We start from the raw sequence: 169508 nt of genomic DNA on the forward strand, positions 1-169508 counted from the left end.
CGATGACCTCACCGTTGAGTCGGCGGCGCAGGTAGCCGACCACGGTGTTGGACACCGACACCGGAACCAGGCCGACGGTCACCGCACCGTGGGGCTCCCGCTCGCCGGCGCCGGTCACCGCGATGTCGGTCACCTCCCTGGCGAAGGTGGTGTAGCCGGGGTCCTCGGCGTGCACGAACGCCACACCGTCCTCGAACGACAGGGAGTCCACGACGTAGCTCTCGCCCTGGTGCAGGTACACCGCCCCCGGATGCACCGACGCCGCCGCCTGGCCGGCGTTCGCACTGCCGAGCATGCGCCCGGTGTCGGCCTCGAGGATGGCGATCTGCCCGCCGGTGGATCCGCGGATGTCCACGGCGGGATGGGGATCGAGGCCGGGTACGGGGAAGTACCCGTGCGCCCGGCGGCGCAGCAGACCGTCGTCGACCAGCGATTCCGCCACCGTTTCGGCGTCCCACATCCGCACCTCGGAATCGGTGAGCGGCAGTTCGGTGGCGGCACAGAGCAGTTGCGGGGCAAGCACATAGGGGTTGGCCGGATCGATCACCACCCGTTCGATGGGCCGGTCCAGCAGGGCCTCCGGATGATGCACCAGGTAGGTGTCGAGGGGGTCGTCGCGGGCCACCAGCACGATCAGCGCGCCCTGGCCGCGCCGGCCCGAACGCCCCGCCTGCTGCCAGAACGACGTGACCGTGCCCGGGAATCCGGCCAGCACCACCGCATCCAGTCCCGCGATGTCGACGCCGAGTTCGAGGGCGTTGGTGGTGGCCAAGCCCCGCAGTCGGCCGTCGGCCAGGGCGCGTTCCAGTTCACGGCGGTCCTCGGCCAGATAGCCGGCGCGGTAGGAGGCCACCTGCTCGATCAGTTCGGGTGCGACCTCCTCGAGGCGGGCCCGCGCGCCGAGCGCGGTGAGTTCGGCCCCGCGGCGGGACCGCACGAATGTCAGCGTCCGCGCCCCTTCGGCCATCAGATCGGCCATCACCCGGGCGGCCTCCGCACCCGCGGATCGTCGTACCGGAGCGCCGTTCTCGCCGACCAGATCGGTGAGCAGCGCCGGCTCCCACAGCGCCACCGTCCGCGCGCCCTGCGGTGACCCGTCGTCGGTGACCTCCTCGACCGTCTGACCGATCAACTCGGCGGCGGTCGCGGCGGGTGCGGCGGTCGTCGCGCTGGCGAAGATCACCGTCGGCCCTCCCGAATCGGCCGAGTACCGCGCGCACAGCCGCAGCAGGCGGCGCAGCACCAGCGCCACGTTCGATCCGAATATGCCACGGTAGTAATGGCATTCGTCGACCACGATGAACTTGAGGTGGCGCAGGAAGACCGCCCAGCGGGCGTGGTTGCGCAGCAGCGACAGATGGATCATGTCCGGATTGGAGAAGATCCAGCGCGACCGCTCCCTGGCGAATCGCCGGACGTCGACGGGGCTGTCGCCGTCATAGGACGACGGAGCCACGTCGTGCAGTGCGGGGACGGCGTCGGTGAGGGCCTGAGCGGTGCGCAGCTGATCGTGACCGAGCGCCTTCGTCGGCGACAGATACAGTGCGCGCGTACGAGGCTCGGACGCCATCGCGGACAGGATCGGCAGCTGGTAGGCCAGCGACTTGCCCGACGCCGTGCCGGTGGACAGCACCACGTGCCTGCCGTCATGGGCGAGGTCGGCCGCCGCGCGCTGATGCGACCACGGCGTGCGCACGCCCCGATCAACAAACGCCCGCACGACATCTGGATGCGCCCACTGCGGCCACGATTGCGGCTGCCCCGAACGCGGCGGGAGGTCGGCGACGTGACGCAGCGGATGCTCGTCGGCCACCACTCCCGCCACCGCACAAGACAGCAGCTCCCGGCCGAAATCTGACACTGCCCGCCTTCCCGAAACACGCCCGTAACAGTGCGCCGCGCCGTCGGCGTCGGTGCACAGGTGAATTGTTCCCCAAGGAAGTGCGCTGAGACTGTCGCACCAGCGCTGAACGTGATTGACTTAGCGCGGTCGCAGCTTCTGTGTTCGTGTACTCGCACTCGCAGGATCGACGTTGCGATCGCGGTTCCTGCGAGGGTTGTAGGTCGGGTCGAGTTCCGACGACTCCACGAAGGATGGCGGTCGGAACGGGCCCGGTGTACCGAAACGGTGGACCGCACCCGGAGAAGAAGAAAAGGAAACAACAGGAAATGCCACAGGGAACTGTGAAGTGGTTCAACGCGGAGAAGGGGTTCGGTTTCATCGCCCCCGAGGACGGCTCCGCAGACGTGTTTGTCCACTACACGGAGATTCAGGGCAGCGGCTTCCGCACCCTGGAGGAGAACCAGAAGGTCGAGTTCGAGGTCGGCCAGAGCCCCAAGGGGCCGCAAGCTACGGGTGTGCGCACCATCTAGTACAGCGAGCCTGACGAAACACCCCCACTGATCCGCTTCCACGGAACTGTGGGGGTGTTCTCGTTCGCGGTGCCGTTGTTCCGCATGCCGCGGGGCACCTCACGGCGGACGCTCGGCTGGCTTACTGTCGATTCGTGAGCCAGCTGTCCTTCTTCTCGGCGGAGGCGGTACCCCCCGCCGTCGCCGACCTCACCGGGTTGCTCGCCGCGCCCGGTCAGGTGGTGCTGGTCGGCACGGGCCGGGACCAGGGCGCCCGGCTCTCGGTGGTCGTGGACGATCTGTGGCGGGCCGAGGCGCTCGCCGAGATGATCGCCGACGCCGGATTGACCCCGGAGATCTCGCGCACCGACGAGAACACCCCGCTGGTGCGCACCGCCGTGGAGCCGCGGCTCGTCGCGATCGCCGCCGAGTGGACCCGTGGCGCGGTCAAGACGGTCCCCCCGCAGTGGCTGCCCGGACCCCGCGAATTGCGGGCGTGGACGTTGGCGTCAGGCACCAGGGAACCCAACGGCTACCTGCTCGGGCTGGACCCGCACGCGCCGGACACCCATTCGCCGCTGGCGTCGGCGATGATGCGCATCGGGATCGCACCGACGCTGATCGGCACCAGAGGGTCCCGTCCGGCACTGCGGATCAGTGGTCGACGACGCCTGACACGCCTGGTAGAGACGGTGGGGGAACCTCCGGAACACGCCGCGGCGTTGCCCCACTGGCCCAGCGTTCAGTGACCCGTGACGAAGGGGTCAGTTTGCGTCGGTCAGCGTAGGGTGCGAAATTGTCAGGTGCCGACAGGCGCTGACGGAGGCATCCGGCGCCGGATGGCGATCGAGGAATTGGAGCAGGATCCAGTTGGCTGACGGTAGCCGCAGAGGCGGAAACGGTAGCGTGCGGCGACTCGTCATTGTCGAGTCGCCGACGAAGGCACGCAAAATCGCCGGTTACCTCGGCTCGAACTACATCGTCGAATCGTCGCGCGGACACATCCGCGACCTGCCCAGGGCCGCTGCGGACGTACCCGCGAAGTACAAGTCGGAGCCATGGGCCCGTCTCGGCGTAAACGTCGAACACGACTTCGAACCGCTCTACATCATCAGCCCGGACAAGAAGAGCACCGTGGCGGAGCTCAAGGACATCCTCAAAGGGGTGGACGAGCTCTATCTCGCGACGGACGGCGACCGCGAGGGCGAGGCCATCGCCTGGCATCTGCTGGAGACGCTCAAACCGCGCATCCCGGTCAAGCGGATGGTGTTCCACGAGATCACCGAATCGGCGATCCGCGCCGCCGCCGAAGACCCCCGTGACCTCGACAACGACCTGGTCGACGCGCAGGAGACCCGCCGCATCCTCGACCGTCTCTACGGCTACGAGGTCAGCCCGGTGCTGTGGAAGAAGGTGGCGCCGAAGCTGTCGGCCGGCCGCGTGCAGTCCGTGGCGACCCGCATCATCGTGCAGCGTGAACGCGAGCGGATGGCGTTCCGCACCGCCGGCTACTGGGATGTGAGCGCCGAACTGGACGCCAGCGTCTCCGATGCGCAGGCCACCCCGCCGACGTTCACGGCGAAACTCAACAGCGTCGACGGCCGCCGGGTGGCCTCGGGCCGTGATTTCGACTCACTCGGTCAGGTGCGCAAACCCGACGAGGTCCTGGTCCTCGACGAGGCCGCGGCCGGGGCGTTGGCGGCGGGTCTGCAGGGCGCGCAGCTGTCGGTCGCCTCGGTCGAACAGAAGCCCTACACGCGTAGGCCCTACGCGCCGTTCATGACCTCGACGCTGCAGCAGGAGGCCGGGCGCAAACTGCGGTTCTCCTCGGAGCGCACGATGAGCATCGCCCAACGCCTGTACGAGAACGGCTACATCACCTATATGCGTACCGACTCGACCACGCTGTCGCAGTCGGCCATCGACGCCGCGCGCAATCAGGCTCGCCAGCTCTACGGCGAGGAGTACGTCCACCCGACGCCGCGCCAGTACACCCGCAAGGTCAAGAACGCCCAGGAGGCGCACGAGGCGATCCGCCCCGCCGGCGACGTGTTCCAGACCCCCGGGCAGCTGCACGCCCAGCTCGACACCGACGAGTTCCGGCTCTACGAGCTGATCTGGCAGCGCACCGTCGCCTCGCAGATGGCCGACGCGCGGGGCACCACGCTGAGCCTGCGGATCGCCGGCGACTCCCGAGACGGCCAGTCGGTGGTGTTCTCCGCGAGCGGGCGCACCATCACCTTCGCCGGCTTCCTCAAGGCCTACGTCGAGAGCATCGACGAGCTCGCAGGCGGCGAGTCCGACGACGCCGAGAGCCGACTGCCGAACCTGACCCAGGGCCAGCGGGTGGACGCCAAGGAGCTCACCCCCGCCGGCCACCAGACCAGCCCGCCCGCCCGCTACACCGAGGCCTCGCTGATCAAGGCGCTCGAGGATCTGGGCATCGGCCGACCGTCGACCTACTCGTCGATCATCAAGACCATCCAGGACCGCGGTTACGTCCACAAGAAGGGCAGCGCGCTGGTCCCGTCGTGGGTGGCGTTCGCGGTGATCGGTCTGCTCGAACAGCATTTCGGCCGTCTCGTGGACTACGGGTTCACCGCCGCGATGGAAGACGAACTCGACGAGATCGCCTCTGGTCAGGAGCGAAGGACCAACTGGCTCAAGAACTTCTACTTCGGCGGCGAGCACGGTGTCGGGGATTCGATCGCCCGCTCGGGTGGCCTCAAGAAGCTGGTCGGCGTCAATCTCGAAGAGATCGACGCCCGGGAAGTCAACTCCATCAAGCTCTTCGACGACGCCGAGGGCCGTCCCATCTACGTGCGGGTCGGCAAGAACGGTCCGTACCTCGAGCGGATGGTGGCCGACGAGGATGGTGAGCCGGGCGACCTCAAGCCCCAGCGCGCCAACCTCAAGGACGAACTGACGCCGGACGAGTTGACCCTCGAACTGGCCGAGAAGCTGTTCTCCACACCGCAAGAGGGCCGATCGCTGGGTGTCGACCCGGAGACCGGCCATGAGATCGTCGCCAAGGACGGCCGGTACGGACCGTATGTGACCGAGGTGCTGCCCGCACCGCCGGACGAGCCCGAAGACGGCGCCCCGGCGAAGAAGGGCAAGAAGCCCACGGGTCCCAAACCGCGGACCGGTTCGCTGCTGCGCACGATGGACCTCGAGACCGTCACGCTCGACGACGCACTCAAGCTGCTGTCGCTGCCGCGGGTGGTGGGCGTCGATCCCGGCACCGGTGAGGAGATCACCGCGCAGAACGGCCGGTACGGACCGTATCTCAAGCGCGGCAACGACTCTCGGTCGCTGGCCACCGAGGAGCAGATGTTCACCATCACGCTCGACGAGGCGCTCAAGATCTACTCCGAGCCCAAGCGCCGGGGCAGGCAGGGCGCGGCGACGCCGCCGCTGCGGGAGCTGGGCGCCGACCCGGTCAGCGGTAAGCCGATGGTGATCAAGGACGGCCGCTTCGGCCCGTACGTCACCGACGGTGAGACCAACGCCAGCCTGCGCAAGGGTGACGACGTCATGTCGATCACCGACGAGCGCGCCTCCGAACTGCTCGCCGACCGGCGGGCCCGGGGTCCGGTCAAGAAGAAGGCCGCCGCCAAGAAGGCGCCGGCGAAGAAGACGGCAGCCAAGAAGACCGCCGCGAAGAAGGCCGCCGCGAAGAAGGCGTAGCCCTCAGCGCGACAGATCGCTGATCTCGCGCGGGGACATCAGGTTCACCGGGCGAGCCAACTGGGTCGGGGCGATGCGCCCGCGCAGCTCGACGGTCTCGCCGACGTTCCAGCACAACGCCTCGGCGTCGAGCGCGCCGCTCACGGCGATCGCCGACGCCAGCACGTGCCCCGACTCCAATTTCGCGAGTTCGGTGAGCCGCGCGGCTTCGTTGACCGGGTCGCCGATCACCGTGTACTCGAAACGGGCCTGGGCGCCGATGTGGCCGGCGATCGCGCGTCCCGCCGACACACCGATGCCGAACTCGGTCTGGCCGAGGACCTTGATGAGCTCGTCGTGCAGTTCGCGTGACGCCGCCAGCGCGGCGCCGCACGCGTCGGGATGCTCGATCGGGGCCCCGAAGATGCACAGCGCCGCGTCACCCTGGAACTTGTTGACGAAGCCGCCGTGGCGGTTGACGGTGTCCACGACCACCCGGAAGAAGTCGTTGAGCAGGTTGACCACGTCGGCGGCCGGGATCGTCGAGGCGAGTTGGGTGGAACCGACCAGGTCGACGAACAGCACGGCCACATCGCGCTCCTGGCCGCCGAGTTCGGTACCGCGTTCCAGCGCCCGGCGCGCGACGTCCTCGCCGACGTAGCGCCCGAACAGGTCGCGCAGCCTCTGCCGTTCGGACAGGTCGCGCACCATGTCGTTGAATCCGGCCTGCAGCAGGCCCAGTTCGCTGGCGTCGTAGATCTGCATGTGGGCGTTGTAGTTGCCGCGCTGGACCTCGCCGAGCGCCCAGCGCAGCTGACGCAGCGGGTCGGCGATCGACATGGCCACCAGGACGGTGCCGGCCAACCCGATCACCAGCGCGGCGATGGCCAGCAGCAGGATCGGCATGGTCAGCCGGTCGGCGGGCGCCTCGAGGATGTCGAACTGGCTGGCCACCAGTGCGAGCACGATCGCCAGCACCGGAACGCCCGTGGAGAGCACCCAGGTGAGCACCTGGCGCAGGACGACGCCGGGCGCACGGAAGTTCTCCGGGACGCCGCCGCGCAGCGCCGCCACGGCGACCGGACGCAGCACCCGCTCGGACTGCAGATAGCCGATGATCGCGGTGGCGGTCGCGCCCAGTGCGGTGGCGACGGCCACCACGGGCGCCGACTTACTGGCGACGGGCCAGCTCGCGACGATGAAGACGATGGACCCCAGGCACCAGTTCGCGACGCTGATCACGGTCCGGTAGAAGGGCATTCGCAGGGCGCGCGTCCGGGCCAGGTCGGTGGTGCCGGGGTCGCTCTCGGCCAACAGCGTGTCGCGGCGCTGCCACCGGATGACGGGGATCAGCAGCCGCAGGCTCAGGTAGGCGCCGACGCTGAACGAGACGAACAGGTAGCCCAGGAAGATCGCGAGGTTCGCCGCGGGCAGGTCCTGGAGTTGGACGCGGTCCTCGGGCGGCAGGCCGAACCGCAGGAAGCCGAGCACGAACAACGCCCCGATGATGTCGGCCTGGAGCATGCCCAGGGTGAAGACCGGCCACGGTGTGCGCGCCACCCAGCGGACGAATGCGCTGATTCGCCCGATCGGTACCGCCTCCGATGCCACCCGTTTACCGTATCGGGCGGAGGCGACGTTGAGCGCCGCTGTCAGCGAGTTGTGTCGGTCTGACCACTACTGTTGGCGGTGATGGCCGGAGTTTTTTCCCGTTTGGTGGGTCAACACGCTGTTGAGGCGGAGTTGGTGGGTGCCGCGCAGGCGGCCCGTGGTGATGACGCTCACAGTGCCTCGGCGACGGGGACCATGACACATGCCTGGCTGATCACGGGTCCGCCGGGGTCGGGGAGGTCGATCGCGGCGCTGTGCTTTGCCGCCGCGCTGCAGTGCACCTCCGACGGTGTCCCCGGTTGTGGCGAGTGCCGGGCGTGCACCACGACCATGGCCGGGACGCACGCCGACGTCCGGCGGATCATCCCTGAGGGCCTGTCGATCGGCGTGGACGAGATGCGCTCGATCGTGCAGATCGCCTCACGACGGCCGGGTACGGGCCGCTGGCAGATCGTGGTGGTCGAGGACGCCGACCGGCTCACCGAGGGGGCGGCGAACGCGTTGCTGAAAGTCGTCGAGGAGCCACCGCCGTCGACGGTGTTCCTGCTGTGCGCGCCGTCGGTGGACCCCGAGGACATCGCGATCACGCTGCGGTCGCGCTGCCGGCACGTCGCACTGGTGACTCCGTCGGTGGATGCGATCACTCAGGTGCTCATCGACGGTGACGGCCTGTCGGAGCAGGACGCCCGCTGGGCGGCCTCGGTCAGTGGCGGCCACGTCGGGCGGGCGCGCCGGCTGGTCGTCGACGAGCAGGCGCGCGACCGCCGCAAACGGGCGTTGAGCCTGGCGCGGGACGCGGCCACACCGTCGCGGGCCTACGCCGCGGTCGAGGAACTCGTCGCGTCGGCGGACGCCGAGGCCAAGGCGCTGACCGTGGACCGCAACGAGACCGAGGTCGAGGAACTGCGCACGGCTCTGGGAGCGGGCGGTACCGGCAAGGGCACCGCGGGCGCCATGCGCGGTGCGACCGGGGCCATCAGGGATCTGGAGAAGCGGCAGAAGTCGCGGCAGACCAGGGCGTCGCGCGACGCGCTGGACCGTGCGCTGATCGACCTGGCCACCTACTTCCGCGATGCGCTGCTGGTGGCGTCGGGGGCCGGGCATGTGCAGGCCAACCATCCGGACATGGCCGACAAGGTCGCGGCGCTGGCGGCGCACGCGCCCCCGGACAAGCTGCTGCGCTGCATCGAGGCGGTGCTGGCGTGCCGCGAGGCGCTGGCGGTCAACGTCAAGCCGAAGTTCGCGGTCGACGCGATGGTGGCGACCGTCGGACAGGCGCTGCGGGACTGACTTTGGTGGCCGGCGGGCGCTGCCGTAGACTCGTGCCGCCCGGTCTCGGGGGCTTGCGACTCGCGCAAGCGCTCGTCGGCGGGCACGCCGCCTTAGCTCAGTCGGTAGAGCGATTCACTCGTAATGAATAGGTCAGGAGTTCGATTCTCCTAGGCGGCTCTCTTGTTGTTCCGCGCGAGACCACGGTTGTTGACGCCGTTACTCGCGTTTCGTGTCATCAACCGTAGGGTCGGCGTAGGCGAGGAGTTCACGGAGGACCTGGCGGCCTTGTTCGCGCGCGTCTCTCATGCGACCCAGGGTGGCATGGGCTAGTTGCCAGCAGCCTCCGGCCAACCGGGACTAGCCGGCGAAGTGGGGAAGAAGTCGCGAGGGTGGGTGCCGTCGATGATTTCGGCGCGAACCGACGCCGGGTCTGGAGCTCTGTCGACGCACGTTTTCAGGTCGGCCTCGTATGTGGGCCATGTTTCGTCGAAACCTTGCTTGCTTCTCGAGAAGGAATCGAGCAGTCCGCGGATATGCCATTCACCGAAGACGTCGTCGACGGGGTCCGGGCGCGGCCCGGTTTGGGGCGGCATCGACGGCGACGGTCCAGTCAAGCCAACTTTCGTGGCGTGGATACCACGGGTGCCCTGCGATCCGGTACGCGCGACGCTCCGATACGAACCGTCGTCTGTTCTGACCGCCAGACGGTAGTTGTAAATACAGATAACTGCTGAGACATCGTCCTCGGCGTGGCTCACGGACAGGATGTGGTGGGTGATGTTGCCGACCGATGGCTCATCGCTGGGGACGTCGAGCGCTGGTCGGGTCACCCATAGGTCTGAACCGCCGTCCGGTACCGCCCGTTCGAATCCCGGATAGGCATAGGACATATCGCCCGCATACTGGCTGAGCATGAGCGACTCGATGAAGGCGCGAATCGGCACGGCAGGGCCGGTGAGAACATCGATTCCGGCTTCTGCAGTCCAGAGGTACCTCATTTCCGCGATGGGACCCTGCCAGCGCTGAACGCCAGGGTCTGTTGTGCATGCTGGTAATGCGAGGATCATGAGAACTGTCGCGGCGATTCGCTGATACACCAGCATCAGTTCCCGCCGCCCGGGATCTTGATAATCATGTTGTACCAATTCAAGAAGTCGTTGGACGGATTCGAGTCGGAGCCGCCCAATGCTCGGTTGATGTAGTCATTCATGTCGTCGCTGTAATCCGTGTCTGTGGGAACCCGTCGCTTCAAATCATCGAGTTCTTCGCGTGAGGCGAGACTGTCGCCGATCAGATAATCCGGGTTGACGTCTTCAGGCCGGATCGCGCCCGTCGCCAACAACGCGTTAGCAGTGAAGCGGGACGCTTCGTCGGGCTCCATGTCGGGAAGCGTGGGCGCCGTCGTATCGATCTGCGGCCCGACGAACGAACCCTCCATCGCTTCACCGAAGGTCGCCACTATGGGTCCACCCACCGGTCCGCTCATTCCGCTCAAGGCGGCGATTCCGGTCTTGTAAGCGGTTTCTCGCCATTGCTGAGCTTCCGCGCTGTTCTGCTGCATCACGTGCGCTGCGTCGGCCGCGCCGGCGGAGACCATTCCCTTCAGCACTGCGGCGTCCGCCATCCTGGAATCGTCTTCCGAGACCGGTACGCCGTTCTTGACGTCGGTCGCCCAGTCGAGGGAGCGATCGACTGCGAGTGCATCGGCCGCGCTGTTGAATTCGACGTAGGCGTCTTCCTGAGTGCTCAGAAGAGAGAAGACCCCCTTGCCGATCGGACGCTCGGAGTCACTGCTGTCGAGGTCGGCGAATCCGTCGCCGTCGTCGCCACCCACGCTGGCAATGTCGTCCACGTACGGAGACAGGCCGTGGGCGTACGCCTTGACGAGTTCCGGATTGTATTCACCGAGCGTCTGTCCGCCGATGTTCATCAGATCGTTCTTGTGTTCGCCCAGATACCGTCCGTATGCCTCGGCTGTCGCGTCGGCGATACCCGGTTCGAGATGGTTGTCGTGCGTCCAGCTGAACAGGGCGCCGGCGGCCTTGCCGTTGTCATTCCAGGGCATGTGGTTCACGTCGCGGAGGAAGTCCTGCCCGTCGCTTCCATGGGTGCCGAGAACGTGGTCGTGAATGATCTGATGATCCGGCGCGACCGCCTCGAAGAGGCCCTGGGTCGCCGCGGACGCGTGGGCCGCAGGAACGTCGCTGTCCATCACCGCGTCGGCGGCCCGCATCAATCCGCGATCGACTTCGGTACCGGTCTGCAACCTGTCGTTCCCGTCGGTGACGATCTCGGAGATCTTCTGCAAGTCTCCGTAGTTCTTCAGCACATTCGCATCGTCGACCTGTTTCAGGTCGCCTGCCCCGTTGAGCGCTTCCTGGACACTCCGGGGAAGCTGGTCATAGCCACCCGTCACCACCCGAGTGGGGTTGTCGAGGGCCTCCGGTGTGGTCTCGGTCTTGGGGAATCTGACGTCGTCGTTGCTCATGAGCTGCCATGAGTCGCCGATGATGTCCTTGTGGTCCCCGAGCCGTTGCTCGGCTTCGTGCAGATCGTCGACGCTCATGCCGTGCTGTTGGGCCTGCATCTGACTCAGGTAGGAGCCCTGCTCGGACGAGAGTTCCCGCCCTGGTTCGATCCCGCCGAGGACAGCTTCGACGCGTGCGGCGGCATTCTGGTCTCCGGCAAGCGCGGCCTGAACATCCTGCTCGGCGCGCTCGTTCTCAGGCGTCGCGCGGGCCTCCTCGTTCCCCAGCGCATCGGCGTCGTCCTTCGTCTCGTCCTTCTCGCCGTTGCCGAACTTCTGCTCGTTCTTCACCGCGTCGAACTCGGGCCCGAGCTTCGCGAGGTTCTGCGCGATCGTGTTCGACTCGGCGTTGGTCCTCTGCACGACCTCGGTGAGCTGTCCGAGCCCCTTGTTCGCGATCTGCATCAGCATCGCGTCGCGCTGCCTACCCGGCGGCACGCTGTTGGCGGCGTCGGTCACCCACTGGCGCAGTCGATCCAGGTTCTGCCGCCCCGTCGCGACCGTCTGCGCCGACTGGTCGACCTGCTGGGCGATCCTGCGGTCCAACTCCGCCAGCCGCGTGAACACGGCCTGATGGTCGGTGTTGGCCTTGTCGTAATTGGTCGCGGCGGCCCCTGACCACGTCGATCCGGGCGCCGCCGCCGTGACGCCGGATCCGAGCTCGGTCAACTGCGGACTCTCGTCGAAGTCCGTGCCTGGCTGCGGGGTGCCCTGGCCGAACGTTTGCCGGGCGTTGTCCCAGGTTGTGTAGAAGCCGTCGAGGGCGCTCACCGGCACCCCGCCCGCCCCCGTGGCAACATCATTTGCCCAGTATCCCGTACCCCGGACTACCTCGGTGCCACAAATCCGACCGGACCGGGCGATATGCACACCGACAGCGCCGCGGTGCTCGCGCTGACCTTGATTGCGTCACCAGCTCCCGGCAGCCGCACGAACACCCTGTTCAGGCCCGGCCGCACCGGCACCTTCACCTCCGGGCCCTCCGACAGCGCCATCAGCAGTGACCCGTCGCTGTTCGCCAGGTAGTTGATCTCCGCGGTCCAGTCCGCCGGCAGCAGCGGCCCGTCCAGCGGCATCCGCACCGGGAAGTCCGGCTGCACCAGGTAGCCGCAGTTGGGCTCCGGCCCAGCGACGATGGCCCGCACCCACGTCACCAACGCGTCGACCACATGTCCGGACCGGTCCACCATCCGCAGCTCCGACGTGCTCGACCCGATCTCCGGCCGGTCGTCGACCAACGCGAACATGTGGCTCAGCAGGCTCTCCGGCCCCGCGACCCGCTGCAGGATCAGCGGATCGACCTCCTGATCGAGCATCGGCTCGTCCACCTCCGCCAACCCCGCCCGCGCGTTCGCCACGTACGCCGGCACCGGGCTGTCCTGCCAGATCCGGTGGAACGTCACCGTCGAGTACAGGCTGCTCGCGACGAACGCCGCAGTCAGACCGGCGACCGCCACCGACCGGCGACGCGATGCGTCCAGCCGTCGCGCCCCCTCGCGGTTCGGGGCGCAGAATCCGACCGCCATCAGCAGGGCCAGCACCACCACCAGATCCGGCAGGTACCGCAGCGTGTGCGCCAGCTCCAGCGCCGTGAACCGCGACGACCGCATCAAATAGATCGGCACCTGGCACGCGACGGCGTAGCCGACCGCGACCGCCCACACCGGTCCGATCCGCTGTTTGCGCGCGAACGACACCGCGACGACGGCCGCCAGCACCACCCAGCCCAGCACCATCACCGCGACGGGTGGCGTCGCCCACGGCGACGCAGGCGCCCACCGCTGCCAATCCCACGGTCCGCCGACCAAACCGGGCACGATCCCGTGAGTGATGGACCGCGCCAGCAGGTCCCACGTCATGCCCAGGTCGAAGCTCCACCGCTTCTGGTCGACGACGAGCAGATACACCCCGATCCACGCGGCCGTCACGGCCAGCGCCGCCGCCCAGAACCGAATCCCGCGACGCCACACCGTCACGACCGCGGCACGGTCGCCGGTGACATAGGCCAGCAGCGCGACCACCGCGAACGCGACGAACGGGATCACCGCCGCCTTCTCGAAGAACAACAACCCGCCGACGTACACGGCCACCGCGGTGACCGCGTAGCGCTGCCGTCCGGTGCGCACCAGCAGGACCGCGTCCGCGCACACCCACGCCAGCGCCGCGAGCATCGGCAGCGAGTTCAACCCCGCCGCCCACCAGGCGAACCCGGGCACAGCCAGCGGGGTGAACAGCGCAAACGTCAACGGCAGCAACAACACCGGACGCCACCCGAGGATGACGTGCAGCGCGCGCAACAGCGCCAGCGACGCCAGCAGCTGCAGCACCACCAGGCTCACCGCAGGCAGCACCCACGACCACGGCGCCGCCCTGGTGATCATCCCCGACAGCAGGAACGCCGCGGGCATCACATGCCCGTCGTGATCGTCGAACAGGAACGACGGTGACAGCAGCCCCTGCGTGCCCGCCCGGCCGACGAGGATCAGGTCGTCCCAATAGAAGTAGCCGCCGAACGCCAGCACCGCCCGAACGGCCAGCTGCACCGCGATGAGCGAAACCGCGGCGGCGGTGACCCGGTTCAGCCGGCCCACTCCGCACCCGGAGCCGCCGCCCGCGCCACCAGGCTGGCCCGCCACGCCGACGCGACCATGTCGCGCACCGAATGCCGCATCTGCCAGTCCAGGTCACGCCGGGCCAGGTCACCGGCCGCGACGATGCGGGCCGGGTCGCCGGGACGCCGCGGCATGATCTCCGGCTCGAACTCGATGCCGGTGACCTCCCGGATCGCGGTCATGATCTCGCGCACGGACGTGCCGTCGCCGCTGCCCAGGTTGTACACCGGCTCCACCGGCTGACCGTCGGCCAGGCGCCGCGCGGCGGCGACGTGGGCCAGCGCCAGGTCGGTGACATGGATGTAGTCACGCACACAGGTGCCGTCGGGGGTGGGGTAGTCGGCGCCGTTGATGCGGGGGACCCGTCCGTCGTGCAGCATCTGGAACACCAACGGGAACAGATTGTGCGGGCTGGCGTCGTAGAGCGTCTCGGACCCCGACCCCACCACGTTGAAGTACCGCAGGCTGGTGTGCTGTAGCCCGGTGGCGCGTGCAACGTCGCGCAACAGCCATTCGCCGATCAGCTTCGTCTCGCCGTACGGCGATTCCGGCCGGGTGGCGGTCTGCTCATCGACGATGTCGACGTCGGGGGTGCCGAACGTCGCCGCACTCGACGAGAACACGACCTTGTCGACGCCGGCGTCGTCCATGGTCCGCAGCAGCGTCACCATCGCGGACACGTTCTGCTCGTAGGTGTGCAGCGGACGCGACACCGAGACGCCGGCGTACTTGTAGCCGGCGATGTGGATCACGCCGCGGACGTCGTGACGGCGCAGGGTGTCGAGCACCAGCGGTTCGTCGAGCAGGGTGCCCCGCACGAACGGGACCTCGGTCGGCACGAACTCCTCGAACCCCGACGAGAGGTCGTCGATGACCACCACCGGTGTCCCGGCGTCGAGCAGCGCGTGCACGACGTGCGAGCCGATGTAACCGGCCCCGCCCGTCACCAGCCAGGTCATGTCGCCTCCTCGATCAAACCCGGCCAGGATATAGCGCGAAGTGAAGCGGGCAAGCGCTCACTACGCCGACGCCCTGGCCAGCCCACCGAGGTGCACGGCGATGCCCACCAGCGGTCCGCACAGCAACGCCACCACGGTCCTGGTCTCCAGATCCAGCGGCAGCAGCAGCAACAGCACCGCCGCCACCGTGGCGCTGACCCATCCGAGCGCATACGTGCGGTGCATGGCCGCGGCCACCGTCGCCGCGCCGGTCAGCGTCAGCAGCGCGATCGCCACGGCGGCCGCGGTCAGCCACGCCAGCAGCACGCCGTCGGCCCGGTACTGCTCACCGAACCCGGCGCGCAGCAGCCAGGGACCCAGCAGTCCGGCGGCCACCACACCGACCGCGCCCAGGCCCGACACCACCGCCGCCGGCGCGATCAGTGCGCGCAGCCGCGCCGTGCGCTGGTCGACGAAGTGGGCGATCAGGTTGCCCTGCATCGCCGTCAGCGGGACCAGCAGCGGCGCCCGGGTCAGCGTCACGGCCAGGATCACCACGCCGCCGGCCGCGCCGAGGTCGTCCGACGTCGCCTTGAGCAGTACGGGGAACCCCATCACCAGGACGGCGCTGGCACCCGCTGCGGCGATCGAATGTGCGGCCCCGCGCAGGAACTCCGCCGTGCTGCCCGGCGTCCGCAGGCGCGCGGCGGCCCGCGTGGCGGGGGAGCAGACGAGCAGCAGCAGCCAGGCGAGCGCGCCGCCGACGGTCGCCCACAGGAAACCCCCGAGACCCCATCCGATCGCGAACGTCGCGGCGGCCACCAGGACGCGGATCACCGCGTCCGCCACCATCAGCGCCCCGTACTGGCTCCAGCGGTTGACGCCCGCCAGCATGCCGAGCAGCGTCGCGTGCACGCAGAAGCCGGCCAGCCCCGCGCTCAGCAGCGCCACCGACAGCCACCGCGCCTCAACGAACACGTGGCCCGCCCACAGCGGCGCGGTGACCACGATGAGGACGGCCGCGACGACGCCCACCGCCGCGCCGACCCGGACGGGGTGGGTGTGCGGGCCGCCGGCCGGACGTTCGACCCGCGCGTCGCGGACCTCCCGCGTCGCCTCCTGCAGCAGCCCGAACGCCGCGCCGCTGGCCAGGCCGAACGCCCCCCAGAACACCCCGAACACCGAGAAGCCCTCGGGTTCGAGGTCGCGCGCCGCGAGATAGAGGACCGCGTAGCCGCACAGCGCGGTCACGGCCGTCGCGACGCCGACCCGGGCCACGCTGCTCCGCGTGACCGGGCCGGTCGACGGTGCCGCGTCGGTCACAGCTTCGGCAGATCCTCGGCGTAGAGCCATCCGTCCCACAGCGGGCGTAGTGACTCGTCGGCGTAATTGGCCGCCAGACCGGTGAAGTCATCGGTGAACGCGGTGCTGTGCCGGTGCCGCGCCGTCCAGTCCCGCAGCAACGCGAAGAACTTGTCGTCGCCGATGCGTGTGCGCAGGACGTGCAGGGTCAGCGCACCGCGCTTGTACACCCGGTCGTCGAACATGTCCTTCGGGCCGGGGTCGGACAGCAGCAGATCCTGCGGCAGCTCGGCCAACCGCGCGTGGTAGTGGCGCGCCCAGTCGTCGGCGCTGCGGCCACCGGAGTTCTCCGACCACAGCCACTCCGCGTAGCACGCGAACCCCTCGTGCAGCCAGATGTCGCGCCAGCGCCGCACGGTGACCGAGTTGCCGAACCACTGGTGGGCCAGTTCGTGGGCGATCAACCGCTCGGCTCTGCGCGTGCCGTTGCAGTGATTGGCCCCGAAGATCGAGATGCCCTGCGCCTCGAGCGGGATCTCGAGGTCGTCGTCGGTCACCACCACGGTGTAGCCGCTCGCCAGCGGATACGGTCCGAAGAGTTTCTCGAACAGCTTCATCATCTGCGGTTGACGGCCGAAGTCGTGGTCGAAGTTACGGCGCAGACGGGCCGGCAGGGCCGCCTGCATGGCCACCGGTGATTTCGCCAGCTTGTGCAGGTCGTACATGCCGATCTGCAGGGTGATCAGATACGTCGACGTCGGTTCGGCCTGCTCGTAGGTCCACACCGTGTGGCCCGCCCTGGCGCGGCGGGACACCAACTCGCCGTTGGCGATCGCGCGGTACGGGCTGTCGGTGCTGATCTGGATGCGGTAGCTGGCCTTCGAGCTCGGATGGTCGTCGCACGGGAACCACGAGGATGCGCCGTTGGGTTGACCCGCGACCAGCGCCCCGTTCGTCAGCTCCTCGAATCCGACGTCCCCCCAGAGGGTTTCGATCGGTTCGGGGGTGCCGCCGTAGCGGACCTCCACGACCAGCGCCGCGCCGGCGGGCAGCGCCGAGGACAACTCGACCCGTAACTTGTTGTGCGCGCAGGAGAACCGGGCCGGCCGGCGGCCGTTGACCGCCACCTTCGTCACCCGAAGCGTGTCGGCGAGGTCGAGGGTGAAGGTGCGCAGCGCGGCCAGGGTGACGGCGGTGATCGTCGCCGTGCCCGAAAGCCGGTTGATCGCGACCTTGTACTCCAGGTCGAGTTCGTACCGCGACACCCGGTACCCGAAGTTGCCCGTTTCAGGCAGGTAGGGGTCGATGACGGCCGGGGTGTTCTTCGCCTTCTTCGAACGCGTCACGCGGCGGAGCCCTCGGGGTCGCGGGCGGGTTTCCTCTTCTTGGCGGCGGCCTCGCCGCGCTTCTTGCGCAACGGATTCCACGGTTTGATCGGATTGCCCTGCCAGCGCGTCGAGGCGGGCACCTCGTCACCGCGCATCACCAGCGAGCCCGGCCCCACCGTCGCCCCGGCGCCCACGCGCGCCGCGGGCAGGGCCACACAGTGCGGTCCGAGCGTGGCCCCGTCCTCGAGGACGACGGTGTCCATCCGCATGATGCGGTCGTGGAACAGGTGCGTCTGCACGACGCACCCGCGGTTGACGGTGGCGCCCGCGCCCAGCGTGACCAGATCGGCCTCCGGCAGCCAGTAGGTCTCGCACCAGACGCCGGGACCGATCGTCGCGCCGAGGCCGCGCAGCCAGACGTTCATCACCGGTGTGCCGCTGGCGGCCCGGGCGAACCACGGCGCGGCCACCGTCTCGACGAACGTGTCCGACACCTCGTTACGCCACACGAACGACGACCACAGCGGGTGTTCGATCGCCTCGATCCGTCCGATCACCACCCGCTTGGCCAGTACCGCGACAGAGCCGGCCACCGCGCCCGCGACCAGCAGGACCACCCCGCCGAGCAACGCCGCCCACAGGTAGCCCAGGTGTCCGGCCAACGCCTGCAACGACAACAGAACCCCGATCCCGATCGCGAACGTCACGATGACCGGGATGAGCCGGCACATCTCGACCGCGCCGCGCATCGCCTTGAGCCGCGCGGTGGGATGGAAGGTGCGCAGCGCGTCGGCGGCGGTGGGTTTACGACGCAACCGGACCGGCGGGCTGCCCAGCCACGACGACCCGGCCTTCGCCTTGCGCGGGGTGGCCGACAGCACCGCCACCAGACCGTCGTCGGGGACCTTGCGGCCGGGCTGGGTGATGCCCGAGTTGCCGAGGAAGGCGCGCCTGCCGACGGTGGCCTTCGCGACGTGGATCCAGCCGCCGCCCAGTTCGTAGGACGCGACCATGGTGTCGTCGGCGAGGAAGGCGCCGTCCTCCACGACGGTGAACTTCGGCGTGAACAGTGCCGTCGAGATCTCGGTGCCGTCACCGACCTGAGCGCCCAGCACTCGCAGCCACCACGGTGTCAACAGGCTGGCGTACAGCGGGAACAGATACGTGCGGGCGGCGTCGAGCAGGCGTTCGGTGGCCCACAACTGCCAGCCGATCCGGCTACGCACAGGGTGGTAGCCCTCCCGCAGTCCGAGCGACAGCAGCCGCACCCCGGCCACGGTGAACACGGCGTACAGGAGCACCGCGACCACCGTGGCGACCGGCGTCCACAGCAGCGCCGGGAGGATCGCGTCGGCCACCGACGCGGTGTCCCGGACGCCCCAGCCGATCACCGCCAGCCCGGCCGCGAGGGCGAGCAGCGGCAGGCCGGCCAGCAGCAGCGACGTCACCCCGTACACCGCGACCCACAGCGGGGCGCGCGGTGGGCGGTGGCCCGGCCACGGGTGCCGCGCCTTCCCGGACTTCGCGGCCGGCGAACCCGTCCAGTACTGGCCATTCTTGACCCTGCCCACGACCGCCGACCCGGCGGCCACGTCGGCGTTCTTGCCGACCACCGCACCGGGCAGCAGTGTGCTGCGCGCGCCGATGGTCGCGTCGTTGCCGATGGTGATGTGCCCGACGTGGAACTGGTCGCCGTCGATCCAGTGCCCGGACAGGTCGACCTCGGGTTCGACCGACGAGCGGTGCCCGATCTTGAGCATGCCCGTCACCGGCGGTGCGGAATGCAGGTCGACTTCCTTGCCGACCGAGTTGCCCAGTGCGCGAGCGTAATACACCATCCACGGCGCACCCGCGAGGTTCTCGGCGCCGCTGGCCGCGGCGAGCCGTTCGGCCAGCCACACCCGCAGATGAACCGCACCGCCGCGGCGGTAGGTTCCCGGCTGCAGGGTGCCGAGCAACATGCGTGCGAACAGCACCGCGATACCCATCCGCCCGACGGGGGAGACGAACAACACGAAACCGGCCAGCACCACCCACCAGTTCAGCGGCGCCGCCCACGACACCAGCGAGAGTTCGGCGGCGACGTTGTTGAGCAGCGCCAGCCACACCACCCACTGCAGAGCGGTCAGCGTGGCCAGCGGCAGCGTCAGCGCCACCTGCGCGGCCTGGGTCAGCCGCGGCGTCGGGGCCACCTCACGCGTCACCACCTGCGGGGGCGGGTCCAGTTCGTCGAGGTATCCGGCCAGCGATCCGAGCCGGGGATGGTCGTAGAGGTCGGCCACCGTCACCATCGGGTAGCGCCGCCGCAGCGCCACCACCAACTGCGCCGCGGACAGGCTGCCGCCGCCGCAGGCGAAGAAGTCCGCCTCGGGACCGTCGACCGGGGCGGCCAGCACGTCGCGCCACAGGTCCGCGAGCCAGCCCATCGTGCCGCTCATCGCGGGGGCCTCGTCGTCGGCGCCGGCGACCGGCCAGGGCAGCGCGTCGCGGTCGACCTTCCCCGACGTGCGGGTGGGCAGTTCGTCGACCAGCACGAGCCGCGGGACCAGCGCCGCGGGCAGCGCCTCGGCCAGTGCGGCGCGGGCCGCGGCGAGGTCGAACGACGGATCCGCACTCGCCACGTACCCGACGAGCAAGGGTGTCCCACTGGCGGTCTTGCGCACCGCCGCGGCGCCGCCGCTCACCCCGGGCAGGTGCACCAGCGCCGAGTCCACCTCGCCGAGTTCGATGCGCCGGCCCCCCACCTTGACCTGGTCGTCGGCGCGGCCGAGGAAGTACAGGCCCTCGGGCTGCAGGCGCACCAGATCGCCGCTGCGGTAGGCGCGGTCCCAACCCAGCGTCGGCATCGGCGCGTACTTCTCGGCGTCCTTATCCGGGTCGAGGTAGCGGGCCAGCCCCACGCCGCCGATGACGAGCTCGCCGACTTCGCCGTCGGCGACCGGCACACCGTCCTTGTCGACGACCGCCAGATCCCAGCCGGCAAGCGGCAGCCCGATGCTCACCGGGCTGCGTCCGTCCAGGCGGGCGGCGCACGCCACCACCGTCGCCTCGGTCGGACCGTAGGTGTTCCACACCTCCCGGCCGTCGACCGCCAGACGCTCGGCGAGTTCGGGCGGGCAGGCCTCACCGCCGAAGATCAGCAGCCGCACCGCTTCGAGGGCTTCGGCCGGCCACAGCGCGGCGAGCGTCGGCACCGTCGAGACCACGGTGATGTCGCGGGACACCAGCCACGGGCCCAGGTCCATGCCGCTGCGCACCAGCGATCGCGGTGCGGGCACCAGACAGGCGCCGTGCCGCCACGCCAGCCACATCTCCTCACACGACGCGTCGAACGCCACCGAGAGCCCGGCCAGCACCCGGTCACCCGGGCCCAGCGGGTTGTCGGTGACGAACATCTTGGCTTCGGCGTCGACGAAGGCGGCGGCGCTGCGGTGGGTGACGGCCACGCCCTTCGGGACGCCGGTGGATCCGGAGGTGAAGATGATCCACGCGTCGTCGCGGCTCAGCGGGGCGACCGCACGCCACCCGCGCGACGACCCGGGGCCGCGGACCAGCCCGCGTTCGGTGATGACGGCGACGACGTTGGCCTCGCTGAAGACCAGGTGTGCGCGCTCGTCGGGATCGTCGGCGTCGACGGGGACGTAGGCGGCGCCCGCGGCCAGGGTGGACAGGATCGCGACGTACAGCGCGTAGGAGCCCGACGGCATCCGGATGCCGATGCGGTCACCCCGCCCGATACCGCGGGCGGCCAGCCACTCGACGCTGTCCTCGATGTCGGCGATCAGCTCCGCGTAGGTCAGCTGGACCGTGCCGTCGTCGATGGCGGGAGCGTCGGGATGACGGGCGGCCGTCTCGTGGAGGATGTCGACGAGGGTGCGTGGCGCGGCGGCGAACGTGGACTGAAGGTACTGATGGGGGAGGCCGGCGCCGGGAACCGCTGCTGTCACCACCTCAAAGTACTCAGCGGCCCGCCCGACGGGCCGCACGGCGCGAGCGGTGTGTGGTGACAATTGCATCAAGGCGGGTACCCCCCGCGCAGAACAGCTTTATCGGACCCCGATTGGCCTGTCCGGCGCCGGCCGGGCACAATCGCCTCCGGAGGGGAGTATTCCTTCGCCGCGGTGTCGTCACTACGTCGTCCATCATCGGTCGACCGGTGCTGCGGGCCGACGCGTCGAGCGTCGGCGGAAGAGACCTCCGGCGTGTTCGACGACCGGAGGTATATCGAGTGAACGTTTCCGCCCTGGAGTGGGGCATCACCATCGCCGTCACAGTGGCTGTGCTGCTGTTCGACGTGGTGGCCATCGCCCGGCGCCCGCACGAGCCGTCGATGAAGGAATGCTCGATCGCACTGTCGGTCTACGTGTCGCTGGCCGTCGCGTTCGGGGTCTGGGTGTGGGTGTTCCACGGCGGGGACTACGGGCTGGAGTTCTTCGCCGGCTGGCTGACCGAGTACAGCCTGTCGGTCGACAACCTGTTCATCTTCATCATCATCATGGCCAGCTTCAACGTGCCCAAGAAGTATCAGCAGGAAGCGCTGATGGTGGGCATCATCCTGGCCCTGATCTTCCGCGGCATCTTCATCGCGCTCGGCGCGGTGGCGATCAACCAGTTCTCCTGGGTGTTCTACATCTTCGGCCTGTTCCTGGTGTACACCGCGTGGAACCTGGCCCGCGACACCGACCACGAGGACGACGGCGACAACGCCGTGGTCAAGTTCGCCCGCAACCACCTCACGCTCACCGACAAGTGGGACGGCCTGAAGCTGTGGATCAAACAGGACGGCAAGCGGCTGATGACGCCGATGTTCCTGGTGATCGTGGCGCTGGGGACCACTGACCTGATCTTCGCGCTGGACTCGATCCCGGCGATCTTCGGTCTGACGCAGGAACCGTATCTGGTGTTCACCGCCAACGTGTTCGCCCTGATGGGTCTGCGGCAGCTGTTCTTCCTGCTCGGCGGTCTGCTCAAACGGCTGGTGTACCTGTCGCAGGGCCTGGCGTTCATCCTGCTGTTCATCGGCGTGAAGCTGTTCCTGCACGCGCTGCACGAGAACGAGCTGCCGTTCATCAACGGCGGCGAGCACGTGCCGGTGCCGGAGATCCCGACCCTGCTCAGCCTGGGCGTCATCGTCGTCACCCTCGTCATCACGACGGTCCTGAGCCTGATGAAGACGCGGGGTAAGAGCACCGACGAGATCAGCGAGGTGCGGGACGAGATCGAGGACGACGGCAAGAAGTCCTTCGACTCCCACTGATCCCAACCGTCGACGCCCCGTCGGTGGCCGCCTAGCGTCTCGTCCGTGCGGCTATTCGTGGCGGATCGTGGTGAATGGGACGAGTTGACCGACGGCGACCGGGATGCGGTCCGGGTGAGCGCACCCGACCTGCAGCAGGCCCGTCGGGCCCGCGCCCGGATCCGGGCCGGGGCGAACGACGTCGCGGTGATCCTCGACGTGACGGTCGCGGTGGGCGCCGACTTCCGCTCGGCGCGCTCGGCGTTCCGCCCGGACAGCGACGACGACGGCACCGTGCGCTACGCCGGCACGCTCGACGGCCTCGCCGGCCTGATCGCCGACATCGAGATGGCCGACGTCGCCGACGGCGTCACCCTGCTCGCCGCCGGTTCGCCCCAGGACGTGCGCGCCCTGGGCCGCGACGTCCTGGCCCGACTGGCGTTGCGGGGTCAACCGCAGGCCTCGTAACGCGCTTTGGACAGCCGCCGAACCGTCGGCTTAGCGTGCAGGCATGACAGCGGCGCCGAAGACCGAACCGACCGGACGGATGCTCATCGCCGGAGCGGTGGTGCGCGGCGCGGGCGCCGAGATCCGCGGGTTCGACCCGGCCACCGGCACCGAACTGGAACCCGGGTACCGCTACGGGGACATCTCGAATGTCGACGCCGCCTGCGCGGCGGCCGCCGAGGCGTTCGGGCCGTACCGCAGCACGCCCGCCGGCGCGCGGGCGGACTTCCTCGAGGCGATCGCCGACGGGCTCGTCGCGATCACCGACGACGTCGTCGCCCGCGCACACGCCGAATCGGGGCTCCCGCACGCGCGACTGACCAGTGAACTCGGCCGGACCTGCGGACAGCTGCGGCTCTTCGCCGCCGTGTTGCGCGAAGGCAGCTGGAACGGTGTGCGAATCGACACCGCCCAACCGGATCGGACGCCGCTGCCCCGCCCCGACCTGCGCCAGCGCGCGGTACCGCTGGGGCCGGTCGCGGTCTTCGGGGCGAGTAACTTCCCGCTGGCCTTCTCGGTCGCCGGCGGCGATACCGCGTCCGCGTTGGCCGCGGGTTGCCCGGTTGTGGTCAAGGCACACGACGCGCACCCCGGCACTTCGGAGTTGGCCGGCCGGGTGATCACCGACGCGGTCGCCGCGGCCGGACTGCCTGCCGGCACGTTCTCGCTGCTCAACCTCACCAAGGAAGCCGCGATCGCGCTGGTCACCGATCCCCGGGTCAAGGCGGTGGGGTTCACCGGTTCGCGGGCCGGCGGGCTGGCCCTGATCGACGCCGCGGCACGCCGGAGGGAGCCGATACCGGTCTACGCCGAGATGAGCGCGGTCAATCCCGTGTTCCTGCTCGACGGCGCGCTGGCCGGCCATGGCGCCGACCTCGGGCGGGCGTTCGTCGGATCGCTCACCCTGGGCTCGGGACAGTTCTGCACCAACCCTGGCCTGATCGTCGCGGTGGACGGACCCGGCCTCGACACGTTCGTCGACGCCGCGCGCGAGGCGCTCGGTGAATCGGCCGCGACGGCGATGTTGACGCCGGGGATCGCGGAGAACTACCGCGCCGGAGTCGAGGCGCTGGCCGGTGAGGCGACGCTGATCGCCCGCGGATCGGCCGACGGCGCCGCGGCCGTGTCGTGCCGGGCGGCGTTGTTCGGCACCGACGCGGTCAGCCTGCTCGGGTCGACGTCGCTGCAGGCGGAGGTCTTCGGCGCCGCAGGCCTGATCGTGCGCTGTGCCGACTTCGAGGAGATGAAGACGGTCGCCGCGGGCGTCGAGGGTCAGCTCACCGCCACCCTGCACGCGGACCCCTCCGACCACGGCCGGGCCGCCGAACTGCTGCCCGTGCTCGAACTCAAGGCCGGCCGGATCCTGTTCAACGGCTGGCCGACCGGCGTCGAGGTCACCCACGCGATGGTGCACGGCGGACCGTTCCCCGCCACCTCCGATTCGCGCACCACCTCGGTCGGATCGCGGGCGATCGAACGGTTCCTGCGTGCGGTCTGCTACCAGAACGCGCCGAAGGCGTTGCTGCCGAGCGCCATCGCCGACGGCAACCCGGACCGGCTGTGGCGCCGGGTCGACGGGGAGCTCACCCGGGGCTCAACGACAGCACAGTGATGTCCGGCGGTGCGCCGATCCGCACCGGCGGACCCCAGAACCCCGCGCCGCGGGTCACATACAACTGGGTGTCGCCGACCGTGGACAGTCCGGCGAGCGACGGTTGCACGGCGTTCACCGCGTAGTGGAACGGCCACATCTGGCCGCCGTGGGTGTGCCCGGACAGCTGCAGGTCCACCCCGCGCGCCGCCGCCTCCGACACCAGAACGGGCTGATGCGCCAGCAGCACCGTCGGCCGGTCCGCGCCGAGACCGGCCAGCGCGCGATCGAGATCCGGCGGCTCGTTCGCCGATTCGCCGGCGAGGTCGTTGACCCCGGCCAGGTCGAACGCCGCGCCGCCACGCCGGATCACGGTGTTCTCGTTGCGCAGCGCCTGCACCCCGAACCGCTCGAGTTCCCGCAGCCAGGACGCCGTGTCGTCGACGAAGTACTCGTGGTTGCCCGTCACGAAGAACGTGCCTTCCCGAGATGCCAGATCGCGCAACGGTTCCGCCGCCGCCCCGAGTTCGGCGACGGTGCCGTCGACCAGGTCGCCCACGATCGCGACCAGGTCGGGTTGGGCCTCGTTGACCATCCGCACGATGCGCTCGGTGTGCGCCCGGCCGGCCAGCGGCCCGAGGTGGACGTCCGACACCACCGCGACGCGGAAGCCGGCGAACGCGGGATCGAGCCGGCGCAGCCGGACCGGGACGTTCAGCACATTCGGCGGCCCGACCGCGGTGGCGGCGCCGAAGCCCACGAGGCCGACCGACGCGGCGCCGGCCGCCGCCGCACCGGCGCGGGCGAGGAACAGGCGCCGGTTCACCGGCGACGACGGCGAATCCGGTTGCGCGACGTCAGGTTCGGGTTCGGGGGTCGGCCGTCGCACCCACCCGCGAAAGGCGAGCCGGACCGGTTCCAGCACCAGCAGGGTCAACAGCAGGTAGGCGGCCAGCCCGAACCAGAGGTAGCCCGGCCAGGCGAACCACGCCGACTCCCGCACCCCGATCACCCTGGGCAGGATCAGCGCCGCGAACAGCAGGCCGAAGAGACCGAGCAGTACGGCGGTGAGGATCCGCCGGGCACGCCCGGGCCGGGTGGTGTCCTTGACGAGCCGCTTCCACACGTACAGATGAATGAGCGCGAGGATCGCGGCGAGGATGAGGAGGAACATGTCAGCCGGACCGGCTCCACCGCTCCGCCACGGCGCCGCCGGCCGCTCGGGAGGCCAGATCGGGTGGCGAGAGGAACTGTGACTGCGCGGTGCTCACCCGCGCAGCGTAGGCGAGGGACTCACCAGTTGTGGTAACCGCCTTCGGGTCCGAGCATGCGCTCCAACCGGGTGCGGTTGATGCGGGCCAGTTCGTTGCGCACCACTTTGCGCTCGGTGTCGACGTCGTTGTGCAGCCGGTCGGTCACGGCGGCCAGCACGTCTTGTGCGCAGTGGCCGCTGACCAGCATCACGAACCCGAAGCCGAAGTGGTCGAGGTAGCGGCGCGAGGCCGCACACAACTCCTCCATCACCTCGGGTCGTTCGTCGAACACCGCGCACGGTTCGGCCGCCGACTTCACGCTGCCGGGGCGGCGGCCGATATCCGGATGTGCCTCGAGGATGTTGTCGATCGATTCCTCGGACAGGGCGAACAGCAGCGCGTCGGCCTCACGGAAGAGCGCGTCGTGGCTGTCGTACGGCCGGCCGCGGGCCAGATCGGCCGCCAGGGGCACGCTGTAGCAGCACTCGTACACCGCGTGGACGGCCCGACGGATCGGCATGGCGTTGTAGGCCGCGAGGCCAATGCCCTGGTGCATCAGCATGGCCCCATGATCGAAGCGTCAAGCCACGACCGCGTTACGCTGTGTTACGGGCGCGATAATTTCTGTCCCGGGGCTAGTGGCCCTCGGTCTTGTACCGCTCGAAGGACCGCTGCACCTCGGCTTCGGCCGCCTCGCGGCCGGTCCAGTCGGCCGCCTTGACGTACTTGTTCGGCTCCAGGTCCTTGTAGTGGACGAAGAAGTGCTTGACCTCTTCGAGCACCTGTTCCGGGACGTCAGCCAGGTCCTTGATGTGGTCCCAGCGCTTGTCGCCCGCGGGCACGCACAGCACCTTGTCGTCGCCGCCGGCTTCGTCGGTCATCTGGAACATCGCGACCGGGCGGGCGTCGACGATGCAGCCGGGGAACACCGACTCGGGCAGCAGGACCAGCGCGTCGAGCGGGTCGCCGTCCTCGCCGAGCGAGTTCTCGATGAAGCCGTAGTCGGTCGGGTAGGCCATCGACGTGTAGAGGTAGCGGTCCAGCTTGAGCCGGCCGGTCTCGTGGTCGACCTCGTACTTGTTGCGTGACCCCTTGGGGATCTCGATGACGACCTCGAACTCCACCGCTGTCGGCTCCTTCGTCTGTGTACGCACCAGGGTCGTCGGGTGACGACGACGCGGGTCCACAGTAAACGAGCGATACGCTGCTGTTGGCGGGGTGGTTCGGTCACCTCATTCGACAGCAGGAGTGTTATGCGGCCCACCCGGTGGCGGCGATCGACCCACGTGCTGGTCGGGCTGGCCGTGGTGGTGCTCGTCGCGGTCGTCGTCGCGGTCGCCGCGGTGCTCACCACCGGCCGCGATTCCGATGCCCAGGCCGCCAGACCCCTGCCCGCGCCCGCCACCGCGAACCCGGCGGTGGTGCCGGTCGCCGAGTCCGCGCCCACCCCGACGAACGCCGGTCTGGCCGCCGCGCTCGCACCCGCCCTGGCCGATCCGAACCTCGGTGAGTTGGCCGGCCGCGTCACGGACGCGATGACCGGCGACCGGTTGTGGGAGGAACGCGCCGACGTGCCGATGCAGCCGGCCTCGACGAACAAGACGCTCACCGCCGCCGCTGCGCTGTTGACCCTGGACCGGGAGGCCCGGCTGACCACCACCGTGGTGGCCGGTGACCAGAAGCGGGATCCCGGGTTGGTGGTGCTCAAGGGCGGCGGCGATCCGACGCTGTCGGCGGCCCCGCGCGGCACCGACAGCTGGTACATGGACGCCGCGCGCATCAGCGACCTCGCCGACCAGGTGCGGCGCAGCGGGATCGAGCCGACCGCGGTGGCCGTCGACACGAGCGCCTACACGGGTCCGGAGATGGCGTTCGGCTGGGATCCGCTGGACATCCCCGGCGGTGACATCGCGCCGATGGTGCCGGTCATGCTCGACGGCGGCCGCACCCAACCCGTCAGCGAGGAGTCGCGGCGCTCACCGACCCCGGCCGTCGACGCCGGGCGCGCGCTGGCCGGCGCACTGCGGATCGATCCCGCCGCGGTCACGGTGCTGCGGGGGCCGTACCGCGGCGGCAAGCAGATCGGGGCCGTGCAGTCGCCGCCGCTGATGGAACGGCTGCGCGTGATGATGAACCTGTCCGACAACGTGATGGCCGAGGCGATCGGCCGCGAGGTGGCCGCCCAACTGGGCCGGCCGCAGAGTTTCGACGAGGCCGCCAAGGCGGTGCTTTCGCAGCTCCGCAAGGTCGGCATCGACATCACCGACGCCCGGCTGTTCGACTCCAGCGGTCTGTCGGTCGACGACCGGCTGACCGCCCGCACCCTCGACGAGGTGGTCACGGCGGCCGCCGGTGACGACCACCCCGAGCTGCGGCCGCTTGTCGACCTGCTGCCCATCGCCGGCGGCAGCGGCACGCTGTCCAACCGCTACCTCGACACCGCCGCCGGTCGCGATGCCGCCGGCTGGCTGCGCGCCAAGACCGGATCGCTGACCGGGACCAACTCGCTGGCCGGCATCGTCACCGACGCCCGCGGCCGGGTGCTGACGTTCGCTCTGATGTCGAACAACGCAGGCCCGACCGGGCGCACGGCCCTCGACGCCCTGGCGGCCACCCTGCGCGCCTGCGGGTGCGGCTCGTGAACGCGTCGTCCGGCGACCTCACGGTGGGGCGCACGGTGGACTGGCAGTTCGCCGCCACCGTCGGCGCCCGGCTCGCGCGACCCGGCCCGCCCGCCACCGACTACACCCGCCGTCAGGCCATCGAGCAGCTCGCCGCGGCGTCACGCGAGGCCGAACTCCCCGTGCGCGAGGTGACCGGGCTCAACGAGGGCAACGCCGTCACCGAGGCGCGCATCGTGGACCGCCCCGGGTGGATCCAGGCCGCGTCGCAGTCGATGCGGACGATGACGGGCGGCACGGACCGACCGAGCAGTTACCTGACCGGCCGCGTCACCGGCGCCCAGACGGGGGCGGTGCTGGCGTTCGTGGCGTCGGGGATCCTCGGCCAGTACGACCCGTTCGCCGACGGCGGCGGTGAACTGCTGCTGGTGTGGCCGAACGTGATCGCGGTGGAACGCCAACTGCGGGTGTCGCCCACCGACTTCCGGCTCTGGGTGTGCCTGCACGAGGTCACCCATCGCGTTCAATTCCGCGCCCACCCGTGGCTGGCCGACCACATGTCGTCGGCGCTCGCGGTGCTGACCAAGGATGCCGGCGAGGACGTCACCGAGGTGGCCGCGCGGCTGGCCGACTACGTGCGCAACCGGCGCGCCCACACCGATCCGAACTCGACCGGGGTGCTCGGCCTGATGCGCGCCGTGCAGGCCGAACCGCAACGGCGCGCGCTCGACCAGCTGCTGGTGCTGGGCACCCTGCTCGAAGGACACGCCGACCACGTGATGGACGCCGTGGGTCCGGCCGTCGTGCCCTCGGTCGCCACCATCCGCGCCCGCTTCAACCAGCGGCGTGAGCGCAAACAGCCGCCCGTGCAACGCATCCTGCGTGCCCTGCTCGGCGTCGACGCCAAGATCAGCCAGTACACCCGCGGCAAGGCGTTCGTCGACCACGTCGTCGGCTCGGTCGGGATGGAGCGGTTCAACACCATCTGGTCCGGACCCGAAACGCTGCCGCTGCCAACAGAAGTCGACGAGCCGCAGCGATGGATCGACCGCGTGCTGTAGCCGCGCTGCGCGCCGAGCTGGCCCGGTTCGCCCGTCATGATCTGGCCGGCACGCAGCGCTGGTGTGTCGCGCTGTCCGGCGGAGCTGATTCGCTGGCGCTGACCGCGGTGGCCGCCGACATCCTGCCCACGGTCGCGCTGATCGTCGACCACGGGCTGCAACCCGGCTCGGCCGCCGTCGCCGAGACCGCCCGCGACGCGGCGCTGCGGCTCGGCTGCACCGACGCGCGGGTGCTGCGGGTTCAGGTCGGCACCTCGGGTGGGCCGGAAGCCGCCGCGCGCACCGCCCGATACGACGCGCTGCGCGCCGCGCACGGGGGCGCACCGGTGCTGCTCGCCCACACCCTCGACGACCAGGCGGAGACGGTGCTGCTCGGGCTGGGCCGCGGCTCGGGTCCGCGTTCGATCGCGGGGATGCGGCGGTGCGACCCGCCCTGGTACCGCCCGCTGCTGGGTGTGCGACGCGCTGAGACCGCAGCCGCGTGCGCCGAACTCGGATTGCGGCCGTGGGTGGATCCGCACAACGGCGATCCCCGGTTCACCCGCAGCCGGTTGCGCGCCGAGGTTCTGCCGCTTCTGGAGGACGTCCTCGACGGGGGAGTGGCCGCGGCGCTGCCGCCCACCGCCGCCGCGCTGCAGGAGGACAACGACCTCCTCGACGCACAGGCCGAGGTCGCGTCGGCCGACGCGACGGTGGGTGCGGGACTCGACACCGCGCGGCTGGTGCGGCTGCCCGCCGCCATCAGGCGCCGGGTGATCCGGAACTGGCTGCTCGCCGGGGGCGCCCGCGGGCTGACCGACACCCAGATCCGGGGCGTCGACGCCCTGGTGAGCGACTGGCACGGGCAGGGCGGGGTGGCGGTCCCGTCCGGCGCGGTGCGGGAGCGCCTGATCGCGGGACGCCACGACGGGATGCTGACCCTGCATCGGGAGCCGGTGTAGAACAGCCGCGTTGGTTCCGGCCGCGACGGCATGGCACGCTGTGGGCGTGCCTGCGCAATCACCTGACCTGTACGAGGGCGACATCAAGTCAGTGCTGCTTTCGGAGGAACAGATCCAATCCCGCACGGCCGAATTGGCCGCGCAGATCGCCGAGACCTACCGCGCGGCCGTCGTGGACAGCGGTCAGGACCTGCTGCTGGTCACGGTGCTCAAGGGCGCCGTCATGTTCGTCACCGACCTGGCCCGTTCGATCCCGCTGCCGACCCAGCTCGAGTTCATGGCCGTCAGCTCCTACGGATCATCGACATCGTCGTCGGGGGTGGTGCGCATCCTCAAGGACCTCGACCGCGACATCAACGACCGTGACGTGCTGATCGTCGAGGACATCGTCGACTCGGGGCTGACACTGTCCTGGCTGCTGCGCAACCTGGCCACCCGCCAGCCGCGGTCGCTGCGGGTGTGCACGCTGCTGCGCAAACCCGACGCCGTCCGCGCCGACGTGGACATCCAATACGTCGGCTTCGACATCCCCAACGAGTTCGTCGTGGGATACGGCCTCGATTACGCCGAGCGCTACCGCGACCTGCCCTACATCGGCACCCTCGAGCCGAAGGTCTACACCCACGACTGACCGGTGGCGTCCGGTCAGGCCAGCTCCCAGATCACCGTCACGCTGAACCCGACGGTCTGGGTGCCCGGCTCGAGCGGCACCGCCATGGCCGCCTCGCCGCGCGGCATCGGGGTCGGCGGCGTCGAACCGGGGGACTCCGCGATCGAGATGACGTCGCCGAGGTCGAGGCCTGAGAGCTGGGCGTACTGTTCGGCGCGGTTCTTGGCGTCGTCGAACGCGCGGGCGCGGGCATCCCGGATCAGCTGGGAGTCGTCCTCGATCGAATAGTTGACCGAGTTGATGCGGGTGGCGTCGCCACCGGTGCTGACGATCAGCGCCAGCGCCTGCGACGCCGCGCTGAGGTCGCGAATCTTCACGTCGATCGAGTTGCTCGCCCGGTATCCGATGATGTCGGTGCCGTCGGCGCCGAACTGCGGTTGCAGGCTGACCTGTGTGGTGCTGATGTCCTCGCGGGGGATGCCCGCGGCGACGAGCGCGTCGATCACCGCCTGCTGGCGTTCGCCGGACTGGTTCATCGCCCCGGTCACGTCGACGGCGATCGCCTCCATCGCGACGCCGGCGGTCAGCGTGTCCGGGGTGCCCTGCACCTCACCGGAGCCGACGACGGTGACCTGCCGGGTGTCGGCGGACCCGGTTGCCGTCGGACCGGAGGTGGCGTCGCACCCCGCCACACCGGCCATCGTCACGCCCGCGGCGACGAAGGTGAGCAACCGGGTCTTCGCGCGCGCAGAGATCGGCATGCCAGGCACCCTACCGTCAGGGGGTCACCAAGATCTTGCATTGCTCGTCGGGTCGCGACAGTGAGGTGAAGGCGTCGCCGACCCCGTCGAGGCCGACCTCCCCGGTGATCAGCGGGGCGACGTCGATCGCGCCTTCGGCGATGGCCCGCAACGTCTCCGCGAACTCCGCGGGGTCGTAGGCGAACACGAATTGGATGGTGAGTTCCTTGGGGGCGCCGTAGAACGGCATGATCGTGTCGGGCTCCATGCAGACCCCCGCCACCACCACGCGGGTGCGGGCGGGTGCGCGGCGCATGACGTCGTTGAGGATCCCGGGGGCGCCGACGGCCTCGAACACCACGGCCGGCGCGGCGCCCTCGAACGGCGACCGCTGCGCCGGGTCGACGGTCTCGTGTGCGCCCATGGTCTGCGCGAGCCGGCGTCGGGTCTCCGAGAAGTCCGACGCGACAACGTGTTCCACCCCGCGCAGCCGCAACGCGGCGATGATCGCCATACCGATCGGCCCACATCCCACGACGAGTGCGGACTCACCGGGTGTGATCGCGGAGGTGTTCACCGCGTGCAGACCCACCGCCATCGGTTCGGTCAGCGCGGCATGCCGGGGGTCGAGGCCGTTCGGCACGGGCAGCAACAGCGGCGCCGAGAGCAGCATGCGCTCGGCGTAGCCGCCGATCACGCTGTTGGAGTACACGATCGGCGCCACATCCGTCGCCGAGAGCAGCACGGGGATCGACGTCACGACCGTGCCGGGTGGCGGGGCGTCGGTGTCCGGGCCGGATTCGAGCACCTCGGCGGAGATCTCGTGCCCCATGAACACGTCGGCGGACAGGTCGACCGGGCCGCCGAGATCGGGCATGCCCTCCAGCTGTGCGCCGGCTTCCAACGCGTCGGCACCGTGCGCGGCGAAGTGCAGATCGGATCCGCAGATGCCGCAGGCCTTCACGGCGACCAGAACCTGCCCCGGGCCGGGGACCGGTTCGGGCACATCGTCGCGCAGCACCATCCGGCCGCCACGCAGCACCGACGCGCGCACTACCGGTGTTCCGTCTTCAACTCGTCGGTGTGTTCGGTGATCGCCTTGACGATCGCGTCTCCGGCCCGGCCGAGCAACTGGTCCCGCATGCCCTTGGCCCAGTCGTGCGAGGCGCGGGGTGCGGTGAGCTGACCCTTGAAGTGCGGCATCACCTTTCGCGCGAACAGATCGTAGGAGTGGTAGGTGGCCTCGGGTGAGGCCCAGTCGTGGCCGAGGAGCAGCAGCGTGCCGAACCCGCCGGACTTCTCGAGCAGATCCTCGATGTAGGCGATGGCGTCGTCGGGGGTGCCGATGCAGCAGTTTCCCTGTGCGGCGTATTCGGCGACGAACTCGTGCGGCGAGCGTTCGCCCTCGACGCTGTTGGACAGCGGGACGAAGCCCGCCGCGCCGAAGTAGTTGGCGAAGTCGGCCAGTCCGTACGTGCAGTCGTCGATGGCCTGTTCGCGGGTGTCGGCCAGGTGCATGATCGACAGGACCCGCCAGTCGTGCCGGTCGGGTTCCGGCCGGCCCGATTTCGCCGCCTGGTCGACGACGATCTGCCACGTCGACTCGAGCGCGGCGAAGCCGCCGGGCACCGACATCGACAGCGACAGCAGGGACGTGCCGAGCGCCCCGGCCAGCCTCGGACCGGACGGCGAGATCATCGCGGCGGTGGAGATCTCCGGATACGGCCAGGTGTACGGCCGGATGTGCAGCTGGGCGTCGCGCAGCGTGAACCAGTCGGTCTCACGGGTGATGCGTTCTTCGGGTTCCGCGCGGAACAGCGCGAGGATCGCCTCGAGCGATTCCTGCATCATCCGGCGCTGTTCGACCGGGTCGAGGCCCATCATGTAGGCGTCCGACGGCAGCGCGCCCGGGCCGGTGCCGAACATGACCCTGCCCCGGGTGAGGTGGTCGAGCAACACCCACCGGTCGGCCACCATGAGCGGATGGTGGTAGGGCAGCGACACCACCCCGGTGCCGAGGCGGATGTGCTTGGTTCGCTCGGCGGCTGTCGCGATGAAGACCTCCGGACAGGCGATGAGTTCGTAACCGCCCGAATGATGCTCACCGAACCACGCCTCGTCGTAGCCGAGACGGTCGAGCCGCACCACCCGTTCGAGGTCGTATTCCAGTGCGACGGTGGGAGATTGGCCCACCGGGTGGAAGGGGGTGATGAAGACCCCGAAGTTCAGCGGTGCGCGGCTCATGACAGCTCCAATCCGGACAGGTGTTCTGTCAGCAGGGCGTTGACCTCGTCGGGACGTTCCTGCTGCAGCCAGTGGCCGGCGCCGTCGAGAATCACCTCGCGGTACTCGCCGGTGACCAGGTCGGTCACCCGGTGGCGCGGGGTGAAGCTCAGCACCGGGTCGGCGCTGCCGGCGATGAACAGCGTCGGCACCGTGACGGTCGGGGCGGGTGTGGTGGCGGTCAGTTCCCAGTTCCGGTCGAAGTTGCGGTACCAGTTCAGGCCGCCGGTGAAGCCGGTGCGGGTGAACACGTCGGCGTAGTGGTCGAACTCCTCCTGGCTCATCCACTCCGGCAGCGGGGGCAGCGGGTGGTCGGCCAGATCGGGGGCCGGGGCGCTGAACCCCTCGAGCGCCAGCATCCGTTGCAGCGATTGACGCGGGTCGCGGCCGAGGTCGGCGTCGGCGACCCCGGGCTCCTGGAAGTAGAGGATGTAGAAGAAGTGGTCGCCGAAGGTCTTGCGCCAGATCTGCGTCGGCGGATCCGAGGCGCGTGGGACCGGCGGCACGCTGAGGTTGACCATGCCCGCCACCCGGTCGGGGTGCAGCAGCGCGAAGTTGGTGACGACCGGTGAGCCCCAGTCGTGGCCGACCACGACCGCCCGTTGCGCGCCGACGTCGTCGAGGAGTCCCGCGAGGTCGCCGGTCAGCGCGACGATGTCGTAGTCGTCGACGGCCTCGGGACGGGTCGAGCCGCCGTACCCCCGCTGATCCGGGGCGATGACGTGGTAGCCGGCCTCGGCCAGCACCGGGATCTGATGGCGCCACGAGTACGCCAGTTCCGGGAAGCCGTGGGCGAGGAGGACGACGGGCGCTCCGCGCTCACCGGCCTCGACGACGCGCAGGCGGACGCCGTTGGTGTCCACTAACCGTTCGGTCGACGTGATCACGATCTCACCCAAGCACAGCGCCGGCGCGATCGGAAGGGAGTGGTCACGACCGTGTCCAACTTTCCGCGCCGACTTCCACGTGAGGGTCGTCGAGCCCGGCAAGCCGTCGGACTTCATCCTCGGTTCCCTCCGGCAAGCCGTCGGACTTCATCCTCGGTTCCCTCCGGCAAGCCGTCGGGAACAACCGGACGTTGGTCTAGCGGTAGCCTGAACTAATCCCAGCTGCACGTATCGGAAGGACGTGGCCCGGCAGGCGCTTTTGCGGGCCTAGGAGAAGATGAACCGGAAAAATGTGATCCGCACGCTGATCGTGATCGCGGTCGTGTTGTTGCTGGGCTGGTCGTTCTTTTATTTCAGTGACGACACCCGCGGATACAAGCCCGTCGACACCTCGGTGGCGATCGCCCAGATCAACGGCGACAACGTCAAGAGCGCCCAGATCGACGACCGCGAACAGCAGCTCCGCCTGGAGTTGAAGAGCGGCAACGGCGACACCGAGGACAGCGACAAGATCCTCACGAAGTATCCGACCGGGTACGGGGTCACGCTGTTCGAATCGCTGCAGGACAAGAACGCCAAGATCAACACGGTGGTCAACCAGGGCAGCGTGCTGGGGTCGCTCCTCATCTACATGCTTCCGCTGCTCCTGCTGGTCGCGCTGTTCGTCTTCTTCTCGCGTATGCAGACCGGCGGCCGGATGGGCTTCGGCTTCGGCAAGTCCAAGGCCAAGCAACTGTCCAAGGACATGCCCAAGACCACGTTCGGCGACGTCGCAGGCGTCGACGAGGCGGTCGAGGAGCTCTACGAGATCAAGGACTTCCTGCAGAACCCGTCGCGGTATCAGGCGCTGGGCGCCAAGATACCCAAGGGCGTGCTGCTCTACGGGCCGCCCGGAACCGGTAAGACGCTGCTGGCCCGCGCCGTCGCCGGCGAGGCCGGGGTGCCGTTCTTCACGATCTCGGGTTCGGACTTCGTCGAGATGTTCGTCGGTGTCGGCGCTTCCCGCGTGCGCGACCTGTTCGAGCAGGCCAAGCAGAACAGTCCGTGCATCATCTTCGTCGACGAGATCGACGCGGTCGGCCGCCAGCGCGGCGCCGGCCTCGGCGGCGGCCACGACGAACGCGAGCAGACGCTCAACCAGCTGCTCGTCGAGATGGACGGTTTCGGCGACCGCCAGGGTGTCATCCTGATCGCCGCGACGAACCGCCCCGACATCCTCGACCCCGCGCTGCTGCGCCCGGGCCGCTTCGACCGGCAGATCCCGGTCACCAGCCCCGATCTGGCCGGCCGCCGCGCGGTGCTGAAGGTGCATTCGGCGGGCAAGCCGATGGCCGGTGACGCCGACCTCGACGGGCTGGCCAAGCGCACCGTCGGGATGTCCGGTGCGGACCTCGCCAACGTCATCAACGAGGCCGCGCTGCTCACCGCACGCGAGAACGGCACGGTCATCACGGGTCTCGCGCTCGAGGAAGCCGTCGACCGCGTCGTGGGCGGACCTCGCCGCAAGAGCCGCATCATCAGCGAGCACGAGAAGAAGATCACCGCCTACCACGAGGGTGGCCACACCCTGGCCGCCTGGGCGATGCCCGACATCGAGCCCATCTACAAGGTGACGATCCTGGCCCGCGGCCGCACCGGCGGTCACGCCGTCGCCGTCCCCGAGGACGACAAGGGCCTGATGACCCGCTCGGAGATGATCTCCCGGCTGGTGTTCGCCATGGGTGGTCGCGCCGCCGAGGAGCTCGTGTTCCGCGAGCCCACCACCGGCGCGGTGTCCGACATCCAGCAGGCCACCAAGATCGCCAGGGCGATGGTCACCGAGTACGGCATGAGCAGCAAGCTCGGCGCCGTGCGCTACGGCACCGAACACGGCGACCCGTTCCTCGGCCGCACCATGGGCACCTCGTCGGACTACAGCCACGAGGTCGCACAGATCATCGACGACGAGGTCCGCAAGCTCATCGAGGCCGCCCACACCGAGGCGTGGGAGATCCTCACCGAGTACCGCGACGTCCTCGACACGCTGGCCGGTGAGCTGCTCGAGAAGGAGACCCTGCACCGCGTCGAGCTCGAGGCGATCTTCGGTGACGTCAAGAAGCGTCCGCGACTGACGATGTTCGACGATTTCGGTGGCCGCGTCCCGTCGGACAAGCCGCCGATCAAGACGCCCGGCGAGCTGGCCATCGAGCGCGGCGAGGAGTGGCCGCAGCCGAAGCCCGAACCCGCGTTCAAAGCGGCGATCGCCGCGGCCAGCAAGGCCGCCGAGGAAGCGGCCCGCACGAACGGGTCGAACGGATCCAACGGGTCCAACGGATCGCCGAACGGGGCGCCCAACGGTGTGACGCAGCCCGACTACGGCGCTCCCGCCGGCTGGCATGCGCCGGGCTGGCCGCCGCAGCAGCAGTCGGGCCAGCAGGGTGGCTACTGGTATCCGCCGCCGCCTCCGCCGAACCCGGGTTGGGGTGAACCGCCCCGGCAGCAGGCCTACCCGCCGTACCAGCAGCATTACCCGCAGCCCGGTCACGGACCGCAGGGTGGCAACCCGCCACGCGACCCGCAGCAGGAGCGGGGACGCGACGGTGACCGTCCGAACCCGCCTGCGCAGCACTGACAACTTCACAAGGGAGGCCTCGATGACGCGGTCGTACGATTCGGCCACGATCAAGATCGCCGATTTCGACCAAGCGCGTGCGGAGGCCGCGGTGCGCGAACTGCTGATCGCGGTCGGGGAGGATCCGGACCGGCACGGTCTGGTGGACACCCCCGCGCGGGTGGCGCGCGCCTACCGGGAGATGTTCGCGGGCCTCTACACCGATCCCGACGACGTCCTCAACACGACGTTCGACGAGCAGCACGACGAGATGGTGCTGGTCAAGGACATCCCGATGTACTCGACGTGCGAACACCACCTCGTGGCGTTCCACGGGGTGGCGCATGTCGGCTACATCCCGGGCGTCGACGGCCGGGTCACGGGCTTGTCGAAACTCGCGCGGGTGGTCGACCTGTACGCGAAGCGGCCGCAGGTCCAGGAACGGCTGACGGCGCAGGTCGCCGACGCGCTGATGCGCAAACTCGACCCCCGCGGGGTGATCGTGGTGATGGAGGCCGAGCACCTGTGCATGGCCATGCGCGGCATCCGTAAACCCGGCGCCACGACCACCACGTCCGCGGTCCGCGGTCAGTTCAAGACCGACAAAGCTTCGCGGGCCGAGGCGCTGGATCTGATCTTGCGCAGGTGAGCGCTTCCGCGGTGCAGGTGATGGGGGTCGTCAACGTCACCGACGACTCCTTCTCAGACGGAGGCCAGTTCCTCGACCCGGGCCACGCCGTCGCACACGGGATGGAGCTGGCCGCCGAGGGGGCGGCGATCATCGACGTCGGCGGCGAATCGACCCGGCCCGGCGCCACCCGGGTCGACCCCGACGTCGAAACGGCCCGCATCATCCCGGTGGTGGAAGCGCTCGCCGCGGCCGGCATCACGGTGAGCATCGACACGATGCGCGCCCGGGTGGCCGCCGACGCGCTGGAACACGGCGCCGCGATCGTCAACGACGTGTCCGGCGGCCGGGCCGACCCCGACATGGCGCGGGTGGTCGCCGAAGCGCGGGTGCCGTGGATCCTCATGCACTGGCGGTCGGTGTCGGCCGACCGCCCGCACCAGGTGCCGGTGTACGGCGACGTGGTCGGCGAGGTTCGCTCGGAACTGCTGGCCAGTGTGGACGCCGCGGTCGCCGCGGGTGTGGACCCGATGAACTTGATCATCGACCCGGGCCTCGGCTTCGCCAAGACCGGACAACACAACTGGGCGCTGCTGCACGCGCTGCCCGAGCTGGTGGCGACGGAGATCCCGGTCCTGGTCGGCGCGTCGCGCAAACGGTTCCTCGGCGCGCTGCTCGCCGATGCGTACGGGGCGGTGCGTCCGCCCGACGGGCGGGAGACGGCCACCGCGGTGATCTCCGCGCTGGCCGCGCTGCACGGCGCGTGGGGTGTGCGGGTACATGACGTGCGCGCCTCGGTGGACGCCGTGAAAGTGGTGGGCGCCTGGCAAAGGGGTGGACAGTGACCGACCGGATCGAACTGCGCGGGCTGAGCGTGCGGGGCAACCACGGCGTCTTCGACCACGAGCGCCGCGACGGGCAGGACTTCGTGATCGACCTGACGGTGTGGCTGGACCTGACGGCCGCGGCGGCCAGCGACGACCTCGCCGACACCGTGGACTACGGCGGCCTGGCGCAGCGCGCACACGACATCGTCGCCGGCCCGCCGCGCAATCTCATCGAGACCGTCGCGGCGGAGATCGCCGAGGACGTGATGACCGACGAACGCATCGAGGCCGTCGAGGTGGTCGTGCACAAACCGGAAGCGCCGATCCCGCTGAGTTTCGCCGACGTCGCGGTGGTGGCGCGCCGGACACGCGGACGTGAGGAGCACCCGTGACACGCGGACGTGAGGAGCACCGGTGACACGCGGACGTGAGGAGCACCCGTGACCAGAGTCGTGCTGTCCATCGGGTCCAACGTGGGTGACCGCCTGGCCCGCCTGCAGTCCGTCGTCGACGGACTCGGCGAGGCGGTGCGCGCGGTGTCACCGGTCTACGAGACCGAGGCGTGGGGTGGCGTCGAACAGGGGGCGTTCCTCAACGCGGTGCTGCTCGCCGACGATCCCGACCTCGACTGTCACGACTGGCTGCGCCGTGGCCAGCAGTTGGAGCAGGACGCCGCCCGGGTCCGCGGACAGCGGTGGGGGCCGCGCACGCTCGACGTCGACATCGTCACCTGCCACGACGGGGACGACGAAGTGCGTTCCGCGACTGCGGAGCTCACGCTGCCGCATCCGTACGCGCACCTGCGGGCGTTCGTGCTGATGCCGTGGCTGGCGGCCGAACCCGATGCGACGTTGACGGTGGCGGGAACGACGCGGCCCGTCGCGCTGTGGCTGGAAGAACTCGACCCCGCCGAGCGCACCGGTGTGCGGGTCACCGACCTGGCACTGCGCACCGAGATCCCGGCCGACTGATGGGCCCGACCCGTACACGCGACCTCGCGGCCGCGGTGGCCCTCGCGGGCATCGTCGGCTACCTCGCCGCGATGCTGGCCTATCCGCGGCTGTTCCCGCCGGTCACCCTGTGGACGGGGCTCTCGCTGCTCGGGGTCGCCGTCGCGATCGGGGCGTGGGGTGTCAACGTGCGCAACAAGATCCGCGACGGGGAGATCGGCGACGGACCCGGCCGCCTGCACCCGCTCGCCGTCGCCCGCTCGGTCGTGATCGCAAAGGCGTCGGCATGGGTCGGCGCACTGGTTCTCGGCTGGTGGGCAGGGGTCCTCGTGCAGATCCTGCCCCAGCGTGGCGCACTGCGGGCCGCCGGTGAGGACACCCCGGGTGTGGTGATCGCGGCCGCCAGCGCACTGGCGCTGACGATTGCCGGTCTGTGGCTACAGAATTGCTGCAAGTCGCCGCCGGAACCACCCGAGGACCCCGACGCGACGTCGGGCTGAACAGTCTCTTTTGGCGGGCAGTCGAATCGCCGTGCGGGTCGACACGCTCGATGACCTGTGGCGGGTACAGTCGGCCCATGACTGTCCTGCCCCGCGGACCGCGCGCCCGGCGCGGCAATCGCAGGCCGGGCTGGATGCTGCTGACAGTGTTGCTGGTGCTGGCGATCGTGGCAAGTTCTGCGCTGGTGTTCACCAACCGGGTGGAGTTGCTCAAACTCGCTGTCATCCTGGCGTTGTGGGCGGCGGTGGCCGCGGCGTTCGTCTCGGTGATCTATCGCCGGCAAAGTGATCACGACCAAGCCAAGGCGCGCGATCTCAAACTCGTCTACGACCTTCAACTGGACCGCGAGATCTCGGCGCGCCGCGAGTACGAGCTGACGGTCGAGACGCAGCTGCGCCGTGAGCTGGCCAACGAACTGCAGGCGCAGGCGGCCGACGAGGTGGCCGCGCTGCGCGCCGAGCTCGCGGCCCTGCGCACCAATCTGGAGATCCTCTTCGACGCCGATCTGGCGCATCGGCCGGCGCTCGAACACGACCGCACGACCGTGCGGGCCTACAGCGACTGGGCGCCGGACGCCGAGACCACCGGCCGCGTCAGCAGCAGCCGGCTCGACGACATGCTGCGCCACGCCGACGTCGACGAGAGCGAGTCGCGCACCGAGGAAAGCCCGATCATCGACGTGCCCGCCGAACCGCAACCGCCCGAACCGGAGACGGCGCCGCCGTCCCCCGCATTCGGCGGCGCGCACCGCCGTCCCTCGGAAGCCGAGCCGCAGACCGAGGAGCCGCCGCGCCGTCGACGTCGCCGCGCCGAAGAGGTGGCCCCGGCGGCGGAGGCCGCGGGCTGGGTGGCCCCCGCCGCCGCACCGACCCCGCCGGCCCCGGAGCCCACCCCCGAGCCGACGCCCGAACCCGACCTCGAACCGGAGACCGATCCGGGTATCTCGCGGTTGTCCGACACGCCGACCTCGTGGGAGCGGCCCACCCCGCCGCCGGCACCCGAGCCGGCACCGGAACCCGAGCCGGCGCCCGAACCGGCACCGGCCGCCGGCTGGCAGCCGGCGCCCGCCGAGGGGCAGTGGATCCCGGCCGGTGCACCCGGCAGTCACTGGGCCGCACCCGTGGCCGAGGAGCCGCCGTCGGAGTACGTCGGACGGCGCCGCGCCCAGGAACCCCCGGCGGCCCCACCGCCGCCGGAACCGCGCCGCGGTAAGCACTCCGCGCCGGGTGACGGCGGGGAGACCGAGGAAGCCGCGCCGGCGGCCGGCCCCGTCCAGGGTCCTCAGGAGACGGCCGAAGAGGCCCACGCCCGGCGGCGCCGCAGCCTCGAGGACACCGGCGGGCAGTCCGTCGCCGAACTGCTCGCGCGGCTGCAGGCCAACCCCACCGGCGGCGGTCGTCGGCGCCGTGAACCGTGAGCTAACCTTCTAGCGACCGTCCGGTACCCGAGACTGAAGGACCGGAACGTAACGAGAACTCGAGACTTGCGAGGTCGCCTGCAATGGAGCAGCCCCCAGCACCGTCGTGGGGTCCGCCCGACGGCCTGCGTCCGGCCCGGTTGTCGGTCGGCGTCATCTCCGCCGGCCGGGTGGGCACCGCGTTGGGCGTCGCACTCGAGCGCGCCGGCCACATCGTCGTCGCCTGCAGCGCCATCTCCGAGGCTTCCCGCGAGCACGCCCGGCGCCGGCTGCCCGACAGTGCGGTGATGCCGATCCACGACGTCGCAAGCCGTGCCGAGTTGCTGCTGCTGGCCGTACCCGACGCCGAACTGGCCGCGGTCGTCTCGGGTCTGGCGGCCACCGGCGCGGTCCGGCCGGGCGTGATCGTCGCCCACACCTCCGGCGCGAACGGGGTCGGTATCCTCGCGCCGCTGACCGAACACGGGTGCATACCACTGGCCATCCACCCGGCCATGACGTTCACCGGCGCCGACGAGGACATCGCCCGGCTGTCCGACGCGTGCTTCGGCGTGACCGCCGCCGACGACGTCGGCTACGCGATCGCCCAGTCGCTGGTACTGGAGATCGGCGGCGAACCGTTCCGGGTGCGAGAAGACGCCCGCCCGCTGTACCACGCGGCGCTCGCGCACGCGGGCAACCACGTCACCACCGTGATCCTCGACGCGGTCGAGGCGCTGCGGTCCGCGCTGTGGGGGCAGGAACTGTTGGGCCAGGAACTCGTCGGGGACGCACCGGGCGGGATCGCCGAGCGGGTGATCGCCCCGCTGGCCAGGGCGTCGTTCGAGAACGCGCTGCAGCGCGGTCAGGCCGCGCTGACAGGTCCGGTGGCGCGCGGCGACGCCGCCGCGGTCAGCGCGCATCTGCACGCGCTCGCCGAGGTGAATCCTGAACTGGCAGAGGCGTACCGGACCAACTCCCTGCGTACCGCGCAGCGGGCGCACGCCTCCGACGACGTCTTCGCGGCCCTGGCGGCGCAGTCATGATCGCCCGCAGACCGACACCGTTCGCCAAAGGCGAACTCAACGTCTACCGGACCCCGCGCGACGTCGGCGATGTCGCGCGCGCGTTGCGCACCACCGGACGCCGTGTCGTGCTCGTCCCGACCATGGGGGCGCTGCACGAAGGTCACCTGACGCTGATCCGGGCCGCCAGGCGGGTGCAGGGCGCGGTCGTCGTCGTGTCGATCTTCGTCAACCCGCTGCAGTTCGGTGCGGGGGAGGACCTCGACGCCTATCCCCGCACGCTCGACGACGACCTCGCCGCGCTGCGCGGCGAAGGTGTCGAGATCGCGTTCACGCCCACCGTCGGCGACATGTATCCCGACGGCACCCGAACGTCAGTGCACCCCGGCCCACTCGGCGACGACCTCGAAGGCGCCTCGCGCCCAGGCCATTTCGCAGGTGTCCTCACCGTGGTGTGCAAGCTGCTGCAGATCATCCGGCCCGACCGGGCGTTCTTCGGGGAGAAGGACTACCAGCAGCTGGTGCTGATCCGGCAGATGGTCACCGACCTCAACATCGACACCCAGATCGTCGGGGTGCCGACGGTGCGCGAGGCGGACGGGCTCGCGCTGTCGTCGCGCAACCGCTACCTCGACGAGGTCGAGCGCGAACACGCAGGGGCCCTGTCGGCCGCGCTGCTGGCCGGGATGTACGCCGCGTCCAACGGCGCGGATGCCACGCTGGACGCCGCGCGGGCCGTACTCGACGAGGTCCCCACCATCGAGGTCGACTACCTTCAGATCAGGGGCCCCATGCTGGGGCCCGCGCCGCACGAGGGGGCGGCCCGCCTCCTGGTGGCGGCGCGTCTCGGCCGCACCAGACTGCTCGACAACATCGCCGTCGACATCGGCGCCTCGGGCGGTATCGACGGCCACCCCGGTGTCGGCTCACCCGACCATCAACTGCCCTGGAGGAACTGATGCTTCGCACGATGCTGAAGTCGAAGATCCACCGTGCCACCGTCACGCAGTCCGATCTGCACTACGTCGGCTCGGTCACCATCGACGCCGATCTGATGGACGCCGCCGACCTCATCGAGGGTGAACAGGTCACGATCGTCGACATCGACAACGGAAACCGGCTGGTGACATACGCGATCACCGGTGACCGCGGTAGCGGGGTGATCGGGATCAACGGCGCGGCAGCACATCTGGTGCATCCCGGCCACCTGGTGATCCTGATCGCCTACGGCACCATGGAAGACGCCGAGGCGCGCGCCTACCAGCCGCGGGTGGTCTTCGTCGACGCCGACAACAGGCAGGTCCATCTCGGCACCGACCCGGCCCTGGTGCCGGACAACGCCGCCGGCCTGATGTCGCCACGGTAGCGCAGTGCTGCTCGCCATCGACGTCCGCAACACCCACACCACCGTCGGGCTGATCTCGGGGTCCGGCGATCACGCCAAAGTGGTTCAGCAGTGGCGGATCCGGACCGAGTCCGAGGCGACCGCCGACGAGCTCGCGCTGACCATCGACGGTCTGATCGGTGACGACTCCGAGCGCCTCACCGGTGCCGCCGGGCTGTCCACGGTGCCCTCGGTGCTGCACGAGGTCCGCCTGATGCTCGAACAGTACTGGCCGTCGGTTCCGCACGTGATGATCGAACCCGGTGTGCGCACGGGTATCCCGCTGCTCGTCGACAACCCCAAGGAGGTCGGCGCCGACCGGATCGTCAACTGTCTGGCGGCCTACCACCGGTTCGGCAGCGCGGCGATCGTCGTCGACTTCGGTTCCTCGATCTGCGTCGACGTCGTCTCGGCCAAGGGGGAGTTCCTCGGCGGTGCGATCGCGCCGGGGGTCCAGGTGTCATCGGATGCGGCCGCAGCCCGTTCGGCGGCGCTGCGCCGCGTCGAACTGACCCGGCCCCGGTCGGTGATCGGGAAGAACACCGTCGAGTGCATGCAGTCGGGTGCGCTGTTCGGATTCGCCGGCCTGGTCGACGGTCTGGTCAACCGGATCCGCGAGGACGTCGACGGATTCTCCGGAAGCGACGTCGCCGTGGTCGCGACCGGGCACACCGCCCCGCTGGTGCTCCCAGACGTGCACACCGTCGCGCATTACGACCGCCACCTCACCCTCGACGGGCTGCGGTTGGTGTTCGAACGCAACCGCGACAACCATCGCCGGCGCTAGAAGAACGTCCGGATCAGGTCGACCACCCGGTTGTCGTCGTCGAGCACCGGGATCAGCGCCCACTTGTCGAATGTCGTGCACGGGTGCGACAACCCGAACTCCAGCCAGTCGCCGACCCCGACGTCGTCGGCGCCGACCCGCAGATACGCGTGCTGGTCGTTGAGATGGTCGATCTGGCTGTCGCGCAGAGCTTTCGCCACCGGCAGCCCCTGGTCGAACGACACGTCCCGGCGGCCCATCCCGAGCAGTGCCAGACCGTCCTCGGGGCGGGAGAGCACCTGCGCCCAGACGCTCATCGCCGGGATGAGACCGCCCGTGCCCGCCCGCCGAAGCGGCGACGTCCGCGCGTAGAGCCCGTCGTCATGGGTCAGGTAACAGCCGCTGCGCAGCACCGTGCGCACCGTCAGACCCGCGGGCCAGTCGCCGGTGAGCACGTCGGCGACCAGGTCGAAGTAGGTGCTGCCGCCCGCGGTGACCAGCACCTCCTCCGTCTCGAACCGCCCGGCCAACCGCTCCACCGCGGCCCGCACGCTCGTCAGGTGTGCGGTCACGGCGGCCAGCGCCTCCGCGCCGACGTCGTGCCCGCGGGCCGCCTCGTACCCCGCGACGCCGACCAGACGCAGCCGCGGTGACGCGGTGACCGCCCGGGCGACCGCGTCGACCTCGGCGGCGGTCCGGCATCCGGTGCGCCCGCCTGCCATCCCGACCTCCACACAGACGTCGAGCGGGCGCACCGCGTCCGTCAACGCCGCCGACATCAGTTCGACCCCGCGCGCCGAATCCACCCAGCAGACCACCCGGAACTCCGGATCGGCCGCCATCTCGCGCGCCAGCCACGCGAGCCCGGCCGCGTCGACGACCTCGTTGGCGAGCAGCACGTCGCGGACGCCGAAGGCGCGCAGCACCCGCACCTGGCTCACCGTCGCCGCGGTGACGGCGACGGCGCCCGCGTCGAACTGGCGGACCAGCAGTTGTGGCGCCATGTGCGTCTTACCGTGCGGAGCCAACTCGACGCCCCGCCGCCTGCACCAGCGCGCCATGGTCACCAGGTTGTGCGTCAGTGCGGACGCCCGCAGCACGCATACCGGGCCGACCGCGCCGGCGGAGAACAGCTCCGGTGAGCGCCCGCAGATCTGCGCGGGGGTGGCATCCCACCATTCGGCGGGCAATCCCTTGTACCGCCAGTCGAGCGGCTGCTCGGCCAGCGCCGCGACGGCGTCGTGGTCGATGGGGCGGCGCATCTGTTCATTAAAGGCGCCCGCCGGACCGGGGGCGGTCGCGGCGTGCAGGGAGTACGTTCAACCAGCGTTAAGCTGGCACCCCGTGACACCGACCGCCGGCGGCGACAACGCCGCAGACAACGCGCCCGACCACGACCCTGACATCCCCGAGCAGTTCCGCATTCGTCAGGAGAAGCGGGAACGTCTGCTGGCCGAGGGGCGCGACCCGTACCCGGTGGTCGTGGACCGCACCCACACCCTCGCCGAGGTGCGCACCGCGTTCCCGGACCTGCCCGTCGACACCCAGACCGGCGAGGTGGTCGGCGTCGCGGGCCGGGTCGTGTTCGCCCGCAACTCGGGGAAGCTCTGTTTCGCCACCCTGCAGGAAGGTGACGGGACGCAGCTCCAGGCCATGATCAGCCTGGCCGAGGTGGGGCAGGAGTCCCTGGACAGCTGGAAGGCCGACGTCGACCTCGGCGACATCGTGTTCGTGCGCGGACAGGTGATCAGTTCGCGCCGCGGTGAGCTTTCTGTGCTCGCCGATTCCTGGCAAATCATCTCGAAGGCGCTGCGGCCGCTGCCGGTCGCGCACAAGGAGATGAGTGAGGAGGCGCGGGTCAGGCAGCGCTACGTCGACCTCATCGTCCGTCCCGAGGCCCGCACGATTGCGCGTCAACGCGTGGCCGTCGTACGCGCCGTGCGCAACGCGCTCGAGCGGCGGGGCTTCCTCGAACTCGAGACCCCGATGCTGCAGACCCTGGCCGGCGGCGCGGCGGCGCGGCCCTTCGTCACGCACTCCAATGCGCTCGATGTGGACCTGTACCTGCGCATCGCGCCGGAACTGTTCCTCAAGCGCGCGCTGGTCGGCGGTTTCGAGAAGGTCTTCGAGCTGAATCGCAACTTCCGAAACGAAGGTGTCGATTCCACGCATTCGCCTGAATTCGCGATGCTGGAGACTTATCAGGCATACGGCGACTACAACGATTCCGCGACGGTCACCCGGGAACTAATTCAGGAAGTCGCCGACGAGGCGATCGGCACCCGCCAAGTGCCATTGGCGGATGGCACGGTGTACGACCTGGACGGCGAGTGGGACTCGCTGGAAATGTACCCGTCGCTGTCGACGGCACTGGGCGAGGAGATCACCCCGCAGACCCCGGCCGACGAACTCTGGCGGATAGCCGACCGACTCGGTCTCGAGATTCCCCGCGACCGCGGATACGGTCACGGGAAATTGGTCGAGGAACTGTGGGAACACACCGTCGGAGACGATCTCTGGGCGCCGACGTTCGTACGGGACTTCCCCGTGGAGACGACCCCCCTGACGCGCTCGCACCGCAGCATTGCGGGCGTCACCGAGAAGTGGGATCTCTATGTCCGCAAGTTCGAGTTGGCCACCGGCTATTCCGAACTGACCGATCCGATAATCCAACGCGAGCGATTCGAGGCGCAGGCGCGTGCGGCGGCAGCCGGTGACGACGAGGCAATGGTTCTCGACGACGATTTCCTGGCGGCATTGGAGTACGGCATGCCGCCGACCACTGGTACCGGAATGGGCATTGACCGGTTGTTGATGGCGCTGACTGGGCTGTCAATTAGGGAGACAATTCTCTTCCCGATTGTTCGTCGCCACGGCAACTGACAGCCTATGATTGAGGCGTTGTTGAATAGTGTAGGTTCATATGGCACATTGGATGCCGAGATTCGGTAACCAAAACTATCCACCAAGCGCAGGTAGAAGGGTCAGTGTGAACTGATGGCGAAGAAAGTCACCGTCACGTTGGTCGATGATTTCGACGGTGAAGGTACCGCCGACGAAACGGTCGAATTCGGACTCGACGGCGTCAGCTACGAGATCGACCTCTCCAGCAAGAACGCGAAGAAGCTGCGCGAAGACCTGAAGCAGTGGGTCGACGCCGGTCGCCGTGTCGGCGGTCGCCGTCGTGGCCGCGCCACCGGACCCACCAGGGGCCGCGGCGCCATCGATCGCGAGCAGAGCGCCGCGATCCGCGAGTGGGCCCGCCGCAACGGTCACAACGTCTCGACCCGCGGCCGGATCCCCGCCGACGTCATCGACGCCTTCCACGCCGCCACCTAGGCCCCGGCGGTTCACGGGCAACGCGTTCGCGCGTTGCCCGTTTCGCGTCTTCGGTGCAGTTGGGCTCGTTTCGCTGGTGGCGAACCGTCCGCCGCCGCGCACCGGAAACGAATCGCCGAACCGCAGCGTTGAGTAGGTCAGCAGCGGGAACAGGGCCGACGGTGCGACGCACACAGCGCCGGAGGCCCTGGCGGCCCTGGTAGTCCGTGGTTGTCCATGGCGGTACGGACCGCCAACCACGGCGCTCGCTGCAGCCGCCCGATAGAGTGGACGGCAGGTGTACTGGAGTTCGGTGGCGAGAGTCATGGCGGCGCCTCCGGGGTCCATACGCCACCTATGCGATGGAGAGCAGGTAACCAGCGATGTTCGAACGTTTTACCGACCGTGCCCGCAGGGTCGTCGTCCTGGCTCAGGAAGAAGCCCGGATGCTCAACCACAACTACATCGGCACCGAGCACATCCTGCTGGGACTCATTCACGAGGGTGAGGGCGTAGCGGCCAAGTCACTGGAGTCGCTGGGCATCTCGCTGGAAGGCGTGCGCAGCCAGGTCGAGGAGATCATCGGCCAGGGCCAGCAGGCGCCGTCGGGCCACATCCCCTTCACCCCCCGCGCCAAGAAGGTGCTCGAGCTGTCCCTGCGCGAGGCGCTGCAACTCGGCCACAACTACATCGGCACCGAGCACATCCTGCTCGGCCTCATCCGCGAAGGTGAGGGGGTCGCCGCCCAGGTTCTCGTGAAGCTCGGCGCCGAGCTGACGCGCGTGCGCCAGCAGGTCATCCAGCTGCTGAGCGGCTACCAGGGCAAAGAGTCCGCGGAGGCCGGCACCGGCGGCCGCGGCGGCGAGTCCGGCAACCCCTCGACCTCGCTGGTGCTCGACCAGTTCGGCCGCAACCTCACCGCCGCCGCGATGGAGGGCAAGCTCGATCCCGTCATTGGCCGCGAGAAGGAAATCGAGCGGGTCATGCAGGTGCTGAGCCGCCGCACCAAGAACAACCCAGTGCTGATCGGCGAGCCCGGCGTCGGCAAGACCGCCGTCGTCGAGGGCCTCGCGCAGGCGATCGTCCACGGCGAGGTGCCCGAGACGCTGAAGGACAAGCAGCTCTACACCCTCGACCTGGGCTCGCTGGTCGCGGGCAGCCGCTACCGCGGTGACTTCGAGGAACGCCTGAAGAAGGTGCTCAAGGAGATCAACACCCGCGGCGACATCATCCTGTTCATCGACGAGCTGCACACGCTCGTCGGTGCGGGTGCCGCCGAGGGCGCGATCGACGCCGCCAGCATCCTCAAGCCGAAGCTGGCCCGCGGCGAGCTCCAGACCATCGGCGCCACCACCCTCGACGAGTACCGCAAGTACATCGAGAAGGACGCTGCCCTGGAACGCCGCTTCCAGCCGGTCCAGGTGGGCGAGCCGACCGTCGAGCACACCATCGAGATCCTCAAGGGTCTGCGCGACCGGTACGAGGCGCACCACCGCGTCTCGATCACCGACAGCGCGATGGTGGCCGCCGCGACGCTGGCCGACCGCTACATCAACGACCGGTTCCTGCCGGACAAGGCGATCGACCTGATCGACGAGGCCGGCGCCCGCATGCGGATCCGACGCATGACCGCACCGCCGGACCTGCGCGAGTTCGACGAGAAGATCGCCGACGCCCGCCGGGAGAAGGAGTCCGCGATCGACGCGCAGGACTTCGAGAAGGCCGCCAGCCTGCGCGACAAGGAGAAGCAACTCGTCGCCCAGCGTGCCGAGCGGGAGAAGCAGTGGCGCTCGGGCGATCTCGACGTCGTGGCCGAGGTCGACGACGAGCAGATCGCCGAGGTACTCGGCAACTGGACCGGTATCCCCGTGTTCAAGCTGACCGAGGAGGAGACCACCCGTCTCCTGCGCATGGAGGACGAGCTGCACAAGCGGATCATCGGCCAGGAGGACGCCGTCAAGGCCGTCTCGAAGGCGATCCGCCGCACCCGCGCCGGCCTGAAGGACCCCAAGCGCCCGTCCGGTTCGTTCATCTTCGCCGGTCCGTCCGGTGTCGGTAAGACCGAGCTGTCCAAGGCGCTGGCGAACTTCCTGTTCGGCGACGACGACGCGCTCATCCAGATCGACATGGGCGAGTTCCACGACCGCTTCACCGCGTCGCGGCTGTTCGGTGCCCCTCCGGGGTACGTCGGCTACGAAGAGGGCGGCCAGCTCACCGAGAAGGTGCGCCGCAAGCCGTTCTCGGTGGTGCTGTTCGACGAGATCGAGAAGGCCCACCAGGAGATCTACAACAGCCTCCTGCAGGTCCTCGAGGACGGCCGCCTCACCGACGGTCAGGGTCGCACGGTCGACTTCAAGAACACCGTGCTGATCTTCACCTCGAACCTCGGTACCTCCGACATCAGCAAGGCCGTCGGGCTGGGCTTCACCAAGGGCGGTGGCGAGAACAACTACGAGCGGATGAAGCAGAAGGTCAACGACGAGCTGAAGAAACACTTCCGCCCGGAGTTCCTCAACCGCATCGACGACATCATCGTGTTCCACCAGCTGACGCAGGACGAGATCATCAAGATGGTCGACCTGATGATCGGCCGGGTGTCCAACCAGCTGCGGGCCAAGGACATGACGATGGAGCTCACCGACAAGGCCAAGGCGCTGCTGGCCAAGCGCGGGTTCGATCCCGTGCTCGGTGCGCGGCCGCTGCGTCGCACGATCCAGCGCGAGATCGAGGACCAGCTGTCGGAGAAGATCCTGTTCGAGGAGATCGGCCCCGGTCAGCTGATCACGGTCGACGTCGAGAACTGGGACGGCGAAGGAGCGGGCGAGGACGCGAAGTTCACCTTCAGCGGTGGCCCGAAGCGGTCCGAAGCCGTCGAGCCGGATCTGGCGCAGGCCGGCGCCGCAGGCGCGCCGAGCGCAGCCGAGTAACGACGAGTCGCGAACGGGCGGTCACCTCACGGTGACCGCCCGTTTCGCATTCCCGTGACCTTGATCGAGGGTGGCGGCGCGAATCCTCCGCGCAGTGCTTAGGATGTGCGATGTAATCGGCAGGCGAAGGAATCTGGTGGGAATCCAGAACGGTCGCGCCACTGTGAGAGTCAGACCCGACGCCTGCTTCACTCCACTCGGGACGCGGAATCCCGGAAAGGACCCCTGATGACGTCACCACAAGCCCGCAAGACCCGGGTACCGGCCATCGACCTGTCGGCCACCCGCGCCGCGGTCTGGCTGTCGGCCACCGCGTTCCTTGCGCTGCTGGTGCTCTACTTCCTCGGCTTCGACCAGGGGGCGACGTCGGTCTTCGGCGCCGACAACACCGCGATCCACGAGTTCATCCACGACGCTCGCCATCTCCTCGGCTTCCCCTGCCACTGACCCACGGGCAGAGGACAGACAAGTCAACATGGAGAAACAGATCATCGGGCGCGGCGTGCTGGCCGGTGCCCTCGCGGCCGTCGTCGCCTTCGTTTTCGCACGGATTTTCGTCGAACCCGTCATCGACCGGGCCATCGAGTACGAAGACGGCATCGGCGCAGCCCACCAGGCCCTCGAACATGCGGGACACGGCCACAGCCACGGCGACGACGGCGGCGGGTTCTCCCGTGCCATCCAGATGAACGTCGGCCTGGGCTTCGGCATGCTCGCGTTCTGCGTGGCGATGGGCGCGCTGTTCGCGATCGTGTTCGCGGTCGCCTACGGGCGGGTCGGCGACGTCTCGGCGCGCCTGCTGTCGCTGTACGTTGCCGGCGGCATGCTGCTGAGCCTCTACGTCGTGCCGTCGCTGAAGTACCCGGCCAGCCCGCCCGCGCTCAGCCTCGACGAGACCCTGCGCCAGCGGACGCTGCTCTACCTGCTGATGGTCGTCGTGTCGGCCGCACTCCTGGTGGGCGCCGTGTACCTCGGCCGTCGACTACAGGAGCGGCTCGGCACCTGGAACGCCACGCTGGCGGGCGCCGGTGCCTACGTGCTGGCCGCCGCGGTGCTGATGCTCATCCTGCCCACCATCGACGAGACCCCCGGTCCGCTGCGTGACGACGCCGGGGCGATCGTCTACGAGGGATTCCCGGCCGACGTGCTCTACGACTTCCGGCTGTACTCGCTGGGCACGCAGATCGTGATGTGGGCGACGATCGCGCTGGTGTTCGCACCGCTGGCGTCGCGTCTGCTCGACGGCCGGCGCGAGGTCCTCCGGACGTGAGCGAGATCGTCCGGCTGACACTGGTGTCGCATGCGATGACCGACGCCGTGTCGGCCGGACGATTCCCCACCGACGAACCGCTGAACGCGCAGGGACACCGCCAGGCCGACGCCTGCGTCGAACTCGGGTCGACCGACACCGCGTACTGCGGGCCGGAGAAGCGGACCAGGCAGACCGCCGAACTGCTCGGCGTCCACGCGGTCGTCGAACCGCTGCTCGCCGATCTGGACTGCGGCCGGTGGCGCGGTGACGTGCTGGGCGGTGTCGATCCCGCCGAACTCGCGATCTGGCTCACCGACCCCGCCCAGGCGCCGCACGGCGGGGAGACGGTGATCCAGGTGATCGAGCGGGTGCGCCGGTGGATGGACTCGCTGGCCGGCCGGCGGGGCAGGGTCGTCGCCGTCACCCATCCCGCGGTCGTGCGTGCGGCGATCCTGGTGGCGCTCGACGCCCCGGCCAGATCGTTCTGGCGGATCGACGTGGCGCCGGTGAGCCGGACGGTGCTGCACTTCCGCGCGCACGCGTGGACGTTGCGCACCCCCCTTTGACCGGCGCGCGTGGGCTGCGCGGCTAATCCGCGACCGGCACCATCGCGAACGTCTGGTGCACGATCGACAGCAGCCATCGCGCCGCGGTCCGGCTGCGGTACCGGGGCCAGTTGAGCTGGAAGCTCACCACCCACGCCTGGCCGGTGTGGTCGACGGCGTACCAGCTGAACGTCAGATCGCCGGGCAGGTTGCCGCCCTTGGCGCCGATGTACGGCCACTTCGCGCGGTCGAGGTCCACCCCGGGGATGGCCGACAAGATGTCCCTGACGGGTGCGGCCTCGCCGACGGCGGCGGCCTGCAGGGCGGCGTGGACGCGGCAGATGTCCGACGCGCTGCCGTACCATTCGGCGCCGTAATCGGACGCCGGGGTGTGCGTGCGGGTCGGGTCGGGTTCGTACGGACGCGAATCGGTCTGCTCGAGCAGCGCGGCGCGACCGGCGCGGTCGGCCTTCTTCCACTGTTCGCGCAGATCCGGCTCACCCCAGCCGACCGAGAACATCTCGTGCATGGTCGGGAACGGCGTCATGCTGGCCGGATCGTGGTGACCGGCGGCCACCAGCGCCCGCTCCACCGCACCCGGGCCGAGACGCTCGATCAACAGGTCGGTGGCCATGTTGTCGCTGGCGGAGATCATCTGTTGGGCCGCCTCGCGGACCGAGACGGTCGCACCGGGCGGCAGTTCCTCGAGGCCGGCCGATCCGACGGCCTTCGCGCGCTCGGTGATCGTGAGCCGGTCGTCCCAGTCCACGCCGCCGTCCGTGACGGCCTGGGCCACGGCGAGCAGCACGTAGAGCTTGAAGATCGACGCCAGCGGCAGCGACATCTCGGTGTTGGTGCCCGCCACCTTCTGGCACTTGCCGATCGGTCCGCCCTGGCCGACCCGCGACACCTGGTAGGAGTAGCGCGCGCCGGAGGCGCCCAGCACCGCGTCGATGTCGGCCCACTTCTCGATCATCGGCGGGCGCAGCGTCACGTCGAACCGGTCGACCAGACCGTTGTCGTCGGTGCGCAACTCGATGTCCTGCTCGGCGCCGTAGGGGGTCTTGACGTGCAGGGTCGCGGTGCCGGCACGGATGTCCACGCCGGTGACGGTGATCGGGCGATCCCACCACAGGTTGCCCATGGCGTCGATGATCTCGTCGACCTGGTCCTCGACGGCCATCGTGCGCACGTTGACGTCACCGATGGGCCAGTCGGAGTTGACCATGTCCATGGTCTGCTTGGCGCGCAGGCCCTGTGGCGTACTGGTACCGATGTGCGCGCCGTAGGCGGCGTCGGCCGGAGCGGTGCTGTCCTCACCGCATCCGGACACTGAGGAGACGACGAGCGCGGCAGCAGTCACCAGGCCGGCCACCCGGCGCACTGTCCGCGTCGCGTCAGGCCTTCTCGCCGGACCCCGCAACGTCGAGCACGACCTCGAACTCCAGCAGCGAGGCGCCGGTGGCGACCGGGTTGGCGGCCTGACCCTTGTGCGCCTCGATCGCCGGGCCGGTCGCCCACGCCTGGAACGCCTCCTCGGTCTCCCACTGCGTGACGACGAAGTAGCGGTTCTCGCCCTTGACGGGCCGCAACAGCTGGAAGCCGAGGAAGCCGGGCTGATTGTCCACGGCATGCGCGCGGTGCGCGAAGCGCTTCTCCAGTTCCGGGCCGGCGTCCGGCGGAACCTCGATTGCGTTGATCTTCACCACAGGGTTCTGGCTGGGCATGCGGTCAGGTTACCGCTTGGGCTGGGCAAGATGAGCACATGGACTCCCCACTGTTGACCCCCGGGGGCGGCCCCCGTCTGATCGTCAGGGGTGACCCCCGTCTGATCGCCAGGGGTGGCCCCCGTCCGATCGCCAGGGGTGGCGACGGCGCACCCCTGGTGCTGGTGCACGGCCTGATGGGACGCGGCACCACCTGGGGGCGTCAGCTTCCGTGGCTCTCGCGCCTCGGCACGGTCTACACCTACGACGCGCCGTGGCACCGCGGCCGCGACGTGGTGGAGCCCCATCCGATCAGCACAGAGCACTTCGTGGCCGAACTCGCCGGTGCGGTCGAACGCCTCGGCTGCCCCGCCACGCTGATCGGACATTCGATGGGCGGGCTGCACGCGTGGTGTCTGGCGGCGGCCCGGCCCGATCTGGTGACCGCGGTGGTGGTCGAGGACATGGCGCCGGACTTCCGCGGCCGGACCACCGGGCCGTGGGAGCCGTGGCTGCACGCGCTGCCGGAGGAGTTCGAGACCGAACAGCAGGTGTTCGCCGAGTTCGGCCCGATCGCGGGGCGCTACTTCCTCGAGGCGTTCGACCGCACCGCGACCGGGTGGCGGCTGCACGGGCGGCGGCGCCACTGGATCGACATCGCCGCCGAATGGGGGCTGCGGGACTACTGGCGGCAGTGGCAGCAGGTGCGGGTCCCGGCCCTGCTGCTGGAGGCGGGCAACTCCGTCACGCCGCCGGGGCAGATGGGTCGCATGGCCGAGACCGGCTGGCGGACAACATATCTGCGAGTTCCCGACGCGGGACACCTGATCCACGACGAGCAGCCGGAGGTCTATCGCGGCGCCGTCGAGGCCTTCCTAGCGACGCTCGCCCAGGGCGCCTGAGGCCGGCCACACCGGGTGTTCCTCGAACCGGGTGCGGATCGCGTCGAGTTCGTGCTGGACGCGGTAGGTGTCGCGGTCCTCGTCGCGGCGGCTGTCGAATCGCCCTGCCATCGGCGCCCACACGCGGAACTGGTCGAGATCCCAGCGCAGGACACCGGCCCGGCGCGCCGTCCAGATCAGCACGGCGGTCAGGGCGAACGGACTCGACACGGCAAGTGAGATCAGTGCTGTACTCATGGCAGTTATCTTTCGACTGGACACATCCCGCCAACAGTGGCAGCACTGCCGTCTTGCGCTAATATGCTGCCATGGCGTTGAAAAGCGTATCGACACTGGTGCTCGACGGTCTAGCGGTTTTCGAGTTCGGCGTCATCTGCGAGGTTTTCGGTATCGACCGCTCCGCGGACGGCGTCCCCAATTTCGACTTCAAGGTCTGCGGACCGGTGGCGGGCGAACCCGTGCGCACGACGATCGGCGCGCACCTCACCCCGCAACACGACTTCGACGATCTGCTCGGCGCGGACCTGGTCGCCGTACCCGCGATCGCGTCGGGCAAGAACGGTTATCCGCCCGAGGCGCTGGAGGTGCTGCGCGAGGCGGCCGCGCGGGGTTCGATCATCCTGACGGTCTGCTCAGGGGCCTTCGTCGTCGGCGCCGCGGGATTGCTCGACGGCAGGCCGTGTACGACGCACTGGATGTACGCCGATCTGCTCGCGCGGATGTACCCCACCGCCCGCGTCGACCGCAACGTGCTGTTCGTCGACGACGGCAACTTGATCACCAGTGCGGGCACCGCGGCCGGGATCGACGCCTGCCTGCACCTGGTCCGGCGCGAACTGGGCAGCGAGGTCACCAACCGGATCGCCCGCCGGATGGTGGTGCCACCGCAGCGTGACGGCGGCCAGCGCCAGTACATCGAACAGCCGATCCCGGTCAGGTGTTCGGAACGCTTTGCGCCGCACCTGGATTGGATCGTGGCCAATCTCGACAAACCGCACACCGTCAGCACGCTCGCCCGCCGGGCGAACATGTCGGCGCGCACCTTCGCCCGCCGCTTCGTCGAGGAGACCGGCACCACCCCCATGCAGTGGGTCACCGATCAGCGGGTGCTCTACGCGCGCCGGATGCTCGAGGAGAGCGATCTCGACATCGACCGCATCGCCGAGCGGTCCGGGTTCGGTACGGCCACGCTGCTGCGCCACCATTTCCGACGGATCATCGGGGTGACGCCCACCGATTACCGCAGGCGGTTCTGCTGCAACGACACCGAGGCCGAGCAGACGGCCTGACGGCGAATCACTCGGGTGCGCGCCGCCCGGCGATCATGACGAGCGGGGAGTCGGGGATGCGGCCCACTTCTGCGTCGACGAGGTCGACACCGTCGGCCAGGGCGCGCGCGTCGTCGAGATCGATCGACCGGCCGGCGATCCACGTGCGGAACACCGCCAGGTTCGGACCGTCGAGGAAGCGGGGGAACTTGTAGTGCTTGATGAAGTTCGCCGAATCGTCGAAGGTCGCGCTGCGGTCGGCGTCGGTGACCAGAAGCGGGCCGCCCGGCTTGAGCACCCGCACGCACTCGGCCATCCCGGTCTCGCGTGATGTCCAGTGCTTGACGGAGCCGTAGCTGATCACGCCGTCGAAACTGCGGTCGGCGAACGCCAGCTTCGTCGCGTCGCCGTGCTGGAAGGTGACCCGGTCGCCGTAGTCGCGCAGTCGCTTTCGCGAGCGCTTGAGCTGCGGTTCGGACAGGTCGATCCCGATGATCGTCAGATCCGGGCGCTGATCGGCCAGGTACTGGGTGAACAGGCCACCGCCCGAGCCGACGTCGAGGATGTGCGCGTTCTGCGGCAGCAGGTTCAGGAACTTCTCGTCGATGATGGCGCGCGACCGGTACACCGACGGTGCGACCACCGCCTCGTACATCAGCGCGTGCGCCGACGAGTACGTCGCGGTGATGTGATTGAACGGCGCCACTGCCACGGGACGGCTCCTTCGTTTTGCTGGCGAACGAGGTTCTTCTTACTCCACGCGCCTGGCGGTGTCGAGCGCTGGCTAACTCAGGTCAACCGAACTCCGGCCGGCCGGCGGTGTCGTCGCGCAGCGCGTCGACGACGATGTGCCCCTCGCGGAACAGCGCCTCCATCGCCGCGCCGTCGACCGGACGGGACAGCATGAAGCCCTGCGCGCGGGGGCAGCCCAGTTCCAGCAGGGTCTTGGCGGCCGCGACGGTCTCGACGCCCTCGGCGACCACTTCGAGTTCGAACGCGTCGGCCAAGGCCAGGATGGCCCGCACGATCGCCAGGTCGCCCGGACTGCTGCCCAGGTCGCGCACGAAACTGCGGTCGATCTTCACGGTGTCGACGGGAAGCGACTTCAGGTGTGTGAGAACGCTGTAGCCCGTGCCGAAGTCGTCGATCGCGATGCGCACGCCGACCTCTTTGAGCGCCGCCAGCGTGTGCCGGGTGGCCTCGATGTCCTGCACCACGACGCTCTCGGTGATCTCGAGGCACACCGCGGATCCGTCCACCCCGAACTCGTCGAGGGTGCCGGCGACGGTCGCCGCGAAACCGTCCGAGACCAGTTGCACCGGTGAGACATTGATGCGCAGGATCGCGTCCCCGGCGGTGCGGCGCGAGCGCCAGCGGGCGAAGTCGGCGCATGCCGAGCGCATCACCAGACGGCCGAGTTTGCCTGCGAGGTTGATGGATTCGGCGACTCCGATGAACGACTCGGGCAGCAGCAGCCCCCGCGTCGGATGCCGCCAGCGGACCAACGCCTCGGTGCCGAGCACCTTCCCGGTGCGCATGTCGACCTCGGGCAGGTAGTGCAGGACCAGCGCACTGCTGGCCTCGTCTATCACGCCTTCGAGGTGCAGCTCGATGTCGTTGCGGATGGCGTGCTGCGACGCCATCTCCGTGGTGAACACCGCGGTCTTGCTGCCGCCGGTGCTCTTCGCCGACAGCGCGGCCTGATCGGCGCGGCGCAGCAGGTCCGAGGTGGTGTCGTCCCCGGGGGTTCCGACGGCGACACCGATACTGACCGTGCGAGCGAGCATCTCGCCGTCGATCACCACCCTGCGCTGCAGCCAGGTCTGCAGCCGGCGGGCGAAGCTCTCGACCGTCCGCACGTCCATCGGCTCGTCGGGCACCACCACGAACTCGTCACCGCCGACACGGGCAATCACGGCGGGTTTCTCGGTTCCGGCCCGCAACCGCTCGGCGAACATCTTGATGAACTGGTCGCCGGCGCTGTGTCCCAGATAGTCGTTGACGGTCTTGAGGCGGTCGAGGTCGAGGAAGAGCACCGACACCGGACCGGGCTGCCCCTCGGCGAGCCGGGCGTCGAGGTGGGCCATCAGCGCCCGGCGGTTGAGCAGTCCGGACAGGTCGTCGTGTTCGGCGAGGTACTGGAGCTGTTCCTCGGCGGCGATGCGGGCCTGCAGCTGGGCGAACAGGGTCGCGATCGCCTGCAGCGCGTTGAGCTCCTCCGGGGTCCACTCGCGGTCGCCGGTCTTGATGAAGCCGAGGATGCCCGAGGTGATGTCGCCCGACAGCAGCGGGACACAGGCCATCGACACCGACGGCACACCGGTGCCCTCCTCGATGCGGCGCTGATAGTCATCGTTGGTCGGCTCGGGACGCACGATCAACGGTGTCTTGAGGTATTCGGCCTGCCGGAAGACCGGGTCGGCCTCGGAGAAATAGATCACCCCGATCGGATCCGGATCCGGGAAGGGATCGCGGATCGGCCACTCGGCCACCAGCCTGGTGGCCTTGATGGTGTGGTCGTTGTGACGCAGGAAGCTGAAGTCCACGCCCAGATGGGCGACGACGTCGGCGAGGACCCGGGTGCAGCTGTCGACCACGTTGGTGGCGGTGGCCGCCATCAACTCCGCGGCCGCCGCGGTGACGACCTGATCCAGGCTCCGGGTCATGTGCTCACGGTATCCCGCAAGACGTTCACCGGGTGGGTGACCATGCTGGTACGGCCGTGTTCACGAACCCTCGCCCGCGAGTGCGAAGCGGCCGTCGGCGGTCTGCTCGACCAGCCCGTCGATCAGCAGCGAATCCAGCGCGCGGTCGCGCTGCGCCGGATCGGTGAGCCACACGACGTCGAGTTCGGCGCGGGTGACCGGCGACGGACTGCCGCGCAGCACGTCGAGCAGGCGGCCCCGCACCTGGCGGTCGGTGCCGGCGTAGCGCTGCACCTTCCGTGCCGGTGTGGTCGCCGCCGGGAACCCGAGCGCGCGCCACGTGCAGGTTCCGAGCGGGCACAGTCCGCACCGCGGCGCGCGGGCCGTGCACACCGTCGCGCCGAGTTCCATGACCGCGACCGAGAACCGCGGCGCCGCAGCGCCTTCCGGGAGCAGGGCCGCGACGTCGTCCAGGTCACGGCGGCTCGCCGGGCTGTCGGCGCGGCCGTGCACCGCGCGGGCGACCACCCGGCGGACGTTGGTGTCGACCACCGGCACCCGCTGCCCGTAGGCGAAGCAGGCGACCGCTCTGGCGGTGTACGCGCCGATGCCGGGAAGGGTCAACAACACCTCGACGTCCGAAGGCACCTCGTCACCGTGTTCGGCCGCGATCACCGTCGCGCACTCGTGCAGACGCTTCGCGCGGCGCGGATACCCGAGCTTGCCCCAGGCGCGCAGCACGTCGGCGACGCCGGCCGCCGCGGTGGCCGACGGGGTGGGCCAGCGCGCGATCCAACTCAGCCAGACCGGCTCCACGCGGGCCACCGGCGTCTGCTGCAACATGAACTCGCTGACCAGGATCTGCCATGGCGTCACGCCGGGCCGACGCCAGGGCAGATCCCGCTGTTCGCGGTCGTACCACGCCAGAAGGACGGCCGGATCGATCATCGCTCAACCACTCAGGCACAATATGCGGCATGCCGAATACCAGCCCGGTGACCGCGTGGAAGGCACTCAAGGAGGGTAACGAGCGCTTCGTCGCGGGTCGGCCCGAACATCCGAGCCAGAGCATCGACCACCGCGCCAGCCTTGCCGAGGGGCAGCGGCCCACCGCGGTGGTGTTCGGTTGCGGCGACAGCCGGGTGGCCGCCGAGATCATCTTCGACCAGGGTCTCGGCGACATGTTCGTCGTGCGCACGGCGGGCCACGTCATCGACTCCGCGGTGCTCGGCTCGATCGAGTTCGCGGTGGCGGTGCTCGAGGTCCCGCTGGTCGTGGTGCTCGGCCACGACAGCTGCGGTGCGGTCAAGGCCACGCTGGCCGCGCTCGACGAGGGTGTGGTGCCCGGCGGGTACGTGCGTGACATCGTCGAGCGGGTCACCCCGTCGATCCTGCTGGGCCGCCGAGACGGTCTGACCAGGGTCGACGAATTCGAGGAGCGCCACGTCAACGAGACCGCGGTGCAGTTGCGCGACAGGTCCACCGCGATCGCCTCGCGCATCGAAGCGGGCAAGGTCGCCATCGCCGGTGTGACCTACCACCTGGCCGACGGCCGCGCCCAGCTGCGCCATCACCTGGGCGACATCGGCGAGGCGTAGGAGCCGGTCCGCTCGTCGAGTGGGCGCTCATCGCGCGACACGCCGGGTCACCTCGGACGTTCCCGCCTGACCGGGCCTTACCGTTGGTGTGTGCTGGATCTGGAACCGCAAGGCCCGCTGCCGACGCAGATCTATTGGCGGCGCAGAGCGCTCGCGCTGGGCATCGCGGTGGTGGTCATCGGGATCGTCGCCGCAGTGGTCGTGATGGTGGTGTCGGGCGGTTCCGGCGCGGAGACGAAGAACGCCGACAAGCAGTCCGCCGCCCCCGCCGAGGCCGGGCCCACGCCGCTGCCGGGGGAGAACCCCGAGGTCAAGACGCCCATCGTGCCGCCGCCTCAGCAGGCGCCGCCGCCCCCCCCGCCGCCCACCGCGGCCGTCGCACCGCCGCCGGTGCTGCAGGAGGGCGACGACTGCCCGGATTCCACGCTCGCCGTCAAGGGCATCACCAGCCAGCCCGAGTACGTCGTCGGCGATCAGCCGAAGTTCACGATGGTCGTCACCAACATCGGCCTGGTCGCCTGCAAGCGGGACGTGGGCGCGGCCGTGCTGGCGGCGTACGTGTACTCGCTCGACAACACCCGCCTGTGGTCGAACCTCGACTGCGCCCCGTCGAACGAGACGCTGGTCAAGACGTTCGCCCCGGGTGAGCAGGTCACCACCGAGGTCACGTGGACGGGGATGGGTTCGGCACCGCAGTGCCCGCTGCCCCGTCAGCCGATCGGCGCGGGCACCTACAACCTGATCGTGCAGCTGGGCAATCTCCGGTCGTCGCCGGTGCCGTTCATCCTGGCGCCCTCGACCCCGCCGGGTCAGGCGCCGGCGCCCGGTGCGCCCGGCGGCCAGCCTCCCGCTCCCGGCGCGGGCTGAGCCGTCAGGCCAGCCGGTCGGCGATCGTCGATTCGGCCAGCAGCGACAGACCCTCCCTGATGTGGCGCGCCCACATCGAACCGATGCCGTCCACCGACTGCAGATCGTCGGCGCTAGCGGCGAGCAGACCCTGCAGTGAGCCGAACGAACGCACCAGCAGATCGACGTGGGCGAACTGCAGGCGGGGGATGCCGGCCATCGCGCGGTAGCCGCGGGAGCTCATCGCCGAATCCTGCGCCTCCAGCGTGGACGGGTACCCGAAAACCCTTGCCAGCGTGGTGAAATCGAGCAGTTCGTTGTCCGACAGCGAATCCAGTTCGTCGAGTGTCGCGCTGACCTGTGCGGGGGTCGGCGGGTCGGGGTTGGCGTGGTAGTCGCGCACGATCAGCTCGCGGGCGGTGTCGTTGTCGCCCACGAGTTCCTCGAGCTGCAGTTTGAGCTGACGGCCGTCGGTGCCGAGTTCCACCACGTCGGCGTCGATCTCCAGGCTGATGCGCCGCACCATCTCCAGCCGCTGCACGACGGTCATCACGTCGCGCAGCGTCACGAAGTCCTCGATCTCCGCGGTCGACAGCTGGCGGCTCACCTCGTCGAGGCGCGACTTGTAGCGCTCGAGGGTGGCGATGGTCTGGTTGGCCCGCGACAGGATCGTCGGGGTGTCGGGCACCACGTGCCGCTCACCGGCCACGTACACGGTCACGATGCTCATCGAGTGGCTGACCGAGATCACCGGATACCCGGTCTGGATCGCGGTGCGCTCGGCGGAGCGGTGGCGTGTGCCGGACTCGTCCGTCGGGATGGACGGGTCGGGCACCAGCTGGACGTTGGCCCGCAGGATCCTCGTGCCGTCGCTGGAGAGCACCACGGCGCCGTCCATCTTCGACAGCTCGCGCAACCGGGTGGGGGCGTAGCGCACGTCGAGTTCGAAACCGCCGTCGCAGATCGCCTCGACGCTGTCGTCGTAGCCCAGCACGATCAGCGCTCCGGTGCGGCCGCGCAGAATGCGCTCCAGACCGTCGCGCAGCGGCGTGCCCGGTGCCAGCCGGCCGAGCGTCTCCCGCAGCGTCGGACGAGCCAGCTGGACGACGTTGCCGCTCGTCCTGGCGGTCTTCACGGCCATCATGCCTCCTGGGCGCGCTGCCGCCTGCTCTTCGCGCAAGCGCTCATCGGCCGCCATTGTCCGCGATGCGGTCCAGCACCCGCAACGCCGCCGCGATGTTCTCGGCGGGCAGCAGCCGCAGCTTGGGCGGCACCCCCGTCGTGCCGGGCGGGACGACGGCGGTGGTGAAGCCCAGCCGGGCGGCTTCGGCGAGGCGGCGGTCCATGCCCGTCACCCTGCGCAGATCGCCTGCCAGACCGAGTTCGCCGATCACCACCGAATTGGCCGGCATCGGCCGTTCCTTGCGGGCCGAGGCCATCGCGAGGGCGACCGCGAGATCCGACGACGGGTCGGTCAACCGCATGCCGCCGACCGTCGACAGGTAGATGTCGCACGGACCGACCTGAAGCCGGGCGTGCTTGTCGAGGACGGCGGCGATCATCGCGGCGCGGGCCGAGTCGATACCGCTGACGGCGCGGCGGGGGTGCGGGCCGGTGGGCGGACCGACCAGTGCCTGCACCTCGCCGATCAGCGGCCGCTTACCGTCGAGCGTCACGGTCACCGCGGTACCCGCCACCGGGGTGTCCCGCTGGTCGCGGAACAGCCCGGACGGATCGGCCACGCACTCGATGCCGTTGTCGTGCAGCTGGAAACAGCCGACCTCGTCCGCGGCGCCGAACCGGTTCTTCACCCCGCGCACCATCCGCAGCGTCGAATTGCGGTCGCCTTCGAAGTGCAGCACCACGTCGACGAGGTGTTCCAGCGACCGCGGCCCGGCGATCGCGCCGTCCTTGGTGACGTGGCCGACGAGCACCATGGCGATGCCACCGGGGCCGCCGGGGCCCGCGGCGCCCTTGGCGTACTGGGTGAGCGCGGTGGTGACGGCCCGTACCTGGGTGACGCCGCCGGTGACGCCGTCGTTGTCGCTGGTGGACATGGTCTGCACCGAGTCGACGACGACGAGGCTCGGCTGCACGGCGTCGATGTGGCCGAGTGCGGTGGGCAGATCCGATTCGGCGGCCAGGTACAGCTCGTCGTGGGCGCAGCCGGTGCGCTCGGCCCGCAACCGCACCTGCCCGGCGGACTCCTCACCGGTCAGGTACAGCGCCCGCCGCCCGGAGACGGCCCAGCGGTGTGCGACCTCGAGGAGCAGGGTCGACTTGCCGACGCCCGGATCGCCGGCGAGCAGGGTCACCGAACCGGGTACCAGCCCGCCGCCGAGGACGCGGTCGAGTTCGCTGATCCCCGTCTCGTCGTGTCGGGTCCGGCCCGGGTCGATGCTGCTGATCGGCACGGCGGGGGAGGTGGGAGCCACGGCGCGGCGGGCGGGTGCGCCCGCGACGGCGGCCAGGACCGCGACCTCCTCGACGGTTCCCCACGTGCCGCAGTCCGGGCAGCGGCCGACCCATTTGGCGGTGAGATGCCGGCACTCAGAACAGCGGTATTGCGAACGTGCCTTGGCCACACCGACGACGGTATCGGTCGGGCCCGACAGATCGAGCCCGGTGCCGGCCTGCGGCTGACGCGTGTCGCGCTGCGGGTCAGTGTCCGCCGGAGTGGTCGGAGCCGCCGCCGCTGTCGTCGCGTCGCGGTGCCTCGCCGGCGGAGATCGGGACCTGGACGGTGACCTCGCCGCTGCGCTGGAACGTGAACGTGAACGGGTAGGTCAACCCGTTGGTGATCGGCTTGGTCAGCTTGACGTCGGCGGTCAGCGGTTCGGCCGGCTCGACGCTCTCCAGCGCGGCGGTCTGCCCGTCGGGCTCGCCGGCGACCAGCACGCCGCTCGGCGCGATCGACGCGTTACCGCGCACCGGCACCGAGCCGATGTCGGAGCGGATCGACACCAGCTTGTCGGGCTGGTCGGGTGAGTCGTTGGTGGCGACGAAGAGCAGTTCGACCTCGCTGCCCGGACGGACGTAGTCCGAGGTCTGCGGCGCGCGCAGGTGGACGTTGCGCAGCGAGATGTCCCCGGTCCCCGCGTTGACGCCGTTGACGGCGGGCGCCTGGGTCGCGGTCTGGGAGATCTGGCCGGCACCGCAGGCCGTGAGGCCGAGTGCCAGCCCGCAGGCGGCCAGCCCGGCGGTGACGGCAGAAGCGCGCGGATGGATGCGGTTCACTCAAGCCTCCTGAAGAGGGTCGCCCAGCTGTCGTTCACAGTTCGACTATGCAGAGTAGTAGGTGAGGGTCGGCGGTGACCACGGCGGGCTGTGCGGCGGGAGCCGGCGCACACTCCAACGGTGTTGCGCGGCACGTACACCGGCGCCCGACCCGGGGTGGTAACGACGTTCTCGATTGCTGGCGCGTTGCACGAAAACCACACCCTGTCAAGTCCTGATCTTCACCGGTTGTGCCCCTGACCTGCACAGTTGTTCCGCACGTGTCGGCGGCCCGTGTTAACATGGACACGTGAAAGGGGCTCGAAACTGATGATTTTCAAGGTCGGAGACACCGTTGTTTATCCACACCACGGTGCTGCGTTGATCGAAGCGATCGAAACCCGAACCATCAAGGGCGAGCAGAAGGAGTACCTCGTCCTCAAGGTCGCCCAGGGCGATCTCACTGTTCGAGTACCCGCTGACAACGCCGAATATGTCGGGGTGCGCGACGTTGTCGGCCAGGAGGGTCTGGACAAGGTCTTCCAGGTGCTGCGTGCGCCGCACACCGAGGAGCCGACGAACTGGTCACGCCGTTACAAGGCGAATCTGGAGAAGCTGGCATCCGGCGACGTGAACAAGGTCGCCGAGGTCGTGCGCGACCTGTGGCGCCGGGATCAGGAGCGCGGCCTGTCCGCAGGTGAGAAGCGCATGCTGGCCAAGGCCCGGCAGATCCTCGTCGGTGAGCTGGCGCTCGCCGAGAACACCGACGACGAGAAGGCCACCATCATCCTCGATGAGGCACTTGCCGCCGCGTCCTGACGCGCGATGACCACAGTGGCCGTCGTTCCGGCCGCGGGATCCGGACAACGGCTCGCGGCCGGGGCGCCCAAAGCGTTCGTGAATCTCGCCGGGCGGCCGATGCTCGAACGCGCCATCACCGGGCTGCGGGATTCCGGTGTCGTCGACAGCATCGTGGTCGCCGTCCCGCCGAGCCGCACCGACGAAGCGAAACTCGTCTTCGGCGGTGAGGCCGTCATCGTGGCGGGCGGTGCCGACCGCACCGAATCGGTGAGCATCGCGCTCGCCGCCGTCGGCGATGCAGACTACGTGCTCGTCCACGACGCCGCGCGCGCTCTCACACCACCGTCTCTGGTGGTCCGTGTCGTCCGTGCGCTCGAATCGGGGCACAGTGCGGTGGTACCGGCACTCCCGGTGGCCGACACCATCAAGGCCGTGGACGCCAACGGCGCGGTGCTCGGCACACCCGAGCGGGCGGGGTTGCGTGCGGTTCAGACCCCGCAGGGTTTCCGCATCGATGTGTTGCGCCGCGCGTATGCGCGGGCGGGTGACGGCGGTTTCACCGACGACGCGTCGATGGTCGAGCAGGCCGGTGTGCAGGTCCAGGTCGTCGACGGTGACCCCCTGGCGTTCAAGATCACCACACCGCTCGATCTCGTCCTGGCCGAGGCGATCCTGGCGGGCCGGCAGTGAGCCTGCCGCGCGTTGGCGTGGGCACCGATGTGCACCCGATCGAGGTCGGACGGCCCTGCTGGCTGTTGGGCCTGCGGTTCGACGGCGCCGACGGGTGCGCGGGGCATTCCGACGGTGACGTCGCCGCCCACGCGCTCTGCGATGCGCTGCTGTCCGCGGCCGGGCTCGGCGATCTCGGCGAGGTCTTCGGCACCGGGCGGCCCGAGTGGGAGGGCGTCAGCGGCGCCGACATGCTGCGCCACGTCCGGGAACTGTTGCGGGAAGCCGGTGTGCGGGTGGGCAATGCGGCCGTCCAGGTGATCGGGAACCGGCCGAAGGTCGGACCCCGGCGGGCCGAAGCGCAGGACGTGTTGTCCGGGCTGATCGGCGCCTCGGTGTCGGTTTCGGCGACGACGACCGACGGGCTGGGGTTGACGGGCCGGGGTGAGGGTTTGGCCGCGATCGCCACCGCTCTCGTGGTCGATGAGGGATAACGGCATATCGGCCGGTAAGCTGGCACGTCGTGACCGATCGCGCTGAAGCCGGCCGGTCGGCGACATCGCCGACGGGCCTGCGTCTCTACGACACCATGGCGGGTGCCGTGCGCGATTTCGTGCCGCTGCGCCCCGGGCATGTGTCCATCTACCTGTGCGGGGCCACCGTGCAGGGCCTCCCGCACATCGGGCACGTCCGCAGCGGTGTCGCGTTCGACGTCCTGCGGCGCTGGCTGACCGCCAAGGGTTTCGACGTCGCTTTCATCCGCAACGTCACCGACATCGACGACAAGATCCTCAACAAGGCCGCCGACGCCGGACGCCCGTGGTGGGAGTGGGCCGCCACCTACGAGCGCGCGTTCACCGCCGCCTACGACGCACTCGGCGTCCTGCCGCCGTCGGCCGAGCCGCGCGCGACCGGGCACATCACCGAGATGGTCGAGTTGATCGAGCGGCTGATCGAGCGCGGACACGCCTACACCGGCGACGGGGACGTCTACTTCGACGTGTCGACGCTGCCCGACTACGGCAAGCTCTCCGGGCACCGCATCGACGACGTGCACCAGGGTGAGGGCGTCGCGACCGGGAAGCGCGACCAGCGCGACTTCACGCTGTGGAAGGGCGCCAAACCGGGTGAGCCCTCGTGGCCCACCCCGTGGGGCCGGGGCCGGCCGGGCTGGCACACCGAATGCGTCGCGATGTGCGAGGCGTATCTCGGCGCGGAGTTCGACATCCACGCCGGCGGAATGGATCTGGTGTTCCCGCACCACGAGAACGAGATCGCCCAGGCCGAAGCCGCGGGTGACGGCTTCGCCGCTTTCTGGCTGCACAACGGCTGGGTCACCATGGGCGGCGAGAAGATGAGCAAGTCGCTCGGCAACGTGCTCTCGATTCCGGCTGTGCTGCAACGTGTTCGGGCCGCGGAACTGCGCTACTACCTTGGCAGCGCGCACTACCGGTCGATGCTCGAGTTCTCCGAGACCGCACTGCAGGATGCGGTGAAGGCCTACGCCGGGGTCGAGGACTTCCTGCACCGCGTACGCACCCGGGTGGGCACCGTGGTGCCCGGTGAGTGGACGCCGAAGTTCGCCGCCGCATTGGACGACGACCTGTCGGTGCCGATCGCGCTCGCCGAGGTGCACGCCGCGCGCGCCGTGGGCAACCGGGCGCTGGACTCCGGCGACCACGAGACGGCGATGACGCAGGCCCGCTCGATCCGCGCCATGATGGGCATCCTCGGTTGCGACCCGCTTGACGAACGGTGGGAGTCGCGCGACGAGACGTCGGCGGCGCTGGCGGCGATCGACGTGTTGGTCCGGTGGGCGCTCGACAGCCGGGCCGAGGCCCGCAACCGCAAGGACTGGGCGACGGCCGATCAGATCCGCGACCGGCTCAAGGAGGCCGGCATCGAGGTCACCGACACCGCCGACGGTCCGCAATGGTCGCTGCTCGACGGCGACAGCAAGGATGCCTGACGATGGCGGGTAACTCGAGACGCCGTGGCGCCGTGCGCAAAGCGGGCACCAAGAAGGGCCCGACCGTCGGTTCCGGCGGGGTGCGGCGACGCGGGCTCGAAGGCCGCGGCGCGACACCGCCCGCCCACGAGCGGCCGCACCATCCGGCGGCCAAACGGGCCGCCAGGGCGCAGAAGCAACAGCAGCGACGTCCGGCGCGCAAGACCGACGAGACCGAACTGGTGCTGGGCCGCAACCCGGTGGTGGAGTGCCTGCGCGCGGAGGTGCCGGCCAGCGCCCTGTACGTGGCGTTGGGCACCGAGGCCGACGAGCGGGTCACCGAGGCCGTGCAGATCGCCGCCGACACAGGGATCCCCATCCTCGAGGTGCCGCGTCCGGACCTCGACCGCATGAGCAACAACGCCCTGCACCAGGGGCTGGCGCTGCAGGTGCCGCCGTACGACTATGCCCATCCCGACGATCTGCTCGCGACGGCGAAGGCCGACGGCGCACCCGCGCTGCTGGTCGCGCTGGATAACATCTCCGATCCCCGCAATCTCGGCGCGATCGTGCGGTCGGCGGCCGCGTTCGGCGGGCACGGGGTGCTGATCCCGCAGCGCCGCTCCGCATCGGTGACGGCGGTCGCGTGGCGCACGAGTGCCGGTGCGGCGGCGCGGCTTCCGGTCGCCCGGGCCACCAACCTCAACCGCACGCTGAAGAGTTTCGCCGACGGGGGCCTGCAGGTGATCGGCCTGGACGCCGACGGTGACACCACGCTCGACGAGCTCGACGCCACCGGTCCGGTGGTGGTGGTCGTCGGGTCGGAGGGCAAGGGGCTCTCGCGGCTGGTCCGCGAACACTGCGACGCGGTGGTGTCGATCCCGATGGCCGGGCCGACCGAATCGCTGAACGCCTCGGTGGCCGCCGGGGTGGTGCTCGCGGAGATCGCCCGCCAGCGCCGCGGCTGACGCAGAGCTCGAAACGTTCGCGGGGGGCGCTTACACCCCGAAGAGCCGCAGCCCGACCCAGAGTCCCGACACCGCGAGCACCAGCGTCAGCGGTACCGTGCACAGCCCGACCACACTGAAGCGGATCACGCCGGTGGGCACGTCGGACCGATGGGTGACGTTGCGCCACAACAGGTTCGCCAAAGAGCCCACATAGGTGAGGTTGGGTCCCAAGTTGACGCCGATCAGCACCGCCAGCACCGCCGCAGGCCCGGCCACCGCGACCAGCGGCAGCAGCACGAGCACCGCGGGCAGGTTGTTGACCAGGTTCGACAGCACCGCCGCCACGGCCGCGACACCCAGCAAAGCGGCGAAGCTGTCGCCGTCGGGGATCATCGATCCCAGCGCCTCGTCCAGACCGTTGCGCGTCACCGCCTCGACCACCACGCCCAGGCACAGCACGAACGTCAGGAACGGCACGTTGGCCGACCGCAGAATGCCCGTCACCGTGCTGCGGCGCTGTACCAGCCCGCGGACACCGAGCACCACGGCGCCGGCGAGAGCGGCCCAGGCCGGCGATACGTCGAACAGACTCGTCACCGCGAAACCGGCCAGCGTCAGGGCGAGCACGACGAGGACGAACACCGGCATCTCCGGAGCGGGCAGCGGTTCGTCGCGCCGCGGCGCCACGGCGAGTTCGCGCGCGAAAACCGCCCGCAGAGCGACGTATTCGACGAGCACCGCGGCCAGCCACGGAAGCGTCATCAGAGCGGCAAAATGCATGAACGACAGCCCGGCGGCGGTGAACGCCAGCAGATTGGTCAGGTTCGACACGGGCAGCAGCAGCGACGCGCTGTTGGCCAGGTGTGCGGTGGCGTAGGCGTGCGGGGCCGCCGGGACGGACAGTGTGCGGCAGGTCGCCAGCACGACGGGGGTGAGCAGGACGACGGTCGCGTCGAGGCTGAGGATCGCGGTGGTGCCGGTGGCGATGACGAACACCACGCCGAGCAGTCGGCGGGGATCGCCCGCACCAGAGCGGGCCATCCACACCCCGGCCGCGTGGAACAGCCCGGCGTCGTCGCACAGCTGCGCCAGCACCAGCACCGCCGCGAGGAACCCGACGACCGGTGCCAGCCGGGCGATCTCGGCCACGGCGTCGTCGACGGAGACCGTGCCCGTGGCGATCAGCAGGCCGGCGGCCGGAACGGCTGCGACGGCCTCGGGCCAGCCACGTGGGCGTACGAGCGCAAATGTGAGCACGACGGCAAGCAGCACCAACGCGAGGACCAACGCGGAACTCCCGTCAGGCCCACGGGTCGGCGCGCTGCCACAGCGACGGCAGGTGCAGCGGGATGCCGTCCGAGTCGGCCAGCGGGGTCAGGACGCGCATCGTGGCGTCGAGGTCGTCGGCCACGTACGGCAGGGCGCGCAGCGGTTGGTGCAGCGGCCGGAAGAAGTCGTCCCAGTGGATCAGCACCACCCGGCGGGCGCCGACCGCGCGCACGGTCTCGTCCCAGTAGTCGCGCAGATAGGTCTCCGGCTGCCGCCCGAGTTGCCCGACACCGAGGTAGACCACGTCGGCGTGGCTGCCGCGCAGCGCTTCCGGGACGAAGCCGGCGCTGCCGACGATGAGCAGGGTGCGCGCGGACGGCCGGTGCCGGACGAGCACCGACCAGGCCTCACCGCACCGGTAGGCGGACGCCCTGGCCGGCGGTGTCACGGGTGCGGTGATGGCACCGGGGAAACGGTCCGGTGGACAGTGCCCGGATTCGACGAGTGTCAGATCGTAGGCGCCGACGGTGAGGGTGTCACCGGATCGGACTGTGCGGACGCGGCTTTCGGGCAGTCCGTGGCCGAGTCCGAGCTGTGCGGCCGATGCCCCGCCGATCAGTGTCGCGCCGGTGCGCTCGGCGACCAGGGCCGAGTCGAGCGCGTGGTCGAAGTGGGTGTGTACCGGCAGCACGGCGTCGAGCCGGTCGACCCGCAGCCTGGCGAGGCAGCCGTCCACCCGTGGTGCGGACGGGGTGATGCGGCGCAGCCCGACCGTCGCCAGGCCGGGACGGGAGAAGAAGCCGTCGGTCATGACCGCCGACGAGCCGTCGTCGATCAACAGCGTGGTGACGCCGGCCCACGTGACGGTGAGCGGGGCCTCCGGCGCGGCGGCGGGGACGTCGAATCGCTGCACGTGGCCCCGCAGATCGGGCCGTCCCGCACGCAGGCGCATGCGCCCAACTGTAGGCGCACCGGTCAGGGGCGCTCGCCGTACCGACGGTTGAACTTCTCCACCTGGCCCGCGCTGTCGAGGGTGCGGCGCGAGCCGGTCCAGAACGGGTGCGAGGCCGCGGTCACGTCGACCACGACAAGGGGGAAGGTGCGGATTCCGTCCGGAGTCTCCCACTCGATGGTGCGCGAGCTGGTGATCGTAGACCGGGTGAGGAAGGCGTCACCGGTCAGCGCGTCCTGAAAGACCACCGGGTGGTAGTCGGGGTGGATTCCGCGTTTCATCGTCGATCTCCCTCTCCTCGTTCCGAAGCCGTGGCCGCCGACTCGTCGAGCTCGTCGCACGGATCCTCGTGCCAGTCACCGAACGGGTCCTCGAAATCCGTCCACGACTCGGGCCGGGCCAGCTCGTCGTCGGTCAGCAGCGCACGCGACAGTGCGCGGCGCACGGTCTGCGGTTCGGCGCCGCACACCAAGACGGTCATGGCGATGTGACGGTCGCCGAAGCGCTCGTCCCAGTGCAGCGCGGCGAGTGCGGCGCGCTCCGGTGCGGCGTACGCCCGTTGGTTCGGGCTCATCGCCGCCAGCCATTCACCGGCATGTCCGACATGCAGACCGCCACCGGCCGATTCGATCCATACGACCGCATCGGGCCGGCTCGCCAGCCACGCTCGGCCGCGTATGCGCACCACCCCGTCGAGTAGATGGTCGATCGCCTGGTGGAGCCGGTGTGGGTGAAACGGCCTGCGTGCGTTGAACTCGACGATGGCCACGTCCCCTTCGGGGCGCAGCGGCGGTTCGCCGGCCAGCAGAGCATCGTGCGGACTGTGGCTGCGACCGCGGCGCGCATCGGGTTCGAGATTGCGCACGGCGGTGGTGAGCTGGTCGGTGCCGACGGTGATCCGTGCGCGCGGCGCCAGCCGGCGCAGCACGGCCAGAGTCCTGCGATCCGGTTCGGTGAGCACCAGCACGTCCGCGAACTCGGCCTGACTCACGACGACCTGCGCGACCGTGCGGTTGTCGTCGAGGTCGTCGTCGCCGAGCGCCTGGGCCAGCCAGACGGCGGCGTCCACGGTTGTCACCACGGCCTCGATCGCCACGTCACGGCTCGCCGGACCGTCGACGTGGCCGGGCCCCACGTGGACGGCGATGTTCTCGATCGCCCAGCAGACGGGTTCGGGTTCGAGCCAGGGGGCGAGCTGCACGACGATACGGGTGACGTCCTCCCGGCGATGCAGATTCCGCAGCAAGACAAGCAGATCGTTGCGGGTGGTGCAGCCCACGCAGCCCTTCATGAGCTCCAGCGGCCACTCCGAGATGAGCAACCGTTCGTGGCGGTGAGTGGTGACCGTGCGGACCACCACCTGCCCGTCGAACCGGTGGCTGACCACCACGGTGCCGGGTGCGCTCATCAAGACGTCACCCACTGCGTTCGACTGACCCTGTCCGGCAACGATGATCACCGGAGTACGCATCGCGCCTCCCCGTATTGAGAATGATTTTCAATAACTGCTCGCCTACGTTACAGTCCGGGCCAAGCATTGTCGAAAATCATTTTCATTAACCGGAGGAAATCATGTCCGCGCACTGCCAAGTCACCGGCCGCTCGCCCGGTTTGGGCAATCGGGTGTCGCATTCTCACCGTCGGTCGCGACGGCGCTGGGATCCCAACATCCAGACCAAGACCTATTACGTGCCGTCCGAGGGGCGCCGGGTCACGCTGCGCGTGAGCGCCAAGGGCATCAAGGTGATCGACCGCGACGGCATTGACGCGGTGATCGCGCGCGTACGCCGACAGGGGGTCAAGATCTGATGGCACGCAACGAGATCCGGCCATCGTCAAGCTCAGGTCGACAGCCGGCACCGGGTACACCTACGTCACCCGCAAGAACCGGCGCAACGACCCCGACCGTCTGGTGCTCAAGAAGTACGACCCGGTGGTGCGCCGCCACGTCGACTTCCGGGAGGAGCGCTGATGGCGACCAAAGCGAAGATCGCCCGCAACGAGCACCGCCGAATCCTGGTGGCGCGCCACGCCGAACGCCGTGCCGAGCTCAAGGAGATCATCCGCAGACCGTCGGCGTCCACGGGCGAGAAGGCGGCCGCGATGTCTGCACTGCAACGGCTTCCGCGTGACTCGAGCCCGGTGCGCCTGCGCAACCGGGACTCGGTCGACGGCCGTCCGCGCGGGCATCTGCGCAAGTTCGGCCTGTCCCGTGTGCGGATGCGCGAAATGGCGCACCGCGGTGAGCTGCCCGGGATCCGGAAGTCGAGTTGGTGAGAGAGATGGCGAAGAAGAAGGCGCCCAAGCGTAGGGCGCCGCTCAAGGAGCCGGTGAAGCAGAAGCGCAACCCGCTGACGGCGCGAGGCGTGACGACGATCGATTACAAGGACACGGCGCTGCTGCGGACCTTCATCTCGGAGCGGGGCAAGATCCGGTCCCGACGGGTGACCGGCTTGACGCCCCAGCAGCAGCGACAGGCTGCCGTCGCGATCCGCAATGCCAGGGAGATGGCGCTTCTGCCTTTCGTCGAGCGGCGTCAGTAGGTCTCGGCTGCAGCGGGTTTGGCACTGCGCATGCCCGCGACGGCCGCGGCCAGACAGGCGGTGGCCACCACGACCGCGAACCACGGGAACACCACGGCGAGTTCCCAGGTCGTCGCCGCCCAGCCGGCCACCAGCGTGGGCACCGCCATCGCGGTGTACGCCGCAAGGTAGAAGGCCGACATGGTCTCACCCCGTCTGGCCGCGGGGACGACGTTCGAAAGGTGGCGCAGCGAGCCGCCGAATCCGAGTCCGAACGTCGCGCCGAGCAGTGTCGCCGCCACGAACACCAGCGGCCATTGATGACTCAGCAGCACCGGGATGGTGAGCAGCAGTGAGGCGGCCATGCCGATGTCGCCGACCATCGCGGCCCGGCGGGCGGGCACCCGCGTGGCCGCGAGCTGTGCGAGCGCGGCCGCGAACGCCGTGGTCCCGACGACCGCGCCGCCGAAGACCAGGTTGTCGATGTGGGTCTGCCTGGCCGCCAGCGAGGGATACAGCGACAGCAGCACACCCAGCACCGACCACGACGCCATGGCGCCCAGCGCCGAGAACCAGAAGTCGCCCTTGATCTCCTGCGGCACAGCCGGTTTGGCGATACGGATGCGCCCCCGCGTGCGTGCGCTGTGCGGTTCGCGCAGCGCCAGCAGTCCGGCGCCGACGAGTAGGCAGACCACCGCGACGACGGCATACGGCGTACGCAGCGGATGCGGTGCGTACTGGGCCAGCAGCGCCGATCCGAGTATTGCGACGGTCATCCCGATGTTGAAGCTCACGCCGCTGAGCTGACCGGAGCGCACGCCGTGGTGGGGTCGCAGGTCCAGCAGTGCGGCGGCCCCGGCGACGACGATCGAGCCGACCGCTGCCCCGTGGATGGCCCGCGCCAGCAGCAGTGAGGCCATGTTGTCGGCGATCAGGAACACCCCGAGGCCGACCACCAGGGCCGCCAGCGCGACGATGAGCACCGGCTTGCGGCCCACGACGTCGGAGATCTTGCCGGACACCAACACGGCGCCGAGGGCCGCGACGGCGTACACCGCGAAGATGATCGTGGTGGCCAGCGGGGAGAGGTGCCAATTCGTCTCGTAGATGCCGTAGAGCGGTGCCGGCAGGCCGGATACGCCGAGCGCGACTCCGCTCAGGACGAGCAGCAACGGGTAGGCCCAGCGCTGCGTATCGTCGCCGATCGAACGGTCGAACGCCACCATCGGTCACCTTCGGGTTTGACGGACATCGAACCTGATCGAGGGTACGCTCGGTTGGACGATGATCAAACCGGCGTGGTGAAGGACACTCTGATGACGGACGGCACGGCGACCGCCGTTCCCGTCGGACCGGTGCAGCAGGTGCTCGGCGCGCTGCACGACCCGGTGCGTCTCGAGGTCGTCAGGCGGTTGTACAACGCGGGCGCACCCGTGCAGTGCGGTGCACTCTACGACGGCATCAACAAGTCGACGGCCACCCATCATTTCCGGATCCTGCGGGAGGCCGGAGTGACCGAGCGGTTGGTGATCGACGGTCTGATCCATCAGCGGCTGCGGCGCGACGAGGTGGACGCCGCCATCCCTGGACTCATCGACAGCGTCGTGCGCGGCGCCAACAGACAGGCCGGCGTCAGCTGAACGGGGCGAGGGTGACGCCCTCGGCGGTCAGCCGGTCGCGCACCGCGGCGGCGATGTGCACCGCACCGGGCGAATCCCCGTGCACGCAAATCGATTTCACCGCTATTTCGACCGTCGAGCCGTCGATCGCGGTGACGCGGCCGGCCGTCACCATCGAGATCACGCGCTCGGCGACCTCGTCGAGATCGTGGACCACCGCGCCGGGCTCTCGCCGCGACACCAGTTGCCCGTCGGGGTGGTAGGCGCGGTCGGCGAACGCCTCGGCCACCGTCTGCAGCCCCAATTCGCGCGCCTCGTCCAAGAACGCCGAACCCGGCAGCCCCAGAACCAGCAGGCCGGGGTCCACCGCATGCACTGCGGTGGCGACCGCGCGCGCCTGATCGCGGTGGGTGACGATCGCGTTGTACAGAGCGCCATGGGGTTTGACGTAGGAGACGGTGGTGCCCGCGGCGGTGGCCAGCGCCGAGAGCGCGCCGATCTGGTACATCACGTCGGCGGCCAACTCCTCGGCGGCCGCGTCGATGAAACGCCTGCCGAAGCCCTCGAGGTCGCGGTAGCTGACCTGTGCGCCGATGCGCACGCCGCGGGCGGCGGCCGCCCGGCACACGCGGACCAGCCTCGCCGGGTCGCCGGCGTGGAAGCCGCAGGCCACGTTGGCCGAGGTGACGATGTCCAGCATCGCGTCGTCGTCGCCGAGCGTCCACACCCCGTATCCCTCGCCGAGGTCGGCGTTGAGGTCGACGGACAGGTCTGCCACGAGGTCAGCTTAATGGGGTGACTGGTCCGCAAGCGTGATGCGGTGGTGAGCGGCCCCGATCAGCCCGATGTCGTGCGTCGCGGCCACCACCGTGGTTCCGCTGTCGGCGAACCGCCGAAGGTGCTCGATCACGAGGGCGCTCGCAGCGGGATCGAGACCGGTGGTCGGCTCGTCGAGCAGCAGCAGCGGCGCCTGCTGCGCGAAAGCCTGTGCCAGCAGGACCCGTTGCCGTTGTCCGCCCGAGAGTTCGCCGAGGCTGTGGTTTCTCACGTCGTCGAGTCCGAGTTCCGCCAACCACTGCTCGACCACGGCGCGATCGGCGCGGGAGGGACGACGCATCAGGCCGAGCCGACGCCACCGACCCATCATCACCGCTTCTGCGGCGGTGATCGGGAAGGCGTCGGTGACCAAGCTGCGCTGGACCGCGAACGCGACGTTCGCCGCGGCGATCTCGACGGTGCCGCCGGCCGGGCGCAGGATGCCGGCGAGCAGGCCCAGCAGCGTCGACTTCCCGGACCCGTTGGGCCCGGTTACCGCGGTCAGGGCGGCGGGACACACGGACAGGTTCAGACCCCGGAAGACCGCGGCCCCCGGATACCCGAAGTCGACGTCGATGAGGGTGATGGGCGACGGTCGGCCAGTCGCCTTGTTGATAATGGTTTTCATTACTGATAGAACTCTACGCCATGACCGACTGGTTGACCGAACCGTTCGAGGTCGAGGTCGTCCTGCGCGCGATGGCCGCGGGCGTGCTCGCGGCATGCGTGTGCGCCCTCGTCGGATGCTGGGTCTTGTTGCGGGGCAATGTGTTCCTCGGTGACGCCATGGCGCACGGGATGTTGCCGGGCATCGCGCTGGCGGCCCTGGTCGGAGGGAACCTGATGCTCGGCGGGCTCGTGGCGGCGGTGGCGATGGCCGTCGGGGTCGCCGCGGTGGGCCGGTCATCGCGGCTCGGGTCGGACACGGCGGTCGGTCTGCTGCTGGTCGGCATGTTGGCGCTCGGCGTGGTGATCGTCTCGCGTTCGCAGAGTTTCGCCGTCGATCTGACCGGTTTCCTGTTCGGGGACGTGCTGGCGGTGCGCACCGGCGACCTGGCGGTGCTGTCCATCGCCCTCCTGCTGACCTTCGCCGCCGTGGTCGTCGGCCACCGGGCATTCATGGCCGTCACGTTCGATCCCCGCAAGGCCGCGACGCTCGGCCTTCGCCCTGGCCTGGCCGTACCCGCGCTGACGGTGCTGGTGGCGATCGCCATGGTGGCCTCGTTCCACGTGGTCGGCACCCTGCTCGTGCTCGGCCTGCTCGTCGCGCCGCCCGCGACTGCGATGTTGTGGGCGCGCTCGGTAACCCGCGTCATGCTGCTCGCCGCCGCCGTCGGATCGGCCGCCGTCGTGGCGGGGTTGGTGATCTCGTGGCACGCCGGCACCGCGGGCGGAGCGACCGTCGCCGGTGTCGCCGTACTGGCCTTCTTCGCCTCGGTGGCCGCGAGGCGCCTCGTCACGAGGTGGCGGCGCGCATCCGCGGTGGCGGTCGGTGCGTGCCTGGTGGCAGGGTGCGCAGGCGGTGGCGCACCACGCCACGAGGAGCCGACGGCCGGTGGCGCCGACACGGTCGTCGTCGACGGGGCGCGCGAACTCGACGGACCCCTCACCCGGTTGGTGCTCGCCGATCCCGCATCCGGTGCCACCGCGGTCTACGACGCCGTGGACGAGACCGAGACCGCGATCGGGTCGTTCGGACCGGTGACGGCGATCAGCGGTGACGGCCGCTTCGCGTACCTGCGCACCGGAGATCGAACCACCATCGTCGACGCCGGGACGTGGACGTTCGATCACGGCGACCACAGCCACTATTTCGCCACCGTCCCGGCACCGGTCGGCGAACTGGACGCGGGGGTCGAATCCGTCACCGCGAGCAACTCCGTCGTGGCGGTGCGGACGACCGGGGGTGGCGTGGAACTGCTCGACCGCGATCGACTCGGTGACGCCGCCACCGAACCCCCGGGCGGTCTCTCCGTCGGTGACGGATGGGCGGCGGCCGTGCCCTACGGCAGCGGGCTGGTCGCCGTCACCGGCGCGGGGCGCCTGCAGGTCGTCGATGCCGACGGCGCCACCGACCTCGGGACTGATTGCTCCTCGCCCACATGGAGTTCGGTGACCCGACGGGCGGTCGTGCTGGGCTGCCGGACCGGTGCGGTGCGGGTGACCGGAGGTGAGGGGCAACTCGCCGTCACCACGATCCCGTTCCCGCCCGGTGCGCCCGCGCAACGGCCGGCCCGGATGGAGCAGCGGGACCGGGCCGACGTCTTCGCCGGTGTCACCGCAGACACCGTGTGGGTGCTCGACAGCAGGCAGCGGTCATGGACGGTGATTCCCGCCCCCGGCGCGGTCGCCGCCAACACCGCCGGTGACGGAACCGCGCTCACCCTCTACCGCGACGGCACGATCGGAGAGTTCGACGTCGACACCGGCGAAGAGATCGCCCGCGTCGCAGTCTTCCCCGGCCCCCTGCCCGAGGGTGGACCCGCTCCGGTCATCGAGATCGACACCGACCGCGCATATGTGAACAACGCCGCGGCCCGGGAGGTCTACGAGATCGACTACGCCGGACGGCCTGCGCATCGCGCGCGTGCTGCGCACCGAGGTGGCGCCCGGACTGATGGTGGAGACGGGGCGATGACCCGACGACAACTGGCCTGGCTGCTCGTCCTGATCTGTTCGGCGCTGACCGCGTGCGGTGACGGCGGTTCGGCGGGCGGCCGCGAGGTCTTCGTGACCACCACCATCCTCGGCGATGTGGTGCGGAATGTGGTCGGCGCCGCCGCACCCGTCCGGATCTTGATGCCGCCCAACGCCGATCCGCACTCGTTCGCGCTCTCCGCGCGGGATGCGGCCGCGATGTCCGGCGCCGGCCTGATCATCTCCAACGGACTCGGCCTCGAGGAGGGGGTGGCCCGGCATGTGCAGACAGCCGCCGGCGACGGTGTGCCGACACTGGCGGTGGGGGACCGGGTGAACCCGATCCGCTACACGGAGGGCGACACCGTCGGCGCGCCGGATCCCCACTTCTGGATGGACCCGCAACGGATGATGGCCGCGGTGGACGCGGTCGAGGCTGCCGTCATCCGGGATGTCGGCGGGGTCGACGCGTCGGTCGTCTCGCGCAACGCCGACCGGTACCGGGAACGCCTGCGGGAACTGGACCGGTTCATGACCGAGGAATTCCACGACGTCCCCGTCGGGCGCCGCAACCTGGTCACCAACCACCACGTCCTCGGTTATCTGGCTCACCGGTTCGGTTTCCGGGTGATCGGCGCGGTCGTACCGAGTGGCACCACGCTGGCCGCGCCGAGCGCAGCGGATCTCCAGTCGCTGGTCGAAGCCGTCGAATCGGCGGGTGTGAGCGCCGTTTTCGTCGACTCGTCGCAGCCGGAGCGGCTGGCTCGCGTCCTCGCGGAACAGGCCGGAGCCGAGGTGCGGATCATCCCGCTCTATACCGAATCGCTCAGTGCGGCAGGGACACCGGGTTCGACGTACCTCGACATGATGCGCGCGAACACCGACGCCATCGTCACCGGCCTGCGGTAGGCGCAGGCCGACTTGTCACAGCTCGGAAGGGAGCGAAATGACGGATTCGCCGTGGATCTACCGCGTCGGAGCACTGTCCTGCACCGTGGCCACCCTGGCGGCGTGTACGGGCACCGGCAACGGTGAACGGGGCCCGGTGATCGACCAGCCGCTCGTCGCCACCTACGACGGCGGTCTCTACGTACTCGACGGCAACACCCTCGACGTGAGACAGGACATCCCGCTCGACGGGTTCCTGCGCGTGAACCCGGCGGGAGACGACACACACGTCCTGGTGACCACATCGGACGGATTCCGGGTTCTCGACGCGGCGGGCGGGCGGCTGACCGATGACGCCTTCGCCGCCGCCGAGCCGGGTCACGTTGTGCCGCATGGAGAACGCACGGTGTTGTTCGCCGACGGTTCGGGTGAGATCACCGCATTCGATCCACACGCGCTCGGCGACGGCCTCCCGCCGGTCGAGAACTTCTCGACGCCGCAACCGCACCACGGCGTGGCCGTGATCCTCGCCGACGGCACCCTGCTGCACAGCCTCGGCGACCCGGACAACCGCAGCGGCGCGGCCGCACTCGACGCCGGTCGCGAGATCGCTCGCAGCGAGGACTGTCCCGGGGTCCACGGTGAGACGGTGGTCGCCGACGAGACGGTGGTGTTCGGCTGCGAGGACGGCGCGCTGGAATATGCCAACGGCGCGTTCACCAAGCTGACCAGCCCGACCCCGTACGGCCGCATCGGTAACCTCCGGGGCCACGAGGACTCTCCCGTGGCGCTCGGTGACATGAAGGTCGACCCGGACGCTGAATTGGAACGACCACAACAGTTCTCGCTGATCGACACCACGACCGACCAGCTCAGAATCGTCACGCTGCCCCCCTCGGTCAGCTACTCGTTCCGATCGCTGGCCCGAGGTCCGCAGGCCGAGGCGCTGGTTCTCGGCACCGACGGCCGGCTGTACGTGATCGACCCGGTGACCGGTGACACGGTGAAGACCATCGGCGTCACCGAGGGCTGGACCGAGCCCGGTGACTGGCAGCAGCCGCGGCCCACCGTGTTCACCCGTGAGGACGCCGTCTATGTCACCGATCCGGCGACCAGGCAGATCCACCTGGTCGACCTCCGGGCAGGCGCCGTCACGGCGTCGACGACGCTCGAGCAGGCCCCCAACGAGCTCACCGGGGTGGTCGGACACGACCACTGATCGCGTTCACTCCCAGCGGTTCTCGGTGACGAACTCGGCCAGCGGGCGGCCCAGTGCCCACTGGTCGAGCTCGAGCACCGGACGGTCGGGGAACTCGGGAACGGGTCCGAGGCAGAGCACCGCGACCGGGTCGGCGCCGTCGGGCATGCCCAACAGGTCGGCGAGGCGGCGCGGGTCGAAGATCGACACCCAGCCCATGCCGAGCCCTTCGGTGCGGGCCGCCAGCCACATGTTCTGGATCGCGCACGACACCGATGCCAGATCCATGTGCGGCAGGGTGCGCCGGCCGAACACGTGCTGCTCGCGGCCGTCGCGCAGCGCGACCACGAGGAGTTCGGCGCAGTCGAGGATGCCTTCGACCTTGAGCGCCAGGAATTCCTCGCCGCGGGGTCCCAGCGCCGCCGCGGTGCGGTGACGCTCCTCGTCGACCAGGGCATGGATGTCGCGCCGGATGTCGGGATCGGTGATGCGGATGAACCGCCACGGCTGCATCAGCCCCACGTTGGGGGCGGCGTGAGCGGCGGCCAGCAGCCGGCCCAGGACATCGTCGGGCACCTTCTCCCCGGCGACGAAGCGCCGCATGTCGCGGCGTTCGGTGATGGCGCGGTACACGGCGTGGCGTTCGGCGTCGGTGAACGCGTGGTCGGTCACACCGGCCAGCCTAGGATGCGACGATCGAGTCGTGACACATGCCGACATCCTGATCAGCGCAGCAGAACTGGCGGGTCGCCTCGCCGACGGCGGCCCGGTCACCGTCCTCGACGTCCGCTGGCAGCTCGGGCAGCCCGACGGACGCGCCGCCTACGCGAGCGGTCACATCCCCGGCGCCGTGTACGTCTCCCTCGAAGACGAGCTGTCCGACCACGCCGTCACCGGCCGCGGCCGCCACCCGCTTCCGTCGGGCGCCGCGGTGCAGGCCGCCGCCCGCAGGTGGGGCGTGCGCGAGGGCGCGCTCACCGTCGTCTACGACGACTGGAACCGCGCCGGTTCGGCGCGCGCCTGGTGGGTGCTGACCGCGGCGGGCATCGCCGGGGTCCGGATCCTCGACGGCGGACTTCCCGCCTGGACGGGTCCGCTCGAGACCGGCACGGTGACACCACACCCGGGCGACGTCGTGGTGGCCCACGACGATCTGTACCGGGGCGCGCTGCCCACCCTGACCGCCGACGAGGTTGCCGCGTTCGACGGCGTGCTGCTCGACGCCAGGGCGCCCGAACGGTTTCGTGGCGAATCGGAACCGGTCGATCCGGTGGCCGGCCACATCCCCGGCGCGGTGAACGCGCCCAGTACCGGCATGCTCGACACCGACGGCACCTTCCGCCCCGCCGCCGACCTGGCCGGGGTTCTCGAACGGGTGCGCGGGGAGGTCGGTGTGTACTGCGGTTCCGGAGTCACCGCTGCGGTCGTGGTCGCCGCGCTGCGGGCCGCCGGTGTGGAGAGCCGGCTGTTCCCGGGTTCGTGGTCGCAGTGGTGTGCCGACCCGGCGCGACCGGTGGCCACCGGCGGCTGAGCCGGCTCGAATCGCATCTGGAAATGCAAACCGTTATCATTAGCGTGTGGTACGGAACCCCCGACGTGTGCTGACGACCGGTCTTGCGGCGATGCTGCTTGCTCTCGCGATGACCGCCTGCTCCAGCGGCGACGACGCGGCGGCGCCGAGCGTGCAGCCCGGCGGTGACTGCCCGGCGGAGCCGGTGTCGGTGGTGGTGAGCGTCGACCAGTGGGGCGACATCGTCTCCCAACTGGGCGGCCAGTGCGCCAAAGTCTCCACCGTCGTGGCGAGCTCGTCGGTCGACCCCCACGACTTCGAACCCGCACCCAAGGACGCGGCGCTCTTCGAAGGCGCGCAGCTGATCGTCGTCAACGGCGGCCACTACGACGAGTGGGCCTCGAAGCTGGCGGCGAGTTCAGCGGCCGACGCTGCGGTGGTCAACGCGCTGGAGGTCAGCGGTTCGGCAGACGCCGGCGAAGCCAACCCGCACGCCTGGTACAACCCCGCCGCGGTGACGGCCGTCGCAGATGCGGTCTCGGCCGAACTCGTAGATCTCGCACCCGACGCCGCCGACTACTTCGCCGAACGTCAGGCCGAAGTCAGTGATGCGCTCGCCCCTTACCACCAGGTCATCGGATCCATCAAAGCCACCGCCTCCGGGAAGACCTACGCCGCGACGGAGAGCGTGTTCGACGACATGGCCGCAGCCGTCGGGCTGACGAACCGCACCCCGCAGGGCTACCAGGTCGCCGCCGCGAACGAGAGCGATCCGTCGCCCGCCGACCTCGACGCGTTCCTGCGCCTGCTGAGCGACCGCGGCGTCGACGTGCTCATCTACAACGTCCAGACCGAAGGTTCTGTGCCGCAACAGATCCGGTCCGCCGCCGAACAGGCGGGGGTGCCGGTCGTCGAGGTGACGGAGTCGATGCCGCCCGATGCCGCGTCGTTCCAGACCTGGCAGGTCGACCAACTGTCCGCGCTGGCCGAGGCGCTGGGTGTCGGCGGCGGCTGAGTCGGCGCTGACGTTCCGTGACGTCAGCGTGGTCCGGGGACGTCACACGGTCTGGTCGCAGGCCGACTTCGACGTCCCGGCCGGCGGTGTCGTCGCGGTCATCGGCAGCAACGGCGCGGGTAAGACCACACTGCTGCAGGTGGTGCTCGGCCTGCTGCCGCCCTCGACCGGGCGGGTCGAGGTGTTCGGCCGCCCACCGGGTGCGCTCAACGGCCAGATCGGCTATGTCCCACAGAACTACGGATCGAACGCCGGCGAGGCCGTCCGTGCCAGGGACGCGGTCATGCTGGGCCTCAACGGGCACCGCTGGGGTCTCGGCCGGCCCTCACGGGTGGACCGCGAATGTGTCGAGCGGGCGCTGTCCGCAGTCGACGCGACGGCGATCGCCGACCGGCGGTTGTCCCAGCTGTCGGGCGGGCAGCGGCAGCGCGTCGCCCTGGCCGAGGCGCTCGTCGGCCGCCCGAGGATGCTCATCCTCGACGAACCGCTGGCCGCACTCGACATGCGCAGCCAGCATGAACTCGTCGCGCTGGTGAAGACGGTCAACGAGCAGTTCGGGGTGACCGTGCTGGTCGTCGCGCACGATCTGAACCCGCTGCTGCCCATCCTCACCGGTGCGATCTATCTGCTCGACGGGCATCCGCACTACGACACCCTCGACGGGGTGGTCGACGAGAAACTGCTCACCCACCTGTACGGCGCCGCGGTCGAAGTGGTGCATACCCCGCAGGGCGATCTCTTCGTGCGGAGGATGCGGTGACGACCTCGGTGCTGGCCCTCTCGTACCAGGACAACTGGTGGCAGATCCTGACGTCGGCCTTCATGCGCAACGCGCTCGTGGGCGGCACCGTCGTCGCGTTGGCCGCCGGGCTGATCGGCTACTTCGTCGTCGTGCGCAATACCGCGTTCGCCGCGCACGCGCTCGCCCACATCGGCCTGCCGGGCGCGACGGGTGCCGTACTGCTCGGGCTCCCGGTGGCGCTGGGGCTCGGGGTGTTCTGCATCGGCGGCGCACTGGTGATCGGCGCGCTGGGCCGCCGGGCGGCCGACCGCGAGGTGGCGACGGGGACCGTGCTGGCCATGGCGACCGGCCTGGGACTGCTGTTCAACTCTCTGGCCACGCGCAATTCGAGCACGATGACCAACGTGCTGTTCGGCAACCTGCTCGCGATCACCGGCGAGCAGATCGTGTCGTTCGCGGTGTTGCTCGGCGTGCTCGCGGCCGGTATCGGCGTCATCTACCGGCCGCTGCTGTTCACCTCGGTCAACGCGCAGGTGGCCGACGCGAAGGGCGTGCCGGTGCGTGGGCTCTCGGTGGTGTTCATGGTGCTGCTCGGCCTCACGGTCACCATGGCCGTCCAGGCGGTCGGGACGCTGCTGCTGTTCGCGTTGGTGGTGACGCCCGCGGCGGCGGCGATCATGCTGACCGCAAGGCCCGCGGTGGCCATCGCGCTGTCGACGGCGATCAACCTCGCGGCGGTCTGGGTGGGTCTGGCGCTGTCGGCGATGTTCAACGCCCCGCCCAGCTTCGTCATCGTCACCATCGCCTGCGGTGTGTGGGCGGCGGTGTGGGCGGTCGAACGCGGACTGCGATCGTCGGCCGATCGTGTGCTGGTGACCTGACGGCGGCCGGATCGGCTAACGTGACAGAACATGTCCAGGAGTGCGGAGCCGCGGCGACACGCGACCCTGGCCTCGCTCGCGGCCGAGCTGAAGGTCAGCCGCACCACGATCTCCAACGCGTACAACCGGCCCGACCAATTGTCGGCCGAACTGCGCGAGCGAATCTTCACCGCTGCCAAGCGACTCGGCTACCCCGGGCCCGATCCGGTCGCCAGGTCGCTGCGCACCCGCAGGGCCGGTGCCGTCGGGCTGATGATCACCGAACCGCTGAACTACTCCTTCAGCGATCCGGCCGCGCTGGACTTCGTTGCCGGCCTTGCCGAATCGTGTGAGGAGGCGGGTCAGGGCCTGCTTCTGGTCGCCATCGGGCCGAACCGCAGCGTGCAGGACGGTTCGGCAGCCGTCCTGGCCGCAGGCGTCGACGGTTTCGTCATCTACTCGGCGAGCGACGACGATCCGTACCTCCCGGTCGTGCAGCAGCGGCACCTGCCGGTGGTCGTCGTCGACCAGCCCAGAGACGTCCCCGGCACCTCCCGGGTCGGCATCGACGATCGGGCGGCGATGCGCGAGCTCACCGAATACGTACTGGGCCTTGGTCACCGGCAGATCGGGCTGCTCACCATGCGGCTCGGCCTCGAGCGGCCCGACGGCAGCCCGCGACCCGCGATCGCCGATCCCGACCGGTTGCGGACACCGCACTTCCACGTCCAGCGCGAACGCATCGGCGGCGTGTACGACGCGATCGCGGCGGCCGGACTCGACCAGCGCGCGGTGACGGTCGTCGAGAGCTACGAGCACCTGCCCACCTCGGGCGGCGCGGCCGCCGAGGTGGCGATGGCCGCCAACCCGCGGCTGACCGCGCTGATGTGCACGGCCGACGTGCTCGCGCTGTCGGCGATGGACCATCTGCGCTCGCGCGGCATCTACGTCCCAGGACAGATGACCGTCACGGGGTTCGACGGGATTCCCGACGCGGTGCGCCGCGGACTCACCACCGTCGTCCAACCCAGCATGGAGAAGGGGCGTCGCGCCGGCCGGTTGCTGCATCAGCCGCCCCGCAACGGCCTGCCGGTCGTCGACATCCTCGACACCCGCATGGTGCGCGGCCGCACCGCGGGCCCGCCCGCCTGACTAATCGGTCCTGGCGCGCCACAGGTCGACCGTCGGCGCCAGCGCTTCGACGAGCATTGGCAACTGCGGCGCCATCGCCAGAGCGGCGACCGCGGCGAGCAGCCCCGCCGACTCGGTGATCGCGACCACCCGCTCGTCGAGGGTGCGCAGACCCAGTTCGGTGGCGGCCGCGTCGTAGGCGGCCCGGCCCTCGGGCCCCACCAGCGCGAGGTCCGACTCCACCGCACCCAGCGTCACCAGTTCGAAATCCGACCAGTACTCGCCGGTGGCGGTGACGATCATGTTGTGGAACGGGGCATCGCCGTGGACGGGCTGGAGGTCGACGCCGGGGAATTTCGACTCGAACGCCGCCCGTGACGTCATCACCGGTTCGATGCGCTCCCAATCCCGTTGCGCACGAATCACATCAGCCCGGTCGAGCAGGCCGGGGTGGTGCTCCAGCTCGGCCAGTGCCTCGGGGATGTACGTGTCGAACTGTGTCCAGAACCCCAGCCCTTCACCGTCGTACTCGCGCAGTGCGGCGTGCAGGCGCGCTGTCGACGCGCACCTTCGCCGCCAGTCCGGCTCGGCGTCGGTGACCGCGTCGAGGTACTGCCAGAAGGTCATCGAGAAGCCGTCTCGGGCAACGGGTTCACGCGGTACCAGCGGAGCGGGCGGCACCACCGGGAACCCACGGTCGGCCAGCCAGCCCGCGACCGCGAGTTCGGCTCGCTGCTGCGCCGCCTGCCGGTCCGGGCGTGTGCGCAGCGATGGAGGCAGGACCGTCGGCACGCGCACCGCCACCGGTGCGGGCGCCAGGTGGACGATGACGGAGAAGACGTCGTAGAGCACCCGCGGTTCGTCGACGTGCAGGCCGAGGTCGCGCCCGGCGGCGGTAGCGGCCGCGACGGCGCGGGCGGTGCGCGACGCCAGATCGCCGGGGGACAGCATCGACCGCGGTCCGGTCATGCCTGCCGGCGCACGGCCAGCAGGTATTCCAGCGCCTCGGCCACGTCGGAGGGGTCGTCCACCCGGTAGGCCGCCGCGGTGTCGCCGGGGCCGACCTTGACGCCGATATCGCCGTCGCGCATCCGGCGGAACCCCTTCTCGTCGGTCACGTCGTCGCCGAGGAACACCACCGCCGAGGCGTCGTGCTGATCGCGCAGGATGTCGACCGCCTGACCCTTGTCGGTGTGGATGACGGCGAACTCCTTGACCGCCTTGCCGTCGGTCACCTGTGCATCCCAGGCCGCGGCCGCCCGGTCGGCGCGACGCATCGCCGCGTCACCGTCGTCTGCCGACGCGTTGCGCACGTGCAGCGCGACGCTGGCCGGCTTGAGTTCGGTTGTCACGCCGGGGTAGTCGGCGGCGATCGCGTCGAGGGTTCGCTTGATTTCGACCAGCAGCGCCTCGGCTCGCGCGTCGACCGGCGATACGAACCCGGTGTCGAATTCCGACCCGTGGCTGCCGACGAGGTGTACCCGCTCGGAGGCCCCCGAAAGCTCTCGGAGGACGGCGAGCGCGCGGCCGGAGATCAGGGAGACCGCGGTGGCCGGCAGCGTGGCGAGCTCCTCCAGGGCCGCCGCCGACGCGGGCAGCGGGCGGGCGTCGGCGGGGTTGGACACGATCGGCGCGAGGGTGCCGTCGTAGTCGCAGGCGATCAGCAGTCGGGGAAGTCGCGCGGCGCGGTCGATCGCCTGGCGGAGGTCTGTCGGTACGCCGTCGGCCACGCGTTCAGATCTTAGGGCGGTCGCCGTCGCCGATGAGCAGCCGCACCGCCAGATCGAGCCGTTTGCTCACGTCGGTCGCCGAGGCGCGGCGGGTCAGCCATGCCAGCAGATTCGACAGCCAGACGTCGGAGATGACGCGGGCGATGTGGTACTGGTCCTCGGTCGGCTCACCGTCGCTCATCGCGCGGGCGAACATCGAGTCCATCAGCTTTCCGACGTGATCGACCTCACCGGCGGCCGAGGCGTCGGCGAACACGAATGCGCGCGTCATGGCCTCGGTCAGCAGCGGGTTGCGCTGCATCGCGCGGTTGAGCTTGCCGACCATGAAGTTCAGCCGCTGGTACGGCGTGCCACCGGCGAGCGCGGCCCGGTCGGTCTTGGCGTCGATCCGCTCGAACTCGCGACCCAGCGCCGACACCAGCAGATGCACCTTCGACGGGAAGTAGCGGTACAGGGTGCCGACGGCGACGTCCGCGCGTTCGGCGACGGCACGCATCTGCACGGCCTCGTAACCGCCTTTCGACGCGATCGCGAGGGTGGCGTCGAGGATCCGCTTGCGCCGCTCCCGCTGCGCCTCGGAGCCGAGTTCGGATTCCGCGAGCACCGCCACGTTCGTCACCTCGCGCGGCCGTGAACCCGAGTTGCTTGCTGGCGACGACATGCCGTTTGACGCTCCTTCGTTCTGCGTATCCCCCCAGAAACGATACGCATGCCGGTCTCCGATTTCTCACCTCAGCACTGGTGCGACACCGACGTGTCCTGCTGCGATGCCGGTCGACTTGACGGTCGAACACTGTCACCATTAGAACACGTTCTAGTGAGGAGTATGGCCTTCTCACCCAACGCGAGGAGTCCGGAAATGACCCAGTCAGTGCTGTCGGGGTCCGGCCCCGGTACCGACGAGCAGTTTGCTGCCCGCGAGATGGTGCGTGACTGGGCCGCGGCGTCGCGCGCGTCGGAAGCCGCCCGCGAAGTCGAGCAGGGCGACGCGGACGCCTGGCGGCGGGCGTACGCGGGCCTGGCCGAACTCGGCATCTTCGGGGTGGCAATCCCCGAGGATCAAGGCGGCGCCGGCGGGACCGTCGAAGACCTGTGCGCGATGGTCGACGAGGCTGCCGCGGCCATGGTGCCCGGGCCGGTCGCCACGACGGCGCTGGCCACGCTGGTGGTGACCGACGCCGACCTGCTCGAGGCGCTGGCGTCCGGGGAACGCACCGCGGGTCTCAGCCTGACCGCCGAGGTGACGGTCGACGGTGCCACCGCGTCCGGCGTCGCGCCGCACGTGCTCGGCGCCGACCCCTCCGGGCTGCTCCTGCTGCCCGCCGGCGACGCGGTGCTGCTGGTCGACGCCACCGCCGACGGGGTGACGGTCGAACCGCTGACCGCGACGGACTTCTCCCGTCCGCTGGCGCGGGTGGTCCTCGACAACGCACCCGTGGTGACCCTGGACGTCACCGCCGGACGCTTGGCGGATCTCACCGCGACGCTGCTCGCCGCCGAGGCGGCCGGTCTGGCCAGGTGGCAGCTGGTCACCGCGACCGAATACGCCAAGGTGCGCGAACAGTTCGGCAAGCCGATCGGCAGCTTCCAGGCCATCAAACACATGTGCGCCGAGATGCTGCTGCGCGCCGAACAGGTGTCGGTCACCGCGGCGGATGCGGCCCGCGCCGTCACCGAGGGTGACGAGCGGCAGCTGAGCATCGCGGCCGCGGTCGCGGCGGCCGCGGGGATCGACGCGGCGAAGGCCAACGCCAAGGACTGCATCCAGGTGCTCGGCGGCATCGGCATCACCTGGGAACACGATGCGCATCTCTATCTGCGCCGGGCGTACGGCATTTCGCAGGTGCTCGGCGGCCGCTCGCGCTGGCTGCGCCGCATCGCCGACCTGACCCAGCAGGGGGTGCGCCGCGAGCTGCGGATCGACCTCGACTCGGTCGAAGGGCTGCGGCCCGAGATCCGCGCCGCTGTGGCGGACATCGCGAAGCTGCCTGCCGAACAACGTCAGCCCGCGCTCGCCGAGGCCGGTCTGCTCGCGCCGCACTGGCCGAAACCGTTCGGCAGGGCCGCGTCGCCGGCCGAGCAGCTGTTGATCGACCAGGAGATGGCCGACGCCCAGGTGGTCCGGCCCGATCTGGTCATCGGCTGGTGGGCCGCGCCGACGATCCTCGAACACGGCAGCCCCGAGCAGATCGAGCAGTTCGTCCCCGCCACCCTGAGCGGTGAGCTGTCGTGGTGCCAGCTGTTCAGCGAGCCGGGCGCCGGCTCGGACCTGGCCGCACTGCGGACGAAAGCCGTTCGCGCCGAGGGTGGTTGGCGACTGACCGGACAGAAGGTGTGGACGTCGGCCGCCCACAAGGCGCACTGGGGTGTCTGTCTGGCGCGCACCGATCCGGATGCGCCCAAACACAAGGGCATCACGTACTTCCTCATCGACATGAAGTCGCCGGGCATCGTGATCCGCCCACTGCGCGAGATCACCGGTGACGAGCTGTTCAACGAGGTGTTCTTCGACGACGTCTTCGTCCCCGACGAGATGGTGGTCGGAAAGGTCAACGACGGGTGGCGGCTGGCCCGCACCACGCTGGCCAACGAACGGGTGGCGATGGCCGGCGGCACCGCACTGGGCAATCCGATGGAGGAACTGCTGCGCACGGTGGCCGAACGCGGCCTCGACGCCGCCGATCAGGACCGGCTGGGGCACCTGATCCTGACCGCGCAGGTGGGGTCCCTGCTGGATCAGCGGATCGCGCAGAAGGCGGTCGGCGGACAGGATCCCGGTGCGGAGTCCAGCGCACGCAAGCTGATCGGCGTGCGGTACCGGCAGGGGCTGGCGGAGTTCCGGATGGATCTGTCCGACGGCGCCGGCGCCGTGGCCACCCAGCAGGTGCACGACTTCCTCAACACCCGCTGCCTGACCATCGCGGGCGGCACCGAGCAGATCCTGCTCACCCTCGCCGGGGAACGGCTACTCGGCCTGCCCCGGTAGCTCAGCCGACCTAGCTTAAGATCCGCGAGTTGCCAGATCGAACGCTGAACCGCATCGGTCTATTAAAACGTAGGTCCAGAAGGGAGAGGTTCCCGTTGCGTGCATAGGCGACCCCGGATGATCCGCCTTCGCCCTTCGTGCATGAAGTCTTCGGGAAGATCTAGATCCGAAAAGACTTGAATTCAGAAGCCGATTATAGCCTCGACTCAACACTGCTAGCGGGATAGCTTCTTCGATGGGCGAACCGATACACAACTAGTTCGCGCCCATTCCTGAACCAGAGGGACATCGAAGGCGGTTTCACGAATCTAGCAAGCGACATCGACACGTCAGACCTAAGAGACGTTTCCCGCCAGTACTCACTATGCCCTAGGGTCGGCTCCGAATTGTCCTCCGTACAGTCCCGGTTGGTGGCTCCGTGCAATCTCGTAGCTATCGGGTCGGTCAACCGCCAGTAGTTCATCCAGCCGTGCGACATCTCTTCAGTGGTTCTGAAGAATTCAGATCCGAAATATCCTGGGAAGAAGGTGGCGTACAGGGATGCAAGAGGCGATCCGCAGGTGAAAAGCGTGATACGGCTAGATGGCAAGCGTTTCACGTCGTGAAGGCCGCAACGTATCGCCTGTCGGTCGGTACGACCTTCGGTTCGCTTCTCGAACCAATGTCCGCCTCGCATAAACCATGCGCACACGACAGAGCCTTGACTGTGTCCCACCAAGGCAATGGGATCACTTGGGTATACCTGGATAAAGTCGTTAATTGCCTCGCGAATCCCTCTCAGCACGGCGCGACGGTAGGATGCACCCGCAAGTGGATGCAGATCCGGCGACCAAAATCCTGCTATGTCGGCAAGCGACCCGAATATCCGTCTGAGCTGCCGTGCCGCCTGTTCAGGTCTACGTCCAAGAATCATCACGACAGCAACTACAGCAGAAATCTGGAGTAGTGTTACGACCCAGCCAATCCACCGACCGCCAAGGAAGTGAAATAGCAGTATCATGCTGCTCCACGCTGGAACAACTACACAAATCGCTAAAAAACTTGCGCGGGGCAAAATGATTGGAAGGTTTGATACGAGTCGGTGGGACGTCGCCATCGGCTTGTATTGCTTCCCATTGGTGCCAATGACCGACATGGGCGGCTGTGATGCTGTCTGTGTGGGTGGCTTCTGTTGTTGGGTTTTCAATCGCGAATATGAGATGTAGAGACACACTGCGAAGATTGCCAAGAACACGACTAAGAAGAGCGGAACGAGATCGATCCTCAGTGCGGCACCGTCGTAATCGTCAGGCTTAGGTAGCAAGGTGTAGGCGATCGATCGTGATGCCTCTTGTTCTTGTCGGAGGGGAGCGGCCTGGAAGATGGTTTGCGTCGCCAGTCGAAGGATCGAGCCACCGGCGTGGAGAATTACAATCGCGAAGATCAGCAGAATCGCTGCCCCAGCATATGGCGCCTTGTGCTTATTCGACAAGCAAGCCGCTGTAGAGAGGATAAGAGCGATGAGCGTTACAACACCTGTGGTGACTATAACTATCGGTGTCATCGGGTCGAACGTGTTGAGCACATCGAAAGGCCACCAGTCGGCCGTGACGCGCGTTGTCGACGCCGGCTTGAACGTGAGCAACACGATCCCAACCGATAAGCACGCGATAGTTGCTATCGATACGGCGGTACTACCGCGATCGACGGCGGCCTGGCCGAAGAACGCGCGGTGCAATATAAAAGCAATCAAAATCATCGGGCCCAGCATGCAGAGAATGAACCAAGTGAGACGATCCTGTGTCGTGTCGATTGCGTGCCAAGCGGTTTCAATTATGGCGGTCAACCAAGCAGCCATAGCCAAAGTCATACAGATGCTGGCGCACGCTACTCCGAAGCGCATTGCCGGGAACCTTCGCTGCGTTGGTGTCGGTTCCATGTAACCCGCGAGATTTAGAAGTGTGAAAGGGAAGGCAAGGTACCAAAAAAGCGTCCGCGTTATCTTTCGATTTGCGCGACTCCAGTTGATAAGGCGCAACTTGTGGCTGGGTAGGCTAGGCACCTTACCGATCCGGACCCGACTCTCGAGCAAGTCCTTGTATTCAGGTTGTCCGAGGGCGCTAAAGGTGGTGTGATCGCCGATGCCATGCACCCGAATCTCGACCCCTTGACATGAAGGTTCTTGAAAGTTCTCAAGCGCCATGATCCCCCCTCGTCGTTGATGAAAGATCGTAGCGACGTCCGTTCCACTACGAATGGTTTCGGGTAGGTGACCTTTGCATTTGTTGACCAGTGAACTACAAGAAAGGCGCCGCTGGTTCCGGTAACCCAACTTGGCTTTGCTTGATGTCCCGGACGTGGTGGCCTACGGGTGGTACGAATCTCAGGTCACGTTCGTCGATCGAAGTAGGAGCCTCGGCAGCGGGAGGTGGCTAGCAAGCAGCCCAGTATTGGTCAACGTCAAGATGGTGGAAGGCTGGCCGGACTGCTCGAAGCTGGATCGTCCGTTCCTCAACACCCGCTGCCTGACCATCGCGGGCGGCACCGAGCAGATCCTGCTCACCCTCGCCGGGGAACGGCTACTCGGCCTGCCCCGGTAGCTCAGCCGAAGGTGGTCTGCGCGCAGGCGTCCGGGGTGGTCAGATTGACCCCGCCGTAGACCACCTGGATGTGGCTGCAGACGATGAACGCGGCCCTGGACGCCAGTCGACCGGTCGTCCACTCGGTCGGCATCGAGGCGCCGTCGACGCGGTAGCGCTCGATCGGCCCGCCGCCGAACGAGGTCACCGAGATCTCGACGTCGCGCAGCGATTTGTACATCTTCGACAGCACGTTGTTGTGGTTGGCGCCCTTGAGCGCGCGGGGTGTGCCCGACGGCGCGCTGTATTCGACTTCCTGCCAGACGTTGCGGTCGTTGCTGCGCACGGTGATGGTCTGCCGCGACCAGGCGTCGCCGGGGAAGCCGGTCGGCCCGCCGGGGGTCAGCAGGTTCGCCGTGGTGTCGAATGTGCAGTTGTTGCCCACACAGTTGGCGTTGACGTGCATCTCGATCTTGGTGGCCGGATCGACGGCGATCGAGGTCAGCGCCGAGTTCGACGCGGCCGCCGCCGTCGCGGGCTGGGTGAGCAGTGCGGTCAGCAGTGCCGCCGCACCTGCCGCTGCGAGCCTGTTCATCGTGTTGAAGTTAGCCCTTCGCTATTCGTCGTAGGTGACTTCGACCGAATCCGAGCGCGGCAGCGCCTGGCACCCCAGGATCAGGCCCTCGTCGAGGTCCGACTGCTCGAGCACGTCGTTGACCTCCATCTCGACCTCGCCGCTCTTCTTGAGCACCGCGCACGCGCCGCAGTGGCCCTCCCGGCAGGAGAACGGCGCGTCGAGGCCCTTGTCGAGCAGCACGTCGAGGAGTTTCGCGTTGCGCGGCCAGCGGACCTCGTGGGTCTCGCCGTCGAGGGTCACCACGGCGGTCGCCGGGCCCTCGTCGCTGTCGTCCTCCTCGATCACCACCGCGGCGAACGGATCGGATTCCAGCGATTTGAAGACCTCGATGTGGATCTTCTCCGCCGGGGTGCCGGCGCTGGTCAGGGCCTCCTCAGCGGCGGCCATGAACGGGCCCGGGCCGCAGATGTAGGCGTCGTGGCCGGTGTAGGGCGCGGTCAGACCGGCGAGCGCGGTCGCGGTGGGCAGGCCCTGCACGGATTCCAGCCAGTGCACGACGGTGAGCCGGTCGGAGTACTTCTCGCCGAGTTCCCGCAGCGTCGAGGCGAAGATGACGTTCGCCTCGTCCCGATTGGCGTAGACCAGCACCACCTTGCCGCCGCCCTCGACCAGCGCCGACTTCAGGATGGCGAGCATCGGGGTGATGCCGCTGCCCGCGGCCAGCAGCAGGAAGTCGGTGTCGAGCGATGTCGGCACGAAGGTGCCCGACGGCGCCAGCACGTGCATCTTCATGCCGGGATGGGCGTTGTCGCACAACCAGTTCGAGGCATAGCCGTCGGCGGTGCGTTTGACGGTCACGGTCATCGGGTCGTCGGTGAACGGTGAACTGCACAGCGAATAGCACCGCGCGACTGATCCGGTCCGCTCGCTGGGCACGCGCAGCGTGAGGAACTGGCCGGGGGAGTAGCGCAGCCGTTCGGCGGGGATGTCGGCGCCGGCCTTGAAGACCAGCGATCGTGCGTCGGCGGTCTCCTCGACGACGTCGGCCACCTCCAGTTCGAGCACGTGGCTACCGAGTGGCTCGTCCGTCACGACGCGCACCTTTCTGTTCGGTCCGGGATGGCAGAACTAGAACAGGTTACAAAAATGCACCTTCGCAGGTCCAGCCGCTGCAGCGTCACGCTGCTCGACACAAATCGTAACGTGTTCTAATCTTCTTACAGCCCCGTTTCAGTCCCGCATCTTGGAGGCAGGCAGTGACGTCCATTGAACAGCGCGACGCGCAGGCGGTCCTCAGCGGTATCGACGACCTGCTTCCCACAGTGCGTGAGCGTGCACAGGAGGCCGAAGATCTGCGCCGCCTGCCCGACGAGACGGTGAAGGATCTCGACGAGATCGGTTTCTTCAAGCTTCTCCAGCCCCAGCAGTGGGGCGGTATGCAGTGCGATCCGACGCTGTTCTACGAAGCGGTGCGCCGCCTCGGCAGCGCGTGCGGGTCGACCGGGTGGGTCGCCTCGATCATCGGCGTGCACAACTGGCATCTGGCCCTGTTCGACCAGAAGGCCCAGGACGAGGTCTGGGGTGACGATCCGTCGGTCCGGGTGTCGTCGTCGTACGCGCCGATGGGCGCGGGCACGGTGGTCGAAGGCGGTTACCGGGTGAGCGGCGCCTGGCAGTGGTCGTCCGGATGTGACCACGCCACCTGGGCGTTCCTCGGTGGTCCCGTCATCAAGGACGGTAAGCCCGTCGACTTCGGCAGCTTCCTGATCCCGCGCAGTGAATACCGCATCGACGACGTCTGGAACGTGGTCGGGCTCAAGGGCACCGGCAGCAACACCGTCGTCGTCGAGGACGTCTTCGTCCCGCGGCATCGCTTTCTGTCCTACAAGGCGATGAACGACGGCACCGCGGGCGGTTTCGAGAACAACACCGCCCCGGTGTACAAGATGCCCTGGGGCACAATGCATCCCACAACCATCAGCGCGCCGATCATGGGAATGGCCTACGGCGCCTACGACGCCCACGTCGAGCACCAGGGCAAGCGGGTGCGCGCGGCGTTCGCCGGTGAGAAGTCCAAGGACGACCCGTTCGCCAAGATCCGCATCGCCGAGGCCGCCAGCGACATCGACGCCGGCTGGCGTCAGCTGATCGGCAACGTCGGCGAGGAGTACGCACTTCTGGCCGCGGGCAAGGAGATCCCGTTCGAGCTGCGCGCGAGGGCGCGCCGCGACCAGGTGAGGGCCACAGCCCGGGCCATCGCCTCCATCGACCTGCTGTTCGAGGCGTCGGGTGCCACGGCACTCGGCATCGACCAGCCCGTGCAACGGTTCTGGCGCGATGCGCACGCCGGCCGGGTCCACGCCGCCAACGAGCCCGAGCGGGCCTACCTGATCTTCGGTAACGACGCCTTCGGGTTGCCGCCGCAGGACACGATGGTCTGATCGGCGCGATGACCTCCTACATCAAACAAACCGAGTCGCAGGTCGAGATCACCTTCGAGTCCACGTCGCGCTATGCGCAGGTCCGTGACGACATGCGGTTGCACTACCACGAGGCGGGGGCCAGCCACTCCGAGACCGTCGTGCTGCTGCACGGCGGTGGGCCCGGTGCGTCGAGTTGGTCGAACTTCTCGAAGAACATCGAGGTGCTGGCGCGGCATTTCCACGTGCTGGCGGTCGACCAGCCCGGATACGGCCTCTCCGACAAGCACACCGAACACGAGCAGTACAACCGCTACAGCGCCACCGCGCTGCTGAACCTGTTCGACCATCTCGGCATCGAACGCGCTGCGCTGGTGGGCAATTCGCTCGGCGGTGGCACCGCGGTGCGGTTCGCGCTGGACAATCCCGACCGTGCGGGCCGGCTGGTGCTGATGGGCCCGGGCGGGTTGAGCGTCAACCTGTTCGCGCCGGACCCGACCGAAGGCGTCAAGCTGCTGGGCCGGTTCGCCGCGGACCCGACGCGCGAGAACATCGAGAAGTTCCTGCGCATCATGGTCTGGGATCAAAGCCTCATCACCCCCGAACTGGTCGAGGAGCGGTTCCGCATCGCCAGTACGCCGGAGTCGCTGGCCGCCACCAGGGCGATGGGTAAGTCGTTCGCGGGGCCGGACTTCGAACTGGGCATGATGTGGCGCGAGGTGTACAAGCTGCGCCAGCGGGTACTGCTCATCTGGGGTCGCGAGGACCGGGTGAACCCGCTCGACGGGGCGCTGGTCGCGCTCAAGCAGATTCCCCGCGTACAACTGCACGTCTTCGGCCAGTGCGGACACTGGGCGCAGCTCGAGAAGTTCGACGAATTCAACAAGCTCACCATTGATTTCCTCGGAGGCACACGATGAGCATCCGGTCACTGGGCTATCTCCGGATCGAGAGCACCGACGTCGCCGCGTGGCGGGAATACGGCCTGAAGGTGCTCGGCATGGTGGAGGGTAAGGGTCAGACCGACGGGGCCCTCTACCTGCGGATGGACGAATTCCCCGCCCGCCTGGTGATCGTGCCGGGCGAGCGCGACCGGCTGCTGCAGTCGGGGTGGGAGACCGCCAATGCCGCGGGCCTGCAGGAGATCCGAAACCGGCTCGACATCGAGGGCACCCCGTACAAGGAGGCGACGGCCGCCGAACTCGCCGACCGCCGCGTCGACGGGATGATCACCTTCGAGGATCCGTCGGGCAACACCCTGGAGATCTTCCATGGTGTCGCGCTCGAACACCGCCGGGTCGTCAGCCCGTACGGGCACCGGTTCGTCACCGAGGAGCAGGGTCTCGGGCACGTCGTGCTGACCACCCGCGACGACGCCGAATCGACCCACTTCTACCGCGACGTCCTGGGATTCAAGCTGCGCGACTCGATGCGGCTGCCCCCGCAGCTGGTCGGCCGCCCCGCCGACGGTGCACCGGCCTGGCTGCGGTTCTTCGGTGTCAACCCCCGCCACCACAGTCTGGCGTTCATGCCGGGGGAGACTCCGAGCGGCATCGTCCACCTGATGATCGAGGTGGAGAACAGCGACGACGTCGGGTTGTGCCTGGACCGGGCGCTGCGCCGCAAGGTGCCGATGTCGGCGACCCTCGGCCGTCACGTGAACGACAAGATGCTGTCGTTCTACATGAAGACACCCGGCGGCTTCGACGTCGAATTCGGTTGTGAGGGGCTCGAAGTCACCGACGAGAACTGGATCGCCCGGGAGAGCACCGCGGTCAGCCTGTGGGGCCACGACTTCAGCGTCGGCTTCAAGTAACCGCGGACCCGCCGTGACCGAGACGACGATCGACCCGCGCACCTTCCGCAATGTGCTCGGCCAGTTCTGCACCGGCATCACCGTGATCACCACCGTGCACGACGGCGCACCCGTCGGATTCGCCTGCCAGTCGTTCGCCGCGCTGTCCCTCGAACCGCCACTGGTGCTGTTCTGCCCGACGAAGGTGTCGCGCTCGTGGAAGGCGATCGAGGCCAGCGGCCGGTTCTGCGTGAACGTGTTGCACGAGAAGCAGAAAGACGTCTCCGCTCGGTTCGGGTCACGTGAACCGGACAAGTTCGCCGGCATCGACTGGACGTTGTCGAAGCTGGGCTCGCCGATCATCGACGGCACGCTCGCCCACATCGACTGCACGGTTCATTCGGTGCACGACGGCGGTGACCACCTGGTGGTGTTCGGCGCCGTGCACTCGCTGTCGGACGTGCCGAAGAAGAAACCGCGGCCGCTGCTGTTCTATCGCGGCGAGTACACCGGCATCGAACCCGACAAGAACTCGCCGGCGCACTGGCGTGACGACCTCGAGGCGTTCCTCACCGCCACAACTCCCGACACCTGGCTGTAATCCGTGACATATTGACGGTTGTGCCGAACACCGTCATGCGGCTGTCAGTCGCGATGTGCGCACTCCTGGTGGCCGTGGGGTGCTCCGGAAACCGCCAGGGGCCAACAGGATCGGACCCCTCACCCACGGATTCGGCGGCGGAGCCCGGCGCGGCCGCGGTCGAGACACCCGGTCGGATGACCGTCGTCTACGAGGACGCCACCACGCCGGAGGCGGTCAACGGCCGCCGGATCCTCACCGACAGCGGGCTGCTCGACACGCTGGCGGCCGACGTCAACGATTCCTTCGTCCTCCCGGAGGACGTCCGCCTGGTCGGTGCCCAGTGCGACGAGGCGAACGCGTTCTGGAATTCCGACGACCGGACCGTCACGATCTGTTACGAGGACGCGGATCTGAGCTTGACCACCTTCGAGCAAGCCGGAGACCCGGACCCCCTCGCCGCGGCGATCGGCGCGGAGCGGGCGACGTTCTATCACGAACTCGGGCACGCCACCCTGGACCTGTATGACCTGCCGTTCACCGGACGCGAGGAGGACGTGGCCGACCAACTGGCCGCGGTGCTGCTGCTGGAAACCGACGACAGCGGAGTCAGCGACCCGGACGATGTGCGGGCCGCCGTGGCCTATGCGCGGATGTTCGAGGCGAACAGTCAGCAGGACGGCGGGGCGGCCGAGGACTTCCCGTTCTGGGATGTGCACGAATACGACCTGGCGCGGATGTACAACTTCCAGTGCTGGATCTACGGCGCCGATCCACGGGGCAACGCCTTCATCGTCGACGAGGGGCTGGTCCCCGAGGACCGCGCAGACTCCTGCGAGGGGGAGTACGACCGGATGTCGCGCGCGTGGTGGGACATGCTCGACCCGCATCTGCGGACCGAGTGACGGTCACGGCGTTCGTGATCGTCGACGGCGATCCGAACCCGCTGTGGCGCCGGCGATCTGGCGTCTGATGGCCTCGACCCGGACGGTGTCGACACCCCACGGCTCCTCGATGCCGAGGCGGGTGTCGAGATCCCACAGCACACACTCTTCGCCGGGCTGTGCGACCAGCGACCAGGCGATGACCGTCCGACGCAACTGTTCTGCCATGGGGTCGACCGCGGCCGCGACTCCGGTGGGTGCGCCACCATCGGGGTGATGATGCAGGAAGCAGCCGTAAGCCTCCGCGCAGAATGCGGCGTAGCGAGCGGTGCAGAGGATGAAGCCGTGCCAGGCTTCGTCGACCGCGCGCGACGGCATTCCGATGACCTGGCTGTCCCAGATCGCCGGGGCGCAGCACCGTAACCACTGCCGCAGACCGGTGGCGACGAGCTCCCGCGGCTGCCACGGGCAGGTCTTGAACACGGCCGGAGGCAGTTCCAGATCCGCCACGGCCGCGCTCACCCGATCAAGCCGATGCCTGTTGCGGCGCAGCACATTTTCACTGTATGCGGCGACACCGGATCGGCGTACGCTTTGGCCATGAGCGCCACGGGCATGGTGGTGTCCATTCTCGCGGTGATGGCATGTCTGGTCATCACATCGATCTTCGTCGGCCGTTACCGGCGGGCCCATGACGACGGATCTCACGGCGACCGCTGGACGAGCGGTTCCGGCGGGGGCGGCGGCTTCGGCGGCGGCGGGAGCTGCGGAGGCGGCGGTGGCTGCGGCGGTGGCGGTGGCTGCGGCGGTGGAGGGGGCGGCTGAAACCATGGACGCGGCAGTGCTGATCGGATCGGCCGTGTTGGTGGTCGCGGTGCTCTCCGCAGGCGGCTTCGCATGGCACCGCCGGCGCGCCGGCCGGTTGACCGCTCATGAGCGCTACCAGCGGGACATCTCGTATCTCTGGAGTGACAGAGAGGTGCTCCGGGCGAGACGGCGGGCGCGCGCCCGGAACAACGGGGGTTTCTGGGCGGCCGGTGCAGCCGGTGCGGCCGGTGCCTACTACCTTGATGGCGACGACGGCGGCGGTGACGGCGGCGGATGCGGAGGTGGCGGCTGCGGCGGCGGGGGAAGCTGACCCTCAGGGTGCGCCGAGCAGCACGTCGCGCTGATCCTCCACCCGGTCCCTGATGGCCTCGACCACCGCGGCCACCTCCGGTCGGCGCAGCGTCTCGGCGCGGGTCACCAGCCAGTAGGTCAACCGCACCGACACCGTCCGCGGCAGTACCCGGACCAGGTCGTCGTGCCGGTCGGCCATGAAGCACGGCAGCAATCCCAGTCCGGCGGCCGCACGGGTGGCCTCCACGTGCACGAAGACGTTGGTGGAGGTCACCGACTCCCGCATCGCCGGCGCGAAACCGGTGGCCGAATCGAGGTCGTCGACCTGCAGCATCGAGTCAATGAAGTACACCAGCGGATATCGGGCGAGGTCGTCGACATCGCCCGGCGTCCCGTGCTCGGCGAGGTAGCCGCGCGCGCCGTACAGGCCGAGGCAGTAGTCGCCCAGCCGGATCGCCTCGGCGCGGTGCACCTGGGGTTCGCCCACCACCACCTCGATGTCCAGGCCCGAACGCTGCTGTGAAGCGCGGCGGGTGGTCGCGACGATCTCGACGGCGACGCCGGGATGGTCGCGCTGCACGCGCGCGGCGGCCGGCGCGACGATGTAGGCGCTGAACCCGTCGGTCGCCGAGATCCGCACCACCCCTTCCAGAGCGCGCCGCCCGGCCGGGTCGACGGTCAGCGACCGGACCGCGGATTCGACGGCCTCCGCGGCGGCCAGCGCTTCGCGGCCGAGGTCGGTCAGTTCCCAACCGCCTGCCACCCGCGCCACCAGTCGGCCGCCGACGGACTGCTCCAGCGCCGCGATGCGCCGCGAGATCGTCGTGTGGTTGAGGCCCAGTTCGTCCGCGGCGGTGGTGTACCGGCCCGTGCGGCCGACCGCGAGCAGGACGAGGAGGTCGTCCGCGCTGGGGCGACGGCCCGACATAGCGGTCATGTGTGCAGTTTCGCAGATCGCGGCTGCGAAGTTGACCATTGCCGGGGGGCTGAACCTGCATGAATACTCACCTGTATGTGTGGCCAGTCACACCCAGGGGACCGATATGTCCCCGGTCATGAATGGAGCCAGCGATGAGTGCCCCGATCCCGTCCCAGCCGGACACCAGCCCACCCGGATCGATCCCGACCGGACTCAAACGCGTGGTGGTCGCCTCGATGGCGGGCACCGTCGTCGAGTGGTACGAGTTCTTCCTCTACGGCACCGCCGCCACGCTCGTGTTCTCGAAGGTCTTCTTCGCCCAGGGCGGGAACGACCTCGACACCATCCTGGCGGCCTTCGTCACCTACGCGGTCGGCTTCATCGCGCGGCCGCTGGGCGGTGTGGTGTTCGGCCACTTCGGCGACAAGTACGGCCGCAAGAAGCTGCTGCAGTTCAGCCTCATCCTGGTCGGCGCCGCCACCTTCCTGATGGGCTGCCTGCCCACGTTCGGCCAGATCGGGTACTGGGCGCCGGCGCTGCTCGTGGCGCTGCGGTTCATCCAGGGCTTCGCCGTCGGCGGTGAATGGGGCGGCGCGGTGCTGCTGGTCGCCGAGCACAGCCCCAACCGCGAGCGCGGCTTCTGGGCGAGTTGGCCGCAGGCCGGCGTGCCGGTCGGCAACCTGCTCGCGACCATCGTGCTGCTCGTGCTGACCGCGACGCTGCCCGAGTCGGCGTTCCTGTCCTGGGGCTGGCGCGTGGCGTTTTGGCTGTCCGCGGTGGTGGTGCTCGTCGGCTACTACATCCGCACGAAGGTCACCGACGCGCCGATCTTCGTCGCCGCCCAGCAGGAGGTCGAGCGCGCCAAGGCCACCTCCTACGGTGTGGTCGAGGTGCTCAAGCGCTACCCGCGCGGCGTGTTCACCGCGATGGGTCTGCGGTTCGGCGAGAACATCATGTACTACCTGGTCGTGACCTTCTCGATCACCTATCTGAAGGTCCAGGTGGGCGCCGACACCAGCGACATCCTGTGGTACCTGCTGGTGGCGCACGCGGTGCACTTCGTCGCGATCCCCGTCGTCGGCCGGTTGTCCGACATGTTCGGTCGCCGTCCGGTGTACATGGTCGGCGCCGTCCTGGGCGCCACGTGGGGCTTCTTCGCCTTCCCGATGATGAACAGCGCGAACTACGTCGTGGTCACGGCGGCGGTGACCATCGGCCTGGTGATCCACGCGATCATGTACGCCCCGCAGCCCGCGCTGATGGCCGAGATGTTCCCGACCCGGATGCGGTATTCCGGTGTGTCGCTGGGCTATCAGGTCACCTCGATCGTGGCCGGCTCACTGGCGCCGATCATCGCGGTCAAGCTGCTCGACGTCTACGACTCGTCGGTGCCCATCTCGGTGTACCTGGCCGTGGCGTGCGCCATCACCCTGGTGGCGGTGCTGTTCAGCCGCGAGACGAAGGGTATCGACCTGGCCGACCTCGACGTCGCCGACCGGGAGGACCTCGCGCGGGTGGCGGCGTCGAGAACCGGTGCCGCATGAGCGATCTGGCCGGACGCACCGCGGTGGTGACCGGCGGTGCCGGCGGCATCGGTGAGGCGTGTGCGCGCGAACTCGCCGCCCGTGGCGCCACCGTCACCGTGGCCGACCGCGACGAGGCCGCCGCCAGCGCGCTGGCCGACGAGATCGGCGGCAACGCATGGGTGGTGGACCTGCTCGACGTGTCCGCGCTCGAAGGGCTGACCCTGGACACCGACATCCTGGTCAACAACGCCGGTGTGCAACGCATCGACCCGATCGTCGATTTCGCACCGGAGAACTTCCGGATGCTGATGACGCTGATGGTCGAGGCGCCGTTCCTGCTCATCCGCGCGGCGCTGCCGTACATGTATGCGCAGAAGTTCGGCCGGGTCATCAACATCTCGTCGGTGCACGGACTGCGCGCGTCGGAGTACAAGGTCGGCTACGTCACCGCCAAACACGCGCTCGAGGGGCTGTCGAAGGTGACCGCGCTGGAGGGCGGACCGCACCAGGTCACCAGTAACTGTGTCAACCCCGGCTATGTGCGGACCCCGCTGGTCACGAAACAGATAGCCGATCAGGCCAAGGTGCACGGCATCGGTGAAGATGACGTGGTGACCCAGATACTGCTCAAGGAGAGCGCCATCAAGCGCCTCGTCGAACCATCCGAGGTCGGATCGCTGGTGGGCTGGCTGGCCTCACCGCAGTCCGGCATGGTGACGGGCGCGGCCTACACCATGGACGGCGGATGGAGCGCCCGGTGAGCGAACCGCAGTGGACGCCCACCGAGGACGACGTCGCACGGGCCAGGGTCACCGACTTCGCCCGCTTCGTGCAGCAGCGCACCGGTGCCGACGTGTCCGACTACCACGCGCTGTGGCGGTGGTCGGTCGACGACCTCGGCGGGTTCTGGGGTGCGCTGTGGGAGTACTTCGAGCTGGGTGACCCGCCCGCCGAGGTGCTCGCCGACGCCGCGATGCCCGGCGCGCGCTGGTTCCCCGGGACCCGGTTGAACTACGCCGACCAGGTGCTCAGGCACGCCCGCACCGACCGGCCCGCCATCCTCTACCTCGCCGAGGGCGGTGAGGTCACCGAGGTGTCGTGGGATGAGATGCTCACCGCTGCCGCGGGGTTCGCCCGCACCCTGCAATCGCTGGGCGTGGGCCCGGGTGACCGCGTCGTCGGCTATCTACCCAACGTCCCCGAGGCCGTCATCGCCTTCCTCGCCACCGCCGGCATCGGGGCGATCTGGAGCGCCTGCGGGCAGGACTACACCGCCAAGGCCGCGCTGGACCGGCTCGGACAGCTCGAACCGGTGGTGCTGGTCGCCGCCGACGGATACCGCTTCGGCGGTAAGACCCACGACAAGACCGCCGACGTCGCCGCACTGCGCGCCGGGCTCCCGACGGTGCGGGCCGCGGTGTCGGTCGAGCGGATCGGGGTGGGCGCACCCGATGCCGACTGGTTGGACTGGGCGGCGGCGACCGCAGGCGGCGGCACGCTGCAACCGGTCGCCGTGGACTTCGACCATCCGCTGTGGGTGCTGTACTCGTCGGGCACCACCGGGTTGCCGAAGGGCATCGTGCACGGCCACGGCGGAGTGTTGGTCGAACATCTCAAAGCCGTTGCGCTGCAATCCGACATCGGCGCCGAGGACACCTTCTTCTGGTTCACCAGCCCGAGCTGGATGATGTGGAACTTCCAGGTGGCCGGCCTGTTGGTCGGGGCGACCATCGTCTGCTACGACGGCAGCCCGACGTATCCGGCCGCCGACACGCTGTGGGACATCGCCGCCCGGGTGGGTGCCACGGTGCTGGGCACGAGCCCCGGTTATGTGCTGGCGTGCGACAAGGCGGGTTCCGTCCCGCGGCGGGACCACGACCTGTCGGCGCTGCGGACCGTCGGGATCACCGGCTCGTCACTGCCACCGGCATCGGCACTGTGGTTGCGCGACAACGTCGGTGAGCATGTGCAGGTCGCCTCGATCAGCGGCGGCACCGATGTGGTGTCGGCGTTCATCGGCGGTGTGCGGACCGTCCCCGTGTGGCCAGGTGAGCTCTCGGCGCCCTACCTCGGCGCCGCGGTCGAGGCGTGGGACGAATCCGGCCACCCGGTCAAGGGTGAGGTCGGTGAACTCGTCGTCACCAGACCGCTGCCGTCGATGCCGGTCAAATTCTGGAACGACCCCGACGGAAGCCGTTACCGCGACGCCTATTTCGAGATGTATCCCGGCGTGTGGCGCCACGGCGACTGGATCACGATCACCGATCACGGCAGCGTCATCGTGCACGGCCGGTCGGACTCGACACTCAACCGTCACGGCATCCGGATGGGCAGCGCCGACATCTACCAGGCCGTCGAGCGGATGCCCGAGGTCGCCGAGGCGCTGGTCATCGGCGCCGAGCAACCCGACGGCGGTTACTGGATGCCGCTGTTCGTCACGCTGACCGACGACGCCGAACTCACCGACGACCTCAAAGACCGGATCTGTAAGACCATCCGCACCGAGGTGTCACCGCGGCACGTGCCCGACGACGTCCTGCTCGCGCCCGGCATCCCGCACACCCGCACCGGCAAGAAGCTCGAGGTGCCGATCAAGAAACTGCTTCAGGGTGGTGACCCGGCGCGCGTCGTGGAGCCCACCGCGGTCGACGATCCAGCGCTGCTGGACTGGTACGTCACGCAGCGGCGAACGTGACGATGTCGATGCTGAGCCCGCCCTCGACGATGCTCCTGCGGTATACCGGCGGACCGGGCAGCGGCGGTGCGGTCGACCGGTAGGTCGCACCGGTCGGTGTCCGGAATTCGGCGCGGTGCTCTCCGCCGTCGTCCTCGGCGGTGACGGTCCAGCCCGGCGCCTCCTTGGCGTAATTGCACGCCTCGCATTCGCCAAGACCGTTCCGCGCGCTGGTCGGCCCACCGCGGTGATGTGGTTCGGCGTGGTCGTGATGACGAATCGGTGCGTTGCAGAAGGGCGTTCGACAGGTTCGGTCACGGATGTCGATGAAGGCCGCCAACCCCTTCGGGAAGGTACGGGCCTTCGACTCCATCGCCACCAACTGTCCGCTGTTCGGGTGCCGGTAGAGGCGGCGCAGCGTCGCCTTGGCCTTCTCGTCGGCGACGGCGTCGCTGACCAACGCCCGCACCACCGCGGCAGGGACCGGACCGTAACCCTCACACCAGCCCGGCTCGTCGTCGTCGCCGATCAGCGTGGTGTCGGCCAGCACGAGGTTCAGCGACACCGGCACCGGCTGTTCGGCCGGCCGCCCGGTCACACGTTCGACCAGCGTGTCGGCCATGACCTGGTTGCGAGATCTCTCGTCGAAAGTGGTGTCCGCCTTGCGTTTCAGGGCGGCGTACACGCCCACCCCTTGGGCGACCGGCAGCAGCGCGGTCACGTAGGCCATGCAGTCCGGGGCCGGGCGGATGGTCACGGTCCGATCCGCGGCGGCCTTCGCCGACCGGTCCACCACCGCCGCGGCATCCAGCCGTGCGGCGATCTTCTTGGCCTCGGCCTCGATGCGGGCGTTTCCCCAGCCGTCGAGTGCCGAGACATCTCCACAGAGTTCGGCGTCGAGCCGGCGGCGGTCCTCGACGCTCAGGCACGCCGATTCCCGCACGATCAGCGTGGCCCGCCACTCGGATAGCGCCCCACACTCCAGTGCGGCAAGCGTGTGCGGCATCTCGTGAACCAGTGCCCGGGCCAACCCGAGATGGGTGCCGCCGCACACCGGGGCGTCGCGGCGCGCCAGGGCGATCTCCGTGGTCAGTCCCCGGCCCCGCTTCTTCTCCGGTACCCCCGCGGCCGCTTCGGCGGCCCGCCGTCGGGCGGCCCAGGCGGCCGTCGCCCGCGCCTGTGCCGCGGCGGCCGCCGACTTCACGCGCTCCAACTGTTCAACATGCGCGCGCAGTTCCGCCTCACCCGCCCCGGGGTCGACATCGAACACGCTTTCGAACATGTGGCCGACGCTACCCCGCGCCACCGACAAGTCAGTTCAGCCAGGCCCCGATGCGGTTCAGCGCCTCGGTGATGTCGTCGGTCGGACCCGCGAACGACAGTCGGACGAACGAGTTGCCGTGCACGGTGTCGAAGTCGATGCCCGGCGCGATCGCGACACCGGTGTCGGCCAACAGCTTCGCGCAGAACGAAAGCGAGGCGTCGGTGAGATGCGAGACGTCGGCGTAGACGTAGAACGCTCCATCCGCCGGAGCCAGCCGGTCGATGCCGATGGCGCGCAGCCCGTCGAGCAGCAGGCGCCGGTTGTCGGCGTAATGGGCCAGCAGACCGTCGGCCTCGGCGGTCGACTCGGGGGTGAACGCGGCCACCGCGGCGTGCTGTGCCAGCGCGGGCGGGCAGATCGTGAAGTTGCCGGTCAGCCGGTCGACGGCGCGGCGCAGTTCGCTCGGCACCAGCAGCCAGCCCAGCCGCCACCCGGTCATCGCGTAGTACTTGGAGAAGCTGTTGACCACCACCGCTTTTCGCGACGTCTGCCATGCGCAGCTGATCTGTGGGGCGCCGTCGTAGACCAGTCCGTGGTAGACCTCGTCGCTGATCAGCCGGGTGCCCGTCGCCTCACACCACGCCGCGATCGCGGCGAGCTCCTCGGGCGGGATGACGGTGCCGGTGGGGTTCGCCGGGCTGGCGACGATCACGCCCTGCACCGGCGGGTCGAGCTCGGCGAGCATGTCGACGGTCGGCTGGAAGCGGGTGTCGGCGCCGCACGGCAGCTCGACCACCTCACAGCCCAGTGCCGAGAGGATGTTGCGGTAGCAGGGGTAGCCCGGCCTGGCGATCGCCACCCGGTCGCCGACGTCGAAGCAGGCCAGGAACGCCAGCAGGAACCCGCCGGAGGATCCGGTGGTGAGGATGACGTCGTCGAACCCGACCGTCAGGCCGAATTGGTCGGCGTACCGGCCGGCGATGGCCTCGCGCAGTTCCGGGATGCCGAGTGCGACGGTGTACCCGAGTCGATTGCCGTGCAGCGCGGCGATGGCGGCTTCGCGCACCGCCTCCGGCGCGCCCGCGCTGGGTTGACCGGCTGACAGGTTGACCAGGTCGCCGTGGCTGCGTTGGCGTTCCGCGGCGGCGAGCCAGACGTCCATCACATAGAACGGCGGGATGCCGGCGCGCAGCGCCACGTCCCGGGGCTCTGTGTGCTTCGCGTGCGCTCCACTCATCGATTCGAGGCTAGAACATCGGTGTGGCTGTGCGGGGATCAGCCGCCTAGAGCACCACGGCGGCCGAGCCGCCTAGAGCACTTGAGCCTCGAGCCGGCGCAGTTGCTCGCGTGGCGGGCCGAGCAGCTGCGCGCTGCCGTGCGCGCGCTTGAAGTACAGCTGGATGTCGCTCTCCCAGGTGATCGCGATGCCGCCGTGCATCTGTACCGCCTCGCCCGCCACCGCGGTGAACGCCTCGCTGGCCGAGAACCGGGCCAGCGCCGCGGAGACCGGAGAGGGCTCCGCCAGCGCCTCGTCGACGACCGCCTTGGCGGACTGCACCTTCACGTACAGGTCGGCCATCCGGTGTTTGAGCGCCTGGAAGCTGCCGATCGGCCTGCCAAACTGCACCCGGTCCTTGGTGTAGGCGACGGTCAGCTCGAGGCACCGGGTGGCCGCACCGATCTGCTCGGCGGCCACGAGAAGTGCCGCGGTGTCCGCCAACCCGGGGTCGGCGCCGATCGCGACCGTCTCACCCGCTTCGACGCGGGCCAGCCTGCGGGTCAGGTCCATCGCCTCGAGCCTGTGCGCCTCGAAGGAGGTCCACCGGCTGAGCTGTCCGCCCGCGACGCCGACCACGACGTCGGCGACGTCCCCGTTGACCACGTAGCCGGGGTCGAAGACGACCGCGCCGATCGTGGCGCCCTCGGCCAGCCCCTCGAGCGCCCCGGCGTCCGGCTCGTCGGCCGCCAGCAGCGCCAGCTCGGCCAGGGTCGTGCCGAGCAGCGGTGTCGGCACCAGGTTCCTGGCCAGTTCCTGCAGCACCACCGCCGCGTCGGCGAGTTCCCCGCCTGCGCCGCCGAGTTCCTCGGGTACGACCAGCGCGGCCGCGCCGACCTGTTCGCACAGCAGCGTCCACAGCGACTCGTCGTAGCCGCGCTCCGAGGCCATGGCCTCGCGGACGGCCTCCGGCGAGGCATGCTTTTCCACCAGTGCCGCCACGGTCTGGCGCAGCAGTTCGCGTTCTTCGCTCATGAGAAGGCCTCCAGAACCCGTCCGCGGTGCCACGTGGGGGATCCCCACGCAGAATGCAGGGCCTGCACACGAAGCAGCCACAGGGACAGGTCGTGTTCGTGGGTGAAGCCGATCGCGCCGTGCGTCTGCAGGGCTGACCGGGCGGCCAGCAGCGCCGCGTCGGACGCGGCCACCTTCGCCGCGCTGACGTCGCGAACCGTGTCGGGGGAGCCGTCGCCGAGTGACAGTGCGGCGCCGTACACCAGCGGCCGCGCCAATTCGACGGCGATGTGCACGTCGGCCAGCTTGTGTTTGATCGCCTGGTACGAACCGATCGCCCGGCCGAACTGATGGCGCTGCCTGGCGTACTCCACCGACTGGTCGAGCATCGCCTGCGCCGCGCCGACGAGTTGCGCGGCCGTCGCGAGCACCCCGAACTCGAATGCGCGGTCGACGTCCGCCGCGCGTGCGGAACCGGATGGGTTGACCTCGAACAACTTCCGCGCGGGGTCGACGGACTCGTGCTGCGTGGCGGCGGTGGCCTCGCTGACCGACCCGTCCTGCGCCAACAGCACCAGACCGGCGGCGTCGGCGTCCACGGCGCGCGGCACATGCGGGGGCAAGGCCACGGTGGCGACCAGTTCACCGGCGGCCAACGCGGCACTGCGCTCGTCACCGCGCAGCAGAACCGGTGCCACCGCGACGGATTCGACCACCGGACCCGGAACGCACCAGCGGCCGAGCCGTTCGGCGGCGACCACCAGATCGACCGGTGTGGCGTCGATACCGTCGTGTTCCTCGGCCACCATCAGCGCGGTCACCCCGAGGTCGGCCAGCGTGGCCCACACCTTGCGGCCGGGCGCGGTGTCACCGGCGGACCACGCCCGCACCGCGGCGGGCACATCGGCAGCCGTCAGTGCGGCGTCGATGCTGGCGGCGAAATCCCGCTGCTGATCGTCGAGTTCGAAGTTCACTTCGCTTGCCCTTTCGGCTCGCGGGGCAGACCCAACAGCCGCTCAGCGATGATGTTGCGCTGAATCTCGTTGGTCCCGGCGTAGATCGGGCCACCGAGTGCGAACAGCAGACCGTCGGTCCAGCTGTCGGCGAGCTCGCTGTCCGCGCCGCGCAGGTCGAGCGCCGTCTGGTGCAGCGCCACATCGAGATCGGACCAGAAGACCTTGGTCACCGAGGATTCCGCGCCGAGCTCACCGCCGCCCGCGACGCGCGTGACGGTGCCGAAGGTGTGCAACCGGTACGCCTGCGCCTTGATCCACGCGTCGGCGACCCGCTCGGCGAGCGCCGGGTCGCGGTCCTTCCGCCATTCGGCGACCAGGCGTTCGGCGGGGGCCAGGAACCGCGCCGGGCTGCGCAGCGACATGCCGCGCTCGTTGCTCGACGTGCTCATCGCGGCCCGCCAGCCGTCGTTGACCTCGCCGATGACGTCGGCGTCGGGGACGAACACGTCGTCGAGGAAGATCTCGCCGAAGCCCGTGTCGCCGCCGAGCTGGGCGATCGGGCGGACAGTCACCCCGTCGGCCTTCAGATCGAACATGACGTACGTCAGACCCTTGTGTCGCTGCGCCTCCGGGTCGGACCGGAAGAGCCCGAAGGCCCGGTCTCCGAAGACCGCCCGCGAACTCCAGATCTTCTGTCCGTTGAGCAGCCACCCGCCGTCGGTCCGCGTCGCGGTCGATCGCAGCGACGCCAGATCGCTGCCCGACTCGGGCTCCGACCAGGCCTGCGCCCAGATCTCCTCGCCGCTGGCCATCTTGGGCAGGACCCGGTCGAGTTGCTCCTCGGTGCCGTGCGCGAACAGCGTCGGCGCCAGCATCGACGTCCCGTTGGCGCTCGCACGTCCGGGTGCGCCGGCGCGGAAGTACTCTTCCTCGAACGCGATCCACTGCAACAGCGTCGCGTCGCGGCCACCGAAGCGCTCCGGCCATGCGATCACCGACAGGCCGGCGTCGAAGAGCACCTTGTCCCAGCGCCGGTGCTGTTCGAACCCTTCGGCGCAGTCGTAGGACTTCGTCGGGAACTCGTCGCGGTGCGCCGCCAGGAATTCGCGGACCTCGGCGCGGAAGTCCTCGGTGGCGTCGTCGAACGTCAGATCCATTCAGGCTCTCTTCCTCAGGAGCGGTTTGACGACCTTGCCGCCCGGGTTGCGGGGCAGCACGTCGAGGAATTCCACCGACCGCGGTGTCTTGAAGTTCGCGAGATGTTCTCGCGCATGGGCGATCACGGCCCGCTCGTCGAGGTGCACGCCCGGTTTGGCGACGACGAAGGCCTTGCCGACCTCGCCGAGCCGCTCGTCGGGCACGCCGATCACGGCCGATTCGGCGACCCCGTCGAGGCGGGCCAGCACCTGTTCGATCTCCGCGGGATAGACGTTGAAGCCGCCGCAGATGTACATGTCCTTGAGCCGGTCGGTGATCCGCAGGTTGCCCCGCTCGTCGACGGTGCCCACGTCCCCGGTGTGCAGCCAGCCGTCGGCGTCGATCGCCGCGGCCGTGGCCTCGGGGTCGTCGAGGTATCCGCGCATCACGTTCGGCCCGCGCAGCAGCACCTCACCCGCCCCGTGTTCGTCGGGCGAGTCGATGCGCAGTTCGAAGTCGGCGATGGGCCGCCCACACGTGGTGGCGACGGTGACGGCGTCGTCGTCGGCCCGGCACATCGTGCCGAAACCGCTCGCCTCGGTGAGCCCGTACGCGGTCAGCACGATGTCGATGTCCAACTCGGTCTGCATGCGCTCGATCAGCACGACGGGGACCACCGCGGCGCCGGTGACCGCGAACCGCAGCGAGCTGAGGTCGTACTCCGAACGCTTCGGATGGTCGAGCAGGGTCTGGTAGATCGTCGGCGGGCCGGGCAGCACGGTGATGCGGTGCTCGGCGACCGCGGCCATCGCCTTCTCCGGGTCGAACGTCAGCTGGGGGATCAGCGTGGCGCCGGTCTGCAGGCAGGTGAGGATGCCCGCCTTGTAGCCGAAGTTGTGGAAGAACGGGTTGATGCACAGATAGCGGTCGGCACTGGTGAGCTGTCCGCACTCGGCCCAGGCCGCGGGTGCGTCCAGTGACTGCCGGTGCGCGCACAGCACACCCTTGCTGCGGCCGGTGGTGCCGGAGGTGAACAGGATGTCGGACACGTCGTCGGGCGCCACGGCGGCCGCCCGCGCATCGGCCGCCTCGAGATCGGTTCCCCGCCCGACGAACTCGTCCCAGGTGCCGTCGTCTGCATCGATCGGTACCCGCACGATGTGGCGCAGCGCCGGCAACGCGCTGCGGTCGAGGTCGGCGGTCCGGTCCATGCCGAGGAACTCACCGGCCGCGACGAGCAGCGGCGCCGCGGTGCGGGCCAGGATGTCGCTCGCCTCGCTGGCGGTGTAGCGGGTGTTGAGAGGGACGACGACGCCGCCGGCATAGGTCGTGGCCAGGGCGGCGACGATCCAGTGCCAGGTGTTGGGGGACCAGATCGCTACCCGGTCGCCGGCGGCGATGCCGAGGTCGATCATCGCCGCGGCGGTCCGGCGCACCTCGTCACGCAGTTGCGTATAGGTGAGGCGACGGTCGTCTGTCACCACGGCCTCGTGGTCGGAGAACTGCTCTGCAATCCGGTCGAGAACGGCAGGGATCGTTCTCGCGGGGGTCGTCATCGATGCTCCTCTAACAAAGCAAGTGCTTGGTAGGTTAGCCTACAGGGGTGATAGAGGTCCAGGAGTTCCGGGCCGAGGTCCGGCAGTGGCTCGCCGACAACCTGGTCGGTGAATTCGCCGCGCTCAAGGGGCTGGGCGGACCCGGCCGTGAACACGAGGCGTTCGAAGAGCGGTTGGCGTGGAACCGCCATCTCGCCGCGGCCGGTCTGACATGTCTGGGGTGGCCGGTCGAACACGGCGGCCGCGGACTGTCGGTCGCGCACCGCGTCGCGTTCTACGAGGAGTACGCGATCGCCAACGCCCCCGCGAAGGTCAACCACTTCGGCGAAGAACTGCTCGGGCCGACGCTCATCGCCTACGGCACCCCGGAGCAGCAGCAGCGGTTCCTGCCGAAGATCGTCGACGTCACCGAGCTGTGGTCCCAGGGCTATTCGGAGCCCGGCGCGGGCAGCGACCTGGCGAACGTATCGACCACCGCCGTGCTCGACGGCGACTCCTGGGTGATCAACGGCCAGAAGGTGTGGACCTCACTGGCGCACTGGGCGCAGTGGTGTTTCGTCGTCGCCCGCACCGAGAAGGGGTCCAAGCGCCACGCCGGACTGTCCTACCTTCTGGTGCCGCTGGACCAGCCCGGTGTCGAGGTGCGCCCGATCATCCAGCTCACCGGCGACTCCGAGTTCAACGAGGTCTTCTTCGACGACGCCCGCACCGACGCGTCACTGGTCGTCGGCGAACCCGGGGACGGCTGGCGCGTCGCGATGGGCACGCTGACCTTCGAGCGCGGGGTGTCCACGCTCGGTCAGCAGATCGAGTACGCCCGCGAGCTGTCCGGGGTCGCGGAACTGGCTAAGAAGACCGGCGCCGCGGACGATCCACTGATCCGCGAGCGGCTCACCCGGTCGTGGGCCGGGCTGCGCACCATGCGGTCGTATGCGCTGGCCACGATGGACGTCGAACAACCCGGCCAAGACAACGTGTCGAAACTGTTGTGGGCCAACTGGCATCGCGAACTCGGCGAGATCGCGATGGACGTCGCCGGGATGGCGGGTCTGACGCTGGCCGACGGCGACTTCGACGAATGGCAGCGGTTGTTCCTGTTCTCGCGGGCCGACACGATCTACGGCGGGTCGAACGAGGTGCAGCGCAACATCATCGCCGAGCGGGTGCTCGGCCTACCCAGGGAGGCTCGCGGATGAGCGCTCGCGCGAAGACCGGAGGAGCAGCATGACGCTCGCAGAAGCGCCGAAGGAGATCGAGGGTCACGGACTGCTGACCGGCAAGGTCGTCGTCGTGACCGCCGCCGCGGGCACCGGTATCGGTTCGGCCGTCGCCCGTCGCGCACTCAACGAGGGCGCCGACGTGGTGATCTCCGATCACCACGAACGCCGGCTGGGCGAAACACGTGACCAGCTGTTCGAACTCGGCCTCGGCCGGGTCGAGAGCGTGGTCTGTGACGTGACGTCCACCGCGCAGGTCGACGCCCTGATCTCGTCGACGACCGCGCGCCTGGGCCGCCTCGACGTGTTGGTGAACAACGCCGGCCTCGGTGGCGAGACACCCGTGGTCGACATGACCGACGAGGAATGGGACCGCGTCCTGAACGTGACCCTGACGTCGGTCATGCGGGCCACCCGAGCCGCACTGCGCTACTTCCGCGAGGCCGGCCATGGCGGTGTGATCGTCAACAACGCGAGCGTGTTGGGTTGGCGGGCACAGCACTCCCAGGCGCACTACGCCGCGGCCAAGGCCGGGGTCATGGCCCTGACGCGGTGCAGCGCGATCGAGGCCGTCGAGCACGGCGTGCGGATCAACGCCGTGTCGCCGAGCATCGCGCGGCACAAGTTCCTGGAGAAGGTCAGTTCCTCCGATCTGCTCGACCGGTTGTCTCAGGGCGAGGCGTTCGGCCGCGCGGCCGAACCGTGGGAGGTGGCGGCCACCATCGCCTTCCTCGCCAGCGACTACTCGAGTTACCTGACGGGCGAAGTGATCTCAGTCTCGAGCCAGCACCCGTGAGCACCCCCGCAGCCGGCCAGCCGCCGACCCGCCGCGACGAGCTCCTCGAGCTCGCCGCGACGATGTTCGCCGAGCGCGGGCTGCGGGCCACCACCGTGCGGGACATCGCCGATTCGGCGGGCATCTTGTCGGGCAGCCTGTATCACCACTTCTCCTCCAAGGAGGAGATGATCGACGAGCTGCTGCGCGGCTTCCTGGACTGGCTGTTCGAGCGGTACCACCAGATCGTCGAGACCCAACCGAACCCGCTCGAACGGCTCAAGGGCCTGTTCCTGGCGTCGTTCGAGGCGATCGCCACCCGGCACGCCCAGGTCGTCATCTACCAGGACGAGGCCAAGCGGCTGTCGTCGCAGCCGCGCTTCTCCTACGTCGAGGAGCGTAATCGTGAGCAGCGCAAGATGTGGATCGAGGTGCTCAACCAGGGCATCACGGAGGGCTACTTCCGGCCCGACATCGACGTCGACCTGATCTACCGCTTCATCCGGGACACCACCTGGGTGTCGGTCCGCTGGTATCAGCCGGGCGGCCCGCTTTCGGCCGAGGAGGTCGGCCGGCAGTACCTATCCATAGTCCTCGGCGGAATCACCGCCGGCGCATCCGAAGGAGAATGACCCATGGCAGTGCCTTCCTCAACGGCGTATGTCATCGACGCTGTGCGGACGCCCGTCGGCAAGCGCGGCGGCTCGCTGGCCCACGTCCATCCGATCGACCTCGGCGTGCACGCGTTCCGCGGCATCTTCGACCGCAACGACGTCGATCCGGGTGTCGTGGACGACGTGATCGTCGGCTGCGTGGACGCCCTGGGCGGTCAGGCCGGCAACATCGGCCGCAACGCCTGGCTCGCCGCCGGCTACCCGGAGGAGGTGCCGGGTGTGACCGTCGACCGCCAGTGCGGGTCGAGCCAGCAGGCCATCTCCTTCGGCGCGCAGGCCATCATGTCCGGCACCGCGGACATCATCCTGGCCGGCGGCATGCAGAACATGAGCCAGATCCCGATCGCGTCGGCGATGGTGGTCGGCAAGGAGTTCGGTTTCACCTCGCCGACCGGTGAGTCGGAGAACTGGCGCCACCGCTACGGCGACCAGGAGATCTCGCAGTTCCGCGGCGCCGAGCTGATCGCCGAGAAGTGGGACATCTCCCGCGAGGAGATGGAGAAGTTCGCCTACACCAGCCACCAGCGGGCGTTCGCGGCGATCCGCGGCGGCCACTTCGACAACGAGACTCTTCCGGTCGGTGACTTCGGGGTCGACGAGGGCCCGCGCGAGTCGACGCTGGAGAAGCTCGCGTCGCTCAAGCCACTGTCCGAGGGTGGCCGGCTGACCGCCGCGGTGGCCAGTCAGATCTCCGACGGATCGAGTGCGGTGCTGCTGGCTTCCGAGCAAGCCGTCAAGGAGCACGGCCTCAAGCCGCGGGCCCGCATCCACCACATCAGCGCTCGTGGCGCCGACCCGGTGTTCATGCTGACCGGACCCATTCCGGCGACGCAGTACGCGCTGGACAAGACCGGGCTGTCGATCGACGACATCGACGTCGTGGAGATCAACGAGGCATTCGCCCCCGTGGTCATCGCCTGGCTCAAGGAGACCAAGGCCGATCCGGAGAAGGTCAACCCGAACGGCGGCGCGATCGCGCTCGGCCACCCGCTCGGCGCCACCGGGGCCAAGCTGTTCGCCACCATGCTCAACGAGCTGGAGCGCACGGGCGGCCGCTACGGTCTGCAGACGATGTGTGAGGGCGGCGGCACCGCGAACGTCACGATCATCGAGCGCCTCTAGTTGCCCCGCGCAGAGAACTCAGTGGTCGTGCAGGATCACGCCGCGGATGTTCCGTCCGGCGCGCATGTCCTCGTAACCCTCGTTGACCTCGGCGAGTTTGTACTCGTGCGTGACCGTCTCGTCGAGGAGTAGCTTGCCCTCGCGGTACAGCGACAGCAGTCGCGGGATGTCGGCGCGCGGGTTGGCCTCACCGTAGAGGCTGCCCAGCAGCCGCTTCTGGAAGAGCGTGAACATCATCATGCCCAAGGTCGGCTGGTTGTCGGCCATCGTCGACAGGGCCGTCATCACGACGGCGCCGCCCTTGCGGATGATGTTCGCGGCTTCCTCGAGCATCGTGCCCTCGAGCAGGCCGACGGTCAGAATCGCCGAATCGGCCATCACGCCACGGGTGAGGTCGGCGACCAGCGCGGTGGCCTCCTCCATCGAGGTCACGAAGTGCGTGGCGCCGAACCGGAAAGCCAACTCCCGCTTGGACTCCACCGGCTCGATGACGACGATCTTCTCGGCGCCGGCCAGCCGCGCGCCCTGGATCGCACCGCTGCCGATGCCGCCGAGCCCGATGATGACGACGGTGTCACCAGGCGACACGTCGGCGGTGTTGACCGCCGAACCCCATCCGGTGGTGACGCCGCATCCCAGAAGACAGGCCCGCGACAGCGGGATGTCGTCATCGATCTTGACGATGGACGCCTCCGGAACCGTGCCGTACTGCGAGAACGTGCCGACCAGTGCCATCACGCCGACGTCCTGCCCGCGGACGTGGCGCCGGTAGGTGCCGTCGAGCTGGGTGCCTGCCATGATCATCGCGCCGAGATCGCACAGGTTCTGGTGGCCGGTCGAGCAGAAGCGGCACCGGCCGCAGGCGGGCAGGAACGAGGCGACGACGTGGTCGCCGGGAGCGAGCCCGACGACGCCGGCACCCACCTCACGCACGATCCCCGCCCCTTCGTGGCCACCGATCAGCGGTAGCGGCGCGGGCAGATCGCCGGTGCGGATGTGCTCGTCGGAGTGGCACAGCCCGGTGGCCTCCCAGGACACCAGCACCTCGCCGTCGCCCGGCGGATCGAGATCGATCTCCTCGACCGTCCAGTCGCCCCCGTACTCCCACAGAATCGCCGCGTTGGTCTTCATGCCGGGAGTTTATGAACGGACGGAGGCAGATCACCGGCGAATGCCGTTATTGCGCCAGCGCCAACCCTCCGAGCGCGATGATCCAGCTGGCGAAACTGCCGACCAGGAAGTACTCCGTCACCTCGTCGATGCCGATCCCCAAGTCGCCGTTGCCGTTTGCCTTCGCCTTCTGCGCGTTGATCTCAGGGAACCGGATGATGCTCTTGGCGGCGACGACGGCGGTGGCGGCCGCCAGCTGCCCGGCCAGCCCGAGGCCCAGGATCAGCAGCCGCTCCATCGGCCCGAGCAGTCGCCCGCCCTTGAGCCGATCCGACGCCTGCGGTTGTCCGGCGGGTTTGACCGCGCCGACCGACGCCAACACCAGTCGCACCAGCTGGTTGCCGGTGACCAACTGCAGCAGGACGACGGCCACGACCATCAGGAGCCGGTCCGCGCTGATCGCGCCGACCGCCGGGAGCTGTGTCCAGTCCGACCAGCGGCCCACCAGCCCGGCGACCTCGGAGGCCCATCCGGACAGCATGATCAGTGCGGCGGCGGCCGCCGCCAGTACGAACAGCGGTGCCCACGGCCGTCGGCCGGTGCGTTCCGCCCGCGCGCCGAGCACTTCCCACGCGATGCCTGCGGCAGCGGCGAGCACGAGCAGTGGGATGTCGCCGCGGTGCCACAGGCCGGCCAGCAGGGCGCAGGCCACCACCGTCACGGGGACGATCGCGACGGGCAGCCAGGCGCGGGAGGTGACCCGCCGGACCACGTCGGCGACGCCGATCGCGATCAGCAGGACGGCCAGGGCGCTCATCGGACACCGCGCAGATAGGTCGCGGTCAACACGAGCAGGTCGAGCCCGTCGCGGCCGGCGCGCTGGGACACCGCCGAGGCGCTGACGTGCTCGGCGGCGGCGATGTCCTTCTTGGTGTGGTTGCTCAACAGGCCCTTCAGGATCCGCAGTGATCGGTCATCGAGTGATCCAAGCAGGTGGTCCCGACACAACAGGGCGGCGTTGACGGCGTCGACGTCCGGCCCCGCGGTGTCCGCGGCCCGGCGATACGACGTCCGCACCGCCGCGAGGCCCGGTTGCCGCTGGGCCGTTGCGGTCCATTCGATCGCCTCGCGCGCCGCCCACCAACCCGGCCCGTCCTGGATGCCGGTCTCGGCGTCGAGCATCGTGACCAGGCCCCAGCCGATGCCGAAGCGGATGTCGATGTCCGGTGCGACGGCGAGGCGTACGGTCAGCGCGGCGTCGATCGCGGCACCGACGCTCTGGTGGGTGCCCTGGAACTCGTCGCCGACGGTGAAGGCGAACCCGGCCGCGCGAAGTGCGGCGCCGAGGTGGCGGTGGAGTGCGCGCCGGTCGGGGGCACGGCGGGAGGCGACGACGTCGCCGATCACCGCAGCCGTCACTGAAGGTTCTGGCTTAACATCCGCCATATGAAGACCATAGCTTAATTCCGGTGGAATTCACCCATGTGCTTCATCGGCGTTTATTCCACGAGTGCCGCGGCTGCCCTCAGATGTGTGACGGCGTCGTCGACGATCGACGGCACCAGTTCCGCGCACGACGGCAGATCGTCGAGGATTCCGGCCACCTGGCCGGACGCCAGCACACCCGCATCGGTGTTCCCCTCGACCAGTCCGGCCTTGAGCAACATCGGAGTGTTGGCCGCCATCACGACCTGCGCCCAGGTCAGTTCCTTGCCGTGACGCATGGCCAGGCCGTCCTTGACCATCGAGCGCCATGTCATCCCGGACATCTTCTTGAATTTCTGGGCGTTGCCCACCGCCGCGGCGAAACCCCGCACCGGTGAACCGCTCTCGAGCTTCTCGACCAGCCCCGTCCGCAGCACGCGGTGCGGCATCCCGTCGACCCGGGTCGACACCACAGTGCCGTCCAGCGCGGCCTGCAGGTACCGCTGCTTGACGGCGTCGGGCACGGTCGAATCGGAGGTGAGCAGGAAGCGGGTGCCCATCGCGACTCCGGCGGCGCCGTACGACAGCGCCGCGGCGAGGCCGCGCCCGTCGAAGAAGCCGCCCGCGGCGATCACCGGCATGCCGGTACCTGCGACGGCGTCGAGCACCGACGGCAGCAGCAGCGTCGTCGCGATCGGACCGGTGTGCCCGCCGCCTTCGCCACCCTGCACAATGACCGCGTCGGCGCCCCATCCGGCGACTTTCTTGGCGTGTTTGGCCAGGCCGACCGACGGGATGACGACGACGCCCGCCTCTTTGAGCTTCGCGATCAGGTCCGGCTTCGGCGCCAGCGCGAAGGACGCCACCTTCACGCCCTCCCGGATCAGCAGGTCGACGCGCTCGTCGGCATCACCGGCGTCGGCGCGGATGTTGATGCCGAACGGCTTGTCCGTGGCGGCCTTGACCTTGGTCACCGCCGTCTGCAGTTCCTCGAGCGTCATGGTCGCCGAGGCCAGGATGCCCAGTCCGCCGGCGTTCGACGTCGCCGACACCAGACGCGCCCCGGCCACCCAGCCCATCCCGGTCTGCACGACGGGATGTTCGATGCCGACCAGATCGGTGAGCGGGGTCTTCAGGCGAGTCACGACCGGATTTCCCTGTCGCGCAGCGCTTTCGGGTCGATGACCTCGCGGATCAGGCGCAGCTCCTCGCTGGACGGCTCGCGGGTCACCTCGGCGGTGTCCAGGCCGTGGACCTCGAAGGAGGTGTTCTCGGCGACCTGTTCGGCGGCGACGCCCGGATGTAGTGACAGCGCGCGCATCTGGTGGTCGGGGCCGTTGAAGTCGAAGACGCCGAGGTTGCTCACGACGCGGTAGACGTCGAGGAACCGGTACGCCGGATTGCCGGAGTCCACCTTGTCCCACCCGACCCCGGACACGATGTCGACCTGTTCGCCGAACACCCTCTTGCTGTGTCCGCCGACCCAATAGCTGGTGGCATGGTTGATGGTGTTGCCCGGTGCGCCGCGCACCCCGAACATCTGCCGCTTCGGATGCTGGATCGGGCCGAAGGCCGACAGGTTCTGGTTGCCGTACCGGTCGATCTGGTTGGCGCCCATGACAACATGGCGCCGCCCCCACGTGAGCGTCTCGAAGACGCGGCCGAACGGCATCCAGCCCTCGATGGCGCCCGTCGCGCCGAGCGCGGGAGTGTCGGCCAGCAGGCGGGCCTCACCGTCGGTCAACAGGATGTCGGGCGAGAAGGTCAGGCGCGCGAGCCGGGCGCCGATCGACACCATGTTCGCCATCGGGCTGACCATGATCTCGCCGGCATCGCGGAACAACTCGGCGCACGCGACGGCGCACACCTCGGCACGGGTCACATCGGTCATTTCGCGGCTCCCTGCTGTTCGGCGAACTTCCGGACCGCGGCCTGGTAGTCGTCCTCAGTGCCGGCCAGGTACGTCTTGACGAACTCGGCCCACGACTCGTCGGACCCCGCTGCCTCGGCGTAGTGCCGCTGAAATTTCTCGTCCCGGCGGTAATCCGGTTCGGCAGTGGTGAAATGGGCGCCGTTGGGCGCTTCCACGACGGAGTCGACCATCATCCGGTTCACCAGCAGCGCCTGTGGCGGAACGGCCTTGACGAGTTCCTCGGTGGGCACCACCCGCTCGACGCTCACCAGCCGCTTCTGCGCCGACATGAGGAACAGGTCGTCGAAGTAGGGGTCGATCCCGGTGTAGGCCGCGTTGCCCTGTGTGTCACCGAGATTCAGGTGCACCAGGGCCACGTCCAGGTTCAGCGCCGGCATGGCGATGAGTTCCTCGTGACCGCCGTCGGTCGGATACGGCGAGGTGACCGTCTTGAGTTCGTCCCCCCAGAACGCCCGGACGTCGCTGCCGAGGCCGGCGCGGATCGGCAGGAACGGGAGGCGTTGCGCGGCGGCCTGCAGGCCGCACCGCAGCATGCCCTCGTCCATCTCGCGTGCCTCGATCGATCCGCTGGTGCGCGCCTTGGAGAACCACGGGTCGTAGAACGGCGGCGAATCCAGCGATACGAACCCGTAGTAGACCCGCTTGACCTTGTTCGCGGAGCACAGCAGTCCGAGGTCGGGCCCGCCGTAGGTGACCACGGTGAGGTCGGTGACGTCGGTGCGCAGCAGGGCGCGGATCAACGCCATGGGCTTGCGTCGGGAGCCCCAACCGCCGATGCCGATGGTCATCCCGCTCTCGATGGAGGCGACGGCCTCGTCGAGAGTCGTTCTCTTGTCGGTCACTTACCCGCTCGCTTCGCTCGTGCCCGCCGAATCATTTACCCTCGCCCTTCGATGTCCCCGCGAACGCGTCCCGGTGCTCGTCGGAGACGCCGGCCAGATTGAGCTCGAACGTGAAACCCTGCTCCATGCGGTACCTGGCGTTGACCGGTTGGACGTCGATGAAGTTGAGGGCTTCCTTGGCCGCGCGGATCACCCGGGTGTCCTTGCTCGCGATGTCGCGGGCCACCCGCAGCGCGGACTCGTCGAGGTCCTCCCGCGGGACCACCTCATGTACCGACCCGAAGTGGTGCAGGGTCTCGGCGCTCACGGTCGACGCGGTGAAGAACATCCGGCGCATCATGTGTTGCGGCACCAGCCGAGACAGGTGCGTCGCGGCGCCCAGCGCGCCACGCTCGACCTCGGGCAGACCGAACTTCGCGTCGTCGGACGCGACGATCACGTCGGCGTTGCCGACCAGACCGATACCGCCACCGACGCAGAAGCCGTTGACCGCGGCGACGACGGGAACCTCGCACTCGTACACCGCGCGGAAGGCGTGGTAGCACCCGCGATTGGCGTCGATGAGCGCGGTGAACCCCTCGGTGTTCTGCATCTCCTTGATGTCGACGCCGGCGTTGAATCCGCGGCCCTCGGCCCGCAGGATCACCACGTGCGTGCTGCGGTCGCGGCCAGCGGCGGTGATCGTGTCGCCGAGTTCGAACCAGCCCCGCGACGGAATCGCGTTGACGGGCGGGTAGTCGACCGTGACCGAGACGATGCCCGGTTCCACGGTCTTGCGGGAGATGCTCATCTGAAAACTCCGTCTCCTGAGCGGACTGCTGGGGTGGCTACCTAAGCAAGCACTTGCTTGGTACGCTAGCACAGTGAGTGACGCCGCTGGAATCAAACTGGGACTCAAGGGCCGGGTGGTGTTGGTGACCGGTGGCGTCCGCGGTGTCGGCGCCGGGATCAGTGCCGTCTTCGCAGCTCAGGGCGCCACGGTCGTGACCTGCGCGCGTCGGCCGGTCGAGGGCAGCCCGTACGAATTCCACCCGTGCGACATCCGCGACGACGATTCGGTGAAGGCGCTCATCGACGCGATCGTCGACGCGCACGGCCACCTCGACGTCGTGATCAACAACGCCGGCGGTTCGCCCTACGTGCCCGCCGCCGAGGCCTCGGCGAAGTTCAGCAGGAAGATCGTCGAGTTGAACCTGCTTGGCGCCCTGTCGGTCTCGACCCACGCCAACGCCGTCATGCAGACACAGGAGTCGGGCGGCGCCATCGTCAACATCACCAGTGTGAGCGCCAGGCGGCCCACGCCGGGCACCGTCGCCTACGGTGCGGCGAAGGCCGGGGTGGAGAACATGACCACCACACTCGCCGTCGAGTGGGCGCCCAAGGTCCGGGTCAACTCGGTGGTGGTCGGGATGGTCGAGACCGAACAGGCCGAATTGTTCTACGGGGACGCCGACTCGATCGCCGCGATATCCCGCAACGTGCCGTTGGGCCGGCTGGCCAAACCGGACGACATCGGCTGGGCGACGGCGTTCCTCGCCTCCGATGCGGCCTCCTACATCAGCGGCGCATCGCTCGAAGTGCACGGTGGTGGCGAACCCCCGCACTATCTGTCGACCACCACCGCCGACATCAAAAAGTAAGAGGAGACAACACATATGGGACTGCTCGACGGCCGCGTGGTCATCGTGACGGGGGCGGGCGGCGGTATCGGCCGTGCGCACGCTCTGGCATTCGCCGCCGAAGGCGCGCGGGTGGTGGTCAACGACATCGGTGTCGGCCTGGACGGATCCCCGGCCGGTGGCGGCAGCGCCGCGCAGACCGTCGTCGACGAGATCACCGCCGCCGGAGGCGAAGCCGTCACCAGCGGTGCCAACGTCGCGGACTGGGCACAGGCCGAGGGCCTGATCCAGACCGCCGTCGACGCCTTCGGCGGGTTGGACGTCCTGGTCAACAACGCGGGCATCGTGCGTGACCGGATGTTCGCCAACACCAGCGAAGAGGAATTCGACGCGGTCATCGCCGTTCACCTCAAGGGGCACTTCGCCACGATGAAGCACGCCGCCGCGTACTGGCGGACGCAGGCCAAGGCGGGCAACGCCGTTGACGCCCGCATCGTCAACACCAGTTCCGGAGCCGGGCTGCAGGGGAGCGTGGGCCAGGCGAACTACAGCGCCGCCAAGGCCGGCATCGCCGCGATGACGTTGGTGGCCGCCGCCGAGATGGGCCGCTACGGCGTCACCGTCAACGCGATCGCGCCGTCGGCCCGCACCCGGATGACCGAGACGGTCTTCGCCGAGATGATGTCGACCCAGGACGACGACTTCGACGCCATGGCACCGGAGAACGTCTCGCCACTGGTGGTGTGGCTGGGCAGCGTCGAGGCCCGCGACGTCACCGGCAAGGTGTTCGAGGTCGAAGGCGGCAAGATCCGCGTCGCCGAGGGCTGGGCGCACGGCCCGCAGGTGGACAAGGGCGCCCGCTGGGACCCGGCCGAACTGGGCCCCGTGGTCTCGGATCTGCTCGCCAAGGCGCGCCCGCCGGTGCCCGTCTACGGCGCCTGAGTTCTACGGCTCGCAGACCACGATCGGGATCTCCCGGTCGGTCCACGACCGGTAGTCGTCGAAGCTCGGGTACATCGCGGTGAGCTTCGGCCAGTACTGTGCGTGCTCGTCCACCGTGGCGAGGCGCGCGGTCAGCGTCAGCACCTCGTCCTTGATCTGCACCTGCACTGTGGGATTCGCCCGCAGGTTGAGGTACCACATCGGATGCTTGTTGCTGCCGCCACGGGACGCGACCAGGATCACGCGTGCTTCGTCGCGCAGGAAGATCAGCGGACTGACCCGCGGTTCACCGGTCTTGCGGCCGATGGTGGTCAACAGTGCCACCGGCGCATTGCCGAACGATCCGCCCACCCGGCCGCCACTGACCTTGTACAACAACGTGTTTCCGCGCGACATCCACTTGATGAAGAAGTCTGCTGCCGGTGAGTTGAGTCTGCTGGGCGGTGACTTCGGCATGGTGGTCTCCTATGCTCGGTGGATGGACACTGTTTCCGACACCGACCGCATCGCTGCGGCGGATGCCTACGTCGACGCACTCGCCACCCACCGGGCCGACGCTGTGCCGTTCGCGCCGGGCTGCGTGCGGGTCGAGGTCGGACTCAAGACCGGGTTCTCCGGAAAACACCTGCGCCGCAGCCTGACCGGTGGACCGCAGTACCGGATCATCGCCGCCACCACCGACCGGACGTTCCGGGTCGTCGGCGACGAGGTGCATGCGACGTTCACCGTCGTCACCAAGGCCACGGTCGCCGGTCGTCGCGTGGTCGCCCACGTCGACGAGACGTTCCTGATCCCCGCGTCCGACGGTCTGATCCACCACATCCGGGCGAAGATCCGGCCCGCCGTCGTACCCGCCTAGCGCCTCAGATCCGCTCGATGATGGTGCCCGTCGACAGGGCCCCGCCCGCGCACATGGTGATCAGCGCCGTCGACTTGTCGGTGCGCTCGAGTTCGTGCAGGGCCGTCGTGATCAGCCGGCTGCCGGTGCTGCCGACCGGGTGACCCAGCGCGATCGCGCCGCCGTTGACGTTGACGCGGTCCATATCCGGTTCGTGGACGCGGGCCCACGACAGGACGACGGAGGCGAACGCCTCGTTGATCTCGACGAGGTCGATGTCGCCGATCTTCATACCGGCCTTCTCGAGCACCTTGGCCGTCGACTGCACCGGGCCGTCGAGGTGGTAGTACGGCTCCGCGCCGACCAGCGCCTGGCTGACGATCCGGGCGCGTGGGGTCAGGCCGAGCGCGCGGGCTTTGTCCTCGTCCATCCACAGCACCGCCGCAGCGCCGTCGGAGATCTGTGACGAGGTGCCCGCGGTGTGGATGCCGCCCTCCATGACCGGCTTGAGCTGGGACAGTCCCTCGAGGGTGGTGTCGCGCAGCCCCTGGTCCTTGGACACCGGCGCCCGGTCGGACGTCGGCTGCTTGTTCTCGTCGAGCACCGGGGCCACGATCGGGGAGATCTCACGGTCGAAGCGGTTCTCTGCCCACGCCTGCTTCGCCTTGGCCTGCGAGGCGAACCCGAGCTGGTCGATGTCCTCGCGGGTGATGCCGCGGCGCTTGGCGATGCGTTCGGCGGCCTCGAACTGGTTGGGCATGTCGATGTCCCACGACTCAGCGCGGATCTTCGACCGGTCGGGGCCGGCGTTCGCCCCGAGTCCGACCCGGCTCATCGCCTCGACACCGCATGCGATGCCCATGTCGATGGCGCCGGCGGCGATCAACCCGGCGATCAGGTGGTTGGCCTGCTGGCCGCTGCCGCACTGGCAGTCGACGGTGGTGGCGCCGACGTGGTCGGGCAGCCCGGCCGTCAGCCAGGCGACGCGGGTGATGTTGTTCGACTGCTCGCCGTACTGTGTGACGCAGCCGCCGATGATCTGCTCGACGTCCCCCGCGTCGACCCCGGCCTTGTCGACCAGCGCCTTCTGCACCGCGCCGAGCAGCTCGGTCGCGTGCAGGCCCGACAACCATCCGTTCCGCTTGCCGATCGGGCTGCGGGTGGCTTCAACGATGACAGGGTTACCCATTGCGTCAGGCTAGAACACGTTTCATTCGTCTGACAAGCAGCGATGCCGCCGTGCCTTTCATCTGCGGTGGAGCCGTGTTTTACTGGCACTAGAACACGTTGCAATTGAGGAGAGCTTTTGATGCCCGGCCCTAACTCGTGCCCCGTCGCCCCTGACTTCGACTTCCTCGACGCGACCCTGAACCTCGAGCGGCTTCCCGTCGAGGAACTCGCCGAACTGCGCAAGTCCGAGCCTATCCACTGGGTCGACGTGCCCGGCGGTACGGGCGGCTTCGGCGACAAGGGCTACTGGCTGGTGACCAAGCATGCCGACGTCAAGGAGGTGTCCAAGCGCAGCGACATCTTCGGCAGCTCGCCCGACGGCGCCATCCCGGTGTGGCCCCAGGACATGACGCGCGACGCGATCGACCTGCAGAAGGCCGTGCTGCTGAACATGGACGCGCCGCAGCACACTCGTCTGCGCAAGATCATCTCGCGTGGCTTCACCCCCCGCGCCGTCGGACGGCTCGAAGACGAACTGCGGGCGCGCGCACAGAAGATCGCCGAGACCGCCAAGGCGGAGGGCTCCGGCGACTTCGTCGAACAGGTCTCGGCCGAACTGCCCCTGCAGGCCATCGCCGAACTGCTCGGCGTGCCGCAGGACGACCGCGACAAGATCTTCCGGTGGTCCAACGAGATGACCGCCGGTGAGGATCCCGAGTACGCCGACATCGATCCGGCCATGTCGTCGTTCGAGTTGATCACCTACGCGATGAAGATGGCCGAGGAACGGGCCAAGAACCCGACCGACGACATCGTCACCAAGCTCATCGAGGCCGACATCGAGGGGGAGAAGCTCTCCGACGACGAGTTCGGCTTCTTCGTGGTGATGCTCGCGGTGGCCGGCAACGAGACCACCCGCAACTCGATCACCCACGGCATGATCGCGTTCTCGCAGAACCCCGATCAGTGGGAGCTCTACAAGAAGGAACGGCCGGAGACCGCTGCCGACGAGATCGTCCGCTGGGCCACCCCGGTGTCGGCGTTCCAGCGCACCGCCCTGGAAGACACCGAACTCGGTGGCGTGAAGATCAAGAAGGGCGAGCGGGTGGTGATGTCCTACCGTTCGGCCAACTTCGACGACGAGGTGTTCGAGAACCCGCACACGTTCGACATCCTGCGAAACCCCAACCCGCACGTCGGGTTCGGCGGTACCGGCGCCCACTACTGCATCGGCGCCAACCTGGCCAAGATGACCATCAACCTCATCTTCAACGCCGTCGCCGACCAGATGCCGGACCTCAAGCCGATCGGTGATCCGGAACGGCTGAAGTCGGGTTGGCTCAACGGCATCAAGCACTGGCAGGTGGATTACACCGGCAAGTGCCCGGTCAGCCACTGACGCCGGCTCCCACCGATCAAGGAGGATTCGGGTGGATTTCAGTCCAGACGAAGGGCAGCAGGCTGTCGCGGATGTGGTGACGTCGGTGCTCGAGCGCGACAACAGTTGGGACGCTCTGGTTTCCGGCGGCGTCACGGCGCTCGGCGTGCCGGAACGCCTCGGCGGTGACGGAGTCGGGTTGGCCGAACTGGCCACCGCGCTGACCGAGATCGGCAGGCACGGCACCATCAGTCCGGCGCTCGCCACGCTCGGTCTCGGGCTCGTCCCGCTGCTCGACCTCGCGTCCGAGGCCCAGCAGGACCGCTACCTGGCCGGTGTGACCAAGGGTGCGATCCTGACCGCGGCGCTCAACGAGCCGGGTGCGGCACTGCCCGACCGGCCGGCGACCGCGCTGTCCGGCGGACGCCTCAACGGTACGAAGGTCGGCGTCCCGTATGCCGATGCCGCGGAATGGATCCTGGTGAGCACCGACGGTGGTGTCGCGGTGGTCGCGGCGTCTGCCGACGGTGTGCAGATCACCGGGACACCGACGTCGAACGGCGGCGACGAAGCGGCAGTCACCTTCTCCGACGTGGCGGTCGACGATGCCGATGTGCTCGCCACCGGTCCGGAGGCGGTCCGCCGCGTGAACGGACTGGCACTGGCGGCGACCGGGGCGTTCGCCGCCGGCCTGGTGGCCGGCGCGCTGCGGTTGACCGCGGATTACGTCGCGAATCGGCATCAGTTCGGACGTCCGCTGTCGACGTTCCAGACCGTGGCCGCCCAACTCGCCGAGGTCTACATCGCCTCCCGCACACTGGATCTGGCTGCCACGTCGGTGGTCTGGCGTCTCGCCGAGGGGCGTGACGCCGACGACGACCTCGAGGTGCTCGGCTACTGGCTGACCTCGCAGGCACCGCCGGTCATGCAGACCTGCCACCACCTGCACGGCGGTATGGGCATGGACATCACCTACCCGATGAACCGCTACTACTCGACGATCAAGGACCTGGCCCGGTTACTGGGCGGGCCGTCACACCGTCTGGACCTGGTGGGAGTCTGACATGTTGATTGACCTGACACCCGAGCAGCGGCAACTGCAAGCCGAACTGCGGCAGTACTTCTCGACGCTCATCTCGCCCGAAGAGCGCGACGCGATGGAGACCGACCGGCACAACGAGGCATACCGCGCGGTGATCAAGCGGATGGGCTCCGACGGCAAGCTCGGTGTCGGCTGGCCGAAAGAGTTCGGCGGCTTGGGTTTCGGCCCCGTCGAGCAGTCGATCTTCGTCAACGAGGCAGCCCGCGCCGACGTGCCGCTGCCCGCGGTCACGCTGCAGACCGTCGGTCCGACGCTGCAGGTGTACGGCACCGAAGCACAGAAGAAGAAGTTCCTGCCCGCCATCCTCGCCGGCGAGGTGCACTTCGCGATCGGTTACTCCGAACCCGAGGCGGGCACCGACCTCGCCTCGCTGCGGACCTCGGCGGTGCGGCACGGCGACGAGTACATCGTCAACGGTCAGAAGATCTGGACCACCGGTGCCCACGACGCCGATTACATCTGGCTGGCAGTCCGCACCGATCCGGAAGCCGCCAAGCACAAGGGCATCTCGATCCTGATCGTCGACACCAAGGACCCCGGCTACTCGTGGACGCCGATCATCCTGTCCGACGGCGCCCACCACACCAACGCCAGTTACTACAACGACGTCCACGTTCCCGCCGACATGCTCGTCGGTGAGGAGAACGCGGGCTGGAAGCTGATCACCACCCAGCTCAACCACGAGCGCGTCATGCTCGGCCCGGCGGGCAAGGTCGCCGGAATCTACGACCGCGTGCACGCGTGGGCGTCGAAGCCGGGGTCGAACGGCGTGACTCCTCTCGAGAACGACAACGTCCGGCGGGCGCTCGGCGAGATCCGCGCGGTCTGGCGGATCAACGAACTGCTCAACTGGCAGGTCGCCGCGGCGGGGGAGACCATCGCGGTCGCCGACGCCGCCGCTACGAAAGTCTTCTCGACAGAACGCATTCAGCGTATCGGCCGGCTCGCCGAGGAGATCGTCGGCGCCTACGGCAACCCCGCTGAACCCGATACCGCCGAACTGCTGCGGTGGTTGGACAGCCAGACCAAGCGCAACCTTGTCATCACCTTCGGCGGCGGGGTCAACGAGGTCATGCGCGAGATGATTGCCGCGTCGGGCCTCAAGGTCCCCCGGGTGCCCCGGTGATGAGCGCTTGCGCGAAGAACAGAGGACACAGGTGAGCGCGGATCTGCAGCCGGGCATCGAGGAGATCAAGGCGGCGGGCAGGAGCGAGCCGCGGGCCGGCCGAGATCCGGTGAACCAGCCGATGATCCACCACTGGGTCGACGCCATCGGTGACAAGAACCCGATCTACGTCGACGAAGAGGTGGCCAAGGCCGCCGGGCACCCCGGCATCGTGGCGCCGCCGGCGATGATCCAGGTGTGGACGATGGGCGGCCTGGGTCAGGGTCGCTCCGACGACGACCCGCTGACCAAGATGATGAAGCTCTTCGACGATGCGGGCTACGTCGGGGTGGTGGCGACCAACTGCGAGCAGACCTACCACAGGTATCTGCAGCCGGGCGACGAGGTCACCATCCACGCCGAGATCACCGACGTGGTGGGGCCCAAGCAGACGGCGCTGGGTGAGGGCTACTTCATCAACCAACTCATCACGTGGACTGTGCCCAACGGCAACTCCGGTGACGAGACGGTCGCCGAGATGAACTGGCGCATCATGAAGTTCATGCCGCGCGCCGAGGACAAGCCGGCGGTGCCCGACGACCTGGATCCGGACAAGCTCATGCGGCCGGCCTCGTCGAAGGACACCCGGTTCTTCTGGGACGGCGTCAACGCCCACGAGTTGCGGATCCAGCGTCGCCCCGACGGCACGCTGCAGCACCCGCCGGTCCCCGCGGTGTGGCAGGAGAAAGAGGCGCCGATCGACTACGTCGTGGCTTCCGGGAACGGCACCGTCTACAGCTACGTCGTGCACCACGCACCGAAGGTGCCCGGTCGCAGCCTGCCCTTCGTCATCGCCCTCGTCGAGTTGGAGGAGGGTGTGCGGATGCTCGGCGAGCTACGTGGCGTCGACCCCAGCGAAGTACAGATCGGAATGCCGGTGCGCGCCATGTATATCGACTTCCCGGACAGTGATGTCAGCCCCGCGTGGACGCTGTACGCATGGGAGCCCGCGGCATGAGCGCGCCCAGCGCGGAGGTCGGGACCAAGCTGCCCGAGCTCCAGATCTACGGCGACCCCACGTTCATCGTGTCCACGGCCATCGCGACCCGCGACTACCAGGACGTCCACCACGACCGGGACAAGGCGCAGGCCAAGGGGTCCAAGGACATCTTCGTCAACATCCTGACCGATACCGGTCTGGTGCAGCGGTATCTGACCGACTGGGCGGGCCCTTCGGCGCGGATCAAGTCGATCGGCCTGCGCCTGGGTGTTCCGTGGTATGCGTACGACACCATCATGTTCACGGGCGAGGTGACCGCCGTCGACGACGGCGTCGCAACCGTGAAGGTGGTCGGCGCCAACAGTCTCGGCAATCACGTCATCGCCACGGCGACACTCGAACTGGGGGACCACTGATGCTCTCCGGCAAGGCCGCGATCGCGGGTATCGGCGCGACCGACTTCTCCAAGAACTCGGGCCGCAGCGAGCTTCGCCTCGCCGCCGAGGCCGTGCTCGACGCACTGGACGACGCCGGCCTCAAGCCGTCGGATGTCGACGGCCTCGTCACGTTCACCATGGACTCGAATCTGGAGACCGCCGTCGCGCGCTCCACCGGGATCGGCGACCTGACCTTCTTCAGCCAGATCGGTTACGGCGGAGGGGCCGCGGCGGCCACCGTGCAACAGGCGGCGCTGGCCGTCGCGACCGGTGTCGCAGAGGTCGTCGTGGCCTACCGGGCCTTCAACGAGCGCTCCGAGCACCGGTTCGGTCAGGTGATGACCGGTCTGACGGTCAACGCTGACTCCCGCGGCGTCGAGTACAGCTGGTCCTACCCGCACGGCCTGAGCACGCCGGCCGCGTCGGTGGCCATGATCGCCCAGCGCTACATGCACGAATATGGCGCGACCAGTGCCGATTTCGGCGCGGTCTCGGTGGCTGATCGCAAGCACGCCGCGAACAATCCGAAGGCGCACTTCTACGGCAAGCCCATCACCATCGAGGACCATCAGAACTCGCGGTGGATCGCCGAGCCGCTGCGGCTGCTCGACTGCTGCCAGGAGACCGACGGCGGCGTGGCGATCGTGGTGACCACTCCGGAGCGGGCCAAGGATCTGAAGCACCGGCCGGCGGTCATCGAGGCGGCCGCGCAGGCCGCGGGCGCCGATCAGTTCACCATGTACTCGTACTACCGCGAGGAACTGGGGCTGCCGGAGATGGGCCTCGTCGGACGCCAACTCTGGGGACAGAGCGGGTTGTCGCCCGCCGACATCCAGACCGCGGTCCTCTACGACCACTTCACGCCGTACACCCTGATCCAGCTCGAGGAGCTGGGCTTCTGCGGTAAGGGTGAGGCGAAGGACTTCATCGCCGGCGGTGCGATCGAGATCGGTGGGCGGCTGCCCATCAACACCCATGGTGGCCAGCTCGGCGAGGCGTACATCCACGGGATGAACGGCATCGCCGAAGGGGTGCGCCAGCTGCGCGGCACGTCGGTGAACCAGGTGCCCGACGTCGAGCACGTGCTCGTCACCGCGGGCACGGGTGTGCCGACCTCGGGGCTGATTCTCGGCTGAGTTCCCGCCGGTGCTCCTGTCAGCTACGCGGTAGAGTTTGCTGACGAAGAATTCGTGACCGCGGAATCAGGGGGCCGTGCGCGTGGGAATCATGCCGGACAGCAGCCCATACGGCTCGCAGACCGTGACGGGTCCGGGGTGGCCGAATGTCGACGAGGAGACTCTCGCGGCCGCCGCCGCCTCCTATGAGGCGCTCGCGGCGAAGCTTACTGGGTCCGTTGTACCGCAGCAGCAGGGCCAGTTGATGAAGCTTTCCGACGCCTGGGAGGGTGGCGGCGCCGTGGCCGCGGCCGGGGAGGCCAGCACGATCATCGGTGGGCATGAGGCGAACGCGGCCCACGCCACGGCGGTCGCGGCCAGGCTGAGGGAGATGGAGGTCGCCGTCGTCCGCACCAAGACGATGGTGAACGTGATCGCCCAGGAGACGCAGCACGAATGCGAGGCGATCCAGGCGCTGCCTTTCAGCAACACCCAGCAGCTGGTCCAAAGCCGCATCAAGATGGGCCTGTCGCAGAACATCGCGCAGGTCACGGCCAGTTCGACAGAGCTGGCCAACACCTTCGGCGTCCCGCCGAGCATCCCCACCCCCGGTGTTCCACCGACGGTGCCCGGCCAGCAGGCCGCCCAGGACGCCGCCAAGGGAGCCGGTCAGGCGGGTGGGCAGGGATCGCAGCAAGGTATGCAGATGATGACGCAGACGGCCTCGATGGCCGGCCAGTTGCCCCAGCAGTTAGGTCAGGTGATCACCCAGGCGCCGCAACAGCTGATGCAGCCGCTGCAGCAGCTGTCGCAACCGCTGCAGCAACTGACGTCGATGTTCGGCCAGGGCGGTAAGGCCGACTCTCTGGGCGCATCCGGCCTACCGTTCTCGTCGTTTTCGAACCATCCGCTGGCCGGCGGTTCGGGCGCCGGCGGCGGTAGCGGGATGATGCGCGCGGCGTCGTTGCCCGGTTCAGGCGGGGTGTCGGCGCAGACGCCGCTGATGGCCGGGCTGGTCGGGACCAACGCCGTCTCGGTCGCGCCGGCCGAGCCCGTCGTCGCGGGGTCAGCGGCTGTCGGGGGCGTGGCCCCGGTCGCCGCGGGGGCCATGGGCGGGATGGGTGGCATGGGTGCGCCGATGGGGATGATTGGCGGCCGCGGTTCGAGCGGCGGCAGCACGACGGCCGGGCTGGCCGCGCCTGCGCCGCTCGAGTACGACCTCGACGAGGACGTCGACGATGAGTGGTGACACGTTCGCGAGAGGAAACGGCAGCTGATGGATCCGCTGAAGAAACCCGAGGGCATCTCCTGGGACGCGGCGACGGTGGAACTGCCGGAAATGCCGATGCTGCCGCCGGGCCAGGATGCGATGAGTGCCACCATCTCCGCGGTGCTTCCGACGCTGGCCGCTCCGCTGATTTCGAATGTCGCTGCGCTGCAGGCGAAAGAGGGCATGTTCTCCGGCAAGCTGGTCACCGCGCAGTCGGCTTACCAGAACGCCGACGATTCGGGGGGACAGGCCGTCGGCCAGATCACCGGCATGCTGGGGCAACTCGGGCAGATGGGCGGACAGGCTGCGAGTTCGGCGGGTCAGGCCGGTGGGGGAGGCCAGGGCGGCGGAATGTTCGGATCGCTCATGCAACAGGCGATGCAGGCCGCCCAGCAGTTCGGCGGTCAGGGCGGTGGTGCGCAGACCGCCGGCGGGGCGCCCCCGCCTGCGCCGGCCGGCCAACCCGCGGTTGCGCAACCGCCGCAGGCCCCGCAGCCCGACGACGGTGAACCGGGGGCCGACGACGAGCAGAAGCGCGACGACGAACAGCGGACACCGCTTCTGCATGCCGAGGGCGCAGGACCCGGCGACGATCAACCGAACGCCGGCCCGGCGCCCGTCGCGCCGCAGACCCCGGCGACGGACGCCGAGATCGAGGACCTCGCCCGCCGGATGCTGTAGCCGTCGTCGCCGAATGTGGGCGTCCGGTGACCCGGGTTGCCGATTCCGGGTCGTGAGGGGACGTCCGCCGGGCCGGCAATATGTCTGACGAACCCTCGGGATCGTTCCTGGCGCCCAGCCGGCGTCGTAGGCGAACATCTCTGAACAGACGATCTTGGCGAATTAACCGCCGAAGTGCAGCAATCCTTGCTATAAGACCCTGCGCTTGAGTGTCGATGTTTGCAGGCGAAGTCGCACTCTAGGCCCTATCCGGGCGCCCAGGCTGCTGCAATACTTGATCGGAAAACCTGGCATGGCACATGGTTGAAGTGACAAAGAAGCAGCTGAACAGGTTTTTCCATGCCAGATCGCCAGGACCGGAGGTGTCACAGCTCGACATATCGGCCCTGAGCAGCGGCAATACTAGATCAAGTTCTGACCTCCAATCAGTTGCTGCCACGTAAATAATTGCTAGCACAATTCTTAGCCTGTTTTACAAAGTTGATTCGTTGTTGCGTCGATAGCAAACCGATAGCATCCGATGCAGTCTCTCAGCACCGGCACAGCGAACTCTCAGCGAGGCCGAAGCTGACATCGGCACCACACGGGAGGGATCGGGACAATGAGCAAGCACCGGCAGCAGGACGACAACACCAACGGCATCAACAAGCGGCTCGCCGCCGCCTTGGCCGCGAGCGGGCTCTATGTCGCCGGCCATTACATGGGGCCCATCGGCGATCTGGAAACTGCCCGCGCGGCCACCAACGGTGACAACGACAGCGGTGTGGTCCTCGCGGGTCGTTCGAGCAGCGCCGTGCCGGAGGCATTCCACTCGAATGACGCTGTGGCGCAGCAAGATCAGTGGCCACTCGTGTGGTTACTGCAGTCGCGCGATGATGGCCCCCGAGAGGTTACCGATATCCGGGGCGGCGGCCTCGATGGTGCGTCGCTGCGTGGCCAGCACGACGCAGATTTGCGCGGCGCCTTGGTTCGACTGAGCCTCGCCCCGTCGTCGGGCGGTTTCCACCTGGGAAGCCGTGCCGGTGTGGACTCCGCTGAGGCGGAGCACTCCGTGCATGGCTTCTTCGACTCTGTCTTCGATCACTTCCATTCCGTCATACGCGATTTCATCGAATTCATCCATAGGCTCTTCGCGATCCACCACGGTGACGACGATGATGACGACGATGATGACGACGATGATGACGACGTCGGCGGGAGCAACCCCGGTGGCGGTAACCCCGGCGGGAGCAACCCCGGTGGCGGTAACCCCGGCGGGAGCAACCCCGGTGGCGGTAACCCCGGCGGGAACGGCAACGGTCCCGGCGGCAACGGCAACGCTCCCCGTTGAGATCGAGGCCTGGCACAGGGCGGCGGTTGACCGAAAGTCCGCTATCGTCCGGCAACATCGCGGACAGTGTTGGCATCTGGCGGGCGGCGCGAGTTTTCGCGCGGCATGATGTCCTGAGATATCACTCGTACTGAGGACGCTGTAGGTGAGCCGTTTCGACGCCAGATGGGGTTTGCGTTCGATCGCGGGTAGCGCGTCCGTACACCATCGGATGGACGACGACTCCGCGGAATACGAACCCCTCTTGACAACCGTGGATGGGTCGGAGCATCGGTGGCGACCTCGTCGCAACGAAATTCGTTGCCAGCGGAGTACTCAATTCCGAAAACACCGCTCACTATGAGCACGGCCAGGCTGCTCAAAAGTCAACGGAGCCAACCCAAAACTTTCACTTACAGAGATGCCACCAACCCAGCAGGCTGGCGCCATTGTGTTGAATGTAGTCGATCTGCACCTTGTCCGAGACGCGTCCTTTTCTGAACTGGCCGTGCTCGTAGTACTCGAGTTGAAGTGCGAGGTTCTCCGCCGCCGTGGTCCTAGCGGCGTCAACAGCTGCCTCGGGCAGGTGCTCGCGTAGGCACGTTTGGCGATGCGTCTGCAGGATTTCTACCAGCGCCTCTGTCCGGCATGCAATCGGCGTTGACTCGTGCCGATCCCTATAGCTTGGGTCGGACACGATGCTCTCGATGAGCCGCAGGATATAGTCCACGGTTCTCCCCTCGTCGCAGTAGCCGGCCTTGAGAGAAGCGCACGCGGCGTAGGCCATCCAGTGGCTCTGCTCTGCCAAGCCATAGCCGTTGTCGAGCAGTTGTCCCATTGCCGTCCGAATCTGGAGGATTTGTCGGGACGATTGCATTAACGCAAACAGTGCCTGCCCGGTGTAATAGTCGCTCCTGAACGGGTAGATATCGCCACTCGAGAAGGCCCGCTTGTGAATGAAGTCTCCGCCACTGAGCTGTGACACTATGTAGTTTTCGAGGCGGATGCAGTGCATCTCTGGGCCTTCGGGGTACAGCGAAGTCAGCAATCCTGTATCGATCTGCGCGTCCATCCGCGCGTATTCGCGAATCATCACCGCGGTCAGTCCGACACCGCCGAGCTTAACGACATCCTTCGAGGTCATGCACAGCGTGGGGGCCAATCCCCCCATCCAAGGTGGCTCTTTCGTCTTGCCCCCAATGTAACCGAGAGCCTTTCCTAGGAGCCGTTGCTCAGAAGGCGTCAGTTCGATCTCGAGGCTGCGAATCGCCTTACACATGAACCAAACCGTGCCGCAGTGGCGCAGCATGTTGTAGCCACCAACAATTCGGTGGGGCTCCATGTGCTTATGCGCATACACGAACTTTCCGCGTTCGCCCAGCAGCGAGAACAGGTGAGAGACGCATGCTCTCACGACTTCTTCTGCGGTCGACTTCTCGATCGTCTTCGGTGACACTGAAGCGTGCCCCTCTCCTTCGACGTGCCAAATGGAGGGAGGGTAGGTGCCTCAGAGAGCCAGCAGGCTGGCCAGCATCGACACCACCCGCTGCGGGTCAATCGAATTACTCATTCATCCGCAGTTCGAAAAAATGGCCCCAAATATCTGAAGACTTGAGAAGTGTACATCCCTGCTCTTCAAGTGTGTTGCTCAAGGATTCGAACTCAACTTCATCGCATCGGCGAATCTGATAGTGAGTAAGATTATTATCGGTAACTATGGGGTAGAGCCGCAACGACTTTCTGATACCCACGTCCGTTTCGACAAAACTGAGGCTCGCTATGAGACTGAACGGTGGAGCGTTAAACTTTTTGTACCGTCCAGGCGAGTTAAACATAAAGTTACCAACACTGTAAACAACCCATTTTGCGCCGATGCGTTCGAACTCCTGGACCATATGCGACCCATGACCGATAATAAGGTCGGCGCCTGCGGCGAGGACCTCCTCAGCAACTTCACGTTGATATGACGAGCGCCACTGGTAATTCCGCCCCCAGTGGGGGCTCACGATGATGAAACATTCGGGCTCCTCTTTACGGAGGTTCTCGATCTGCTTCCGGACTTGGGGAAGCAACATCGCGTTCAAACCGCGACTGCCGTTTTTAGCGAACATTCCAAACTTCTCGTCGGCTTGCCGCGACCACTGGTAGACAGAAATTACGGCAACAGTGACGCGTTCTTTAGAAAATCCGAAGCGCAGCCGAAGTGCCCTGTGCGCGTCGCTTTCAGTGCGTCCGGCGCCAGCATAGCCGATATCTGCTTCTTCAAGCGTATTAAGCGTTTCGAAAAAGCCTTCTTCGCCATAGTCGAAGCTGTGGTTGTTCGCCAGCATCGCAAAGCCTATGTTGTGTCTCAGCAGAGCTTTCGAGGAAGAGTCGGGATGACCGTGGTGAATCCAGCTTTTTTGCCCTTCAAACGGCGAATGCTTAATAGAGGTAAGGGGAGTCTCGAGGTTAGCAATAACTGCGTCGGCTTCCAGTAGCATCGGCTTGATTTTTTCGAGCGGATAGTCGTAGCCCCGACTTTTCAGAATATTCTGCCCACCTCTGGCTTCGATCCGTTCTTGGTAGTTCTCTCCGAAGCCAGTGTCGCCCAAGAAAAGCAGCCGCGCGTCCGATGCACGTTTCAATGGGATAACACGTGGCGCGTTGTAGAGCGGCTGTGATTTTTTCGGTAGAGCAACGGTCGGCGGCTCCTGGCCTCTCTTCAAATACTGCAAAATCTCATTCATAGCAACTAGACTTCGTGCGGACCCTTTCACTAGCAAGATATCGCCGTCACGGATCTCGTGCTGCAAGTCCGCAACGACAGCTTCCGAACTTTCCGCATAGAGTCCTCGTATTTCATCTGGAAGTGTCTCCCAGAGTGGCTTAATGCCCTTGCCGAGCATATAAACTTTGTCAAGCTTTGTCTTGAGGATCGGTTCGCGCAGTTCCAGATGAAGCTGACGAGTCGCATCGCCAAGCTCTTTCATCTCGCCCAGGACAGCGACGCGCCGGCCCCCCCTGTTCGGCTGGAGCATCCCGAGTAGCTCGAGTGCGGATACGACTGAACCCGGGTTTGCGCTATATGCGTCGTCGATTAGGGTGTAAGTGCCGTCCTTGCAAGGACGTGTCTGAATATCCGCACGGCCGGCCATCTTGGGGACATCACGAAGATCGCGTGCCGCCTTTTCCCAGTCCGCACCAAGCGCATAGACTGCGGCCAGGGCGGCTGTGGCATTCTGGAGCATATGGCGGCCGGGATGGGGGACGATGACATCCAACATCCTTCCGTCGATAACGACATCTGCTTTGCATGCACTGTCGTCGACAAGGACGTTCATCAGCCGAATATCCGATTCGGGATGTTCGCCAAATGTCAACACCCGGCCTGTGAATTTGCTCTCGAGCGTGGTGCGTTGAAGCTCAAAATAGGGCGAATCGCGATTCAATATAGCCGTGCCACCTGATTTGACTTCCTTGAGAATATCAGTTTTGGCGTTGATGATTCCGTCAATAGACTTATAGAACTCGATATGGTCAGGTTGGATCGTGGTGATCATGGCGACATCGGGGTTAATCATCTTAGCGCGAAGGTAATTTGCGCGGTGACTGCGACCAATTCCAATCTCGTACACCGCATATTCACAATCGCGTGGCGTTCTGGCTGCGGTCAAGGGAACACCAGGGGTGGAGTTGAAATTTTTGACTGTAGCATGAGTCTTACCCTGCTGCTGAAGGAGATAATCAATCATCGTCGTCGTTGTTGATTTTCCAACGCTGCCGGTGACCGCGACAGTTTTAGCCTTCGAACGCAGGATCGCTGCAGATCCAAGATGGTCGAGTGCTGCACGCGTGTTCTTTACGACGAGAACAGGGTATTTCTCTCCGACATTTAGATTCGGCGGAATGTTGCTGACAATTGCCGCTGAAGCGCCACGCTCGAACAACTGAGGAATGCGCGATTGAAGGTCATCATACTTTTTTGGCCACTGTTCCTTGTTGCTAGCGATTACAATATCGCCAGGCTTGATCGCCCAGTCGAAATATGTCACTCCCGATCCATACCAATGTGATCCAGGATGGTTTACCCACTCCCCATTGACGGCGAGGGCCAACTCATCGGCATACCAGAGCCTTTCATCCTTCTTCGATGAGTAGGGACTGACGAGGGGCTCCCGAGATGTTGCAGGCGATTCGCTTCGGGCGGCCTCGAATAGTGCACCTTTTATACGGGAATCATCAAGTAGTTTGCCGATGTGGACGAAGCGAGAGGTAAACACAGCAATCCGGTCAGTGGGCGCTGAGCGCAGTAGCGCCTTTTGGAGGGCAAACGCGTCGCTTGCGGCAGTAGTAAGAGGGATGCTCCCGAGTACCCGGCAGTCACAGTTGCCAACAACGAACGCTTCATCAAAGAGTGCCTCGCTGCGCCGAGCGTGAAGCTTGCCATTAATTCGGGACATGAAATCCGCATCGCAGACGAGCAGGGTGCGCCCGTCCGTCTGAAGGGTTTCCAGAGTCGCGAGAATCCGGTCGATTGCGTCCGTTCGTATCGAGTCGACTGCCACTATTTCGCAACCAAAATCTCGCCGCCACTTGATAGGTAGTGGGTTCTTTGTCGTCAGGATCATCAGCGAATTCGCAACCTGTTCAAACGGTATCCCTATCCCGATCGCCGAAGCGGCTGCGAAAAGGGCGGCGAAAAGAGTTGTGCCTTGCAACTCCGCGGGTAACGTGTTTTCACGTAGTACTTGGTGTTCCGCCTTTCCATCATGGTAGATCAGTGCCTCAGGTGAGACGAAAAGAGCCGGTTTATTCTGTTCAATCTGTGAGCGGATCATCGGGCTATCGGCGGCGCAGCTGACGAGAAAGGTTTCACGGTGACCATTTAGCCGTAGCAACTCCATGGAAGGCTCGTCGTCAGCATTGACGATGACTGGCCCCTTGGACGCATTGAAAAGCGCCGTATAAGACGTTACTGTCCGCTCTTTAGAGGCTTCGTCGCTGCCCCATTCAATGTTGGTAACCGCACAGATGCTGCAGGCGTCGTATCCCAGACCGAACGCGTGGAAATGGTTTATGTTCGTCTCGATCACTGCAGCTTCGATAGAGTCATCATTGAGCAGAATCTCAGCGGCTCGGTGTGGTTTGGTGTCGGCTAATCCAATGCTCACTCCTGCGACGAAGATTTCGGGTTTTGTGGCTAGCCCGACATCCCGCCCCGCATAAGTAATGATTTGGGCCGCCATTCGCGCTGCAAGCTGTTTTTGCCGATTACCGCTGACAGCAATAATCGGAATGCGACCATCTGAACCGGGCTCGTAGAGTAGATCGACTATCGGGTTGGCGACATCGCGCGGTTCTCCGACGTCGGGTTCAACATGTAGTAGAAGGCCGGGTCTGGAGCCCACTTCGCATATGGCGCCGCAGCCCTCTTTGTATGACTTGGAGATATCGGGGGTGATGAAATCAACGCCGCATATGTCCATATCGAATGCAGCCGCAGCGCGGATTGCAAGGTCGCGATTATCGGGATGAACATCATCGGTGATGTCAATGCAGGTGCCACCTTGGGAATAGTTCGAGGCAGAACGGAAGTAGACGGTCACTCCTTCGGGAGCAACTGAGTCGAAGGTGTACCCCTGGCGCTGGAGGTGGATTTCTGAGACTGCATCTACTTTTATGTCATACTTGGGTCGGCGCCCGTAGGCATGACGATTACGGTTCATTCGCTCCACGAGCTCTCGAATGGTCTGCTTCCCATCAGAGACGATCTGTGCGGGAAGCCGCTTGACGGCTGCGACAAGTTCGTCGCCAATCACCAGCAAGCGATGGTCCTCGCCCGGAATGTGGGTTTCGATGATGGCGCGCGAAGAATACTTGACCGCTTCGTGGTATGCGGCCTCGACTTCTTCTAGTGTGGTGAGCGCCGTGCTCACCCCCAGCCCGGTGTAGGAATCCCTAGGCTTGACAACGACAGGGAAGCCGATCTGTCTGGCTCCACGCAACGCGGCCTGGACGTTGGATGCCGATACCTGCCGGGGTACAGGCATCCCAAGGCGCCGCAGGGTATTAGCGGTCATTTCCTTATCTTCGGTCATCTTGAAACCGATCAGAGAAAGCAGCTCGGTCGTCGCAGATCGAACCATCTTGCGATGAACTCCATATCCGAGTTGCGCTATCTTGCTGTCAATGCGCAGATATGGGATATTGCGGTTGACTGCCGCTTCAATGATGTAGCGTGTATTGATGTCCATGCGCCGGTTGGCGCTCCATTGTGACAGCGGATTGCGAATTGCATCGAAATCGAAGTGAATAGCAGGACTGTCTGTATCGCTCAGCGTTGCAGGTAGACACTTCTGGATCAGGGCAATGGCGAGCTGCCCGGCTTTTTCTCCGTAAACGGGATCTGAATATTCGTAGACGACATTAAAGACGGAAGGTGTTTGAGTTGGTTCGGCATTACCGTAGCGGACGGGCATTTCCATCTTTTTCTGCAGCTCGATCGATAGCCGCCAGATTAGTTCGGCGAGGTGCATACCGCCGTGTTGCTTCATCTTCAGGGCGCACTCCCCTACCCTCTCGCCGAGGTAAGCCCGTTTTTCAAGTCCGGGCAGGTAGCTGAGGATTCTGTCGACGAATTCGGGACCTGCATCCAACGTACGGATATCATGGCGAGCACCGAGACGAACGGTCATCATCACAACACTCTGGTTGGAGTAGATGTTTGCACCTTTGTAGAGGGTTTGAGAAAGAACCTTCATTGCGTCGACCTTTTCAATGGATTTATCGGCCACGATAGCGCCCAGAGGAGTGGTGTGAGTCAGAAGCGCGAAACGACGTGTCGACTGCGCCGGCTTTGAACGGACGCCTCAGATTCGACACCCTCAACGGCGTCCAGGATCGCGTCGACTGGCGGTTCGTAGACGACGTCGACGACGTCGACGACCCCGATGGTTCCCTGGCGAAAGATCGTTACGCTCCAGGGGTCCTCGGCTGCTGACTCCCACCCGCCTCGTCTTGACCCTCCCCTCGGGGGAGACTCCACGCTGGGGTCATGACAGTGAACAGAAGCAGTGAGGGCAGCCGGACGTCGTGGGACGAACTGTCCGCCGTCATCAGGACATACCTCGTCGCACACCGAACGCTGGATGTCGACACCGCGGTCGCGACGTTCACGCCTGACGCCGAGGTGGCCGACGAGGGCCACACCTTTCGCGGTCGGGACGAGATCGAGGCCTGGCTCGGCAAGGCGGGCAGCCAGTACACCTACACCACCGAGTTCGACCACGCCACCGTGGCCGGGGCGGGCTACGCCGACGTGGTGCAGCATCTGGAAGGCGACTTCCCCGGCGGCGTGGCCGACCTGCACTACCGGTTCACCCTCGACGGTGAACTGATCCGCTGTCTGGTGATCGAGCCCTGAGCCGTGACGAGGAACTGGTTCATCACCGGCGGGACGCCGGGTGGGTTCGGGATGGCCTTCGCCGAGGCCGCTCTGGAGGCCGGCGACCGCGTGGTGCTCACCGCGCGGCGGCCCGCTGAATTGGACACGTGGGCACAGACGCACGGTGATCGCGTGCTCGTCGTGCCGTTGGACGTCACCGATGCCGCGCAAGTGCATGATGCAGTCGCGGCCGCCGAGGGTTTCGGCGGCATCGACGTACTGGTCAACAACGCCGGGCGCGGGTGGTACGGGTCGGTCGAGGGCATGAGCGACCCGGACGTGCGCGGGATGTTCGAGCTGAACTTCTTCTCCGTCGTCTCGGTCATCCGCGCGGCGCTACCCGGTATGCGCGCCAGGGGCAGCGGGTGGATCGTCAACATGTCGTCGGTGGCGGGGCTTCACGGGGTCACCGGCTTCGGCTATTACAGCGCAACGAAATTCGCGGTCGAAGGCCTCACCGAGGTGCTGCGTGACGAGGTTTCGCCGTTCGGGATCCGCGTGATGGCGGTGGAGCCCGGTGCGTTCCGCACCCGCGCCTACGCCGGCTTCGCCGACGAGCCCGTCGAGGAAGCGATCCCGGCTTACCGCCCGATGCTCGAGGAGGTCCGAGCGGCCATGGTCGCCCAGAACGGTTCCCAGCCCGGCGACCCGCACCGGGGCGCGCGCGCGGTGATCGCGGCCATGGCGCAGGATCCGCCGCCGCACCGACTCGTGCTCGGCGGCGACGGTTTCGAAGTCGCCGTCGCGACGTTCGAACAGACGCTGACCGACCTCCGCCGAAGCGAGGAACTCTCCCGAGGCGCCGACTTCCCGGACGACTGATCAGCCCACCCGCCGAATGTGCGCTCACTGCGAGGGATCGGTCGAAAAGTCGCAAGCAGCGCACGCTCGGCGCCCGACGATCTCCGCGGCCGCGAGCAGAGCCCTGACCGCGGCGGCCGTCACCCCTCGGTGACCGGCGCCAGCCGGAAGACCGGCCAGCCGATCTCCGTGCGCCACGCCTGCGGGTCGTCGGTGTCGCGCGGGCCCACCCGGTAGATCTCCTGGATCGGGCCGTCGACGGCCAGGGTGTGTTCGACCACCCAGGCGCCGAGCCGGCCGTAGGTGACGTCGATGTCGTCGTGCGGCCCGGGATGCACGGCGACGGCGAGGTCGGCAGGCGGGAGGTCGAGCACTCTGATCCGTCCCGACGGACGGGGTGCGCGCACCGGACGAAACACGGTGAACGTACCGGCGCCATGGGTGAACAGTTCGTTGGCGTAGTGCCCGCCGGGCGGACCCGTGCGCTCCACCGGCGCGTACGCCTCGTCCAACTCCGCCATCGCGGCGTCGTACCAGGCGAGCGAATCCTCGAGGGCGATATGGCCGCTGACCGCCGCAACGGTGCGGGCGGACACCGAACGCATCTCGACCGCGATGTCAGCGGGATCGGGATGCAGGAGCCGGCGAAGCGACACGACGGCGGCCCGGGTCCGGTCCAGCTCGGCCTCGAGGCGCTTGAGATGGCTGGCGATCACCTCCGCCCGGTGATCTGGATCTCCGCTCGCCAGAATCGATTTGACCTCGGCCAGGGGCACGTCGAGCTGACGCAGCTTCTGGATCACCTGGGCGGTGGGGATCTGGTCGGAGGTGTAGTAGCGGTATCCGGTGAAGCGGTCCACCGTGGCGGGCTCGAGGAGCCCGGCCTCGTGATAGCGGCGAAGGGTGCGCACGCTCAGGCGCGTCAGGGTCGCGAACTCCCCGATCGACAGTCCGGGACGCATGGGCGACGCCTCCTGCTCTGCCCGTATCGAAACGGCTGCGGCCGGCTAGGCCGGTTTCAGCTCCACACCCGACAGCGCCACGGCGTTGTCGCGGCTCGGCGCGGTGATCGTCGCGATGAGTGTGTCGTTCTCTTTCCACACATTGGCCCGCAGCGTCTCGCCCGGGAACACCACACCCGCGAACCGGGCGCCGTAGGAGCTCACCCGTGCGACGTCACCGTCGAGGAACTCATCCACGATCGCCTTGCACGCGATGCCGTAGGTGCACAGGCCGTGCAGGATCGGCCGCGGGAAACCTGCTGCCGCAGCGAAATCCGGGTCGGAGTGCAGGGGGTTGCGGTCACCGCACAACCGGTACAGGAGCGCCTGCTGCGGGAGGATGGGCAGGTCGATCTCGGCGTCGGGCGCGCGCTCGGGCGGTTCGGCCGACGTCGACGGTCCGCGTTCACCGCCGAAACCGCCCTCACCGCGGGCGAAGATCGAGCGCTTCTGCGTCCACAGCAGCGTTCCGCCCGGATCCTTGACCTCGGTCTCGGACCAGATGACCGCGGCCTTGCCCTTGTCCCAGATGTCGGTGAACCGGGTGACCGCAATGCCGGTGCCCGACGGCGGGATCCGTCCCGGAACGGTGACGGCCTCGCTGGCGTGCAGCACCTTGGACAGTTCGATGTCGATGCCGGGGAACTGCACCGACGGCGGCTCGGTCATGTGGAAGCTCTGCGCCACATTGCCGAACGTGGGCAGCACCTGTGGAGTGTTGTCCACCAGGTACCGCAGCTCACGCTTGTCCATCGGGTCGACGCCCGCGCCCAGCCCGAGGTGGTAGAGCTGGACATCGCTACTCGTCCACGAGAACTCGGCGGGTGGCAGTTCGGCGCCCAGCGCCTCGTCCAGATTGATCGGCATGGGTTCAGTCCTTCCCGGCGAGGTGGAGCGCCGCCAGGTATCCGAACGTCATCGCGGGACCGATGGTCCCGCCCGGCCCCGGATACGTGTGGCCCATGACCGGTGAGCTGACATTGCCTGCCGCATAAAGGCCTTCGATCACCGACCCGTCGTCGCGCAGCGCCCGGCCGTGCACGTCGGTGCGCACACCGCCCTTGGTCCCAAGATCGCCCGGCACCATCTTCGCCGCGTAGAACGGTCCGTGACTGATCTCGCCGAGATTCGGGTTCGGCTTGTTCGTCGGGTCGCCGTAGTAGCGGTCGTAGGCACTCTCACCGCGGTGGAAGTCCTCGTCGGTGCCCGACCGTGCGAACCCGTTGAAGCGGTCGACCGTCGCGGCGAGCGCATCGGCGGGCAAGCCCGCCTTATCGGCCAGCTCGGCCAGGGTGTCGGCCTTGACGATCACGCCCGACTCCAGCCACTTGCTCGGAATGCGTTGTCCCGGCTGCAAACCCGCGAAGATATAGCGGTCGCGGTACTGCTGGTCGAAGATCAGCCACGCCGGGATGTTCTCACCCGGGCCGGGACCCTGCCCGTACTGGCCGCCGTACATGTGGTGGCACGCCTCCACATACGGCATCGACTCGTTCATGAACCGCTTCCCGGACATGTTCACGATGATCGATCCAGGGGAGTTGCGCTCGGACAGGGCGAACCAGGGTGCGCCGACCAGCGGCACCGTCGGGCCCCACCACGCGTCCTCCATGAGTTCCAGCGCGGCGCCCAGTTTCTCGGCGGCCAGAATGCCGTCACCGGTGTTGGCCTTGGCCCCGACCGTCCACTCCGTCGTGATCGGTGCGCGCTGGTACTTGACCCGCATCTGCTCGTTCTGCTCGAATCCGCCCGAACCCAGGATCACCCCTCGGCGCGCGCGGATCAGACGCGGCTCGGCGCTCTCGGGAGCCGTCGTATCCCGGACGTAGATGCCGCGGACCACGCCGTCCTCGACGTAGAGGTCGGTCAGCGCGGTGTTCAGGAGCACCGGCACACCGGCTTCGCGCAGGCCGATCCGCAGCGGGGCGATCAGCGCGCGGCCCATCCCGACGAGGTTCTTGCCGGTGGCCTTCGCCCACGTCGCACGCATGCCGACCTTGAGGCTGCGCAGCACGCCACGGGGGTGACGCTTGAGCTGGTTCAGCCGGACATAGTCCTGCTGCATGACGACCATGTTCATCGGGACCTTGCCGTACGGCGGTTCGAGACCGGGCAGATCGTCCCCGAGTTTCTTCGCGTCGAACGGCTTGGGCTCCACCGAGCGGCCGGTCGGCTTGCCCCCCGGCGTCTCCGGGTAGTAGTCGGAGTACCCCGGAACCCAGCACAGCTTCAGCGGCGAATGCTTGAGCACGAACGAGAGCATCTCCGGTCCGCGGTCGAGGTAGGTGTCGATGCGCTCCGGGGCGACGACGTCGCCGATGATCGCGCGCAGGTACTGCCGGGCCGCCTCCGGGGTGTCCTTGACCCCGTCGCGCTCGAGGACTTCGTTGTTCGGGATCCATACGCCACCACCTGACCGCGCAGTGGAACCCCCATAGTGCGGAGCCTTCTCAACGACTATCGTCGAGAGACCCTGATGAGCTGCGGTGAGGGCGGCGACCATGCCGGCGGCACCGCTGCCCACCACGACGACGTCGTACTCCTGTCCGGTCATGTAGAACACGTTATAGAATTGCCCGGCCGACCCACAACTGTGCCGGTCGACGAAACGAGGGGACTTCACCTACATGCTCAGTTCCGCGGTCCGTGCGCAGCTTGCCGCTGATCTCGCCCAAGCCGAGCGCAGCCGGGTCCCGATCACTCCCCTGACAGACGGTCAGCCCGACATCGACGTCGTCGACGCCTACGAGATCCAGTTGATCAACATCCGCCAGAAGGTCGCCGAAGGCGCCCGGGTGATCGGCCACAAGGTCGGCCTCTCCTCGGAGGCGATGCAGAAGATGATGGGCGTCGACGAACCCGATTACGGCCATCTGCTCGACGACATGCAGGTGTACGAGGACAAGCCGGTCAAGAGCGCCAACTATCTCTATCCCCGCGTCGAGGTCGAGGTCGGCTTCATCCTCGCCGACGACCTGCCGGGTGCGGGCTGCACCGAGGAGGACGTCCTCGCGGCCACCGCGGCCTTCGCTCCCGCGATCGAGTTGATCGACACCCGGATCACCGACTGGAAGATCAAACTCTGCGACACGATCGCCGACAACGCCTCGTCCGCGGGCTGGGTGCTCGGCGAGGCGCGGGTGTCGCCCAAGGACATCGACATCAAGTCGATCGACGCCGTGCTGACCAACAACGGTGAGACGGTGGCCGAGGGTCGCAGCGATGCGGTGCTGGGTAATCCGGTCACCGCGGTGGCGTGGTTGGCCCGCAAGGTCGAGAGTTTCGGCGTCCGCCTGAAGGCCGGCGACATCGTGTTGCCCGGCTCGTGCACGCGTGCGATAGATGCACCTGCCGGCAGCCATTTCGTGGCCGACTTCGCCGGGTTAGGTTCAGTACAGCTCAGTTTCGAATAGGGAGAGTCATATGCCGGGGAAGCTTCAGGTCGCGATCGTCGGGTCCGGCAACATCAGCACCGATCTGCTCTACAAGCTGCAGCGCTCGGAATACCTCGAACCGCGCTGGATGATCGGCATCGATCCCGAGTCCGAGGGGCTCGCGCGCGCACGCAAATTCGGCTTGGAGACCTCGCACGAGGGCGTGGACTGGCTACTGGCTCAGGACGAGAAGCCCGATCTGGTGTTCGAGGCCACCAGCGCCTATGTGCACAGGGCGGCGGCACCGCGCTACGAGGAGGCGGGGATCCGCGCCATCGACCTCACCCCGGCGGCGGTTGGCCCGGCGGTGATCCCGCCGGCCAACCTTCGTGAGCACCTCGACGCCCCGAACGTCAACATGATCACCTGCGGTGGTCAGGCCACCATCCCGATCGTCTACGCCGTCTCCCGCGCGGTCACCGAACAGGGCGGCACCGTGCCCTACGCCGAGATCGTCGCCTCGGTGTCGTCGAGTTCGGCGGGGCCGGGCACCCGGGCCAACATCGACGAGTTCACCAAGACGACGAGCAAGGGCGTCGAGACGATCGGGGGTGCACGGCGCGGTAAGGCGATCATCATCCTCAACCCCGCTGATCCGCCGATGATCATGCGCGACACCATCTTCTGCGCCATCCCCGAGGACGCCGACCGCGACGCGATCGCCCGGTCGATCCGCGACGTCGTCGCCGAGGTCCAGACGTACGTGCCCGGCTACCGCCTGCTCAACGATCCGCAGTTCGACGACCCGTCGATCAACTCCGGCGGGCAGGCCGTGGTGACCACCTTCGTGGAGGTCGAAGGCGCAGGCGACTACCTGCCGCCGTACGCGGGCAACCTCGACATCATGACCGCGGCAGCGGCCAAGGTCGGCGAGGAAATCGCAAAGGAATCCCTCTCTTTGGCAGGAGGTGCACAGGCATGAGCACCCAGGACATCTACTTCAACCCGATCTGGGACGTCCGGATGACGGACACGTCGCTGCGCGACGGTTCGCACCACAAACGGCACCAGTTCACCAAGGACGAGGTGGGGGCCATCGTCGCCGCGCTCGACACCGCGGGCGTGCCGGTCATCGAGGTGACGCACGGTGACGGCCTCGGCGGCTCGAGCTTCAACTACGGCTTCTCGAAAACCCCTGAGCAGGAACTGATCAAGCTGGCGGCCGAGACCGCCAAGGAAGCCAAGATCGCCTTCCTCATGCTGCCCGGAGTGGGCACCAAGGAGGACATCAAGGAGGCGCAGAACAACGGCGGTTCCATCTGCCGCATCGCGACCCACTGTACCGAGGCCGACGTGTCGATCCAGCACTTCGGTCTGGCCCGCGAACTGGGCCTGGAGACCGTCGGCTTCCTGATGATGAGCCACACCATCCCGCCCGAGAAGCTCGCAGAACAGGCCCGCATCATGGCCGACGCCGGATGCCAGTGCGTCTATGTCGTCGACTCCGCGGGTGCGCTGGTGCTCGAGGGCGTGCGCGACCGGGTCGCCGCACTCGTGGCCGAACTCGGCGACGATGCTCAAGTCGGGTTCCACGGCCACGAGAATCTCGGTCTGGGCGTGGCCAATTCGATCGAGGCGGTGCGTGCCGGGGCCAAGCAGATCGACGGATCGTGCCGCCGCTTCGGCGCCGGGGCGGGCAACGCGCCGGTCGAGGCGCTGATCGGGGTGTTCGACAAGATCGGCGTCAAGACGGGCATCGACTTCTTCGACATCGCCGACGCCGCCGAGGAAGTCGTCGCACCGGCAATGCCCGCCGAGTGCCTGTTGGACCGCAACGCACTGATCATGGGCTACTCGGGTGTCTACTCGAGCTTCCTCAAACACGCCATCCGCCAGTCCGAACGCTACGGGGTGCCCGCGCATCAGCTGCTGCACCGGGCCGGTCAGCGCAAGCTCATCGGGGGCCAGGAGGACCAGCTCATCGACATCGCGCTGGAGATCAAGCGCGAGATGGACGGCGCCGCCGCCAAGGCGTGATCGCGCACGGCGCTGCACCGCCCTGTCGCGCGGTGGCAGCGGTACGCTGCGGCCCAGTGGACGTCATCGACAAGCCCAGGGCACGAGGCCTGATACATCTCGTCTCGGCCGCTGTGGCGGTCGTGGCGTGTGCGGCGCTGGTGCCGGTGGCGTTCGCCGGGACAGGGGCGTCACGGGCGGGCTGGGCGGCGCTGATCTACGCCATCGCGATCGTCGCGATGTTCACCGTCAGCGCGGTGTACCACCGGGTGCGCTGGACATCCGCGGTCGCCGAGAAGTGGATGATGCGGATCGACCATTCGGTGATCTTCGTGTTCATCGCCGCGACCTACACGCCGTTCGCGGTGCTGGCACTGCCGCCGGACATCGGGCTGCAGGCACTGGTCATCGTGTGGACGGGAGCCGCGGCAGGTGTCGCACTGAAGATGCTGTGGCCGTCCGCGCCGCGCTGGGTGGGCGTACCCCTCTATCTGATGCTCGGCTATGTCGCGCTGCTGTTCGCCGAGGCGTTGTTGATCGGCGCCGGGTTCACCGTCGTCGCGCTGCTGGTCGCCGGCGCGGCGCTCTACAACATCGGCGCGGTCTTCTACGGCGCCCGCTGGCCCAATCCGTGGCCGGCTACGTTCGCCCACCACGAGTTCTTCCACGCGTTCACCGCGGCCGCGGCGCTCTGCCACTTCGCCGCCATCTGGCTCGTCATCCGGTAGTCGGACCCGGAAGGCACGATGGTGCCATGGCGACACGCGACGAAGCCCAGGTGCTGCTCGAACAACTCGCCGGACCGCAGGCCACCCTGCGCGACGACCAGTGGACCGCGATCGAGGCGCTGGTGGTCCACCGCCGCCAGGCGCTCGTCGTGCAGCGCACCGGCTGGGGTAAGTCGGCGGTGTACTTCATCTCCGCCAGATTGCTGCGCGCCGCGGGCCGGGGGCCGACGGTGATCGTCTCCCCGCTGCTGGCGTTGATGCGCAACCAGGTCGCCGCCGCCGAGCGGGCCGGCGTGCGGGCGGCCACCATCAACTCCGGGAACGTCGCCGAGTGGGAGGACATCCACGCCCGGGTGCAGGGCGGCGACCTCGACGTCCTGCTGGTCAGTCCGGAACGGCTCAACAATCCGGACTTCCGGGACAGCGTGCTGCCCGCGCTGGCGGCCGACGCCGGTCTGGTCGTGGTGGACGAGGCCCACTGCGTGTCGGACTGGGGGCACGATTTCCGGCCCGACTACCGCAGAATCCGCACCCTCATCGCGGAGTTGGGCCAGGACATCCCGGTGTTGGCCACCACCGCCACCGCGAACGATCGCGTGGTCGACGACGTGGCCGCCCAGCTCGGGGTGGGCGGACGCGACACGCTGGTGCTCCGTGGCGGGCTCGACCGCGAATCCCTCCGGCTGTCGGTGGTTCAGGCGGGGAACCCCGCGCAGCGGGCCGCGTGGATCGCCGAGCACCTCGGCGAGCTGCCGGGTTCGGGAATCGTCTACACCCTCACCGTCGCCCAGGCCCACGACATCGCCGCGCTGCTGCGCGAACACGGTCACCCCGTCGCCGCCTACACGGGTTCCACCGACCCGACCGAGCGCGAACAACTCGAGGCCGACCTGCTGGCCAACCGGGTCAAGGCGCTGGTCGCCACCTCGTCGCTCGGCATGGGGTTCGACAAACCCGACCTCGGCTTCGTGGTGCATCTCGGGGCGCCGTCCTCACCGATTGCCTACTACCAGCAGGTCGGGCGTGCCGGCCGTGCCACGTCGAGCGCCGAGGTCGTCCTGCTGCCCGGCCGCGAGGATCAGGAGGTCTGGCGGTATTTCGCCTCCGTCGCGTTCCCGTCGGAAGTGATGGTGCGCAACGTGATCGACGCACTCGAGACGGACCGGCCGCAGTCCACGCCGGCGCTCGAACCGCTCGTCGACCTCAACCGCAGCCGGCTGGAGATGGTGCTCAAGGTGCTCGACGTCGACGGGGCGGTGCGGCGGGTCAAGGGCGGCTGGGTCAGCACCGGTCGGCCGTGGAGCTATGACGAACCGCGCTACCGCAAACTCGACGAGGCGCGACGCCGCGAACAGCAGGCGATGCTCGACTACCAGAGCACCGAAGGGTGCCGGATGGCGTTCCTGCGCCGTCAACTCGACGATCCGCAACTGCGCGAAGGCGACCGGTGCGGCCGGTGCGACAACTGCACCGGCACCCGCCTGTCCGGCGCGGTGGACACGGCCGCGGCCGAGGACACCCGTAAGCGGCTGATGCGTCCCGGCGTCGAGCTCAGCCCACGCAAGCAGTGGCCGTCCGGGCTGGCCAAGCTGGGACTCGACCTCAGCGGCCGCATCCACGACGGCCCTGCGACCGGCCGGGTGATCGGCAGGCTCACCGATCTGGGCTGGGGCGCCCGGTTGCGCAGGGTGCTCGACGAACCCGACGGTGAGGTCTCCGATGACGTGGTACGCGCCGCCATCGACGTGCTGGCCGCATGGGGCTGGCAGCAGCGTCCGGTCGCGGTGCTGGCGATGGATTCCGACACCCGTCCGATGCTGATCCGGTCGCTGGCGCGCCGGCTTGCCGAACTCGGTCGGCTCACCGACCTCGGCACCCTGCAATACCGACCGGGGCGACGGCCGGTGACAGCGGCGAATTCCGCGTACCGCGTTGCGGCGCTTGTGGATTCGTGGGAGACGCCGGCGCTCGACGTGGCCGGTCCAGTGCTGCTCGTCGACGATGTCGCCGACACTGGTTGGACCCTCACGATGGCCGCGCGGGTGGTCCGCGCGGCCGGGGCCCCCGAGGTGCTGCCGTTCGCGCTCGCCGCGGTCAGCTGAGGGCGCGCTGCCCACGCAGGCAGCCGCCCTGCGCGAACGCAGGGCGGCTGACTGAGGGGCCGTAGGTTACCGCGGAAGCGGGATGAACCGGCCGTCGTTGACCCACACACCCCACGCCGTCGCGTCCGGGTTGAACACGACCGGCAGCGGTGCGGGCAGATTCGGGATGCCCGGCGGCAACCACGTCGTCGGGATACCGAAGTAGGCCGGATCGTCCCAGTGGCCCGGCGGCACGCCGTTGAGCCAGTTCGGAACGCCGTCAACGGCTTCCGGTGCGTTCATCACCCGCCCGGGCGGCCCGAACGGGTTGTGCCCCGGCGGGTCACCGGGGAGCCACACGTCATCGCCGGGCACCGGCGGATTCGGCTTGGGACCGTTCGGTTCGGCCTGCGCGAGCCCGGTGCCGATGCCCATGGCGGCGAAACCGAGCGCACCGGCCATCGCGGACGTCGCCGCGAGTGTCTTGATCTTCATTGATGAACTCCTCCTTGACGGCACCACACTGCGGCGGCGCGCGTCGACTCGTTGTTCACGTCCGACCGTCGACGTTCGACGGTCCGGCTTGAAGACCCCCCGAAGCCGATTCGGATACCCGACACCTTGCGATGAAAAACACCGCGCCTCGAAATCGGCTCCTACCAGGAGGGTTTGGCGCCGCCGAGCTGGCGGGTGACGGCGTCCGCGGTGGACACCACCCGCCGTGCGCGCCGGGCGATCTCCGTGGCGCTCAGCGACCGCCCGACGTGCAGGGACACCACCATCGCCTGACGACGGTGCTGGTCGAACACGGGTGCCGAGATCACGCTGATGTCGTGCCGCTGACGGGCCTCGGCGGCGGTGTTCTCACTGCGCAGGTACACCCGCTCGCCGATATCGGAGACCATCTCCCCGAGCAGGGCGCGCAATTCGTGCGGCAGCGTGCTCGACATCCCGGCCATCAACGCATACAACCGTTGTCCGGCCGGCGTCTGCCGTTCCACCAGGTAGCCGTCGGCCCGGCACTCGGCGATCACCCGGTCGAGCCGGTCGCCGTCGGTGCGCAGCGGGATCGTCGGTTGCTTGGCCAGCCACCCGGCCACCGCGGCGTCATCCCACAGCACGAACATCAATCCGACAGGCGGGGCGAACGGGTAACTCTGGCCCACGTGCACGGGCGGGGGTTCCGAGTGCGGCGCCACCAGGTCGAGCACGGTGATACGGTCGTCGACCACCGCCGAGAGCGCCGCTGTGGTCCCGGCGGCCGCGCACAGGCGGCGCAGTTCGTCGCGAGCGGCCGGGCTGACGCGCATCGACTCCTGAGCGGTGTGACCGAGTGCGATCAACGCCGGCCCCAACCGGTAGGACTTGTCCTGAGCGTCGCGCACGAGGTAGCCGGCATCGGCGAGGGTGCTGACAATGCCGAGGCACGTCGGCTTGCTCAGCTCCAGCCGCCGCGCCAGGTCGGACAGGCCGAAACGTTCGTGGGGATGGCGCGCGAGAAAGTCGAGAACCGCGACGACCCGCTGGGTGGGCGGAGACCGGCGGCCGGCGGCGGGATCCGTGGACACGTCAGAAATGTACCTTCTCGGTACAAATATGGAACAGCAGTTTGCGTCGGACCGTTGACGGCGACGAGAACACGTTCTAGTTTCGAGTCGTGTTCACCGCACCGCTGGCCGAGGCGATCGCCGAAGCCGAGAAGCTCGTCGCCGCCGCCCCGTTCATCGACTCCGAGGACGATCTGCTCGAGGGACTGCAGTACCTCGCGGGCTGTATCGCCGCGTGCACGCACGTGGCGTTCGACTACGACCGCGACCATCCGTTCCTGCACAGCGGCACCGGCCCGTTCACGAAGATGGGCCTCGACAACCCCGACACCCTCTACTTCGGCACCCGGGTGCAGCCGGGCCACGAATACGTGGTCACCGGAAAGCGGGGCACCACCACCGACGTCAGCTTCCAGCTGCTCGGCGGGGAGTACACCGACGAGGTGGTCCCGGACAGCGAGACGGCGTTCGACGACCGCAAGCTCGACATCGCCGCCGACGGCACGTTCGAGTGGCGCTTCACTCCCGAGGTGCCGTCGCAGTTGGTCATCCGCGAGGTCTACAACGACTGGTCCGCCCAGCGCGGCACCTTCGCGATAGCGCGCACCGACACCGCGGGCACCGCGCCGCCGCCGCTGACCCGCGAGCTCATCGAGAAGCGGTACGCCGTCGCGGGAAAGCAACTCGTCCAGCGCGTCAAGACCTGGCTGCAGTTCCCGCAGTGGTTCTACAACGACACCCCGCCCAACACCATGGTGTCGCCCAGGCTCACCCCCGGCGGCCTCGCGACCCAGTACTCGTCCGCCGGACAGTTCGACCTCGCCGAGCACCAGGCGCTGGTCATCACCCTGCCGGTCACCGATGCGCCCTACCTCGGCTTCCAGCTCGGCAGCCTGTGGTACATCTCCCTGGACTACATCAACCACCAGACGTCGCTGAACGGGACTCAGGCGCAGGCGGATCCGGACGACAAGATCCGCATCGTCGTCTCCGAACAGAACCCCGGGGTGACGAACTGGGTGGAGACACTCGGCCATCGCAGGGGATTCCTGCAGTTCCGCTGGCAGCGGGTGTCTCGCGAACTGACGCCCGCCGACGGGCCCACGGTGGAACTGGTCGACGTCGACGAGGTCGCCGCGGCGCTGCCCCACTACGAATCCAACAAGATCTCGGACGAAGACTGGCGCGCACGAATCGCTCTGCGCCAGAGGCAGATCGGCGAAAGAATGGTGGGTTGAGATGGCGTTGGGACTCCTGCGGGACAAGGTCGTCGTCATCAGCGGCGTCGGACCCGCGCTCGGTACCACACTGGCGCGGCGTTGCGCCGAAGAAGGCGCTGACCTGGTGCTCGCCGCACGGACGGTCGAGCGGCTGGAGGACGTCGCCGCGCAGATCGCCGGCCTCGGACGGCGGGCGGTGTCGGTGGGCACCGACATCACCGACGAAGCGCAGGTGCACGAGCTCGTCGAGAAGTCGCTCGAGGCATACGGCAAGGTCGACGTCCTGATCAACAACGCGTTCCGCGTGCCGTCGATGAAACCGTTCGCCAACACCACGTTCGAGCACATGCGCGACGCCATCGAGCTGACGGTATTCGGCGCGCTGCGCATGGTGCAGGCGTTCACCCCGGCGCTGGCCGCGGCCAACGGGTCCGTCGTCAACGTCAACTCGATGGTGGTGCGCCACTCCCAGGCCAAATACGGCGCCTACAAGATGGCCAAGTCGGCGCTGCTCGCGATGTCACAGACGCTGGCCACCGAACTCGGTGAGCAGGGCATCCGGGTGAATTCGGTGGCTCCCGGATACATCTGGGGCGACACCCTCAAGAGCTACTTCAACCACCAGGCCGGCAAGTACGGGACGACCGTCGACGAGATCTACCGGGCGACCGCGGCGGCGTCCGACCTCAAGCGGTTGCCCACCGAGGACGAGGTGGCGTCGGCGATCCTGTTCATGGCCAGCGATCTGTCCAGCGGGATCACCGGGCAGACACTGGACGTCAACTGCGGGGAGTACAAGGCCTGACGATGAGCGCACACACTCCGAGAACAGATGTGGGCACGGTCGAGGATCTGCACGCGTCGGCCGTGAAGGCCTGCGGTCTGGACGATTTCGGCTCCGACGACGACAACTACCGGGAGGCCCTCGGCGTGCTTCTCGAGTCCTACCGACGCGATGCCGACCTCACCGAGTTCGGCAGCAAGATGCAGCGGTTCTTCGTCCGCAATGCGCTTGTCGCCCGTCTGGTCTCCGAGGCGGCGTTCAAGCAGTACCCCGAACACGCCGATGTGGCCATCGAGCGGCCGATCTTCGTCACCGGACTGCCGCGTACCGGCACCACGGCCGTGCACCGGCTACTGGCCGCCGATCCGCGGCATCAGGGTCTGGAGCTGTGGCTGGCCGAATTCCCGCAACCACGCCCACCGCGCGAGACCTGGGCGCAGAACCCTGTCTTCCAGCAACTCGATGCGCAATTCACCAAGGCGCACGAGGAGAACCCGGACTACACCGGGCTGCACTTCATGACGGCCGACGAAGTCGAGGAGTGCTGGCAGCTGCTGCGGCAGTCGCTGCATTCGGTGTCCTACGAGACACTGGCTCACGTGCCCACCTACTCGCAGTGGCTGGCGCGCCAGGACTGGACGAAGCCCTACCAGCGGCACCGGCGCAACCTCCAGCTCATCGGGCTCAACGACCGCGAGAAGCGTTGGGTGCTCAAGAATCCCAGCCACCTGTTCGCGCTGGACGCGTTGTTCGCGACATATCCGGACGCGCTCGTGGTGCAGTGCCACCGCCCGGCCGAGACGATCATGGCGTCCATGTGCTCTCTGGCCCAGCACACCACCGAAGGCTGGTCGAACACGTTCGTCGGCGACGTCATCGGCGCCGACTCGATGGAGACGTGGTCGCGCGGTCTGGAGTTGTTCAACGCCGAACGCGCCAAGCATGATCCGGCACAGTTCTACGACCTCGACTACTTCGCGCTGATCAAGGATCCGATCAGCGTCGTCGAGGACATCTACCGCAATTTCGGTATCGAGTTCACCGATGCGGCGCGCGACGCGATGACGAAGACCCACGAGGAGAGTCGACAGGGCCCTCGCGCACCGAAGCACACCTACTCGCTGGCCGACTACGGGTTGACCGCCGAACAGGTCAAGGAGCGCTTCGCGGGTCTGTAACGCGCCGAGATCGACGAAATGGCCAGTTCTTCTCGCACTTTCCCGCCCGTTTGTTCGTTTGGGCGGAAGGTGGCGGGTCAGCCGTCGCCGGGGGAGGGGGCGGTGGAACTCTCCTCCAGGCACCCTTCCGCGACAGCGTGTTTGATGCTGTCGGCCAGTCTCGGGCAGGACTTGGTCCTGGCCGGCTGCCCACCCGCCTCGCGAATCTCGGAGAAGTGCGCGCACCGCTGCGACGCCTCGGAGTTCCACTGCACCGAGGTGTGGCCGCGCCCCAGCTTCTTGACCTTCACCGAGACGTGGCAGAACCGGCAGTCGACCTCCACCAGGCCGGAATTGAGGTAACGCTCGCGGTCCTGGCGCGTCGCCTCGCGCACGGCCGCCGCCCGTTCCTCGTCGTCGGCGAAGCTCGGCGCCTTCGACCAACTCCTGCGGCCGCCGGGGGAGGGCGCAGGGTGGTCGTGATCGTCGTCGTCGTGGCCGCCGTGCAGCAGGAGCATCGACCGGGCCAGCCGGTCGACCTCGGCGTCCTGCTCCTCCGGTGAGGTCATGACGTCGGCTGTTCGGCTTTCTCGCCATCGCGGCGCGCGAGATTCTCCTGGACCTCGGTGTTCCAGTACTCGTTGGCCGCGGTGGTGTCGACCTCGATCTCGAAGCGGTCGGTCATCTCCGGGGTCACATCGGCGGCGTCGACGTAGAACTGCTGATACCAGCGGCGCAGTTGGTAGACCGCGCCGTCCTCTTCGACCAGCAGCGGGTTGTCGATACGCGTCTTGTGCTTCCAGATCTCGACGTCTTGCAGGAACCCCTTGCTGACGCCGTCGGTGAAGGTTCGCGACAGCTTGTCGGTCATCTTCTCGTCCATACCCTTGGGCTTCTCGACGATCACGCCCCACTGCAGCACGAACGAATCCTGCGTGACCGGATAGTGGCAGTTGATCAGGATGGACTCGGCTTTGTAGCCGCCGTAGTTGTTGTGCAGCCAGTTGATCATGAACGACGGCCCGAAGTACGACGCCTCAGAATCGAGGTGTGCCTCACCGTAGGTGGTGCCCATGTCGTTGACGTCGCGCCGGCCCACGTTGTGCAGGTACTGGCTGGCGATGTGGCCTTCGAAGACGTTCTTGAAGTACGTCGGCAGCCCGAAGTGGATGTAGAAGAAGTGCGCCATGTCGGTGACGTTGTCGATGATCTCGCGGCAGTTGGCGCCCTCGATCAGGATCGAGTTCCACCGCCAGTCGGTCCACTCATCGCTGGCGAACTCCGGGATCTCGGGGATGCGCACCTCGGGGGGCGGCGGGTTGCCCTCGTGGTCGTGCCAGACGAAGAGCAGACCGCTGCGCACGTCGGTGGTCCACGCGCGGGTGCGGGCCAGTCGCGGTGTCCGCTTGGCGTAGGGCACGAGCTTGCACTTGCCGTCGCCGCCCCAGCGCCAGTCGTGGAAGGGGCAGGCGACCTCGTCGCCCTTGACGGTGCCCTGGGACAGGTCACCGCCCATGTGCCTGCAGTAGCCGTCGAGGATCTTGACGTCGCCCTTCGAGTCGGCGAACACCACGAGTTTGGTGCCGAACGCCTCGACCGAGTGCGGTTTGCCGTCGAGGTAGTCCGTCACCGGGCCGAGGCAGTGCCAGCCCCTGGCGAAGCGGTCGGGCAGGGTTCCGGTGTCGATCTCGCGAATGCCGCTGTGTGCGGTGTCGGTACTCACCTGGGCGCCTCCAAAGTCCTGGCCTCGATATCGAGCCCTCTAACTAGAACACGTTACAGTTTTCTCCGCTGGTCTCGCAATGATTGGCGCGTGACCTGGGGCATACCCCGTCATCGGGGGTTCTGAACAGAGATCGGCCCGGGCCCTGCCACCGGGCCGTCGTTGGCCGTACGGTTGCGGGATGCGAGTCGGTCAGGTCGCCGGGATGTGGCGATATCCGGTCAAATCCCTCGGCGGCGAGGCCCTCGAGCAGGGGGAATTCGGCCCGCGCGGGGTTCACGGCGACCGGTTGTGGGCGGTGCGCGACGTCGAACGGGACATCACCGCGACCGCCCGCCGGGTACCGGCGCTGCTGAAGGCGACCGCACGCTACTGCGCACCGCCCCCTCCCGACGCCGGCCCCGGTCGGGTCCCCGACGTCGAGATCACGTTCCCCGACGGCACGGTGTTGCGCTCCGACGACGCCGCCGTTCACGCCAAACTGTCCGACCTGGCCGGTCGTGAGATGCGCCTGACCGCGTTGCCGCCGGCATCCGACACCAGCCTGCACCGCCTGGGCCTGACGGACCGCAACCACTCGCCGATCGCCTCGATGCGCTCCGATTTCGGGATCGCCGACGGCGAGCGCCTGCCCAACTTATCGATGATGCGGATCGCGGACCTGACGATGTTCGCCCGCTACTCGACGCCGCCCGGCATGTTCGTCGACCTGGCGCCCGTCCACGTGATGACCACGGCCAGCCTGGCGACCATCGGCGCCGCGATCGGCGAGGCCGAGGTCGACGTCCGTCGCTTCCGCCCCAATGTGCTGCTGGCCGCCGACGACTCCGGCGACGGACTCCCGGAGTCGCACTGGACAGGTGGGCACCTGATGCTCGGTGGAACGGTGCTCGAGGTGACCATGCCGACCATCCGCTGTGTGGTTCCCAGCCGGGCGCAGCCCGGTCTGGAGGTCGACCGCCGGATCACCAGAGCGGTCGCCGACCGGGCGGACCGCTGCCTGGGTAGCTACTGCTGGGTCGACACCGGTGGTGTGGTCGGCGTCGGCGACGAGGTGACGCTGAAGCCGTACCGGCACAGTGCGCTCGCCGACGCCGCGAAGCGCGGCAAACGCATGGTCTTCGGCCTCGCCGCCACTGCGGTAGGCCGCCTGACGCGCTGAGTGCTCAACTCACCGAGACGACGGTTGTCTAGCGCTGCCAGCCCGAATGGATGTAGGTGTCGGCGAACCGCTTCATCGAATCCTTCTTCTTCTCCAGCGGCGCATCGAAACCCAGGCCGTCGAACATCCACGGGATCACGATGTTGTCGGTGACACCGGCCTCGGCCAGCTCGCGGTGGCCGTCGAGACCGAACTTGTCGATGCACACCGCCTGGAACTCGAACGGTTCCCCGTCCCGGCCGAACTCGGCACGCAGATCGTTGAGCTTACCGATCGTCTCGGCCAGTTGTGCACCGGTCATCATGGCGCTGGTCCAGCCGTCACCCACCCGCGCCGCCCGCTTCAGTGCGACGTCGGTGTGGCCGCCCACGTAGAACGGCACCGGTTCCGACGGCGGCGGGCTCATCTGCAGCCGGTCGAAGTCGAAGAACTCGCCGTGGAATTCGACCATGCCGCCGGCCAGGACCAGTCTGATGACCTCGATCATCTCGTCCACCCGCTTGCCGCGCTTCGCGAACGGCACGCCACACCACTCGAATTCCTCGGGTGCCCAGCCGATCCCGACGCCGAAGCCGAACCGGTTGTGCGTCAGGTTCGCCACCGACCCGACCTGGCGGGCCAGTAGCAGCGGGTTGCGCGACCCGAGTTTCATCACGTTGGTGTAGAACCGCAGCGTCGAGGTGACCGCCCCCATCGCCGCGGCCGCGATCAGCGGGTCCACCCACGGTGTGTCGGCGTTCCACATCCGCGAACCGTCGGGCGTGTAGGGATAGTCCGCCGCCTGCTTCTCCATGTAGAACAGCGAATCCGGCAGCGCGATGGCGTCGAAGCCGACCTCTTCGGCGCATGTGGCGAGCTCGGTGAGCTCGTCGATCGGGCCCATCGCGATGCTGACGGTGTACTTCATGGTCACGACTGCGTCCGTTTGTCGGAGCTCACCACCCACATCGAGTAGTACTGCGAGCCACCGCCGTACGCGTGACCGAGGGCCTTGCGGGCACCCTCCACCTGATGTTCACCGGCCTGTCCCATCACCTGGATCGCGGCCTCGGCGAAGCGGATCATCCCCGACGCGCCGATCGGATTCGACGACAGCACACCGCCGGACGGGTTCACCGGCAGCCGGCCGCCGATCGCCGTCTCACCGGCCTCGGTGAGCTTCCAGCCCTCACCTTCGGCGGCGAAGCCGAGGTTCTCCAACCACATCGGTTCGAACCAGGAGAACGGGACGTAGATCTCGGCGACGTCGATCTCGTCGATCGGGCTGCTGATCCCGGCCGCCGCCCACAACGCCTTGGCGGCGTCCCGGCCGGCCTGCGGATTCACCTGGTCGCGGCCCGCGTAAGCCAACGGCTCGGTGCGCAGCGCGGTGGCGTGGATCCACGCCACCGGATGCCCCTCGCCGACGCGGCGATCCGCGGTCTCCTCGTCGCCGATCACCAGCGCGCAGGCACCGTCGGACGACGGGCAGGTCTCGTCGAAGCGGATCGGGTCCCACAGCATCTGGGAACCCAGCACCTTCTCCAGCGTGATGTCGGGCTGATGAAGGTGGGCCAGCGGGTTCTTGGCGCCGTTGAGCCGGTCCTTGACGGCGACCATGGCCCCGATGTGCGTCGGGGCGCCCGAACGGCGGATGTAGGCGCGCACGTGCGGTGCGAAGTAGCCGCCTGCGCCCGCGCCGACCGGCTTGGTGAACGGCACCGGAATGCTCAACGCCCACATGGCGTTCGATTCGGACTGCTTCTCCCACGCCATGGCCAGCACGCGGCGGTACTTGCCGGACTGCACCAGGCTGGCCGCCACCACCGCGGTCGAGCCGCCGACCGATCCGGCGGTGTGCACGCGGATCATCGGCTTGTTGGTGGCGCCGACGGCGTCGGTGAGGAACAGCTCGGGCATCATGACGCCCTCGAAGAAGTCCGGCGCCTTACCGAGCACCACCGCGTCGATGTCGTCCATCGTGGCGCCCGCGTCGGCCAGCGCCCGGTCGATGGCCTCGCGCACGAGACCGTTCATCGACACGTCCTGGCGTTTGGCGACGTACTTGGTCTGTCCGGTGCCCAGCACCGCTGCCATGTTCTTTGCCATCAGTTCTTGCCGTCCCTTCCCTCGAGGACCGCGACCAGATTCTGTTGCAGCGCAGGGCCGCTGGTGGCGTGTGCGAGGACCCGCTGCGCGGAGCCGTCGAAGATGTGGCGGGCCGCGAAACCGATCCGCTCCAGGCCGGCCGAGAACATCGGATTGGCCGCCAGCGGACCGCCGGACGGATTGACCATCGTCGAATCCGACAGCCCGATGGCCTCTTTGAGGATCAGGTGCTGATGGGTGAACGGCGCGTAGATCTCCGCGACGTCGATGGACGCGGTGTCCCCGCCGGTGGCCGCCTGAGCCGAGGCGGCGGTCGAGGGTGACGTGGTCAGATTCCGGGCACCCAGGATCGGCGTCTCGATGCGGTGCTCGAAGCCGGTGATCCACGCGGGGTTCTCGCGAAGCTCGCGGGCCCGGTCACCGGCGGCCAGCACGATCGCCGACGCGCCGTCGGTGATCGGGGCGATGTCGTGGCGCCGCAGGGGGTCCGCGAAGTAGGGCCGCTCGAGCAGTTCCTCGATGCTCTTCGCGGGCTTCTCGGAATCGGTGCGCCCCGCCGCGGCGAACGAATCCAGTGCCACCTGGGCCATCTGCTCGGCGGTCCACTTCCCGGCGTCCAGTCCGAGCCGCGCCTGCAGACCGGCGATCGACACCGAGTCCGGCCACAGCGGCGCCACGGTGTACGGGTCCGTCTGCAGTGCCAGCACGCGGCGCAGCGTGCCGGCGCTCGACTTGCCGAAGCCGTACACCAGCGCGGTCTCCACCTCGCCGGTGAGGATCTTGATGTACGCCTCGTAGAGCGCCCACGCGGCGTCCATCTCCACGTGCGACTCGTTGATCGGCGGGACAGCACCGATGGAGTCGATCGCGGAGATGAACGAGAAGGCGCGTCCGGCAAGGTAATCCGACGACCCGGAGCACCAGAAGCCGATGTCGGCCTTCGTGATGCCGAGATCTTCGTAGAGTTCGGCGAAGCACGGCATCAGCATCTCGACGCCGTTGGTGGTGCCGTCGGTGCGGCGCACGTGTGGTGCGTGCGCGAAGCCCACCACTGCAATGTCTGTCATGGCTCGGATTCCTCAGAGGTGATGCTTGTAGGTGTCGTACTCGGCGTCGGGCTCGCCCGTCGGCCGGAAATGGCTGATGTTGTCGATGCCCAGCCCCCACTCCTCGCGGGGCTTCCACACCGCCTCCACCCGCATGCCCATCCGCACTTGGTCGGCCTCGATCTCGGTGACCAGATGCAGGAACGGGATGTCGGCACCGTCGAGCAGCACGTAAGCGGCCACATACGGCGGTTTGATGCGCTGGCCGGCGAACGGGATGTTGATGATCGCGAACGTCGTGACGGTGCCGCGGTCGGGCAATTCGACGAACTCCGTGGTGGGCCGGCCGGTGGCCGGATCCGCTTCGCGCGGCGGGAAATACAGCTTGCCGTCCTTACCGGTGCGAGCGCCCAGCAGCTTGCCCTCCTGCAGGGCCCGCAGGAAGGTGCTCTCCGGCGCCGACGCGGTGTGCTGGATCTCGATGGCGCTCGGCACCACGAGCATCGTCACCGGATCCTTCTCAGACGGCTCGCCCTCGGGTTCCGCATCCTCACCGAGCGCGAAGTAGGCGATGTCGGTGATCGCGCCGACAGGCTCGTCCACCCAGTGCGCGTGCACCCGCGTGCCGGCGCTGATCTTGTCCGCCTCGCCGGCGTCGACCGCGTGCAGCAGGGGGATGTCGGCGCCGTCGAGTTTGATCAGCGCCCACGCGAACGGATGCTGCAGCGGCTGGCCCTCGAGCGGTTCGGGCTGCCACGTCCATGACACCACGGTGCCGACACCGGCCACCGGTACGATCTCCGTCAACCGTTCGTAGGTCACCGGGTCGTATTCGGCAGGCGGCACGTGTACGCGTCCGTCAGAGCCCCGCACGCCGACGATGCGCTTCTCGCGCAGCGCGGTGAAGAACTGGCCGAGGAGTGGGCCGACCGAACGGGTGTAGTCGAAGGACAACTTCAATGGCGCCGAGAGGGGCGGTTCATGCGTCTCGATCAGCGCCGGGCTGCTTTGGCTGGCGGTCACAGGACAAAGTAGAACAGGTTCTAACTATGGTTTCAAGGGACCGTCTAGGCAGGCTAGGGAAGGCAACGCGATGAAGCTCGGACTCCAGCTCGGATATTGGGGCGCACAGCCGCCGACCAACCACGCCGAACTCGTCGCGGCGGCCGAGGAGGCGGGGTTCGACACGGTCTTCACCGCGGAGGCATGGGGTTCGGACGCCTATACGCCGCTGGCCTGGCTGGGGTCGTCGACGCAGCGCATGCGGCTGGGCACCTCGGTCATCCAGCTCTCCGCGCGCACACCCACCGCCTGCGCGATGGCGGCCTTGACGCTCGACCACCTGTCGGGTGGGCGCCACATCCTCGGCCTCGGGGTGTCCGGGCCGCAGGTCGTCGAGGGCTGGTATGGGCAGCGCTTCCCGAAGCCACTGGCCCGCACACGCGAGTACGTGAACATCCTGCGCCAGGTGTGGGCGCGTGAGGCCCCGGTGACCAGCGACGGCCCGCACTATCCGCTGCCGCTGAGCGGGGAGGGCACCACCGGGCTGGGCAAGGCGCTCAAGCCGATCACCCATCCCCTGCGGTCCGACATCCCGATCATGCTGGGTGCCGAAGGGCCGAAGAACGTCGCGCTGGCCGCCGAGATCTGCGACGGATGGCTGCCGATCTTCTACACCCCGCGCATGGCCGACACCTACAACGCGTGGCTCGACGAGGGGTTCGCCCGCCCGGGCGCCCGGCGCAGCCGCGAGGACTTCGAGATCTGCGCGACCGCACAGGTCGTCATCACCGACGACCGGCCCGCCACCTTCGAGATGATGAAGCCGTTCCTCGCGCTGTACATGGGCGGCATGGGTGCCGAGGACACCAACTTCCACGCCGACGTCTACCGGCGGATGGGTTACGCCGAGGTGGTCGACGACGTCACCAAGCTGTTCCGCAGCAACCGTAAAGACGAAGCCGCCAAGGTCATTCCGGACGAACTGGTCGACGACGCCGCGATCGTCGGCGACATCGACCACGTGCGAGAGCAGATCAAGCTCTGGGAAGCCGCCGGTGTGACGATGATGGTGGTCAGCGCACGCTCGGCCGAGCAGGTCCGGGAACTCGCCGAGCTCGTGTAGACACTTCTTGCGACCTGTCTAGAACACGTTCTAGATTGACCGGATGACGGATACGGTCTCGCAGCACACGATCCAGGACACGGTGCTCACCATGCCGGTGCGCATCCGCCAAGCCAACACCCACGTCGCGATGTTCTCGGTCGCCGCGCCTGCCGCCCAGCGGATGATCGACTACACCGGTCTGCGGGTGTGCGAATACCTGCCCGGCCGGGCGGTCACCATGCTCATGCTGGTGCGCTACGTCGACGGCGACCTCGGCAAGTACCACGAATTCGGCACCGCCGTCATGGTCAACCCGCCGGGTTCGAACGCGAAGGGGCCGGGTGCGCTGGCGTCCGCGGCGGCGTTCATCCACCACCTGCCCGTCGACCAGTCCTTCACGCTGGAGGCCGGCCGCCGCATCTGGGGCTTCCCGAAGATCATGGCCGATTTCACCGTGCGCGAGACACCGCGATTCGACTTCGAGGTCAGCGAGAAGGGGTCGCTCATCGCCGGCATCGAGTTCGCCCGCGGCGTGCCGATCCCGTCGGCGCTCACCGCCCGCCCGCAAGTGCTCAAGACGTACAGCTGTGCCGACGGTGTGCTGCGGGAGATCCCCTGGGAGATGCGCAACAGCGGGATGTCGGTGCGGCTGGGCGGTGCACGGCTGCGGCTCGGTGACCACCCATACGCGCGCGAACTCGCCGCACTCGGTTTGCCGAAACGGGCCTTCGCGAGCCAGGCGTCTGCCAATGTCGAGATGACATTCGGTGACGCACAGGAGATTCGATGACGCAGACGTTGAGCACCAAGCCGGACGTCGATCTGACCGACGGCACGTTCTACGCCGACGGGCCGGCGGCGCGCGAGGCGTACCGCTGGATGCGGGCCAATCAGCCGGTGTTCCGCGACCGCAACGGCCTGGCGGCGGCCACGACGTATCAGGCCGTTCTCGACGCCGAACGCAATCCGGAGCTGTTCTCCTCGACCGGCGGCATCCGGCCCGACCAGCCGGGGATGCCGTACATGATCGACATGGACGACCCCGCGCACCTGTTGCGCCGCAAGCTCGTCAACTCCGGGTTCACCCGGAAGCGGGTGATGGACAAGGTGCCCTCGATCGAGCGGCTGTGCGACATGCTGATCGACGCGGTGTGCGAACGGGGCGAATGCGACTTCGTCCGCGACATCGCCGCACCGCTGCCGATGGCCGTGATCGGCGACATGCTGGGCGTGCTGCCACAAGAGCGTGAGATGCTGCTCACCTGGTCCGACGACCTGGTCTGCGGCTTGAGTTCCCACGTCGACGAGACGGTGATCCAGAAGTTGATGGACACGTTCGCCGCGTACACGGCGTTCACCATGGACGTGATCGCCAAGCGGCGGGCCGAACCGACCGACGACCTGTTCTCCGTGCTCGTCAACGCGGAGGTCGAGGGTTCGCGGATGACCGACGACGAGATCGTCTTCGAGACGCTGCTCATCCTGATCGGCGGCGACGAGACGACCCGGCACACCCTGTCCGGGGGGACCGAGCAGATCCTGCGGCATCGCGATCAGTGGGAGCGTCTCGTGGCGGATGTCGAGCTGCTCCCGGGTGCGATCGAGGAGATGCTGCGCTGGACGTCGCCGGTGAAGAACATGTGCCGCACACTCACTGCCGACACCGAGTTCCACGGCACGGAGCTGAAATCGGGCGAGAAGATCATGTTGATGTTCGAGTCGGCCAACTTCGACGAGTCGGTGTTCGGTGATCCGGACAGCTTCCGGATCGATCGACATCCCAACAGCCACGTGGCATTCGGGTTCGGCACCCACTTCTGCCTGGGCAATCAGCTGGCGCGGTTGGAGCTGCGGCTGATGCTCACCAGGGTGTTGCAGCGGCTGCCCGATCTGCGGCTGGCCGACGACGCCGCCGTCCCACTGCGGCCGGCCAACTTCGTCAGCGGTCCGGAGTCGATGCCGGTGGTGTTCACGCCGACCGCGCGGGTGCTCGACTGACGTTCACGCCGAACGTGCGCTCACTGCGATTTTTCGCCCGGCGGTTTCAAGCGGTCGATGCAACAGCTGGTGGGTTGGACAGTAGTTGGTTGAGGGCTTCGGCCGGTGTTTTCCAG

159 protein-coding genes, 1 tRNA gene, 2 pseudogenes and 1 riboswitch (1 of these 163 only partly in view) are annotated in these 169508 nt (G+C 68.3%); of the genes and pseudogenes, 91 read left to right on the top strand and 71 right to left on the bottom strand.

Going from position 1 to position 169508, the window contains the following annotated elements:
• A protein-coding gene (locus tag AU195_RS08605) for a DEAD/DEAH box helicase (RefSeq protein ID WP_059158630.1) crosses the window boundary here: on the bottom strand, positions 1 to 1861 show its 5' portion. 467 nt of this gene lie to the left of the window's left edge; the window shows 1861 of its 2328 coding nt (coding positions 1–1861); the start codon lies at positions 1859 to 1861; its stop codon lies off the left edge, out of view.
• A 308-nt stretch (positions 1862 to 2169) separates the two neighbouring features.
• Here AU195_RS08605 and AU195_RS08610 point away from each other — a divergent pair, with 308 nt between their 5' ends.
• The 3 genes from AU195_RS08610 to topA all read left to right on the top strand — a co-directional run bounded on the left by AU195_RS08610 (position 2170) and on the right by topA (position 6042).
• Complete coding sequence (locus AU195_RS08610; RefSeq protein WP_011562175.1) at positions 2170 to 2373, top strand: cold-shock protein; 204 nt, start codon at positions 2170 to 2172, stop codon at positions 2371 to 2373.
• A gap of 134 nt (positions 2374 to 2507) precedes the next feature.
• Positions 2508 to 3101, top strand: a complete 594-nt coding sequence (locus AU195_RS08615; RefSeq protein ID WP_059158631.1) for a hypothetical protein — start codon at positions 2508 to 2510, stop codon at positions 3099 to 3101.
• Between the two features lie 121 nt (positions 3102 to 3222).
• Positions 3223 to 6042 carry a type I DNA topoisomerase gene (topA, locus tag AU195_RS08620; protein WP_059158632.1) on the top strand — a complete coding sequence of 940 codons (2820 nt, stop codon included), beginning with the start codon at positions 3223 to 3225 and terminating at the stop codon, positions 6040 to 6042.
• A 3-nt stretch (positions 6043 to 6045) separates the two neighbouring features.
• Here topA and AU195_RS08625 read toward each other — a convergent pair whose 3' ends face one another.
• Positions 6046 to 7677, bottom strand: coding sequence for an adenylate/guanylate cyclase domain-containing protein (locus AU195_RS08625; protein WP_172800524.1), 1632 nt, complete (start codon positions 7675 to 7677; stop codon positions 6046 to 6048).
• Between the two features lie 36 nt (positions 7678 to 7713).
• On the opposite strand from AU195_RS08625, the gene AU195_RS08630 reads away from it, so the two are divergent.
• Positions 7714 to 8922, top strand: a complete 1209-nt coding sequence (locus AU195_RS08630) for a DNA polymerase III subunit delta' (protein ID WP_059158634.1) — start codon at positions 7714 to 7716, stop codon at positions 8920 to 8922.
• 86 nt (positions 8923 to 9008) lie between these two features.
• Positions 9009 to 9081, top strand: a tRNA-Thr gene (locus AU195_RS08635).
• 149 nt (positions 9082 to 9230) lie between these two features.
• Here AU195_RS08635 and AU195_RS08640 read toward each other — a convergent pair.
• From AU195_RS08640 to AU195_RS08670, 7 genes are all read right to left on the bottom strand, one after another.
• Entirely contained in the window at positions 9231 to 9902 is a 672-nt protein-coding gene (locus AU195_RS08640) for a hypothetical protein (protein ID WP_157531068.1), read from the bottom strand.
• A gap of 104 nt (positions 9903 to 10006) precedes the next feature.
• Positions 10007 to 12202 carry a TPR repeat domain-containing protein gene (locus AU195_RS08645; RefSeq protein ID WP_157531069.1) on the bottom strand — a complete coding sequence of 732 codons (2196 nt, stop codon included), beginning with the start codon at positions 12200 to 12202 and terminating at the stop codon, positions 10007 to 10009.
• 56 nt (positions 12203 to 12258) lie between these two features.
• Positions 12259 to 14013 (bottom strand): hypothetical protein, encoded by a 1755-nt coding sequence (locus AU195_RS08650; protein ID WP_059158785.1) that lies wholly within the window; start codon positions 14011 to 14013, stop codon positions 12259 to 12261.
• On the bottom strand, positions 14010 to 15002 hold the full coding sequence (galE, locus tag AU195_RS08655; protein ID WP_059158637.1) for a UDP-glucose 4-epimerase GalE: 993 nt from the start codon (positions 15000 to 15002) through the stop codon (positions 14010 to 14012). The genes AU195_RS08650 and galE overlap by 4 nt, the downstream gene beginning before the upstream one ends.
• Positions 15003 to 15062: 60 nt before the next feature.
• Complete coding sequence (locus AU195_RS08660) at positions 15063 to 16334, bottom strand: hypothetical protein (protein WP_157531070.1); 1272 nt, start codon at positions 16332 to 16334, stop codon at positions 15063 to 15065.
• Positions 16301 to 17629, bottom strand: coding sequence for a M1 family metallopeptidase (locus AU195_RS08665; protein ID WP_059158639.1), 1329 nt, complete (start codon positions 17627 to 17629; stop codon positions 16301 to 16303). The genes AU195_RS08660 and AU195_RS08665 overlap by 34 nt, the downstream gene beginning before the upstream one ends.
• Positions 17626 to 21561: a Pls/PosA family non-ribosomal peptide synthetase gene (locus tag AU195_RS08670; RefSeq protein ID WP_059158786.1), complete on the bottom strand. Its 3936-nt coding sequence runs from the start codon at positions 21559 to 21561 to the stop codon at positions 17626 to 17628. Before AU195_RS08670 ends, AU195_RS08665 begins: the two co-directional genes overlap by 4 nt.
• 278 nt (positions 21562 to 21839) lie before the next feature.
• On the opposite strand from AU195_RS08670, the gene AU195_RS08675 reads away from it, so the two are divergent.
• Genes AU195_RS08675 through AU195_RS08685 form a run of 3 tightly spaced genes read left to right on the top strand, consistent with a single transcriptional unit; the run spans position 21840 to position 24966 of the window.
• Positions 21840 to 22868 (top strand): TerC family protein, encoded by a 1029-nt coding sequence (locus tag AU195_RS08675; RefSeq protein ID WP_059158640.1) that lies wholly within the window; start codon positions 21840 to 21842, stop codon positions 22866 to 22868.
• A 45-nt stretch (positions 22869 to 22913) separates the two neighbouring features.
• Entirely contained in the window at positions 22914 to 23315 is a 402-nt protein-coding gene (locus AU195_RS08680; RefSeq protein ID WP_082702995.1) for a hypothetical protein, read from the top strand.
• Positions 23316 to 23358: 43 nt separating this feature from the next.
• Positions 23359 to 24966, top strand: coding sequence for an aldehyde dehydrogenase (NADP(+)) (locus tag AU195_RS08685; protein WP_059158641.1), 1608 nt, complete (start codon positions 23359 to 23361; stop codon positions 24964 to 24966).
• On the opposite strand, the gene AU195_RS08690 is transcribed toward AU195_RS08685, so the two are convergent.
• The 3 genes from AU195_RS08690 to AU195_RS08700 all read right to left on the bottom strand — a co-directional run bounded on the left by AU195_RS08690 (position 24938) and on the right by AU195_RS08700 (position 27322).
• Complete coding sequence (locus AU195_RS08690) at positions 24938 to 26119, bottom strand: metallophosphoesterase (protein ID WP_059158642.1); 1182 nt, start codon at positions 26117 to 26119, stop codon at positions 24938 to 24940. The two genes, AU195_RS08685 and AU195_RS08690, sit on opposite strands and share 29 nt — an antisense overlap.
• A gap of 119 nt (positions 26120 to 26238) precedes the next feature.
• Positions 26239 to 26760 carry a 2-oxo-4-hydroxy-4-carboxy-5-ureidoimidazoline decarboxylase gene (locus tag AU195_RS08695; RefSeq protein WP_059158643.1) on the bottom strand — a complete coding sequence of 174 codons (522 nt, stop codon included), beginning with the start codon at positions 26758 to 26760 and terminating at the stop codon, positions 26239 to 26241.
• 73 nt (positions 26761 to 26833) lie between these two features.
• Positions 26834 to 27322 (bottom strand): inorganic diphosphatase, encoded by a 489-nt coding sequence (locus tag AU195_RS08700; protein WP_059158644.1) that lies wholly within the window; start codon positions 27320 to 27322, stop codon positions 26834 to 26836.
• A 129-nt stretch (positions 27323 to 27451) separates the two neighbouring features.
• On the opposite strand from AU195_RS08700, the gene dacB reads away from it, so the two are divergent.
• Genes dacB through hpt form a run of 4 tightly spaced genes read left to right on the top strand, consistent with a single transcriptional unit; the run spans position 27452 to position 31452 of the window.
• Positions 27452 to 28840: a D-alanyl-D-alanine carboxypeptidase/D-alanyl-D-alanine endopeptidase gene (gene dacB / locus AU195_RS08705; protein WP_059158645.1), complete on the top strand. Its 1389-nt coding sequence runs from the start codon at positions 27452 to 27454 to the stop codon at positions 28838 to 28840.
• A complete protein-coding gene (locus tag AU195_RS08710; protein ID WP_059158788.1) occupies positions 28837 to 29880 on the top strand; it encodes an Rv3626c family coenzyme F420 biosynthesis-associated protein in 1044 nt (347 codons plus the stop codon). Before dacB ends, AU195_RS08710 begins: the two co-directional genes overlap by 4 nt.
• Entirely contained in the window at positions 29859 to 30821 is a 963-nt protein-coding gene (gene tilS / locus AU195_RS08715; RefSeq protein WP_059158646.1) for a tRNA lysidine(34) synthetase TilS, read from the top strand. Before AU195_RS08710 ends, tilS begins: the two co-directional genes overlap by 22 nt.
• Positions 30805 to 31452, top strand: coding sequence for a hypoxanthine phosphoribosyltransferase (hpt, locus tag AU195_RS08720; RefSeq protein WP_059158647.1), 648 nt, complete (start codon positions 30805 to 30807; stop codon positions 31450 to 31452). The genes tilS and hpt overlap by 17 nt, the downstream gene beginning before the upstream one ends.
• A gap of 14 nt (positions 31453 to 31466) precedes the next feature.
• On the opposite strand, the gene AU195_RS08725 is transcribed toward hpt, so the two are convergent.
• The 4 genes from AU195_RS08725 to AU195_RS08740 are packed head-to-tail and all read right to left on the bottom strand — an operon-like array spanning position 31467 to position 35344.
• Positions 31467 to 32192, bottom strand: coding sequence for an SIMPL domain-containing protein (locus AU195_RS08725; RefSeq protein ID WP_059158648.1), 726 nt, complete (start codon positions 32190 to 32192; stop codon positions 31467 to 31469).
• A 16-nt stretch (positions 32193 to 32208) separates the two neighbouring features.
• Positions 32209 to 33225: a zinc-binding dehydrogenase gene (locus AU195_RS08730; RefSeq protein ID WP_059158649.1), complete on the bottom strand. Its 1017-nt coding sequence runs from the start codon at positions 33223 to 33225 to the stop codon at positions 32209 to 32211.
• Positions 33225 to 34415 carry an LLM class flavin-dependent oxidoreductase gene (locus AU195_RS08735; RefSeq protein ID WP_059158650.1) on the bottom strand — a complete coding sequence of 397 codons (1191 nt, stop codon included), beginning with the start codon at positions 34413 to 34415 and terminating at the stop codon, positions 33225 to 33227. The genes AU195_RS08730 and AU195_RS08735 overlap by 1 nt, the downstream gene beginning before the upstream one ends.
• On the bottom strand, positions 34412 to 35344 hold the full coding sequence (locus tag AU195_RS08740; protein WP_502687327.1) for an alpha/beta fold hydrolase: 933 nt from the start codon (positions 35342 to 35344) through the stop codon (positions 34412 to 34414). The genes AU195_RS08735 and AU195_RS08740 overlap by 4 nt, the downstream gene beginning before the upstream one ends.
• Before the next feature lie 274 nt (positions 35345 to 35618).
• On the opposite strand from AU195_RS08740, the gene ftsH reads away from it, so the two are divergent.
• The 11 genes from ftsH (at position 35619) to AU195_RS08795 (ending at position 45429) form a co-directional block, all read left to right on the top strand.
• Complete coding sequence (ftsH, locus tag AU195_RS08745; RefSeq protein ID WP_059158651.1) at positions 35619 to 37952, top strand: ATP-dependent zinc metalloprotease FtsH; 2334 nt, start codon at positions 35619 to 35621, stop codon at positions 37950 to 37952.
• Positions 37953 to 37974: 22 nt separating this feature from the next.
• Positions 37975 to 38580 carry a GTP cyclohydrolase I FolE gene (folE, locus tag AU195_RS08750; protein WP_059158652.1) on the top strand — a complete coding sequence of 202 codons (606 nt, stop codon included), beginning with the start codon at positions 37975 to 37977 and terminating at the stop codon, positions 38578 to 38580.
• Positions 38577 to 39404 (top strand): dihydropteroate synthase, encoded by an 828-nt coding sequence (folP, locus tag AU195_RS08755; protein WP_059158653.1) that lies wholly within the window; start codon positions 38577 to 38579, stop codon positions 39402 to 39404. Before folE ends, folP begins: the two co-directional genes overlap by 4 nt.
• A complete protein-coding gene (gene folB / locus AU195_RS08760) occupies positions 39401 to 39778 on the top strand; it encodes a dihydroneopterin aldolase (RefSeq protein ID WP_059158654.1) in 378 nt (125 codons plus the stop codon). Before folP ends, folB begins: the two co-directional genes overlap by 4 nt.
• A 48-nt stretch (positions 39779 to 39826) precedes the next feature.
• On the top strand, positions 39827 to 40357 hold the full coding sequence (gene folK, locus AU195_RS08765) for a 2-amino-4-hydroxy-6-hydroxymethyldihydropteridine diphosphokinase (protein WP_059158655.1): 531 nt from the start codon (positions 39827 to 39829) through the stop codon (positions 40355 to 40357).
• Positions 40357 to 40836, top strand: coding sequence for a DUF3180 domain-containing protein (locus AU195_RS08770; RefSeq protein ID WP_059158656.1), 480 nt, complete (start codon positions 40357 to 40359; stop codon positions 40834 to 40836). The genes folK and AU195_RS08770 overlap by 1 nt, the downstream gene beginning before the upstream one ends.
• Positions 40837 to 40913: 77 nt before the next feature.
• Entirely contained in the window at positions 40914 to 42254 is a 1341-nt protein-coding gene (locus AU195_RS08775) for a DUF6779 domain-containing protein (RefSeq protein WP_216636382.1), read from the top strand.
• A gap of 83 nt (positions 42255 to 42337) precedes the next feature.
• Positions 42338 to 43279, top strand: a complete 942-nt coding sequence (locus AU195_RS08780) for a Rossmann-like and DUF2520 domain-containing protein (protein ID WP_059158658.1) — start codon at positions 42338 to 42340, stop codon at positions 43277 to 43279.
• Positions 43276 to 44217 (top strand): pantoate--beta-alanine ligase, encoded by a 942-nt coding sequence (gene panC, locus AU195_RS08785; RefSeq protein ID WP_059158659.1) that lies wholly within the window; start codon positions 43276 to 43278, stop codon positions 44215 to 44217. Before AU195_RS08780 ends, panC begins: the two co-directional genes overlap by 4 nt.
• The gene (gene panD / locus AU195_RS08790; protein WP_059158660.1) at positions 44217 to 44624 is read left to right on the top strand and encodes an aspartate 1-decarboxylase; all 408 of its coding nucleotides are present in this window, start codon (positions 44217 to 44219) and stop codon (positions 44622 to 44624) included. The genes panC and panD overlap by 1 nt, the downstream gene beginning before the upstream one ends.
• A 4-nt stretch (positions 44625 to 44628) precedes the next feature.
• A complete protein-coding gene (locus AU195_RS08795) occupies positions 44629 to 45429 on the top strand; it encodes a type III pantothenate kinase (RefSeq protein ID WP_059158661.1) in 801 nt (266 codons plus the stop codon).
• Here AU195_RS08795 and AU195_RS08800 read toward each other — a convergent pair.
• The gene (locus AU195_RS08800; protein ID WP_059158662.1) at positions 45426 to 46670 is read right to left on the bottom strand and encodes an alanine racemase; all 1245 of its coding nucleotides are present in this window, start codon (positions 46668 to 46670) and stop codon (positions 45426 to 45428) included. The genes AU195_RS08795 and AU195_RS08800 overlap by 4 nt on opposite strands.
• 82 nt (positions 46671 to 46752) lie before the next feature.
• On the opposite strand from AU195_RS08800, the gene lysS reads away from it, so the two are divergent.
• The 6 genes from lysS (at position 46753) to AU195_RS08830 (ending at position 53471) form a co-directional block, all read left to right on the top strand.
• Complete coding sequence (gene lysS, locus AU195_RS08805; RefSeq protein ID WP_059158663.1) at positions 46753 to 48291, top strand: lysine--tRNA ligase; 1539 nt, start codon at positions 46753 to 46755, stop codon at positions 48289 to 48291.
• A gap of 114 nt (positions 48292 to 48405) precedes the next feature.
• On the top strand, positions 48406 to 48747 hold the full coding sequence (gene lsr2, locus AU195_RS08810; RefSeq protein WP_059093249.1) for a histone-like nucleoid-structuring protein Lsr2: 342 nt from the start codon (positions 48406 to 48408) through the stop codon (positions 48745 to 48747).
• A 362-nt stretch (positions 48748 to 49109) separates the two neighbouring features.
• Positions 49110 to 51653 (top strand): ATP-dependent protease ATP-binding subunit ClpC, encoded by a 2544-nt coding sequence (gene clpC1, locus AU195_RS08815; protein WP_059158664.1) that lies wholly within the window; start codon positions 49110 to 49112, stop codon positions 51651 to 51653.
• A 128-nt stretch (positions 51654 to 51781) separates the two neighbouring features.
• Positions 51782 to 51907: riboswitch (cobalamin riboswitch) on the top strand.
• A complete protein-coding gene (locus tag AU195_RS08820) occupies positions 51882 to 52100 on the top strand; it encodes a CbtB domain-containing protein (protein WP_059093247.1) in 219 nt (72 codons plus the stop codon). (Overlaps the previous riboswitch by 26 nt.)
• Before the next feature lie 28 nt (positions 52101 to 52128).
• Positions 52129 to 52923, top strand: a complete 795-nt coding sequence (locus AU195_RS08825) for a CbtA family protein (protein WP_059158665.1) — start codon at positions 52129 to 52131, stop codon at positions 52921 to 52923.
• A complete protein-coding gene (locus AU195_RS08830) occupies positions 52920 to 53471 on the top strand; it encodes a histidine phosphatase family protein (protein ID WP_059158666.1) in 552 nt (183 codons plus the stop codon). Before AU195_RS08825 ends, AU195_RS08830 begins: the two co-directional genes overlap by 4 nt.
• 22 nt (positions 53472 to 53493) lie before the next feature.
• Here AU195_RS08830 and AU195_RS08835 read toward each other — a convergent pair whose 3' ends face one another.
• Both AU195_RS08835 and mhuD read right to left on the bottom strand, forming a co-directional pair.
• Positions 53494 to 54834, bottom strand: coding sequence for a serine hydrolase (locus tag AU195_RS08835; protein ID WP_059158667.1), 1341 nt, complete (start codon positions 54832 to 54834; stop codon positions 53494 to 53496).
• Between the two features lie 13 nt (positions 54835 to 54847).
• Positions 54848 to 55177: a mycobilin-forming heme oxygenase MhuD gene (mhuD, locus tag AU195_RS08840; RefSeq protein WP_059093243.1), complete on the bottom strand. Its 330-nt coding sequence runs from the start codon at positions 55175 to 55177 to the stop codon at positions 54848 to 54850.
• A gap of 38 nt (positions 55178 to 55215) precedes the next feature.
• On the opposite strand from mhuD, the gene AU195_RS08845 reads away from it, so the two are divergent.
• Positions 55216 to 56058, top strand: a complete 843-nt coding sequence (locus AU195_RS08845) for an alpha/beta fold hydrolase (RefSeq protein WP_082702996.1) — start codon at positions 55216 to 55218, stop codon at positions 56056 to 56058.
• Here AU195_RS08845 and AU195_RS08850 read toward each other — a convergent pair.
• Positions 56032 to 56295 carry a hypothetical protein gene (locus AU195_RS08850; protein WP_059158668.1) on the bottom strand — a complete coding sequence of 88 codons (264 nt, stop codon included), beginning with the start codon at positions 56293 to 56295 and terminating at the stop codon, positions 56032 to 56034. The genes AU195_RS08845 and AU195_RS08850 overlap by 27 nt on opposite strands.
• Before the next feature lie 71 nt (positions 56296 to 56366).
• On the opposite strand from AU195_RS08850, the gene AU195_RS08855 reads away from it, so the two are divergent.
• Positions 56367 to 57347: a GlxA family transcriptional regulator gene (locus AU195_RS08855; protein ID WP_059158669.1), complete on the top strand. Its 981-nt coding sequence runs from the start codon at positions 56367 to 56369 to the stop codon at positions 57345 to 57347.
• A gap of 7 nt (positions 57348 to 57354) precedes the next feature.
• Here the strand turns inward: AU195_RS08855 and AU195_RS08860 are convergent, their stop codons facing one another.
• The 3 genes from AU195_RS08860 to AU195_RS08870 form a co-directional block, all read right to left on the bottom strand.
• Positions 57355 to 58038: a class I SAM-dependent methyltransferase gene (locus tag AU195_RS08860; RefSeq protein WP_059158670.1), complete on the bottom strand. Its 684-nt coding sequence runs from the start codon at positions 58036 to 58038 to the stop codon at positions 57355 to 57357.
• Positions 58039 to 58120: 82 nt separating this feature from the next.
• Complete coding sequence (locus AU195_RS08865; protein ID WP_059158671.1) at positions 58121 to 59992, bottom strand: putative bifunctional diguanylate cyclase/phosphodiesterase; 1872 nt, start codon at positions 59990 to 59992, stop codon at positions 58121 to 58123.
• Between the two features lie 60 nt (positions 59993 to 60052).
• Positions 60053 to 60919 carry an iron-sulfur binding domain-containing protein gene (locus AU195_RS08870; protein ID WP_059158672.1) on the bottom strand — a complete coding sequence of 289 codons (867 nt, stop codon included), beginning with the start codon at positions 60917 to 60919 and terminating at the stop codon, positions 60053 to 60055.
• Positions 60920 to 60948: 29 nt separating this feature from the next.
• Between AU195_RS08870 and AU195_RS08875 the strand changes: the two genes are divergently transcribed.
• Together AU195_RS08875 and AU195_RS08880 are read left to right on the top strand one after the other, a co-directional pair.
• Entirely contained in the window at positions 60949 to 61569 is a 621-nt protein-coding gene (locus tag AU195_RS08875) for a carbonic anhydrase (RefSeq protein WP_059158673.1), read from the top strand.
• A 90-nt stretch (positions 61570 to 61659) separates the two neighbouring features.
• Positions 61660 to 62436, top strand: a complete 777-nt coding sequence (locus tag AU195_RS08880) for a hypothetical protein (RefSeq protein ID WP_059158674.1) — start codon at positions 61660 to 61662, stop codon at positions 62434 to 62436.
• Positions 62437 to 62440: 4 nt separating this feature from the next.
• Here the strand turns inward: AU195_RS08880 and disA are convergent, their stop codons facing one another.
• The 3 genes from disA to AU195_RS08895 form a co-directional block, all read right to left on the bottom strand.
• Complete coding sequence (gene disA, locus AU195_RS08885; protein WP_059158791.1) at positions 62441 to 63556, bottom strand: DNA integrity scanning diadenylate cyclase DisA; 1116 nt, start codon at positions 63554 to 63556, stop codon at positions 62441 to 62443.
• Positions 63557 to 63599: 43 nt separating this feature from the next.
• A complete protein-coding gene (gene radA / locus AU195_RS08890; protein WP_059158675.1) occupies positions 63600 to 65000 on the bottom strand; it encodes a DNA repair protein RadA in 1401 nt (466 codons plus the stop codon).
• A gap of 76 nt (positions 65001 to 65076) precedes the next feature.
• Entirely contained in the window at positions 65077 to 65652 is a 576-nt protein-coding gene (locus AU195_RS08895) for a copper chaperone PCu(A)C domain-containing protein (RefSeq protein WP_059158676.1), read from the bottom strand.
• A gap of 309 nt (positions 65653 to 65961) precedes the next feature.
• On the opposite strand from AU195_RS08895, the gene carD reads away from it, so the two are divergent.
• Genes carD through rlmB form a run of 5 tightly spaced genes read left to right on the top strand, consistent with a single transcriptional unit; the run spans position 65962 to position 70017 of the window.
• Positions 65962 to 66450, top strand: a complete 489-nt coding sequence (gene carD / locus AU195_RS08900; RefSeq protein ID WP_059093232.1) for an RNA polymerase-binding transcription factor CarD — start codon at positions 65962 to 65964, stop codon at positions 66448 to 66450.
• Positions 66451 to 66456: 6 nt separating this feature from the next.
• Positions 66457 to 67122, top strand: a complete 666-nt coding sequence (ispD, locus tag AU195_RS08905; RefSeq protein WP_059158677.1) for a 2-C-methyl-D-erythritol 4-phosphate cytidylyltransferase — start codon at positions 66457 to 66459, stop codon at positions 67120 to 67122.
• Positions 67119 to 67595, top strand: coding sequence for a 2-C-methyl-D-erythritol 2,4-cyclodiphosphate synthase (ispF, locus tag AU195_RS08910; RefSeq protein WP_059158678.1), 477 nt, complete (start codon positions 67119 to 67121; stop codon positions 67593 to 67595). Before ispD ends, ispF begins: the two co-directional genes overlap by 4 nt.
• Positions 67596 to 67624: 29 nt before the next feature.
• Positions 67625 to 69070, top strand: a complete 1446-nt coding sequence (gene cysS, locus AU195_RS08915) for a cysteine--tRNA ligase (RefSeq protein WP_082702997.1) — start codon at positions 67625 to 67627, stop codon at positions 69068 to 69070.
• A 2-nt stretch (positions 69071 to 69072) separates the two neighbouring features.
• The gene (rlmB, locus tag AU195_RS08920) at positions 69073 to 70017 is read left to right on the top strand and encodes a 23S rRNA (guanosine(2251)-2'-O)-methyltransferase RlmB (RefSeq protein WP_059158679.1); all 945 of its coding nucleotides are present in this window, start codon (positions 69073 to 69075) and stop codon (positions 70015 to 70017) included.
• A 30-nt stretch (positions 70018 to 70047) separates the two neighbouring features.
• On the opposite strand, the gene AU195_RS08925 is transcribed toward rlmB, so the two are convergent.
• Genes AU195_RS08925 through mrf form a run of 4 tightly spaced genes read right to left on the bottom strand, consistent with a single transcriptional unit; the run spans position 70048 to position 73691 of the window.
• Entirely contained in the window at positions 70048 to 71286 is a 1239-nt protein-coding gene (locus AU195_RS08925) for an SLC13 family permease (protein ID WP_059158680.1), read from the bottom strand.
• Between the two features lie 13 nt (positions 71287 to 71299).
• Positions 71300 to 72220: an MBL fold metallo-hydrolase gene (locus tag AU195_RS08930; RefSeq protein ID WP_059158681.1), complete on the bottom strand. Its 921-nt coding sequence runs from the start codon at positions 72218 to 72220 to the stop codon at positions 71300 to 71302.
• A gap of 23 nt (positions 72221 to 72243) precedes the next feature.
• Positions 72244 to 72501, bottom strand: a complete 258-nt coding sequence (locus AU195_RS08935) for a type B 50S ribosomal protein L31 (RefSeq protein ID WP_059158682.1) — start codon at positions 72499 to 72501, stop codon at positions 72244 to 72246.
• Positions 72498 to 73691: a ribosome hibernation factor-recruiting GTPase MRF gene (gene mrf / locus AU195_RS08940; protein WP_059158683.1), complete on the bottom strand. Its 1194-nt coding sequence runs from the start codon at positions 73689 to 73691 to the stop codon at positions 72498 to 72500. The genes AU195_RS08935 and mrf overlap by 4 nt, the downstream gene beginning before the upstream one ends.
• Positions 73692 to 73792: 101 nt before the next feature.
• Here mrf and rpmB point away from each other — a divergent pair, with 101 nt between their 5' ends.
• From rpmB to rpsR, 4 genes and pseudogenes are all read left to right on the top strand, one after another.
• Positions 73793 to 74029, top strand: a complete 237-nt coding sequence (rpmB, locus tag AU195_RS08945; protein ID WP_059158684.1) for a 50S ribosomal protein L28 — start codon at positions 73793 to 73795, stop codon at positions 74027 to 74029.
• Positions 74029 to 74192 (top strand): annotated as a pseudogene (gene rpmG, locus AU195_RS25110) (50S ribosomal protein L33). Before rpmB ends, rpmG begins: the two are co-directional and overlap by 1 nt.
• Positions 74192 to 74497, top strand: a complete 306-nt coding sequence (gene rpsN / locus AU195_RS08950; RefSeq protein WP_059158685.1) for a 30S ribosomal protein S14 — start codon at positions 74192 to 74194, stop codon at positions 74495 to 74497. Before rpmG ends, rpsN begins: the two are co-directional and overlap by 1 nt.
• A 5-nt stretch (positions 74498 to 74502) precedes the next feature.
• Positions 74503 to 74763 carry a 30S ribosomal protein S18 gene (rpsR, locus tag AU195_RS08955; protein WP_059158793.1) on the top strand — a complete coding sequence of 87 codons (261 nt, stop codon included), beginning with the start codon at positions 74503 to 74505 and terminating at the stop codon, positions 74761 to 74763.
• Here the strand turns inward: rpsR and AU195_RS08960 are convergent.
• Positions 74757 to 75968 carry an MFS transporter gene (locus AU195_RS08960; protein WP_059158686.1) on the bottom strand — a complete coding sequence of 404 codons (1212 nt, stop codon included), beginning with the start codon at positions 75966 to 75968 and terminating at the stop codon, positions 74757 to 74759. The genes rpsR and AU195_RS08960 overlap by 7 nt on opposite strands.
• Positions 75969 to 76058: 90 nt before the next feature.
• On the opposite strand from AU195_RS08960, the gene AU195_RS08965 reads away from it, so the two are divergent.
• Positions 76059 to 76382, top strand: a complete 324-nt coding sequence (locus AU195_RS08965) for an ArsR/SmtB family transcription factor (RefSeq protein WP_059158794.1) — start codon at positions 76059 to 76061, stop codon at positions 76380 to 76382.
• Here AU195_RS08965 and AU195_RS08970 read toward each other — a convergent pair.
• On the bottom strand, positions 76375 to 77139 hold the full coding sequence (locus AU195_RS08970; RefSeq protein ID WP_059158687.1) for a LamB/YcsF family protein: 765 nt from the start codon (positions 77137 to 77139) through the stop codon (positions 76375 to 76377). The genes AU195_RS08965 and AU195_RS08970 overlap by 8 nt on opposite strands.
• Before the next feature lie 9 nt (positions 77140 to 77148).
• Positions 77149 to 77805 carry a zinc ABC transporter ATP-binding protein AztA gene (gene aztA, locus AU195_RS08975; RefSeq protein ID WP_059158688.1) on the bottom strand — a complete coding sequence of 219 codons (657 nt, stop codon included), beginning with the start codon at positions 77803 to 77805 and terminating at the stop codon, positions 77149 to 77151.
• Positions 77806 to 77825: 20 nt separating this feature from the next.
• Here aztA and aztC point away from each other — a divergent pair, with 20 nt between their 5' ends.
• Positions 77826 to 80723: a zinc ABC transporter substrate-binding protein AztC gene (gene aztC / locus AU195_RS26355; protein ID WP_353612153.1), complete on the top strand. Its 2898-nt coding sequence runs from the start codon at positions 77826 to 77828 to the stop codon at positions 80721 to 80723.
• Positions 80724 to 80760: 37 nt separating this feature from the next.
• Positions 80761 to 81921, top strand: a complete 1161-nt coding sequence (gene aztD / locus AU195_RS08990) for a zinc metallochaperone AztD (RefSeq protein ID WP_059158690.1) — start codon at positions 80761 to 80763, stop codon at positions 81919 to 81921.
• A 6-nt stretch (positions 81922 to 81927) separates the two neighbouring features.
• Here aztD and bluB read toward each other — a convergent pair whose 3' ends face one another.
• The gene (bluB, locus tag AU195_RS08995) at positions 81928 to 82572 is read right to left on the bottom strand and encodes a 5,6-dimethylbenzimidazole synthase (RefSeq protein ID WP_172800511.1); all 645 of its coding nucleotides are present in this window, start codon (positions 82570 to 82572) and stop codon (positions 81928 to 81930) included.
• 31 nt (positions 82573 to 82603) lie between these two features.
• On the opposite strand from bluB, the gene AU195_RS09000 reads away from it, so the two are divergent.
• The 5 genes from AU195_RS09000 to AU195_RS09020 all read left to right on the top strand — a co-directional run bounded on the left by AU195_RS09000 (position 82604) and on the right by AU195_RS09020 (position 87179).
• Positions 82604 to 83431, top strand: a complete 828-nt coding sequence (locus tag AU195_RS09000; protein ID WP_059158691.1) for a sulfurtransferase — start codon at positions 82604 to 82606, stop codon at positions 83429 to 83431.
• Positions 83432 to 83540: 109 nt separating this feature from the next.
• Positions 83541 to 84425: a metal ABC transporter solute-binding protein, Zn/Mn family gene (locus AU195_RS09005; protein WP_059158796.1), complete on the top strand. Its 885-nt coding sequence runs from the start codon at positions 83541 to 83543 to the stop codon at positions 84423 to 84425.
• On the top strand, positions 84409 to 85185 hold the full coding sequence (locus tag AU195_RS09010; RefSeq protein WP_059158692.1) for a metal ABC transporter ATP-binding protein: 777 nt from the start codon (positions 84409 to 84411) through the stop codon (positions 85183 to 85185). The genes AU195_RS09005 and AU195_RS09010 overlap by 17 nt, the downstream gene beginning before the upstream one ends.
• Positions 85182 to 86048 (top strand): metal ABC transporter permease, encoded by an 867-nt coding sequence (locus AU195_RS09015; RefSeq protein WP_059158693.1) that lies wholly within the window; start codon positions 85182 to 85184, stop codon positions 86046 to 86048. The genes AU195_RS09010 and AU195_RS09015 overlap by 4 nt, the downstream gene beginning before the upstream one ends.
• A gap of 30 nt (positions 86049 to 86078) precedes the next feature.
• Complete coding sequence (locus AU195_RS09020) at positions 86079 to 87179, top strand: Rv3575c family transcriptional regulator (protein ID WP_059158694.1); 1101 nt, start codon at positions 86079 to 86081, stop codon at positions 87177 to 87179.
• On the opposite strand, the gene AU195_RS09025 is transcribed toward AU195_RS09020, so the two are convergent.
• The 3 genes from AU195_RS09025 to kstR are packed head-to-tail and all read right to left on the bottom strand — an operon-like array spanning position 87180 to position 89498.
• Positions 87180 to 88127 (bottom strand): phosphotransferase, encoded by a 948-nt coding sequence (locus AU195_RS09025; RefSeq protein WP_502687323.1) that lies wholly within the window; start codon positions 88125 to 88127, stop codon positions 87180 to 87182.
• Positions 88124 to 88888 (bottom strand): trehalose-phosphatase, encoded by a 765-nt coding sequence (gene otsB / locus AU195_RS09030; protein ID WP_059158695.1) that lies wholly within the window; start codon positions 88886 to 88888, stop codon positions 88124 to 88126. Before otsB ends, AU195_RS09025 begins: the two co-directional genes overlap by 4 nt.
• 4 nt (positions 88889 to 88892) lie before the next feature.
• Positions 88893 to 89498: a cholesterol catabolism transcriptional regulator KstR gene (gene kstR, locus AU195_RS09035; protein WP_167535186.1), complete on the bottom strand. Its 606-nt coding sequence runs from the start codon at positions 89496 to 89498 to the stop codon at positions 88893 to 88895.
• A gap of 249 nt (positions 89499 to 89747) precedes the next feature.
• On the opposite strand from kstR, the gene AU195_RS09040 reads away from it, so the two are divergent.
• Complete coding sequence (locus AU195_RS09040) at positions 89748 to 91874, top strand: acyl-CoA dehydrogenase family protein (protein WP_059158697.1); 2127 nt, start codon at positions 89748 to 89750, stop codon at positions 91872 to 91874.
• A gap of 193 nt (positions 91875 to 92067) precedes the next feature.
• Here AU195_RS09040 and AU195_RS25645 read toward each other — a convergent pair whose 3' ends face one another.
• Complete coding sequence (locus AU195_RS25645; protein WP_157531074.1) at positions 92068 to 94056, bottom strand: lipase family protein; 1989 nt, start codon at positions 94054 to 94056, stop codon at positions 92068 to 92070.
• A 304-nt stretch (positions 94057 to 94360) separates the two neighbouring features.
• Here AU195_RS25645 and AU195_RS26450 point away from each other — a divergent pair.
• Positions 94361 to 94453, top strand: a pseudogene (locus AU195_RS26450) (hypothetical protein); the annotation flags it as partial.
• Position 94454: 1 nt separating this feature from the next.
• Here the strand turns inward: AU195_RS26450 and AU195_RS09045 are convergent.
• Together AU195_RS09045 and AU195_RS09050 are read right to left on the bottom strand one after the other, a co-directional pair.
• On the bottom strand, positions 94455 to 95027 hold the full coding sequence (locus tag AU195_RS09045) for a hypothetical protein (RefSeq protein ID WP_059158698.1): 573 nt from the start codon (positions 95025 to 95027) through the stop codon (positions 94455 to 94457).
• Between the two features lie 21 nt (positions 95028 to 95048).
• Complete coding sequence (locus tag AU195_RS09050) at positions 95049 to 96101, bottom strand: ferredoxin--NADP reductase (RefSeq protein ID WP_059158798.1); 1053 nt, start codon at positions 96099 to 96101, stop codon at positions 95049 to 95051.
• Positions 96102 to 96265: 164 nt separating this feature from the next.
• On the opposite strand from AU195_RS09050, the gene hsaA reads away from it, so the two are divergent.
• Genes hsaA through AU195_RS09075 form a run of 5 tightly spaced genes read left to right on the top strand, consistent with a single transcriptional unit; the run spans position 96266 to position 100709 of the window.
• Entirely contained in the window at positions 96266 to 97450 is a 1185-nt protein-coding gene (gene hsaA, locus AU195_RS09055; RefSeq protein WP_059158699.1) for a 3-hydroxy-9,10-secoandrosta-1,3,5(10)-triene-9,17-dione monooxygenase oxygenase subunit, read from the top strand.
• Between the two features lie 8 nt (positions 97451 to 97458).
• Complete coding sequence (gene hsaD / locus AU195_RS09060; protein ID WP_059158700.1) at positions 97459 to 98349, top strand: 4,5:9,10-diseco-3-hydroxy-5,9,17-trioxoandrosta-1(10),2-diene-4-oate hydrolase; 891 nt, start codon at positions 97459 to 97461, stop codon at positions 98347 to 98349.
• Complete coding sequence (gene hsaC / locus AU195_RS09065; RefSeq protein ID WP_059158701.1) at positions 98346 to 99245, top strand: iron-dependent extradiol dioxygenase HsaC; 900 nt, start codon at positions 98346 to 98348, stop codon at positions 99243 to 99245. Before hsaD ends, hsaC begins: the two co-directional genes overlap by 4 nt.
• 13 nt (positions 99246 to 99258) lie before the next feature.
• Entirely contained in the window at positions 99259 to 99825 is a 567-nt protein-coding gene (gene hsaB, locus AU195_RS09070) for a 3-hydroxy-9,10-secoandrosta-1,3,5(10)-triene-9,17-dione monooxygenase reductase subunit (RefSeq protein WP_059158702.1), read from the top strand.
• A gap of 35 nt (positions 99826 to 99860) precedes the next feature.
• Complete coding sequence (locus AU195_RS09075; protein WP_172800525.1) at positions 99861 to 100709, top strand: DUF4344 domain-containing metallopeptidase; 849 nt, start codon at positions 99861 to 99863, stop codon at positions 100707 to 100709.
• Positions 100710 to 100712: 3 nt separating this feature from the next.
• Here the strand turns inward: AU195_RS09075 and AU195_RS09080 are convergent, their stop codons facing one another.
• Both AU195_RS09080 and AU195_RS25925 read right to left on the bottom strand, forming a co-directional pair.
• Positions 100713 to 101210 carry a UCP032817 domain-containing protein gene (locus tag AU195_RS09080; protein WP_286149162.1) on the bottom strand — a complete coding sequence of 166 codons (498 nt, stop codon included), beginning with the start codon at positions 101208 to 101210 and terminating at the stop codon, positions 100713 to 100715.
• Positions 101207 to 101344: a hypothetical protein gene (locus AU195_RS25925; protein WP_172800498.1), complete on the bottom strand. Its 138-nt coding sequence runs from the start codon at positions 101342 to 101344 to the stop codon at positions 101207 to 101209. The genes AU195_RS09080 and AU195_RS25925 overlap by 4 nt, the downstream gene beginning before the upstream one ends.
• Before the next feature lie 35 nt (positions 101345 to 101379).
• Between AU195_RS25925 and AU195_RS26145 the strand changes: the two genes are divergently transcribed.
• Positions 101380 to 101826, top strand: coding sequence for a hypothetical protein (locus AU195_RS26145; RefSeq protein WP_286149163.1), 447 nt, complete (start codon positions 101380 to 101382; stop codon positions 101824 to 101826).
• A gap of 3 nt (positions 101827 to 101829) precedes the next feature.
• On the opposite strand, the gene AU195_RS09095 is transcribed toward AU195_RS26145, so the two are convergent.
• Positions 101830 to 102783 (bottom strand): LysR family transcriptional regulator, encoded by a 954-nt coding sequence (locus tag AU195_RS09095; RefSeq protein ID WP_059158705.1) that lies wholly within the window; start codon positions 102781 to 102783, stop codon positions 101830 to 101832.
• Positions 102784 to 102878: 95 nt separating this feature from the next.
• Here AU195_RS09095 and AU195_RS09100 point away from each other — a divergent pair, with 95 nt between their 5' ends.
• The 3 genes from AU195_RS09100 to AU195_RS09110 are packed head-to-tail and all read left to right on the top strand — an operon-like array spanning position 102879 to position 106947.
• On the top strand, positions 102879 to 104270 hold the full coding sequence (locus AU195_RS09100; protein WP_059158706.1) for an MFS transporter: 1392 nt from the start codon (positions 102879 to 102881) through the stop codon (positions 104268 to 104270).
• On the top strand, positions 104267 to 105013 hold the full coding sequence (locus AU195_RS09105) for an SDR family oxidoreductase (protein ID WP_059158707.1): 747 nt from the start codon (positions 104267 to 104269) through the stop codon (positions 105011 to 105013). Before AU195_RS09100 ends, AU195_RS09105 begins: the two co-directional genes overlap by 4 nt.
• Positions 105010 to 106947, top strand: coding sequence for an acetoacetate--CoA ligase (locus AU195_RS09110; RefSeq protein WP_059158801.1), 1938 nt, complete (start codon positions 105010 to 105012; stop codon positions 106945 to 106947). Before AU195_RS09105 ends, AU195_RS09110 begins: the two co-directional genes overlap by 4 nt.
• Here the strand turns inward: AU195_RS09110 and AU195_RS09115 are convergent.
• From AU195_RS09115 to fadD3, 6 genes are all read right to left on the bottom strand, one after another.
• Positions 106928 to 108208: a 13E12 repeat family protein gene (locus AU195_RS09115; protein WP_059158708.1), complete on the bottom strand. Its 1281-nt coding sequence runs from the start codon at positions 108206 to 108208 to the stop codon at positions 106928 to 106930. The two genes, AU195_RS09110 and AU195_RS09115, sit on opposite strands and share 20 nt — an antisense overlap.
• A 31-nt stretch (positions 108209 to 108239) precedes the next feature.
• Positions 108240 to 109427: a pyridoxal phosphate-dependent aminotransferase gene (locus AU195_RS09120; protein ID WP_059158709.1), complete on the bottom strand. Its 1188-nt coding sequence runs from the start codon at positions 109425 to 109427 to the stop codon at positions 108240 to 108242.
• Between the two features lie 72 nt (positions 109428 to 109499).
• Positions 109500 to 110441, bottom strand: a complete 942-nt coding sequence (gene ipdE2 / locus AU195_RS09125; RefSeq protein ID WP_059158710.1) for an acyl-CoA dehydrogenase IpdE2 — start codon at positions 110439 to 110441, stop codon at positions 109500 to 109502.
• The gene (locus AU195_RS09130; protein ID WP_059158711.1) at positions 110438 to 111394 is read right to left on the bottom strand and encodes an acyl-CoA dehydrogenase family protein; all 957 of its coding nucleotides are present in this window, start codon (positions 111392 to 111394) and stop codon (positions 110438 to 110440) included. The genes ipdE2 and AU195_RS09130 overlap by 4 nt, the downstream gene beginning before the upstream one ends.
• Complete coding sequence (locus tag AU195_RS09135) at positions 111391 to 112533, bottom strand: acyl-CoA dehydrogenase family protein (protein WP_059158712.1); 1143 nt, start codon at positions 112531 to 112533, stop codon at positions 111391 to 111393. Before AU195_RS09135 ends, AU195_RS09130 begins: the two co-directional genes overlap by 4 nt.
• On the bottom strand, positions 112534 to 114069 hold the full coding sequence (gene fadD3 / locus AU195_RS09140; RefSeq protein WP_059158713.1) for a 3-((3aS,4S,7aS)-7a-methyl-1,5-dioxo-octahydro-1H-inden-4-yl)propanoate--CoA ligase FadD3: 1536 nt from the start codon (positions 114067 to 114069) through the stop codon (positions 112534 to 112536).
• Positions 114070 to 114116: 47 nt separating this feature from the next.
• On the opposite strand from fadD3, the gene ipdE1 reads away from it, so the two are divergent.
• From ipdE1 to fadA6, 4 genes are read left to right on the top strand one after another with little or no spacing between them, the layout of a single operon-like run.
• The gene (gene ipdE1, locus AU195_RS09145) at positions 114117 to 115265 is read left to right on the top strand and encodes an acyl-CoA dehydrogenase IpdE1 (protein ID WP_059158714.1); all 1149 of its coding nucleotides are present in this window, start codon (positions 114117 to 114119) and stop codon (positions 115263 to 115265) included.
• 28 nt (positions 115266 to 115293) lie between these two features.
• Positions 115294 to 116082, top strand: coding sequence for a (5R,7aS)-5-hydroxy-7a-methyl-1-oxo-2,3,5,6,7,7a-hexahydro-1H-indene-carboxyl-CoA reductase (gene ipdF, locus AU195_RS09150; RefSeq protein ID WP_059158715.1), 789 nt, complete (start codon positions 115294 to 115296; stop codon positions 116080 to 116082).
• Entirely contained in the window at positions 116079 to 116693 is a 615-nt protein-coding gene (gene kstR2, locus AU195_RS09155) for a TetR family transcriptional regulator KstR2 (protein ID WP_059158716.1), read from the top strand. Before ipdF ends, kstR2 begins: the two co-directional genes overlap by 4 nt.
• A gap of 3 nt (positions 116694 to 116696) precedes the next feature.
• Complete coding sequence (gene fadA6 / locus AU195_RS09160; protein ID WP_059158717.1) at positions 116697 to 117857, top strand: steroid 3-ketoacyl-CoA thiolase FadA6; 1161 nt, start codon at positions 116697 to 116699, stop codon at positions 117855 to 117857.
• A gap of 18 nt (positions 117858 to 117875) precedes the next feature.
• On the opposite strand, the gene AU195_RS09165 is transcribed toward fadA6, so the two are convergent.
• Genes AU195_RS09165 through echA20 form a run of 7 tightly spaced genes read right to left on the bottom strand, consistent with a single transcriptional unit; the run spans position 117876 to position 123957 of the window.
• Positions 117876 to 118988 carry an NDMA-dependent alcohol dehydrogenase gene (locus AU195_RS09165; protein ID WP_059158718.1) on the bottom strand — a complete coding sequence of 371 codons (1113 nt, stop codon included), beginning with the start codon at positions 118986 to 118988 and terminating at the stop codon, positions 117876 to 117878.
• A gap of 46 nt (positions 118989 to 119034) precedes the next feature.
• Positions 119035 to 119784, bottom strand: coding sequence for a hypothetical protein (locus AU195_RS09170; RefSeq protein ID WP_059158719.1), 750 nt, complete (start codon positions 119782 to 119784; stop codon positions 119035 to 119037).
• Entirely contained in the window at positions 119781 to 120413 is a 633-nt protein-coding gene (locus tag AU195_RS09175; protein WP_059158720.1) for a SatD family protein, read from the bottom strand. Before AU195_RS09175 ends, AU195_RS09170 begins: the two co-directional genes overlap by 4 nt.
• A gap of 53 nt (positions 120414 to 120466) precedes the next feature.
• Positions 120467 to 121537, bottom strand: coding sequence for a (3aS,4S,5R,7aS)-5-hydroxy-7a-methyl-1-oxo-octahydro-1H-indene-4-carboxyl-CoA dehydrogenase (ipdC, locus tag AU195_RS09180; RefSeq protein ID WP_059158721.1), 1071 nt, complete (start codon positions 121535 to 121537; stop codon positions 120467 to 120469).
• On the bottom strand, positions 121534 to 122283 hold the full coding sequence (ipdB, locus tag AU195_RS09185; protein ID WP_059158722.1) for a cholesterol ring-cleaving hydrolase subunit IpdB: 750 nt from the start codon (positions 122281 to 122283) through the stop codon (positions 121534 to 121536). Before ipdB ends, ipdC begins: the two co-directional genes overlap by 4 nt.
• A complete protein-coding gene (ipdA, locus tag AU195_RS09190) occupies positions 122280 to 123167 on the bottom strand; it encodes a cholesterol ring-cleaving hydrolase subunit IpdA (protein ID WP_059158723.1) in 888 nt (295 codons plus the stop codon). The genes ipdB and ipdA overlap by 4 nt, the downstream gene beginning before the upstream one ends.
• 31 nt (positions 123168 to 123198) lie before the next feature.
• Positions 123199 to 123957 (bottom strand): (7aS)-7a-methyl-1,5-dioxo-2,3,5,6,7,7a-hexahydro-1H-indene-carboxyl-CoA hydrolase, encoded by a 759-nt coding sequence (gene echA20, locus AU195_RS09195; protein ID WP_059158724.1) that lies wholly within the window; start codon positions 123955 to 123957, stop codon positions 123199 to 123201.
• Positions 123958 to 124030: 73 nt separating this feature from the next.
• On the opposite strand from echA20, the gene AU195_RS09200 reads away from it, so the two are divergent.
• Both AU195_RS09200 and AU195_RS09205 read left to right on the top strand, forming a co-directional pair.
• The gene (locus AU195_RS09200) at positions 124031 to 124807 is read left to right on the top strand and encodes an SDR family oxidoreductase (RefSeq protein WP_059158725.1); all 777 of its coding nucleotides are present in this window, start codon (positions 124031 to 124033) and stop codon (positions 124805 to 124807) included.
• 15 nt (positions 124808 to 124822) lie between these two features.
• A complete protein-coding gene (locus tag AU195_RS09205) occupies positions 124823 to 125728 on the top strand; it encodes an SDR family oxidoreductase (RefSeq protein ID WP_059158726.1) in 906 nt (301 codons plus the stop codon).
• Positions 125729 to 125731: 3 nt separating this feature from the next.
• Here the strand turns inward: AU195_RS09205 and AU195_RS09210 are convergent, their stop codons facing one another.
• Positions 125732 to 126184 carry a nitroreductase family deazaflavin-dependent oxidoreductase gene (locus AU195_RS09210; RefSeq protein ID WP_059158727.1) on the bottom strand — a complete coding sequence of 151 codons (453 nt, stop codon included), beginning with the start codon at positions 126182 to 126184 and terminating at the stop codon, positions 125732 to 125734.
• A 22-nt stretch (positions 126185 to 126206) separates the two neighbouring features.
• On the opposite strand from AU195_RS09210, the gene AU195_RS09215 reads away from it, so the two are divergent.
• Positions 126207 to 126587: a DUF8021 domain-containing protein gene (locus AU195_RS09215; RefSeq protein WP_059158728.1), complete on the top strand. Its 381-nt coding sequence runs from the start codon at positions 126207 to 126209 to the stop codon at positions 126585 to 126587.
• Positions 126588 to 126591: 4 nt separating this feature from the next.
• On the opposite strand, the gene AU195_RS09220 is transcribed toward AU195_RS09215, so the two are convergent.
• Positions 126592 to 127755 carry a steroid 3-ketoacyl-CoA thiolase gene (locus AU195_RS09220; RefSeq protein ID WP_059158729.1) on the bottom strand — a complete coding sequence of 388 codons (1164 nt, stop codon included), beginning with the start codon at positions 127753 to 127755 and terminating at the stop codon, positions 126592 to 126594.
• A 120-nt stretch (positions 127756 to 127875) separates the two neighbouring features.
• Between AU195_RS09220 and AU195_RS09225 the strand changes: the two genes are divergently transcribed.
• The 9 genes from AU195_RS09225 to AU195_RS09265 all read left to right on the top strand — a co-directional run bounded on the left by AU195_RS09225 (position 127876) and on the right by AU195_RS09265 (position 137154).
• Positions 127876 to 129135 (top strand): cytochrome P450, encoded by a 1260-nt coding sequence (locus AU195_RS09225; protein ID WP_059158730.1) that lies wholly within the window; start codon positions 127876 to 127878, stop codon positions 129133 to 129135.
• A gap of 31 nt (positions 129136 to 129166) precedes the next feature.
• The gene (locus AU195_RS09230) at positions 129167 to 130177 is read left to right on the top strand and encodes an acyl-CoA dehydrogenase family protein (protein WP_059158731.1); all 1011 of its coding nucleotides are present in this window, start codon (positions 129167 to 129169) and stop codon (positions 130175 to 130177) included.
• A gap of 1 nt (position 130178) precedes the next feature.
• Positions 130179 to 131342 carry an acyl-CoA dehydrogenase FadE29 gene (fadE29, locus tag AU195_RS09235; RefSeq protein ID WP_059158732.1) on the top strand — a complete coding sequence of 388 codons (1164 nt, stop codon included), beginning with the start codon at positions 130179 to 130181 and terminating at the stop codon, positions 131340 to 131342.
• Between the two features lie 31 nt (positions 131343 to 131373).
• Entirely contained in the window at positions 131374 to 132339 is a 966-nt protein-coding gene (locus tag AU195_RS09240; RefSeq protein WP_059158733.1) for a bifunctional MaoC family dehydratase N-terminal/OB-fold nucleic acid binding domain-containing protein, read from the top strand.
• On the top strand, positions 132336 to 132737 hold the full coding sequence (locus tag AU195_RS09245; protein ID WP_059158802.1) for a MaoC family dehydratase: 402 nt from the start codon (positions 132336 to 132338) through the stop codon (positions 132735 to 132737). The genes AU195_RS09240 and AU195_RS09245 overlap by 4 nt, the downstream gene beginning before the upstream one ends.
• Complete coding sequence (ltp2, locus tag AU195_RS09250) at positions 132737 to 133894, top strand: 17-hydroxy-3-oxo-4-pregnene-20-carboxyl-CoA lyase (RefSeq protein ID WP_059158734.1); 1158 nt, start codon at positions 132737 to 132739, stop codon at positions 133892 to 133894. The genes AU195_RS09245 and ltp2 overlap by 1 nt, the downstream gene beginning before the upstream one ends.
• Positions 133895 to 133976: 82 nt before the next feature.
• Entirely contained in the window at positions 133977 to 135122 is a 1146-nt protein-coding gene (locus AU195_RS09255; protein WP_059158803.1) for a hypothetical protein, read from the top strand.
• A gap of 27 nt (positions 135123 to 135149) precedes the next feature.
• Positions 135150 to 135824 (top strand): hypothetical protein, encoded by a 675-nt coding sequence (locus AU195_RS09260; protein ID WP_059158735.1) that lies wholly within the window; start codon positions 135150 to 135152, stop codon positions 135822 to 135824.
• Between the two features lie 601 nt (positions 135825 to 136425).
• Entirely contained in the window at positions 136426 to 137154 is a 729-nt protein-coding gene (locus AU195_RS09265; RefSeq protein ID WP_059158736.1) for a hypothetical protein, read from the top strand.
• Positions 137155 to 137542: 388 nt separating this feature from the next.
• Here AU195_RS09265 and AU195_RS09270 read toward each other — a convergent pair whose 3' ends face one another.
• Both AU195_RS09270 and AU195_RS25120 read right to left on the bottom strand, forming a co-directional pair.
• On the bottom strand, positions 137543 to 138589 hold the full coding sequence (locus AU195_RS09270) for a hypothetical protein (protein WP_059158737.1): 1047 nt from the start codon (positions 138587 to 138589) through the stop codon (positions 137543 to 137545).
• Positions 138590 to 138695: 106 nt separating this feature from the next.
• Positions 138696 to 143909, bottom strand: coding sequence for a CapA family protein (locus AU195_RS25120; RefSeq protein ID WP_157531077.1), 5214 nt, complete (start codon positions 143907 to 143909; stop codon positions 138696 to 138698).
• 260 nt (positions 143910 to 144169) lie between these two features.
• Between AU195_RS25120 and AU195_RS09285 the strand changes: the two genes are divergently transcribed.
• Both AU195_RS09285 and AU195_RS09290 read left to right on the top strand, forming a co-directional pair.
• On the top strand, positions 144170 to 144538 hold the full coding sequence (locus AU195_RS09285; RefSeq protein ID WP_059158740.1) for a Cif family virulence factor: 369 nt from the start codon (positions 144170 to 144172) through the stop codon (positions 144536 to 144538).
• A gap of 3 nt (positions 144539 to 144541) precedes the next feature.
• Positions 144542 to 145381, top strand: a complete 840-nt coding sequence (locus tag AU195_RS09290; RefSeq protein ID WP_059158741.1) for an SDR family NAD(P)-dependent oxidoreductase — start codon at positions 144542 to 144544, stop codon at positions 145379 to 145381.
• 119 nt (positions 145382 to 145500) lie between these two features.
• Here AU195_RS09290 and AU195_RS09295 read toward each other — a convergent pair whose 3' ends face one another.
• Genes AU195_RS09295 through kstD form a run of 3 tightly spaced genes read right to left on the bottom strand, consistent with a single transcriptional unit; the run spans position 145501 to position 148915 of the window.
• Positions 145501 to 146322 (bottom strand): MerR family transcriptional regulator, encoded by an 822-nt coding sequence (locus tag AU195_RS09295; RefSeq protein WP_059158742.1) that lies wholly within the window; start codon positions 146320 to 146322, stop codon positions 145501 to 145503.
• Between the two features lie 45 nt (positions 146323 to 146367).
• Positions 146368 to 147228, bottom strand: a complete 861-nt coding sequence (gene chsH3 / locus AU195_RS09300) for an enoyl-CoA hydratase ChsH3 (protein WP_059158743.1) — start codon at positions 147226 to 147228, stop codon at positions 146368 to 146370.
• Between the two features lie 4 nt (positions 147229 to 147232).
• Positions 147233 to 148915: a 3-oxosteroid 1-dehydrogenase gene (gene kstD / locus AU195_RS09305; RefSeq protein ID WP_059158804.1), complete on the bottom strand. Its 1683-nt coding sequence runs from the start codon at positions 148913 to 148915 to the stop codon at positions 147233 to 147235.
• Between the two features lie 73 nt (positions 148916 to 148988).
• Between kstD and AU195_RS09310 the strand changes: the two genes are divergently transcribed.
• Genes AU195_RS09310 through AU195_RS09330 form a run of 5 tightly spaced genes read left to right on the top strand, consistent with a single transcriptional unit; the run spans position 148989 to position 154581 of the window.
• Complete coding sequence (locus AU195_RS09310; RefSeq protein WP_059158744.1) at positions 148989 to 149774, top strand: 2-keto-4-pentenoate hydratase; 786 nt, start codon at positions 148989 to 148991, stop codon at positions 149772 to 149774.
• Between the two features lie 10 nt (positions 149775 to 149784).
• Positions 149785 to 150717 (top strand): acetaldehyde dehydrogenase (acetylating), encoded by a 933-nt coding sequence (locus tag AU195_RS09315; protein ID WP_059158745.1) that lies wholly within the window; start codon positions 149785 to 149787, stop codon positions 150715 to 150717.
• Positions 150714 to 151772: a 4-hydroxy-2-oxovalerate aldolase gene (dmpG, locus tag AU195_RS09320; RefSeq protein WP_059158746.1), complete on the top strand. Its 1059-nt coding sequence runs from the start codon at positions 150714 to 150716 to the stop codon at positions 151770 to 151772. The genes AU195_RS09315 and dmpG overlap by 4 nt, the downstream gene beginning before the upstream one ends.
• A gap of 32 nt (positions 151773 to 151804) precedes the next feature.
• Positions 151805 to 152479: a PAQR family membrane homeostasis protein TrhA gene (gene trhA, locus AU195_RS09325; protein ID WP_234789246.1), complete on the top strand. Its 675-nt coding sequence runs from the start codon at positions 151805 to 151807 to the stop codon at positions 152477 to 152479.
• Between the two features lie 26 nt (positions 152480 to 152505).
• A complete protein-coding gene (locus tag AU195_RS09330) occupies positions 152506 to 154581 on the top strand; it encodes a RecQ family ATP-dependent DNA helicase (RefSeq protein WP_059158747.1) in 2076 nt (691 codons plus the stop codon).
• Between the two features lie 66 nt (positions 154582 to 154647).
• Here the strand turns inward: AU195_RS09330 and AU195_RS09335 are convergent, their stop codons facing one another.
• Together AU195_RS09335 and AU195_RS09340 are read right to left on the bottom strand one after the other, a co-directional pair.
• The gene (locus AU195_RS09335) at positions 154648 to 155055 is read right to left on the bottom strand and encodes a hypothetical protein (RefSeq protein WP_059158748.1); all 408 of its coding nucleotides are present in this window, start codon (positions 155053 to 155055) and stop codon (positions 154648 to 154650) included.
• A 161-nt stretch (positions 155056 to 155216) separates the two neighbouring features.
• Positions 155217 to 156128, bottom strand: a complete 912-nt coding sequence (locus AU195_RS09340) for an IclR family transcriptional regulator (RefSeq protein WP_059158749.1) — start codon at positions 156126 to 156128, stop codon at positions 155217 to 155219.
• An 89-nt stretch (positions 156129 to 156217) separates the two neighbouring features.
• Here AU195_RS09340 and AU195_RS09345 point away from each other — a divergent pair, with 89 nt between their 5' ends.
• The 3 genes from AU195_RS09345 to AU195_RS09355 are packed head-to-tail and all read left to right on the top strand — an operon-like array spanning position 156218 to position 159289.
• The gene (locus AU195_RS09345; protein WP_059158750.1) at positions 156218 to 157345 is read left to right on the top strand and encodes a hypothetical protein; all 1128 of its coding nucleotides are present in this window, start codon (positions 156218 to 156220) and stop codon (positions 157343 to 157345) included.
• A gap of 1 nt (position 157346) precedes the next feature.
• A complete protein-coding gene (locus AU195_RS09350; protein ID WP_059158751.1) occupies positions 157347 to 158132 on the top strand; it encodes an SDR family oxidoreductase in 786 nt (261 codons plus the stop codon).
• Positions 158133 to 158134: 2 nt separating this feature from the next.
• Entirely contained in the window at positions 158135 to 159289 is a 1155-nt protein-coding gene (locus tag AU195_RS09355; RefSeq protein ID WP_059158752.1) for a sulfotransferase family protein, read from the top strand.
• Positions 159290 to 159366: 77 nt separating this feature from the next.
• Here the strand turns inward: AU195_RS09355 and AU195_RS09360 are convergent, their stop codons facing one another.
• Positions 159367 to 159837: a hypothetical protein gene (locus AU195_RS09360; protein WP_059158753.1), complete on the bottom strand. Its 471-nt coding sequence runs from the start codon at positions 159835 to 159837 to the stop codon at positions 159367 to 159369.
• Positions 159834 to 160991, bottom strand: coding sequence for a 3-ketosteroid-9-alpha-monooxygenase, oxygenase component (locus AU195_RS09365; protein ID WP_059158754.1), 1158 nt, complete (start codon positions 160989 to 160991; stop codon positions 159834 to 159836). The genes AU195_RS09360 and AU195_RS09365 overlap by 4 nt, the downstream gene beginning before the upstream one ends.
• A gap of 181 nt (positions 160992 to 161172) precedes the next feature.
• Between AU195_RS09365 and AU195_RS09370 the strand changes: the two genes are divergently transcribed.
• Entirely contained in the window at positions 161173 to 162153 is a 981-nt protein-coding gene (locus AU195_RS09370) for an MOSC domain-containing protein (RefSeq protein ID WP_286149166.1), read from the top strand.
• 28 nt (positions 162154 to 162181) lie between these two features.
• On the opposite strand, the gene AU195_RS09375 is transcribed toward AU195_RS09370, so the two are convergent.
• The 4 genes from AU195_RS09375 to AU195_RS09390 are packed head-to-tail and all read right to left on the bottom strand — an operon-like array spanning position 162182 to position 166310.
• Positions 162182 to 163060 carry a TIGR03619 family F420-dependent LLM class oxidoreductase gene (locus AU195_RS09375; protein WP_059158755.1) on the bottom strand — a complete coding sequence of 293 codons (879 nt, stop codon included), beginning with the start codon at positions 163058 to 163060 and terminating at the stop codon, positions 162182 to 162184.
• A gap of 2 nt (positions 163061 to 163062) precedes the next feature.
• Positions 163063 to 164241, bottom strand: a complete 1179-nt coding sequence (locus tag AU195_RS09380) for a thiolase family protein (RefSeq protein WP_059158756.1) — start codon at positions 164239 to 164241, stop codon at positions 163063 to 163065.
• A complete protein-coding gene (locus AU195_RS09385; protein WP_059158757.1) occupies positions 164241 to 165308 on the bottom strand; it encodes a thiolase family protein in 1068 nt (355 codons plus the stop codon). The genes AU195_RS09380 and AU195_RS09385 overlap by 1 nt, the downstream gene beginning before the upstream one ends.
• Positions 165309 to 165320: 12 nt before the next feature.
• Complete coding sequence (locus AU195_RS09390) at positions 165321 to 166310, bottom strand: Zn-ribbon domain-containing OB-fold protein (RefSeq protein ID WP_059158758.1); 990 nt, start codon at positions 166308 to 166310, stop codon at positions 165321 to 165323.
• Positions 166311 to 166380: 70 nt separating this feature from the next.
• On the opposite strand from AU195_RS09390, the gene AU195_RS09395 reads away from it, so the two are divergent.
• From AU195_RS09395 to AU195_RS09405, 3 genes are read left to right on the top strand one after another with little or no spacing between them, the layout of a single operon-like run.
• Complete coding sequence (locus tag AU195_RS09395) at positions 166381 to 167412, top strand: LLM class F420-dependent oxidoreductase (protein WP_059158759.1); 1032 nt, start codon at positions 166381 to 166383, stop codon at positions 167410 to 167412.
• A 43-nt stretch (positions 167413 to 167455) separates the two neighbouring features.
• A complete protein-coding gene (locus AU195_RS09400; RefSeq protein WP_059158760.1) occupies positions 167456 to 168184 on the top strand; it encodes an acetoacetate decarboxylase family protein in 729 nt (242 codons plus the stop codon).
• Positions 168185 to 168192: 8 nt separating this feature from the next.
• On the top strand, positions 168193 to 169392 hold the full coding sequence (locus AU195_RS09405; RefSeq protein ID WP_172800528.1) for a cytochrome P450: 1200 nt from the start codon (positions 168193 to 168195) through the stop codon (positions 169390 to 169392).
• Positions 169393 to 169508 lie beyond the last annotated feature (116 nt).

The organism is Mycobacterium sp. IS-1496 (assembly GCF_001499995.1).
Lineage (GTDB): Bacteria > Actinomycetota > Actinomycetes > Mycobacteriales > Mycobacteriaceae > Mycobacterium.

Excerpts from the sequence above, each read along its gene's own strand:
- AU195_RS09205 (WP_059158726.1), top strand. The coding sequence starts at position 124,823 with ATGGGACTGCTCGACGGCCGCGTGGTCATCGTGACGGGGGCGGGCGGC.
- rpsR (WP_059158793.1), top strand. The coding sequence starts at position 74,503 with ATGGCGAAGAAGAAGGCGCCCAAGCGTAGGGCGCCGCTCAAGGAGCCG.
- rpsN (WP_059158685.1), top strand. The coding sequence starts at position 74,192 with ATGGCGACCAAAGCGAAGATCGCCCGCAACGAGCACCGCCGAATCCTG.
- AU195_RS08960 (WP_059158686.1), bottom strand. The coding sequence starts at position 75,968 with ATGGTGGCGTTCGACCGTTCGATCGGCGACGATACGCAGCGCTGGGCC.
- hsaD (WP_059158700.1), top strand. The coding sequence starts at position 97,459 with ATGACCTCCTACATCAAACAAACCGAGTCGCAGGTCGAGATCACCTTC.
- AU195_RS09350 (WP_059158751.1), top strand. The coding sequence starts at position 157,347 with ATGGCGTTGGGACTCCTGCGGGACAAGGTCGTCGTCATCAGCGGCGTC.
- clpC1 (WP_059158664.1), top strand. The coding sequence starts at position 49,110 with ATGTTCGAACGTTTTACCGACCGTGCCCGCAGGGTCGTCGTCCTGGCT.
- AU195_RS08725 (WP_059158648.1), bottom strand. The coding sequence starts at position 32,192 with ATGCCGATCTCTGCGCGCGCGAAGACCCGGTTGCTCACCTTCGTCGCC.
- AU195_RS08685 (WP_059158641.1), top strand. The coding sequence starts at position 23,359 with ATGACAGCGGCGCCGAAGACCGAACCGACCGGACGGATGCTCATCGCC.
- AU195_RS08865 (WP_059158671.1), bottom strand. The coding sequence starts at position 59,992 with ATGACCCGGAGCCTGGATCAGGTCGTCACCGCGGCGGCCGCGGAGTTG.
- ispD (WP_059158677.1), top strand. The coding sequence starts at position 66,457 with ATGACCACAGTGGCCGTCGTTCCGGCCGCGGGATCCGGACAACGGCTC.
- AU195_RS08820 (WP_059093247.1), top strand. The coding sequence starts at position 51,882 with ATGACGTCACCACAAGCCCGCAAGACCCGGGTACCGGCCATCGACCTG.
- aztD (WP_059158690.1), top strand. The coding sequence starts at position 80,761 with ATGACGGATTCGCCGTGGATCTACCGCGTCGGAGCACTGTCCTGCACC.
- AU195_RS09210 (WP_059158727.1), bottom strand. The coding sequence starts at position 126,184 with ATGCCGAAGTCACCGCCCAGCAGACTCAACTCACCGGCAGCAGACTTC.
- AU195_RS08695 (WP_059158643.1), bottom strand. The coding sequence starts at position 26,760 with ATGCTGATGCACCAGGGCATTGGCCTCGCGGCCTACAACGCCATGCCG.
- fadE29 (WP_059158732.1), top strand. The coding sequence starts at position 130,179 with ATGTTGATTGACCTGACACCCGAGCAGCGGCAACTGCAAGCCGAACTG.
- AU195_RS09335 (WP_059158748.1), bottom strand. The coding sequence starts at position 155,055 with ATGAAGATCAAGACACTCGCGGCGACGTCCGCGATGGCCGGTGCGCTC.
- fadA6 (WP_059158717.1), top strand. The coding sequence starts at position 116,697 with ATGGCAGTGCCTTCCTCAACGGCGTATGTCATCGACGCTGTGCGGACG.
- mrf (WP_059158683.1), bottom strand. The coding sequence starts at position 73,691 with ATGCGTACTCCGGTGATCATCGTTGCCGGACAGGGTCAGTCGAACGCA.
- AU195_RS09330 (WP_059158747.1), top strand. The coding sequence starts at position 152,506 with ATGGCGACACGCGACGAAGCCCAGGTGCTGCTCGAACAACTCGCCGGA.
- rpmB (WP_059158684.1), top strand. The coding sequence starts at position 73,793 with ATGTCCGCGCACTGCCAAGTCACCGGCCGCTCGCCCGGTTTGGGCAAT.
- ftsH (WP_059158651.1), top strand. The coding sequence starts at position 35,619 with ATGAACCGGAAAAATGTGATCCGCACGCTGATCGTGATCGCGGTCGTG.
- kstD (WP_059158804.1), bottom strand. The coding sequence starts at position 148,915 with ATGACCGGACAGGAGTACGACGTCGTCGTGGTGGGCAGCGGTGCCGCC.
- AU195_RS26145 (WP_286149163.1), top strand. The coding sequence starts at position 101,380 with ATGACGACGGATCTCACGGCGACCGCTGGACGAGCGGTTCCGGCGGGG.
- AU195_RS09260 (WP_059158735.1), top strand. The coding sequence starts at position 135,150 with ATGGATCCGCTGAAGAAACCCGAGGGCATCTCCTGGGACGCGGCGACG.
- AU195_RS08965 (WP_059158794.1), top strand. The coding sequence starts at position 76,059 with ATGACGGACGGCACGGCGACCGCCGTTCCCGTCGGACCGGTGCAGCAG.
- AU195_RS09285 (WP_059158740.1), top strand. The coding sequence starts at position 144,170 with ATGACAGTGAACAGAAGCAGTGAGGGCAGCCGGACGTCGTGGGACGAA.
- AU195_RS09025 (WP_502687323.1), bottom strand. The coding sequence starts at position 88,127 with ATGACCGGACCGCGGTCGATGCTGTCCCCCGGCGATCTGGCGTCGCGC.
- AU195_RS09400 (WP_059158760.1), top strand. The coding sequence starts at position 167,456 with ATGACGGATACGGTCTCGCAGCACACGATCCAGGACACGGTGCTCACC.
- AU195_RS09120 (WP_059158709.1), bottom strand. The coding sequence starts at position 109,427 with ATGAGTGGAGCGCACGCGAAGCACACAGAGCCCCGGGACGTGGCGCTG.
- dacB (WP_059158645.1), top strand. The coding sequence starts at position 27,452 with ATGCGGCCCACCCGGTGGCGGCGATCGACCCACGTGCTGGTCGGGCTG.
- AU195_RS09215 (WP_059158728.1), top strand. The coding sequence starts at position 126,207 with ATGGACACTGTTTCCGACACCGACCGCATCGCTGCGGCGGATGCCTAC.
- AU195_RS08850 (WP_059158668.1), bottom strand. The coding sequence starts at position 56,295 with ATGAGTACAGCACTGATCTCACTTGCCGTGTCGAGTCCGTTCGCCCTG.
- AU195_RS09175 (WP_059158720.1), bottom strand. The coding sequence starts at position 120,413 with ATGGCGGATGTTAAGCCAGAACCTTCAGTGACGGCTGCGGTGATCGGC.
- AU195_RS08780 (WP_059158658.1), top strand. The coding sequence starts at position 42,338 with ATGGAGCAGCCCCCAGCACCGTCGTGGGGTCCGCCCGACGGCCTGCGT.
- AU195_RS09075 (WP_172800525.1), top strand. The coding sequence starts at position 99,861 with ATGCGGCTGTCAGTCGCGATGTGCGCACTCCTGGTGGCCGTGGGGTGC.
- galE (WP_059158637.1), bottom strand. The coding sequence starts at position 15,002 with ATGACCTGGCTGGTGACGGGCGGGGCCGGTTACATCGGCTCGCACGTC.
- lsr2 (WP_059093249.1), top strand. The coding sequence starts at position 48,406 with ATGGCGAAGAAAGTCACCGTCACGTTGGTCGATGATTTCGACGGTGAA.
- AU195_RS25925 (WP_172800498.1), bottom strand. The coding sequence starts at position 101,344 with ATGACCAGACATGCCATCACCGCGAGAATGGACACCACCATGCCCGTG.
- AU195_RS08855 (WP_059158669.1), top strand. The coding sequence starts at position 56,367 with ATGGCGTTGAAAAGCGTATCGACACTGGTGCTCGACGGTCTAGCGGTT.
- AU195_RS09220 (WP_059158729.1), bottom strand. The coding sequence starts at position 127,755 with ATGGGTAACCCTGTCATCGTTGAAGCCACCCGCAGCCCGATCGGCAAG.
- folE (WP_059158652.1), top strand. The coding sequence starts at position 37,975 with ATGACGCGGTCGTACGATTCGGCCACGATCAAGATCGCCGATTTCGAC.
- aztC (WP_353612153.1), top strand. The coding sequence starts at position 77,826 with ATGACCGACTGGTTGACCGAACCGTTCGAGGTCGAGGTCGTCCTGCGC.
- AU195_RS09370 (WP_286149166.1), top strand. The coding sequence starts at position 161,173 with ATGCGAGTCGGTCAGGTCGCCGGGATGTGGCGATATCCGGTCAAATCC.
- rlmB (WP_059158679.1), top strand. The coding sequence starts at position 69,073 with ATGGCGGGTAACTCGAGACGCCGTGGCGCCGTGCGCAAAGCGGGCACC.
- ipdF (WP_059158715.1), top strand. The coding sequence starts at position 115,294 with ATGACGCTCGCAGAAGCGCCGAAGGAGATCGAGGGTCACGGACTGCTG.
- AU195_RS09360 (WP_059158753.1), bottom strand. The coding sequence starts at position 159,837 with ATGACCTCACCGGAGGAGCAGGACGCCGAGGTCGACCGGCTGGCCCGG.
- tilS (WP_059158646.1), top strand. The coding sequence starts at position 29,859 with ATGGATCGACCGCGTGCTGTAGCCGCGCTGCGCGCCGAGCTGGCCCGG.
- AU195_RS08800 (WP_059158662.1), bottom strand. The coding sequence starts at position 46,670 with ATGCGCCGCCCCATCGACCACGACGCCGTCGCGGCGCTGGCCGAGCAG.
- AU195_RS08935 (WP_059158682.1), bottom strand. The coding sequence starts at position 72,501 with ATGAAACGCGGAATCCACCCCGACTACCACCCGGTGGTCTTTCAGGAC.
- AU195_RS09265 (WP_059158736.1), top strand. The coding sequence starts at position 136,426 with ATGAGCAAGCACCGGCAGCAGGACGACAACACCAACGGCATCAACAAG.
- AU195_RS09315 (WP_059158745.1), top strand. The coding sequence starts at position 149,785 with ATGCCGGGGAAGCTTCAGGTCGCGATCGTCGGGTCCGGCAACATCAGC.
- AU195_RS08775 (WP_216636382.1), top strand. The coding sequence starts at position 40,914 with ATGACTGTCCTGCCCCGCGGACCGCGCGCCCGGCGCGGCAATCGCAGG.
- carD (WP_059093232.1), top strand. The coding sequence starts at position 65,962 with ATGATTTTCAAGGTCGGAGACACCGTTGTTTATCCACACCACGGTGCT.
- AU195_RS09020 (WP_059158694.1), top strand. The coding sequence starts at position 86,079 with ATGTCCAGGAGTGCGGAGCCGCGGCGACACGCGACCCTGGCCTCGCTC.
- AU195_RS09295 (WP_059158742.1), bottom strand. The coding sequence starts at position 146,322 with ATGCGTCCCGGACTGTCGATCGGGGAGTTCGCGACCCTGACGCGCCTG.
- AU195_RS09355 (WP_059158752.1), top strand. The coding sequence starts at position 158,135 with ATGAGCGCACACACTCCGAGAACAGATGTGGGCACGGTCGAGGATCTG.
- AU195_RS08630 (WP_059158634.1), top strand. The coding sequence starts at position 7,714 with ATGGCCGGAGTTTTTTCCCGTTTGGTGGGTCAACACGCTGTTGAGGCG.
- AU195_RS08690 (WP_059158642.1), bottom strand. The coding sequence starts at position 26,119 with ATGTTCCTCCTCATCCTCGCCGCGATCCTCGCGCTCATTCATCTGTAC.
- AU195_RS09165 (WP_059158718.1), bottom strand. The coding sequence starts at position 118,988 with ATGAAGACCAACGCGGCGATTCTGTGGGAGTACGGGGGCGACTGGACG.
- AU195_RS08640 (WP_157531068.1), bottom strand. The coding sequence starts at position 9,902 with ATGAGGTACCTCTGGACTGCAGAAGCCGGAATCGATGTTCTCACCGGC.
- AU195_RS09225 (WP_059158730.1), top strand. The coding sequence starts at position 127,876 with ATGCCCGGCCCTAACTCGTGCCCCGTCGCCCCTGACTTCGACTTCCTC.
- AU195_RS09380 (WP_059158756.1), bottom strand. The coding sequence starts at position 164,241 with ATGGCAAAGAACATGGCAGCGGTGCTGGGCACCGGACAGACCAAGTAC.
- disA (WP_059158791.1), bottom strand. The coding sequence starts at position 63,556 with ATGGCCGTGAAGACCGCCAGGACGAGCGGCAACGTCGTCCAGCTGGCT.
- AU195_RS09135 (WP_059158712.1), bottom strand. The coding sequence starts at position 112,533 with ATGGATCTGACGTTCGACGACGCCACCGAGGACTTCCGCGCCGAGGTC.
- AU195_RS08870 (WP_059158672.1), bottom strand. The coding sequence starts at position 60,919 with ATGATCGATCCGGCCGTCCTTCTGGCGTGGTACGACCGCGAACAGCGG.
- fadD3 (WP_059158713.1), bottom strand. The coding sequence starts at position 114,069 with ATGACGACCCCCGCGAGAACGATCCCTGCCGTTCTCGACCGGATTGCA.
- AU195_RS09170 (WP_059158719.1), bottom strand. The coding sequence starts at position 119,784 with ATGAGCGCCCTGGCCGTCCTGCTGATCGCGATCGGCGTCGCCGACGTG.
- AU195_RS09095 (WP_059158705.1), bottom strand. The coding sequence starts at position 102,783 with ATGGTCAACTTCGCAGCCGCGATCTGCGAAACTGCACACATGACCGCT.
- ipdB (WP_059158722.1), bottom strand. The coding sequence starts at position 122,283 with ATGACCGATGTGACCCGTGCCGAGGTGTGCGCCGTCGCGTGCGCCGAG.
- AU195_RS08770 (WP_059158656.1), top strand. The coding sequence starts at position 40,357 with ATGGGCCCGACCCGTACACGCGACCTCGCGGCCGCGGTGGCCCTCGCG.
- AU195_RS09375 (WP_059158755.1), bottom strand. The coding sequence starts at position 163,060 with ATGAAGTACACCGTCAGCATCGCGATGGGCCCGATCGACGAGCTCACC.
- AU195_RS09395 (WP_059158759.1), top strand. The coding sequence starts at position 166,381 with ATGAAGCTCGGACTCCAGCTCGGATATTGGGGCGCACAGCCGCCGACC.
- ipdE2 (WP_059158710.1), bottom strand. The coding sequence starts at position 110,441 with ATGAGCGAAGAACGCGAACTGCTGCGCCAGACCGTGGCGGCACTGGTG.
- AU195_RS09385 (WP_059158757.1), bottom strand. The coding sequence starts at position 165,308 with ATGACAGACATTGCAGTGGTGGGCTTCGCGCACGCACCACACGTGCGC.
- AU195_RS08735 (WP_059158650.1), bottom strand. The coding sequence starts at position 34,415 with ATGAGCCGCGCACCGCTGAACTTCGGGGTCTTCATCACCCCCTTCCAC.
- AU195_RS09245 (WP_059158802.1), top strand. The coding sequence starts at position 132,336 with ATGAGCGCGCCCAGCGCGGAGGTCGGGACCAAGCTGCCCGAGCTCCAG.
- echA20 (WP_059158724.1), bottom strand. The coding sequence starts at position 123,957 with ATGAGCATCTCCCGCAAGACCGTGGAACCGGGCATCGTCTCGGTCACG.
- AU195_RS09310 (WP_059158744.1), top strand. The coding sequence starts at position 148,989 with ATGCTCAGTTCCGCGGTCCGTGCGCAGCTTGCCGCTGATCTCGCCCAA.
- AU195_RS08845 (WP_082702996.1), top strand. The coding sequence starts at position 55,216 with ATGGACTCCCCACTGTTGACCCCCGGGGGCGGCCCCCGTCTGATCGTC.
- ltp2 (WP_059158734.1), top strand. The coding sequence starts at position 132,737 with ATGCTCTCCGGCAAGGCCGCGATCGCGGGTATCGGCGCGACCGACTTC.
- AU195_RS08610 (WP_011562175.1), top strand. The coding sequence starts at position 2,170 with ATGCCACAGGGAACTGTGAAGTGGTTCAACGCGGAGAAGGGGTTCGGT.
- AU195_RS08660 (WP_157531070.1), bottom strand. The coding sequence starts at position 16,334 with ATGGCTCTACGCCGAGGATCTGCCGAAGCTGTGACCGACGCGGCACCG.
- mhuD (WP_059093243.1), bottom strand. The coding sequence starts at position 55,177 with ATGCCCAGCCAGAACCCTGTGGTGAAGATCAACGCAATCGAGGTTCCG.
- hsaC (WP_059158701.1), top strand. The coding sequence starts at position 98,346 with ATGAGCATCCGGTCACTGGGCTATCTCCGGATCGAGAGCACCGACGTC.
- AU195_RS08930 (WP_059158681.1), bottom strand. The coding sequence starts at position 72,220 with ATGCGCCTGCGTGCGGGACGGCCCGATCTGCGGGGCCACGTGCAGCGA.
- AU195_RS25645 (WP_157531074.1), bottom strand. The coding sequence starts at position 94,056 with ATGGCGCTTGAGAACTTTCAAGAACCTTCATGTCAAGGGGTCGAGATT.
- panD (WP_059158660.1), top strand. The coding sequence starts at position 44,217 with ATGCTTCGCACGATGCTGAAGTCGAAGATCCACCGTGCCACCGTCACG.
- AU195_RS09040 (WP_059158697.1), top strand. The coding sequence starts at position 89,748 with ATGACCCAGTCAGTGCTGTCGGGGTCCGGCCCCGGTACCGACGAGCAG.
- dmpG (WP_059158746.1), top strand. The coding sequence starts at position 150,714 with ATGAGCACCCAGGACATCTACTTCAACCCGATCTGGGACGTCCGGATG.
- panC (WP_059158659.1), top strand. The coding sequence starts at position 43,276 with ATGATCGCCCGCAGACCGACACCGTTCGCCAAAGGCGAACTCAACGTC.
- chsH3 (WP_059158743.1), bottom strand. The coding sequence starts at position 147,228 with ATGCCGATCAATCTGGACGAGGCGCTGGGCGCCGAACTGCCACCCGCC.
- AU195_RS09115 (WP_059158708.1), bottom strand. The coding sequence starts at position 108,208 with ATGTTCGAAAGCGTGTTCGATGTCGACCCCGGGGCGGGTGAGGCGGAA.
- AU195_RS09100 (WP_059158706.1), top strand. The coding sequence starts at position 102,879 with ATGAGTGCCCCGATCCCGTCCCAGCCGGACACCAGCCCACCCGGATCG.
- AU195_RS09005 (WP_059158796.1), top strand. The coding sequence starts at position 83,541 with ATGACCGCCTGCTCCAGCGGCGACGACGCGGCGGCGCCGAGCGTGCAG.
- AU195_RS09045 (WP_059158698.1), bottom strand. The coding sequence starts at position 95,027 with ATGAACAGGCTCGCAGCGGCAGGTGCGGCGGCACTGCTGACCGCACTG.
- AU195_RS08825 (WP_059158665.1), top strand. The coding sequence starts at position 52,129 with ATGGAGAAACAGATCATCGGGCGCGGCGTGCTGGCCGGTGCCCTCGCG.
- aztA (WP_059158688.1), bottom strand. The coding sequence starts at position 77,805 with ATGAAAACCATTATCAACAAGGCGACTGGCCGACCGTCGCCCATCACC.
- AU195_RS08875 (WP_059158673.1), top strand. The coding sequence starts at position 60,949 with ATGCCGAATACCAGCCCGGTGACCGCGTGGAAGGCACTCAAGGAGGGT.
- AU195_RS09105 (WP_059158707.1), top strand. The coding sequence starts at position 104,267 with ATGAGCGATCTGGCCGGACGCACCGCGGTGGTGACCGGCGGTGCCGGC.